A 203,483-nucleotide genomic window follows, 5' to 3' on the forward strand; every position below is an offset into this window, starting at 1 on the left:
AGCGCACACGCAACAGGATCATCGGCATTACCGAGCCGGGCAAGCTGGTGCTCGCCATCGCGCAACGGGTGACGACCGACATTGCCGCCCTGCGCTCGCTCAAGAGCGACATGAATTCCGGCAACCGCGGCACGCTCACGATCGGCACGACCCACACCCAGGCCCGCTACGTCCTGCCCGCTGTCGTCGAGCGGTTCATCAAGGGCTATCCGCAGGTGCACCTGACACTGAAGCAAGGCGACCCCGAGGAGATCTGCGCCCTGGTTGAATCGGGCGATGCCGACATCGCGGTCGGTACCGAAACCATGCGCGAGTTCCCGGGTCTCGTGCAACTGCCGTGCTTCGAGCTGCCGCGGTCGATCATCGCGCCCAAGGGCCATCCGCTGCTCAGCATCCCCGAACTGACCATCGAGGAGATCGCGAAATATCCGATCATCACCTACGACACCCGCTACAGCGGCCGCTGGAAGGTGATGAAGGTGTTCAGGGATGCAGGGATCGAGCCGAAGGTCAGCCTCAGCGGCATCGACGCCGATGTCTGCAAAACCTATGTCGAGAAAGGCCTCGGCATCGCGATCCTGACGACCGTGACGTACGATCAGGAGCGCGACGTCGGTCTCTCGGCGCGCGATGCCAGCCACCTGTTCCCCGGCAGCATGATCAAGGTGTCGCTGCGGCCCAACGTCTATCTGCGGCCGTTCCTCGTCGACTTCGTCCATGCCATCGCGCCGCAGATCACCATGACGGTGCTGCGCGACGCGCTGCGCGAGGCACCGGCGCGCGCCGGCATGTACTGATCGTCAGCTTCCTCAGGCCTCGACGACGCTGGTCTGCAGCGTCATGCGCTCGAGCGCCTTTTCGTCAAGCGTGAGCCCGAGACCCGGTCCGGTCGGTACGGTGACGGCGCCGTCGCGGATCGTCATCGCGCCGTCGGCGACCAGCGGATCGGGACCCATCGTGCCGACACCGAAGATGAACTCCGCGGCGCCGAAGGTGCGCTTTGCCGGCACGGTAGCGCAGAAGTGGGCCGATGCCGCGGCCTCGAACTGCGAAGCGACAGCGAGGCCACCGCAGTTCAACTGGATGCCGTTCGCTTCGGCGATGGCCGCGATCTTGCGCGCCGGCAGCAGGCCGCCGACCTTGTAGAGCTTGATGCAGAACACATCGACCGCGCGGGCCGCAGCCAATTCGGCGGCATCCTGAATCGTGAACAGGCTCTCGTCCGCCATCACTGGCACGCCGTCGGCCTTGGCGCGGATTTCCGCCATGCCGCGGACGTCGCGCCTCAGGATGGGCTGTTCGATATAGCCGAGATTGAAGGGCCGGAAGCCCGCCATGGCGCTGATCGACTCCGCAACGGTCCAGCCCGTATTCGGATCGACACCGATCACGATGTCGTTGCCCACCGCGCGGCGCACCGCCTCGAAATTGGCGACGTCGCGCCGCCAGCCGCCCTTGCCGGCGGCCTTCAGGCACAGCACCTTGACGCCGTATTCCTCGACGGCGCGCCGCGCTTCCGCGATCATGGTCTCGACGTCATCAGCGAGGCTGACCGACCATTCGAGCGGGATCACCGGCTGGCAGCAGCCGCCGATCAACGCATGAATGGGCACACCGCGCGCCTTGCCGAGCGCATCGTGCATGGCGATGTCGAGCACGGCCCGCGCCGCCGGATTGCCGGCCAGCCGCGACGTGAGCAGTTCATCCGTCGCTTCCATGTCGCTCAGTTTGCGGCCCAGGAGCAGCGGCCCGTAGACCTCGCGGATCGCGGCAACGACGCTATGGACGGTATCGGCGACGAAGTGGCCGGGGCTGATCGGACGAATCTGGCCGCAGCCGACAACGCCATCGGCGAAGATGCGGACGAACACCGGCTTGCCGAGCAGCTGGCCGGCCGGACCCGTGTCGTAGCTGCCGCTGGAGAACGTGCGCTTCAGGCGCACGGGCATCTCAACAACGCGGATTTCGATGCGATCGATCATGTAGGTCGTTCCGTCTGCGTCGCGTCCGGCCTCATGCGGCCCGCGCCGAGGGGCTCTGCCCCCGGTTCGACCACGCATGCTTGATGATGTCGGCCGCCTTCTCGCCGAGCGCGATGGTGGGCGCGTTGGTATTCGACGACGGGATCGTCGGGAACACCGACGAGTCGGCGACACGCAGGCCATCGACACCATGCACCCGCAGCTCGGAATCGACGACGCTGTCGGATGCATCGCGGCCCATCATGCAACTGCCGACCACGTGCCAGGTCGTCTGCGTCGTTTCGCGGATGTAGTGCATCAATTGCTCGTCGGTCACGACAGCGTCACTCGGCCGCGTCTCGCGCACGATCAGCTTCTGCAGACTCGGAAACGAGGCCACCCGACGCACCGCCTTGATGCCGGCGAGCAGCACCTGCGCATCCTCGGGATTGTCGAGATACTTCGGATTGATCTTCGGGAAAGCCAGCGGATCGGGCGAGGAAATGTGCACCCAGCCGCGCGATTTCGGCTTCAGCGCCATAACGCCGACGGTGAAACCGGAATGCGGGTCGAGCCCGTCCTGCGGGCGGCGCGCATAGCGGTCCTTGCCGGAGAAGGGCTGGAGCTGAATCTTCAGGTCGGGCGACGTCTCATCCGGCCGGCTGCGCATCACGGTGTGTGCTGTGGCCGAACAGATCGACAGCAGCCCTTTGCCCTGGAACAGGTATTTCAGACCCTCGCGCACCTTGACGACGGGGCTTTGCAGCACATCGTTGATGGTGATCGGCTGGGCGCATTCGAACGTTAGCCGGGTGTTGGGATGATCCTGCAGGCCCTCGCCCACGGACGGCAGGGCACTGATCACGTCGATGCCGTTCGACTTCAGCAACTGCGGATCGCCGATGCCTGACAATTCGAGCAGCTTCGGCGACTGGATCGGCCCGGCGGAGATGATCACTTCTTTCTTCGCCAATACCTTCTGCAGGCCGCCACCACGGTGGATTTCGACGCCCGTGGCGCGTCCGCCTTCGATCAGAACCCGCGTGACTTGCGTGTCGGTCCAGACCGTCAGGTTCGTCCGCCCTTGAAACGGCCGCAGGTATCCTGCCGCCGAACTCGACCGGTAACCGCGGCGGGTCGAATACTGGAGGTAAGCGGCGCCCTCGTAGTGGCCGTCATTATAGTCTTCAACCACCGGGAAGCCGGCCTCGCGGCACGCTTCAACGTAACCGTCGGCAAGCGGGTCGAAATTCTTCAGGCTGGTCACGCCAATCGGGCCGTTCTTACCGCGCGTCGCCGGATCGCCGGGGGCGTAGCTCTCCATGCGCTTGAAGTAAGGCAGCATGTCCGCCCAGCCCCAGCCGGTGACGCCCATCTCCGACCAGGAATCGTACACCGCCGGATCGCCGCGCACATAGACATTGCCGTTGATCGAGCTCGAGCCGCCGAGCACGCGGCCGCGGGTCCACAATTGGGTGCGGTCATTCAGCGCAGTCTGCGGCTCGGTCACGAACGGCCAGGTGAATTTCGGATCCTTGAGCAGGTTCACCACCATCAGCGGGATCTTGATGTTGATGCTGTCGTCCTTGCCGCCCGCTTCGATCAGCAGCACCCGAGCGAAGTCGTCCTCGGACAATCTGTTCGCGAGGGCGCAACCCGCGGATCCGGCCCCGATCACGATGAAATCGAACTCCGCTTCGGTGGTCGCTCTGTCCGGCACTCGTTGTCCCTCTCCGCTCGAGATCGGCGCGTGGCTCGCCAGATTGTTGTTCTAGTGGCCTTTGGCCATGCCGCACAATAATGAATAGTGACGCGAAGATACGCCCAACGCATACTCAATGGCGCCCAACACCAATGCGTCGCCGATTGCATAACGCGCCGGCATCCTCACCACGGAAACAGTATTAGCTCGCCTCTTACCGAGCCTCTTAGCTAGCGGCAGCGTCGCAGCACGCAACGCGGGAGGATAACGATGTGCGAAACCTGCGCCACGAGTGGCACCGGATGGCTCGGCTGGATTCCATTGCCGGAGCGCAAAGCCGGCCAGGCGCTGGGACCGTGGACCGAACTTTCCTATCCGATCAGCCCCGACCTGCCCTGCGCTTCGATTTTTGCGCGGCCATCCCTCTCGCTGCTGCGCGAAATGCCGAAGGACCCGTTCAACGTAACGGAACTGCGCATGGTCGTTCATGCCGGGACCCACGTCGATTCCCCGCGACATTATTATCTCGACGGCCCCGCATTCGATGACATCCCGTTCGACCGGCTGAATGGGCCGGGCGTGGTGTGGCGGCTAGACCCTGGACCCGATGAGGTAATCGGTGTCGGGGATCTCGAAAAATGCCGGCCCGAGCTGCGGCCCGGCGATATCCTGGCGCTCGATACGGGCTGGGCCGGCCGGTTCGGCGACGACAGCTACGACCGGCATCCGAGCCTGTCACCCGAGGCGGCGGTCTGGCTCGCGGAGCGGCAGATCAAGATGCTCGCCTGCGACTTTGCGACGCCGGATCTTGTCTATCACCTGCGGCCCGCCGGATTTAACTGGCCGGTGCATCGCACACTGCTCAGCCGCGGCATTCTGATTTGCGAGCACCTGAGGGGACACGCGCCCCTCGCCGGCCGGTACGTCGAGTTCATGTTCGGTGCATTGCCCATCGCGGGCTCGGACGGTGCACCTGCGCGTGTGGTGGCGAGACTAGTCGAATCCTGAGTGCATCCGACTTCCAGGATACTCGCTGGTTATCATCGGGTACGAAATAGCATTGTTCCGGCGATTATCGCGTCACTAGCATCTCATTCAGCGAATTCGGCTCCCGGCCTTCCTCGTCGGTAGACCCCCAGAAAAACAGGTCTTCGGCATCCGCCGCGTGCGGAACCGAAAGAGAAAACGCTTGCGAAGGGAGGAGCGCAACCGAATGTCGGACAAGAATTACGCGTTGCAGCTCGATGGCCTGAGCAAGCGCTTCGGACACTTCCTCGCGGTCAACAATGTCAGCCTCAATGTCCGGGAGTTCGGCATCCACGGCATTATCGGACCGAATGGCGCGGGCAAGACGACGGTCTTCAATCTGCTCACCAAATTCCTGTCGCCGACCTCCGGTACCATCCGGTTTCAGGGCAAGGACATCACCGCGCTCCCGCCGGTCGCGGTCGCGCGGCAAGGGATCGTCCGCTCGTTCCAGATTTCGGCCGTCTTTCCCAATCTGACCGTGCTGCAGAACATCGAGGTGGCGCTGCAGCGCCAGGCCGGACTCGCCAGCCAGTTCTGGCGTTCACGCCAGGTGCTCGGCCGGCTGCGCGAGCGCGCCTTTGAACTGCTGCGCGCCGTCAAGCTCGAGAAATTCGCCGGCGTCGAGGCGAAGTCGCTGCCCTACGGCCGCAAGCGCACGCTCGAGATCGCCACGACGCTGGCCATGGAGCCGAAGCTGCTGCTGCTCGACGAGCCGATGGCCGGCGTCGGCCACGAGGACATCGCCAGCATCAGCGAACTGATCCGCTCGCTGGCCGATCGTCACGCCATCATCATGATCGAGCACAACCTGTCGGTGGTCGCCACGATCTGCGACCAGATCACCGTGCTGGCGCGCGGCGAGGTAATCGCCGAAGGCCCCTATGCCGAGGTGAGCAAAAATCCCGCCGTGCGCGAAGCCTATATCGGAGGCGCCGATGCGTAACCCGCCGGCGCTCGACGTTGAGAACCTGCACGCCTGGTATGGCGAGAGCCATGTTCTGCATGGGCTGTCTCTCACCGTCGGTGAAGGCGAGACCGTTGCCCTGATCGGCCGCAATGGCGTCGGCAAATCGACGCTGATGCGCTCGATTGTCGGCATCCTGCCGACCCGCAAGGGCAGCATTCGCGTCTGGGGCGCGGATGCGATCGCGACCAAGCCGCATCGCATCGCCCAGCTCGGCCTCGGCTATGTGCCGGAGGAGCGTGGCATCTACGCCTCGCTGACGGTGTATGAAAATCTCGTCCTGCCGCTGGTGCTGTCGGACCGCGGCATGAGCACCGACGAGATCTTTGAGCTGTTTCCCAATCTCAAGGAACGCCGCGCCAGCCTGGGCGGCCAGCTCTCCGGCGGCGAGCAGCAGATGCTGGCCATCGCCCGCATCCTCTATGCCGGCGCGCGGCTGATGCTGCTCGACGAGCCGACCGAGGGCCTGGCGCCGGTCATCGTGCAGAAGATCGGCGAGGTCATTCAGATCCTGAAGAAGAAGGGCATCTCGATCCTGATTGCCGAACAGAACCTGCATTTTGCGGGCCGCATCGCCGACCGCTTCTATCTCATCAACGAAGGCCGGGTGACCGCGGCGCTCGATCGCGACGAATTCCTGGCGTCGCGCGAGCGCGTCGAAGTGTCGGTCGGAGTGTGACGGCATGAACGATCTCTTCAACGCCCTCCTCCCGCAGTTCTTTCTCGGACTGGTCAACGGCTCCATCTACGCGCTGCTCAGCGTCGGCCTGACCGTGATCTTCGGCCTGCTGCGCATCGTCAATTTCGTTCACGGCGCCCAGTTCATGGTCGGCGCCTTCCTGTCATACCTGCTGCTCGTCTATTTCGGCATCGGCTTCTGGTGGTCGCTGGTCATCGCGCCGCTGGTCGTCGGCCTCGCCTCCGCAGCCATCGAGCGCACGATGATCTCGCGCCTCTACAACATCGACCACATGTACGGGCTGCTGTTCACTTTGGGGCTGACGCTCGTCCTCGAAGGGCTGTTCCGCTACTGGTTCGGCTCGGCCGGCCGCGCCTATGTGGTGCCGGAATCGCTGTCCGGTGTCGTCAATCTCGGCTTCATGTATTTCCCGCGCTACCGGCTGTTCGTCGTGGTCGCGTCCGTGGTGCTGTGCCTCGGCACCTGGCTGCTGATCGAGCGGACCCGCGCCGGCTCCTATCTCAGGGCCGCGCATGAAAATCCGCAGTTGCTGCGCACCTTCGGCATCAACGTGTCGCTGCTGCTGACCGCGACCTACGCCTTCGGCGCGGCGCTTGCCGCCGTCGCCGGCACACTCGCGGCGCCGATCTACCAGGTCGGCCCCTTCATGGGCACGCATATCATGGTGGTCGTGTTTGCGATCGTCGTTATCGGCGGCATGGGATCGGTTAAGGGCACCATCGCCGCCTCGTTCCTGCTCGGCATCGCCGAGACCGTGACCAAGATTGCCTTCCCGCAAGCCGCCAGCATGGCCGTTTTCGTCATCATGGCGGCGCTGCTCGTGCTTCGGCCCGAAGGCCTGTTCGGCCGCCAGGAGTCGACGCGATGACCACGACCTTCGAGCCGAACACGATCACGACAACGCCGAAGCGCACGACGACCATCTCCCGGCGTCTGCCGGCCGTGGGAGTCGTGGCATTGCTGATCCTGGCGCTGGTCGCGCCTTACTACTTCTATCCCTTCCTGCTGATGAAGCTGATGTGCATGGCGCTGATGGCGGCGTCGTTCAACCTGCTGTTCGGTTATGGCGGCATGCTGTCATTCGGCCATGCCGCCTTCATCGGCAGCGCCGCCTATATCGCCGGCTACGCCGCCAAGGAAATGCACCTGTCGCCGATCCTCGCCATCATTCTCGGCATGGCGGCGGCCACGGTGGTCGGCTGGCTGTTCGGCCTTGTCGCCATCCGCCGACGCGGCATCCAGTTCGCGATGATCACGCTGGCGCTCGCCCAATTGGTCTACTTCATTTTCCTGCAGGCGCCGTTCACCCACGGCGAAGACGGCCTGCAGGACATTCCACGCGGCACCGTGCTCGGCTTCCTCAATCTGGGGAACAGCCTGACGATGTACTATTTCATCCTCGCCTTCACGGTCGCGGGCTTCCTGTTCGTCTACCGGATGGTCAACTCGCCCTTCGGCCAGGTTGTCATCGCCATCCGCGACAACGAAGCGCGCGCCACCTCCCTCGGCTACAATGTCCACGGCTACAAGCTCGCCGTGCTGATGATCGCGGCGGCGATCGCCGGCCTCGGCGGCGCCCTCAAGGCGTTGCTGTTCCAGATCGCCACGCTGAATGACGCCACCTATCTCGCCTCGACCGAAGTCGTGATCGTCGCCGTCGTCGGCGGCATCGGCACCATGGTCGGCCCGATCGCCGGAGCGGCGGCGGTGGTCGGGCTCGACTGGTTCTTCGCCGAGAGCGAATTCCCGGTGATGGTCATTAATGGCCTCGTCTTCATGGCCTGCGTGCTCCTGTTCCGACAGGGCATCGTCGGCACAATCGCGGCCGCGTTCGAGAAGCGGCGCGCGCAAGGCACAGAGGAATCCAAGGATGCTTGAGGCGGAAAGTAGCGCGTCGACCCACGACGCGGTCGTCGTTGGGGCGGGCTTCGCGGGCCTATACGCGCTCCAGCGGCTGAGGAACCTCGGGCTTTCCACGGTCGTCCTCGAACGCGGCGACGACATCGGTGGCACCTGGTTCTGGAACCGCTATCCCGGCGCGCGCTGCGACGTCGAGAGTCTGCAGTACTCGTACTCCTTCTCCGACGAGCTGCAGCAGGAATGGAGCTGGTCCGAGCGCTTCGCCAGCCAGGGCGAGATCCTCCGCTACATCAACTACGTTGCCGATCGCTTCGATCTGCGCCGCGACATCACGCTGAACACGTCCGTCGTCCGTGCGCACTACGACGACGCATCGGCTATGTGGGATATCGCGAGCGCCGACGGCCGCGTCTATCGCGCGCGCTACGTGGTGTTCGCCACCGGCTGTCTGTCGGTGCCGGTCGAGCCTGAGATCAATGGTCTCGATGCCTTTCAGGGCCGCATCCTGCGCACCTCCACCTGGCCGAAAGAGGGTGTCGATTTCGCCGGCAAGCGCGTCGCCATCATCGGCACGGGGTCGTCGGGCATCCAGTGCACGCCGGTGATCGCCGAGCAGGCCGACCATCTGTTCGTCCTTCAGCGGACGCCGAACTATTCGGTGCCCGGCCGCAACCAGCCGATGGATCCGGACTTCGAGAGCGACTGGAAGAAGAATTACCGCGAGCATCGTCTGGCGGCACTCGCCACCCGCAGCAACAACCTGTTCAACGCCGGCACCGTGCCGGGACGGCAGGTCTCGTTCGAGGAGCGCGAACGCGAGTTCGAGCGCCGCTGGCAGGTTGGTGGACTGGGCTTCGTTTACGCCTATCCCGACATGACGTCCGATCCCGAGGTGAACAAGCACGCGACCGATTTCGTGCACCGCAAGATCGCCGAGAAGGTCAAGAAGCCGGAAGTCGCCGCTCGGCTTGTTCCCAGCGAGTATCCGATCGGCGGCCGGCGACTCTGCGTGGACAACGGCTACTACGAAACATTCAACCGCGACAATGTGACGTTGATCGACCTGCGCACCGAGCCCCTGCTCGGCATGACGCGCGACGGGTTCCGCACCGCAGGTGGTGAACACGTAATCGACATGCTGGTGCTCGCCACCGGCTTCGACGCCTTCACCGGCGCGCTGAGCCGCATCGACGTGCGCGGCCGCAACGGCCTGTCGCTGAACGACAAGTGGGCCGACGGTCCCGACACTTACCTGGGGATCTGCGTCAGCGGCTTCCCGAACTTGTTCATGATCACCGGGCCCGGCAGCCCATCGGTGCTGTCCAATGTGGTGCTCGCCATCGAGATGCACGTCAACTGGATCGCCGATTGCGTCGCACATGCGCGCGCCCGGCAGGCGCGCGTCATCGAGGCAAACACAGATGCCGAAGTCGAGTGGGTCGACAAGGTCGCGGCGCTCGCCCAAGGCACGCTGATCAGCAAAACCAAGTCCTGGTACACCGGCGCCAATGTCGCCGGGAAGACCAGCAAGTACTTCTTATACATGGGCGGCACCCCGGCCTACATGCGCGAACTGCAGCAGGCCGGCCCCGACAACGATTGTCCGGGCCTCAGCATCGCCTGAAGCCAAACGGAAGACGACGGCACGACACAGGGGATTGAATAGTGAGCACGGACGAGAAGGTAGCGGTTATCACGGGAGCAGCGAACGGCATCGGCTGGGCCCTCGCCCAGACGTTTGCGCGCGCCCGCTATGCCGTCTGCGTGCTCGATCTCGACGCCACTACGGCCAAACGGCGGGCGGATGAACTGGCGGGCAACCACGATGGCTTCGGATGCGACGTGTCGGACGAAGCCCAGGTCGATCGGGCCTTCGCCGCAGTCCACGAGCGTTACGGCCGGCTCGATGTGCTGGTCAACAATGCCGGCATCGTCGGTTCGCAGGAGGCATCGATTGCCCAGGACATGGTGTATTTCGATCGCATCACCAAGGTCATCATCAACGGCACTTTTCTCTGCTCGCGCGCCGCGTTCCATCCGATGGCGGCGCAGAAAAGCGGCGCCATTGTCAATGTCGGCTCGATCGCCGGTCTCACAGGACTGCCGCGCCGAAATGCGTACGGCGCCGCGAAGGCCGGCGTCCATTCGCTCACCCGCGCGCTCGCATCCGAATGGGCGCAATACGGCATCCGGGTCAACGCCGTCGCGCCGGGTTACATCGCCACCTCGATGGTGCAGGGCCTTGTCGATCAGGGAAAGGTCGACAGCGCACGGTTGTGCCGCCGCATCCCGATGGGACGGCTGGGGACTCCAGAGGACGTTGCCGACCCGATCCTGTTTCTCGCCTCCGACGCAGCCCGCTACGTGACCGGGGTGACGCTGTCGGTCGATGGAGGATGGGCGGCGTTCGGCGACGCCGGTAACGCTTCGGAACAATAACAGCCAACAATCGGCTGAACGCTCGAGAAGGTTCGCCAGACCCGGCGCGCCATCGAAAAGGGAGGCAGGAGGGAACATGATCAGGAAAACAGCGGCGGCACTCGCGGTGCTGGCGGCGTTGACGGGTCCGCTGATGGCGGACGAGAACACGATCCGCATCGGCGTGCTCACCGATATGAGCGGACCGTTCGCGGATATCGTCGGCCAGGGCGCGGTCGAGTCCGTGCGCCTCGCGGTCAGCGACGCCGGCGGCAAGGTCAATAACAAGCCGATCGAAGTCATCTTCGCCGATCACCAGAACAAGCCGGACGTCGCTTTGAGCATCTTGCGGCAATGGTACGAAGAGCGCGGCGTCGATGTTGCGATGGAATTCACGACCTCGACGGTCGGCCTCGCCGCCCAGGCCCTGACGCGCAGCGCCAACAAGGTCGCCCTGCCCCTCGGCCCGGCGACGTCAGATCTCTACGGCGCCAAGTGCTCGCCGAACAGCGTCGTCTGGGGCATGGACAATTACGCCTTCGGCAACGCCGCTCCCAAGGTCGTCGTCAAGCGCGGTGGCGACAAGTGGTTCCTGCTGGTCACCGACTACACCTTCGGCCATCAGTTGCAGGAGCTGGTCACCAATCTGGTGACCTCGGAAGGCGGCAAGGTGGTCGGCGCGGTCAGACACCCGCTCGGCACGCCCGACTTTTCGACTTACCTGCTGCAGGCGCAATCGCTGGGCGCCAATGTCATCGCCTTCATCAACTCGGGCAATGACATGTCGACGTCGATCAAACAGGCCCGCGAGTTCGGCCTGAATACGAAAATGCAGTTCGTCGCTCCCGCCTTCCAGATTCCGAATGCGCTGGCGCTCGGCCTGACAGTCGGCCAGGGCGTCATCGTCACCAACAGCGTCTATTGGGACCAGTCGGATGTCACGCGGGCATTCTCGAAGCGCTTCATGGAGAAGATGAAGAAAGTGCCGAGCGAAAACCAGTTCATGGCCTATGCCGCCGTCCAGCATTACCTGAAGGCCGTCGGCCAGATGAAGTCGCACACCGACGGCAAAGCGGTTGTCGAACAGATGAAGAAGATGCCGGTGTCCGAACTGGACTTCAAGGGTCGCATCCGCAAGGACGGTCGCGTGATCTACGACCTCAACATCGCCTCGGTGAAGGCTCCCGCCGAATCCAGCGGCCCGTTCGACGTCTACAAGTTGACCGGAAAGGTACCGGGTGACGAAGGCTTCGTTCCCGAAGACAAGACCGGCTGTACTTTCTAGTCACGTATCGAAGGGTAGGATCGCATGGGGCGTCTCTCGGATAAAGTCGCGATCATCACGGGCGCGGCGGGCGGCATCGGCTCCGCCGCGGCGAGACGGTTCGTCGACGAAGGAGCCAAAGTGCTCCTCGTCGATCGCGACGAAGGCGCCCTGCAGCAGGCGACGACGGCCCTCCCCTCGGACCGGGTGGGTTTCGTCGTCGCCGACGTCACCGACGAGGCGGCGATGCACAAGGTCGCGGCCGAGGCCAAGCGTCGTTTCGGCCGCGTCGATATCGCGCTCCTGAATGCCGGGATCGAGGGCGCCATCGGAAAGATCGATGCGCTTCCGGTCTCGGCCTTCGACCAGGTCATGGCGGTGAACGTTCGCAGCGTCTGGCTGGGCCTCGCCGCGCTGATGCCGGCGATGCGGACGACGGGTGGCGGCAGCATCGTCATCACCTCCTCCGTCGCCGGCCTGCGCGGCTCGTCGATGCTCGCTGCCTATAGTGCGAGCAAGCATGCCGTCGTCGGCCTCATGCGCTCGGCGGCACTTGAAGGCGCCGCCGATAATATCCGCGTCAACACGGTTAACCCGGCGCAGACGCGGACGCGAATGATGGCGGCCATCGACGAAGCGATGGTGGCGGCCGGCCGGCCCGGGAATTCGACCGCGCGCATACCGCTCGCCCGCTACGCCGAGCCTGCCGACGTCGTCGACATGATGCTGTTCCTCGCCAGCGACGACAGCCGCTTCTGTACCGGCGCGACCTATCTGGTCGACGGCGGGGCGATGGCCTGAGCTGTAAGAAGTGGCGGCCCACTCGCCCGCCTACGGCGCGGCGTAACTTCTATCGCGTCGTCGCCTTGAGCGCGCCCTCGAGAATATCCAGCGCCGCGGCCAGATCGGCATCCGATGTGACGAGCGGCGCCAGGAAACGCACGATGTTCCTGTGCACGCCGCACTTGATCACCAGCAGTCCATCCTCGCGCGCCTTGTCGAGCACCTTCTGCGCGGTGTCGGCATCGGACGTCTTGCTGGCCTTGTCAGTGACGAATTCGATGGCGCGCATGAAGCCCAGGCCGCGCACCGTGCCAATCGCCGGATAGGCGGCAGCCAGCCGCTCCAGGCCGGCGCCGAGCTGCTCGCCGAGCGCCGCCGCTCGTTCGCACAGACCATCCAGTTCGAAGGCATCCAGCACACCGTGCGCGGCAGCGCAGGCGAGCGCGTTGCCGCCATAGGTGCCGCCGAGACCGCCGGGCAGCGGTGCATCCATGATCGCGGTGCGGCCAACGACGCCGGACAATGGCAAGCCACCGGCGAGGCTTTTCGCCACCGTCACGAGATCAGGCTGAATGCCGGAATGCTCGAAGCCGAACAGCTTGCCGGTGCGGCCGAAGCCGGTCTGGATTTCGTCGGCGATCAGCACGATGCCGTGACGCTCTGTCAGTTGGCGCAGGGCCTGCATGAAGGACGGCGGCGCCGGCAGAAAACCGCCGTCGCCCTGCACCGGCTCGATGATGATGGCAGCAACGCGGTCGGGTGCGATCTGGGTCGCGAACAGCTCATCGAGCGCGGCCAGCGCATCGTCCACTGACACGCCGCGATAATCGTCCGGAAACGGCGTGTGATGGATGTCGCCGGCGAAGGGACCGAAGTTCTGCTTGTATGGCTGGCTCATGCCGGTGAGCGAAACACCGAGCAAAGTGCGGCCATGGAAGCCGCCGCGGAAAGCGGCGATGCCGCTGCGGTTGGTATGGCCGCGCGCAATCTTGATCGCGTTCTCGACCGCTTCGGCGCCGGACGTCAGAAAGATGCTCTTGTAGGATTCGCCTTTGCCGACGAGCAGGTTCAGCCGCTCGGCCAGCGCGATATAGGGCTCATAAGCCGCGACCTGAAATGCCGTGTGGCTGACCTTGGTGAGCTGATCGGTGACAGCAGCAACAACGCGAGGATGGTTATGCCCGACATTCAGGACGCCGATACCGCCGACGAAATCGAGGTACCGTCGCCCCTCGACATCCCAGATATGGGCGCCTTGCGCGCGCGCCACGACGATGGGATGAGCGGTGACGACACCGCGCGGCACGTTGTGCTCGCGCCGCGTCAGAAATTCGCCATTGGTCTTTGCCGCATTCAGCATGGTGGCAGTCCTCACGTCGCCGATTGATGTCGGACACTGTATGAGGAAGCCTCGATCACGATTGCCGAGCCCACCAGCCGGACGGCATCTTTGCCCGTATGCGCCTCCCCTCGCCGCAGCGAATGCTGCAGATGGCGCGCGCCGGCTCGCCGCCAAAGAAAAAGGCGAGGCCGGAAACCGGCCTCGCCTCGGACGTAAGGCTTGCTGAAACGCCGGCTTATTTCGCCGCGCCCCCCGCCGCAACCCAGCTGTCGAGCTGTGTCTTGTGACCGGCGATCCACTCGTCAGCCATCTGCTTGATCAGCGCGTTGTTACCGCGGTTCTTGTTGATGTTGAATTCCCACTCCGACCAGGTCTCGAGCGGAAACTTGATGTTCTCGACGAGCACCTTCACGGCCGGATTGGCAGCGACGAACTTCTTGTTGGCGACCGCGCCCCAATTCCAGGACGCCATGGCCATGCGGCAAGGATCGGCGCCGCCGGCGCAGCCCTTCACGCCTTTGACCAGAGCCGAGCCTTTGTTCGGCACGGATGGCGGCAGCGCGTCTTCCGGCGTCGGTAGCCAGACGACATCCTTGCCGGGAACGAGCGCGTTGTTCACCCAGGACGGGCTCCAGGCGTAGAAGAAGGCCGGCTCGCCGCGCTTGACCCGCGCGACCGTCTCGACCATCAGCGCTTCGTACTTGCCGCGGACGGACTTCACCGTGTCCTTGAGGCCGAACTTGTTGAGCTGGAAGTCGACCACGTCGCCGCAGCTCCAGCCCGGATCGCAGTTGATGAGATCGGCCTTGCCGTCCTTGCCGAACAGCGCCGCGATCTTGGGATCCTTCATTTGAATCAGCGTGGTGATGTTGTGCGCGTCGGCGGTCTTCTTGTCGATCAGGTAACCGTTGATGCCGCCGCCGACGATCAATCCGGTGCCGATGATCTCGGCATCCTTCTCGACCGCGCGGAAGCCCGGTTCACGTTGCGGGAAATTGACGTCGGTGGCGAGATCGAGATCGCCCTGAGCCGCCGCCTGGAAGAACAGCGTTGTATTCACCGTGCTGAGCTTGACGTCGTAGCCGAGCTCCTTCAGCGCCGCCATGACGATCTGCGCGGTGACGTAATTGGCGCCGAGACTGTCGCCTTGGGCGAAACGGACCGTTTTGCCCTTGCCTGGCAAATCCTGCGCCGTCGAGGGCAGCGCCGCGAAGGCTAGCACGCCGGCAGCGACAGCCGCTGTCAGCATCTTCAATTTCATCATGGCCTTTTCTCCTTGTTGTCGACCCGTGCTGGTCAATTCGTTAATTCCCCTCCCGCCCTGCGACGGGTCTCAATCAACCGGAGCGCCGGCGCCATCCGGCATTGCCTTCGTGCGCCAGGCCAACCGGATTCCTCAGAGCGCCTCCTTGGCCTGCGGGCCTACCGCGACCGTCTCATCGGGACGTTCGCCGCGGAATACGCGTCCTACCGTGCGGAAAAGCGAGACCCGCTCCGTCGGGCGGCCGCTCTTTGTCGGCGTCGCGAGCTGCTGCGTGATCCGGTCCAGCATCATGGCGAGCAAGACGATAGCGATGCCGCCCACGGCAGCGCGGCCGACATCGAGCCGGCCGAGACCCTGCAGGACGACGAGGCCGAGGCCTTCCGCGCCGATCATCGCGACGACCACCGACAACACCATCGCCGTCAGCACGGTCTGATTAAGCCCACCAAGAATGGTCGGGATGGCCAGCGGCAGTTGGATTTCGAACAGCAGTTGGCGACGGTCCGCGCCGAACGCGAGGCCGGCCTCGACGATCTCGCGCTCGACCATCCGGATGCCGAGATTGGTGAAGCGGATCAACGGCGGCGCCGCCGCGGTCACGACCGCGACCTCTCCCGGCACCGTGCCGACGCCGAACAGCATGACGACGGGCACGAGATAGACGAAGCTGGGCGTCGTCTGCATGATATCGAGAATGGGCCGCACGACGTTCCAGACCCGGTCGCTGCGCGCGCACCAGATGCCGATCGGGATGCCAACCACCGCGCAGAAGACGATCGCGGTCGAGATCAACGACAGCGTCGTCATCGCCTCATTCCAGACGCCCAACATGGCGATGACGATCAGCGATACGGCGCTGAACGCCGCGATTCCCAACGTTGATAGCCGCCACGCAAGCAGGAAGAAGCCGACCACGAAGATCGGGAAATGAACGGCATGGAATAGCCAATCGTTCAGTCCGAGCAGGCTCTCGACCGGCCATTTGATGGCGAGGAAGATCGGGCGGAGATTGAGCGCCACCCAGCTAACGCCTTGCTGAATCCAGAGGTCGATCGGAAAGACGGCGAGATCGTCAGCTTTGAACATGGCGCTCTCCGGTGACGGTCTGGGGGGCAGTGGAGGCGATGCGGGCCAGAATGTCGTCGGCACCGAGCGAGCCGATGAAACGCCCTTCGTCGTCAACGACCGCGATCGGCCGCCCGTCGCGGTAGCTGCGGGCCACCTCGATCAGTTTGGCACCCGGCGGCACACTGACGTAATCCGTGCTGAGCGTGCCGACTTCGCCGCTGGCCCGCGCACGGCCGAGTTCGATCGCGTCCAGCACGCCGAGCACCTTGCCGTTGCCGTCCAGCATGAAGCCGAAGCCGCCGGCCTCGCTGACCAGAGTGCCCTGCTCCGACTGCAGCACAGGTTCGGCGGGCCGCATCGCCAGACGCGCGTCAAAAAGACGAGAGCGGTCGATCTCCCGCGTGAACGCAGCGACATAGTCGCTGCCGGGTTCGAGCACGATCGATTGCGGCGTGCCGTCGCGAACCACTTCGCCTTCGGACATGATGGCGATGCGGGTACCGAGCTTCAGCGCCTCCTGGAAATCGTGAGTGATGAACAGGATCGTCTTGTTTAGTGTGCGCTGAAGGCGCAGCAACTCATCCTGCATCTCGGTACGGATCAGCGGATCGAGCGCGCTGAAGGCTTCGTCCATGATGAGGATATCGGCGTCGGTCGCAAGTGCGCGGGCCAGGCCGACGCGCTGGCGCATGCCGCCCGATAGTTCATGGGGGTAATGATAGCCCCAGCGCGCGAGGCCGACGACCGACAGCACCTCCTCGGCGCGGCGGCGGCGCTCCGCTGCAGCAACGCCGCGCAGCTTGAGGCCGAATTCGACATTCTCGATCACGCGCTTGTTGGGCAGAAGCGCGAAGTGCTGGAAGACCATCGAGATGCGGGTCCGGCGGACCTCACGCAACTCTGCCTCGCCAAGCGGAACGATATCGCGTCCATCGAGCAGCACCTGACCCGCGCTCGGTTCGTTCAGACGATTGATGCAACGCGCGAAGGTCGACTTGCCCGAACCGGACAGGCCCATGATCATGTACACGGCGCCTTGAGGCACGCTCAGTGAAACATTATTGAGGCCGACGACAACGCCAAGCTTTTCAAAGATCTCGCTCTTGCCTCTGCCCTTGGCCAGCATCGCCAACGCGGGTCCCGGCGTGCTGGAGAACACCTTGAACAGGTTCTTGATCTCCAGTCGTTCAGTCATGTCCAGACCCCAGTTCTCGGCGCCGATTCAACCGGGCATGATCGATCCGGCCCCCCGATGAGTTAAGAAGCGGCCGAAAGTATCGTCTTCCTCTGATCCAAAGCACCATCAAAACAATCCCTCGCCCATCCGGAGGAAACTCGCAGTCCCGTCAGCGTAGCGGCGAAAAGTCAGTCGGCAGAAGAATCCGGTTCTCCGCCTGCTCGATGTTTTCCGAAAGCTTGGGCAGGAAGGCCTGCCAGCTCGCGTTTTCCGCAAGCAGTTGGCGCCGGCGCGTCCTGTCCTCGAAATCGGCATAAGCCCAGAGATGCGTCACCTGACTGAGCTGACCAATCTCGCTGGTAAAATAGCCGATGAGATGACCGAGGATCGGCTGCTGAATCGCCAGGCCCTCCTCACGCACCAGTTGCAGATAGCGGCCCATTCGGCCGTTGCGGATACGGTAGATGCGCTCTTCAACGATCATGCGGATGCCCTTCGGGTGCGGTCATCGAGGAAGTCACCCATCAGTTCGGCGACCAGCGCAGGCGCTTCCATCAGGATCGAGTGGCGAAGCCCGGACAGGATGCGCAGTTGCGAGCCACTGATGCGCTCATGCATGTAGAGTGCCATGCGCGGATTGGAGCCGGCGTCATGCTCGCCGGTGGCAATCAGCACCGGCACGCGGATCTGATCGAGCAGGCCGCCGAAATCCGTCTGCGCCAGAACACGATAGGCCGCCGCGTAGCAATCCGGATCGTTCTCGGTGTTGCGTTGCCGCAGCCTGGCGATGATCTCCGGGTTTTTCGCCTGGAATTCCTCCGTCAACCAGCGCGACAGCGACGCATCGTAATGCGCGCCGCGGTCGCCGGCTTGCAGCGCCGCCAGGCGGACGGCGACGCGCTCGCGCTCGTCATCGGTGCGCCCGGCGACGGTGGCCAGTAAAACCAGGCGCCTCAGGCGCTCCTGGTGCGTCAGCGCCAGGCGCTGCGCGATCAGGCCGCCCAGTGAGAAGCCGGCAAGATTGAAGGTATCGAACCCCACATGATCCGCCAGCGCCAGCACATCGCCAACGAAATCGTCGATCTCGTAGCGGCCCCGCACCTTCGTTGACCGGCCGTGGCCGCGCAGATCGAACGTCAGGATACGGAAGCGATCGGAAAGACGCTCGGCCACACCGTCCCAGGCTTCCAGATAAGAGCCGACGCCGTGAATGCAGATCAGCGGTTCGCCTTGCCCCACGACGCGGTAGTTCAACGACACGCCCTTATTGTCCAGGCTTCCGTTCTCGGTAGCCGGCCTCGCGGTCGTGGCGCTCGGGGTCGCAGACATCATGCTCACTGTCCCACGGCGGCCAGGCGCGATGGAGCCGCCATCTCGCGCTCGCGGGCGGCGAAGTGCGGCATCACCTCGTCGATGAAAAGGCGCAGCGTCTTGACCTGCAGTTCGAACGGCAGGTTGAACGACAGCCCCAATGCGAACTGGTCGACGCCGGCATCCTCATAGACCTGCAGCTTGCGGATGATCTCGTCGGGTGTACCGAACATCAGGTTGTCGTGCACAGCCTGCGGGTTGTAGTTGTCGCGGTTGGTGACGATGCCCATCGGCACGGCCTCGGGAAAGCCGTTGTTCACGCCGCCGAGATTCTGCATCAGGTTCTCGAAGTAGCGGCCGTAATCGACCGAGTGCCGCACCGCCAGTTCCCAATCCTGCTTGCGATCGTAAACACAGGTGCGCCGCTGCATCATCAGGCGTGGCCGCGGCCGCTCCGGATGATCGGCCACCGCCTTGCGGAATTTCTCGCCGAGCACGCCGACTTCGGCCGGCGGCGACGACAGCGGCGTTGACAAGATGTTGGCGCCGATGCCGACGGCCCAGTCGAAGGTGCCGGGATCGCGCGCTGCGACCCAGATCGCCGGATGCGGCTGCTGCAGCGGCTTCGGCACCGAAGTCGCCAGCGGAAATTTCCAGTAGTGGCCGTCATGGGCGTAGTCGCCGGCCCAGAGCTTCTGCACCGCAGGCACCAGCTCCTTCATGAAGGCGACGCCTTCCTGCTGCGGGATGCCGCCGGCCATGCGGTCGAATTCGTACTGATAGGCGCCGCGGGCGATGCCGAATTCAAGCCGGCCGCCGGTGAGATGATCGCAAAACGCGGCTTCCCCCGCGAGCCGGATCGGCGACCAATAGGGCGCAACGATCGTCGCGGTGCCGAGACGGATGCGATCGGTATGCTGCGCAATCCAGGTCAGCGTCTGGAACGGGTTCGGCGAAATCGTACATTCGATCGTGTGATGCTCGGCGGTCCACAGCGTCTCGAAGCCGCCCTCATCGGCGATCTTCGCCAGGGCAAGAAAATTCTTGACGGCCTCTTGCATGGAATCCTGCGGCGAGAACCGTTCCATGGCGATCGAGACGGCGAATTTCACGATGCTTCTCCATTCCAGTTTCTGTCCGAGGGCATCAGCACAGGCTGTCGTGCATCTGGTCGCTCGGCTTACTCAGTTGTTGGGCAGACTGGCCCAGGGTTGTGCCTCGCCGACCATGGCGAGACGGCCGCCGTCATCCGACCCCATGTAGATGCCAAAGCGCTTGTCGGCGCTTTCGCGCGCATAGCGCCGCAGCATGGAGCTGATCTCGCGCGTTGGAATGGCGTCGTAAGGCAGTTCGGCTATGGGGAAGAATTTCAATCCGGCCGGGAGCGCCACCGAAGCGGAGCCGTGCGCAAGCCGCGCGCGATAGATCAGGTAACCAGGATCGTTGTCGCTGACGTCAAACACGGAATAGAGAAAGGTGGCGTCCGGCACCAGCGTCAGCGCCTCGCCGCCGTCGAGCTTCAGTTCGGTGTCGGCGACGCGCCGCCGCGCGCTCGGCAGCGCCCAGCCGCCTTTGCCGTCCTCACGCAGCAGCAACTGCCCGTCGGCCTCGATGAGATAGCCGACGATCATGTCGTGCGACTCGAGCCAACCGGGCGGCAGCGGATCTTTCACATTGGCGTAGCGGCCGCGGCAGAAACCGAGCGGCGCGCTCGGGCTGGTGCCGAAGGCTTTGACTTCCCCGATCAGCACGACATGGTCGCCGGCATCGACGCGGTTGTGCACCGTGCAGTCGAACCAGGTCAGGCAATTCACGAGGATCGGCGCGCCGGTGTGAACGCGGTCGTGATCGACCATGTCGAATTTGGTCGCCGACTTCGAGGCGAACAGGTTCGAGACGTCGGTCTGCGCTTCGTGCAACAGGTTGACGGCAAAAGAGTCCGAATTGTTGAAAGCGCCGAAGCTGTGGGCGCTCTTACCGACGCAGACCAGCAGCAGCGGCGGATCGAGCGATACCGAGGTGAAGGAATTGGCGGTCATGCCGCGCGGCGCGCCGGTGGCATCGCGGGTGGTAATGACGGTGACCCCGGTGACGAAAGTGCCAAAGGCGCGGCGCAGCGCTACCGTGTCGACTGAGCTGGCCGTCTTTTCTCCAGGCGCGAGCATTTCGCCTTACCTTGATCAGAGCAGGAACCGATCAGAGGTTAGGCCTGGTGCGAGGCTCTAGGCTTCCTATGAAAGACAGGACGAAGAGACCAAATCTTTCCGCTACCCATAGGAGGGTCGTGGCACGAGCTACCGCGATGGAGCGCTGCCGTTTTCGATAACGCCGTGCAGCCGAATAGCGAGTTCGATAGCGAAACGGTTGTCCGCGGTTTCCGGATCGATGCCGAAGAGAGCCTGAATACGCGAGAGTCGATAACGCAGTGTCGTGACGTGGAGCCCCATCGCGTCGGCGCAGGCCTGTGCCCGGCAGCCCTCGCGCACATATGCAGCGAGCGTCTCCAGATAGGGCGTGTCGTGCTCCCGGTCATGCGCGATCACGGCGCCGATGGAGCCATCGACGAAATTGCGGACATCGGCCGACTCCGCTGCGCCGATGAGCATCGGCATTGGCCCGAAGTCGAAGGCCGACAGCACCCCATAGCGGCCGAAAGAACGGGCGATGCGGATCATGCGCCAGCAGCGCTCCCATTCCTTGGAGTAGCTCTCGAGTTCCTCGCAGACGCCGCCGAGCACCACGATCGGCTCGCGCTTGAAGTTGTGGCGCAACGCCTCGACCACGCGTCGCGCCAGCCGGGCCGCGCGTTCCTGCTCGCCCTGTTTCTCCTCCGGCACGAAGCATACGAGGCCGCCGCCGACGGCGACGACGCTGGCCGGAATGTTGAGCTGCCGCGCCACCCGCGTCACCGCATGATGGCAATCGGTCCCGATATCGGCCGGCAGTCCCGGCGTGTCCGGAAAATCGACCACGATCATCCGCGCCGGCGCGCCGAGCGCCAGGCCAAGCCGGCGGCCCCGCTGGACGACGTCGTCGACATCGCGCCAGCGTCGCTCGACGATCTCGAAGAACAGCTCCGTCAAAGTCCGCGTCTCGAAACGAAAGCGTATGACACTGCGCATCATCTGAACGCTGAGGGCGAACGTCACGCTGTCCAGCATGAGACGATGAAGATCGCTATCGGCGATCAGCGCCCCGGGGAATATCACCAGGGCGCCTACCGCCTGCCCGTCAACCTTCAGCGCCACGGCGCGGGCGGAGAGCTGCAAACGATGGTTGCCGTCGTCGAGGCGGAGGGTCTGCGCCTCCTCCCTCCCCGCGGCCAACGCGTCTCGCGCCGCCGCGGCAAGCTGCGTCCCGATCTGACCGCTGAGCGCACGCTGCCAATCGGCGTCGTCGATCTGCTGAGGCGCCGGCGACCGGCTCGCCGCGATGGTGTTGCCGGCGAAATCCACGACAGCGACGGCATCCGGCAACAGCCCGGCGAGCGTCGTTGCGAGCGCGGCGGTCGATCCGCCGGAGAGAACCTCGTGCAGCAGTGCGGTTTGGGTCTGCAGCGCGTTCTGCAACTGCTCGGCGGCCTGCCGCTGGGCCCGCAGGCGATGCTCGCGCGCAACCGCGATGCCGCCCAGATGAACAATGATGCTCATGAAGGCGATGTCATCGTCCGAGACCTCCTTGAGGTCGCGGGAGATCACATTCAACACCATCGGTCGGCCTTCGCTGTCGACCGAACTCATCGGCAAGACCAGGACCGTACGGTAGTCGCGCTCGAACGCCTCTTTCCGATATCCAGGAAACTCGTCCGATGCGCGCGCATCGCGAATGTAAACCGGTTCGTTGCGCTGAAGCGCAATCAATGCCGGACTCGTCGCCAATTCCCAACGGTTCACCAGCGGCCGGCGCAGCAACGTCGGATCGTGCCGAACCACGACATGCGCCTCACCATGCGGCGCGTCGATGGCCATGATCGAGCCCAAAGCCCAGCCGCCGTGTTCACAGGCGGCCAGCACCAGACCCCGCAGCAGACTGTCGAGATCACCGCCAGAATCGATCTGGCTGGCAACATCGCGCAGCGAACTCAGGCGCGACATCTGATCCGGCATCACATTTCCCTCTGGCCGCGAGCAACCTTACGCCGCCTCGTAGGTCGTTCAAACAGTTTCTTCCCCCATTCCGAGGGAAGACGAGGCCGGACGGGCGCCGCTAGCCTCGCCCCTACTCGCCAAACCACAGGTGGACACCCCATGGACTACGGCCTGCGCAAAATCTCGACCTTCATCGAGGAGACCTTCATCGAAGGCGGCAAGTCCGCGCCAAGACCGGTGCGTTTCGTGGTGGTGGCCGCGGTGCTGCGCAACCCCTGGGCGGGCAAGGGCTTCGTCGAGGATTTGCGCCCCGAGATCCTGCGGATCGCACCGGATCTCGGGCGCGAGCTGACACGACGGCTGGTCGGTGTCATGCCGGCCGAGCAAGTCGAAGCCTATGGCAAGGCCGCCGCGGTCGGCAGCAACGGCGAGATCGAGCACGCCTCGGCCCTCATCCACACCCTGCGTTTCGGAAACATGTTCCGCGAGGCGGTGAAAGGCACGACCTACCTGAGCTTCGCCAACACGCGAAATGCTCCCGGCGCGCTCCTGTCGCTGCCCATGATCCACAAGTCGGAGACCGGCAAGCGCTCGCACTTCCTGACGGCGCAGTTTCAAATTCCCGACGCTCCCGGCGCCGACGAGGTGATGGTCGCCATCGGTGCCGCCGACAACAGCCGTGCGCATCCGCGGCTGGCCGACCGCTTCCAGGACATGGAGGACATGAAGAAAGAGCTCGAACACGCTTGAGCGCTGTTGCCCGGCGAGGCAGGCACCATGGCCGGACATCCGAAACTCGACCGCATCGATCTCAACATTCTCGTGCAGTTGCAACTGAACGGGGCGCAAACGAATCTCAAGCTCGCAGAGAAGGTCGGCCTGTCGCCGAGCCCCTGCCTGCAGCGGGTCAAGCGATTGGAGAGTGCCGGCTACATTTCCGGCTACAGCGCACGCATCAACCTCGCCAAACTCACCGACAGCGTCACGGTGTTCACCGAAGTGACTCTGGTCGACCACCGTATCGACGACTTTACCAAGTTCGAGGCGAATATCCGCGACGTCAATGAGTTGATCGAGTGCCATCTGATCAGTGGCGGCTATGATTATCTCCTGCGCTTCCTGGCGCCCAGCATCGCGCATTATCAGGAGCGCATGGAATCGCTGTTGTGCCGAAACATCGGCATCAAGACATACTTCAGCTATGTAGTGCTGAAATCGCCGATCGTGAAGAGTGCGCTGCCGCTGGGCGCGTTGTTGGCGATCTAGCCGAGACACGGTTCTTGTTCAGGCCATCCCGCCGATGTGGAACGCCTTGATCGACAGATATTCCTCGATTCCGTATTTCGAGCCTTCGCGTCCGATGCCCGATTGTTTGACGCCGCCGAATGGCGCAGCCTCGATCGAGACCGATCCCGTATTCAGCCCGACCATGCCGAATTCGAGCTTCTCGGTAACGCGCCAGGCGCGGTTGAGATCGCTGGTGAAGAAATACGAGGCAAGGCCATAGGGCGTGGCATTGGCGATCTCGACCGCTTCGCTCTCGTCGCGGAAGCGAAACAGCGGCGCCACCGGCCCGAAGGTTTCTTCGCTCGCCAGCGCCATATCGACATTGGCACCACCGAGAACCGTCGGCGCTGCAAACAGCTCGCCCTGAGCAGCCCTGGCGCTCGCCAGCACCACCGCGCCCTTGGCGCGAGCGTCGTCGATATGGCGATCCACCTTCTCGACCGCGGCCTTGTTGATCAGCGGACCGATGGTGACGCCGTCTTCCAGCCCGTTGCCAACGACGAGCCTGGAGACCGCTGCGGAGAGCTTGTCGGCAAAGCGATCATAGATGCCATCCTGCACCAGGACGCGGTTGGCGCAGACGCAGGTCTGGCCGCTGTTGCGGAATTTGCTCGCCATCAACCCTGCGACGGCAAGATCGACATCGGCGTCGTCGAAAATCAGAAAGGGCGCGTTGCCGCCGAGTTCAAAGCTGACGCGTTTCATCGTGCTGGCACATTGCTGCATCAACAGCTGGCCGACGCGCGTCGATCCGGTGAAGGACAGCTTGCGCACGCCGATATTCGACGTCAGTTCGCCGCCAATCTCCTGCGGCATCCCGGTCAGCACGCTGACGACGCCTTTCGGAAGGCCGGCACGCTCGGCGAGCACCGCGAGCGCCAAGGCCGAATAGGGCGTCAACTCCGATGGCTTGATGATGATGGGGCATCCGGCGGCAAGCGCCGGCCCTGCCTTTCGCGTGATCATCGCCGCTGGGAAATTCCACGGCGTGATCGCGGCGGCAACGCCGACAGGTTCCTTGAGGACGATGATACGGCGGTCGCCGGTCGGCGCCGGAATGGTGTCGCCGTACACCCGGCAGGATTCCTCCGCGAACCATTTCAGAAAGCCGGCCGCGTAGCGCACCTCGCCGCGCGCTTCGGCCAGCGGCTTGCCCTGCTCGATCGTCATGATCGTCGCCAGGTCCTCGATGTTGGCCAGCATCAAATCGTGCCAGGTCGCGACCAGTCGGCCACGTTCGACATTGGGCAAAGCACGCCAACCGGCGAAGGCTCTTTCGGCGGTCTGAATGGCGGCCTGTGTTTCGGCACGCCCCATCGCCGGCACCGTGCCGATCGCCTCCCCCGTCGCCGGATCGACGACCGCCAGTGTGGCGCCGGTGGCGGCCCCGCACCATTCCCCGCCGACAAAGCCCTGCTCTCGAAACAGCGACGGGTCGCTCAGACGCGCGGCAATGCTCATCATGTCCTCCAGGGCGGAACGGCATGATGTCGCGAAGCGGCCGCAGCGGATGTTGACGCAGGCCCGCCGGCGTCACTTTCTGCTGAGTTCGCGGCTGTGCGAGCACGTTATGCTTTCCCGACCGCAGGCCGATGCGCTCAGTCCAACCGGTGCCTTGCAGCGACCGCATTGACCGCGCTGGAGCAATCCGGCATGTCGCTGATATTACGCAGGCGGCCGGCGCAGTCCCGCGACCGAGCCGCGCAACGACGACTAGAAGACCGGGCCCGGAACATGACGACCACACGGCAGGCGATCAAACTCACCGACCAAGGCGCACGCATCCTGCTCGATGCGGCGATCGAACACGCGCACAACATGGGCGTGCCGCAATGTATCGCCATCGTCGACGAAGGCTGCAACCTCGTGGCCTTCTTCCGCATGACCGGATCGCGCGTGCTCAGCATTCAGTCGGCGCAGCGCAAGGCCATGACCGCGGCTTCGACCGGCAAGCCGACCGGCGGGCTGGACCCTTCGATCGACCTCAAGCTGGCGCTGGCGACCAACGGCGACATGGTCAATATCAAGGGCGGTGCGCCGATCGTCGTTGACGGTCAGGTTATCGGCGGCATCGGCGTCGGGTCCGGCACGGGCGAACAGGATCTTGAAGTCGCCAACGCCGCCTTGGCCCGCTTCATGAGCGCGCAGCGGTCCTGATCCCCGCGCGGCGCGACATCGCGTCGCCCAGAAGATGATGGCTTTTGGTCACCCTGGGCGGTTCGTAGCCACCTGCCGGGCCGCCGCGGTCCCGGCCAGGCGGCCGAGCGTCGTCGCCGTCAGCAGTCCGTTGCCGGACAGGTAGCCGGCCGCGGTGTTGCCGGATACGCCGGCCGCGGCGCCGCCGGCGGCGAACAGGTTGGGAAAGAGGCTGCCATCCGCGCGCCTAACGCAGGCATCGCTGTTCACGACAAGCCCGCCCTGGGTGTGAAACAACGCACCGGTGACCTTCACCGCATGGAACGGCGGCTTGAGCGCCTGCTTGTCCGAAAACTCACGGCCGAAGCGATCGGTGCCGTTGCGGGCTTTCAGTTCTTCGGTCTCATTATACTCAGCGAGCAGCGCCTCCGCCGGCACGCGCATGCGCGCGGCAAGCTCGTCGAGCGTGTCGGCCGTCAGCAAAGCGCCGCCTTTCTCTGCAGCGCGGAAATCCTCGAACTGCCGGGCGATGTCGGCAATGCGAGCATCGAACACGTCGAACGCGATCTCGCCGGGCTGGCGTAGTACCTCGGCCGCCTGTTCGGAATAGCCGTGCGTCTCGTTGCTGAAGCGGCGACCCTGCGTATTCACCTGGAAACCGCCTTCGGCGACCACCGCCCAGGTGATCAGGATGTTATGCGGCGTCGCCACCGAACCGTGACCCTGATAGGCCGACAAATGCGAAAGCTGCGCGCCGAGCGCGCGGCCCCACAGCACGGCATCGCCCTGATTGCCGGGATGGCCAAAATACAGAGCATCGGCCATCTCCGGTATCAGTTCGCGCACCAGCACCGCGTTGCCACCATAGCCGTTGCAGGCGAGAACGAGTGCATCGCAGCCGATGGTTTCGCGCCCACCATCGGCGCGTATCAGTTCAACGCCGCGCATGCGGCCCTGCTCGTCCGCGAAGAGTGTTTCAACGCGGCTCTCGCTGAGAATGGTGACATCGGCGGCTTCCGCCGCGCTGCGCAGCCGGTCGATCAATTCCGCGCCCGAACGCGTCGGGAGGCCATGCATGCGCATGGCCGAATGGCCCGGATAATTGAAATTGTCGATGACATCGAAAGGCAGGCCGTAGGCATCGGCCAGCCATTCGACGGTCGGGCCCGCTTCACGCGCCACTACGTCGACCAGCGCGGCGTCGTTCTCGCCATGGGCCTTGCGCTGGATATCTTCAGCAAACAGCGCGGCGCTGTCCTCGATGCCCTTCTCGCGCTGAAAGCGCGTGGCCGCCGCCGGGATCAAACCCGCCGACAGCGCCGTCGAGCCAGCCGGCACGGCATCGCGCTCGATGACGATTGGCTCGGCGCCCGCCTCCTTCGCCGCCAGCGCTGCGCACAAACCTGCCGCGCCGGCGCCGATGATGATCAGCGGCACCTCGGCGTCGAACGTCGCACGCGGCGGCAGGACCCGGCTCATCCGATACTCTTGAGCACCTCGGCGATGATGGCGATGTCGGCGACCGGGCGCAGGCCCTCGATCGCGGCCTTGTGCAAAGCCGGCGTCGGCGCCGCGCAGCCGTCTTCCAGCACGGTGACGTCGATGTCGCGGACATGCGCGTCGCGCACCGTGGAGGCGACACCGCCATTGGTGACGATGCCGCCGACGATCAGCCGCTCGACGCCGAACTTGCGCAGCAGCCAATCGAGGCGGCTCATGTAGAAAGCCGAGTAAGCCAGTTTCTCAACGGTGAAGTCGAGCGGCTGCAACTCATCGATCACCTGCTGCCCCCACGAGCCGGGCAGGAAGTCGCCCTTGCGCAGGAACGGCCGCAGCTTCTTTAGATGCGGCGAGATCATCGGCTCGCCGCCACGGCCGGGCACCAGCGTGAACATGGTGCCGCCGACCACGCCGCCCTTGGCGCGCAGCGCATCGGCCAGGGGCTTCAGTTTCGTCGGCAAGGCAGCGGCCTCGGCGCTGACGGCGCCGCCCCGCGCATAGGCACCGTTCGGATGGATGAAGTCGTTCTGCAGATCGACCAGCAGCAGCGCCGTCGTCGGGAGGTTCATGGCAAAACTCCTCACTTGCGCTCCACGACCAGATTGCCGAGCGCATCGACCCGGCCCTTGAGATCGGGATCGATGAAGATGGTAGCGTCCGGCTGCTCCAGCACCGCCGGTCCTTCGATCACGCCGCCTGCCGGCAGATCGAGCCGCGCCCACACTTTCGTATCGTGCCACGCGCCGCCGTGAAACACCGGGCGCGTCCCCTTTGCCGCCTTGTCGAGAGAAGCGTCGGCGCCCGGCGCGAAGGCCGTGAGATCGAAGGCCGGGCGGCGGCCGACCGCCGCGGTGCGCAGCGAGACAATGCGGGTGGGAATGCCCGGCAGCAGCCGGCTGAAGGCGGCCTCGTAGGTCTTGTCGAAGGCGGCGCGGATCGTGGCTTCGGTGATTCCGGTGCCATCGGCTCCGAGCGTTACCGGCAGCGGTACCGCCACCGTGTGGGTCTGGCCGAGATAGTGCATGTCGAGTTCGAACAGCACATCGACACGCTCGACGGCAATGCCGGCGGCGTCCACCACCGCCTTGGCTTCCTTGCCGGCGGTGACCATGCGCCGGTCGAGCGCAACGATGTCGAGTCCGTCGACCATCAGATTGACGGTCTGCACCTGATCGTGGCGCAGATCGGCGATGACGCAACCGAGCGCCGAGGTGACGCCCGGAAAGCGCGGCACCAAAGCACCCTTCAGCCCGATCTCCTTCACCAGCGCGCCGACATGCAGCGCGCCGCCACCGCCGAATGGCATGGCGACGAACTTCGCCGGATCGTGACCGCGCTCGATGGAGACCAGGCGAATGGCGCCGGCCATGCGCGCATCGGCCACGCGGACGATGGCTTCCGCGGCCGCCATCACATCGATCTTCAATGGCTGCGCCACATGTTTGTCGATGGCGCGCTTGGCGGCCTCGACATCGAGCGAGGCGAGCTTGCCGCCGATCGGGCGCGCGGCGTTGATACGGCCGAGCACGACATGGGCGTCGGTGAGCGTCGGCCGCTCATTGCCCTGCCCGTAACACACCGGGCCCGGCACCGAGCCGGCGCTTTCCGGCCCAACCTGCAACAATCCGCCACGGTCGACCCAGGCGATGGAGCCGCCGCCGGCGCCGATGGTGGTGATCTCGATCATCGGCGTGCGGATGACCATGCCGAAATCGATGGTGGTCTGCGCTGCCAGCGACGGTTTGCCGCCGGCGACCAGCGACACGTCGAACGAGGTGCCGCCGAGATCGCCGGTGATGATGTTGTCGTGGCCGGCAGCGCGAGCGATCGCCGCCGCGGCGATGACGCCGGCCGCGGGACCCGACAAAGCCGTGCGCACCGGCAAACGTCGCGCCGTCTTGGTCGACATCACGCCGCCGTTCGACTGCACGATGTGGAACGTGCCCTTGAAATTGTTGCCGTCGAGCGCCTGCTCCAGTCGCGCGAGATAAGCGGCGACGCCGGGCTGCAGATAGGCGTTGAGACCGGTGGTCGAGGCGCGTTCGAACTCGCGGATCTCCGGCAACACCTGATGCGAGGCCGAGACATGCTCGTTGTGCCACACTGCCTGCGCCGCCTCGAAAGCCCGCTTCTCGTTTTTGGCATTGGCATAGGCGTTGATGAAGATGATGGCGAGCGCCTGCGCGCCCTTCGCCTTCAGCTCTGCCACGGCCTTGCGCACCGCCTCGACATCGACCGCGGTGCGGATGGTGCCGTCGGCGAGCGTGCGCTCATCGACCTCGAGCCGCAGGTCGCGATCGGCGATCGGCGTAAAATTGCCCCACAGGCCCCAGGTCTGACGGCGGTCGCGGCGGCGCATTTCCAGCACGTCGCGGAAGCCGCGCGTGGTGATGACACCGACGCGCGTGCCCTTGCGCTCGAGCAGCATGTTGGTGCCGACCGTGGTGCCGTGCACGATGGAGCCGAAACTCGATACGTCGCCGAGCGCTTCCAAGCCCTGCATGAAGCCCGCGGCTTCGTTACCGCGATTCGACGGCACCTTGGCAGTGCGGAAGGCGCGCGCCGCCTCGTCGAACAGGAACAGGTCGGTGAAGGTGCCGCCGACATCGACGCCGACGATCGCTCGCTTGTCGCTCATCTTCTCACTCACGCGGGAGCCTTTCCGCGCAGCATCTTCGTCGCGCCTTCATCCACTTTACCGTCGTCGTCAATCGCCACGCCGTAATCGCTGGCCGCTTTGTCACGCGACACGTAGCCGAGCGCGACGTCGCGGGCGACACGGGCCGGTTCGCGCGTCAATGGATCGCCGAAACCGCCGCCACCGGGCGTCTCCAGCCGCACGCGCTGGCCACATGCGATGCGCACGTCGGTGATCTTGGAGACGAGGTCAGGCGAGCGCTCCCCGCTATCGCTATCGAAGAAGAAGCGGTTGAGTGCGGCGCTCTTGCCACCATTGACGCCGAATGGCGGAAACTTGCCGCGCTCGCCGAGCAGGAACACGTCGGTGTCGCCTTCGTTCAGCGCCTCGATTTCGTAGATCGCGCCGCAACCGCCGCGGTTGAAGCCCGGACCGGCCGAATCCGGGCGCAAGGCCCACTGCGTGAACATGACCGGATAGAGCGACTCCAGGATCTCCGCCGGCGGAATGGTCGCGGTCGAGATTGGGTTGTTGCCGTGATTGAGGCCGTCGCCTTCCGGATTGCCCCCCAAGCCGCCGCCGAAGAAGCAGAACATTACCCAGCGCTTGTTGTCCTTGCGCCAGCCGGCCAGCGACAGCGCATTGATGGTCGCATACGGGCTACCATTGGCGCGCTCCGGCGCCGCCTTGGCGAAGGCGCCGAACACGGTGTCGATCACGCGCAAAATGGTCTCGGTGTAACCGCCGACCGGCTTCGGCGCCGAGACGCCGAGCAGCGTCGTGTCGGGAATGACGAACTCGATCGGCGCCAGGCACCCGGCATTGGCCGGCACGTCGGTGAACAGGTGCTTGAGCGCCACATAACAGCAAGCGACCGCGGTCGAGCGCGCGATATTCAGCGGGCCGCGGCACGGCGGCGCCGAACGCGAGAAATCGAGCGTCATGCGGTCACCGGCGATGGTCAGGTCGAGCGCGATGCGCAGCGGCTCGTCGGTGATGCCGTCATTGTCGAGGAAGTCGTCATAAGAATAAGTGCCATCCGGCAGCGCCGCGATATTCGCGCGCATCAGCGCCTCGGCGCGATCCGACAGCGCGCGCATGGCAGCAGCGACCGTATCGTCACCATACTCATCGAGCAGCGCATGAACCCGCTGTTCGCCCAGATGCAGGGCGTTGAGCTGGCCGTTCAGGTCGCCCCAGTTCGATTGCGGCACGCGCGAATTGGCGGCGAGGATGTCGGCGACATCCTGCTGGAACACGCCGGCGCGCACGATCTTCACCGGCGGAACACGGAAGCCTTCCTGGAAGCTCTCGGTCGCCTTGGCATTGAAGTTGCCCGGCACGTTGCCGCCGACATCGAGCCAGTGGCCGACGGAGGCCAGCCAGGCGAACACCTTGCCGCCGCGCATCACCGGCCGCACCAGGCGGAAGTCATTGAGATGCGTGCCGCCGTCGTAGGGGTCATTGAACAGATAAGTGTCGCCTTCTTCCAGGTCGGCCTGCGCCCTGGCCTTGTCGATCACCGCCTTCACGGCGAATGCCATGGCGCCGACAAAGATCGGCAGACCGGAAGTGCCCTGCACCAGGGTCGCGCCGGTTTCGGCGTGATAGAGCCCGTGGCAGGCGTCATGCGCCTCGGCGATGATCGGGTTGAAGGCCGAACGAAAAAGCGTTGCGTCCATCTCGTCGGCAATCTGGACGAGACGGCCGTTGAGCACGGCAAGCGTGACCGGATCGAGCGTGCGCATCAGTTCTTGCCCGGCTTGTAGTCGGCGTACCACTGGCCACGCTCGAGTGTCTCCGGCGTGCCGATCAGACCGTTGAGTGCGTTGAAGTCGAACATCTTCGATCGAAACGCATCGGTCGTTCCGTCGGCCTTGATCGTCGCATAGAACTCCTGCGCCGCCTTGGCGATGGCGCGCACGATGCCGCCCGGGAAGATCACAAAGGAAAACCCAATCTTCTCGAGCTCCGCTGCCGGAACGATCGGCGTCTTGCCGCCTTCGACCATATTGGCCATCAGCGGCAGGCCTTTACCGACGCGATCGACGACGCGGGCAAGTTCGCCGCGCTCGCGCGGCGCCTCGATGAACAGCATGTCGGCGCCGGCTTCGCGATAGGTGGCGACGCGCTCGACAGCGTTGTCGAAACCTTCAACCGCCACCGCATCGGTGCGGGCGATGATCAAGGTGTTGCGCGATTGCCGCGCATCGACCGCAGCCTTGATCTTGCCGGCCATTTCAAGCGCCGGGATCAGCGCCTTGTCGTCGAGATGGCCGCAGCGCTTAGGGAAATCCTGATCCTCGAGCTGGATGGCGCTGGCGCCGGCACGCTCGAGCAGACGCACCGTGCGCTCGACATTGAGCGCATTGCCATAACCGGTGTCGGCATCGACCACGAGGTAAGCATCGACGCGGTCGCGGATCAGTGTCACCGTGTCCACGACTTCACTCAGGCTGACCAGACCGATATCGGGCCGACCGAGCTTGGTGTAGGCGATGGCCGCACCCGACACATACAGCGCTTCAAAGCCGGCTTGAACGGCGATGAGCGCCGTCAGCGGATCATAGACGCCCGGCGCCACCAGGATCGGTGGGCTCGCGAGGCGCGCGCGCAGGTTCTTCTCAGTCATGCATCATAGTCCCAGGTAAGTGCGTTTGAGTTCCGGATCGGCGGCGATTTCGGCAGCCGTGCCGGACATGGCGAATTGCCCGTCGGCAAGAATATAGGCGCGGTCGGCGACCTCGAGGCTTTCGACAACGTTCTGCTCGACCAAGAGGATGGCGACGCCCTCCGCATGAATGCGCTTGATCAGCGCGAACAGCTCCTCGACCAAAAGCGGCGACAGACCGAGCGACGGTTCGTCAAGAATTAGCAGCTTCGGCTCGGCCATCAGGCCGCGCCCGATTGCCAGCATCTGCTGCTCGCCGCCGGACAGGGTGCCGGCGTGTTGCGACATGCGTTCGCGCAGACGCGGGAAAATGGCGAAGACGCGCTCGCGGTTCTGCGCCCGGCGCGGCTTGGCGCGGGCGTACGAGCCGAGATCGAGATTTTCCCGCACCGTCAGATTGGGAAAGATGCGCCGGCCTTCCGGGACATGAATCAAGCCCCGCGCCACAATGGCGGGCGGCTTCTCACGTTCGATGGCTTCGCCAGCGAAACGAATGCTGCCACCCTGCGCCCGAACGATGCCGGAAACGGTGCGGTTGAGGGTCGATTTGCCGACGCCGTTGGAGCCGAGCACGGTGACGATTTCGCCGGCCTTCACAATAAGGTCGATGCCGCGCAGCACTTCGGTCTCGCCATATCCGGCGCGCAGGTGTTCGATCGCCAGCAGCGTTTCGGATGTCATGGCGCCCTCGCCAAGCGCTTGGCGGCGCCATGCCCGAGATAAGCTTCGATGACGACCGGATCGCAGGCGACCTCGGCCGGCGTTCCGGTCGCGATGATGCGGCCCTCAGCCAGCACATAGACGTGCTCGGCGAGGCTCATCACCGCCTGCATCACGTGCTCGATCATCAGGATGGTGATGCCGCGGTCGCGCAGACCGCGGATGACCGGAATGATGTCGCGGATCTCCGATGGATTCAGGCCGGCGAGAACCTCATCGAGCAGCAGGAGTTTCGGCTCGGTGGCGAGCGCCTTGGCGAGTTCGAGCCGCTTGCGGCCGGCAACGGTCAGGCTGTCGGCCGGGGCGTCAAGCAGTCCGGCAAGACCGACCTCGCGCGCCACGGCTTCGGCAGCGGCCAATGCCGCGGCGCGGCCCGCATGCCGCAGATGCGCGCCGACACGGATATTCTCGCGCACCGTCAACCCGGCAAAGGGCTGAACGATCTGGAAAGTGCGGGCGATGCCCCTGCGGGCCAGTCTGTGCGCCGGCTCACCGGTGACATTGTCGCCGCCAAATCGCACGCTGCCGTCGCTGGGTTTGAGGAATCCGGAGATCAAAGCGAACATCGTGGTCTTGCCGGCGCCGTTCGGGCCGATCAATGCCGTGATCCGCCCCTCGGCGGCAATCAATGACACCGCACCGACAGCAAGCAACCCGCCGAACCGGCGTGACACGCCTTCGACCGTGAGGAGAGCCTCAGCCACGGCTCGCCTCCCCCGCGCGGGCACGGCGCCAACGCGCCGCGAGTTGGGCGCGCAGGCCGACAAGGCCGCGCGGCGCCAAGCCTACGACAGCGATCAGCACGATGCCGAAGACGACGAGGTCGAGACCCGGCGCTTGTCCGGTCACGAGCAATGCCCCTTCGCCCAAGGCCTTGACCACCAGTGCCCCGACCAGCGGTCCGAAGATAGTGCCGGCACCGCCGATGATCGGCGTCAGCAACGCCTCGACGGAAATCCACGCGCCATAGGCGATATGGGAATCAACGAACAGGAAATACTGTGAGTAAAAGCAGCCGGCGGCCGCGGTGATCGCTCCGGAGATGACCATCGCGCCGAGCTTGACGGCGACAGCATCGACCCCGAGCGCGCGCGCCGCGTCCTCGTTCTCGCGCACCGCAGTGAGCCAGGCGCCGAAACGCGACCGTTCGACCGCATAGGTGACGATCAGCGCTACGGCCACCAGCGCCAGGATCAGCCAGTAGAACACGGCGCGACTTTCGAACTGAAGCGCGGCAAAACGCAGATCGAGCTTGAGCAAGGTGCCGACGCCGGCGCCGGTGATCGGCGTTACGCTGGCGAGGATGCGCAGCACTTCGGCGAAAGCCAGCGTCACCAGGGCGAAGTAAGAGCCGCGCAGTCCAGCGCGGAAGGCCAGCCATCCGACGACGACGCCGACGACGGCGCCGGCGGCGATGCCCGTCCCGAACGCCAGCCAGGCATTGACGCCGAATTTCACCTGCAGGATGGCGGTGACATAGGCGCCGGTGCCGAAGAAAATCGCGTGGCCGAACGAATATTGCCCGCCATAGCCGCCGAGGATATTCCAGCCCTGCCCGGCCAGCGCGATCATCAGCGCGACGACCAGGAAGTTAAGCACCACGTTGGAGTGCACCAGCAGTGGCACCACCGCGAGCGCAGCAACAACGATCGCGATCGGCACGAACGATCTCATGCCTTCGCTCCGAACAAGCCTTGCGGGCGCACGAGCAAGACCGCGATGAAGATCAGGAAGATGCCGACCTGCCCGAGTGAATCGCCGAGGAACAGGCTCGACAGGCTTTCGACGACGCCGATCACCAGGCCGCCGACCACCGCGCCGGGCACCGAGCCCATGCCTCCCAGAACGACGATAGTGAAAGCGACAAGCACAAAGGCATTGCCGGCGCCGGGGTTGACGTAATAGGTCGGCATCAGCAGGCAGGCGGCCACCGCAACGCAGGCCGTGCCGAGGCCGAAGGTCACGGCATAGACATGCGCGACATCGATACCGGCCAGTTGCGCGCCGAGTTTCTCCTTCGCCACCGCCCGGATCGCGCGGCCGATGTCCGTGAGGGTCATGATCAGCCACAGCACCACGGCGACCGCGAAGACCGCGACGAATCCGACCAGCCGCGGCACCGCGAGATAGGTGAAGCCGAGATCGATGCTCTGAAAGGCGTATGGCACGTCGATCGTGCGGGTATCGGCGCGAAAGCCGAACAGCAGCGCATTCTCGATGACGACCGCAAGCCCCAGCGTCACCAGAAGCATGTTGCGGTCCTCGCCGTGCGAGGCTGGACCGATGACGAAGCGCTGCAGCGCGTAGCCGATCGCGAAGAACAACGGCGCGATGAGGAAAATCGACAAATACGGATCGATGCCGAGAACCTGAAACGCGAAATAAGCCGCGAACATCGCAGCGGTCAGCAGCGCGCCATGGGCGAAATTGATGATATGCAGCACGCCGTAAATCAGCGTCAGCCCGAGCGCAACGAGCGCATAGACCGCTCCGGTCAATAAACCGTTGAGCAGCGCCGGAATGAGAATGACAGGTGACAGCACAAAAACACGCGATCGCGGGCGGCCCCTTGGGAGCCGCCCGCGGCCTCTCCAAAATCAGGTGAACGGGAATTTCGGCTTCGCGTCGGCGAACTTGGCCGGCAGGATCACCTTGATATCATTTCCTTGCACCTGCGTGCCGCACGGGGCGGCACCCTGGTTCTGCCCGTCGACGAACTTGGTCGGCCCGTAAGGCATGATGTGACCGGCCCAGGTCGAGCTCGCCAGCGCTTCGGTAAGCTTGGCACGATCGGCGGAGGCCGCCCGCTCCAGCGCGTCGGCGACGAGCCCGATGCTGGCGTAGTTCAGATAGACCTCGTAGGTAAAGAACTGGCCCTTGGCCTCGACCTTCTTCTTCAGCGCCTGCGCCTTGTCGCTCAGCGGGTTGAACCAGTGATTGCAGTCCATGATGCCGTTGGCGGCTTCCGGGAATTCCTTGACGAACTTGTAGGACGATGCTGCGCCGCCGAGCACCGAGTAGATGCCCTTGGGTTTGACATGCTGCTGCTGCATGGTGCGAGCCAGCAGCACATATTCGTTGTAGTAGTTCGCTGGAATGACGAGATCCGGATTCTGCGCCTTGATCTTGAGCACGATGGTGTTGAAATCACGGGTCGGGGTCGGATGCGCGATGGTCTCGAGCACCTGGAAACCCTTCTCCGGCAGCTTGGCATTCAGCAGCTTGGCGAGACCCGCACCGAACAGCGAGTCCTCATGGACGATCATCACGGTCTTGGCAGGCTTGCCGGCGCCGTCGTTGATCGCGATCAGGTTATCGATCGCGGCATTGGCGATGACGCCGAAGCCGGGCCCGAAGCGGAACGTGTTCTTGAGGCCGCGTGTCATGATGTTGTCGGCGACGCCGACATCGACGACATAAGGCAGATCGTAGCGCGCCGCGGCCTGGGTCGTCGCTAGGCAGATGCCCGAAGCGTAGCCACCGACGATGCAGGATACGCCGGCCGCGTTCATCTTCTCGACTTCGGCGGTGCCGCCGGCCGGGGTCGATTGCGCATCGCCCGTCACCGGATCGAGGTGGGCGCCGCCGAGCGCCTTGATGCCGCCCGCAGCATTGATCTCCTCGATCGCCAGCATGGCGCCGAGCTGGCCCTGCGTGCCGGAGTAAGACAGCGGTCCCGTGACCGGTTGCAGCACGCCGATCTTGATCGGTGTGCCGGCGGCGCGGAGCACCGAGGGCATCGCAATCGTACCGGTGGCGGCAGCGGCGGCGCCGAGCGCCGTCGAAGCGATGAATTGGCGGCGGCTGAGCGGTATCTTCTCGTTCGACATGATTCTCTCTCCCCTTTTTTAACGCGACGGCCGGAGCCCGGCCGGTTTGGCTTTGGTGCGTAGCGACTTCGTCGTTGTCTTGTTCTGAGCGTCACGGCCCTGGCGCATCACCGGCGACCAGCTCGAACTGGCCGCGCCCGAGCGGACCAGATCGATCTCGAAGGCGTAGCGATCCGGCCGGTACAGCGCGTGCAGATGTTCGACGCCGCGGCCGTCGCGATCGAAGACCACGCGCACCAGTTCGATCAGCGGCGAACCGGTGTGCAGGTCGAGCGCCGCCGCGGCATCGGGCCCGGCGAGCACGGCACTGATGCGCTGACGCGCATGGCCGACCTTGACGCCGGCGCGCTCGATCAAGTCGAGTAACGGCCGTGTCGCCAGTTCCTGCTCCGAGAACGTCACCGAGACGGCCTCCGGCACGTGAGTGGTCAGATAGGAAAATGGCAGGCCGTCGACCGAACGGACGCGCACCGAACGTTGCAGCAACTGGTTCGCGGGCGCACCGAGCGCCTCGGCCACCGCGCCTTCTGCCGGCACGTAATCGAATGACAGCAACTTGACTGCGGTGCGCCGCCCCATTTCGGCGAGATTGGCGAGCACGCCGGAAATGTCGGCCGTCATCGGCGCCGGCGATGGTCGGTAGATCACGCGGGTCCCGGCGCTGCGGCGGCGCTCGATCAAGCGCTCGCGCTCGAGTTCACCAAGCGCGCGCCGCACCGTGACGCGGGACACGCCGTAAAGGGCTGCCAGTTCGTTCTCGGTCGAGAGCCGGGCGCCGAAGCCCACGGCGCCGCTGAGGATGCGGTCGCGCAGCACCAGATAGACCTGCTTTGCTTTCGCTTCGCCGAGCCAGTCGCGCAACGGGGTCTCCCAACAAACGCCCCGGACCGGGGGTCTTTACTTGGTATTCTTTAGCATACATTATCGGAAACGGCGGGCAAGCCCGAGCTTTGCCCCAATAGTAAGCATGATGATGCACGCCATGAGGCAATCGCCCTCCACCCTGTTCGACAAGCTGTGGTCCACGCACGAAATCACGCGGCGCGAGGACGGCGCCGCTCTGCTGTTCGTCGACCGTCACTTTGTCCACGAGGGCTCATTTCACGGCTTCAGCCAAATGAAAGGGCGCGGCCGCAAGGTCGCCGAACCGAGCCTTACCTTCGGCGTCGCCGACCATTACGTGCCGACGCATGACCGCGACAAGCCGATCGCCAATCCCGAAATCGCGGAGATGGTCCGCAAACTCGAACAGAACACCGCCGACAACGGCGTCACTTTGTTCGGCCTGCGCGATCCGCGGCAGGGAATCGTTCACGTCGTTGGCCCTGAGCAGGGCCTGACTTTGCCTGGCCTGCTGATCGTCTGCGGCGACAGCCACACCTCGACGCACGGCGCGTTCGGCACCTACGCCTTCGGCATCGGCGCCTCCGAAGTGGCGCACGTGCTGATGACGCAAACACTGTGGCAAAAGAAGCCGAAGCGCATGCGCATCACGGTGGACGGACGCACGACCGCCGGTATTGCCGCCAAGGACATAGCCCTGTCCATCATTGCCGGTATCCACGCCGATGGCGCCCAGGGGCATGCGATCGAATATGCCGGCAGTGCCATTCGCGCCTTGTCGATGGAAGGCCGCCTCACCTTGTGCAATCTGTCGATCGAGGCCGGCGGCCGCTGCGGCATGGTGGCGCCGGATGCCACGACTTTTGCTTACCTCAAGGGCCGCCCCTACGCGCCGCAGGGCGCATTGTTCGAGCGCGCCGTCGAAGACTGGTCGCGTCTCTGCTCCGACACCGACGCGGAGTTCGACCGCGAAGTGACCCTCGATGCCGCGGCGATCGTACCTGTGGTCACCTGGGGCACAACGCCGGACGACGCGCTGCCGATCGACGGTCTCGTGCCCGATCCGTCCCGCGAAGCCGACGAAGCGCGGGCCAGCTATATCCGTGACGCGCTCGATTACATGGCGATACGGCCCGGCATGAGGCTGACCGACATCGCCATCGATCGCGTGTTCATCGGCTCCTGCACAAACGCCCGCATCGAGGATTTGCGGGCCGCCGCCGCCGTGCTCGCCGGCCGCACCAGCAAGGTGCCGGGCCTGGTTTCGCCCGGCTCGTCGCTGGTCAAGCAGCAGGCCGAGCAGGAAGGGCTCGATCGCATCTTCACGGACGCCGGCCTCGAATGGGCCGAGTCGGGCTGCTCGATGTGCGTCGGCATCAATGGCGATCTTGTGCCCGAAGGCGAGCGCTGCGCTTCGACCACCAATCGAAACTTCAAAGGCCGGCAAGGCCGCGGCGCGCGAACGCATCTGATGTCGCCGGCCATGGTCGCCGCCGCCGCGGTCTCCGGTCACCTTGCCGATGTCCGCCCGTTGCTCGCCGGGCGAAAGGTTTAGGGGTACGGTCATGGAAAAATTCGACCGCCTCACCGCCCGCGCTTGTCCGCTGCCGCAGCCGAACATCAACACCGACGCCATTCTCCCGGCGCGCTTTCTCAAATGGCCGCGCGAAAAAGGTCTGGGCTCCGTCCTGTTTCAGGATCTGCGGGTCGGCGCCGACGGCAAGGAAGACCCGGCCTTTCCTCTCAACCAGCCGATGTGGCACGGCGCCAAGGTGCTCGTCGCCGGCCGTAATTTCGGCGGCGGCTCGTCGCGCGAAGCCGCGGTCTATGCCGTCTATGATTACGGTTTCCGCTGCGTGATCGCACCGTCGTTCGGCGATATCTTCGCCCAAAACGCCGTGAAGAACGGACTACTCACAGCCGCGGTGTCGGACGCGGATGCCTCGGAAATAGCAGCAGCGGTAACGGCCGATCCTGCGCGCGACGTCACTGTCGATCTCGCGCAGCAAACCATTTCCTGTGGCAACCGCGTCTATGGCTTTGCCATCGATCCTGTCAGCAAGAACCAGTTGCTCAACGGCTGGGACGACGTCGATCTGACGGAGAGCTACCGGCAACAAATCGAAGACTACCGCAAGGTCGACCTTCAGGCGCGACCCTGGGCGCCGATCGGCCGGCGCTGATCACGGCTGCACCACGACACGGCCCTTCATGTTGGGGTGGAAACGGCAGAAATACGCGATGTCGCCGGGTTTCTGAAGCGCGAGCCGGCCGGTCTTCCCCGGCCCGATCGTCACATCCCAGCTTTTGTCTGATGCGGTGGCCGTATGCACCATCGCGTCCTTGTTGTTCCATACGATCGTGTCGCCGATCCTGGCCCTCACCTCGGCCGGTTCAAAGACCAGTTTGTCGATCGTCACCGTTATGATTTCCGCATGCGCCGAGACGGAGCCCAGCGCGCACAAGGCGATAGCCGTCAGAATCCGTCCCGGCGTCATGCTGTCATTCCCTACTTGAGTTCGCTGGCAACATGCTCGGCGTGCTGCTCGTGGCCTTGAAACAATTTCAGGCCGGTCTGCAGCAGGCTCTTCAGTTCGGCATTATTGGCCGACGGGATCAGCGTGGTCTCGAGCGCGGAATTGACGGTCTTGTGGTAGGCGATCTCGTTGGCGACATAGGCCTTGTCGAAGGCGGCGCCGCTGAGCTTGGCCAGGCTGGCGCGCTTTTCAGCGGCTGCCTTGGTCAGGGCCTTGCTGGTGTCATTGTCTTCCGGCTTGACGCCAAGCTTCTTGACGAGGTCGAGCGCCTGCTTGTTCACCGCGGTATGGTCACGCACCATGCTTTCGGCAAACTCCTTCACCACTTTATTCTTGGTGATGGTGAGAGCCTGCTTGCCGGCCTCGATATCGAGTTCTCCGGCCGTGTAGGCGATGTGGGCAATCTGCGCATCGGTTGGCTTGGCGCCACCTTGCGCGAACGCCGCACCGGGCAACAGGCAAAGCGCGGCCACTGCCGCAATCCAATTCATCTTCATGACATTCCTCCGTTCGTGTGCATCTCACCGTTGGATGCGCGATGCGAATGGAGGTTCCCGCCTTACCGGCAAATCAGCGCAACTATTTTCTCGGTCATGGCCTCGCAGCGCCGCCCGCCGAACGGGAACGTATCGGTCAGCGCCGGTCCGAGCTGGGTTTCCAGAGACTCCCGTAGGAGGGCCCGGGCACGGTGCAGCCGCGTTTTTACCGTCTCAGGCTTCAGGCTGAACAGGTCCGCCGTCTCTTCGAGTGTCATTCCCTCGACCACACGAGCGACGAACACGATGCGGAATGAATCCGGCAGCTGATCGATCGCTTTTTCAAGGATGACGCGAATTTCGCCTTGCGCCATTGTTTTCTCCGGATCGATGCTGGCCGCCGAGACAGGAAAGTGGATGATCTGCGCCTGGGTGCGGTTTTCCCCATAGCTCTCCCAGTCGACAGTCGGCTTTTGCTTGCGCAACCGTCCCAGCGCTTCGTTCATGGCTATCCGTGTGATCCAGGTGCCGAATGCCGCGGCGCCGCGAAACATGTCGAGGCCGGTGAAGGCGCGGACATATGTCTCCTGCACGACGTCTTCGGCTTCGGCATCGTTGCGGAGGATGCCGCGGGCGACCCGGAAAAGCCGGCGATTGTACCGGGTGGTGAGGGCGCGGACCGCCGCCTCGTCGCGCAAAAGCGCCCGCCGTACCAGCTCCTCATCGGAGGAGATGTCAGCCTCAGTCTTCGGGACCGTTGTCAAAACCATGAAGGCGTCCTTGGTTACTGTCCCTTAGATGCGCCTGCGGCGGAAAGGTTCCCAGTCCAGGATGGCTTCGCAATCTAGACGAAGTAAGCGAACTCTGCCATTGCGCCTACATCAAGGGAGGCCATGATGCCGAAAGCTTATTGGGTGGTGACGTACCGGTCCGTGACGAATCCTGCCGCTTGGGAGGCCTATGCCAAACTGGCAAAGCCGGCGATTGCCGAAGCCGGCGGACGCTTCCTCGCTTTGACCCAGCCGGCGAAAGTCTACGAGTCGGGCATGAACCAGCGTGTCGTGCTGGTCGAGTTTGACAATCTCGAAAAGGCCATCGCCTGCCATGATACGCCCGGCTATGCGGCCGCGCTCAAAGCCCTCGGCACCGGCAATGTCGAACGCGACCTCCGCATCGTCGAAGGCGCGGCCTGACGGGCCCACCGTCGGCCAACAGCGCCGTCAGGCGTCGTGCCCTCCATCGACAGCAAAAAGCCCGCCGGCTGCTGCGCCGGCGGGCTGCAATTTGCTCGAAGTCGGACGCCGTATCAGAACGAACCGGGCGGCAGGCGATAGATGTCCGGCGTCTTGGCGTCGGCGATGTAGAACAGCATCAGGGCCGTCGGCGTCAGGATGCGCTGGTTGTTCTCGCCCTGGCTGAAGGTGCCCTGCAGCAGCATCATGGTGGTGCGGTCCTTGGCATCGCTACCGCGGAACATCAGCAGGCCGTTGTTGAGCGGCATGTTGGTGGCGATACTCTCCGGCTTGAACCCCTCGCTCAGAAAGTGCGACCGCAGGACGCTCGAATTTGAGAACAGCTGCTCCGGCGTCATCTTCTCGTCCGTCGCCTTCGACCACGACACCGACACCTGGATCAGCTTTTTGCTCTGATAGCCGAAGATGTACGACACCTCAGCGGTGCCGCCACCTTGCAGCAGATCCGGCACCTTGATCAGCAGCGCCTTGGTGCGCTCGCCGGCATTCGGTTGTTCGCGGATCGCGTCGGCCTTGACGCCGAATTCCTTCGCGATGATGCCCTTCACTTCGGTCTCGGACATACCGAACTTGGCCGACCGAAAGCCGTCGACCGACGCAGTCGCGGTTTGCATGACTCCGGAAGCGCCGGCCGGCGCCGCAGGCTGCTCTTTCTTACCCTGGCTGAGCGCCGGGCCCTGCCCGGCCAGCAACGCCGCCGCGACGATCGCGCCGGCAAGTTTGTAAGAAGCTATCTTCATCAGGCTCTCCATAAGGCTCCATTCCGCATCGCGCGGCTACGCGGAGCCGGTTTACAAAAGTTGCAAGGGACGAATGGTGACGCGGCCGTAGAACTCACTGCGCGCCTGACCGACGATCACCGTCCGCCACGGCACGCCGACGCTCGCTTCGAAGGTGATCGGCGCATAAGGCGTCCACGAAAGGCCGACGCCGGCGGAATCGAGTTGCGTGACCGACGGCGACGTCGAGAACACCGCACCGCTGTCGACGAAGGCATAGAGGTCGAGCCCCTTGATGATGTCCGACATGTTCCGGTGCAGTTCGAGATTATAGTAATAGCCGCTGTCGCCGGACGCGGCGTTGGTGGGATAGCCGCGCACCGTCGTCGGACCGCCGACCGAGAACAACTGGTCGCCGGGCAGCAGCTCTTCCCAGGTGTATTGCCAACTGCCGAGCACGACCGCGCTGAACTGCGCCGGAAGCTGCAGCGAGCCATTGCCCGAACCGGTGAAGGTGTTGAAACTGCGTTCGCCGCCAAGAATCTTGTCGTGCCAGTTGATCGTATTGAAGCCCGGCGAAATGGTGAGGTTATAGTTGGTGGCGAGTGCCGACAGCGAGAGCCCGCCGGTCGTCTTGGTATAACGGTCGTTCGATACAGCGACGGCGGAGAAGTCGCTTTCCGAATTGCCATAGGCGTAAGCGCCGGTTGCTTGCAGCATCCAGACATCATTGACCCACACCGGCTGCGCCAGGTTGAGGGCGGCCTGGTTCGATGTGCCGGTGACGTCGAGGCTCTGGAATTGGCCCTGCACGATCTTGATGCGGCCTTGCGTATAGCTCAGCCCGATACGGCCGCCCCACGGATTGAACGGCATGTTGAAGGCGACGTTGCCGTTGAGGTTGCCCTTCGATTTGACGCCGTAGAAGGTCAGGCGATCGTCGATGCCGAGCAGGCCGTGACGCTTGTAATAGATGCCGCCTTCGTTGCGGCCCGTGGTCTGGACGCCCTGATTGTCGAAGAACAGTTGCAGCGTATTGACCGGCGGCTCGGTGACCGCGATCTGCAGGTCGGTCAGGCCGAAATCGGTGCCGGGCTGCAGCAGCGCGCGCAATTGTACTTCGTTGGCGCGATTGAAGCGCACCACGTCGCGATTGAGTTGCGGCACGTCGAGTACCTCGCCTTTCGGCGGATCGACGTTGCGGCGGATGAAAGTCTCCGAGGTCTGGTGATTGCCGACAACGGAGGTCTTCTGCAGCCGGCCTTCGGTCAGCTTGACCTTGATGATGCCCTTGTCGGCCGTCTGCGGCGGCAGGGTCGCGATGGCGGTGACGATGCCGCGCGCCGCGTAGATGGCGTTGACATCCGCCACCAGATCCTGGAGCGCCGCGATGTCGACGCGTCGGCCGACATATTTGGCGGCGACTGCGTCGAGTTCTGCCGGAGTGATGAATTTCGAGGCGTCGAACACGACCTTGCGCAGCAGGAACGTCTGGCCGCCACCCGGCACCTTGACCGCCGGTCCGCGGCCCGGCCCGACCACCGAGGGCCCCTGCTGCTTCGGCAGTTGCTGCTGCTGCTCCAGCCGCTGCCGTTGCCGCTCAAAATCCTGATTGATCACCCCCGGATTAACCTGAGGCGACACCTGCGCAATGACCGGGCCGGCCATCAGCGTGGCGACGAAGCCGACAGTGAACGCCGCGCGCCACATGGATGACCTGTTTAAAATTCCGACCGGCCGCCCTGCCCGAATACGGCGGGGGTATAAGGGGTTACCTACCATAAGCGGCGGACGCAAAGCTAACGAGCCCGCGGTTTTCCACCGCCGAGCTGCGGAGATTTGTCCGGTAACCCTTACGAAGCTTACGCTTTTCGCCGGTCGGCAGCAGACCGTCGACATTAACGGCCGGCCCCTCGCCGATCACCTCGATCGGACCCCGGCCAATGCGGCCTTCAGCCACGCCGCGCAGATAGAGCGCCATCAGCGCCGTCCTCTCCAGCCCCTCCACATCGCCCATGTCGCCGTTGCGCATGTCCCGCGGCGCGTTGCGCACGAAGGCCGAGCCGGTGAAATCGCCGCCGCCGTAGTTGATGATCGTCGAAGAGATCGTCGTATCGTAATAGACCACCTGCGTGTTGCTGAAGTTGGCGTTGCCGATCTGCTGCATCGTGAAGACGCCGCCCGGCTGGTAGAGTTGGAGATTGTTGCCGCCCACCGGGCCCGGACCGCGGTTGTTGAGCAGGATCTGGCCGGCCGGCGTATTCAACAGCATCTGGCCCGGCACATAGCCGGCGACGACCGTCAGCGACGGTGAGTCGACCGTGACCGCGGAGTCGACGACACTAAAGCGGTCGACGATGACCTGCGGCGGGTCGATATTGAGATTGGCGTACGTGGCGACACCGCCGCGATAGCCGGTGACGACGACGTGCAGCGGCACGGGCGGCACCGACGCCAGTTGCTCGGCGGTGACATGGATGATGTCGGCGCCGAGCGTCATCGCGCGATAGACGCTCAGCATACCGATCGAAAGGTTGTACGGCGTGCTCAAGGTCGCGGAACCCGCGCGCATCGTGCTCACATTGATGGATTGACCGCTGACAAACGACGCATCCCCGTTCGCGCTCACCGCACTGCCATTGATCGAGCCGTGGTCGGCAGTGACGATGATATCGCCAAGATCGCCCGGAATGCCGGTGGTCGTCAGCTGCTGGAAGGTGACGTTCTGATCGGCATGGATGGTCTGGGTGCCGCCGCTTGTGACGCTGGCGAAATTGATGCTGTCGGCGGTCGAGCGCGCGTTGACCGTCTTGCCCGCGGTCACGGTCGTCCAGTCGATCACCCCGCTCGCCGCGAGCGCTACCGAACCTGTCGTCGCGCCGAGCGTGGTGCCCTTGTTGGTGGTCGCCGCTGTCAGCGAGGCCGAACCGTTGGCCGCCACCGTGGTGCCCTGGATGTAGCCGGTGTCGGCGGTGACGCCGACACTGCCAGCATCGCCAGCGATGCCGTTCGTCGTCAGGCGATCGAAGTCCACGTTGCTGGCTGCGCGAATGGTCTGAGTTCCGCCGCTGGTGACGGTGCCGAAGTCGATGCTGTCGGCAGTCGAGCGCGCGTTGACCGTGGTGCCGGCCGTAATGGTCGCCCACTCGATCAGCCCGCTCGCGGCGAGCGACACCGAACCGACCGTCGCGCCGAGCGTCGTGCCCTTATTCGTCGTGGCAGCAACGAGTGAAACCGACCCATTTGCTGCGACTGTCGTGCCCTGGATGAAGCCGGCATCGGCGGCGACGCCGACGTCACCGACATCCCCGCCGGTGATGCCGTTGGTCGTCAGCGTGCCGAAGTTCACATTCTGCGCCGCGCGGATCGTCTGCGTGCCGCCGCTGGTGACGGTGCCGAAGTTGACGCTGTCGGCGGTCGAGCGCGCATTGACCGTGGTGCCGGCAGTCACGGCGGTCCAGTCGATAAGACCATTGGTGTTCATCGACACGGCACCTGTCGCGCCCGTGGCCGACACGCCGGTGATCGATATAGGCGCATTGAGCGCCACGCCGCCATTCGCGGCGATGGTGCCGCCGGTGATCCGCCCGGTATGCGACGTCACCTCCACGTCGCCGGCATCACCGGGAATGCCGGTGGTTGTGATCTGGGTAATCGCCATGTCCTGGGCGACGTCGAGCGTCATCTTGCCGCCGCTGGACAGGCTCGGGATATTCATCGTTTCGCGGGTCGAGGTGATGGTCAGACTGCCGCCCGCTGCGTTCACGGCATTCCAGGTGATCATCTCCTCGGCGCTCATGTCCATCGCACCGGCGATGGATGTGGCGGTGGTGCCCGAGATCGTCGTCTTGGCGAGCATCCGCGTTGCACCGCCGAGAGCGACCGAGCCGCCCACGATCGCACCATTATTTGAGGTGATGTCAGCTCCGCCAGCCGTGGCGGTCAATTGAGTGAACGTGACGTTCCTCTCGGCCCAAAGGCTCTGCGTTCCACCGCTCAAGATCGTCGCGATATCGATGGCGTCTGCTGACGACCGCACGTCCACTGTCGTCCCTGCGGTAACGGCGTTCCAGCCGATTTGGCCGTTGGTGGCGGTCATCGCGACCGAGCCGCCTGCCCTGACTTCGCCGCCTGTGATGCTCGTCGCGGCATTCATTGTCGCCGAGCCGCTGGCATCGACATTCACCAGTCCGGTCCCGAGGGCGATGATCGCGCCCTCATCGGAACGCAGGACGATATTGCTGCCGCTGCCGGTCGTGCTCACCTGCCTGAATGTAACGTTGTTCCTGGCCCACAGCGTCAGGCCGCCGCCGCTGGTCGCCACGTCGATGGTGATGGCGTCGCCGAGCGAATGCAGGAACATGCTGCCGCCGGCGCGGAGCACGGACCAGTTCAGCGTGCCGCCGTTTCCGGCAGCGCCGGTTGCGGTAATCGAACCTGCAGCGATCAGTGAGACGGAGCCGTTAGAGGTGATCGATCCGCCGATGATCGCGCCGTTGTCGGACGTCAAAGTTACGTCGCCCTGGCCGGGGGGAGCGGTATTGGTCAGTTGATCGAATGCGACGTCCTGTTTGGCGTGCATCGTGATGGAGCCGACCGTGGTCGCCGTGCCGACCCTTGCGCCGCCGTCCGTGGACGTCACGTCGATGGTCGTTGCGGCGTTGAGGGTCTGCCAATCAATGTCTCCGCGCGCGCTGAGGGCAATCAGCGTCGACGACGCGATGCTGCCGGTGCTGATAATCTTCGCGTTGGCTGCGAGCGGCGAACCGACCGGAAGGTTCGCGCCGGCCGTCAGGGTCACTCCGCCATAGGCCGTGATCGAACCGCCCAGGATCGCGCCTTCGCCGGTCGTCACGCTCACGTCTCCGGGATCGCCCGCAAGGACAAGGCTGGTGAGGCTGCCGAAGCTGACGTTGTCCGCAGCCAGCAGCCGCACCGTGCCGCGGCCGGTCGCGGTGCCGACAGTGAGCGTGCCGGCCCCGGTGGTCTTCGCGATAAAGTGGCCCGTCGCACCGGCACTGGTGCTGGCCAGAACGCTGTCGAGCGTGTAGCTGCCGGCGCCGGTAACATCGACGGTGCCTTCGACCGCGGACAACAGCGTCGCGCGCATGTCCGGTGCGGCCGTCAGATAGATACTGCCGTCGGTCGCGGTCGCGGCAAGGGCCTGCGAGCTCACCGCCACGCGCTGCGAGGCCGTGCCGATGTTGTTGGCCCTCAGCGACACGACGGCGCCCGTCCCGGTCGTCACCAGATCGGTCTGCGCATCGCCGTTGCTGAGGATCGCGGCGGTCGTCACGCCGCCGGCGTTGACGATGATCGAAGCGGCGTTGCCGGCGGCCGCATAGGATGCCGCCGACCTGAGTTGGCCGAGCGTGGCGTTGCCGGTGGTCGTGACCGAAAGCACGCCGGCGGCGTCGAGCACCGAGTAGTTGCCCATTGCCAACGTCGCGGCGACAACCGTGATCGCGCCGCCGCTGCTCTTCGCCGTCACCGGATCGAGACTGGTGCCGGCGCTGAAATTCACCGCGGCATTGGCGAGCAGCGTCAGCGCGCCGATGCTGTTGATATCGTTATTGAGGTTGATCGAGCCGGCGATGGTGCTGAGCGTCAGCGCGCCGCCCGAGGTCAGCGTCCCGCCAGCGCTGCCGATCACCATGTCGCTCTGCGGGCTGAGAATCTCCAGGGCGCCGACTGCGGAGCCGGTAATCGCGCCGGTAATCTTGACCTGCAGCGCCTGCAGCGTCGCGCCGTTGAAGCCGACATTACCGCCGGCGCTGACGTTGAGCGACGAACCGGAAATGTGGAACTGGGTCGGATCCGTGAACGAGGCGAGCTGGTAGATGCTGCCACTCGCGGTCAGTTCGATGGCCGACGAGCCCTGCCCGGCCATGACGCGGCCGAGCACCAGATCGCCAGTGGTCTGGTTGAGGTAGATGCCCTGCGCCGCCACGGCGTCATCGACCTGGCCGATCGTGGCGCCGGTCAGCGCCAGCCGCAACGCTGCAGAGCCGCTGCGGCCGATGCTGCCGTTGTCGGCCGTCAGCGTCAGGTTTGCGATGTTGCCGGAAATCGCCACCTGGCCCGCGACGCCACCAATGATGCTGCCGACGGCATGGAGTTGCACCTGGCCGCCGCCTGATGCCGTCGTCTGCACACCTGCCGATGCGGCCCCGGACACAGGGCCGAACAGCGACGCGCCAATGCCGCCGAGCAGCATGTCGCCGGCGCTGTCTTGTCCGTCCGACACGCTGCCGAGATAGATGTCGTTCAGCGCCTTGGCCGCCACCGGCCCGCGCGGGCTGACGATGACGAGGCTCTGCTGCTTGACCGTGATTGTATAGGTCGTGATGTGCGTGTTCGGATCGACGCTGGTCGCGACGCTGAGCTGTCCCGGTCCGGCGGTTGCCAGCAGGCCCTTCTGCGCGTCGGTCAGGTTCGAGGCGCTGGCGCTGGTGAAGCTGAACACGTCATCCGGAGCCAGGCTGCCGATCGACCCGTTCGGCGCGTAGAGCATCACCTGACGGCCGCTGACATTGATCGGCATGTCGGCGATCGACGGCGGCGCGCCGGTCGCGCCCTGGCCGACGGTGTAACGGAGCTGGTCGAGCGACCATTGCGAACCCGATGTCAGGCTGGCGTACAGCACCGACGACTGGTCGATGGTGTAGCTAAAGGCGGAGTTGTAGCCGCCGGGGGCGAGCGCGGCCGTCAGGGCGCTGGTGGCGATGATCTGGGCGTACGGGTCGTCGACCTGGTGCGCGGCATCGCGCGTCGCATTGAACTTCTGCTTCAGCGTATCGAGGGAGGCCGCCACCTGGCTGCCGACGATATCTTCAACCGTGCCGCCAAGCTGTGCCGCGGTCTTCAACCCGAGCAGATACTGGTCGCGGTTGTAGCGCTTGAACACTTCGGCGCGAATCGCCGCCTGCGCGTCGGCGGAATTCAGATCGGTGCCGGTTGCCAGCGTGCCGGCGGCGATGAGCTGCGCGCCGATCGCGGCGGTTCCGAGCGTGCTAATGCTGTAGGTGACGCCGTCGGCGAAGGCGAGATTGCGAAGCTGCCAGTAGTCGTTATAGGCGGCATTGACCATCGACTCGTAGCTCGCGACCGCCTGACCGCCAGAGCCGTTGACCAGGCCGAGGCTCGCCCACACGCCCTCGAGATACTGCTGCTGCGCCGTGCTCAGCCCGCCGCTGGTGATGCCGTTGAGGATGTTGCCGTTGAGGGCGGCGATCAGAACCGGGCCCTGCGAACTAACGGCCGGAACGATGGTGTTGGCGGGCGGCGCAATCAGATGCCCCAGCCGCACGTCGCCCTGCGGCTGCACGATGTAGGTGCCGGTCGCCGAGGTGCTGCTGAGCAGACCGCCATCCGTCGCACCGTTGTCGAACGTGGTCGCCCAGGTCTGCAGCACGATCGGATTGGCCGACAGCGTCGTGCCACCCTGGCCGTCGGAGACGAGCGACGCGCCGACGGCGCCGGCCGTGGAGTCGAGTTCGATCGAACGGGCAACGATGATCGGGCTGCTGGCGTTATAGGCCTGGGCCGATGTGATGTCGCCCGACGCGGTCAGGTAGACGTCGCCGCGCGGCTCGGGCCGGCCGGTCGAGGCATTGCTGTAGGCCGTATTCACCGTCACGCGGTTGACCGAAAGCGGGCCAGCGGCGCGCACGGCGATGTCGCGGTCGGTCGAACTTGCGGTCAGCGTGCCGCCGTAGACTTGCACCGGAATCGGGTTGGCGGCGGTGCCGACGCCGCCCTGCCCGTTCAGCGTCACGGTCGTGCCGGTGACGACGGCGTTGGCGGCGCCGGACGCCACCGTGATCGACGAATTGGCGCCGGTGGCGTCGAGCCGCGTGGTGCCCTGCAGGTTGTTGATCGGGCCATTGAGCACGATGCTGGAGTTCGAATTGACGTTGACGGTGCTCAAGCCGCCGCCGTTGAATGAAATCCCGATCGGGAACGACGCCTTGACCGTGTTGGTCAGCGTCAACGTTACGCTGGTGTAGATCTCCTGGTTCCAGGTGCCGCTGAAGTCGGTGCCGCAGCACTTGTCGCCGGTCGAAAACGAATTGAGGTAATAGCTGCCGCTCGCCGTCATCACCGACTGGAAATTGTCGCCCTGCAGGCTGCCGGTCGCCTGACCGTTGCTCACGCTCTGGACATTCGCCACCAACGTTCCGGCGCTGCGAGTCCAGCCATTGAGTCCGGTCGCGCCGGTATTGGCGAAAGTCCAGTTGTACTGGTTGGACTGCGTGTTGCTCGGTCGCGTCAGCGTCGCGGTATCGACCCACTGATAATACATATTGGCGGCCGGATCGTACTCCAGACCGCTGGGCCCGCTCTGGCCGACGATGCTCACGTTCGAGCTGGTGTAGGCGCTCGTCGTAATGTTGTTGGCCTGATAGGTCGTGACCTGCTGGCCGGCAGAAGCGCCGGCATTATAGACGTACCAGGTCGTCTGGTTCTTGAGGTGATCGACGATCTGCACGACGCTCGCCGCGGTGACGCCGGTGTTGATCGTGTTGGTGACGAGATCGAAGCCGCTCGTATTAACGACATTGACCGTGCCGGCGCCGCCATTGACGATGATGTTGCCCTGCGAGCTGCCCGACGTCGACGTGCTGATGATCTTGCCGTTGAGATAGACGTAGCCGCCGGTGCCCTGCACCACGCTCGACAGCACGATCTGGTTGGTCAGCGCGTTATACTGGGCACCGATCTTCACGTCGCCGCTGGCGCTGGTGCTCACAACCCCCGACAGGTCGACCAGCTTACCGGCCGCCGCATTCTGTCTGGCCGACGCGAGCTGGTCTGAATGGCTGAGAATGTTGTTGATCGTATCCCTGGCGGTATCGCCGATATTGACCGAGTAGTTGCTGGTCTGGCCGACGGTCGCGGTGCCGTTGATGTTGATGACGTCGGCCGAAATGATCAGCGCCTTGCCGAAGTTCAGCGAACTTGCGGGAGTGGTGGTCGACTGCGCCGTCTTTGGCTGCAGCGCATAGGGCTGCAAGTGGATGACCTGGAAGTAGGAGCCGCAGCCCGAGCAGTTGAACGGGCCGCCATGGCCGCCGTCGCCATAGGCCTGGTCTTCGTAATTATGCCGCTCCCACGGCGCGAATACGAGACTTTGCGACGTATTTTCGATCGTGTTGTAGTTACCCGTCAGTCCGTTCGTCGGCAGGAAAATCGCCGACCACAGACTGCCGCCACCGTATGACAGGCTCAGCATACGTGCCGTAAAGATCGTGTCGGCGTTCGAGTAATTGGTGACCACCGAATTCTGGAACGTATCACCGGAGTTGCTATAGAAATACTGGTACGGGTGCTTGGTGCCGTCGCCGCCCATATAGACGCTGCCGTACGTGCCGAGCCACGTCGCCGCCGCCTCGACCGCAGTCAGCGTGTCGGTCGGCCGGAATTCCTGGCTGTCCCACTGCGACGCGACGTCGCCGCTCAGGTTGTAGATCGAATTCGCGCCGCCATTGAACGTGAAGGCGCCCTTCGGGACGTACATTTCCATGGCGAGCGGCGTCAGGCTCTTCGTCGCCACCACGCTGCCGAGCAGGTCGGTGATGCTGAGCAGGCCGTTGACGACCGTGACCGCGCCATTGAAGTAGATGTCCGGCGGCGTCGCCAGCGGCTGGCCATTATAGACCGGCAGACCAGTATTGGTATCGATGGTGTTATAGCTGGCGCTGACCCTGATCAGAGGCTGCGTGCCCGTCGTATCGCGGCGATATGTAATGCCGAGCGACTGGGATTCGCCGGCCGAGCCGGTAAAGTTGACATTGCCGCCGGTGACCGCCGTGACCGTCAGCGCGTTGAGGGCAAGGAACTTGATGCCCTGATTGTCGATCGAGATCAGCGGCGAGCCGTTGGCAGTCACCGAACCGTTGGTGCCATACAAGTTCTTGGCGAGGATCGAGACATTGCCGGCCGACGCCAGGATGTTGTTGAAGGCATAAACCTGGCCCGAGCCGCGCGAGGCGAACGGCGCCTGCTGGATCAGCGTATCGATCTGGCGCTGCTTCGTGCCGGCGGTGTCGTCATTGACAGCGGTGATGGTCTGGTGACCGGAAATCGCCGCATCGACCTGCGTCGTGGAGAGCCCGCTGAGCGCCGCGATCTGGCCGAGCACGTCCTGATACGGGCTGAAGCCGCCGGTCAGCGAATACTGGATGGTCTGGTGATTGTAGCTCATCACCGGATTGAACTGGCTCGGATCCGAGACCTGCTCCAGCGTCAGATTCCAGCAAGTGGACTGCACCTGGCAGCTCAACCCCGTGTCCAGCGTCAGCGCGCCATTCACCCCGATGACGATGGTGTTGCTGTTATGGATGCCGGCGACGACGCGGCCGTTGATGACCACATCGCCAATACCCGCGACATTGTTCGCGTCCGCGTTGGAGATGCTGCGGTCGCTGTGGTTCTCGGTCGAGAACAGTGTCAGGTACGGATTGTAGCTGGTGCCCTTGCCCTGCGCCGACATCCCGCCTTGCGTGGCGCCGAGGAAGACGTTGTTGGCGCCGAGCACCAGCGAGCCGGCGCCGAGCGTCAGGGTCGCGTAGCTGTAGGCCTCGGCATTGCCGTCATAGGTCGGGTTGATCGGGATCAGAGCGTAGTTGTAGACGACAGTCGTCGCATTAGCCGTAACCTGGCTGAAGGCGCCGCCACCCCCGCTCGCCGCCGCAAAGTTGCTCTGACCGGCATAGATGCTGATCGGGCCCCAGGCCTCGATGCGCGTTCCTGCCGCCACACTAACGGACTGGTGCGAGGTCACGACCGTGCTGGTGGAAGCGCCGGCGCCGGTCATCAGACCGTACAGGTTGGCGTTGGCGGCCGTGCTGGCGTTCAAGACTGCAGCGCTGCCGATATCGATACCGCCGGCGCTGAACAGTTCGGTCGCGTCGATGCGCACGCCGAGAGTCGCGGTCTCGGTCATCGTCGAAGTGGCGCCGCCGCCCGCGAACAGGCCGCCCGCCGTCAGGCTCACCGTGTCGGCGGCAGTCAGCGTGGCAAAGGATCCGATGTGGATCTTGGCGAGCGAGGTCAGCGGATTGTCGTTGAGGCTGAAGATGGTGCCGCTGTCGATGTAGGTGTTGACGGTCTGCGTCACCGTCGAGCTGCTCAACGTCGCCGCGCCGGCCGCGACACCGCCGGATCCGGCGCGCGCGCCGCCGCCCGTCTTGGTCACCGTGTCGGCGGCGATGACGTTCATATCGCCCCCGGCCGAATTAATGACCAGATTGGCGCCGACGCCGGCGTTCACCGTGGACGTGATGGTGTTGGCGGCATTGCCGCCACTGGCGCCGATCGCCGACGCCTGGAACGCGTCGCCGGTGGCGGCATAATTCGTGGTGTGCCCGGCGCGCACGCCAAGGCCGCCGAGATAGAGTATCGTCGCCGTCGTGGTGTTGGCGTTGCCCTTGAGCGAAGCGTCCACCGTCGACGTCGTCGACGTGGTCGAGACCGCGGCGGCGCCGGCGGAGAAACCGCCGGAGCCGGCGGTCGATTTCGCTGCATTGGTGTCGGTGCCGGTCGCGACGATCGAGAGCGAGCCGGTGTTGTTCGCAGAAGTGACGACGCCGGTGTCGAGATAAGCCGTGGTGTGGCCGTTCGACGACGCCAGAGTAATGGTGGCGCCGGCCGCGACATAGCCGAACGCGGCCCCGGTCGCCTCGGCATATTGGTCGGTGTCGTTCTGCGCCCCGATCGAGACATCGGCCGACGGCAACGTCACGCCGGTGCCGCCATAGGCCAGCACGGTGGTCGTATTGTTAGCCTCTGCGTAGCTGCCCTGCAGGCCATAGAGCGTACCGCCACCAGCGGAAATGGCGTGGGCGTAAGACGAATGATCGCCGCTCGGCACCGCGGCAACGGCGCTGACCACCAGGGGGCCGCCGGAGAAAGTGGTGCTGTTGCCGACATCGGCGGTGATGGTCATCGACGCGCTGGAAATGGACGACGAGACGCCGATGCCGACGCCGCCAATGGCCTCGCCGTGCGAGTAGGTGCTCACATCCGGCGTACCGCTGGCATAGACCAGCACGCCGGTGCCGGCGGCCGAAATATTGGCGCTGGCGCCAATCTGCGCCAGCACGGTTTCGGTGTCCGAGGCGTTGGCCGACGAGCCGGCGCCGGAGAATACGCCGGCGGCGCCGGCGATGGTCTCGGCGGAGACGCTGCCGGCCGCGGTCGCCATCACCGCGACATTGGCCATGCTGGTGACGTGCGTGCTGTCCGCGATCTGCGCCGTGACGTGGCTCGTCTTATTGGCGAAGGCGAGTGACAGGCCGACCGCGGCGATGCCGCCGGCGCCGCCATAGCCGTACGACGAGATGCTCGAGGAATCCGACGCCGTCACTGCGACAGTGCCCGTCGTCGCGCCATTGGCGCCGCCGCTGGTGGTCGCGCCGAGGTTCGCTAGCACGGTGTTGTTGATGATCGATTTGCCGACCGCGGCGCCGAGACCGACATAGAGACCGCCGGCGCCGGCGGCGCCGAGCGTCTGCACCGCCTTGCCCGAGCCGTGATCGCCGGCGCTCGCCGAGATCGAAATCGCCGGCGCGGTCAGCGAGCCGCCGGTCGCCTGCGCGGTGACGGTCTGCGACACGGTGGTGTAGGCGACACCGGCGCCGATGCCGCCGACGGCAACGCCGATCGACAGCGAGCCGGCGATATTGCGGGTCGCCATCTGCGATGCGGCGGTGATGCCGATCGAGCTGGCGGTGACATCGCTGTTGAGAATCTGCGCCGAGATGCCGTCGACGCCGCCGCCGACGCCGCCGACGACGTCGGTCTGAGTAACCGCGCCGGCATTGCCGAGCGTGCCGCTCGAGGAGTCGCCGCTGCTGGCGCCGGCGTTGAGCACGCTCATTTCGTCGCTCGTGGCGCCGGAGCCGACCAGCACCACGCCGACCGTCGCCGCCAGGGCCACCTGCCCGCTGAGCGCGGCGGTCAGCGTGATCGGATTGATGTCGCGGATGCTGTTCGACGAAACATTGACGGTGCTGGCGCCGCGCACCGTGGCGCCGGCCATCAGCGCCTTGGTGTTGCTCTTGAAGGAAACGAGATTGACCGCGGCGCCGGCGCCGAACGAGCCGCCGCCGGCAATGCCACCCACCGTCGGCGCGATCGAGTCGGTTTCGTTCGCTTGCACCGACACGGCGGCGTTCATGGCCGTGCCGTACATGGTGGCGCTGGCGTTGCGCAATTCGGCGTCGACGCTGTTGTTGACGAACATGCCGGAGAATTGCGCGGCGATACCGGCGCTGCCGCCGATCGCGCCGACGATGGCGTAGCTGATCGCGTTGGTGGTATTGGCGGCGGCGATCGACAGCGCGCCGGTGAGGTTCAGCACCGTTGCCGCCGACGTCGGATCGAGGTCGCCGACCAGCGCGCTTACGGTGTTGCTGCTGGTGGCGACCAGCACGGTCGCGCCGACGCCGGCCGACATCCCGAGCGAGCCGCCGCCGAGCGCAGCGAAGAAGCCGTTGACGCCTGTGGCCTTCACCGAGACGCTGCCGGCATTGATGGTGCCGTGGTCGATAGTTGCCGACGTCGTGCCCTGGAACAGGTTGGTCGCCACCGAGCCGGCCACAGCGGCGCTGCCCATGCCGCCGGCGCCACCGACCGCCACGCCCGAGGAGCCTTGCCAGCTATAGGCCTGGACCGTCACCGCGCCGGCCGAGGTCCGCGTGTTGCCGCCCACGGTCGTCAGTACGCCGACATTGGTGCTGGTCACCGAGGCGATGGTGGAGCGGTTGATAAGGTTGGTGACGGCGACGGCCGCGCCGGCCTTGTCGCCGAAGGCGATCGCATAATCGAAATTGTTGGTGAAGGTGACGCTGCGTGCCGACACGTCGATCGCCGGCGGCGCCGCCTGTGCCGCGAGGTTGGTGTCGAGCGCCGAATTGGTCACCGTCGCCTTGGTGATACCGCCCATCTTCGTCGTGATGACGTTGACCGCCACCGCGGCGCCTTCGCTGACTCCGAGCGTTACGGTCGTCGAGATCGCCGTTTCACGCGAGCCCGCATTCACGGCAATGCCGTGTACCTGCCGGACGTCCTTGCCGAGATTGGCGACGGCGGCCGGCGTGACCGAGTTCGACGGTGAATCCGGTGCCGACGAGGTCTGGGTCGCGCCGGCGACGAGCTTGCCGTCGATGACCTGCAGGCCGCTCTGGCCCAAGGCCGCCGCGTCCAGCGTGCTGTTGGTGACGGTGGCGAAGGTCTCGCCGGTCGTGTTGGTGCCGCCGAGCACGTTGGTGACCACCGAGATGCCGATGCCGGCGGTCTCGGCGCCGATGGCCACGGCGCCGGCGATGGCGTTGATGGCGTTGTCGTTGGCGGCGAGCACGCCGATATTGTTGGTCGCATACAGCGTCGAGTTGCTGACCGACGACCGGACATTGCCGTTGGCCAGATTGGTCGACACCGAGCCGTTGGCGGAGAAATTTTCCCCGGACACGGCCATGCCGGCGGCGACCGCGAGAATCTCGCCGCTCGACTGGCTCTGTACGACGATGTCGCCGGTGCTGAAGGTGCCGGAGCTGTTGTAGGTCGTATAGACGCTGGCATTGCTGATCGCGGCCGCGGTGTCGGTGGCGATATTGTTGCTCGAGATCGCGACGCCGGCCGCCGGATCCTCGGCCGACAGCGACAGGTTGAGCGCGATCGCGGTGATGTTCGATGAATTGGTTGCGCTGACGGCGAGCGCGCCGACCAGCCCGCCGGAAATTCCCGTACCGATCGTTGTTGGCGCCCCCGTAAGACTGCCGACCGTGGCGCTGGCGCCGCCGGTGATGGTGTTGCTGACCGAGGCGCCCTCGAAAGCGAAGCCGTCGCTCGAGGCGCCGATGCCCGCGGCGATCGAGGTGATCGTCGTCGAATCGCCGGCCGAAACGGCGACCGCGTTCTGCGCCGTGACCGTGACGCCGGAGATCGAAGCGACGTGGCTATTGCCGACTGCGTTGTTGATCAGCGCGATGCCGACCGCCGAGCCCTCCCCGGCCGTCATCACGCCGGCGACCGAGATGATCTGCGCCGAGGACGACTGCAGCAGCGCCGCAGCCGTCTGGTTCGAGGCCGACGTGTCGTTGGGATCGGCGGCGTAGTTGGCGCGATAGGTCGTGCCCTGGTTGTCGTTCGGGTGGAAGACCGAGTTGTAGTCGATCGGGATGTCGTTCGGATTGGTCGAAGCGACGACATTGACGTTCTGGTTGGCGGTGATCGCCAGCGCCGTGGTGCCGCTGTTGCTGATGGTCGCCGAGGTGGTGGCGTCGAGCGTCGTGAAGATGAACGAGCCGCCGATGCTCGCCGTCCCGCTGGTGCCGCCGGCCGCGGCGCCGGCATAGATTACCTGCGGCGACACCGCCACGACGTTGACGTCGGTGAAGCCGGTCACGCTGGAATTGGAGATGCGCGCCTCGGTGGCCGGCCCGGCATCTGGATCGCGAAGATCGATATAAGTCACCGCCAGGCCGAAACCGCCTTTGCCGCCGAAGAAGAACGAGCCTCCGCCATTGCCGAGCATGGTGCTCTGATCGGCGAGCACCAGCGCATTGCCGCTGCCGGCATTACTGATCGTCGAACTGTCGACGTAAGCCGCGACACGGTCGCGAACTTTGGTGGCCGATACCGACCCGGCAATCGTGGCAGACAACTCGCTTTCCGACGTATCGACCGACAGGCCGATGCCGGCGACGACGCTGAGGCCGCTGGTCAGCGCCTCGACCGCAACCGAGCCGATGTTGACGGTCGAGGACTGGATATAAGCGAGCGTCGTGTTGCTGCTGGAGGCGACCGCGATCGCTCCGGACAAGGCGCCCGACGTCGGCCGCGGCCGGCCCGCCAGAGTGATGGCCGCGCCGCCGGCGCCGCTCACCACCAGCGAATTGTTGACGGCCTGCACCTGAACATACGGATTAGAGGCCGTGCCGCGCTGCGTGGTGACGTGGTCGAGATAGGCCTCGGTATCCATCGCCGTATCGGTGATCGCCGACGCGCCGGACAGCGAAATCGAAATTGTCGCGGTCACCGTGTTCTGCACGGCGGCGAGCACCTGGCCGGACAGCGAACTCGCCGGCACCGGCGGCGGCTCCGGCGCCGAACTGTCCACCACCTGCGACACCAGCGACGCGGCGATGACGTTGCCGCTGGTCTTGGCATCGACGTCGAGCGCGCCGGTCTTGACGAAGCCCGCCGCGGACGGGACCACCGCCTGGTTCGGATCGACGTCGGTGCCGGCGATCGTCGAATTGTCGCCGATGAAGGCCTTGGTCGTGGTGTTGATGCCGTTATAGGTGACCGCCGCGCCGACGCCGGACGAGCCGCTGAACGAGATGTCGCCGGCGATCGTATAGATGCCGAGCGTCTCAGTGGCGTTGACGGTGACCGAAGCCGCCGTGACCTGCGCCTTGTTGCCGATCGAGGCAATGGTGCGGTCGGTGAGCTGGAAGACATCGACCAGGCCGCTGATATTGATGCCTTCGCCGGCGCCGTTGACCGGCGAGGCGTTGACGACGCGGTCGAAGGAATTGGCTTCGACGTCGACGCCGGCGCCGCTCGATATGATGGCGCCCTGCCCGATGCCGGCATAGGTGTTGGCGGTGTCGGTCAGCATGCCGAGCGAGGCGCCGACCGCGGCGGCGCCGTTGGCGACGTTGCCGCCAAGCAGGCCGAAATTGCCGGCGATGTTGATGGTCTCGCGCGTCGTCGTCGCCAGGACCGACAGCGGCCCGGTGAAATTCGAGGCGATATCGGCGGCGCCGGAATTCGGATCGAGACCGCCGAGATTGGCCGACCAGGCGTTGTTGTTGGTCGAGGTCGCGGTCACCTGCGCGCCGTTGCCGATCCACGCCGTCGTATTGGTGTCGAAGATCGCGTAGTTCATCGAGCCGGCGATGCCGAGGCCGGTCGAACCCGAGGTGGCGTTGGCGCCGGTGGTGACGATCGACTTGTTGGCCAGCAGCCCGTCGAGCACCGAGCCGAAGTCTTTCCAGTTGATGTTCTCGATCGGCGACGGCAGCGCCGTATTGGCGGCAACGCCAACCTTCGCCGCATTTACGATCGCGTCGGGGCCGATATAGGCCGCCGAGTTGCGGGTGATTTCTGAGTAAGCGATGCCGGCCGACACGGCGAGCGAGGCCGACGGGTTGAGCGAGGTGCCGTTCTTCGGGCTGTTGACCGCGCTGGTCGCGAGATTGAGAAAGGCGGCGTCGGTGGTGTCGCTGCCGATGGCGACATTGCCGCTGGCATAGATCCGCGGCGCCGTCGCCACAATACGATTGCCGTTGTTGTCGAGATCGGCGGCGACGCTCGCCGAACTGGTCTGCGTGCCGTAGGACAGCGACACGCCGCCGGCGAACATCGGCAACGTGGTGCCGCCAAGCTTCATCGCCTGGCCGAAATTGGTGAAGCCGAACAGATTGGCAAGGAGCCCGGCATTCGGCGGGCTGACGCCCCCGCCCTGCACGCCCTGGCCGACCGCGCTGCCGACCGTCGATAGCGCGGTCAGCGCGTCGGCGAAGGCGCCGGCCCCTGCGGTGGCCGAAGCCGAGGTCTGGTTCTTGGATGTTTCGTCCTGCGCCAGAATGGTGACGTTGCCGACCTTGTTCGTCGCCGAGCCGATATCGGCACCGACATGCGCGACCGCGCTGCTGTTGAAGTCGCTGATCGCCAGCGCGGTGCCGGCGGCGCCGCCATTGCGGGCGTAGGAATTGGCGGCGACGCCGAACGAGTTGTCGTTGCGGGCGAGCACGTTGACCGAACTGCCGGTGCCCGACATGGCGATGGTGGCGCCGGAGGCTATGGTCGCCGCGGCATTAACGTCGGCGTCGGCATAGGCGACCGAGAACACCACCACCGCGCCCTGCTGGCCGAAAATGCCGGAGATCGTCGCCGACTTGATATCGACCGTGGCGCTGTTGACCGCGGCAACGGTCAACGCGCCGCCGCCGCTGATATTGGCGCCGTTCGCGATATTGACGGTGGCGTTGTTGCGAACCGACCCGACGACGACGGAGCCGGCGAGGAACGAGCCGTTCGACAGGCCGAGCGCCGGATCCGACGATACCGTGGTCGTTCGGGCCGTCAGCGAAATCGAGCCGGTGCTGTCGTTCTGCGCGATCAGGTGCGCGGTGCCGCCAACATTGACCGTCGCGTTGGCTTCCGACTGCACATAGCCCGGCGTCAGACCGAGCGGCAGCAGGTTCAAGAGCAGCGTGCCGCCGATGACGGTCGCCATGTCGCCGGGGCTGGTGTTGTTGGAATTGAGTGCATAGACCGACTGGGCGGTCGCCGTCGCCGCGGCGCTGATCGAGCGCGCCGCGATCGTGCCGTTGATGTTGATCTCGGCGGTAGCGCTGGCAACGCCGATGGCCTTGTAGTCGGACTTGGTCGCCACCATGCTGACGGTGCCACCGGTGTACGACGTGCCGTTGTTATTGACGTCGGCGAAGATCTTGCCGCCGCTGCCGATGGTGATCGACGGCGCCGTCAGCGTGACTGACCCGGAGTTGCCGGTCGAAACCTTGCTCGACGCCGACAGGACATCAGTGGCGAGCGCGCCGGCGTACGAGCGCGTGTCGATCGTGCCGTTGATGGTGATCGTCGCGGCGGAGATGCTGATGCTGACGACACCGCCGCCGGTCGCGGTGCGCCGGCCATCGATCGTGGTGCCGCTTTCGAGCGTGAAGGTGCCGTTGCAATTGCCGCCGCCGGAGCCCGCGCACAGGATGAGCGTGCCGCCCGCATCGACCGAATTGACCCAGCCCGTCACGTCGCTGCTGGTGTAGTTGCCGCTGCCGCCGATATCGATCGGGTTGTCGCTGATCGTCATCGTGGCCGGGTCGATGAGCAGATAGCCGGCCGTACCGTTCGGCGCGCCGATATTGACCTTGACGCCACTCGGGATATTCAGGCGGCCGAAGGCGCTGAGTTCGACAATGCCGCCGTTTCCGACGGTCGAGCTGGCATCGAAGGTCGCGCCCGGTTCGACGATGAGATCGCGATCGGCGATCAGTCGGATCGTGCCGGCATTGCCGTTAGCGCTCTTGGCCGACAGCACGCCGTAACCCGCGACCTTGATGTCCTGGCCGGCATTGACGGCGATCGAGCCGCCCTGCCCGTTCTTGGCGGCGACGGAGATGTTGGCCTTGTTGCCGATCTCGACATTGTGGGCGGCGTTGACGCTGACCGATCCGCGCCGCGCCGACATGCGGGCATTCACCTTCGCATCGTTGGCGGCGACGATCTGGATCGAGCCGTTGCGCACGACGATGCCGTTGGCGCTACGCAGGCCGCGCGAGTTCACGGTCGAGGCGAAACGCGTTGCCTGTTCGCGGTTGGCCGTGCTGCGGCTGCCGACGAACACGTTCTGTCCGGTGAGCCGCACGGCATCGACGGCGTTGACCTTGCCGCGAATGCGGATGTTGCCGTTCGGCGAGATCGGCACGGTGCCGGCGAGCAGGTTGGCGACGGCGGCATCGTTGATCTGCCCGCTCGGGCTGATCACGCTGTCGACGAATTCGCGGGTCGGCGTCGAAACGTTGAGGCTGCCGACATTGACGACGCCGCTGCGGCCGACAACGAAGCCGTACGGGTCGGCAAAGTAGACATTGCCGCCGATCTGGCCGTTTTTGTAGGAATTCAGCGTGCCGTTCACATAGGCCGGCGCGTCGCGGACGATGTTGATCAGGTTCTGCGTGCCATTCGGCAGTTGCAGGTTGACGGTGTTGCCGCGGCCGACGCCGAACTGCGAGAACGAGTTGAAGCCGTTCGCCCCCGACACGGTCGAGGTCGTGATGTTGGTGACGTTGCCCTGGCTCTGCACCTGGGTCTGCGTCCGCCCATCCGTAATAATGACGTTGGCCTGCTGGGCGCGCACCGGCCAGGCCGCCATCATGGTGGCCAGCCCGCAGCAGATCACCTTGGTGGCGAAACGGTCGATGCGCTCGCGCCAGTCCGCCGGCACGCGCCGGCGCACCGCGACGGCGATGCGGGTCGCGGCGCCGCGCCAAGCCGCAGCCCGACTGCGGTCAGTTGGGCAGTCCCGCTCTGGCGCAGATGGCCAATCCATCAAACCCGTTGCCTCGGTGGGGGCGACAAGCCCCACCCAAGACGCCGGCAACGCGAAAGCTCAGGATGGTCGGAACGGTCGATCCCACAGCAACTGCATGTGAGACCTTGAAAACAGCGCGAGCGCCGCCCGTCGGAGCCTCTGCCCCCGGCAACGCCTACCTGCCCTCCGTTACGAGCCCGCTCCCTGTTCGCGGTGCGCCGCACGCCTTTTGGTTAACACTTCGGCAATGCTTTCATGCCCTTAGGGTCGGAGTCTTGAAGGTAGGCGGATGACTTTCTGAAATTTTTCTGATAATGGCAGCGACCGATCGTCTAAGCCGACCAGGAATTGCGAATGACGAACGTGCATCGCTTTGCTGGTTTTGAATTCGATGCTCAGCAGGCCGCCTTGCGCCGGCCTGGCGGAGAAATCGTCCGGCTGCGTCCCAAACCTCTCAATATGCTGCAGTTTCTGATCACGAACGCGGGCCGCGTTGTGACCAAACAGGAGCTGATGGAAGCTGTCTGGCCGAACGTTCATGTTGGCGAGGACAGTCTTTTCCAATGTATCCGAGAGATCAGGAGCGCGATCGGCGACGACCGTCGGCAACTGATCAAGGTCATATCCGGGCGCGGCTATCTGTTCGACGCCGACGCCGCCGGATCCGAGTCGGCCACTGATTCCACACCGGCGTCAGCCGCCGCGCCATCCTCGGCGCCGTCCGTGCCGGCCGCAGCCGACCTGCCGCCCGCCGCCCTGATCGCGGAAAAGACGGCCGGATTCTTCCGCTTCGGGCCCCGCTCGATCGCCGTGGCGGCGAGCGTCGCCATCTGCGCCGTCGGTCTGGCGGTCGCGGCGCCCTACATCGGCCACCGCGTCTTCACTCAGCCGACTCCGGTTCTTGCGGTTACGCCGTTTGCCGACGCCAACGGCGATCCGAGGGTGGCGCTGATGGCCGCCAATGTCACCGACTCGTTGGTCGACGGCCTGTCGAGAATTCCAAATATCCGTGTCCTCGCCCCGGTCCGAAGCGCCGGTCCGACCGAGGTTTCGGCACGCACCGAAAAGGCCGACCTTATCCTGCGCGGCGAACTGCAGCAGGTCGACAAGTCCTGGAACCTGCAGGCGCGCATTATCGATGCCGCCACCAATGAGGTGCGGTGGACCACATCGTTTGCGGTCGACGCCAGTGTCAGCCCGGCCTTGCAGCAGTCGCGTCTGACGGCCGGGGTCGGCTATCCCCTCGCCGTCCGCATCAGTTCGCTCATTCATTCCGATTTCCGGCGCCGCAATGCCGATGTCGTCGTCGATCAGGCGCAGGCCTTCATCAACCGCACGTCTCGCGAGAAGTCCAAGACGGCGCAAGAGATGTTGGAAAAAGCGTTGGCCGCCGATCCGGATAATGTCGATCTGCAGGCGGCGCTGGCCGCGCAACTGCTGCGCGGCATCCAGACCGCCTGGTATCGAGACGCCGAGGCAGAAGCCGCCGAAAACCGCGCGCGCGGCCTGCTCGAAAGCGCGATCAAGCGTGAACCGAACTATATGCCGCTGCTCGAGGGTTATTGCCGTTTCCTCGCGGCGACCAACCATTTCGTCGACAGCCTGATCGCCTGTGCAAAGGCGCTGAACCAGGACCCGTGGGACGGCCTCGTACTCTTCCAGGTCGGCCTGTCGCAGATGCAGCTTGGCCGTTTCGACGACGCCCTCGCCTCCTTCCAGCAGGCCGACAGTTTCGACACGCCGGAAGTCTCGCGCTGGACCTGGCTGCTCGGCGCCGGCTACGCCTATATCTTCCTCGATCGCAGTGAAGAAGCGCTGCCCTGGCTTGAGCGATCGCTGGCGGTGACACCGGGCACCGGTCGCACGCATTTCCTGCTGGCGGCCGCCTATCAGCGGCTCGGCCGCACCGACGACGCCAAGGCGGCTGTGGCGGCGGGCATGAAACTGCGGCCCGGCACGACGCTCGAAAACGTCGGCCTTCCGAAGAAGAATGCCAGCGAGATTTACCTGTCGCGCGCCAGAGAAGTGAACGCGCTGCTGGCCGCCGCGGGCATTCCCGAAAAGTAATCGACAGCGCTGCGCTACTGCGCGGGCTTTTGCTTGATCGTGCCGGTGACGTCGCCGGCGCCGCAATCCTTCGGCGCATCGCTGGCCTTGCATTGATCGGCCACGTTGCTCGCCGGTTCTGGGGTGTTCAGCAGGGCGTAGCCCTCAATCCGGCTGGCGCCGGCCGCGGCCATGATCTGATGCCGGCCGGCCAAGCGGCTTCGGCATTGAGCGTAGGTATCGGTGTTGCCGGCATCGGCGGAATAACGGCAGAGCGCGGCGTCGTCGCCAACAATCGATTCCGGGCTGGAACTGCAACCGGCCAAAACCACCGCAATCCCGAGCGCCGCCGCCGTCCGAAATAACGCGGCATTATGCATTAGTTGCCCCACCCACGCGCTCGACTTGAACATCGGCTCTTCAACCGGTCAAGGAACTCGGCCGATTTTCCCCCCGCAAATACTTGATTCAACGGGCTCCTCGCGTCCATTGCCCGCCTGTCCGCCATGGGTTAAGTGCGCTGCAGCAATCCTCCGACCTCTGGACTTTTCCGGCGCATGATCCGTCTCGACAACGTCAGCAAACAAAACGGCCACCAGATCGTCTTCATCGAAGCCTCGGCCGCCCTGCACCGGGGCGAAAAGGTCGGTCTCGTCGGGCCCAATGGCGCCGGCAAGACAACCTTGTTTCGTCTGATGACCGGTCAGGAGGAGCCTGACGAAGGTCAAGTGGCCGTCGATCGCGGTATCACCATTGGCTATTTCAGCCAGGACGTCGGCGAGATGGCCGGACGCAGCGCGGTGGCCGAAGTCATGGACGGCGTCGGCCCGGTCAGCGAAGTGGCGGCCGAGCTGAAAGAACTCGAAGCCGCCATGTCCAATCCGGATCTGGCCGACCCCGAACGCGCCGGCGAAATGGAAGCGATCATCGAGCGCTACGGCGAAGTGCAGCAGCGCTTCACGGAGCTCGACGGCTATGCGCTCGAAAGCCGCGCCCGGGAAGTGCTCGCCGGTCTCTCCTTCTCGCAAGAGATGATGGACGGCGATGTCGGCAAACTGTCCGGCGGCTGGAAGATGCGTGTCGCACTCGCCCGCATTTTGTTGATGCGGCCCGATGCCATGCTGCTCGACGAGCCGTCGAACCATCTCGACATTGAAAGCCTGATCTGGCTCGAGCAATTTCTCAAAGGCTACGACGGCATGCTGATGATGACGTCGCATGACCGCGAGTTCATGAACCGTATTGTCGACAAGATCGTCGAGATCGACGGCGGTTCATTGACGTCGTATTCCGGAAACTATGAGTTCTACGCGCAGCAGCGCGCGCTGAACGAACAGCAGCAGCAGGCGCAGTTCGAGCGGCAGCAGGCGATGCTGGCGAAGGAACTGAAGTTCATCGAGCGCTTCAAGGCGCGCGCCTCCCATGCGGCGCAGGTGCAGAGCCGCGTCAAGAAGCTCGACAAGATCGAGCGCGTCGAGCCGCCCAAGCGGCGCCAGACCATTGCCTTCGACTTCCCGCAAGCGCCGCGCTCCGGCGAGGACGTCGTCAACCTGAAGAACGTCAGCAAGGCTTACGGCAGCCGCACCATCTACGACGATCTCGATTTCTCCATCCGCCGGATGGAGCGCTGGTGCGTCATGGGCATCAACGGCGCCGGCAAATCGACGTTGCTGAAGCTGATCGCCGGTGCGACCGAGCCCGACAGCGGGTCGGTTGCCGTCGGCGGCAGCGTCAAGATGGGCTATTTCGCGCAGCACGCCATGGACCTGCTCGATGGCGAGCGCACCGTCTTTCAGTCGTTGCAGGACGAATTCCCGCAGGCGAGCATCGGCTCGCTGCGCTCGCTCGCCGGCTGCTTCGGCTTTTCCGGCGACGATGTCGAAAAGAAATGCCGCGTATTGTCGGGCGGCGAAAAGGCCCGACTGGTCATGGCCAAGATGCTGTACGACCCGCCGAATTTCCTGGTGCTCGACGAGCCGACCAACCATCTCGACATGGCGACCAAGGAAATGCTGATCGGCGCGCTGTCGAAGTTCGAGGGCACCATGCTGTTCGTGTCGCACGACCGGCACTTCCTCGCCGCGCTGTCGAACCGCGTGCTCGAATTGACGCCGGACGGCCTGCACAAATACGGCGGCGGCTACACCGAATATGTCGCGCGCACCGGCTACGAAGCGCCTGGTCTACAAGGGTAGGTAGACCTCATGGTGAGGCGCATGCCAAAGGCATGCGTCTCGAACCATGAGGCCCGGGCCGCCTATCCTTCGAGACGCGGGCTACGCCCGCTCCTCAGCATGAGGCGGGGTTGGAAATCGTCAGAAAGCGTGACCCGCCGATCTTGTCGAGCGCATCACGATTTCGCCGATCTCGACATCATCCGGCTGCCCGATCGCGTAGAGCACCGCCTTGGCGACGGCTTCCGGCGTCATCGACGCCTGGCGCAAAGCGACGATCGTGTCGGCCGAGGCCTTGTCGGTGATGTCGTGGCCGAGTTCGGTCGTCGTGACGCCGGGAGACAGGACGGTGACGCGGATCTTGTCCATCTCCTGACGCAGACCTTCACTGATGGCCCAGACCGCGTACTTCGTCGCGCAATAGACACCGAAGCTCGGGCCGACCGCATGCGCACCGGTCGAAGCCGTGTTGATGATATGGCCACTGCCCTGAGCCTCCATGAGCGGCAGCGCCGCGGCGATGCCATGCAGTACGCCCTTGACGTTGACGTCGATCATGCTGTGCCATTCGTCGAGCTTGTAGGCATTGGTCGGCGACACTGGCATCAGACCGGCATTGTTGAACATGACGTCGACGCGGCCGAAGGCCTTCACCGCGAAATCGACCAGTGACTTGACGCTCACCGCATCGCTGACATCGACGGCCCTGTAGGCGGCTTTGCCGCCATTCTTTTCAATCTCGGCGACGAGTGCGGCGAGCCGGTCGGTGCGGCGGGCGCCGACGACGACATTGGCGCCCTTCCCGGCGAGAAGGCGGGCGGTCGCCTCGCCAATGCCGCTGGAGGCGCCGGTGATCACGATAGTCTTGGCTGAAAGGTCGGTCATGGTCTTGCTCCTTGTGTTGTTCGGTGAGCAGAACCTAGGTCCCGGACCCCGGACCCGACATGCCGGCCCCTCCAGACTTATTGCCTAATTCTCCAAATTTTGTCGGCAGGCGGTTTTCAGGACCGTCCCGAAGGGCTATAAAGGTATCGGAAAAAAGGACATTTCCGATGCAGGCCTTGGCCTCTCTGGTCGACAAATACTCCAACGGCGACGGCATGCACCCCACGGCCATTCCCGGCATGGAATGCATCCGACTGTCCGAGGCTGCCGTGCAGACGCCCTGGGTCTACCAGCCGTCGCTCTGCCTCATCGTGCAGGGCGAAAAGCGGGTTTCGCTCAACAACGAGAATTTCGTTTACGCACCGTCGCAATATCTGGCGATCACCGTCGATCTGCCGGCCGTCGGCACCATCACGCAGGCGAGCCGCGAGGCGCCGTATCTCTGTCTGAAGATCGACATCGATGTCGGAGTCGTCAGCGAACTGATCGCGCGGCGCGGCCTGCCGGCCAAGGCCGCGGACACGGAGCGCGGCCTGTTCGTCGGCACCGCCGATCCGGCGCTGGTCGATGCCATGACCCGGCTCGCCGGCCTGCTCGATACTCCGGATGACATCGACTATCTCGCGCCTCTCGCGGTCCGCGAAGTACACTACCGGCTTCTGCAGGGCGAACATGCTCAGCGCATCGTTCAGCTCGCGCTCGACGGCAGCAACACGCAGCGCATCGCGCTGGCTACCCGGCTGATCCGCGAGAAGTTCAACGAACCGCTGGTGATCGAGGACTTGGCACGCGCAGTGTCCATGAGCCCGTCGTCCTTCCATGCGCATTTCAAGCAGGTGACAGCGATGAGCCCGCTGCAATATCAGAAGCGTCTGCGCCTCATCGAAGCGCGGCAGCGGCTGATCGCCGGTACCGTGAACGCGAGCAACGCCGCCTACAGCGTCGGCTATGAAAGCGTCTCGCAGTTCAGCCGTGAATATACGCGTGCTTTCGGTGCGCCGCCGGCGACCGATATCGAACGCTTGCGCGCTGCCTAGCGCATCCGCTCGACCAGAAAGTCTATGAACAGCCTGACCTTCACCGACAGGTGACGGGTCGGTGGGTAGATGGCGTAAAGCGTGAGCTGCGGCGGCTTGTAGTCGTCAAGCGCGGTGACGAGCGCGCCGCTCTTCAATTCCTTCTCGGCGAGAAACACCGGCAGAACGGCAATGCCCCTGCCCTTGACCGCGGCATCGCGCAGCACCTCTGCGTTGTTGGCGCAGAGCGACCACCTCGGCGCGACCCAGTAATCCTGGCCGTCGGGGCCCGTCAGCTTCCACTGATTGCCGGTCGAGAGAAAGCCGTAGGTGAGACATTCGTGCTGGCGCAGATCGGCAGGCACTTCCGGCTTGCCGTGCTTCCTGAAATAGCCGGGTGAGGCGCAGACCACGCGATCGATATCGCTGAGCTTGCGCGCGATCAGGCTCGACGGTTCGAGTTCGGCAATGCGCAACGTGACGTCGAGCCCCTCTTGCACCGGGTCGAGCTGTTCGTCCGAGAGCACGAGCTGGATCTGCAGATCGGGGTACCGCTCCATGAAATCGGCCAGGACCGGCCCGAGCTTGATGGTACCGAACGACATCGGTGCGTTGACACGTAGTAGACCTCGCGGCGTCGATTGCGCTTGCGACGCCGCCTGGTCGGCGGCGTCGAGGTCGGCGAGCACGCTGAGCGCGCGCTCGTAATAAGCCTGGCCGGTCTCGGTCGGTGAAGCCTGCCGCGTGGTGCGGTTGAGGAGTTGCACGCCAAGCTCACGCTCGAGGTCGCCGACATATTTGCTGACTGCCGAACGCGACAGGCGCAGCTTGCGGCCGGCCTCGGCGAAGGAGCCCAGATCGACGACGTTCACGAAGGCCCGGAGGCTGGCGAGCTTGTCCATGGCGGCAGAATCCCGATTGTCGCCAATTCATAGACAATGATGCCACAAAATACCAGATTGTCGTTTCAGCGCGGACGGCCCAAATTACCGGCACGAGATCAGTCAGGGGCCGATGAGCCCCGCAGCAGGGAGCACATCATGTCCGGCATCCACCATGTCACGGCTATTGCGGGTAAGGCCCGGCGCAATTTCGACTTTTACACCCGCACGCTCGGCCTGCGCTTCGTCAAGCGCACGGTCAATTTCGACGATCCGGGCACCTATCACTTCTATTACGGCGACGAGGCCGGCCGGCCCGGCACCATTCTCACCTTCTTCCCCTGGGAGCATGCGGCACCGGGCCGTGGCGGCGTCGGCCAGACGCACCAGACCGCGTTCCGCGTGCCGGTGTCCTCGCTCGGCTGGTGGACCCACCGCCTGACCGAAAAGGGCGTCGCCTATGAGCCGCTGGAAAAGCGCTTCGGCGAATCCGTTCTCGCCTTCACCGATCCGGACGGCATGAGCCTCTCGCTCGTCGGCATTCCCGGCGCGGAGAATGAGGCCGGCTGGAGCAATGGCGACGTGCCGGTCGAACACGCCATCCGCGGCTTCCACGGCGTCACGCTTCTGCTCGACAGCGCGGCAAAGACCGGCGCGATCCTGACCGACGTGCTCGGTTACAAGGAAGCCGCGCGCGAGGGGTCGATCATCCGCTACCAGGCAACCGCGACGCCGGGGGGCTATGTCGATATCTACGAGGCCAAGGGCTTCATGACCGGACGTCAGGGTCGCGGCTCGGTACATCACATCGCCTTCCGCGCCACCACGGACGTCGAACAGGCGGCGATGGCGAAGAAGCTGATTGAGAAGCACGGCATGCGGCCGACCGAGCAACTCGACCGCAACTACTTCCGCTCGATCTATTTCCGTGAACCGGGCGGCGTGCTGTTCGAGATCGCGACCGATCAACCCGGCTTCGCCGTCGATGAGCCGGTGGAATCGCTCGGGCGCGAATTGAAGTTACCCGCCTTCCTCGAAGGCCATCGCGCCGAAATCGTGAAGGTGCTGCCGGTGCTTGACGAGGAGACCGTGTCGTGACCGACTTTGTCTATCGATTTGAAAAGGGATCGGCGACGGAGGCGCCGCCGATCCTCCTGCTCCATGGCACCGGCGGCGACGAGAACGATCTGATTGACCTCGGCCGCGTCGTCGCACCGGGCTCGGCGTTGCTGTCGCCAAGAGGGCAGGTACAGGAACACGGTATGCCGCGCTTCTTCCGCCGTCTCGGCGAAGGCGTGTTCGACGAGGCCGACGTAAGGCGGCGTGCCGACGAGCTCGCCGGCTTCGTGACCGCCGCTCGGCAGCGCTATGGCATCGAAGCGCCAATTGCTCTCGGCTTTTCCAACGGCGCCAACATCGCCGCGGCGATGTTGCTGCTACATCCGAGGCTTCTGTCCGGCGCCGTCTTGCTGCGCGCAATGGTGCCGTTGGCCGAACCGCCGGCGGCATCGATCCCGGGCACGGAAGTGCTGATCGCGTCCGGCGCGCAGGATCCGATCGCGCCGCCATCTAATGCGGCGCAACTCGCGTCGCAACTGCGCGAGCGCGGCGCTAGTGTCGATCACCGCATCGTGCCGGCCGGTCACGGCCTGACACAGGCGGACGTCAATCTGGCGGCCGCTTTCATCAGAAACGCCGCGAAGCGGACAGTGCCTGCTGTTGCCACTCAGCTTTAGCGAAACTGCCGGGCGATGCCGGAGCATCCAGCACCGCCCGGCGGAGACTAAAAATTCGCGCGCAACGACAGCGCGCCTTGATCGCCCTCGGTCGTGTTCCGCGCGGAGAATTCCCGATAATACTTCGCGCTCAAGATCATCGGCGTCTTGCCGGTGCGGATCACGTAGCGGATCGCCGGTCCGGCGCCGAACACCTGCGCCCGGCGAGAGCCGAGCGTGGCGCCTGCCCCGACATCGTCGGTCACTTGCGACATGACGTAACCGACGGCGCCGATCGACAGCCGCGGCGCGATGCTCTGCATCGCTGCGAAATCAACATGCGCGACATCGCCCGAGTGATATTGCGTCGTCGTATTCTCATAATTGGCGACGTAGGCAAAGGCCGCAGAAAACTCCAGGCCGGCTTTACGGTCGAGATAGGTGACAGCGAACTGCGGCGACCACGACCAATAGTTCTTTCCGGTGTTAATGCGCTGCGTTGCCTGGTAATCACCCGCCGGAATCCACAGCGACGCCGAAACGTTCCAGTGCCAATTGCCAAGATGCCAGCCGAGAACGATCGGACTAATCACCACATCGTTCAATCCGGTCATCGCATCGCTGGCGGCTACGCGCCGCGCCCCGTTCGTCACAGTGCGGTCGGCGGAAACCCCGGTCATCGCGCCACGAATCGCGAAGCCGTAGTTGGCGCCCCACAATTGCGCGGGCGTGACACCAACGATGCCCAGAATGTTGGAGACGGTTCGCAGGCTGGTGGCTAGCTGGCCCTGGGGAATGCGCGAGGTTTCGTGGCCGTTGTAGAAATTCAGGTCATACCGAACCTGGACGCCGGGCGGCGGCAGGATGCCGCTCGAGAAGTCCCGGTACCCTCTGAGATAGGGGCTCTGGCCACCCTCCATGGCGAACGCCGCAGGTGTCGCGACAATAATCGCACCCGCCGATACGACCGTTGGTAACAAACAGGCGAAGCGGCCAAGAGCGGCGAAAACGAGTTTCACCGAAGCGCCGCCGCCCTGCCTTGCGCGATGAAAGTCTTGAAAGCGCCCCACCACAAAGCGGGTACCACATGACCGCACCGTGGACCACGCTGCCGATGCGTTAGAAACAGGCTATTGGCCCGGCCAGCCCCGCATCGCAAGAGCGGCGACCTTACGCAACTCGTCTCGGCTTGCGCCGGAGGCGGCGCGCACCGACATGCCGTCGAGCACCGTCATATAGTAACCAGCGAGGTCCTTGGGTTCGATCTCCTCCGGCAACTCACCGGAAGCTTTGGCCTTGGTGAAACGCTCGACCAGCATCTGCTCACTCTCAGCCCGCTTGGCGCTCATATGGTCCGCCAGAACATGCCCGCAATCGCCGCTGGTTAGAGTTCCCTTCACCAGCATGCAGCAGTGGGGATTGCCTTCGGTGGCATAGAACCCAATGACGCGGTCGAACAGGCGTTCCATCATGGCGCGCGCCGTCGGCTCGCTCATGAGCTCGGTCCAAACCTGCTTACGAACTTCGGCGTATCGGTCGAGCGCCGAGCGGAACAGCTTCTCTTTATTACCGAAGGCGGCGTAAAGGCTCGGCGGGCTGATTCCCATAGCGTGGGTCAGCTCCGAAATGGAGGTGCCCTCATAGCCATGCCGCCAGAACACGTCCAAAGCCTTGTCCAGGGCTTGCTTTGCATCGAATTCCCTGGGTCTTCCCATTGTTCCCATTACGGAATCTTCCCTCGGCCGTTGTCCCCTCAGCCATTTTCCGCGCGGCGCCCCTAGTGGGACAACCCACCAAAAGACGTCTTTATTTTTGTAGCATCACTTATATAAGTACCTTGACACCGACTTCCACCCACCACATCTGTAGCGTTCACTACATATATGGCTGGTGGAGAAATTTCAATGGAATCGCAGTCGAAAACGGGACCGGGTCGCGCGCGCATCTGGAGCGCCGGGGTCGCCGCCCTCGTCGTCGTCGCAGCGGTCGGCGTTTACATCGTTCTGCCTGGCTCGAATGCGCAGACCAAGGCCGCCGCAGCAGCGCCGTCCGCGGTGCCGGTATCTGTCGCCATCGTCGAACCCCGCTCCGTCAAATTGTGGGATGAGTTCTCCGGCCGGCTCGAAGCTGTAGAGCGCGTCGAGATCCGTTCGCGTGTGGCGGGAGCCATCGAGTCCGTCAAATTCCGCGAAGGTGCCCTGGTAAACAAGAACGATGTGCTGATCGTCATCGATCCGGCGCCCTATGCCGCCGAGGTGATGCGGGCGAAGGCGCAGCTTGCAGCCGCGCAGGCCCGTTCTGCCCTGACGCAAACCGATCTCGAACGTGGCAAGCAGCTCATCGACTCGCGGACGATGTCGCAGCGCGATCTCGACCAGCGCGAGAACGCAGCGCGCGAAGCCGATGCCAACGTCAAGGCAGCGCAAGCAAATCTGGATTCGGCGCAGTTGAATCTGGACTACACACAGATCCGCGCTCCGGTCGCCGGCCGCGTCGGCCGTCTGAACGTCACGGTTGGAAACCTGGTCGCCGCGGGCGCGAACGGACCGGTGCTGACCAGCCTGGTGTCGGTGAATCCGATGTATGCCAGCTTCGACGCCGACGAAGCCGCGGTACGACGTGCGCTCGGCTCGCTACCGACGCAGGGCGCGCGCGACGAGATTGACCGCATTCCGGTGCAGATGATCGTCGGCGGCAGCGAACAGCCCCGCGAAGGTAAGTTGCAGCTCATCGACAACCAGGTCGCCTCTGCGACCGGTACGCTGCGCCTGCGCGCTGTGTTCGACAACGCCGATGGCGCTTTACTGCCGGGTCAGTTCGCGCGCCTGTTCCTGGGACGGGCGGACCACAAGCCAGTGCTCATGGTCAGCGAGCGCGCGATTGGCACCGATCAGGACAAGCGTTACGTGCTGGTGGTCGGCAACGACAAGAAAGCGGCCTATCGCGAAATCAGCCTCGGGGCCGCCGCTGATGGCTTGCGCGTCGTCGATTCCGGTCTCAACGCCGGCGACCAGGTCATTGTCAACGGCCTGATGCGCGTGCGCCCCGGTGCACCGGTCGAACCCAAGCTCGTGCCGATGCTGGCCGAGAACGACACCAAGACGTCGAGCCACTAATCGCGGCTCGATTACTCTTCCCTGTTTCCAATCGAGCATTTTCGCCGCCGGTATAGCCATGAATATTTCGCGCTTTTTCATCGACCGCCCAATCTTCGCCGGCGTTTTGTCGACGCTGATCTTCCTCGCCGGCCTGCTGGCGCTGCGGGCCATGCCGATCTCTGAGTATCCGGAGGTCGTGCCCCCGTCAGTCGTCGTTCGCGCGCAATATCCGGGTGCGAACCCGCGCGTCATCGCCGAGACCGTGGCGACGCCGATCGAGGAATCCGTCAATGGCGTCGAAGGCATGCTCTACATGAGCAGCCAGGCGACGACCGACGGTCTGATGACGCTAACCGTCACCTTCGCCCTCGGCACCGATCCCGACAAGGCGACCCAGCTTGTGCAGAACCGCGTGTCGCAGGCCGAAGCGCGACTGCCGGAAGAGGTGCGCACGCTCGGCATCACCACGACCAAGAGCTCGCCCGACCTGACCATGGTCGTGCACATCTTGTCGCCGAACGGCCGCTACGACATGACGTATCTGCGCAACTATGCGCTGCTCAACGTCAAGGATCGTATCGCACGCATCAAGGGCATCGGCGACGTGCAATTATTTGGCGCCGGCGATTACGCCATGCGCGTCTGGCTCGACCCGCAGAAGGTCGCGGCCCGCGGCCTGTCGGCCGGCGACATCGTCCGTGAAATCCGCGCGCAGAACGTCCAGGCCGCTGCCGGCATCGTCGGCGGCTCCCCAGGCGTGCCCGGCCTCGATCTACAGCTTTCACTGAATGCGCAGGGCCGCCTCAACACCGTCGAGGAATTTGGCGACATTATTGTGCGCACCGGCACCGACGGCCAGGTGACACGTCTCAAGGATATTGCCCGGCTCGAACTCGGCTCTTCCGACTATGCGCTGCGCTCGCTGCTCGACAACAAGGACGCGGTCGCCATAGGCATCATGCAGGCGCCGGGATCCAACGCGCTCGACATCTCCGATAGCGTGCGCAAGGTGATGGCCGACCTCAAGGTCGCCATGCCGGAAGGCGTCGATTACTCGATCGTCTACGACCCGACGCAGTTCATCCGGGCCTCGATTGAAGCGGTCGTGCACACGCTGCTCGAAGCCATTATCCTCGTCGTTCTGGTCGTCATCCTGTTCCTGCAAACCTGGCGCGCCTCGATCATCCCCCTGCTCGCCGTGCCAGTGTCGATCATCGGCACTTTCGCGGTGATGTACGCACTCGGCTTCTCGATCAACGCGCTATCGCTGTTCGGCCTCGTGCTGGCGATCGGCATCGTTGTCGACGACGCCATCGTCGTCGTCGAGAACGTCGAGCGCAATATCGAGAGCGGCTTGTCGGCGCGCGACGCCACCTATCGCGCCATGAGCGAAGTGTCGGGCCCGATCGTCGCCATCGCGCTGGTGCTGGTGGCGGTGTTCGTGCCGCTCGCCTTCATCAGCGGTCTGTCCGGCCAGTTCTACAACCAGTTCGCGCTCACCATCGCCATCTCGACGGTAATCTCCGCGATCAACTCACTGACCTTGTCGCCGGCACTCGCCGCATTGTTGCTCAAGGGCCACGACGCGCCGAAGGATTGGCTCACCCGCGGCATGGATAAGGTGCTCGGACCGTTCTTCCGCCTGTTCAACCGCGGCTTCGGCGCCGGCACGCGCGCTTACGGCGGCGGCGTCGGCGGCCTGCTGGGCCGCAAGACCGTCGTCATGGGTGTTTACGTGGTGCTGGTGGCCGTCACCGTCGCCATGTTCCGCATCGTGCCGGGCGGTTTCATCCCGAGCCAGGACAAGCAGTATCTCGTCGGTTTTGCTCAGTTGCCGGACGGCGCCACGCTCGACCGCACCGAGGACGTGATCCGGCAGATGAGCGACATCGCGCTGAAGACGCCGGGCGTCGAAAGCGCGGTCGCCTTCCCCGGCCTGTCGATTGCCGGTTTCACCAACTCGTCGAATGCCGGCATCGTCTTCGTGACGCTGAAGCCGTTCGATGAGCGCAAGGCTCCGAACCTGTCGGGCGGCGCCATCGCCATGGCGCTGAACATGAAGTATGCGGCGATCGGCGAGGCCTTCATCGCCATGTTCCCGCCACCGCCGGTGATGGGCCTCGGCACGATTGGCGGCTTCAAGATGCAGATCGAGGATCGCGCCGGCCTCGGTTATCGCGCGCTCGACGACGCTACCAAGGCGTTCCTCGGCAAGGCGATGCAGACGCCAGAGCTGGCCGGCCTGTTCACCAGCTTCCGTGTGAACGTGCCGCAGCTCTACGCCGACATCGACCGCACCAAGGCGCGGCAGCTCGGCGTGCCGGTGCCGGACATCTTCGAGGCGCTCCAGACCTATCTCGGCTCGGTCTACGTCAACGACTTCAACAAGTTCGGCCGCACCTATTCGGTGCGCGTGCAGGCCGACGCCAAGTTCCGCGCCTATGCCGAAGACGTTGCGCGGCTGCAGGTGCGCTCGAGCAACGGGCAGATGGTGCCGCTTGGCGCCGTTCTGAACATCAAGACCGCCGCAGGGCCGGAACGCGCCATGCGCTATAACGGCTTCCTGTCGGCGGACATCAGCGGCGGTCCCGCCCCCGGCTATTCGTCCGGCCAGGCGCAGGCGGCGATCGAACGGATCGCCGCGGAGACGTTGCCCAAGGGCATCAGCTTTGAGTGGACCGAACTGACCTATCAGCAGATCCTCGCCGGCGACTCCGCGGTGCTGATCTATCCGATCGCGATCCTGCTGGTGTTCCTGGTGCTCGCGGCACTGTATGAAAGCTTGGTCCTGCCGGTGGCGATCATGTTGATCGTGCCGATGGGCCTGATGGCGGCGATGATCGGCGTCTGGCTGACCGGCGGCGACAACAACATCTTCACCCAGATCGGCCTGTTCGTGCTGGTCGGCCTGTCGGCCAAGAACGCGATCCTGATCGTCGAGTTCGCGCGCGAACTGGAGCTCGCCGGCGAGCCGCCGCTGAAGGCCGCGATCACCGCCAGCCGGCTGCGACTGCGGCCGATTTTGATGACATCGATGGCGTTCATCATGGGTGTGGTACCGCTGGTCACATCGGTCGGCGCTGGCGCCGAGATGCGTCACGCCATGGGCGTCGCGGTGTTCGCCGGCATGATCGGCGTCACCTTGTTCGGCATCTTCCTGACGCCGGTGTTCTACATGGTGGTGCGCGCCCTCTCCGGCTTCAAGCCGCTGCAGACGCACGGCACAGCGCCCGCCCCTGGCGCCAGCGCGCCGGCGTCGTCACACGGCGCCTAACCTGCGGGACTGGCGCCGCCGAACGGCTTGATGTTACACCGGCCTCCCACATCGGAGCAGGTCATGGGGCAACATCATATTCTTCGCGGCAACGTCGGCACCGTGCATCGCGGCACCTTCGACGCCACGATAAAACCGGTGCTGCGCATCGCCTCCGGCGACACCGTCGAGGTGACGACGCTCTCGGGTAACGACGAGAACTTGCCACCGCCTGGCTTGCCCTTCCGGGTGATGCCGGAGCACGAGCGCGTGCTGGCGCAGGTGCCACGCGGCATTGGCGCCCATCTGATGACCGGGCCGATCGAGGTCGCAGGCGCGGTGCCCGGCGACGAACTGGTCGTCGAAGTGCTCGAGCTCGGCTTCCCACAGCCCTGGGGCTGGAACATGATCAAGCCTGGCAACGGTACGCTACCGGGGGACTTCCCCAATCTGCGGCACATCTTCGTCCCAATCGATGAAACCCGCGGCGTCGTCACCATGCCGTGGGGCCTGGAACTGAAGACGTCACCGTTCTTCGGCGTCATAGGCGTCGCGCCCCGCCCGGCCGATGGCACCTGCATCTCCAACATTCCCCGCTCGTTCGGCGGCAACATGGACAACAAGCACTTCGGCGTCGGCGCCAAGGTACATCTGCCGGTGTTCAATGACGGCGGCCTGCTGTCGGTCGGCGACGGCCACGCCGTGCAGGGTGACGGTGAGGTCTGCGTCACTGCTATCGAGACGGCGCTGCGCGGCAAGCTGCGCGTCACGCTCGTGAAGCAGACCGGCATCGACCATCCCTTCGCCGAAACCCCCACTCACATGATCACCATGGGCTTTGACGAAGATCTCGACCGCGCCGCCGAATTCGCGCTGCGCGCTATGATCAGAAAGATCGGCGAGATCAGCGGCCTGTCGGCCGAAGACGCCTACTCGCTGTGCAGCGTCGCCGCCGATGTGCACGTGACGCAGCTCGTCAACGTCGCCAAGGGCGTGCACGTGATGATCGCGAAAGACCTACTGAAGGCCGGCTAGCCTCTATCGACAATCACTGCCACCGGGCCGCCGCCATCCGGGCCCTGGTGTTCGGCGCCGCCGGAAACATAGATCTCCGCATGACCGACAAGACCGGCCAGCGCGCCGCAGACGAAACCCCGCGCGTGCCGGGTCGAGGCGATATCGCTGTCGTCGAGCATGGTGTGGCGATGGCCGCGCAGCCGGCCGTCATGGCTGGCTTCGGCCTTGGCCAGCAGCGCCACCATCTTGTTGCGCTGCGCGGGGTCGAGCTGGCCCGCCGCGCCGAGACCGAGCCGCTGCAGCGCCGCGCGCACCGGCTCGATATCGATGCCGTCGCGCATCACCGCATGGTCGATCGCCAGCGGCCCCGACCAATCCTTCGACATGCCGAGCACGACGATCTCGTGGTTGACGAGTTCGATGCCGGCCGAGGTCGAGGCGCGGCCCGACCATAGCGACCAATCCGAACCGATCTGCGCCTCGGTGATAGCCGCGCGATCGATTTCACCCAGCGCCACCGCCGCGCCAAGCGCGCTGGCGGCACGCGACAAACTCATCGACTTGAGCGTATCCCGTGTTGCCACCGCGGCGCCACGCGCCTCGGCCTCGGCAATGCGCTGCGCCGTCAGCAGCGGGCATTTGATCTGGACGAAGTGAACATCGGCAGGATCGGCAATGCCGGCATCCTCCATCGCCGCGCGAACGCCGGCCGCGACTTGATCGACCTCGCCAAGGCGGCCGAGTTGTTCGTAGGGCAACTGGAGCGTATGGGCCCGGCCGATCGCCAGCGCCGGCGATCGACCGCCCTCGCCTTTGCCCCGCTCGAACACGATCCAATGCGGCGCCATGCCACCTTCAGTGCCGCCCGACATCACAAGACAGATCTGCGCGGCCTCGGCCTGCGGCAAATGACGCTCGAACAGCAGCGTGAGGGCGGTCGTCGCCAGGCCGCGGCTGAAATCGTTGACCAGGCCATTGCCCTCGGTCTTGCCGAGTACCGCGATGACCCCCTTCGGATCGATACGGCCGGAGGCAATCGCCGCCTCAAGGCCGCTGACGTCGTTCGGTGAGGACGCTGAAATGCGATGGACCTTGGCGATCGGCATAATGTCACGCACAATAAAGAGGACCGGTGTAATGCTTGCGCAGCGCCGACTTCAGTTCCGGCATGGCCGCGCGCACATCGGCGGTCGTTGGATATTTGGCGCGCAGCGCGGCCAGCAGTTCGGCTTCAAGCGCCGGCAGATCGACGCCGACAACCTTGCCGTCGCGCACGACATCGCAGCCGGCGACGATGAGACCCGTGATGTATTGCCGGACGCCTTTGGCCAGCAGCAATTCGAACGGCGGCACGTCGGGCTCTATGAGTTCGGCTGACAGAGCCTTCCAGTCCAGCGCGAGCAGATCGGCGGGCGCGCCCGGCGCAAGGCCCTCATCCTTCATACCGGTGACAGCGAAGCGGCCATTAGCTGTCGCAAAGCGCATGAGATCGGCTTGCGACACGCGGACGTCGAAGCCGGAGGCCTTGTGGACGTTATACGCGAGCCGCATCTCGCGCAGCGCGTCTTCGTCCTCATCGAAGGCGAGCCCGTCGAGTCCCATGGCGACGCGGCAGCCGCGCTTGATGAACTCGGCGACCGGCGCGAGCCCCGAACTGACGATGAAGTTCGACGAGGTGTTGACCACGATGGTGGCGCCGCGTTCGGCGATCAGGTCGATCTCGTCAGACCGCAGATAGATGCAATGCGCGAAGGACACGCGCTCATTGACCAGGCCGATCTCGTCGAGATAGCGGACAATGCCCTGCGGAAACTGCCGATCGGCCCAGGCGCGCTGATATTTAGTCTCGAGCAGGTGCATGTGGACGCGTCGGTTCGACGCCCCCGAAGCTTCGCCGATCAGGCGCAGCATCTCGTCGGTGCACCACTGCACGCCGGCGGGGCCATACTGGACTGTGATTCCGTGGCCCTCGATGTCCCTAGCCACCGCCTCGACCATCGCCACCTGCTCGGCCGCCGGCACCGGCTTGCGCAGGAAGCGCCGCGTCACGCAGTCGCAGGCTTCAGGCGACAACTCGGCGAGCAGCTTTTCGTGCGGGTCGTAGACCAGCGGATTGAGATCGCGGCAATGCACGGCCAGCGCCATGCGGATGCCGACGTCCCGCGCCGCCCTGGCCACGGCGCGGGCTTCGGTCGGGAAATCAGTGAGACCCTGCACACGCGTGTAGTGCGCCATGACGGAGCCGACACCGCCGCGCGCCGAGCGCGCGAATGACACGGCGCTCGACAGGTAAGGATCAACCGCCGGCAGCAGCGTCAGATAAGGCAGCCAGGCCTCGAGCGGCACGTCATAGCTGCCGGTCTGGCTCAGCCGCGCGATGCGCGCATGGTCGTGCGCGTTGGCGAGTGCCGGCATGACGAGCGAACCGTTACCCTGGCCCGCCGTCACGCCAGTGATTGTGCCGCCGTCGACGGCGACGGATTGGTTGGCAGCCGCGGCCTTGCCCGCGCCGGGAAGCAGCCAGGAAGCCGCGGCTGTCGTTGTCATGTCGTCTTCCCGCCGGAACGCGTGTCTTAGAAATTGAGCTTGAGCATGCGCTCGGACTTCGGCGGCAGGAACGAACGGTCGAACACATCCTTCACCGCCGGCGTGTTCGGCAGCTTGTAGGTGTCGACCAGGAGCTTGATGCCCTTTTCCATGCGGGCGTCGGAAACGTCGCCAAGGCCGTTGGCGTCGGTCTCCTTGGATACGAAATGCGTCTTCAGGGCGTATTGCAGGCGCTTGAGTTCGATATCCTCGCTCATGAGCGGCTCGACCTTAAGCATCTCCTTGACGCCGGCGGCCGGATCGGCCGCCACGTCGATCATGGCGCGGTTGAGCGCGCGGACGAGCCCGGCCACCGCCTTCGGCTTCTCGGCTATCATGGACTTCGATACCATGATGCCGTTGGAATAGAGATCGATGCCGTAGTCCGAGAAGTAGAACCAGCGGAAATCCTTGAGCGGATCCATCTTCATGCCGATGAAGTTGGCGTAGCTGGTCACGGTGAAGATGGCCGAGAAGTCGACATCGTCTTTCACCAGCATTTGCTCCTGCAGGTTCGGCGCCATGTTGACGGTCGATACCTTGCTGGCGTCGATGCCGTTAAGCGCGGCGAGCGCCGGAAACAGTTGCCCCGCCGCACCGCCCGCCGGCGTACCCATCTTCTTGCCCTCGAGATCCTTGAGGGTCTTGATCGGCGAATCCTTCTTCACGATCAGCGCGAAAGGCGGCGTGTTGTAGATCATGTAGACCATCACCGGCTGCTGGCCGGGCTTGGTGCCGGCGAACTGGATGATGGCGTTCATGTCACCGAAGCCGGCGTCATAGGTGCCGGACACGATGCGCGTCACCGTCGCGGCCGAACCGGTACCCTGATCGATCGAGACGTCGAGGCCCTCCTTGGCGAAATATCCGTGATCCTTGGCCCAGAAGATGTAGGCGTGCAGGCCCTGATATTTCCAGTCGAGCGTGAAGCGGATCTTGGTCGGCTCGTCCGCCTTCGCGCCGGCTCCCAGACACAGCAGCGCCGCGAGCGCCGCCATGCCAAAACGCAACTTAGACATTCAGTTCTCCATATTCCAAGGGATGACCGGCAAACTGTGAATGGGCTCTCAGCCCATCGCGAATTCGTCCTTGCGGTGTGCCCAGCCTGTGATGCGCGCCTCGATCAGCGAGAACACCGCGTAAAGCGCCACGCCCATGATGGCGAGAATGATCAGACCGGCGAACACCAGCGGCACGTCGAAGTTCGACGAGGCGATCATCATGACGTTGCCGATGCCGCGGTTCGACGCCACCGTTTCCGAAATCACGGTGCCAACAAAGGCGAGCGTCACCGCGACCTTCAGTGAGGCGAAGAAATACGGCATGGTACGCGGCAGGCCGACATTCCACAGAATGTCGAGCTTCGATGCCCGTAGCGCCTTCATCACGTCCTCGAGCTCAGGCTCGGTGGTGGCCAAGCCCGTCGCGACATTCACCACGATCGGAAACAGACTCATGATCATCGCGGTGAGGATCGCTGGCACGGCGCCGGAGCCGAACCACAGCACGAAGATCGGCACCACCGCCACCTTCGGAATAGAGGCAAAGCCGATCAGCAACGGATAGGCGACGTCATAGGCGAGCCGTGATGAGCCGACGATGACGCCGAGCGCAACGCCAGCCAGGATGCCGAGCGCAAAGCCGACCAGCGTGGTGTAGAGCGTCTGCACAGTATGCGGCCACAGCGCCGGCATCCGCGTCACCAGCGTGACGATGATCTGGCTCGGCTTCGGCAGCACGATGTCGCTAATGTGGAAGGCCCAGCAGAAGGCTTCCCACAACACGAAGAAGCCGACGATGAACACCGCCGACCACAACCGGCGTCGCAATCCCTGCTCCATCACACCGTCTCCTTCACCGGCCGCGCCGAAATAATCAGTTCGCGCAGGCGCTGCGTCATCGATACGAACTCCGGCGTGTAGGACATGTCGATAGTGCGCGGCCGGGCGAACGGCACCGGCGCATCGTCGATGATCTGCCCGGGCCGCGAGCGCATCACGCAGATGCGCGTGGCGAGATAGCCGGCTTCCTTGAGATCGTGCGTGACCAGGACCACCGTGGGCTTCAGCTTCATCCACAGGGCCTGCATCACCGCCCACAGTTCCTCGCGCGTGAACTGATCGAGTGCGCCGAACGGCTCATCCAGCATCAGAAGCTGCGGCTCGTGGATCAGCGCCCTGCACAGCGAGGCGCGCTGCAGCATTCCGCCGGACAATTGCCATGGATGCTTGTCGCCGAAGCCGCCCAGGCCAACCTCCTTGAGCAGCGCCTCGGCGCGGTCGCGAAACTCGGTCTTCTTCTTGCTCTGGTATTGCTGGCGGAACGGCGGCACGATCTTCAGCGGCATCATGACGTTGTCGCGCACCGTGAGCCACGGCAGCATGGTCGGGTTCTGGAATGCCATTCCGACACGCACCGGCGCCGCACCGACCTCACGGCCGGCGACGTAGACATAGCCAGTGCTGGCGGTGATGAGGCCGGTGACCAGCTTGAGAATGGTGGACTTGCCGCAGCCCGACGGCCCGACCAGCGCGACGAAATCGCCTTCGTCGACGCGCAGACTGGTCTCGCCCAGCGCCACGATCTGCCGGTCGCCGCGCCCGTAGGTCAGCGTAGCTTTTTCCAACTCAACAAAGGTATGGCCGGTCCGCGGATGCGCTTCGACGTTCATGCCGTTCCCCTGCCCTATGGCCGTGTGATCGCGTGCATGCTGTGCTCGGCGTTCATCACGGCCGGTTCCGGCATATCCTGGATAGCGTGGACCGAACGGCCCCAACCCTTCGTCCCGCCGACGAGTTTGCGGTCCTTCATGACGAAGCGTCCGCGCACCAATGTGTGGATTGGCAACCCCTTCACGCGGTATCCATCCCACGGCGACACCTTGGACCGCGATTGCGTCTCGGCGTCGCGGATGGTGTGCTCGCGGCCCAGATCGACGATAGCGATGTCGGCATCCGAGCCCGGCAGCAGCGCACCCTTGCGAGGATAAAGCCCCCAGATGCGCGCGGGATTGTAAGCGCTCATACGCACGTAATCGGTAATGCTCATGCGTCCGGCATTTACCTGTGTGAGCATCAGCGGCATCTGCGTTTCGACGCCCGGGAAACCGCAATCGACGGTCCAGATGTCGTTGCGCGTCTTTTCCTCATAAGCATGCGGCGCGTGGTCGGTGGCGATGACGTCGATGGTGCCATCGATGAGCGCATCGAAGATCGGCTGCTGGTTCTGCTTCTCGCGTACCGGCGGGTTGACAGCGATGATGCCGGGCACCCTGTTGTAGTCGTCGGTCGACAGCAGCAGGTAATGCGGACAGGTCTCGCCGGTGATATCGACGCCTCGCGCCTTGGCTTCGCGCAACGGCCGCAATTCCTCGGCGGTCGAGATGTGCAGCACATGGATGCGTGCGCCAGTCCACTCGGCAAGGATCGCGGCGCGGCTTACCGCCTCGATCGCCACGACACTGGGCCGCGCCGCTAGATGCGCCCATTGGTCCTTCCTGCCGGCGGCCATCAAACGCTTCTGCCGACGTTCCATGATGTCGTTGTTCTCGGCATGCAGCGACACGCGCTTGCCAGTCGCGGCGGCGACCTCGAAACACTCCAGCGTCGCCCCGGTGTCGGGCGACGGGATCTTGCCGAAGGTATTGCCCATATAGAGCTTGAAGCCGATGACACCGCCCGCGATCAGTTCCGGCACGGTCGCAATCGTGTTGTCGCCGAGGAGGCCATAGAGGCCGAAGTCGATGTGCGCCTTCGAAGCGGCGATGGCGTGCTTGGCGGCGAGGATTTCGCCATTGGCGGTCGGCGGGATGGTGTTCGGCATATCGAACACGCAGGTGACACCGCCGAACGCCGCCGCCGCCGTACCGCTCTCCCAGTCCTCCTTGTGCGGATAGCCGGGATCGCGGAAATGCACATGGTCGTCGATGGCGCCGGGCAGGATGTGCATGCCGGCGGCATCGAACAGCTCCGCCGCGAGCGGCATGGCTTCGAGATCGCCGACCGCCAGCACTTTTCCGTCCTTGATCGCGATCGAACCCTCGAACACGCTGTCTGGCGTAACGATGCGGCCGTTGGCAACGACGAGATCAGCTTTGGTTGCGCTCATAGGGTCCTCACAATGCCGCCCAGCCGCCGTCGACCGGCAGATCCGCACCTGTGATCTGGCGCGACACATCGCTGGCGAGGAACAGGCACGCATTGGCGACGTCGGCATCCACGGTCACGCGGCGTAGCGCGTATTCTGCGGCGTGGCGCTCCATCGCCTCTTCAACGGTGATGTTCAGCTTCTTCGCCATGTCGGCGCAGACCTTGTCGCGAAAGCGCGGGCCGTCGACCATGCCCGGCGCGACGTAATTGACGTTGACGTTGTATTGCCCAACCTCGAGCGCGAAGCTCTTGGTGATGCCGCGCAGGCCCCATTTCGACGCCGAATACGACATGCGGCCGGCACGGCCGCGCATGCCGAAGGTGCCGCCGACATTGACGATCTTGCCGTAGCGTTGCGAGATCATGGTCGGGAGCACGCTGCGCATGGTGTGGAAGCAGCCGTTCATGTTGAGGGTGACGATCTCGTCGAACTCGCCGGGCGTGGTCTCGACGCCGGTCTTGCCAACCGGGCCGGAGCCTCCGGCGACATTGACGAGAATGTCGATGCGGTCGCCATAGGCTGCCTTGGTCCTTTCGGCCGCCGTCTCGCACTGCTTGGCGTCGGTGAGATCGCAAGGAACGATGATCGCCTCGCCACCTGTCTGGCGCACCTCGGCGGCGACCGGCTCGATCGCGGCCACGTCACGCCCGATCAGCGAGAGCCTGGCGCCTTCCGCGGCAAAGGCTTTGGTCACGGCGGCGCCCATGCCCTTGGCGGGCCCGGTGATCATGGCGACGCGGCCGGCTAACTTCAGGTCCATCGTAACACCCGGAATTGCAGCGACTGGCGAAGAGAGAAAGACCGGCCGTCCCCCGCCCCACCGGAGAACGGCCGGGGCCATGCGTCTAGAACAGCTTTTTCGGCAGTTCCGACGCCGGCGGCATAAATTTGTCGGTGTAGATCTCGTCCACCGTCGGCGTACGCGGCAGGCCGTTGGCCTCGACGAGAATGTCGATCGACTTCTTCAGGCGCTCCTTGTCGACATTGCCGAGGCCGATCTTGGCGATTTCCGGCGAGTTCATCTCGTCGTGCAAGGTCGCCATGAAGCGGTCCTTCTCGACGTCCGGCTTGATCAGCGGCTCGCGCTTGACCACCGCGGCGATCGCGGCGTCCGGATCCTTCAGCGAATCCTCAAGCCCGTGGTTGATGGCTTCGATCAGGCCCTTGACGACTTCCGGCTTCTCGGCGGCGAGCTTCTTCGAGACGATGATGGCGTTGGAATAGAGGTCCATGCCGTAATCGCCGTAATTGATGTAGCGGATGTCCTTGTCGGCCACGCCCATCAGCTTCGCGGAGAAGCGGATGGTGTTGACGTAGCCGAACACGCCATCCACCTGCTTGTTCATCAGCATCTGTTCGCGCAGGTTCGGCTGCATGTTGGTGGTGGTCACCTTGGTGCAGTCGATCTTGGTGATCTTGCACAGCGCCGGGAACAGCTTCAGCGCACCATCGCCAGCCGCGCCGCCGATGGTCTTGCCTTCGAAATCCTTCGGCGTCTTGATCGGGCTGTCGGCGCGCACCGCCACGGTGAACGGCGGCTGGTTGTACATGACGTACACCGCGATCGGCGCTTCGGCCGGCTTGGTCGCGGCGAACTGGATCAGGGCATTGATGTCGCCGAAGCCGACGTCATAGGTGCCGTTGGCGACCAGCGGGATCGGCGCGCCGGAGCCGTTGCCCTGGTCCATCTGGATGTCGATACCGGCCTTCTTGAAGTAGCCGCGGTCCTCAGCGAGGAAGAACCAGCCCTGCGGGCCCTGGTATTTCCAGTTCAGCACCATCTTCAGCTTGGTGTCGGCGGCGGTAGCCGGCGATAGCAGCGGTGTGGCCAGCCCGATCACCGCGGTGGCGGCGATCAGGAACGAGCGGGTCGAAAACGTCATCTTCGGACTCCTGTCAGGACGTTGTGCGTGTCTGACGCGGGGTCGGTTCCGGCCAACCGTCCGCGGCGATGGGCGATTCCATGCAAGTGCGGTGCCGAAACCTAGCCCGGGACAGCGTTGCCAACTGCCGCTGATTTTTTGCTAGAGTGGTGCCGAAAAGGCATCACTCACGGCGGCCCCGCCGCCGCCCATCCCCGCTCCGATCCTCTGCACGGGCACTAAGCCGCATGAAACATTTGAGGATTCTCGACTACGTCGATGAGGTCGCCCGCTCCCGCTCGATCCGCAAAGCCGCCGAGCAGCTCAACGTCACTGCCTCTGCGGTGAACCGCCGCATCGCCGATCTCGAGGAGGAGCTTGGCGCCACCTTGTTCGAGCGCCAGCCGCGGGGCGTCCGCCTGACCGCTGCCGGCGAGGTCTTCGTCAACTACCTGCGCAAGCAGGGCGGCGAAGTCGAACGCATGAAGTCGCAGATCGAGGACCTGAAGGGCCTGCGCCGGGGCACGGTGCGGCTCGCTTGCAGTCAGGCGCTGGCGCTCGACTTCCTGCCGCGGGCGATTGCCGACTTCCGCAAAACCCATCCGAAAGTCGAATTCGACATCAAGGTGGTCGATCACGAATACGCCATGACGGCGTTGTCGGCGTTCGAGGTCGACCTCGTGCTGGTGTTCCGGCCGCCTTATCTCGCTAACTTTCAGCCGCTGATGATCGTCGAGCAGAGCCTGGTGGCGGTGATGGCGAAGAGCCATCCTTTGGCGAAGAAACCTAAAGTGCGGCTGCGCGATTGCGCCAATTACCCGGTCGCACTGCCGGAGCGTTCAATCGGCGGCCGCCAACTGCTGGAAGATGTCGTCGCCCGCAGCGGACTGGCTTTCAATATCGCCGTCGAATCCAACTCATTCGAAATGCTCCGCGGCATGGTCATTCACGCCGGTCTGATCTCGTTCCAGATCGGCATCGGCACCATGCCGGAAGGCAACAAGCTCGGTCTCGTGACGCGCGAAATCGACGGCCGGGACATTCCTTCCGGCAAACTTGTCTTCGGACAGTTACGCGAACGTAATCTTCCGGTCGCCACCGCCATATTCGCGGAACATATAAACAAGCGCCTCGCCGCCCTGGTTAAGGTTGTTTGATCGCATCACCGATGCGCGCCGGGCAGCCTTGCAAGATGGCAGTTGCAGACCGGAAAAAAAGCGCTATATTTTTCTTTTAAGGGACGACCTCGGCGACCGGATTGTGCAGTACCAGATTGCTCCATCCGGCGGAAAGCGAGGCGGCCTTTAAAACCGAGTAACAATGTCGTGCGATGGCCCGTCTTCAAGGCGGGCCTTGTCCATTTGGATTCGAACTCGTACCGGATCTGAATTCGTTGGACGCAGCAGGAGCCAACTTCGGTTTTACTCATGACCCGTTCGAACCGACCCGACCACATTCGCCTCACGTCTCATCCGACGCCGGGCGGCAAGCCGCGCTTCCCGATTCATTGGGGCGCGCCGACGGCGCGCGAGCGCGGCCCGATCATCGGCACCGTGTCACGTCCCGCAGACCGAAACGTCATCGGCACGCATGGCGGCTCATATTCGGTGTATCGCGCGTTGGCCGTGTCTGCCGGCGCGCTCGACCCGATCCGCCGCCCCGACTTGACCAACACCTATCCGGCGGAAGACATCGGCCCGTTCGGACAATGGGGCGAACCGAAGCGCATCGTTTCGCTCGATCCGTGGGGTCATCGCGTCGCCTCCGATTTCAAGGACGAGATCGCGGAAGGCACCGATATTCGCCCAAGCATCGCCATCACCAAAGCGCGTCTCGATCTCATCGAGTTGCAGGACGCGATCCGCGCCGGCCGTCTCAAGATCGACGGAGACCTGGTGCATAAGAACGGCAGCGTCAGCGTCACGAAGATCGCGGTCGACCCGGTGTGGCATCTGCCTGGCGTCGCCGAGCGCTTCGGCACGTCGGAAAGCGCGCTGCGACGCGTTCTATTCGAGCAGACAGCAGGCATGTTTCCCGAACTCGTCACCCGCCCGGATTTGCAGGTGTTCCTGCCGCCCATCGGCGGCATCACGGTCTATCTGTTTGGCGACGTCTCCAAGCTCAACAAGCCGGCGACCAGGATCACCTGCCGTGTGCACGACGAATGCAACGGCTCGGACGTGTTCGGCTCGGACATCTGTACCTGCCGGCCTTACCTCATCCACGGTATTGAGGAATGCGTGCGCGGCGGCCAGGAAGGCGGCCTCGGCGTCATCGTCTATAACCGCAAAGAAGGCCGCGCCCTCGGCGAGGTCACCAAGTTCCTGGTCTACAATGCGCGCAAGCGTCAAGAAGGCGGCGACGCCGCGGCTGCCTATTTCGAGCGCACCGAATGCGTTGCCGGGGTGCAGGACGCCCGCTTCCAGCAATTGATGCCGGACGTGATCCATTGGCTTGGTCTCAAGCGGCTCGACCGGTTCATCTCGATGAGCGACATGAAGCATGATGCGCTGGTGTCGCAAGGCGTAGATATCGTTGAGCGCGTAGCGATCCCGGACGACATGATACCGGCCGACGCCCACGTCGAGATCGCGGCGAAGAAGGCCGCCGGGTATTTCACGCCCGACGCAGTGAAACCCGACGACCTGACCGGCACCGTCGGCCGCGATCTCAACAAGTATTGAGCGCGCCCTCCCTCCCGAAGTGTGATGCCAGCCCGATGAAGTCGGATACCGCTGCCGCTTTCTCTCTGCTGACCGCCGACGCGGTGCGCTCCCGCGCTCACCGCTTGCTCGCCCTCGGGCTGGAAGGACGGCTGCCGCATTTCCAGATCGAGATCAAAAAGCTCGGTGCGGTCGCAGACCGAGTGATCGCCGTGACGCGAGCGGCCTATCCGGCCCTCGATGTGCCCTTCCATTCGCGCTGGCGGCATTTCGTGCACAAGGGCGTGGACCGCTTCGCGGCGCTGGCGGCAAAGGCGACGTGGAAAGACCCGGCGGCACGGGCGCGCGCCGAATTCGACCTTGCCATCGTCAGTGTCTTTCTCGATGCCGGGGCCGGCGCGCAGTGGCGCTACACCGATCCGAAGACCGGCGAACGTATCGGCCGTTCCGAAGGCTTGGCCCTCGCCAGCCTCGACATGTTCGCGGCCGGCGCCTTCTCGGCCGATGAGCGAGATCCGCTGCGCGTCGACGCGACGAAATTCGCACAACTGAGCCCCGACGACCTGGCCCGCGGTTTTCAGGTCACTGCCGACAACCCCCTGGTCGGCCTCGATGGCCGCGCCGCATTGCTGCGGCGGCTTGGCGACCTTCTCGCCTGGAAGCCCGATGTGTTCGCGAAACAGGACGCCGCGCGGCCGGGCGGTCTATTCGACTATCTCGTCGACGCGCACGGCAAGGCGATCGCCGCGCCGGATATCCTCGCCGCCCTGCTCCGCGAGCTCGGCCCGATCTGGCCGTCGCGGCTGTCGCTCGGTGGCGTCGCGCTGGGGGATTGCTGGAAACATCGGTCGCTTGTCACCGACGATGCCACCTCCGGCCTGGTACCGCTGCACAAGCTGTCGCAGTGGTTGTCTTATTCGTTGATCGAGCCGTTGCAGCGCGCCGGCTTCACCGTGAGCGACATCGACGGCCTCACCGGCCTCGCCGAATATCGCAACGGCGGCCTGTTCGTCGACGCATCCGTACTGAACCTGCACGATCCGCTGCAAATCCTTCAGGCCCACGACGTGGCGTCCGAGCTGGTGGTGGAATGGCGCAGCCTCACCGTGGCGTTGCTCGACCGGCTCGCCGACGTCATCCGCGGTCGGTTCGGCATGAACGCCGAGACTCTTCCGCTCGCCCGTATTCTCGAAGGCGGCACCTGGGCCGCCGGCCGCGCCATCGCGATGGAAAAGCGCGAAGGTGGCACGCCACCGATCACCGTCGTCAGCGACGGCACAGTTTTCTAGGGGGGCTTAATATGGAAGGCGTCACCATCGTCGATCATCCGCTGGTGCAGCACAAGCTTACACTGCTGCGCGACAAAGAGCGTTCGACCAAGTCGTTTCGCGAGCTCCTGGGTGAGATCGGCATGCTGTTGTGCTACGAGGTGACGCGCGATTTGCCGCTCGAAATGACGGAAATCGAGACACCGATCGCACGAATGAAGTCGCCAGTACTGGCCGGCAAGAAGTTGGTTTTCGCGCCGATCCTGCGCGCCGGCTTGACCTTCGTCGAGGGCATGCTCGACCTCGTGCCGGCGGCACGCGTCGCCCATATCGGCATGTACCGCGATCCGGAGACGCATTCGGCGGTGGAGTACTTTTTCAAGGCGCCGAGCGATCTCGAGGAGCGCCTCGTCATCGTCGTCGCGCCGATCCTCGCCACAGCCAACACCGTGGTGGCGGCCATCGACCGATTGAAGGAACGCGGCGCCAGGGAAATCCGCCTGGTATGCATGGTCAGCGCACCGGAAGGCATGGAGCGCGTGCGAGGCATCCATCCCGACGTACGGGTGTGGACGGCGGCGATCGACGACGGCCTCAACGACGAAGCCTTCATCGTGCCGGGCTTGGGCGACGCTGGCGACCGCGCCTACGGCACCCGCTGAAATTCGCACCGCGTTTCGAACGGTCCCATTCTTGCGGCGACCTGCCGCAACACGAATAACTCTTCATAGCCCGGCCTTCGCTTGATGCATGGCCCCGCGGTCGAGCCTTCTCTATTTCAAGAACCCGACCATCCGCGGCAGCCACAACGTCAATTCCGGGATAAATGTGACGGCCACGAGTGAGGCCAGCAACGGGATAAGCCACGGTATGATCGCCATGGTCGTTTGCTCGATCGACAATTTGGCAATCCGCGACAGTACGAACAGCACCATGCCGAGCGGCGGATGTAGCAGGCCGATCATGAGGTTCAATGTCATCATCACGCCGAAATGAACCGGATCGATCCCGACTTTCAAAATCACCGGCATCAGGACCGGCACGAGTATGCTGATTGAGGCAATGGGCTCGAGGAAACAGCCCACGATCAGCAGCAGGATGTTCGACAGCAAGAGAATGATGTGGCGGTTGTCGGTCAACGCCAGCAACGATGCCGTCATTTGCTCGGTGAGTTGGGTTGTCGTCAGAACCCAGCCGAAAAGCGAGGCCGCGCCGACGATGAGCAACACGCCCGCCGTAGTCTCGACGGTGTCCATCGTCACTTTGTAGAACATCTTCCATGACAGCGACTTGTAGACCAACAGGCCGAGCAGGATGGCCCAGCTGCAAGCCGCGATCGCCGCTTCCGTCGGCGTAAACCAGCCGAAGGTCATGCCGCCGACGATCAAGGCCGGTGTCATCAGCGCGGGCGCCGCGGCAATGAAAGTGATGCCGAGCGTGCGCCAGCGGAACGCCTGGTCGCGGCCCATGCCGTATCTGCGCGCGCAGTAATAGACGTAGCCCATCATGAACGCGGTCATCACCAGCCCAGGGATAATGCCTCCGAGAAACAGCGCGCCGATAGAGACATTGCCCATCATGCCGTAGATGACGAAAGGCAACGACGGCGGGATGATCGGGCCAAGGGTCGAGGACGCTGCGGTCACGCCGACCGAAAACTCGGTCGAATAGCCATGGTCTTTCATGGCCTTGATCTCGATGGTACCAAGGCCGGCAGCGTCGGCGATCGCCGTGCCGGACATGCCGGCGAAGATCACCGAGCCAATGATGTTGACATGCGCCAGTCCGCCACGCGTCCAGCCGGCCAGCGCCACTGCGAAGTCATAGATGCGGTTGGTAATGCCGGCCGAGTTCATCAGATTGCCGGCGAGAATGAAGAACGGCACCGCGAGCAGCGGGAAGCTGTCAATGCCGCCTGCCATGCGATGTAGGATCACGAAATCCGGCAGGCCGGCGATAAAGTGCGTGTAGACATAGGAAGAAGCGGCGAGCGCAATGAAGACCGGCACGCCGGCAATGAGCACCGCGATGAACAACAGAGCGACGATAACCATGTGAGGCTTCCCTGCGCTCAGTCGGCGGCGATGATGTCGGTGAGGTCGTGCGGCTTCTTCCAGCCGATGCGTGCGTTGCGCCACACATTGATCACCTGGCGAAACAGCATCAGGAAGCAGCCGAGAGAGACGCCGGCATAAACCCAGCTCATCGACAGGTCGAACACCGTCATGCGCTGGATGCCCATGCGCTCGGTGATAGTCACCGAGATGTAGGCGAGGAATGCAAGGAAGGCCAACTTGATGACGTCGACGGCGGCAAGCAGAACCTGCCGCGGCAACCCGGGCTTCATCACGTTCGACAAGAGCTCGACCGCGATATGGGTGTTGCGCCGCGTTACCATGGCGCCGCCGATGAACACGACCCACATCAGGCCGTAGCGAGCAATTTCCTCAGTCCAGGACAGGCTGTCATTGAGGATGTAACGGGTGAAGAACTGGAGAAAGACGATGAAGGCGAGGCTCCAGAAAATGACGAAGGCCAGCCAATCTTCCGGATAGCGTTCGATAACAACCTCGGCGTCCTCGGCGACGATGAGGTGAACGTCGTCGGCCGGTATCTTGTTGTTGGCTTCAGGCATGGTTCGATCCAGCGGCTCAGCCCTCCCCGGCCGCTGTGGCGGGGAAGCAGGCGCGTGCGAAATGAGAACGCCGCCATCGCCGTCCGTAGCCCGGCGATGGCGGCCGCTGGTGCGATTACTTGAGCGCCTGAAGCGCGTCGTACTCGGCCTTGGTCCAACCGGCGCCCGCCGAGGTATCGTTATGCAGCGGGATCGCGGCCGCGCGGAACGCGGCACGATCCGGCTCGATCACGGTCTTGCCCATCTTGCGAAACTCATCCGCCAGCTTCAGTTCCGACGTGTGAATCTGATCGGTCACGTTGGCGGCCGCCTGCTTGAGCACGTCCTCGAACGCCTTCTTGTCGGCGTCCGACATCTTCGCCCAGACATGGCCGCCAACGATGGTGACCAGCGACTCGGTGATATGGCCGGTCAGGATGATGTGCGACTGCACTTCATAGAATTTCTTCGCCATGATGGTGGGCAACGGGTTTTCCTGGCCGTCGACGGTGCCCTGCTGCAGGGCGAGATAGACTTCGGCGAAAGCGATCGGCGTGGCGTTGGCGCCAACCGATTTGGTGAACATCAAGAACAGCGGCGCAGGCGGCACGCGCAGCTTCATGCCTTTCATGTCTTCGGGCTTGTTGATCGCCTTGTTGGCGGTCACGTGGCGCTGGCCGTAATAATTAAGCGCCATGATCTTGTGCTTGGTCTTGTCCTCGTAGCCCTTGGCGATGTCGCGGAAGAGCTGGCTGTCGCGGTACGCGATGAAATGATTGAAGTCGCGCAGCACGTAAGGCGCGTTGGTGATCGACAGCGGCTTGTGGATCGAGCCGGCGAAGGCGACGCCCGTGTAGATGATATCGACGGTGCCGAGGCTGAGGCCTTCGTTGATCTGGTTTTCGTTGCCGAGTTGCGAGGCCGGGAACACGCCGATCTCGTAGCGGCCATTGGTCCGCTTCTTGATCTCTTCAGCCGCCCACAGCGCCTGGGTGTGATACGGCTCTGAGGTTTCGTAGACGTGAGCCCATTTCAGCTTGGTCTGGGCGGCGGCGGGGCCGGCCCATCCAGCGAGCGCAAGGGCAATCGCCGCGCCCATGACAAGGCGCGCTTGGAGTTTAGACATGTCGCTCCCTCCCCTAGGGGTGTTGGATGCGGGTCTTGTGAAGCCCGCTTTCTTATGAGGCGCGCCGCCCGAACCGGCTCCGGTTCGGTTGAGTTCGAGCCGCCCGCTGACTAACATGTTACTATGCCGGACCGCAGGCGCAAGCACCCATATGGCTTTCTACCCGTCCTCGATCGCCACGAGCGGGGCGGCACGGTGCAGCGCATCCAGGACGCCATCCGCGAAGCCATCGTCAGGCTGGACTTTCAGCCCGGCGAGGCGATCGACAAAGCGGCGCTCTGCGCGCGGTTCAAAGCATCCCGCTTCCCGGTCTCCGAGGCCTTGGGCAAGCTTGCCGAGGAAGGCTTTATCAACGTATTGCCGCAACGTGGCACGCTGGTGTCGCGAATTGACCTCGCCGACTGCCGGCAAGCCATGTTCATACGCCGCGCCTTGGAATGTGAAGCCATGCGGTTCATCGCGCCCCGCATTTCCGACGACCTGCTCGAGGCGTTGCGCAAGAACCTCGCCGCGCAACAGCGCGCGATGGCGACCGACGACCGCGATAGCTTCCACGCCCTCGACCTCGCCTTTCATGCTCTGTTGCTCGACGTGCTCGGCTACGAACGGGTTGTGTCATCGGTCGATGCCGCGCGCGCCAACCTCGACCGGATGCGGCTGTTCATGTGTACGCCGACCCGGCAGAGCGCGACCTACGCCGAACATGAGCAAATCCTCGCCGCTCTGAGCGCGCGGCGACCGGAAGACGCCGCGCGCGCCATGCAACTTCACCTCAATGCCGTGATGACTGAGCTTGAGGACGTTGCGGAGGCGCACCCCAATTCGGTCACGACCGGCAGCGGCGCAAATTAGTTCTATTTGTTTCTACTCACTCTATTTGTTCTGAACGCTGCCCAATTAGTGCAGCAATGCTGACCTATCTGCGTGACACATCGGGTGCGCAAACAATAGCAAACGCATACAAACAGCTTGCTGCATGCTTGCTGCGTTGCGAAGCGGCGCACATTAATTTTCGGACATTCGGGGCGCGGCCAATCTTATTCGCTTTGCCTTGCAAAAATACCGCGTTATCTTTTTCACAAGGCAGAAAACAAAAACGAGCCTTATTGGGAGGGAAATGACATGAGTTCTTTGTCACGTCGTTCGGTATTGAAGACCGCCGCGTTGGGTTCTGCCGCGGCAGTTGCTTCGCCATATGTTAGCGGTGCTTATGCGGCCGGTACCCTGACGCTCGGGTGCTGGGATCACTGGGTTCCCGGCGCCAACAAAGCGCTCGACAAACTTGCGCAGGACTGGGGCGAGAAGAACAAAGTCGAAGTCAAGATCGACTACATCACGTCGCAGGGCGAGAAGGACAAGCTGACCGCGGCCGCCGAGGCGCAGGCTGGCACCGGCCACGACATCATGTCCCATCGTGACTGGAACATCCGTATTCACCAGGACAAGCTTGAACCCCTCGATGATCTCGTCAACGGCCTGATCAAGCAGTACGGCCCGATCAGCCCCGTTGCCGAATATCTCGCCAAGATCAAGGGTACCTGGCGCGGCGTTCCGACTACGGTCGGCAGCCAGGTGAAGCCGTGCTGCTCGCGCTTCGACCTGTACAAGGAACATGCCGGCATTGACGTGCGCGACATGTTCCCGGCCGATGAAAAGAAGTGGGACAAGGCCAAGGTCGATTCTTGGACCTGGGATAAATACGTCGAGTCGGCGCAAAAGCTGCACAAGGCCGGTTTCCCGGTCGGTCTGCCGCTCGGTCAGACCTCCGACGCCGTCGACTGGGTCGGCGGTCTGTTCAACGCCTATGGCGTCGTGATGGTGGATGCCAAGGACAACATCAAGATCAACTCCGACGAGACGCGCCAGGCGATGGAAATCGCCCGCAAGATCACGGAGTCGATGTCACCGGACGTGTTCGCCTGGGACGATGCCGGCAATAACCGCTGGCTGATCTCCGGCAAGGGCGCCGGCATCATGAACCCGCCGAGCGCCTGGGCCGTCGCGAAGCGCGATAATCCAAAGGTCGCCGAGCAATGCTGGACCCATCCGGTGCCGCGCGGCCCCAAGGGTCGGTTCGTCGGTCAGTTGCCACAGTTCTACGGCGTGTGGCAATTCTCCAAGAACAAGCAGGCTGCCAAGGACTTCCTCACCTACATCTCGCAGAAGGAAGCGGTCGCCAGCCTAGTCGAAGCTTCGGTCGGCTACGACTTGCCTTCGTTCAAGTCGATGTACGACCTCAAGACCTGGAACGAGGTCGAGCCGCCGAAGGGCACCGTTTACGGTTATCCGCCGCGCGGCGACGAGCAGACCTCGATCGTCGGTGCTCCGGCCCGCTCGGAAGTTGGCGCCCAGATTTACAACCAGGCGATCAACACCGTCATGATCTCCAAGTTCACGCAGGGTAAGGAAAAGCTCGACGACGTGATCAAGTGGGCGGAAAACGAGCTGCAAGGCACCTTGCGCGCCTAGCGTTCGGCTTTCGACGCAAACAAGCAGCGGGCATGCCGGCCGGCGTGCCCGCTGACAAGAAAAGCCAAAAACAGGACCGCATCCTATGGCCGATACCGTTCAGACGTGGGGGTCTACGGTTCCGGATAAAGCGGCGGCGAAACCAAACAAGATGCAAAAGTTCTTGCGGCAACGCTCGACGATTGCATTTCTTATGTGTTTGCCGCTGATTTTGATCATCATCTGTCTGGTGATCTATCCGGCGTTCTATTCGATTTACCTGTCGATGCTGAACAAGTCGCAGACGCGCTTCATCGGCCTTGGCAATTTTGCCTTCCTGATATCGCGTGACACATTCTGGCAGGTCGTCGCCCAATCGACGATTTTCGCGCTTAGCGCGGTGTTCTTCAAAGCGCTGATCGGCCTGATCACCGCGCACCTCGTCAACAACCTGCCCGTCAAGGGTCAGCGCAAGTGGCGCGGCATGTTGCTGGTGCCGTGGGTCATCCCGCTGGCGCTGTCGACGCTTGGCTGGTGGTGGATGTTCGATCCCACCAACTCGGCGTTCAACTACACACTGCGCAGCCTCGGCTTCGAGGGCATCCCGTGGCTGAGCGATCCGTACTGGGCCCGCTTCTCGGTGATCCTGGTCAACGTGTGGTACGGCGCGCCATTCTTCCTGATCATGTATCTGGCCGCGCTCAAATCGGTGCCCGAACAGCTTTACGAAGCCGCCTCGATCGACGGCGCCAGCGCCTGGCAGAAGTTCATTCACATCACCCTGCCGATGATGCGCAACATCATTGCCATCACCGTGCTGTTTTCGCTGATCGTGACCTTCGCGAATTTCGACATCGTCCAGATCATGACGGCCGGCGGGCCGCGCAACATGACGCATATGTTTGCGACCTATTCCTTCCTGCTCGGCATTCGCTCGGGCGACCTGCCGCTCGGGGCTGCGACCTCGCTGTTCATGTTCCCGATCCTCGGCATCGCAGCGGTCTTCATTCTGCGGGGCGTCCGCAAGCGCGGGAGAGAAATCGGATGAGCACCATCACCGCTTCAGTGCCCGCCACGAAGCCAATGAGGACCGGCGCCAGCCTGCGCCGCAGCCGCCGCTGGGCTTTGTTCGCGTCCTATTTCTTCCTGATCCTGTTCGCCATCTTCTTCCTCGCGCCGCCCTATTACATGGTGGTGACGGCGCTGAAGACCGATGGTGAGATGGCGAAACTCGCAACCAATCCATGGTTCATCTATGACGGCGTGACGCTCGATCAGTTCAGGATCCTGCTCTACAACACGGACTTCCTGATCTTCTTCAAGAACACGATCATCGTCACGGTCTGCGTCGTCGCGATCACGATGGTCGTAAGCGTGCTTGCCGCCTTCGCTCTCGGACGCATGCGGTTCTGGGGATCGTCGATCCTCGCAACCGGCATCTTCCTCACCTACCTGGTGCCGGACACGCTGCTGTTCATTCCGATGTTCCAGATCGTCAAATCGATCGGCCTGCTCAACTCCTATTGGGGCATGGTGCTGGTCTATCCGACCCTGACGGTGCCCTTCTGCACCTGGATCATGATCGGCTACTTCCAGTCGATCCCGAAAGAACTCGACGAAGCAGCGCTCATCGACGGCGCCGGCCATATGCAGATGCTGTTCAAGATATTCATTCCGGTTGCGCTCCCGGGGATCATCGCCGCCATGATCTTCGCCTTTACCGTATCCTGGGCCGCTTTCGTCTATCCGATGGCGTTCCTCTATTCGTCGGACCAGCAGGTTCTGACTGTCGGCACGGTGACGAGCCTGATTCGCGGCGACGTCTACAAGTGGGGTATGCTGATGGCGGGCGCGTTGCTCGCAGCCGCGCCGCCGCTCGTGATCTACGCCTTCCTGATGGACTACTACATCGCCGGTCTGACGGCTGGCGCTACCAAAGGCTGACGATAGGCGCGGCGGACAGAACCACAACGAGAATAAGAACCGAAGGGAACTCTCTTATGGCTGATGTTGAACTGCGCAACGTGGTGAAGAAGTACGACGACGTCGTCGCTGTCGCGAGCATCAACCTCGACATCCCCAACCATGAGTTCGTGGTCCTGGTCGGCCCGTCGGGCTGCGGCAAAAGCACGACGTTGCGCATGATCGCCGGCCTCGAGGAAATCACCGGCGGCGAGATCACCATCGACGGCTCGGTCGTCAATGACCTGCCGCCGAAAGACCGCGACATCGCCATGGTGTTCCAGAACTACGCGCTCTATCCACACATGACGGTGGCCGAGAACATGTCGTTCGGCCTCAAGCTGCGTAAGTTTCCAAAGGCGGAGATCAAGGCCCGCGTCGACAACGCCGCGCGGATTCTCGATATTACCGAGCTTCTGGCGCGCCGGCCGAAGCAGCTGTCGGGCGGCCAACGCCAACGCGTCGCCATGGGCCGCGCCATCGTGCGCAATCCCAAGGTGTTCCTGTTCGACGAGCCACTGTCGAATCTGGACGCCAAATTGCGCGTGCAGATGCGCACCGAAATCAAGCGCGTCCACCAGAAGGTGAAGACCACCACTGTTTATGTGACGCATGATCAGGTGGAGGCCATGACGCTCGCCGACCGCGTCGTCGTCATGAACGCCGGCAGGATCGAGCAGATCGGCACGCCGAACGATCTCTATCACCACCCTGCGACCCGCTTCGTCGCCGGCTTTATCGGCTCACCGGCGATGAACTTCGTGCCGGCGACGCTGGAGAGCGTGGGTGACGGCCTGCGCGTGCGCTTATCCGACACCATCTCTTTCAACGTTCCGGAGAGCCGGGTGGCGCGTTACAAGCCACACGCCGGCAAGCAGGTCACCTTCGGTCTGCGTCCCGAACACATCACGGAAACACGCGGCCATCACAATGGCACGGGCCAGGAATTCACAGCCGTGCTCGATGTCGTCGAGCCGATGGGCATGGAGACCATGGTCTATTTCCGGATCAACGGGACCGAATTGTGCGGCCGGGTCGAGCCGACTGCCTCCGGCAACGCGGGCGAACAGATGCCGCTGCGCGCCAATCTCGACCAGATGCACCTGATCGACCCGGCGACCGGACTGGTGCTCTAGGACACGCTCGGCTTAACGACGATCACACGGCCCCGCTCGCGCGGGGCCGTCGCTTTTTAGCGGTCAGATTGGCGCGGAGCTTCTGCGACTTAGTCGCAGGAGCATTCATCGCGGTCGAAATACCGCCGCGATTGGGGTACATCTGCGCGCCACCGAGGTCGAGGCGTAACCACCTATGCAAAGCGAAAAAGAAGCCGTTGCTCTCAGTTCGATCTTTGCATCGGCCGGGTTAACCGTGGCCAAGGCCGCCGTCGGCTTTTCGACCGGCTCGCTGGCCATCTTGTCCGAGGCCGGCCATTCATTGATCGACTGCGGCGCTGCGATCATGACCTACCTTGCCGTGCGGATTTCCGGCAAGCCGGCCGATGAAGAGCACCATTACGGCCATGGCAAGGTCGAGAGCGTTTCCGCCCTCGGTGAAACCGCCCTGCTCTTCCTGCTTTCCGGCGTCGTCGTCTGGGAAGCGGTGATGCGACTCGTCAATCACGAGCCGCACAATGTCGTGGTCACGATATGGGCCTTCGGCGTGATCGTCGTGTCGATCGTGGTCGACTTCTTTCGCGCGCGGGCGCTGCGGCGTACCGCCGAAGCCACGCAAAGTCAGGCGCTGGAAGCCGACGCGCTGCATTTCTCGTCGGATCTGTGGGCGTCGATGGCCGTGCTGCTCGGCCTGATAGCCGTTTCTCTGGGCTACGCCTGGGCCGACTCGGCCGCAGCCATGATCGTTGCCGTCCTGGTCTGCGTTGCCGGTTGGCGATTGGGCCGCCGTACGATCGAGACGCTCACCGATACCGCCCCGGCCGGCGCCGCCGAAACCATCACTTCGATTGTCGAGAAGGTCCCGGGTGTCGTCGCACTCGAGAGAGTCCGGGCGCGCGGCGTCGGCGACAAGACCTTTATCGACGTGACGGTGGCGGTCAGCCGCGCTCTGCCGCTCGACCGTGTCGCCGAGATCAAGGGAGCGGTTGTCGCCGCCCTCGCCGACGGCATTCCCGGCGCGGACCCGCACGTCACTACCGATCCGGTCGCCATCGACGACGAGACCGTGGTCGACCGCGTCATGGTGATCGCGCGCAACCGCGTGCTGGCGGTGCATCACGTCATGGTGCATTCCATCCAGGAGCGGCTCGCCATCTCACTCGATCTGGAGGTCGATGGCCGGCTGTCGCTCGGCGCGGCGCATGAGATTGCCGACGGCCTGGAAGCCGCCATCGCCGCCGAACTTGGCGCCGGCGTCGAAGTCGAGACCCATATCGAGCCGCTGCAGGCTGTCGATGCTCATGGCCGCGAGGCTCCGGTCGAGCGGGTCGGCGCCGTCACCGCGATGCTGCGCGAACTGGCGGCGCAGGACCGAGCCCTGCGCAACATCCACGACGTGCGCGTGCGGGAAACCGATGCCGGCGAGATTGTCAATTTCCACTGCCACGCCGATCCCGAGCTGACGGTGCAGGCCGTGCATGAAAAGGTCGATGCGCTGGAGCGGGCGCTGAAGGAGCGCTCGTCGCTGATCAAGCGTGTGATCGGCCACGCCGAGCCGATGCGCTGACCGCGATCAATCGTAGGCCAGGCGGCCGCGCCCGGTCCAACGCTGGACCAGGCCGCCCTCCGCGATCCGGTTGAACGCCTGCCGCGCCGGCAGCTCGATGAAGCGGTGGCTGGCGGCGGCGATAACGATGACCGCCAGGACGAAGTCCACCAGGATGAGATCCGCCGACCCCAGCCAGGGCCGGGCGCCGGATATGCCGAACGCCTTCGTCTCATACCCTTCGGTCCACAGGCCATAGCAGAGCATGACCAGCAGCGGCATATGGATCATATAGATGGAGAACGAGTAGCGCCCCAGTGCCTTGAATGGCCGCGCCTTCAGCAGCAGCGACAGAAGCCCATGCTCGCCTGCGAAGACGACGACCGCCGCGCCGAACACAAGCGGCGCGGCAAGGCTGAGCACCGAGACGGCGTCGGCGCCGTCGCTGGCATTGATGACGAAACCGATGACGAGCGCCGCCGCCCCCGCTTCCCACAGCGTCGCTCTCGCTAGGCTGCGCTCGCCGCTGATTTCATAGACGTGATAGGCGACGACGCCGCCGAAGAAGCTCGCGATGCAGCGAATGAAGCCGTAATCCCATGTCGCGTTCATGAGAGCGGGCGCCCACCAATAGCCAAGCATCAGGGCCGCCATTGATAGCACCAGGCCCGCCAGCATCAGGCGGCGGCTGGCGATGACGAGCAGCATCGCGAACAGGAGATACACATAGAACTCGGCGCCGATGCTCCAGGCGGGCCCATTCCAGACCGTGCCTTGCGGCGTCAGCCCCATGGCGTTGAGCAGCAGAAAGCTCGGCAACAAGGCGTCCAGCGAATAGGCGCCGCCGTTCGGCGTGATCGACAGCACCGCGGGGTGCGGCAGGCGGTCGATCCAGGCGACCGCGGCCACGAAGCCGCCAAGAACCACGGCATGCAACGGCCACACGCGTCCAAAACGCCGGATGGCAAAGCGCTTGATATCGCCAAGGCCGGCTATTTTTCCACGATAACTGTGGCAGAGAACGAAGCCGCTGAGCACGAAGAAAAAGTCGACGAACAGATAGCCGTTGCGAATGAAGAGCGATCGTTCGAGCGAACTCGGCACCATCGCGACGAAATGGAAGACCACCACGATGACAGCACAGATTCCGCGCCACGCATCGAGCGCTTCGAACCGCGACACTCGCATCCTGTCTCCCCACCGATGGCTGGCTTGACCCGAACCGCTACGGCGGCGGATCGTTCCGCAATCAAGTTGGGAATCTTTGTGACGACGAATCGGCCGCAGCGAGGCCGGTCACGGCCTGACGCCGCGGGGGCGGACGCCACAATAACGGCTTCTCAACGCATCGACCGCCAATGACACCCGCCAAGGTAGCGGCTAGAGTGGTGCGGCAACCAGCCATCAGAGGAAATGCCATGCTGCGCTCCGTGAGAATCGTCGCTTTCGCCGCCGTGATCGCCTGTGCCGCCTGCCCCGCCGCCTTCGGGCAAAGCTCGCCGTCACGGCTCGACACCATCGTCAGCAAGGGCACGCTGCGCGTCGGCATGACCGGCGACTACCGGCCCTTCACCTTCCTCAGCAAGGAAACCTCGAAGTTCGAGGGCTTCGACGTCGACATGGCCGAAGCGCTGGGCAAAGCCCTCGGCGTCAAGGTCGAGTTCGTGCATACGAGCTGGCCGACCCTGATGGCGGATTTCGAGGCCGACAAGTTCGACATCGCTACCGGCGGCGTCTCGATCACGCTCGACCGGCAGAAGAAGGGCTACTTCTCGACGCCGATCATGCGCGAAGGCAAGACGCCGATCGCGCGCTGCGGCGACGTGGCGAAATTCCAGACCATCGCCGATATCGACAAGGCCGGCGTCCACGTCATCGTCAATCCCGGCGGCACCAATGAGCGCTTCGCCCGCGCCAACCTCAAGAGCGCGCAGATCGAAGTCTACAAGGACAACGTCACGATCTTCGACCAGATCGCCGCGGGCAAGGCCGACCTGATGATGACGGATTCCTCGGAAACCCTGTTCCAGCAGAAGCTGCACGCCGGCGTGCTGTGCTCGGTACACCCGGACAAGCCGTTCGACTTCGCCGAGAAGGCGATCTGGATGCAGCGCGACCAGCCGCTCAAGGAATTCGTCGATCAGTGGCTGCACATCAGCCGCGAGACCGGCGACTTCAAGAAGATCTACGCCAAGTACTTCAACTGACCGGCGCTACGCGCCGCGCGCATCAGGGTATGAGGACGGCCGCCCCCTGCAGGCGGCCGTCGCGGAGATCGGCGAGCGCGTCGTTGGCCTGCGCCAGCGGATAGCGAGTCACCACGCAGCGCACGCCGGCCTTCGGCGCGATGTCGAGAAATTCGCGAGCGTCGTCGCGCGTCAGATTGGCGACCGACATCACCTGCCGCTCTTCCCACAGCAACGCATATGGGAAGCTTGGAATGTTCGACATGTGAATGCCGCCGCACACGACGCGGCCGCCTTTCTTCACCGCCTTCAGCGCCAGCGGCACCAGGCCGCCGACCGGCGCGAAGATGATGGCCGCATCGAGCGGCTGCGGCGGCGCCTCCTCCGACGCACCGGCCCACACCGCGCCGAGCGAGCGCGCGAAAGTCTGCGCCGCGTCGTCGAGCGCCCGCGTGAAAGCGTAAACCTGCTGGCCCTGCCAGGCCGCGACTTGCGCCAGGATATGCGCGGCGGCGCCAAAGCCGTAGAGACCGAGCGCCACGCCCTTCGCCTTCGTGCCGCCCATCGCCATGCGGTAGCTCCGCCAGCCGATCAGCCCGGCGCATAGCCACGGCGCGATCTCGGCGTCGTCGCCGCTATCGCCGAGCGGAAAGCAGTAGCGTGCATCGGCAATGGTGTGGCTGGCGAAGCCGCCGTCGCGGGTATAGCCGGTGAACAGCGGGGCATCGCACAGGTTCTCTTTGCCCGCCCGGCAATACGGGCAAACGCCGCAGGTCGCGCCCAGCCACGGCACGCCGACGCGCTCGCCGGGCGCAAAACCGGTGACGCCCGCGCCGATGGCCGCGACCCGGCCGACGATCTCGTGCCCCGGCACGATCGGCAATTTCGGACGCGTCAGATCGCCATCAACGACGTGCAGGTCGGTGCGGCAAACGCCACAGGCCGTGACAGCGATGAGAAGTTCGCCAGTTCCCGGATCAGGCATGGTGCTTTCGCGCATCCGGAGCGGAGTTCCTGGCCGGTCGAGGACCATAGCCCGCTGGTTCGTCATGGCGCGCCCTCGCCTGCTTCCCATCCGCGCCGGAACATCCTAGATCACTTGGATGCGCACCGACACCGCTCCACTCATCCGCCTCACCGACTACCGGCCGCCGGACTGGCTGGTGGAGACCGTCCACCTCGACGTCACCCTGCACCCGACGGAAACCCGCGTGCGGGCCAGTCTCGCGCTCATACCCAATCCCGCCGTGCCGCCGGCCCCGCTGGTGCTCGATGGCGACGGCCTGACGCTGGTGTCGCTGCGCCGCGACGGCGTCAGCCTGCCGGCCGACAGTTACATTGCGACACCCGACAAGCTCACGATCCCGCAACCGCCGAACCGCCCGTTCCGCCTCGACATTGAAACCGTGGTCGATCCGACCGCCAATACGCAATTGTCCGGATTGTATCGCTCGAGCGGCACCTGGTGCACGCAGTGCGAGGCCGAGGGCTTCCGCCGCATCACCTATTTCCCGGATCGCCCCGATGTGATGGCGGTCTATTCGACGCGCATCGAGGCCGACAAGAGCGAAGCGCCCGTGCTGCTCGCCAACGGCAACCTCATCGACAGCGGCGAATTGCCCGATAACCGGCATTTCGCGGTCTGGCACGACCCGCACAAGAAGCCTTCTTACCTGTTCGCCCTGGTTGGCGGCGACCTCGCCTCGATCGAGGACAAGTTCACCACGATGACCGGCCGCGACGTGACGCTGCGCATCTATGTCGAGCACGGCAAGGAAGATCGCGCCGACTATGCCATGGACGCGCTGAAGCGCTCGATGCGGTGGGATGAGGAAGCCTTCGGCCGCGAATACGATCTCGACATCTTCATGATCGTCGCCGTGTCCGACTTCAACATGGGCGCGATGGAGAACAAGGGCCTCAACGTCTTCAACGACAAATACGTGCTGGCCTCCGGCGAGACCGCGACCGATGGCGACTTCGCCGGCATCGAGAGCGTCATCGCCCACGAATACTTCCACAACTGGACCGGCAACCGCATCACCTGCCGCGACTGGTTCCAGCTCTGCCTCAAGGAAGGCCTGACCGTATTCCGCGATCAGGAATTCACCAGCGACATGCGCTCGCGGCCGGTCAAGCGCATTGCCGACGTGCGCACATTGCGCGCCGCGCAATTCGTCGAGGACTCCGGGCCGCTGGCGCATCCGGTGCGGCCGGCCGCTTACAAGGAGATCAACAACTTCTATACGGCGACGGTCTATGAAAAAGGCGCCGAGGTCGTGCGCATGATGCAGACCCTGATCGGCCGCGAGGCGTTCCGCGCCGGCATGGATATCTACTTCGCCCGCCATGACGGCGAAGCCGCCACCGTCGAACAGTTCATCCAGTGTTTCGCCGACGCCAGCGGCCGCGACATGACGCAGTTCATGCGCTGGTACGCGCAGGCCGGCACGCCCGAAGTCAACGTCAGGACGCAGTTCGACGCGGAAAGAGGCATTTACACCGTCACGCTCAAGCAATCGGTGCCGCCGACGCCGGGCCAAGCCACCAAAGCGCCGATGGTCATTCCGTTGCGCATGGGCCTCCTCGACAAGAACGGCCGCGAATTGCCGATCGTCCCGGTGGAAGGCGGCGCTATCCAGCGTGATGTGCTGGTGCTCGACAAAGCCGAACAGACCCTTACCTTCGGCGGCATGACGGAACGGCCGGTGCTGTCGATCAACCGCGCCTTCTCGGCGCCGATCAAGCTCGTTACCGATCTCACCAACGCCGATTTCGCGCTGCTGGCGCGTCACGACAGCGATCCGTTCAACCGCTGGCAGGCGCTGCAGACCACCGCCATCCGCTTGCTGACCGACAATGTCGCGCGGTTGCGCGCCGGCGGCATGCCGCGCGCCGACGACAACCTGATCGGCGCGCTCGGCGCCATTCTCAACGATGAAAGCCTTGAGCCCGCCTTTATTGCGCTGGCGCTGACGCCACCTGGCGAAGGCGACATTGCCCGCGAAATCGGCCGTGACATCGATCCGGATAAGATCCACCTCGCCCGGCAAGCCTTGCGCGAGGATATCGGCATCCGCCTCGGCGCCGACCTGTCGCTGACCTACGAGCGGCTGGCCTCGGCCGATCCCTACTCGCCGGATGCGGCATCCGCCGGCCGGCGCGCGCTGCGCAATGTGGCGCTCGACCTGTTGGCGGCAACCGGATCGTCGCCGGCGATCACGCGAGCCGCCGACCAATATGCCGACGCCGATAACATGACTGACCGCATGGCCGCTTTGGCGACGTTGGCGCAGCACGAGGTGCCGGAACGTGGCGAGGCGCTCGACGACTTCTACAAGCGCTACGCCGACAATGCCCTGGTCATCGACAAGTGGTTCTCGCTGCAAGCAGCGAGCCCGCACAAGTCGGCGCTCGACAAGGTGCGCGGGCTGACCGCGCATCCGGCCTTCTCGATGGGCAATCCGAACCGCGTCCGCGCGGTGATCGGCGCCTTCGCGCAAGGCAACCTGACGCAGTTCAACCGCGCCGACGGCGCCGGATATGCCTTCGTCGCCGACAGCATCCTCGCCATCGATCCGAAGAATCCGCAGCTCGCGGCGCGGCTCGCCACCTCGTTCCGCACCTGGCGCACGCTGGAATCCGGACGGCGCGCGCTGGCCGAAACGCAGTTGCGCCGCATCAAGGCGAGCCCGAACCTGTCGCGCGACCTCGCCGATATCGTTGAGCGCGCGCTCGGCTGATCGCGCGCCCCGGCAGGCCCTTGATCGGACTCACATTTCGGTGGGTAACGATTTTTAAATAATTGACTCCGGCGGACTCTCGACAAATCAGCCGCCATCGATTCCAATCGCCATACTGATTCGGTGCGATGTGCGGCGTCCGAACTCGGGGTGGCAGGGGAAATCGACAACGGAGGCCTTTTATGGCGCGCGCCCACGTGGCGAGTGCGTCCGCATCGAGCGATTCCATCAAGGGCCTCGCGCAATCGATCGCCAAACCGGCGTATCGACGCCTCCTGACAGCCGAGCCCTTGTTGCGCCGAGCGGTACCGGTGCTCATCATCGCGTTTCTCGTGACGATTTGCGTTGGCGCCGTGGTCCAGGTGCTCGATCAGCGCCGCCAGACCGTCGACATCGCCTTGCTGTCGATGGACGCCGCGGGTGACGTGGTCGCATCGCACCTGCAGCGCCTGCCGACGACTTCGCGCGACGCCGTCGAGCGCCCGCAACAACTGCTCTCCGCCGCCCTGCCCGATTGGGCCGCCAGCAATGGCCGCAGTTTTCTCCTTACCGACGCGCACGGCGTCATCACCGCCGCCATTCCCTCCACCGATCGCACCGTCGGCCGCCGTCTAATCGATCTGCTCGGAGTGACCCAGCCGCTCACCACCTTCGGCGCCGACGCCGGCGTCCTCGAGATCACCACGCCGGCCGGCGACCGCGCACTTGCCACCGTCCGCGCTTTGGGCGCGCCGTTCGGTCAACTCGCCGTCGTACAAACCCGTGACTCCGCCATACGCACCACCCGCTCGCTCACCACGCTGACGGTGACCCTGTCGGCGACAACCGGCTTCGTCGTCCTCATCCTCGGATTTGCCTTCCACTGGCAGGCCACACGCGCCCGCGAAGCCGACATGATCTACGAGACCGTGCGCTCGCGCATCGATACCGCGTTGAACCGTGGCCGCTGCGGCCTGTGGGACTGGGATCTTGCGCGCGGCCGTATCTTCTGGTCGCAATCGATGTTCGACATGCTCGGTCTCGAGGCCAAGGAAGAGCTGTTGTCGTTCGGCGATGTCAGCAAACTCGTCCACCCCGACGATGTGCAACTCTACGATCTGGCCCGCGACCTCGCCGAAGCGCGAGTCGCGACGATCGATCAGGCCTTTCGCATGCGTCATGCCGGCGGCCAGTGGATCTGGCTCCGCGCCCGCTGCGAACTGGTGCGCCAGCCCGGCGACCAGGGTCTGCACCTGATCGGCATCGCCGTCGACGTCACGGAACAGAAGAGCCTGGTCGAGAAGACCGCCGCCGCCGACCTGCGCCTGCGCGACGCCATCGAGACCATTCCCGAGGCCTTCGTGCTGTGGGATGCCGACAACCGGCTGGTGATGTGCAATTCGAACTTCCAGGATCTGCACACCCTGCCCGACGAAGCGATCGTCGCCGGCGCATCGTATGAATCGGTGGTCTCGCAAGGCCGCGAACCCGTCGTGCGCCGCACCGTGAGCGGCAGCGGCCCGACCAAGCCGGGCGCCCGCACATTCGAGGCCCAGCTCGACGACGGCCGCTGGCTGCACATCAGCGAACGGCGCACCAAGGACGGCGGCTACGTCTCGGTCGGCACCGACATCACCAATATCAAGGCCCACGAGGAAAAGCTGGTCGACAGCGAAAAACGCCTGATCGCCACCGTCGCCGATCTGCGCGCCTCGCAGCAGCGCGCCGAGGAACTCGCCGGCAAATATGCCGCGGAGAAGACCCGCGCCGAAGAAGCCAACCAGGCGAAATCGAAATTCCTCGCCAATATGAGCCATGAGCTGCGCACGCCGCTCAACGCCATTATCGGCTTTTCCGAGATCATGCAGTCCGGCATGTTCGGTCCGCTTGGCGCTGAAAAATACGAAGAATACTGCAGCGACATTCACACCAGCGGCCAATATCTGCTCGACGTCATCAACGACATTCTCGACATGTCGAAGATCGAGGCCGGCCGCATGCGCCTCGATTTCGAGGATCTGGCGGTCGATGGTTTGCTCGCCGAGTCGATCCGCGTCGTATCGGCGCGGGCCAGCGAAAAGAAACTCGCGGTGACGTCGCGGATCGCCCCCGATCTCGCGCTCCGCGCCGACCGCCGCGCGCTGAAGCAGATCGTGCTCAACCTCCTGTCCAACGCCGTCAAGTTCACGCCCGCCGGCGGCCGCGTTGCCGTCCGCGGCCGCAGCACCGACAAATGCTTCGTGCTCAGCATTGCCGACACCGGCATCGGTATCGGCGCGGATGCGCTGGCCCGTCTTGGCCGGCCGTTCGAACAGGTCGAAAGCCACATCAGCAAGACGCACCAGGGCTCCGGCCTCGGTCTCGCCATTGCCAAGTCACTGGCCGAACTGCATGGCGGCCGCATGCGCATCCGCTCGACGCCGGGCCGTGGCACCATCGTCACGGTGCGTCTGCCGCTTCTGCCGCAATGCCCGCTGCCGAAGGAAGAAGCGGCCTGACCGCTACGGCTCGCTGCCCAAGATCCGCACAAAACTCGCCCGCACCTTGGCCTGCGTCTCGAGCAGCGTGGCGTTGAGCGTGGCGAAATCCGGCACGTCGGCGGCGCGGATCAGGAGCCGCAACAAGCCGGGGCCGGCAGTCTTGGCGTCGAACGGCCCGGCAAGGCAGAGCCGCAAGATCTGCGTCAGGTCCTGATAGAGCTGCACCGCCGGGCGCAGCACCTCGGCATCCTCCACCGCGATCAGCCGCAGTTGCCGCGCCGCTTCGAGGACGCGTGCCGTCGACGGTTCGAGAATGCCGGGATGCTCGTGCGCGTGCACGAGCTGCAGGTACTGGGCGATGAATTCGAGATCGACCAGGCCGCCTTTGGCGTATTTGAGATCCCAGGGAGTAGCATCGCCCTTCTCCTTGGCGATCGCGCCGCGCATCTCGACGACATCGCCGGCGATCTGCTCGGCATCGCGCGGCCGGCACAGGATGTCGCGGATCACGGCATTGACGCGGTCGGCGAAGGCCTCCGGCGCGGCGACGACGCGCGCCCGGGTCAGCGCCATGTGCTCCCAGGTCCAGGCCTCGTTTTCCTGGTAGTGGATGAAACTGCCGAGCTGCGTGGCGAGCGGCCCCGCCTGCCCGGACGGCCGCAGCCGCATGTCGACCTGATAGAGCGCGCCGTAGTTGGTTTGCGCGGTGAGCGTGTTGATGAGGCGCTGCGTCAGCCGGGCGAAATACTGGGCGCCATAGAGCGGCCGCCGGCCGTCGGATTCCGGCTGTTCGCCGTCGAAATCGTAGATCAGGATGAGGTCGAGATCGGAGGTCGCCGTCATTTCACGGCCGCCGAGCTTGCCCATGGCGATGACCGCCGCCTGCTCATCCTTCACATGGCCGTAGGTCGCCGCGAACGTCTCGGTGACGGCGCGATGCACCGCCCGCAGCACCGCGTCGGCGAGACGCGCATAGGCCTCGCCGGCGACGCGCGCGATCAGCGTTCCGGACAGCACGCGCACGCCGATCAGGAACATGTATTCCAGCCCGAACATGCGAATGCGCTCGAGCAGCTCCTCGGGGTAGCGGGCCTGGGCCAGCGCCGCATCGAGCCGGCGTTGCAACTCGGCGTCATCCGGCAGCGCGCCGAAGAAGCTGGGATCGACCAGCGCGTCCATGACATGCGGATAGCGCGCCAGCGTATCGCCGAGACGCGGCGCGGTGCCGAGCACCAGCGCGATCAGCGCGATCAGGTCGGGCTTCTGCCGCAACAGCGACAGCAGGCGCGCCGCGCCATGCAGGTTGCCGAGGAAATGATCGAACAGCACCAGTGTGGCATTCGGATTGTCGGTGCGGCCGATCTGTTCGAGCAGCACCGGCAGCACGCCAACCAACTGGCCGCGCACGGTCTCGCCCATCAGCGAGCGATGCTCGCCCTTCAGCCATTGCCGCACGATGCCGGAAGCCTCGAGCGGCGCGCGAAAGCCCATTTCGCCAAGCAGCGCCACGGTCTTCTGGTCGTCGGCCGCGTCGGGGAAGTTCAACGCGAGCGCGTCGGCTTCCTCCTCCTGCTTCTCGAACAACCGCTCATAGTGCCGCTGCACCGTTTCGAGGTGCCCGACCAGCACCTTGGCGAAGGCATCGCGATCGGCGAAGCCGAAGAAGCGCGCGAAGCGCTCGACCTCGGCGCGCGTTTCCGGCAGTTGCTGGGTCTGCTGGTCGTTGACCATCTGCAGGCGATGCTCGACGGCGCGCAGGAAGACATAGGCCGCCTTCATGTCATCGCGCACGGCGGCGTCGATCCAGCGATCGTCGCAGAGCTTGTCCAGCGTCGTCAGCGTTTCGCGGTCGCGCAGATGCGGGTTGCGGCCTCCGGCGATCAGTTGCTGGGTCTGGGCGAAGAACTCGATCTCGCGAATACCGCCGCGGCCGAGCTTGATGTTGTGGCCCTCGACCGCGATGTCGCCGTGGCCGCGGAAGGCATTGATCTGCCGCTTCATCGCATGCACGTCGGCGACGGCGACGAAATCGAGATACTTGCGCCAGACGAACGGCGCCAATTCCTGCAGGATCGCCTCGCCCGCCGCGATATCGCCGGCGCAGGGACGGCCCTTGATCAGCATGGCGCGTTCCCAATTCTGCCCCATGCCTTCGTAATAGGCGAGCGCCGCCGGCGTCGAGATGGCGATGCCGGTCGAGCCGGGATCGGGCCGCAGCCGCAGATCGGTGCGGAACACATAGCCGTCGCCGGTGTGCTCCTGCAGGATCTTCACCACGCGCTGCGTGATGCGAACAAACGTCGGCGCCGCCTCCACGCCTTCAGCCAGCGGCGCCTTGTCGGGATCGAAGAAGACGATGAGGTCAATGTCGCTGGAATAGTTGAGTTCGAAGGCGCCCATCTTGCCCATGGCGAGCACGATGTAACCGCTTCCGGCGTCCGGCTGCGTCGTGTCGGCAGGTTGCAGTCTGCCCGCGCGGGCCGCTTCGGCGAGCGCAAAGCGCACCGCGGCCTTCACCGCGGTGTCGGCGAGATCGGTCAGCCCCTGCGTTGCCCGCATCACCGGCCAGGCGCCGCCGATATCGGCGAGCGCGATCAGCAGCGCCGCCTCGGCCTTCATCCGCCGCAGCGCGCGCATCGCGGTTTCGATATCGTCCGCCGCCGCGGCACTGCGGCCCTGGGTGGCGAGCAGCCCGGCGAGATGCGCGTCCGGATCGGCGTTCATCAGCGCGAGGAAGCGCGCCGGATCGGCGGTCACGAGGTCCCAGAGAAACGGCGAACTTTCGGCGAGACTCGCGATCAGGGTCGCGACCATCGGCCGCGCCGTCAGCAGCGCCCGCAGTTCGGCGGCTTCGGTCGCCGCGTTAAGCCAGTCCGCCACGCGCGCATGCGCCGCCTCGCCGTCGTTGAGAAACGGCGCGGAAACGATGCGTTCGGCCAGCGTCAGCCCGGCATGCTGATTCGGCGCATTCATCCCGCCATCTGTAGCGGTCCGGCGCGCGGCAAGGCAATGATGCTCTTCAATCCCGGCGCATTGTCGCCGAGCGTCAGGTCGCCGCCGTGCAACCGCGCGACCGCCGCGGCAAGGCTCAGTCCCAGCCCGGACCCGGGCAGCGACCGGCTTTGCTCGAGCCGCACGAAGCGCTCGAGCGCCCTCGCCCGGTCCGCTTCGGGAATGCCCGGGCCGTTGTCCGCCACGATGAGCAGCACGCGGTCGCCCTCATTGGCGGCCTGGATCACGATCTCGAGCGGCGGGGCGTCGGCCGGCCGATCCGGCGACACGCTGTACTTGATGGCGTTGTCGACGAGATTGGCGACCGCCTGGCTGACCAGATCGCGGTTGCCCTTCAGCATTGCCGGCGTCTCCGCATCGACCCTGAGTGCGATGCCCTTTTCGTCGGCGAGCGGCTCGTACAACTCGCCGATGTCGCGCGCCACCTCGGCGGCGTCGAACTCGGCCATGTCGTCGCGCGCTTGACCGGACTCGGCGCGCGCGATCATCAGCAGCGCATTGAAGGTGCGGATCAGTCCGTCGGATTCCTCGATCGTGCCTTCGAGCGCGGCGCGGTACTCGCTCTCGCTCGCCGCCGTGCGCAAGGCTTCCTCGGTGCGGTTGCGCAGCCGCGTCAGCGGTGTCTTGAGGTCATGAGCGATGTTGTCGGAGACTTCCTTGAGCCCATGCATCAGCGCCTCGATGCGCTCGAGCATGATGTTGAGGTTTTCGGCGAGACGGTCGAGTTCGTCGCCGGTGCCATCGACCGGCAACCGCTCGCCGAGATCGCCGGCCATGATGCTGCGGCTGGTCTCGGTCATGGCATCGACGCGGCGCAATACGCGCCGGGTGACGAACAGTCCGCCGCCAAGGCCGAGCACAATGACGAGCGCCACCGACCAGCGGCCGGCCGAGAGCACGATGTCGTAGAGCCGCTCGCGCTCCTCCAGATCGCGGCCGACCAGAATGCGGAAGCCGCCCGGCAACTGAAAGACGCGCACCAGCGCATTGTGAATCGGCTGGTTCGCGCCTTCGGTCTCATCGAGCCGGCGATACGGCGTTTCGATCCAGCCGTTGCTTTCCAGGATGCCCGGCGGCAATGCGGTCACGTTGCCGGAGAGCGTGTCGCCGTTGAAGGTCGTCACCAGGTAAAGGCTGGAGCCCGGCCGACGGGCTCGGGCGTCAACGGTGAGGACCAGCCGGCGAATGCCGCCGAGCCGGTATTGCTCGGACAGGCCGGTGATTTCGGCGTTGACGGTGTCGGTGATCTGCTCGGTGATCAAGCGGCGGGTGTTGAGTGCGAAATAGCCAAGCAGCGCCACCGCGAACAGCGCGAACACGGTCAGGTAAACCAGCGTCAGCTTGAAGGTCGTGGTGCGGAACAGCTTGCCGAGCGCGCTCAAGGAGCGCGAGGCCTTCTCGTTCACCGGGGGCGCCTGATTCATGGAACTATCTTAGACGAGGCCGTTTCGGCCCCCTAGCAGCAAGTCATCGGACCTGGCCTAGCGCGCGCCGTCGCGGATCATGTAGCCGGCGCCGCGCACCGTATGCAGCAGCGGCTGGGCAAAGCCCTTGTCGATCTTGGAGCGCAGGCGGGAAATATGCACGTCGATGACGTTGGTCTGCGGGTCGAAGTGATAGTCCCAGACGTTCTCGAGCAGCATCGTGCGGGTCACGACCTGCCCAGCGTGCTTCATCAGATATTCGAGCAGCCGGAATTCCCGCGGTTGCAGGGTGATCTCCTCCTCGCCGCGACGCACCATGTGCGACAGCCGATCGAGTTGCAGATCGCCGACCCGCAGTTCAGTCTCCTCATTGCGGCCGCCGCGGCGGCGCGACAGCACCTCGACGCGGGCCAGCAGTTCGGAGAAGGAATATGGCTTGGGCAGGTAATCGTCGCCGCCGGCGCGCAGACCCTTCACCCGGTCGTCGACCTGGCCGAGCGCGGACAGGATCAGCGCGGGCGTCTCGATGCGCTTCTTGCGGAGTTCGCCGATGACCGAGAGGCCATCGCGTTTGGGCAACATGCGGTCGACGATGAGCACGTCATATTGGCCGTCCAGCGCCAGGGCGAGGCCATCCTCGCCGTCGGTGGCCGCGTCGGCGACGTGGCCGACCTCGCGAAAGGCCTTCACCAGATAGTCGGCGGCATCCCGATCGTCTTCGATAATCAGAAGGCGCATGGTCACCCGGTCTGGCTGCGCCTCGGCGTTCCGGCCGAGGTCGCTTTCATTATAGCTGATGTCAGAACTCGGCATGGTTGTCACCAATTCCGGGCGATTCGGCGGCCACCCCTCGGTCCGGGCCGCTTGCAGGCCTCCTCAATTCGGCGCCCCTGTGAAGGTTGGCGGCGCGATATGCCCCGAATGTCGTACGCGAGGGGGTGGCAGGCGAACCCGCCACCCCCTCAACGACCCCACCCCAGCGGGGGCGACGGTTGCCAGGGTGAAGTCCGGATGCCGAAACGCCGTTTCGGCGTTTGGCAGAGAGAGGCGGGACGGGCTCTCGCCCGTCCCGTTGAGGGTGTGCCGCCAGTGGGGGCGACGGTTACCAGCGGCACATCCCCAAACTTGTCGTCCGATCAGCCGTTGCCGACCGGCAGCGCCACGAAGCGGCTGTTGTCGCCCTTCTTGACGCGCATCAGAACCGTGCGCTTGCCGGCGGATTTGACTGAAGCGATCGCCTTGCGGACATCGCTCGGCGTCTCGACCTTCTTGCCGGCAACCTCGAGGATGACGTCGCCAGTGGCGAAGCCGTGTTCGGCGGCAGAACCCGAACCATCGACCGCGGTGACGACGACGCCGTCGGCGCCCGCACCCGCCACCCGCGCCGCCGGAGCCAGCGTCAGGCCAAGCTTGCCCATGTCGACGCCGTTGCCGGTGTCGTTATCGCTGGCGTCGGCCTGCTGACTGTTCGGCAACTGGCCGAGCGTCAGCGAAACCGTCTTCTCCGAGCCGTTCTGCAGCACGGACAGCTTCACTTCCTGCTTCGGCTGCATCGCGCCGATCTTCTTGGCGAGGTCGCGGGCATCTTTGACCTCTTCGCCGTTCACGGCGGTGATCACGTCACCGGCCTTGATGCCGGCCTTCTGCGCCGGGCCGCCATCCTGCGGTTCGGCGACGAGCGCGCCTTGCGTCTTCTTCAGACCGAGCGAGTCGGCGATGTCCTTGGTCACCGGCTGGATCTGCACGCCGATCCATCCACGCGTCACCGAACCATGCTCCTTGAGCTGGGCGATAACGGTCTTCACGGTGTCAGCCGGGATATCGAACGCGATGCCGACCGAACCACCCGACGGCGAGTAGATCGCGGTGTTGACGCCGATCACATTGCCTTCGGTGTCGAAGCTCGGGCCACCGGAGTTGCCCTTGTTCACTGGCGCGTCGATCTGGATGAAGTCGTCATAGGCGCTGGCGCCGATGTCGCGGCCGCGGGCAGAGACGATGCCGGCAGTCACAGTGCCGCCAAGACCGAAGGGGTTCCCGACCGCCAGCACCCAGTCGCCGATGCGCGGCGCTTTGTCGGCGAGCTTCACGAACGGGAACGAGGCGCCATCGACTTTGATCAACGCCAGATCGGTCCGCGGATCGGTACCGATCACCTTTGCCTTGTAGGTCTTGCCGTCGTCGGTCTTGACCTCGACACTCTCGGCCTTTTCGACGACGTGATTGTTGGTGACGGCATAACCGTCGGCGGAAATGAAGAAGCCCGAGCCCTGGCCGGTGATGATGTTATGGCCACCGCCATTGCCGCCGCGCTGGCCCGGCATGCCGCCCTCGGGCATGCCGAAGCGGCGGAAGAACTCACGCAGGCCGGGCGGCACGTTTTCCATGTCGGCGCCGAGGCCCGTGGTCGCCGGGCCGCCGTCGACCTTGACGCGGACCGAGATCACCGCCGGCTTCACCTTCTCGACGATATCGGCAAAGCCGACCGGGGCCGGCAGCGTACGCGCCTGCTCGGTCAGATTCTGGGCTTGGGCGGTCGGGTAATGCAGCGGAATGTTGAATTCAGGAGCGGCGACGAAAGCGGCGGCGCCGAGACCGGCAACCGTGGTGGCGAGCAGCGCGATGCGGCGAACCGACAACACGCCGGACTTCTTGGGGGATTGAGGAGCGGGAGTGACGCTCATCGGGACTCTCCATCATCTAAGCGGTGAGGCGCGAAAGCGCGCCGTTCTGTTAACGCGAAGATGGAGGTTCGCGCCTTACAGCGTCCTGACGGCGGGATTAATTATCGGTAATGGGGAAAAGTAATTCGCTATGAAATTCAGCGCGTTACAGAAAGCGGGAGTTCAGCCCTGTGAATCCGGATGAACGAGGCCATCGAGGCGGCGCCGTTCCTCGGCACTGAGCCCCTCAGATTCCAGGGCGAGCGAGCGGCGCCGGCGCGCCATCACGACGAGCGCGCCGATTCCGATGATCAGCACCAGCGGCGACAGGCCCCACAACAGAAGCGTGGACGGCTCGACCGGCGGTTTGAGCAGAACGAAATTGCCGTAGCGAGCGACGAGAAAATCCAGCACCTGCTTGTCGCTGTCGCCCTTCTCCAGGCGCTCGCGCACCAGCAATCGCAAATCACGCGCCAGCGGCGCGTCGGAATCGTCGATCGATTGGTTCTGACAAACCATGCAGCGCAATTCCTGCGACAGCACGCGCGCACGAGCTTCCAGCGCAGGGTCTTTGAGGATTTCGTCGGGCTTCACGGCAAGCGCCGCGCCGGGCAACAGCAGCGATGACACCAACGCGACGATGAGGAGGCGCCGCATCCGTCCTACTCCGCCGGTTGCAGGGCGGGCTTGGCCGCCGGTTTGGGCGCGCCGACGCGCAGGCGGCGGTCGGACAGCGACAGCGCGCCGCCGAATGCCATCACCACGGCGCCGAGCCAGATCAGCAGCACCAGCGGCTTGTAATAAAAACGGATCGCCGCCGAACCATCGCCATTGACGTCGCCGAGCGAGAGATAGAGCTGGCTGGCGCCTTGCGACAGCAGCGCGGCTTCAGTAGTCGTCATGCCGCGGGCGCCGAAGGTGCGCTTCGACGGCTCCATGATGCCGACGACCTCGCCGCCTTGCCGCAGCGTGAATTTTCCGGCGAGAACGCGGAAGTTCGGCCCGGCGCGCTGCACCATGCCGTCGAAGGTCAGCGCGTAGCCGGAGAGCGTGACGGTCTGCCCCTCTTTCAACGCGACGATGCGTTCGGTGCCCCAGGTCGAGGCACAGGTGATGCCGATCAGCGTCAATGCCACGCCGGCGTGAGCGATGGCGGTACCCCAGGCTGAGCGCGGCAGGCCCAGTGCGCGCGACCAGGACGTCGCCAGCGGCGCGCGGAACAGGGCGATGCGCTCGGCCAGATCGATCAGCGCGCCGACAATGACGAAGAAAGCAAGGCCGATGCCGAACGGCGCCAGCACGTGCTCGACGCCCGCGGCCGCGAATGTGATGGCAATTGCGACGATGCCGGCGGCGAAAGCCACCATCAGCCGCTGCGCCACGCCGAGCAGGTTGCCCCGCTTCCAGGCCAGCAGGCCGCCGAACGGCATGGCGATCATCAGCGGAATGAACAGCGGCGCGAAGGTGAGATTGAAGAACGGCGCGCCGACCGAAATCTTCTCGCCGTTCAATGCCTCGAGCGCCAGCGGATAAAGCGTACCGACGAACACGGTCAGGCAGGCCGTGGTCAGGAACAGATTATTGAAGACCAGCGCGCCTTCGCGCGACACTGGGGCGAATAGTCCGCCCTGGCGCAGCAGCGGCGCGCGCCACGCGAACAGCGACAGACCGCCGCCGATGAACAGCACCAGAATGCCGAGGATGAAGACGCCGCGCCGCGGATCTTCGGCGAACGAATGCACGGAGGTGAGCACGCCGGAGCGCACCAGGAAGGTACCGATCAGCGACAGCGAAAAGGCGAGGATCGCGAGCAGGATCGTCCAGACCTTCAGCGCATTGCGCTTTTCCATCACCACCGCGGAATGCAACAGCGCCGTACCGGCGAGCCACGGCATCAGCGAGGCGTTTTCCACCGGGTCCCAGAACCAGAAGCCGCCCCAGCCGAGTTCGTAATAGGCCCAGTACGAGCCCATGGCGATGCCGACGGTCAGGAACATCCAGGCGGCCAAGGTCCACGGCCGAACCCAGCGCGCCCAGGCGGCATCGATACGGCCCTCGATCAGCGCGGCGATGGCAAACGAGAACGCGATCGAGAAGCCGACATAGCCGAGATATAAGAGCGGCGGATGGATGGCGAGGCCGGGGTCCTGCAGGATCGGGTTAAGGTCGCGGCCTTCGAGTGGCGGCTGCGCGAGCCGCAGAAACGGGTTCGATGTGAGCAAGATGAAGAAATAAAACGAACAAGCGATCCAGCCCTGTACCGCCAGGACATTGGCCTTCAGCGTCACCGGCAGATTGTTGCCGAACACCGCGACCGAGGCGCCGAACAAGGCCAGGATCAGCACCCACAGCAGCATCGAGCCTTCGTGATTGCCCCAGACACTGGTGAATTTGTAGATCAACGGCATCATCGAGTGCGAATTCTCGAACACATTGGCGACCGAGAAATCCGACGTCACGTAACAGGCCGTCAGCGCCGCGAACGAACCGGCGACGAAAATGAACTGCATCACCGCCGTCGAACTGGCGAGCTGCATCAACGACGCGTCACGCCTGATCGACCCATACAGCGGCACCGTCGCCTGAATGAGCGCGAGCCCGAGCGCGAGCACCAAGGCGTAATGGCCGATTTCCGGAATCATGGCTTCTTCCCGACCACGTGGGCATCGGCGTTCATTTCGCCTTCCTGCCAGCGTCCGCTCTTCTTCAAGGCGTCCACCACTTCTCGCGGCATATAGCGCTCGTCATGCTTGGCAAGCACCGTGTCCGCGGCGAGCAGTCCGCCCGCTTCGAGCTTGCCCTCGGCGACGACGCCCTGCCCTTCGCGGAACAGATCCGGCACGATGCCCTGATAGCGCACGCTGACCTCATGCGCGCCGTCGGTCACCTTGAAAGACACCTGCAGATTGTCGCCCTTCTTCAGGCTGCCCGGTTCGACCAGGCCGCCGATGCGAATGCGCGTGCCGGGCGCGAGTTGCTTCTCAACCACGTCGGTCGGCGAATTGAAGAAGACGATGGAATCCTTGAGGGCGAATAGCACCAGCGCCGCCGCAACGCCAAGCACCGCAAGGCTGCCGCCAATGAGCGTGAGGCGTCGCTGCTTGCGGGTCATCCCTGTAATCCCAAGCTTTTGATCATGTCGTCGATCTGTCGCAATTTGCCAGGATCGGTGGCCAGCGCCTTACGGGCGTCGTCTGCCGCGCTCTTCGCCTTGTCGCGCTCTCCCAGGACCATATAGGCGCGCAGCAGACGCTGCCAACCAGCGAGATCATCGCCGTTTTCCTTCAGGCGGTCGGCAAGGCGCGCCACCATGCCGCGGATCATGTCGCCGCGGTCCTTTTCGCTCATCTGCCCGGCGGCGGAAACATCGGCCGCGCTCGGGCCCGGCTGCTCCGTCGACGGCGCCGATGGTGCCGCGGCAGTCGCCGGCGGCGTACCGCCGACGCGGGTCAGCGCTTCGCGCACCACCGGCACCCAGGGCGCATCGGTCGGCGCATCTCTCAACATCGTCGTAAAGATCGCTGCGGCCTTGTGACGATCGCCGTCCTGCTCGGCGGCGATGCCGATGAAGAACAGAGCCTTGATGTTCTTGGGATCGAGCGCGATGGCGCGTTCGAACGCGGCTTTGGCGTCGACGGTCACCACGCCATTGCCCTGCGCGGCCAGCGCTTCGCCGAGATCGGATTGACGCTCGGAGCTTTCCCCGGCGAGCGCGATCACCTTGCGCCGCGCATTGACGGCGTCGGCAAAGCGCCCCATGCGCAGATAGACCGGCGCAATGACTTCGTAGCCACGCGCGTCGTTCGGATTACGCTCGAGGTGAGACTCAACCTGCGCCACCAGTGTTTGGATGGAGCGGTCCTGCTGCACCGAGGCCATGCGCGCCGCCAGTGGCTGGCCCGGCAGTTGCGGCGACCCGAGAACCATGTACAGCGCGCTCGCGCCGATCGGTAACAGGATGAGACCGACCAGTGCGGCGATCCGGCGCCGCCAGGGCGCGGCGGTATCCGCGGTGGGCGCAGCCCCTTGCCGAGTTTCCGCCGCGTCAGCCGCCGCGATCAGCCGACGCGAGACTTCGATCTTGGCCGCCTCGGCCTCGGCTTCGCCGATCCGGCCCTCGGCGCGGTCGCGGACGATTTCGTCGAGTTGATCGCGGTAGACCGCGATGTCGCTGCCGCCAGCGGCAGCCTTGCGCCGGCCCAGCGGCCACAGCACGGCGAAAATAGCCGCCGCCGTCATCAGCGCAAATGCAAGCCAAAGGCTCATGGAAGATTGGATCCACCTTGGCGGCCGCGGGGAACCGGGCCACACCGAGGGGATACATCAGCCGCGATGATGGCGGCAATGAGCAAAATCAACCGCCGCGACAGCGAAAACGCCGAAATCAGGCGCTCTTGGCCCTCGGTTCCGCGGCTTCGGACACGGCAGCGGCCACCTCGGCGGCCTTGGCGAACTGGGTAGCGTAATCCTTGCCGAAAACGATGCCGCTCAGGGAGACCGCGACATCGACCTGCGACTTGCGGAAGCCGCGCTCGGCCGGGCCGGACTGGCGCAAGGCGTCGAGCAGGCTGTTCATGTTGTTGTCGAGGAATTGCTGCAACTCGGAATAGGTCCGCTGCGTCATTTCATTGATGGCCAGCTCGCTGGCGAAATGACGGCAGGTGCCGACGAAGGCGACAAGCGCCTCAGTCTCTGCCGCTTCCTGCGGATCGATGCGCAATTGCGGGCTGATATTGGCTGCCGGGCGGATGCGCAGTAGACGGCGGACGCGGCCCGGCATCGACTCGATTTCGGCGCGCAGCGTGTCGCCGATCTGTGCGCGCAGCCCCGACAGGGCGCGGCCCCAGGAGCTGTCGATTGGCATATCGAGTTCGGTGCGCAAGCCGCGAGCGGAATCGTGGATGGTCTTGAGCAGCGCGCCGGTCGCTATCCCTCGCCCGCTGCGCAGATCGTCGCGCAGTTCGAGCACCTGACGCTCGAGTTCTGAGAGCACAATGTTGACCGATACACCGTACGGCGTCTCGGCGACGCGCGCCGCCGTATCGCTGCCGGCAGCCTTGACGCCAAAGCGGATCAATTGCCACGGCGCGGCCAGTCGGCTGCGTACAGTCAGCAGCGAATAGAGGAAGAGTTCCGTGCCCGGTGCGCCGGTCTTTTCGATCAGCGCCTTGTATTCGTCGAGTTGCTTGCTGGCGAGATTGCCGACCTGCAACGGCAATCGTGCCGCCATCGCGTTCAGGCCGTCGCGCGCTTTAAGCACGCAACGCAATGTCTCGGCATCTTCCTGGGCCCGCTGGGTGCCGATCTGCGCCATCATGCGCCGGCGCGTCGTTTCGTCGACCGAAGCCGAGCGCAGATTGTCCGCCAGCGCCACCGCGACGCGGTCCTGGAACGTGCGGACGAGATATTGCGCCTTTTCCTCATCACCGGCCTGCAGGGCGGTGCTGATCATGTCGTCCATCTCGGCGGAATCGCGCGGCAGGAGATCGCGCCCGATCCATGTCCAAATGGGATCGAGCGATCCGCGCGCGATGCGGCCGGGGTGGCGATGCTGGCCGAGATCGTCGACGAGGAACGGCTCGAGCGGTTTGAAGAACAACCGCGCGCTATGGCCAATGCGCGGCGGCCCGGACTGCTGTTCGCGGGCGATACGCCTCAGCTCTTGCAGCACGAGTTCGGAGGCGCCGAGGTCTTCGCCGCGCAACAGGCTACGCTCGAACTCGCGCAGCAGCATCGCGCGCGCCTGCGATGGCAACTCGCGCAAGTAGCTTTGAAGACGCTCAATTGTGTCGGCGCCCGCCATCGCCGGCTTTGCCCACCTAGTGAATAAGTGGGTTTGATAGCGCGGGGGCCGTTAAGAACCCTTTAAGCATGTCGCGCCGGAGCGCGACATGCGGACGCCGCTCAGGTCAGCGGGGTCCAGGTGCCGTCGGGGTTACGGCAGGCGGTGCCGCGGGCGGTCTGCGGCTGGCCATCGATATAGATGGTATGGGTGTAGGACCGGCAGTTGTGGCCGCGATCGACATAGGCCGGGCCCGGGACGATCGTGCCGTAACGACCGGAGTCCGGATTCTTCCAGGTCACCGGCGCCCCCGACGGGCCGCGCTCCAACGCATCCATCTGCGCCGCGTAAGCCCGCTCGCGATCCTGCTCGTCGAGCGAGGCGCCGATGCGGTTGCCGATCAGGCCGCCGAGCAGACCGCCGACGGCCGCCCCCGCCAGACGGTTGCCGGTGCCGCCGCCGGCGACAGCCGCGCCAAGCAGCGCACCGCCGCCCGCACCCAGAAGGGTGCCGGTGTTTTCGCGCGGGCCCGGACCCGATCCGTCGGAGCTGCCGGCGCAGCCGGCAAGCGACAGGCCGAGCGCGGCGCTGGCAATCATCTTCAGTGCGGACATCAGGACCCCCGGTTGGTCGATTAAAACAATGCAAAAGCCGCCGTTCGGCTGGCGGAACTCATATCCTATCGAAGGGCAACAATTGGGGCAAAAGTCCGACGAATACCCCGGAATCAGGCCGCCGGCAGCACCAGTTCGGCCCGCAGGCCGCCGATCGGCGCCGCTCCCAGCTTAAGTTCGCCGCCATAGAGGGCGGCCAATTCGACCACGATCGACAGGCCGAGACCCGAGCCGGGCTTGGTCTCATCCAGCCTGCGGCCGCGCAACGCCACCTGCTCGCGTTCGGCCGGCGACAGGCCGGGGCCGTCGTCATCGACAGTCAGCCGCACCACCTGCTCGCCGCTGTCGAGGTCGCGCCGCTCGCGCAGCACCTCGATGGCGACGCGCGAGGTCGCCCACTTGCAGGCATTGTCGACCAGGTTGCCGAGCATTTCTTCGAGATCCGCACGCTCGCCGCGAAATCGGATAGCGTCCGGCAGCTTGACGTCGACGGTGATGCCGCGGTCGCGGTGAATCTTCTCCATGGTGCGGGCCAGTGCCTCGACCACCGGCGCGACCTCGGTCACCGAGCCAACCACGGACGCACGCGCTGCGATGCGCGCCCGCTCGAGATGCCGCGCCACCTGGTCGCGCATGATCGCCGCCTGCTCCTGCACCTTGGACGCAAGCGGATCGCCGGGCCGCGATGCAGCTTCGTTGACGATCACCGACAGCGGCGTCTTCAGCGCATGCGCGAGATTGCCGACATGGGTGCGCGCGCGCTCGACGATCTCCTTGTTGGAGTCGATCAGCGCATTGGTCTCGCGCGCCAGCGGCGCGATCTCGACCGGGAAGTCGCCGGTCAGCCGCTCGGCATTGCCGGAGCGGATCGCCGTGAGGCTGTCGGTGATACGCTTGAGCGGTGCCAGACCGAAACGCACCTGGAACATGGTGGTCAGCAACAACACCGCGGCGAGAATGGAGAAGGTCGCCATGAGCGCCTGATCGAAGGCGCGAATCTCATCGGTGATCTCGGCGGCATCGCCGGCGACAGCCACGAGATAACGGCCCTCGTCGCCGAGGTCGATGTTGCGCTCGACCAGTCGAAGCTTCTGATCCTCCGGGCCTGTGACATAGCCCTGCCGCGAACCATCCGGTGCCGGCGCCACGCCTTGATCTTCCAGATGCGGCAAGCCGCCGTCCCACAGCGAGCGCGATGCGCGCAAGTCCGGCTTGCCGGGATCGAGCCTGGTGATCTGCCAGTACCAGCCGGACAGCGGCAACTCGAATAAAGGCTCGCCCAGCGCCTGCGGGCTCTTGTCTTCCTCCGGCGCGGCAACGTCGGCCACCAGAGTGCGCAGATAGACGCCGAGCCGGCGGTCGAACGACCGCTCGACCGCCTGACGGTAGAGCGAGGAGAGCACGATGCCGGTAATGAGCAGGATGATTACCGCCCAGGCAGTCGCCGAGACGAACAGACGCAGCGCGAGCGAATTGGCGCGCATCGAATCAATCCGGCGCGGCGAGCATGTAGCCAAGCCCGCGCACCGTCTGAATGATATCGACGCCGAGCTTCTTGCGGATGCGGCCGACAAACACCTCGATGGTGTTGGAATCGCGGTCGAAGTCCTGATCGTAGAGATGCTCGACCAGTTCGGTGCGTGACACCACGCGACCATTGTGATGCATGAGATAGGCGAGCAGCCGGTATTCGTGGCTCGTCAGCTTCACCGGATTGCCGGTCACCGTGACGCGCCCGGTTCGCGAATCGAGGCGGACCGGCCCGCATTCGAATTCGCTCTTGGCGTGACCGACGGCGCGGCGCAGAAGCGCGCGCAGCCGCGCCAGCACTTCCTCGAGATGAAACGGCTTGGCGACATAATCGTCGGCGCCGGCGTCGAAGCCCTGCACCTTGTCGCTCCAGCGGTCGCGCGCGGTCAGCATCAGCACCGGCATGATGCGGCCGTTGCGCCGCCAGGCCTCGAGCACGGAAATCCCGTCCATCTTCGGCAGGCCAATATCAAGGATCACCGCGTCATAGGGTTCGGTATCGCCGAGATGATGACCTTCCTCGCCGTCGAAGGCGCGGTCCACCACGTAACCGGCGTCGGTCAGGGCGGTGGTCAGCTGGCGATTGAGATCGGGGTCGTCTTCGACGACAAGCAAGCGCAAGGCATTCTTCTCCGGCAGAATCTGTGGCGATCTTACCCGAAATCGGGCGAGCGGCATCTCGCGGAGAAATGGGCCTTTTTCAGGGTCTTGCGGGCGGGGTAACCGCGGTCAGGGCCCGGCCGTCGGCAGCGTCGATCTTGGCGCGGATCACCTTGCCGCTGCGGGCGAGCACGGTCAGTTCGTAGATCAGCCTGTCGTCGCGCCGGCACAGGCTGGCGCGCACCACCTCGCCGTGGTGGCCGCGGGCCCGCATCGCGCGGATCGCCGCGGCCAGAGGTATCGCCCTGTGGGTCGCAATGGCTTCGCGCTGCTCGGCCTTGGTCAAGCAGGCCCGCGTCGCCCGGTCGGCGGCATAGGACACAGATGCCATACCCGGCAAGACAGCGGGAATGGCGCTTACGGCGAGCACAATTAATGCGGCGGTTATGCGGGAGACCGGCATGGTGAGACTCTAGCGGCGCGCCGGTGAACGCTGGCTGAACGAGGAACCCCGTTCAACTCTCGAAGCCGTCAAAGACGGCGAAGTCCTCAAGCGCAGCGCGAGGCGCGCGCCACTGGTTGATCGGCGCCGCCGGGTCTTCATAACCCAGCGCCATGCCGGAATAAATCATGAGGTGATCGGGGAGATCGAGGAAGGCGCGCACGGTGGTATGAAATGACACCCAGGCCTGCTGCGGGCAGGTGTGCAGGCCGTGGCCGCGGGCGAGCAGCGCGACGGTTTGCAGATAGCCGCCGATATCGGCCCATTGCGCGGCGCCGTGATCCTTCTCGCGGGCGAAGAACAGCGCCACCGGCGCGCCGAAGAATTCGTAGTTGCGCGCGTATTGTTTGTAGCGCGCCGGCTTGTCCTCACGCGGTACGCCGATCGATTGATACAGCAATTCGCCGACGGTGAAGCTGCGCCCGCGATAGGGCTCGGCCATCGGCTGGGGATAGATGACGTATTCGACGCCCTCGCCTTTGGGCAATTCGCTCGCCATGCGCGGCCGCAACTGCGCCTTCAACGCCTCGACCCGCTTACCCGCCAGCGCATAGACGCGCCAGGGCTGCATGTTGCCGGCCGACGGCGCCCGCGCCGCGCGCTCGACGATGTCGCGGACGACGGCTTCGGGCACAGCTTTCGGCAGAAAGGCACGGCAGGAGTAACGAGACGAAACGGCGTCGAAGATGTCCATAATGGTCCCCGCGAGAAGTCCGCTATAATGGTGCTGATCGCGCAAGACGCAAGGCCATCACCAAGAGGAGGCACATGGCCAAGGCGAGCGAACATGGACGCATCATAGCCTCGGCGGCAAAGGCGGCCCTGGCGCCGCTCGGCTGCCTTCGCCGCGGCCAGTCCCGCATCTGGCAAGACGACCACCGATATTGGGCGATAAACGTCGAATTTCAGCCAAGCGGATGGTCCAAGGGTAGCTACCTCAATATCCACGTCGCGTGGCTTTGGGCCATAACGCACGGTTACCAGTATTCATACCGCGCCGGCTCATTCATCCCCTTTGAAACGGCTGAGCAATTCACTCCCTTGATAGCCGAGCTTGCAGCAACAGCGGCTGTCGAGGTCCAAAGAGTCAGAGAGAGATTCAGATCGTTTGATGACATTCTCAACCATATACAAGTCAGCGCCACGCGTAAGCCAGACTTCTGGGATCATCTCGATGCCGCTATCGTCCACGCTCTCGTCGGCAACACCGCAGCTGCACGCGAACACTTCAAGCAGATTGCAATATGGAATGCGGCAGGAAGTATCTGGCGGACTGAGGCAAAAGAAAACGCATTGAGACTTGCGACACTCCTCGACAGACCTATAGATTTTCGGCTCGCCGTCGTCGCAAACATTGCTCGGCGGCGCCGGCTCATGCGCCTACCGCCCGACTCACACTGCCTCGATGAACTGGATTCCATAGCAAGGCCATAACACGACCGATATTTCTCATTCGAACGCGACGACTCTTGATTGTCGCGCCGCGAATGACCTGCAATTCAATGATGGGTACCCCCATGCCGACATTCGTCTTCTCTCGTAGCTCCCGCACTCGACTCGGCGTTAGAGCGGCGCCACCCGTCTTGACGTCATAAATAGCGATGATATCGCCTACGTCATTACGAAGAAGGACATCTGTACGAACGCTACCAAATTGACCGTAGCCGCCGGGCTTCAAATCGAAGAAACTTTGTTCAACTTCGATGCCCCGTAGCCCCTGCCGTCTGACTTGGGCAGCGAAGTCGACATGAACGGCCGTTCCATAGACCGAAGGCGCCCACTCCGGGACAATTTCGACCCGAGCCATCGTATCGCTCAGCGTCTCGCTGAGCTTCTTTGTTGTATCGTCAATCGTCGAAATGCCAGTCAGCGCTCGCGAATAGTCGATAGTTACGCTGGTCCGCGAACCCACAAATTCAAGGTCGAACGCGCCGGCTGGATGCTGGCGCGTGTCGGTTTCATCCATCGTAACATCCACGTTGCGGGGGTTCTCACTGCTGCTCAGACTCCCGCCATCCCGCGCTGGTCTCATCGTTTGCCCGAAGTCGCCTCCCCGGTCCACTGTCCGCCCTCCCGCGAGCCCGCGGGTACGCGAGCCTGATCAGGCCGATATTTTATCATCCATCGGGCACACGCGGATTCAAGGAGACTGAGTTGCGCCCGCGTGACCGGCACCATCAAATCGGTTGGTTGCGCACGCTGTCGCATGAAAGAGTCCTCGTTAAATGCCAACACAGGCTTCGCCGGCCCAAAGCCCGCCGTTACTTCCTCGCCAGGATCTTCGCCACCTTCTCCAGGCTGCGACCGCCGAAATAGGCGGTAAGCACGATCATCGCCCATTGCGCGACGTCGCCGCCGAGCGGATCGGTGACGCCGAGCCCGAAGACTTTGTCCCAGACCACCACTTTCCACGTGTAGATGATGAAGGCGCCGGCAAAGAGCGGACGTGGCAACGCCGTATACCAGCGCCCCTGCTCGACGATCACGAGCTGCGTCGCCAATTCGCGCTCGCGCGCCGCGACATCGAGTTCGCGAGCGGCGAGATCGGCGACGATTTTCTCCGAGGTGTTCTCGGCCGAGAGCCTGGCGCGATAGGCGTCGAGCGCCGCCTTGACGAAGGGGCCGCCGATGAGATTGCCGAGCCAGGCAAGAACCGTGGACAGCATCACCCGCGCGTCCCCGCGGTGCGCCGCCGCGCCAGCTCGGTGATGAGGCCGATGGCGATCACGTAATACGGTACGTATTTCGGTTGCAGCGCCGTCTGCACGGCCGACGCCACGTTCGGATCCTGCAGCACCTGTTCGCCGACGGCCAGCAACAGGCCGAGGAGAGCGACGACGCGGGCCCACAGAATGGTGAGGGAATGCCGGAAGGAGGCTTTGATTTTCGGCAACATGTCATGTCCTCTTCAATGTTGCGTGCAACGCCGAGATCAGCACATGAAAAAGCCCGCACGCGGCGGGCTGTTCGGGTCGATGCGGCATAGTGGGCGGCGGTGGCGGCGCTGCCGTCGCCGGCGGCGCTGACGCCATCGCCACGCCGACCACCCTCACCTCGGCGACGCGCCGGCCCCAGCCGTTGCCGAACACATTCCAGCTTTTCAGCGACTTCAGAAATCGCAGTCGTTCGTCGCAAATCGCACCGACAAGCTTTGCGGCGTTGGCGCCGCGTGCGGCAGCGACGACATCATCGCTGACGCTGCTTATGGCATCGTCAAGCCCAAGTACCCGGCGCAACACCTTGCCGCCGCGGCCGATCCCGGAGTTCACGCCGTAGTCGAATACGGCGTAATCGACGCCGGCCGGCAGATCGTCGCAGCGCATGGCGTTCCAGTAACGCGCGCGATAGATCGCCTTGGCATCCTCGACGCGCATTGCCTTGACGTCGGCCGCGGTCGCCTCGCGCTTCACGTATTTTCGGTAGTCGGCGATCGTGATGCCGAAATTGGTTGGCCCGCCAGGATCCGACGGATGATTGCTGTAGCCGCCCTCATGCCGGAGCAGGCGAGCCAAGGCGGGTTCGAAATTCGAGTTCGTCATCGCTCATTGCGCTCCGCAATAAACTGAACATCAATTGTACTGTGCGCCTGTCGCTGCACTGCCAGCGGTATTGCCCGGCAGGTAGGTCGCGCCGGCGCCGCCCGTATCAACGACGCTGTTGGAGCTGAGACCGTAACGGGCGCCTGTGGCCGAACCCGAAAAGGTCACTCCGGATGCCTGCACCAGCGACGCCTGCTTGGCAGTAACAAAGGCCGAGTCAAATGCCGGAACGCTACTTAATGTGACTGTCGTACCGCCCCCGAACAGGAAGATACCGGCCTGCTGCAGATCGATATGAGACTTGGCGCCCCCACTAATCGCGTAACTGCCGTTCGATACGACAAACGCCTTGCCTCGCACGATCATGTGCGGTGAGCCGCCCGCCATCGCCCCGAACTCGCAACTCCGGAATTTTGCGCTGACATTCACGAAGCTGAATGCGGCTCCCGCGCTCGTGGTGGTGAACTTGAAGCCGCGTATTTCCCACAGCCCACGCACGCCGTCCGCATTGAAGCAGTTGGCCAGCGTCGGATTGATCGTCACATTCGATGGCGTCGTCTCGTCGCCGAGAAGGATGATCGGTCCTTCGCCGACGTAGGATTTCAGCGTATTGCCCGCTGTCCAGGTGCCGGCGCCGACCTGGATGGTCACTGAATAGGTGGCGAGGTCCAGAGCGGCGGCGACGTCGATAGCCTTCTGAATAGTCGCGAATGCGCCGGCCGAGGTATTGGCGAGGCCATTGTTCGCGTCTGAGCCATCCGTGCGCACATAATAGGTGCGGTTGGCGGTCAGGACCTCGCGGCCCCCGGTCACCACCGTATTGGGGAGCGATACCGCGCCGGTCGTCCGATCGATGACAATGCCCTCGCGCCAGGTCGCGCCGTCGGCGCTGACTTTAAAATGCAGATTGTCATCACCGGTCAGGCCGATCTCGGCGCGGCCGGAGTAATTGTCCTGGAGCAGCAACGACAGCGTGTTGGCCGCGCTTTCCTTGCTGAGCTTGTAGCGCAGATTGCCGTCGCCGCCGCCCGCGACGGGCCTGGCGGCGAACAGCGCGTTGTTGAGCTTTGCGCTCAGCGGGTTGCCGGAATCCGCCGTCGTGCCGATGCCGAGCAACGCCATATTGTTGAGCGAAGTGAGCGTCGTCATCGCGTCGGCCCACGCGCCGCCGTCAAACGCCAGCAGCGCGCCCTCGTCGATCACGTAGCAAAGCCACCCCGCCCGCGCCGCGCTGAACAGCCAGGCGCCGTCTTGCCACGCCGCAATCGCGTGGTCGCGCCCGGCCCAGGCGCCGGTCGCACCGGTCTTGACGATCCAGCGCTCGCCTTCCGCCGGCGTTGCCGGCGGCGCTGTGAGATCGCGATCCTGCACCGCGAGTTGCACCAAGGTGTCGAGGATGCGCAGCGCCTCGTTGTGGGTGACGTGCTTCTGCGCCTGGCTGCCTTCGATGCAAGGCAAGCCGAGATTGGCTGTATCGGTCATGGGCTATCCGTTGATTGAGGAACGACGCGTCAGACGCGCAAGCTCGCGCTCGCGGCAAAGCCGCGCCCGACCGTCGCCGACAGTTGGGCGACCCGCACCGTCAGGTTCGTTTGCGCGACGCCGAAGTCGGCAAGCTCGTCGGCGGCCGCATAGAGCACGGAAGATGTCGGGCTCGACAACGTGCGCACCACCGTCGTGCCGGCGAGGATGTCGATGGCGTAAGCCTCGCTGTCCTCGCCGAGCGGCACCTCGCCGCTCCAGCCGTCGCCGTCGATGCGCGTGCGCCGGATCCAGCGGATCGTCACGCCGGCGCCATCGCGCACTGCGCGCAGATGCACCGGCGCCAGCGGCCTCAACGCGGTCGCTTGCGGCGTGACGTCGAGTGCCAGCGCGGCCGTGTCCGCGGTATCGCGGCCGGCGGCGACGACTCGCAGTTGCAGCGGCCGCTCCAGCGCGGCGGTACCGCTCGCGATCGTGACAGCGTGACCATCGAGGAGCACGAACGGCGCGCCGGCCGCGAGCAGCAGCGTCATCGATGGCTCGCTGCCGGCCTGACCGCGCAAGAGCTTCGACAGGAGATAGGTGCGTTCGCCGATGAGCTCGGCGGAGGCGAACTGGATCACCTCCCACTGCCCGTCGGCATGGCGCAATGCTGCGGCGTTGCCGCCGGCGAACACGGTCAGATCGGAGGCCGACGACAGCGCGCCGCTGTGGACCTTCACGCGCACGGAGGCACGATGCCAGCGCGCCGTCGCCCCTTGCGGCAAGTCATCGAGAGTCTCCCCAACCACACACGGCGCGGCGGCGAGCGCCGTGCGCGAGTAGCTGGCGCCATCCTGCGACGACCACACTGCGACCGCGCCGGGCCACGGCGAAGCAAACACCGCAAGGCGCGACAGCACCGCCGGGCTCTCGGCGGTCAGTGTCGGCAGGTCGAGCGCCAGCGCCAGCGGTGGCCCGACCGGCGCCGGCACGGCAATGGATCGCCGCGCCGGCGGCTTGAGCGCGACATTGAACACATCCGGATCGATCGAGCGCGCGCGCATCGCGCGCTGTTCGGTGTCGGACACTTCCGCGATCTCGATCAGCCGCCGCCGGCCATTGACCGTCAGCGCCGCGACGTCGCCGGGCATCAGCGACAACCGGCTCGGCGGCAGCGCAAAGTTCGCGTTTTCGCGCGTCGCCCAGAGATCCTGCAGCCAGATATCGGCGCGCCGCGCCGCCAGCGCGTCGTCGCAGATCATCGCGACGTCGGCCTGCGAGGCGCGCGCCGAACCGGTGACCAGCCGCCGCGACGCCGCGGTGGCGCGCTGATAGTCGGTCGCGATGTCGGTGTAGGACAGCGACACCGCGCGCGCCAGGTCGCTCTCCTGCGCCCGCGTCAGCTGCGCCGGCGCAGCATTGTCCGGCAGCACCAGGTCGTCTTCGTTCAATTCGACAACCGGCCGGCCGCCGCGCTGGCGGAAGGTCAGCGTGCCGTCCTGCTCGATCGCATCGAAGGTGAAGGCAAGCGCCAGCGGATCGAGCATGGCGCGCGGCGCCATCGGCCGGTCGACGACATAGCCTTCCGGTCCCTCGCCCAGATCGCTGCTGTCGGCATTGTCGATGCCGCTGTCGGCGAGCACAGTCGCGATCAGCGCATCGAGCGGCGCGCTGCCGAACCGGCCGGTCAGCCAGTGGCCGGTCTGCCAGTTCGCGGCATCGCCCCAGACGTCGCTCGCCGCCGGAAACACCGGATAAGGCCGCGCGTCCCAGGTCCACAGGTGAATAGTGTCGGGCGCGATCATGCGGCCGCCATAGACGCCGGATACCGGATTGAGCGCGGCGTCGCCGAAGGCCGGATCGAAGGCGCCGAGCACCGCCTCGAGAAAGCGGCGCTGCATGAGATCGTCCCGCTGGCCGCTGGAAAAAGGCGGCAGCGCGCTTTCCGACGACTTCGGATCGGGAAACACGTTCGGCGCATTGCTGCCCTTGTCCACCGCAGGGCAGCCAAGCTCAGTCAACCAGATCGGTTTCGATTGCGGCATCCAGGCGGTCGGGCTGCCCCGTTCGACGCCGCCGACACGCTCGTAGTGCGGCTGCGACCAGAAATTCCAGATGTCCTTTGGCCGGAACACCCACGGCTTGCCGAGCCCGTCGGTAATGGTGCTGCGCGATTGCGCGGCGCGCGCGGCATCGCCGGCGTAGAACCAGTCATAGGCTTCGCCGGCGTTGAGGCGGCTGGCCAGATAATCGGTGCGGTAGATATTGTCGGTGAGGGCGCGGTCGAGCGCTTCGGCGTCGTCGCGCCAGTCGGTGAGCGGCGCGTAATAATCGATACCGATGCAGTCGATCGACGGCGACGCCCACAACGGGTCGAGCGGAAAGCGCACTTCGCTCGCCGCGCCATCGACGACATGTGCGCCATATTCGGTCCAGTCGGCGCCGTAGGTCACCTTGGTGCCGCCGCCGAGGATCGCCTTTGCTTCGGTGGCGAGCGCGACGAGCGCATTGACCGCGGGATAAACGCCGCTTGCCGAGCGCACCCGCGTCAGCGCCGCCAGTTCCGATCCGATCAGGAAACCATCGACGCCGCCGGCGGTCATGGCGAGGTTGGCGTAATGCAGGATCATGCTGCGATAATTCCAGCCATCGGGCCCGCCACTGAAGAAGGCGTTCACCTGCGCTGCCGCCGCGGCGCTGCCGTCCGCCGTCCCGGCAACGCCCGGCGCCGGATCGCAGGTGATGCGGCCGCGCCAGGGATACAGCGGTTGCGATGCCGCGCCGGTATACGGATTGGTCCGTGCATTGCCGGCGGCGATATCCATCATCAGGAACGGATAGAGCGTCACCTTCAGCCCGCGGGCTTTCAGATGCGCGATCAGATCGACGACGCTCTGGTCTGACGGCGTGCCGCCATAAGCGGCGCGGCCATCGATCTGCGACACCACATAGGCGGAGGCGCGATCGACGCCGGCGACCGACCACGTCGCGCCCTGCGTCTGCTTGACGGTGTTATCGACGCCCGGCCGCACGCGGCACTGACCGCAGCGCAAATCGTCGCCGAACCAGGCAACGACGACGGCGACGCGTTCGAGCCGCGGCGCGATCGACTGCAGGTCGTCGAGCGCGGCGATCAGGTCGGAGCCGGCAAAGCCGACATGACGGTTTTCGGGCGCGAATTGCCCCGGCCCCACCACCTGCACGACCGTCGAGGGTTCATAGCCGAACTCGGTCGAGCCGGGGATCAAGGTCACCGCGCGCGTCATCGTCTCGAGCTTGCCGATGGCGCGCACCACCTCGAACGACAATTGCGGAATGCGGTTGCCGAATTCGGCGAGCGGCAGCCGTTCGAACACGACATAGGCCAGCCCGCGATAGGCCGGCGCCTGCCCTTCCTTGGCGACGATCAGCGGGTCGGGCGTCTGCGTCTCGTCGCCGCGATAGACGCGCATCACGATGCCGGTGAGATCGAGCGGCTTGCCGTCGGCCCAGACGCGGCGCACCGCGCTGATCTCGCCGTCGCACAGGCCGAGCGCGAGATTGGCGAAGTAGGAATAGGTCGTCTCGTTGGTCGTGACGCGCGATGAGCCCATGCCCTTGCCGCTGCCGCCGCTGGTCTGGCTGCTCGTGGTCACTACTTCTTCGAGGCTGGTGGCCCAGATCACCTGGCCGGCGAGCCGGGCGCGGCCATAGACGCGCGGGATCGGCGCGCCGTCGGTCGAGGCCATCACCGTGAGATCCGACAAACGCGGCCCGGTAACGCTGCGCTCGCGACCGCCGAACAACGCCTGGTCGATCAGGCTGCCGCCAAGCGCGCCGGCGACGCGGCCGAGGATCGCGCCGGTCGAACCGAACAGCGATTGGCCCGCCGCCGCGCCGGCGGTGGAAAGAAGAAGAGCGGCCATTATTCTAGTCCCGGAAACCGGAAGGCATAGGCAATGCGGCGGCGCCACCACGGCGCCAGCGCCACTTCGGCGACGCAGGCGCCGTCATGCGCGTGCACCATGAGATGCGGCGCGCTGACGATGGCCAGATGCTTCGCCGCCAGTTGCTCGCGCCAGCGGAACAGCAGCACGTCGCCGGGTGCGAATTGCGTGCAGGCGATCGGCTGAAGATGCCGCGCCGCCGCCTCCGCAAGCGGCTCGCCGCGCGCGGCCTCGGCCCAGTCCGGCGCATAAGGCGGCGCGCGCTCCGGCTCGTCGCCGATGACGTTGCGCCACACGCCGCGGATCAGGCCGAGGCAATCGCAGCCGACGCCCTTGAGCGAGGCCTGGTGCCGATACGGCGTGCCGATCCAGCTCCGCGCTTCGCTGATGATGTCTTGGCGGGTCATGGTAATCGTCCTCGTCATTCCGGGCAGCCCAAAGGGCCGGGATCGAATGACGGCTAGGCTTGAAGGCTTGATCCATCGTTCCCCGGCTCCCCGGCGACCGGATAGCGCAGCACGAAGTCGTTGCCCGGGATGTGGGGGAAGCCGCGGAAGTTGACGATGTTGTTGAAGCGGTCGTGACAGGTGGTCAGGCGCTTGTCGCAGCCCGCCGTCACGATGAAGCTGTCGCCGGCTTCGATCGGATATGCCATCGCCTGCCACAGATCGATGCTGACGCCGACGCCGGTACGATGCGCCTTCACTTCCATCGCCAGCCCGGCATTGGCGCCGCTGGTGAATGTGAGCTTGCCGGCGGTAAACCAGCCGTCGGCATAAGTATCGAGGCCGCTTGCGGTGAAGCTCGACGTCGCCGTCACCGCAACAACCGCGCCGCTGCCGCGATGCGCCGGCGACGACAGATCGACGCGGCACTTGCTGTCGCCGAGATCGGCGCCGCAGGTGGTGCTGTAGAGCCGCCCGCTTTCCTCAGCGAGGGCCTGACTGAGGCCACGCAGCTCGGCGACGAAGGCGGTGCCATCGCGCTTCACTTCGCCCAGCGTCCCCTTGGCGAGCAGCACGCGCAAATCCGGCTCGCTCCAGTCGACCAGCCAGAGCTCGATCGCGGCCGAATCATAAAGCCCGGCGGCGAGATCGTCCTCGTTCAGCGTATCGGCGCTCAGCGCGCCCGACATGTCCGACGTATCGACGGCCATGCCGTGCTTGGCCGTTACCTCGCTGCCGTCGAGGCCGGTGCCGGCGCGGCACGTCACCGCGCCGAGCACGACATCGTCGTCGTGATCGGTGAAACCCTGCTCAACGCCGTCACGCCGCGTCACGGTCCAGCAGCGGCACAGCGTCGTGACGCCGCTGTCGAGTTTCACTTGAAGCGCCGAGGGAATGCTTCTCATGGCTTGATCTCGATCAGTGGAATCTTCGGGATCGCGCCGGCGGCGAAGGCCGACAGATCGACCTCGAGATAATCGGTATCGAACCGCACCGGCACATCGAACAGAAAGCCGGCGGTGACGCCCTGCCCGCTCGCCGGAATGTGTCCGGCGGCGAAGCTGACAATGCCGGTGGTGCCATCGACCGTGAACGAGGTGCCATCCGCTTCGACGCCGGCGACCGCGACGCGGACGCTGCCGCTCACCGGCTTCTCGATCCGGCGTTGATACGGCGCGTAGATGCCGCCATAGGCCTTCACCAGCGCGAAGCTCGCGGTGGTGCCGTCGCCGGTGCCGATCGCCTGGTCCGTCGCACTCACATCGCCGCCGGGCGCGGCGGAAGAATGATCGAGCCGGTCGCGCCAGCGAAAGCCGCAAAGCCGGCCGCGGCGCTCCTCGAAAAACTCGATGGCCTGCGACAGCGCCTGATGCGTTTTCACGCCATAGCCGGCATCGTAGCGCCGCCGCGAGTGCGCCCAGCGCGCGTTGCGCTCCTCGCGGCCGGAGCCGAGCGTCACCACATCGGTGCGCCGCTCCGGCCCGCCGGCGCTCTTGAGCGCGATGTCGAGCGGAAACAGCACCTCGTGAAATGCGGCCATCGCTCACAGACTCCGTTGTCCACGCGCCACCGCGCGCGCGATCTGCCCGGTGAGATAGGCTTCCGAGCGGCGGAAGCTGTCGGCGTCCGGCGTTGCGATGTGCACGGTGACGTTCGCAGCCGATGAACCGCCGCCAGCGATGCCGAGCCGGCCATCTGGCCCGCGCGACAGCGGCATGATCGCTTCCGGCCCCGCCTCGCCGGCGAGACCCAGCCCACCCGCCATCGGAAAATAACTCGGCGTACCGATGACGCCGCCCGTGGCGAACGGCGTGATGTTCATCACGTCGCTCTCTTGATCCTTGAGCCCGCCGGAAAAAATCTTGCCCAGCGGCTTGAGCGCGTTCTGCACCGCGAGCTTCGACAGGCTGAGCGCGACGTTCTTCAGCACGTCGTCGAACTGCTTGGCGCCGGTCACCGCCTGGCCGAAGGCCCGCGTCATCAACGACGCGAATTGCCGGATGCTGACGCCGAGCGCATTGGTGCTGCCGGTCGTCTTGTCGATCGTGGTTTGCAGGTCGCCCGCTATGACCCCCGCAACATCGCTGTCAAAACCGTAACTATCGCTCATCGGGATAACTCTTCATCAATGCGGCAAAGCCATCGCGGTCGAGCGGCGCGCGTCGCCCGATCACCGCCTCGATGGCATAAGCCAGTTCGCGCGGCGTCATGCGCCAGAACTGTTCGGGCGGGAGTTTCAGCACGCCGAGCCCGAAGCCCATCGCCTCGCGCCACGGAAACGGCTTCACGGCTCGTCGCCGAACGTCGCGGCAATCAGCGCCGCGGCGATACGCACGTAACCCTGCGCGCCGCCGTCAACGGCGAGCCGGCCGACCTCGTCGTCGCCGATCGCCTCGCCGGCGCCGCGCAGGCCGGCGCCGATGATGCGGATGAGATCGAGCGCCTTCAGCCGCCCCGAGCCGATGCGCTCCGTCAGCGCCACCAGATCGTCGGCGCCGAAAGCACTTTCCAACTCGGCCAGCGCCCCGAGCGTCAGCACCAGAGTTCGCTTGATGCTGCCGAGCTCGGCCTCGATCTCACCGCGGTATTTGTTGGCCATCACGCGGCCACCGTAAATGTCACCTCGCCGGCCGACTCCATGGCGACGTCATATGTGACCTCACCATTGTGCTCGCCGGCGAATTCGAGGTTGGTGATCTGGAACGGTCCCGTGACGGCGCCGAAGGCCGGAATGACGACCTGGTAATTCTTCACCGCGCCGTCAAAGAAGGTTTGCCGCATCAATTCATCGGTCGCGGCGTCCTTGAACAGGCCGCGACCCGATAGCGACGCGCGCTTGACGCCGGCGCCGTCCAGCAACTCGCGCCAGCGGTTGGCGCTCTCGGCATGGGTCACATCGACGGCCTCGGCGTTGAAGGCGAGCCGCCGCGTGCGTAGCCCGGCGACGGTGATGAAACTCGCACCGTCGGCGATCTTGATCAGCAGGTCCTTGCCTTTCTGGGCGGTCATCTCAATGTCCTTTCTGAATTACACGGGCTCGGTAACGGCGCGGAAACGCACCAGCGCGTGATAGGTGCGGCCGTCGGCCTCGCGCCGCACATCGGCGACGGCGAAGCGAAGATTGACGAGGCGATAATCGGTCAGCGCCAGCGGCGCGTCGTCGAGCGCCTGCAGCAGCGCGCCGGCGATGACGTGCGCCTCCTTGTGGCCGCCCTGGCGCGACCAGGCGTGCAGCGTGAGTTGATGCTCCTGCCCGCTGGCATCGCCGGTCGAATAGTCGGCAATGCGCGCCTCGCCGAGCGTGACATAGGGAAATGCCGCGGCGCGCGGCGGCTCGTCATAGATCTTCGCGCCACCCAGCGCGCTCAACAGCGCGGCATCGGCCGAAAGCGCATCGTGCACGGCCGCACGCAGCGCCGCGGAAGCAGGCGTCGTCATGTCAGATGTCCTCAGTCTTGCCGTTCTTCAGCGTCGATCTCGAGAAAGCGGCGGCCGGTGATCTCGCGCACCGCGACGATCGCGTAGACGTGCGCCCCGTCGACGATGCGATGCCGCGTCGTCACGCCCTCTCGGAACCGCATGACAATGCGCACCCGCAAACTCGCGCCGCGGCTGTCGGCGGCGATGTCGGTGCGGCCGCTGAGCGGCGTCACGCTGGCCCAGATGGTGGCGACAGAGTCGTATGTGCGCGTGACGCCGCCGGCGCCGTCGTCGGTCTCGACCGGCGCCTGCAGGACGAGGCGGCGATCGAGCGCGCCGATGTCGAAGGACGCGCTCATAGCGACAGCATCCGGTATGGCGCGATCAGCGCCGCCACCGTCGCCGGCAGCACCGTGACGGCGCCGGGCGTGGCGAGGCCGCGGTTCTCGTACCAGTGCGCGACGAGCAGCCGCACCGCCTGGCGCAGCGCCTCCGGCACGTCGCCGGCGGCGTCGCCGTAGCCCGCGGTGATGTCGAGCTCGATGCCGGCGACGCTGCGGCCCGGTTGCGCCACCGCCCAAGGCGCGAAGGCGATCGCACTGCCCGCCGTATCGACGACGAAGCTCTGCAAGTCGAGGCTCGCGGCGTTGCCGCCGCCGTCATAGACCCGCACCGCGGTCAGCGCCTTGAGCGGCGCGGGCACGACGTTCAGCCGGCCGGCCGCCGGCCAGGCGTCGCGTGTCAGCCGCCAGCCTTGCGTAATCAAGGCGCGCCGCGTCTGCGCCTCGACATGAATGCGCGCGCTGGCGATCAGGCTGCCAATGACGTCGTCATCGTCATTGTGCTCGACGCGCAGAAAAGCCTTGGCCTCGGCGAGCGACAGCGGCTCGACCGCGGGCGCGGTGAGAAGGATGGAGGACATGGAATTCCTTTGATGTTGACATTCGCGCGGGCGCAAGGCTGATGCCTGCCGCATGCGCCTCGCCGTCACAGGTCTGCTCGTCTCACTCGCCGCCACGCCGGCTTTCGCCATCAGCGGCAATGCGCCGCCGGCGTCGGGCTTCGCGGCACGGCCGATCGTGATGCTGATCGACAACCGCGGCGATCTCTGCACCGCCACTGCGCTGACGCGCGATCTCGTGCTCACCGCGGCGCATTGTGTCGTCATCCCGGCGACCTATCGCGTGCGCGTCTTTCAGAACGGCGCCACGGCCGACGTCGACAAGATCCGTCGCCATCCGGGGTTCAACATGGCGAACTACAAGGCGAGCCGGGCCACCGCCGACGTCGCGCTGATCAAGCTCAAGAGCCCCCTGCCCGACATCGTCATGCCGGCGGTGCTCGCCGCGCCGCGCCGCGTTGAGGTCGGCGAGACGCTTGCGATCGCCGGCTTCGGCGTCACGCAGGCCGGCACCGCGCATGGCCTTGCCGTGCCGCGCATGGCGAGCCTCGCCGTCACCGGCACGCCGGGCAGCCTGCAAATCCGCTTGCAGGATCCGGCGACGAAGAACGAACGCCCCGGCCTCGGCGGCTGCACCGGCGACAGCGGCGCGCCCGCCTTCGACGGCGCCGGAGCGAACGACAGCGGCCAGATCATCGGCATCGTCAGCTGGTCCACTGCGCCGAAGAGCGAGGAAGGCTGCGGCGGCCTCACAGGCCTGACGCCGCTCATCAACTACCGCGACTGGATCGTGACCACCGCGACCGCGCTCGGCTCGCCGCTGTCGCCGTAACGAGCAATTCCAGGTAAAGGGGCCGCCGGTTTTCCGTCCGGAATTGCGACCAGCCAAAACGGCCCAGTTCCAGGAAAACCGGAAAGACACTTCGCCGCAGTCCGGCTGCCGCGCGAAACCGCTAGGGTCCGCGCTCATTTGAACGAGCGCTCATGCTGTTCCCGACCGACCTGACATCCTTTCTCGACATCATCCGCCAGAACGGCGAGGCGGTTTATTCGCTGCTGTTCGCCTATGCCACCTCGCACAGCCTGTTGCTCGGCCTGTTCGCCGGCTATGCCGCGCATGCCGGCGCGCTCAGCGTCGGCAAGCTCGTCGGCGTATTCTGGTTCGGCAGCTTCGTCGGCGACGCGGTGCGCTTCTATCTCGGCCGCCGCTATGGCGCGCGGCTGTTCCGGTCCTGGCCGCGCGTCGAACGTCTGGTCACCATCGCGGCACGCCTCACCGACAAGCACGCCGTGCTGATGGTTCTGTTCCATCGTTATCCGCACGGCATCCGCGGCGCCGCCGCCTTCGCCTACGGCCTTTCGAAGCTGACCTGGCCGACATTCCTGGCCCTCAATTTCGTCGCCGCCGGGCTGTGGGCCGGCGTGGTGGTCGCCACCGGTTACGCCTTCGGCCAGGTCTCGGAAAAGATGATGAACGACGCCTCGTCCGGTCTCGGCATCGGCATGCTCGTCATCTTCCTCGGCCTGTCGTGGTTCCTGAGCCGGAAACTCGAGCAGACCATCGAGCGCGACAACGAATTAACCCGCCGTTAACCGCGCCCGCCAACCCCGGATTAACGGCGCCGGCCCTAGCCTGCGCGCATGAGTTCGGTCGGTGCAGTTTCGATCTCCGGCATGATGGCGGCATCCGCGCAGATGCAGGCCTCCGCCATGCGCATCGCCAATTCGAGCGACGGCGGCGCCATGGCCGAAGAACTCGCCAAGATGGTCACCTCGCAGGCCTCGTTCGCCGCCAACGCACAGACGCTGAAGGCGCAGACCGACGGCATCGGTCAGTTGCTCGATATCCTGGCGTGACATTCTTTCCGCCCTCATCATGAGTAGCGGCCATAGGCCGCGTCTCGAAGGATGGGCGGCCCACCGATATCGGGCTTGCCCGATATCGGCGTTCGGCCTGCGGAAGTCGGCTATAGCCGACTTCCGGCGGTTCGAGACGCGCACCTTCGCGCGCTCCTCACCATGAGACCGGTCGAAATCAGCTCGCCGCGAACTTCATCAGCTTGATGGCGTCGAAGTCCTGGATGCCGCCGCCGACGCGCTTGGTCGTGTAGAACAGCACGTAGGGCTTCGCCGAATAGGGATCGCGCAGCACCGAGACGCCGGCGCGATCGACGATCAGATAGCCGCGGCCGAAATCGCCGAACGCGATCGACAGCGAACCCGCCGCGATGTCCGGCATGTCCTCGGCTTCGACCACCGGGAACGTCATCAGCGAGGCGCGGCCGCCCGCGACCGCCGGCGGCTGCCACAGATACTGCCCGGTCGTGTCTTTGAGTTTCCGCACCGCCGATTGCGTCTTGCGGTTCATGACGAAGCTGGCGTTCTGCCGGTAGCCGGCTTTCAGCGCATAGATCAGATCGATCAGCGCGTCGGACGGATTCGAGCTGGCAAAAGCGCCGGCGCCGCCGGAGGCGATGGTGCCGACATTGCCCCAGCTCCAGGAGCCGTTCGCGACCGTGGTGTAGTTCAGGAAGCCCTTCGGCTTGTTGGAGCCGTCGCCGGTCACGAACGCCGTGCCCTCCTGCGCGGCGAACACGGCCTCGACTTCCTGCGCCAGCCACTGGTCGATGTTCACCGCCGAGTCTTCGAGCAGCATCGCCGTCGCCGCCGGCTGGGCGTAGAGCTCCATCGCCGGGAACGACAGCTGGTCGAGCGTCGGCGACGCCGTCTGCGTGCGCGCATCGGTCTCGCCGACCCAGCCGACCGCGGGGCCCGACGTCATGAACGGCTTCTTGTAGACATTGCCGGAGATGGTGCGCACGCCGGCGATGGACCGGATCGGCGAGATCGCGGTCAGCCGCTTGCCGATCTCGGTCTCGATCTCGTCCGGCACGGTATAGCCGCCGTCGGCATTGGAGCCGACCGACATCGCCTTCATCTCGAGCGCGGCGAGGCCCGCGGCGTCGCCGCCGCGCATATAGGCGTCGAAGGCCTGCTTGTGCTCCAGCGCACGGGCCGAACGCTGCGCCTTCGCCTCGCCGCCGAATGCCGGCCGCGCCGCCTTCAGCGTGATGTCGTCGAGCCGCCGCGCCTGGGCGTCGATCGCGGCGTTGATGCGCGACAGCTTGTCGTCGATCAGGCCGTCACCGGCGCGCTTCTGTTCGAGCGCCAGCCGCTCGTCATTGGCCTCCTTGAAGGCCTCGAAGGCGCGCATCATCTCGGCATGCGTCACCACCGCATCGAGCGGGATGCCCGATTTGGTCTCGAGCGTGGTCGTTTCGGTCGTATCCATGGAGCTTCTCCTGTTGAAAGGTCATCAGCACGGCTTGCGATCGCGTTCGGAGCGTTCGCGCGTGTTTTCGGTTGTGAATTAATCGCGCCGCCGCCTGCGGCGACATTTCAGGTCGCTTGTCTGCTCATAAGCTGCGACCTATAGTTGCGCCCGTTAATATCGGGGGCCTCGAAATGAAATACGTTTACATCGCCGCGCTCGCCGCGGTTATTGTCGCGCAAGCAGTGTCCGCAGCCCCTTCCCAGGCGAAGCCCAAAAAGGACAAGCCAGTCGAGCTGGAGCGAACGCTCTTCAGCGGCAGCGAGTCCCTGTTCTCCGAGTTCGGCTGGGCGCGCAACGACTGCACATCCACCGCCGCGGACGTGCGGACGATCGAAGCGCCGTCTCATGGAGAGCTGCGCGTGGAGCAAGTCGTTATTCCCCAAGGCCTGAGCTCAAAGACGTATCAAGAGCGCTGCAAGGGCAAGCCGAGCCAAGTCAGTCGTCTCTACTACAAGGCCGGCGCGACGTTCGTCGGTCGGGATCGCATTGTCGTCGATGTCGATACCAAACTGGGTCGCATGATGCGCGTGACCTATCTCATCACGGTCACCAGGAACGGAGCTCGCGAAAGCGAAGCGCAAACCGGCGAAATCATGGCGAGCAGCGTGCTTTCCGGCAACGAAACACGGCTTGGCGCCATGCATTATGTCAACATCGACTGCACGTCCGGTGGACTTCCGGATGTTCGCATCGTGACAAAGCCGCAGCATGGCGACTATCGCATGGATCCAATAACGATCCCCATCAACCGGCCAGCGAATACCGTGTTTGCCGCGTGCAACGGCAAACCTGTCGAGGCCGTGGGTGTATTCTACAAGCCGAAAGACGCGTTCAAAGGCGAAGACACGGTTGCACTGGACGTCGACTTCAAGCACGGCAAAGTACGGCGATTCACCTACAAGATAACGGTGCAATGATCTGCGGTTTCGAACGGCCGCCCGGCCCTTCATTCAAGCGTCGACTTTGCTATTGTAGTCCTGAAGCAGCCCGACGGGCGCCAGCAGGGACATCGGCATGGGCAGTGAAATCCGTTCGGCAATCGACTTCTACGAGCGCCATCCGATCTCGGCCGAGATCATCAAGGCCAAGCTGCTGGCGGCGCGCGGCACTTTCGCCGGCATCACGCCGGACGACCTGTTTCCGCATGACCAGGATCACTACGGCGGCCTTGCCGCCAACGACGCGCTGGCGGAGCGCGCCGGCATCACGCCGGGCACCCGCGTCGCCGATTTTTGCGCCGGTCTCGGCGGCCCCGCGCGCTACCTCGCGCATCGCTACGGCGCCGACGTCACCGGCATCGAGCTGACGCCGGCCCGCGTCAGGGGGGCGGCGGAACTCACCGCCCTCGCCGGTCTCGGCAACCGCGTCCGCGTCATCGAAGGCAATGTCTTGGACGTGCCGCTACCCGATGCCAGCGTCGATGCCGTCGTCAGCCAGGAGGCCTTCCTGCATGTTCCCGACAAGGCCAAAACCCTGGCGGAAGCACATCGCGTTCTCAAAGGCGGCGGCCGCCTCGCCTTCACCGATTGGGTGGCGCACCGGCCATTGTCGCAGGCCGATGCCGATCTGATGTGGGCCGGCATGGCCGCGACCCATCTCTTCGACATTCCGAGTTATACGAAGCTGATCGAAACCGCCGGCTTCGCGATCGCGGCGGTGGACGACCTCACCGCCGACTGGGCCGAGATCCTCAAAGTCCGCCTGGCGATGTACCAGAAGCTGCGCGGCGAAACGCAGGCCGCGGGCACGGCGTCGGGCCACGACGCGTTCTATGAAAGCTACGTCCGCTTCGTCGATCTGGTCAGCGATGGCACGCTCGGCGGCGCGCGCTTTGCGGCGGTGAAGCCTTAGACTCCGCGTTACTTGCACGCATAGACGAAAGGCATTTTCTCGCGTTTGGCGACTTCCCTGGCGGAATGAACCACCGCCGTGAAGGACAGTTCGCTCATCGCCGTTTGCGGCACCGTGAAGACATAACCGTCGCCGTCGCGGACCGTGCCCAGGGCCTCACCATAAGTGACGAGCACGAACCGCTCGCCTTCGGGAATCTCCTCGCGCCGCTTGATATGCTTGACCGCGACCATCGCCGGTTCTCCCCAGTTGCGAATGCCAAGCATACTTATGTCAGCCATCGCACCGGCGATCATTGATCCGGCTCAACGCCGCGAACGGCGCGTCATTGATGCGACACACGTTTCCGGTGACGGTTGCGTGACAATTCCACAAGCGGGCACGGGCGATCTCGGGCACACCCTCGAACAATGCCAACTATGCGGGCTTGAAGATTCCTTGGTCCAAGGCCCAAAGGCACATGCCTGCGTCGCCGGCGTAAACAGGCTGCCCCGAGCCTGCGACAGCTTCAATCAATTGACGCGCTTGAGAAGGAGCAAGCGCAAGTGTCTTTTTTGCCGCCGCCAATCGGACTTGGATGTTTGGATGATCGTAGAGCTTGATCAATGCAGACCGCTGATCGCCTGCACGCCTTTGTAACTCGCCCACGACAAGGGTCATCTCATCAAATAGACGATTATACTTCGCAATGTCGTCGCCCATTCTGGCGGTGTATTGATTCAGACCAATCGCTGTAAATAGTTCGACCAGTTGGGGAACGCTCATACTGGCCAGCTTTGTTCGCGTCATGGCTCCAAGACCTTAGATCTCTTGAGAGCTTCCAATCCGACCGCTCTTCGCACCGCCCAATTGCGTCCTTGGAGATACTCTCTTGGCGACAATCCACCATAATCATCGTTCTTGGTCTGATACCACGCGTTGATCTCTTGGTGCTTCAGCCGCGGCACGCGCACCAGATTGTTGGGGTCGTCAATCACTTCTCGAGGAAACCCATCCTGCTCGGCCTGGGTCTGCTCGACGATGTGATGAATATCATATCCCGGCGCTGGCGTCGAAGCAGCTTGCTGTAGTTCTTCGAGCGACTTCGGCGGATCGTTATAGGCGGTGACATCCGCCGAATAGACCTGGATCCATTTCGCGGCTCCGGCGAAGAATTCAATGGTCCTCCCGGTCTGCTGGATCCGGCGCGCGACTTCTCTCAAGATTGAAGTCCGCTCGCGCGACGTCGGTGGCCTCTCGCCCGAACTTCCTGTTTTATCCGAGGACCCCTCTTTGCCTGGCTTGGGATCACCCGAGCCGTCGCCTTCAGCCGTCCATTTCCCGCCGTCGGGATTGCCTTTCGGCACCCGCGGTTGGTCGGGTCGGTAACCGGCCTTGAAGGCAAACCGAAGCGCACGGTCGTATCGCCGCATCGCGATCTCAAGCCGCGTCTCCGCGACGAGGCATTTCAGTTCGCTCAGCGCGCATGCGATCGTGTTCAGCGCCTGCCGGCGTCGCCATTCCAGTTCGACGATCTCAGAGCGCATCGCATCACCCCGCCCGCCTTCGGCGCAGGCGTTCGATGCGCGGCGGCGCCAGCGTCCGCAGCGATACAACGGGCTTCGCGCTTTCTTCGCCCACCGTCGCGCGCCATTCGGCTTCCGCGCGCGTGCGCGCGAATGACGGCCGCCGGGAGGATGCGTCCTTCACCGCATGCACGCGCGCGCCCGCCAGCAGCGGGAACGTGACGATGGAGATTTCCCAGAGGTCGACGGCGATGAGCGAGCGCACCCGCGTCCGCGGATCGATGCGGCCCTTCACCGTGCGGAAGCCGATCGACAGCCCGTCGATGGCGCCGGCGCGGAGCAGCGCCAGCAATTCGCGGCCGCGCGCCACTTCGGGAATGAGCCGGCCGCGCGCGTAGAGCCCGCGATGGTCCTCGCGCAGTTCGAGCCAGACGCCGACCGGTTCGGCCGGATCGTGCTGGAACAGCATCGGCACGCGCTGCACCGGTCTCTGCCGCAAGGTCTGCGCGAAGGCGCCGCGCATCACCATGTCGTGCGCCTGGTCGATGGCGCCGAACAGCGAGGCGTAGCCTTCCACCGTGCCATCCTCGTGGATGCGCGTCTTCGGCGCGAACACCGAGGCGATGGTGGGGTCCTGGGTGAGTGCGAGCATGATTCATCCTTCACCCGCTCGGCCTCATGGTGAGGGGCGTTGCCGTAAGCGCGCAGACGCGCATCTTCGACGCGCTACGGCAACGCATCTCGAACCATGGGCTGCCCATCCTTCGAGACGCATCGCTGGCGCGATGCTCCTCAGGATGAGGCGAGCGGCGTTTTTTGCGGGGCGGCAGTGGTGAGTGGCGGGCTACTTCCTGCCCCGCCGCGCCTTGGGCCTCACCGCACGCGGCGAGGTCGCGGCGCTCTTGCGCTTTGCCGCGCGGTCGAGGTGATCGAGAAATTCGCGGAACACGGTGAGATGATCGCGGCGACTCAAAGCCCCGCTTTTGCTCTCGCGCGAGATCGAGCGCAGCACATGATGCAGCGTGTCCATCAGTCCCCTCCGGATTGCTGTTTGCGAAAGAGTTCGTTGAAGCGCGCCAGCTCGCGCACGAAATCGTCGAAGCGCCGGCTCGCCGCCGCCAGTTCGCGCAAACTGAACCAGGCGAGCGCCGTGGCCGACAGCGCCCACAGCAGCAGCGCCACGTGCGCGAGATCGCCGCGCGTATTGAAGATCGTGATCAGTTCGTCCATCGCCGCCCCAAAACAAAACCCGCCGCGGTTTCCCGCGACGGGTTGAGCTTGTCAGTCCAGTTCCCGCAGGCGCGGGAACGTAGCTGGCGTTAGTGCATCTTGCCGCTGCCGCCGGCGCCAGTGGTGGCCGCCGGCTTGTCGAGCGACTGCGCCATCTGCAGATGCTTCTGCAGGGTCGGCACGGTCTCCTTGGCGAGTTCGGCAAGCGGGCCGGTCTTCTTGGCTTCGGCCTGATACTTGGAAATGTCCATCTTGTGGTCCATGACCATGTGCTTGGCGAATTCGCGGTCGAACTTCGCGCCCGACAGCTTGGCGAGCTTGTCGTAGTCGGCCTGCTGCTTGGCGCTCGGTTCGCTCGGCGCCTGCGCGCCCATCTGCTGCGCCATCGCCTGCAGCTTCTTGAGGTGGTCGCCGTGATCCTTCTGCAAGGTTTCGCCGAAGGTCTTGACGCTGTCGCTCTGGCCCTTCTGCTGGGCGAGTTCGCCCATCTTGACCTCGGTCATGTCGCCCTGCACCGCCTCTTTGAGGAATGCCTGGTCGGCCTTGCTGGCCTTACCGGCGTTCGCCTGGGTCTGCGCGGCGGTGCCACTGGCGCCGCTCGAATTGGTCTGCGCCTGTGCAGCGCCGGCGGCGAGCGCGAATACGGCGGCAACGCCGATCGCGAGCATCGGTTTCCTGTTCATGATCTACCTCGGTTCCATGGAATGGTTCGGCTCGGCGCACCGTGTGCGCGCAAAGCTCTACCCATAGAACGGCGCCGCAGGGCTGGTTGTTCCTGTTCCGCTTCGTCTTACGACATTAAAACGTCTCCACCTTCGATCGCGCCATAGCCGGTGGCGGCGCGTTTCTCGTTGACGCTGAGGAAGGGCGCCTTGGTGACGCGCTCCCACAGTGCGCTGCGGTCGGCGCTCAGCGCCTCGATGCGATCGGTGTCGACGGCGAGCGTCAGCGGCGCGGTGCCGAAGCCCGGCGCCAGCCATTGCGCCAGCGCGGCGCCGATACGGTTAGCCAGCGGCAGCACGCTCTGCCGGTAGAACACCCGGTTGGCTTCCGCATAATTCGAGTAGGTGTTGTCGCCAGGGATCGCGAGCAGCATCGGCGGCACGCCGAAGGCCAGCGCGATCTCGCGCGCCGCCGAGTGCTTGGCCTCCATGAAATCCATGTCCTTCGGCGACAGCGACATCGCCTTCCAGTCGAGGCCGCCCTCGAGCACCAAAGGCCGCCCGGCATTGGCCGCGCCCTGGTAATTCTCCGACAGTTCGGTCTTCAGCCGTTCGAACTGCGCGTCCGACAGCACCGTGCCGTCGGCGCCGGCATAGACCAGCGCGCCGGAGGGCCGCGCCGCATTGTCGAGCAGCGCCTTGTTCCAGCCGGCCGCGGCGTTATGGGTATCGACCGCGGTCGCCGCCGCTTCCAGCGGGCTGAGGCCGTAATAGTCGTCGAGCGGATTGAACAAGGTCAGGTGCAGGATCGGCGGCGGGGCCCCCTCCTGCGCAAAGCGCACCGTCTGTCCCGTCACGGTGTAGTCGAACGCCGCCGGCCAGCCTTTCGGTCCCGGCACCACTTTCATGCGGTCGGGCCGCAGCGCGTAGAGTTCGCGCGGGGCGCCCTCGCCGCCGGCCCGCACCGCTTCGACATAGGCATTGCCGGACAGCATCAGATGGACGGCGATGGCCTCGAGAAAGCCGGGACCGTCCTGGCGCGGATTGGGCCGCGTCAGCAGATCGATCAACGGATGCGCGGTCAGCTCCTCGGCGCCGTCATGCAACACGAACGCTACGCCGCCGACCGCTTCCGCGGTCAGCCGCACCGCGCGATGCACGATGGCGTTGCGGGTATAACCCTCGCGGGCGAGCGAGGCGTAATCGCGCGGTGTCCAGCGGGCGCGGCCGCCGCTCTCCAGCGCGATCAGCCGGCCGATGCGCGTTGTCTTCTGCTCCGCGGGGCGAAGCAGTCTCTTCATGGTGTCGAGCATAAAAAAAAGCCCGCCGGTGAAGGCGGGCTCCTCTTCTTGGTGATGCGGGTCGCGTCAGGCGTCAGTTGGCCGCGTAGTTCGAGGCGTGCGGATTGACGATGGCATAGCCCGCGATCGAGCGAACATGCTGACGGGTCTTGCCGCCGCCGGAATTGCCGTCGTGGACCAGCCACTCGTTGCCGCTGACCTGGTTGATCAGCACGAAGACATGACCCGAACGCGCCGCGACCATGCCGGGTCCCGGCGAAGTCCGCGGGAACTTGCGCACCCAGTTGGCGGCAAGATTGAGCTCCGGCTTGATGCTGCCGAACACGTAGAGCGATGCCTCGCAGCCGCAGAAGCGGTGCGGACATCCCGACGGACGGCTGCCCAGGATCACGCCGTTGCCATTGGCATCGACAGTGCGCGTTCTGCCAGGCGTGGCGTTGCCCTGCGTGTCCACGTTTGCCGCGGTCGCCTGCGCGGCCGTTGCATTATCCGTGCAACCTTGAACGCCGCAGGTGACTTGCGCCCGAGCCTGCGCCCGGGAATGCCGGGTGCGATGCCCGCGGCGCGCGGGCGTTTCACGAACTTCGGCGGTTCTCCGCTCCAGGCCGGGCGAAGCTTGCGCGGCCATCGGGTTATCTGAACAACCACGTGCGTCGCAGACAACCTGCGCTGACGCTTGCGTGTGGTGGCGATGTTTCGGTCTGGCGTCGGCGCTCGTCGCCGCCGCCGAAATCGAAGCGATCGTCAAGATCGCGAGTGCAGCTCGTTTCAATATTCTGATCACCTGTCTTGAAAGCGGCATTGACGCCGCAGATGAAGGAAGCGGCGTTAACGAGTGCCGCACCGTGGGTAGATGCCCCCTCCACCGTTTCAATGTGACCAAACAATGACAAGCTAAAGCGCGGCTTAAGCTTAAGTCCGGCGGCCGAGACCGCGTTTTTAACAATTGTGTCCCAGGATTAAACAACACGAATAAACAACTCGCCGGATTCGCCGGATTTACAGGGTCATTTCGCGCATTACGCGACACATTGTTGCCGTTATCGGCCCCGCACGGCCATATTCATTGCCGAGCGCGCCTTGTGACAAAATACGCATAGCTGAATTGATAATGCGATCCACGGCGCGATTTGAATCGCTATGGTGGTAATCGCCGCGCTTCACACGTCATGCGAAGAGGCGCGCTGGAGATATTTCACGTCCCGCGCAGTGAACATCTGTAACGGCGAGAATGAGCGACCGTATCGCCCATCGAAACGCGCCGTTAGCCTCAGCTTTCGTGTTCGGCACTTTACAAACTTCGTATCCGCGGCTCGGCGCGCGCCGCGAAGGTCAGCGCGCTCACGGCCCAGACCAGCGCGTCGAGACGATCCGGTGAGCGCCCCGACGACAGACCTTCGATGCCGAAGTCGCACATCTCGTCCTCGAGCGCCGGAAACGCGCCGACATGGCGGACGCGGCCCTGCTCATAGAGCTGCGACACCGGCTCGGCGCGATGATACTTGCCGCGCGTCGCGCGCTTCATCACCACCGGCACCTCGCGGTCGGCCTCCTTGATCACCGCCGCCACCATGTCGCCGCCCTGGTTGACTTCGGCGATCAGGCAGTCGGCCTGCAATCTTCGCCACAGCGCCACCGCCTTCATCGCCCAGGCCTGCGGTGTCAGCCCGGTGACGCTGGCATCCTCGATGACATAGATCGTGCCGTCGGCGGCGCGGCCGGCGGCCACCATGCCGCAGGCGTCGGCGCCTTTCTTGGCGGACGCCGGCGGATCGATCGCGACGACGATGCGCGTGAGTGGCGGCGCCGCCGCGACGCGGCAGCTCTCCAGCCCGGCGCGCGTCCATAGCGCGTCGGCGCGTTCCTCGATGATCTCGCCGTCGAGCTCCTGGCGGCCGAGCCGCGTGCCGCCATAGCGCGTCAGCACCTGCTCGACGAAGGACGGCGCCAGATTGAAGGCGTTGGCGACGGTCCCGGCGCGCGTCAGCGCCGTGCCCGGATCGGCGATCAGTTTCTTGATGAGTGCGATCGGCCGCGGCGTGGTGGTGATCACCTGCCGCGGCCGCGCGCCAAGGCGCAGTCCGAACTGCAGCATGTCAAAGGTTGCTTCGGCATGACGCCACTTGGCGAGCTCGTCGCACCACGCGGCGGAAAATTGCGGACCGCGCAGGCCTTCGTAATTCTCCGCCGAGAAGATTTCCGCGATCGCGCCGTTCTTCCATGCGAGACGACGCAACGTCGGTTGCCACTGCGGCCGCTCCCAGCTCGGGTGCACGCTGAGCAGGCCGGAGACGCCCTCCACCATCACGGTGCGCACGTCGTGCTCGGTTTCGCCGACCAGCGCGATGCGCGCGCCTCGATCGTTGCAGGCGACGTGCCGCACCCACTCGGCGCCGGCGCGCGTCTTGCCGGCGCCGCGGCCGCCGAGAATGAGCCAGCTCGACCACGGCGCGCCGTTGTTGCCGGCCTCCGGCGTGCGTTGATGCGCCAGCGCGTAGATGCCGAAGTCAGTCCTCAGCTTCTCGAGCCCGCGGCCGCTCAGCTTCCCGAACAGGCTGCTCAGATTGCTGTGCAGCTCCGCCTCGCCGTTCATCGAGAACTGCTCGAAGTGCGCGTGCAAGCTCGCAACGGAACTGTTCGACGTCGTAGGGGAAAGGCTCATCGGCGCTGTCATCGGGCTTGTTGTCGCGTTCGTGCGGCTGGATCAGATCGTGGGTGTCGCGCAGCGAGCGCGATACGGCGGCGATGGCGCGGGCGCTCTCCCCGAGCTGCGATTGTTCGGCGACCAGTCTGTTGATGTGGTTGATGGCATCGAGCTGCCCGCCGATCGTCTGCTGCAGCTTCTGCGCCAGCAGCAGGCGCTGCGCGTCGGTGGCGGGTGGCGGGACCGGCTCGATGGGCGCGCGCGGCTGATCGGCCGGCGCGGTCGGCATGGCGATGAGCGCCGCCGCGCCGGCTTCGCTGATCGCGCGGGCAAAGTGGCCTGCCGCCTTCTTGGCGCGGCGGCCGCGCCAGCCCTCGCGGCGCGAGATCCGGTAGAAGTGGGTCGTCGAGATGCCCATCATCAGGGCGATGTCCGCAACCGGCGCCAGCGTCTGCTCGTAGAGCCGCTTGGCCTCGGCCAGCACTTCGGAAGAAATCTGACTGTCCGCCATGCGCCCTCCCCCAATAAAAAACGCGCCGGCGGAACCGGCGCGTTCGTAAAACTCGAGATGTCGCGGGCTGCCTGCGGCAGCCGTGCGTCAGTGGAAGAAGTAGAGGAACACGATCGCGAACAACACCGCGACGCCGAACAGGCTCAACCCCAGCACCATGCGCACGTTATGGCCGGTGGCGCCGGCCCGCGCTTCTGTCGCAGTTTGCACGACGTGATCATTCTCGCGTACGGCCATGCTGTCTCTCCAAACCTTGATCAAAACCTTGATCGATGTCGTCCGCCGCATGGGGGCGGCAGTTCCCGGGATCAACGCGAGGCGGCGATGGCTGTTCCATGCCCAGAGCCGGAACCGCTTCTCTCCGCCCGCAGGTGTGGAGCATGCCCGGAACATAGCCGAGCAGCGTCACGCTGTCAAGCATGTATTCCTAGGTTTTTTAACTTTCCTATCGGCGCGAAAAAGACGAGCCGGCACGGGCGGTTAGATGCGTTTGCGCGCGCTCGCGAAGCCCCGGCGCCCAAAATTTTTCAAAAATAATCGGCAAAAAATTTTTCGCCGCCCGCCCGCGCGGCGTGCCGGCACGCCGCCTATTGCACGCGGTCGCTGCGGCATGACTTCGGCCCGTCATCCCAGATCCAGCCGCATTTGGTGCAGCCGCCGAGCGACAGGCCGAGCAGGACGAGGCACGAGATCGCGAAAAGCCGGTGCGTCATGGCCGCAGCCTAGTCGATCCCGCCGCCCGCGCCTAGCCGCGCCGCCGGGCCGGCCCGGCCCCGCCGCCAGGCCATGTCCTGCGGCCGAACTTCATTCAAATACGCTGGAACCGCTTAAATCCCCTTCAGTAAACGGCCGCTAAGCTTGTCTTATTCCCTCTGGGTAGGCTGATGCTTCGACCGAAACTCAAAGAACGGCGCAAGACGCCGCGCCACGCCATCAACCGTGTCGCGCAATTTCACACCGGGCCCGGCGCGCTGCCGCGCTCCTGCATGATCACCGACATCTCCGATAGCGGCGCCCGGCTCTATTGCGACAGCACGATGCCGGACACGTTCCTGCTGTCGCTGTCCGGCGACGGCATCGATACGCGGCGCGAGTGCCGCGTGGTCTGGCGCCTCGGCGGCGAACTCGGCGTCGAATTCGTGCGGCCGCAGCTCTGAGGCCGCCTTCCCTCGCCGGTTATTGACCTCGCGCAACACCCGCGGCGGCGGATGTCGTTACCTTGCGCGTCATGTCGATCGCCGCACCCCGCCCCGAACTGCGCCGCCGCCTCGGCCTGCCGCTGCTGACGCTGTACGGCGTCGGCATCACCATCGGCGCCGGCATCTATGTGCTGATCGGCGCCGTCGCCGGCCATGCCGGGCGCGCGGCGCCGTGGTCTTTCGTCATCGCCGGCCTCGCCATGGCCTTCACCGTCGGTTCCTATGCCGAGCTCGCCACGCGCTATCCGGTCAGCGCCGGCGAAGCCGCCTATGTGCGCGCCGCCTTCAATTCGCGCCTCGCCTCCACGCTCATCGGTCTGCTGACGATCGTGATCGGCATCATCTCGTCGGCGACCGTATCGCTCGGCGCCGCCGGCTATATCGGCCAATTCATCGACTGGCCGCGCGGCGTCATCGCCGCCGCGGTGGTGATCGTGCTCGGCGCCGTCGCGGCCTGGGGCATTCTGGAATCGGTGCTGCTCGCCAGTCTGTTCACGCTGATCGAAGCCGGCGGCCTCGTCATCATCGTCGCTGCCGCGATTTACGGCGGCGTGCCGTTCCTCGACACGCTCATCGAAATGCCACCGCTTGCGCCGCAGGCCTGGTCCGGCGTGTTCTATGCCAGCCTGCTCGCCTTCTTCGCCTTCATCGGCTTTGAGGATCTCGCCAATGTGGTTGAGGAAGCAAAAGCCCCGGAACGCACCATTCCCCGCGCCATGATACTGACGCTGGCGATCTCGACGACGCTCTATCTCGCGGTCGCCGCCATCGCCGTCACCGCCGTGGCGCCGGCCGAGCTGGCGCATTCGACGGCGCCGCTGAGCCTGGTGTTTCGCGCCGTCGCCGGCCTCAGCCCGGCCACCATCACGGTGATCGCCATCGTCGCGACGCTCAACACCATCCTGGCGCAGATGACGATGGCCGCGCGCGTCGTCTATGGCATGGCGCGCCAGGGCGATCTGCCGCGTTTCGCCGGCCGCGTGCATGCCAAGACGGCGACGCCGGTCCTGGCCACCGCGTTCATCGTCGCCGCCACCATCGCGCTGGCGCTGACGGTGCCGTTCGAGCGGCTGGCCGAGAGCACCTCGCTCGCCACGCTCGCGGTGTTTGCTTCGGTCAATCTGTCGCTGCTGCGCGTGCGCCACCGGCGCATGCGCGCGCCGGGCCCGCATGTGCGCGTGCCGCTGTGGATGCCGGTGGCCGGATTGGTCAGTTGTTTAGCGATGATGGCGGCCGTGCTGCTCGGCTAGCAGCATTAAGGCGCTTAGGCGTCGGTGCGGTGCGGTTTGAGGTCGAAACCGATCTCGAACACGGTGCGGTCGGTGGTGTCGACCACCGTCATGGTCCAGCCGGACAGATCCTGAATGCCGGGATCGCACATCGCGGCCTTGAGATCGCGCACCTGACGCACGGCGTGGGCCCGCACGGCGGTCAGCCCGCTGAGGTCCTGACCCTTGTCATCGGAAAACCGTCGCTGGCCGTCCGAGAAATGGAAATAGAAACGCGGCACGCGACGCCCTCTCACGAAAGCAGATTGCACCGACGGCGACCGACGTGCCGGCCGCGCCCCCCAAGGCAATTCCGGCCGTCGGCATCTGCAGCTACTAGACTACGTGCGGTCTAGATTGACTAGGTGTCGGAAGCGTGACCGAGCGCAATTGTCGCAACACTTTTAACGTGAGCGCCGGGCGCGGTTCGCATCGATTCACGGTTAGGTTCGGTATCGCGCGACCGCAATCTATGCGTTGGCCCGGGCGGCGCCGCTGTCGAACCGCATCCGCGCCGTCTGGATCGCGACGCGGTTGCGCCGGGCCCACAGGCCGAGTTCGCTCACCGGCTCGAGCAGCGAACGGCCGAGTGTCGTCAATTCGTAATCGACGCGCGGCGGAATCGTCGGAAATACCGTGCGCGAGACGAGGCCGTCGCGCTCGAGACCGCGCAGCGTCAGCGTCAGCATGCGCTGCGAGATCGAGCCCAGCGCGCGCCGCAATTCGTTGAAGCGCTTCGGTCCGTCACCCAGCGTCGACACAACCAGGACCGTCCACTTGTCGCCAACGCGGGCCAACACCTCGCTCACGGCGCGGCAGTCTTCGGCCACATGCAGGTTCCCGGACAGCGGATTTGCGCGTTCTTGAGCTTTCAGAGCGGTCATCTATTTATCCTCGGTTACCAATCGGTACTTAGGCTAATAAATAGAGGAAGCGAGGCCAAAGCTCAAGCGCGGGATCCGGCGGCCTCATCGCCTCGGCCGTGTGCCCCGTTCCGGGTGGGGCCGTGGGCAACCCTGCACCTGATTGGGACGAAGCCGGCATTCGCTTCAAGCCCGAGCTGCCGGATGAATGTGAGAAGGTACTGGACGCCTGCGGCCGCCGCATCCCGCAAGCATTCATCGATAAATTTTCTGTATTCGCCGGCGCGCTGACAGCAACATCACACCACTATGACGGCGGCGCCGCAGCACAGTTTTTGAGCTGCTTACGGCCATACCTTTGGCCGATCGTATTCTTGCCGGATGCACTCACAGGTCGCCGCCCGCGCTATGTAATAGCGATCAAAGAATGTGCATAACTCCGCCCTGCTTCACCTGCCGCAGGGCCGACAATGTAAATTATCGCCGTGGGCCAATGATTTGCCCGCGGAGGCCCCACGCCGTGACTGACCAACCGATGGCGCTTTCGGCCGTCCCGAAGCGACGTGTCGAGCGCTATCAAAGAACGTTGAAATTGTTAGCACGCATCGCAACCGGACTACGGTTGCGCTCGTGGGCGCAGCCCGTGACCCTGCTCGGCATCGGCATGCTCGCCGTCATCTATTTGATGCTCGGCGTTCTGATCGTCAGCGACAGAAAAGAAGCGGTAGCGAACGCGGTCAGGCACGGCGACAACCTGGTCCGCATCATCGATCAGGCTTACGCCCACATCCTGCAGAGCACCGATTCAGCCCTGCTCGTCGTCCGCCACGTTTATTTGGCGGCACCGTCAACGATCGATCTCAAAAGCCTGTTTGACGGTCAGGCGTCGCGCACTGGCTTGGACAACCGTTACATCGTGACCGACGCCCAAGGCCGCGTCATCGCAGCGACCTTCGCCGACGACAGCCGGCTCATCGGCAAGGAGTTTCCGGATCCCGACAGTTTTCAGCGTCAGAAGAGCGATCGCGACGACGAACTGCTGATAAGCCCGCCGCACAAGTTCGGCGCCAACGGGCCGCTGCTCGTTTTTTTGACGCGACGACTGACCCATGCCGATGGCAGCTTCGGCGGTGTCGTTGCTGCCGTGCTCGACTCCAAAGTGCTGACGCGCGTCGGTGCAGACCTCGACCTCGGCCCGCTCGGCACCTCCGGCCTGATTGGCTCCGACGGCGTCGTGCGAGCCCGCGCGATCCAAGGCAGCATCGACGTCGATGCTATCGGCAAACAATTAGCCGCCGGCACCGGTGTGCTGGCTTACAGCCTCAGCGCGTCCAGCGGTCATTTCTGGAGCACCGCCGGCATGTACGACAATGTCCGCCGCCTGGTGTCCTTCCGGGTGATCGGCAACTTTCCCATGGTCGCCACCGTCACCACGACCGAGGCGGAGATTTTCCGGCACGCCAACAAGCAGGCGATGATCTACTGGGCGATCGCGCTTGTCGGCACCGTCTTGGTTCTGATCGGCGTCAGATGGGGCGCGGCGCGCACCAGGAAGCTCAGCGCCGCCGCGACCGAGATAATCGCCGCCCAGGACGACCTTCGCAAAAGCGAGCAACGCTATCGGCTGGTCGAAGACGCCGTGAACGAAGGCATCTGGGATTGGGATATCGGCAGCGACGTTTGCTACCGCTCGCCGCACTGGAAACAGCTTCTCGGCTTCAGCGACGACGACGCGCCAACCAGCATGGCCGCGTTGAAGGAACTGATCCATCCCGACGATCGTGCCGCCGTCGACGCCGCCATGAACGCGCACCTGGCCGACGATGTGCCCTATCTCGTCGAGTTTCGGCTTCAGGGCAAGAACGGCGAGTACCGCTGGATACAGAGCCGCGGCAAGGCCCAGCGCGACGAAAACGGCAAGCCGACACGTATGCTCGGCACCCTCACCGATATTACCGACCGCAAGCTGGCGGAGGCCTCGCTCAAGGAAAGCCACGCCAACCTGGGGCGCGCTGAAACCACCGCTCAACTCGGCCACTTCCGTTATGTGAAGGCCACCGGCGAATACACCTGGTCGGAAGGTCTCTATCGAATCTTCGGCAAGTCGCCCTCCGGCTTCATGGCGACGTTTCAGGCGGCGCCCGAATTCATCACGCCCGAAGACCGCCCGATCCTGCTGCAGCAACGCGAACACATCTTGTCCGGCGGCGCGGCGCACTCGATGACGCTGCGCGGCGTCCGGGACGATGGCCGGATGATTTATGTCGAGACGTGGCTGGAGGCGACGCGCGCCGGCGACGACACCGTGACCGGAATGCACGGTTCGGTGCAGGATGTGACGGCCCGCAAGCTCGCAGAACTCGATCTCAAGGAAAGCCGGGACAATCTGGCGCGCGCCGAGCGGCTCGCGTTGCTCGGCCATTTCAAGAGCGGCCTTCAGGCCGACACGCTGGTCTGGTCGGAGGGCGTCTATGCGATCTTCGGCTATTCGCCGGAGTCCTATGTCCCGAGCGAGCGGGCCTTCATTCAGTTGGTGCTGCCGGAAGACCGGCCTTCCCTGAAGCGCGCCGTCGAGGACATCGTCGCCGGCCGTGAGATTCCCAATTTCGTCATCCGCGTCCGCCGCTCCGACGGTGCGATCATCGACCTCGACGTCTGGATGCAGGCGGTGCGTGGCACGGACGGCGCCATCACCGGGCTGTTCGGCACGCTGCAGGACGTCACCTTGCGCCGCCGCGCCGAGGAATTTCTCGCCCGCGCCAACCAGGAACTGGAAGCCCGCGTCAGCGAGCGCACCAACGAGCTGGCGCAGGAAATTCGCCGCCGCGAAGAAGCGCAGATGACGCTCGGCCAGATGCAGAAGATGGAGGCGGTCGGCCAGCTGACCGCCGGCATCGCCCACGACTTCAACAATCTGTTGTCGGTCATCGGCGGCAGCCTCGAATTCGTCGATCGCTCCGCGGCGCGCGGCCTGACGGCCGACCCGGAACTGCTCGATGCGGCGCTGCGCGCGACCCGGCGCGGCCGCGAGCTGGTGCGCCGGTTGCTGGCCTTCTCCCGGCAGACGCCGTCGCGCGCCGAGCCGACACTGATCGACCAGATGGTGCTCGACACGCTGCGCCTGCTGCAGCGGACGCTGGGCGACAACATCGACATCGTCACGCAACTCAACGCCAGCGGCGCGGTGATCTCGGTCGACCGCAATCAGCTCGCCAACGCCCTGCTCAATCTCGCGCTCAACGCGCGCGATGCCATGGCCGAAGGCGGGCAGATGACGATCGCGACCGAGTGCCAGCCGTGCGATCCGGCGCTGGCCAAGACGGCGCGCTGGCCGACCGCCGAGGAAGTGCGCATCGTCATCCGCGACACCGGCGTCGGCATGACCGAGTCGATCCGCCGCCGCGCCACCGAGCCGTTCTTCACCACCAAGTCCGACGGCCTCGGCAGCGGCCTCGGCCTCAGCATGGTGCAGGGCTTCATCGAGCAGTCCGGCGGCCTGCTGGTGATCGAGAGCGAGCCCGATAAAGGCACCGCGGTCACCTTGCGGCTGCCGCGCATCGCGGCGGCCGATACGCAGACCGAGCACAGCGACGGCGCCGTCGGCCAGGCCGGCACGCGCCGCGAGAAGACCGTGCTGCTGGTCGAGGACGACGCCGATGTCCGCATCGTCATCACCGCGCAACTGCGCCATCTCGGCTACCGGGTGCAGACCGCCGCCAACGGCATGGAGGCGATCGACCTGATCGCCTCGCCCGCCATGTTCGACATCCTGCTCACCGACATCGTCCTGCCGAGCGGACTCGACGGCGTATCGCTGGTCAAGGAAGCGATGCTGGCGCGGCCGCGGATCGGCGTGCTGTGCATGTCCGGCTACGAGCCGTCGCAGAAGCACCGCAAGTGGCTCAGCCAGCAGAACATCGGCTTTTTGGAAAAGCCGTTCCACATGCAGAGCCTCGGCCAGGCGCTCGAGGCCGCGCTGGCGACCTAGTGCTCGATCGACGGCGCCGCGGCGGCGGCGGGGCCGCGCAGCGGCCGCTCCTCGAGGATGATGAGAAACACCAGACCGCAGACCAGCACCACCGCGCAGGCGATGAACACCAGGCGGAATGCGTGAGCGAGCTGCGCCGCCGAGGCCGAGCGCGCCAGCATCTCCATCTGCATGCCGGTCGAGCCGTTGAGGCCGCCGAGCACGATGGCGCCGAGGATCGCCACCACCAGCGATGAGAACAGCGCGCGGAAGAAGTTGGCGGCGCCGGTGGCGACGCCCATCTGCGAGCGCTCGACCGCGTTCTGCATGCACACCGTCGAGATCGGAAACACCGTGCCGATGCTGAAGCCCACGATCGTCTGCAGCAGGATCACCAGCGGCAGCGGCAGCCCGGCTGGCGCGATCGCCAGCGGGATCAGCGCGGCGATGCCGCACGAGGTGCCGATCATCGGAATGCGCTTGTAGCGCTCGACCCGCATCAGCGCCCGCCCGGTCAGCGTGGCGGCCACCACCACCGCGGTCATCATCGGGATGAGGCCGAGGCCGGATTGTGTTGCCGACAGATGCACCACCACCTCGAAATACAGCGGCACGAAGATGGTCATGCCGATCAGCGTCGCCATGTTGCAGGCGCCCGCCAGCGCCGCGGCGCGCACCACCTTGTTGCCGAGCACGGCGAGCGGCAGGAACGGTTCGGCCGCGGTCCTGAGCCGCCAGGCGAAGGCGGCCCACAGCAGCGCCGACAGCACGAACAGCCCGACGATCGCGCCCGAGAGCCACGGATAAAGCCGCCCGCCCCACGACAGCGCCAGCAGCAGCGCCACCGAGGCCAGCATCATGAGCACCGCGCCGATGATGTCGAGCTGGTGATCGCGCTTGTGGAACGGCACCAGCTTGAGCACGCGCCAGCACATGGCGAGCGCCGCGGCGCCGAGCGGCAGGTTGATCCAGAAGATCAGCGACCAGTCGAGATGTTCGGTGAGGAAGCCGCCGAGCACCGGGCCGCCGACCGACGACAGCGCGAACACCGCGCCGATATAGCCCTGATAGCGGCCGCGTTCGCGCGGGCTCACGATGTCGGCGATGATGGTCTGCGCCAGCGCGATGAGGCCGCCGCCGCCGAGGCCCTGCACGCCGCGCGCGACGATCAGCGCCATCATGCTGGGCGCCAGCGCGCAGGCGATCGAGCCGATGACGAACATGGCGATGGCGCCGAGCATCACCATGCGCCGGCCGTGAATGTCGGACAGCTTGCCGAGCAGCGGCGTCGTCGCCGTGCCGGTGAGCAGATAGACCGTCACCACCCAGGGCAGATCGTCGATATTGCCGAAATGCCGGCCGATGGTCGGCAGCGCGGTGGCGACGATGGTCTGGTCGAGCGCGCCGAGAAACATGGCGAGCGCAATGCCGGCCACGATCTGCATGATCACGGCGTGCGGCAAGGCCGGCGGCGCCGGCGCCTGCGCCGCCGCGGCCGGACGCGGTTCCAGATCGGCGGTTGGTTCGCGGTTCGACATGAGGCGCGGACATGCCTTGCCGCCACGGCAATCGCAAGCGGTATCCGCGCGCGGGTGGTATGCCGATCGCCGGCGCGCGCCGCGACGGCGAAACGCCGCTTCAATCCTCGAGATCTTTCAGGGCAACGACCGCGGTCTCGATCTGGCTGACGAACAGCGCCTCCATCACTTCGTCGTGGGCGCGCTCGGCCGGCGAGCGGGCGCGCGAGCGCGTGATGCGGAAGCGGTTGTAGACCTCCATGGCCGACGACACCGCATCGATGGCGCGGCGCCGCGCCTCCCACACCAGCGCGGCATCGGCTTTCGCCCTGGCAGTCCTGTGGGCCCTGGCATGACGCAATGACGCCGCGGCGCAGGCGATCGCGGCGCGCGCGGCGCCATCGGGATCGAGCGCCTTGATGCCGCGAGCGACCGGCTGGTCCGCCTCGGCGCGCGCGATGAAGCGGCCGCCGGCGCCCTTGGCCGCGGCGTGACCCTCGGCGCGCTGCCAGCGCCGGCCGCGATTGGCGCAAGCCGCCGCCTCGCCGCGCGGCTTGACGGCATAACGCTTCCGCCACGCCCCCTTAGCGGCATATTTGTACAGCGTGCGCTCGGTGACGCCGGCGAGCCGCGCGATCTCGGCCACCGGCACGGCGGTGTCTTCATACAGCGCCCGCACGCGGGTCATGAGGTCGGGCTCCTTCTTTTCCCCTCCCTCGCTGGCTTGCTTTCCCCTCGCCCCTTGCTCTGCACGTTCCCCTCCCCCGCGAGCGGCAGCGAGCCGTGGGGAGGGGTCAGGGGTGGGGGCGCTTTCTTCCGAAGCAAGGCGCTGCGCCAAACGGTTATCAGGGCTCACCCCATCCACCTTCCGCGGCACGCCCTGCCCCATCTCCGGCGCCAAACCCAACACCAGTTCGTGTCCTCGCATGGTGGAATAGACGGCGCGCGTCGCCGCACGCACGGATGTCCGTGGCGTCATGGCAAGACCCCGAGATCATGGATTCAATTGTGGAGGATGCCGGAAAGCTAGCGGAGCAGCGTCACGCTGTCAAGGAATATAATCTAGACCAACGCTCGGGCCGTTCACTTAAACGCAAACGTCTCTTGGAGGATTTTGTAGAGGGCCAAGGCGCTTTCTCGATCGAGTTGAATTGTTTGGCTCTGACGCCCCGGATTCTGACGAGTGCGACGACCGAACGTGTCAATTTGAAGTAAGGAGCGTCCATCACGTTCAAATGCAAAGTACGTCGCGTCAATTTCATCATGAATGGTATATCGATCGCGACGCTTCTCGTCGAAATGCGAAATTAGCGCCATTGAAGCTCTCCCGTGTCAATTCTTAATCACGTAGTGCAGCGCGTACTAGTTATTTTCTCTTCGCCCCTTTCGACCCCTTCGGCCACCGCATCGGCCACTTCACAATGTAGTCGACGAGGTCGCGGTCCGGCACGTTGACTTCGCTCTCCGACACCTTGCCGCGCACCGAGATGCCGGCTTCGTGCACCGTCTCCGGCGTGCCGGAAATCAGCGGGTGCCACCACGGCAGGTCCTCGCCCGCCGCCACCAGCACATAGCCGCAGGTCGGCGGCAGCCAGGTCAGCCGCCGGATGTTGCGCCACGACAGCCGCACGCAGTCGTGCACCTTCTTCTGCCGGTTCGGGTAGTCGGTGCAGCGGCAGGTGTCGCCGTCGAGCAGCTTGCAGCCGACGTCGGTATAGACCGTCTCGCCGGAGTCCTCGTCGGTCAGCTTGTTGAGGCAGCAGCGGCCGCAGCCGTCGCACAGGCTCTCCCACTCCTTGGGCGTCATCTCGGAGAGCTTCTTGGTGCGCCAGAACGGCGGCTTGGCCTCGGATTTGGTGTCGGGCATCGTCGGGGGCGGCCTTTGAATCGCGAAGGCCCCTTATACCCCCCACCCGCCGCGACGGCGGCAGAAAGCGCCCCGCCCCCAATTTCTCCCCAATTGCCGTTCACCGTTCCACCAATAAGCGCCCGGCCCGAATAGCGAATACGGCTCCGATCGACTAGATTGAGGGCCGCTTTGGCCTGCTCGGCCGGCGGCGTCCGCCGCCAGCCCGCGCGGCGACACTCAAGTATCTGACAGATAAGGCGGAATTGGCCTTGGACGAGCTACCCCCCGAAACCCGGCGACAATGGCTCAAGCGCATCCTGCTCGGGTTCGACGCCTGGGTGGATTTCAGCGTGTTCCGCTCGGCCACCGGGCTGCGCGAGAGCTACGAGCGCTTTTCCACCTTCATGGACCGCTTCCACGTCTCCGGCTGGCGGCGCTGGGCGGCGGAGCTGGCCTCGGAAGGCGCCACGCTGGGGCTGGCCGGCGGCGTCGTCATGCTGGCGCTGGCGACCCCGGCCTTCGAGATGACGCAGGACGGCGACTGGCTGAAGAAGTCCGAGCTCGCCGTGACGTTTCTTGACCGCTACGGCAACGAGATCGGCACCCGCGGCATCCGCCACAACGATTCGATCCCGCTCGACCAGTTCCCCGATCACCTGATCAAGGCGGTGCTGGCGACCGAGGACCGCCGCTTCTACGACCATTTCGGCATCGACGTGCCGGGCACCTTGCGCGCTCTGGTCACAAACGCCCAGGCCGGCGGCGTGCGCCAGGGCGGCTCGTCCCTGACGCAGCAGCTCGCCAAGAACCTGTTCCTGTCGAACGAGCGCACCATCGATCGCAAGATCAAGGAAGCGTTCCTGGCGATGTGGCTGGAGTCGCGGCTCACCAAGAACGAGATTTTGAAGCTGTATCTCGACCGCGCCTATATGGGCGGCGGCGCCTTCGGCGTCGACGCGGCGGCGCAGTTCTATTTCAACAAGTCGGCGCGCGACGTCAATCTGGCCGAGGCGGCGATGCTGGCCGGCCTGTTCAAGGCGCCGAGCAAGTACTCGCCGGCCAACAACCTGCCGGCGGCGCGCGCGCGCGCCAACGTCGTTCTCGATAATCTCGTCGACACCGGGTTCATGACCGAGGGTCAGGTGTTCGGCGCGCGGCGCCACCCCGCCACGCCCGTCGACCGCCGGGCGGACCGAGCACCGAATTACTATCTCGACTACGCGTTCGATGAGATGAAAAAGCTCGTCGATACATTCCCGAAGTCGATGACCGAGCGCGTGTTCGTCGTGCGCACCTCGCTCGACACCGGCATCCAAAACGTCGCCGACAACGCCGTCGAGACGATGCTCCGTCAGTATGGTCAGGAATACCACGCCAGCCAGGCGAATACGGTAATCATGGATGTCGACGGCTCGGTCCGTGCGATGGTCGGCGGCCGCGACTACGGCGCCAGCCAGTTCAATCGAGCCACTGACGCGATGCGTCAGCCGGGTTCGTCATTCAAACCTTACGTCTATGCCACAGCGCTCGAACACGGCTTCAAGCCGGAATCGATCGTGGTAGACGCGCCGATCTGCCTCGGCAACTGGTGCCCGCACAACTATGGCGGCGGCTATCGTGGCTCGATGACGCTGATCACCGCGCTGACCCATTCGATCAACACCGTGGCTGTACGGCTCTCCGTCGCCGTCGGCGATGGCAATGCCAAGCTCGGCCGCTCTCGCATCATCAAGACGGCGCGCGACATGGGCATTACGACGCCACTTCCCGACACGCCATCGCTGCCGATCGGCGCCGACGCGGTCACCATGATCGAACACGTCGGCGCCTATGCAACCTTTCCCAACCTCGGCATGGCGGTGAAACCGCATGCCATCCTCGAGGTGCGCACCGGCGACGGCAATTTGATCTGGCGCTATGACCGCGACGGACCGAAACCGCGCCGCGCGCTGCCGGCCAACGTCGCCGCCGGCATGATAAAGATGATGAACAGTGTCGTCGAAAACGGCACCGCGCGCCGCGCCCGTCTCGAAGGCATTGCGGCGGCCGGCAAGACCGGCACCACCAACGATTACCGCGATGCCTGGTTCATGGGCTATACCGGCAACTTCGTCGGCGGCGTCTGGTTTGGCAACGACGACTACACCTCGACCAACCGCATGACGGGCGGCGCGCTGCCGGCGATGACCTGGCACACGATCATGGAATATGCCCATCAGGGCATCGAATTGAAGCAACTGCCTGGCGTGGCCGTACCCGAGCGCGCTCGCGAGGTCGCTGCCCGGTCGAACAAGCCAGACGACAAGGCGGCCCCGCGCCGGCCGACTCTGTTGTCGAAGCGCGGCGCGGAAGCGCTCGTGCACGTCGAAAAGCTGCTCGACGATGCCAGCCGGACCATGGCCCCGCTTCGCCCGACAGTTTCTGACGATACGAAAAAGCGTGCCAAGGTTTCGGAAATAGACTCCTCCGGCGTGCCCGAAAACGGCGATGCGCTGGCCTCCGCGCTGGAGGGCCACGCCTTCGGATCCAGCAACTGAATAGCGGCTGCGCCATAGCCCGGGCGGTGCGGCCGGCGTAGTGTGCAGCCGATGCGACTCAGGTCTCCCTCCCCGCCAGCGGATCGATCGTGCGGCTTCTGACGTCAACGCTATTTGCTCTCCTGGTCGCCGCTGCCGTCGGGCTCGGGCTCACCTATTTTGCGCTGACGCGCGGCGCCGCGTTTGGCGCGCTCACGATCGGCAGTTGGACGGCGTGGCCGAAGACCGGAACCGCCGATGCCGATCCCTATGCCCGAGCGACCATCGCCCGTACGGGCGAATTGCCAGTCGCCCTCGGCGACGGCGTCTCCTTCACCGCGCAGTCCGACGACGATGACAGGCCGCTCGACGGCCGCTGCGACGTCGTATTGTTCGGCGTGACTCCTGCCGCTCGGTTCTGGACTTTGACTCTCTATAACCGCGACGGCGGACTGGTAGCCAATTCGATCGACCGTTTTGGTTTCACCAGCCAGGAGATTGTCCGCCGCGCCGACGGCAGCTTCGAAATTACCGTGTCCCCGCGCGCGACGCCGGGTAACTGGCTGCCGACCGCCGGGGTTGAACGCTATTCGCTGGTGCTGAGGCTGTACGACACCGCGGTCGGCGTCGCCACGAAGGCGGGGCGCGAGGTGCCGATGCCGAGCATCGAGACCAGGAGATGCCCGTGATCCGCTGGATGCTTCTCCTGTTCGGCGGTGCGCTGCTTGGCGGAGTCGTTCACCTCGGCACCATCATCCTATTGCCGCGCACCGCGACGCAGGACGCCTATGCGCGCCTCATCGACAAGGCACCGGTAAATACTGTGACGGCGCTCGCTGAACCAAAGCCGGCCAGCGCCGTGATGCCCTATATGGATCCCGCCTTCGCCGGCGGCGTCTGCCGTTACGATCTATCGAAAGGTCCGATCAAGCTCACCGTGCCGGTCAGCCTCGCCTATACGTCGGTTTCGTTCTACACGCGGTACGATGTCGCCTATTACGCCATCAACGATCGCGCCGCGGGTCGACGCATCATCGAACTGGATCTGATGACGCCGGAGCAGAAGAGCCAAATGCCGGAAGACGAAGACGTCACGGCCGCGGATCGTCTCATTGTCGAATCGCCGACCGTCACGGGCCTCATTGCGATCCGCGCGCTGGCGCCCGAACCCGGATTGCTACCAATGGCGCAAGCGGCGATCGCCAATGCGCGTTGCACGACGCAAGCGATGCCGACGGCCGCGTCGCGCTGATCAGCGCTGAAAGGCGAGACTCGGCCCGCGCTGATAGGTCGGCGCAGTGCGGTTCTGGAAGAACCCGACCTCGGTGGCCAACTTGTTGAGCATCTGCTCGACGGTCACGGCGTCCTGCGACGGCGAGGAGATTACCAGCCGCTCCATTGCGTAGCGATAGCTGGCGACGCGGCGCTCGAGGCTGGTCCGCACCAGCGAAATCACGCGGTCGTTCTCATGAATGCGATTGATCGTGTTGGCCCGCTCAGCCCCGGTCAGGCCTTGTACGAAAGCGAGGCTTTTCTTGCGCTTCACGTCCATGTCGATGACACGGCCGGCCGTCGAGAAAAATTGCGGCAGCCGCTCGCTGTCGTTGCGGATGTCGTCGATCAGCACGGCATAACGGGACGATGGCGACCGCACTCGTTCGGAAAACAGCCCTTGCTCCATCATGTGGTTGTAGTAGGCGGCCGGGTTGGCGGACTGCTTAAGGATCCACGGCGTCATGCCGTATTCGCTGAGAACTGAATGGGCCTTTTGCCGATTGTATGGCGGCTCGAGCAACGGGTAACCGAGATCGCGCAACTGGCGCTCGTCATCGGTGAGTTCGAAGCTGGAGGGCGCGATTGGCCGACCTTTGGCATCGTCTCGGCCAACCCAATCGTGGATGTCGTCGCGCACCAACGACGGACTGACTTCGCCGAAATCGCCGTTGACGCCGCAACCGGCGAGCAACAGCGTGAGGCAGATGGCAAGGTATAGCGGCGTCGGCCGCGTCAAAGCTCGCATCGTGAGTTCGTTTCTCTTCGTCAGCGGCCAAGACGGCGGCGGCGACGACGGCCCGAACTGCTGCCGGTATCAGGTTCCTGCCCGTCCGGACCACGATCGATGCGGATCACCGGAAGAATGATGACAGTGGCAGGTTCAGCGGCGGCGTCGATATAACGACCGCGGCTATGACCGGCGTCTTCGGGAAAACGGATGACTTCGCCCATTTCAGTCCCCTTTCCGTCCCGGCCTCACGGTATCGCTACAGCATGAACGCGCTTCTGAAACTGACTGCCTCGCTTGACGAACGGTACATGCTACTCACGGACCTGCCGGGTCGGTTTCTCAATTAAAGAGGCCGCAAGGTTAACGCTCTGCTAACGGGACCCTCTTAAAGTGGCGCTGCGTGCGGTTTCGTCCCGAGTACCATGAGCAAGCAGCCCTCCATTTCTCCAATCGATAGCCTGGTGGACCTCGCCTGCCGCGACGGTGTCGATGTCCGACCGACGCTGCTGCGCGTGATTACCGATCTTTACGTCCAGAAGCCGGCCCATAGTAACGACGAGACTACCCAGTATATCGAACTGGCGCTTGGCCTGATCGACGCCGTCGACGAAGGGACACGCGCGGTGGTCGCGACAACGCTGTCACACTACCCGCGGGCGCCGGAAGCTGTCGTGAGGAAACTCCAGGCTGCGGGCGAGACGCCGCGCGCCAGCCTTGCCTTGCCGACGATTGAATTCGGCGAGGACATCAGGACGCGACAGCCGGTCCGTGAAGAGGTCGCTCCTCAGCGCGACGACGACCTCATCGAGGTGTTCTTTGGCGCGGACCAGGATGAGCGGCGGCTGATCCTGCTCAATCTCGACGTGGTCGCCGATAACGCCGGTTCACTGTCCGTATCGCAGGATATCGTCGGACAGTTAGAAACCGCGGCACTCAAACGCCATCAGGCAGATTTCGCGCGACTCGTCGCGACAGTACTTAGGATTCGCCGCGAACTGGCGGACCGCATCGTGCAGGATCCATCCGGCGAACCTCTTGTCATTGTCGCCAAGGCGCTCGGCATTCAGGGCGCCGTGCTCCAGCGCATCCTGTTGTGCCTCAACCCGGCCATCGGCATTTCGGTCGAGCGCGTCTTCAATCTCGCCGTTCTGTACGACGAAATATCAGTCGCGGCCGCGAGCCACATTATTTCGATCTGGCGTGAACTTGCGCCGGCGCTTGTCGCCCGACCGCGTCACGAGACAGTTTATCAGGATGATGCCCGAACCGTCCGCCGCCCGGTTGCCCGTGAAGCGCGCCGCGCCGACACGCGTGAGACTGCCCCGGGCCAAAAATCCGCACGCTGACTTAGGCAACGATACTGTCGAGAAAGTGCCGTCCGGCTCGATCTTCGGATTCGACGATCCATAGATCGGGATCGAAGCGCATTTCCTTCTGCAGTCGCGTCTCGACGTCGGCCTCGGGCACTGGTCCGTCACGCCCGGCAACGACGCTGAAACTGCGATCCGCCGGCATGTCGTCGTCGAAAGCGGCTTGCGGCGCCGGGCCGTAAAGCACCGCTGTACCATCGAGCCGGTTGACGATGATGAAAATGGCGCCCGCTTCTTCGGCGCCGCGCTTGCGCACCACCGCGGAGGCACCCTCGATGTTGCAACGGCGGATGTAGGCCGCGACCCAGATGCTCGATTTCAGCCGCATCGGACACTCCTACCATGGAGCGGTCGTTTGCAGCCAACCGGCACCGTAGATTATTCCAGCGGCCGCCCGGCCATTGTGGACAGTTCGCGCAAGAAGCGGTCCGAAACCTGCCCTGTCACCGGCATGCGATGGTCGCGCTCAAACTTCTCGATCGCGGCGCGCGTCGGCGCGTCGAAACTGCCGGTCGGCTTGATTTGACCGTAACCGAAATCCGCCAGAGCGCGCTGGATCGCCATGACGCGCGGCGACGGCGCCAGCAACTCGGCGATCTGATCGCGTCGCGCCGGCTGCGGAACCGGGGCAACAGCGGGCACTTTCGATGCTGTCATCGCGCGCAGCAAGTCCTCCGGCATGTTGGGATCGACCTTGAGCCCTGCCGCCTGCGCAAAATCGCGGGCGCCGACATCGGTTTTCGCCCCCCAGATACCATCGGCCACGCCATCGTAATATCCGCGACGCGTCAGTTCGCGCTGGATTTCGGCGATGACCTGGACGCGATTGAGCGGCTGACCTGTCGAAGGCGAAGGCGCAAGAGCCTGCGGAGGCGCGGGCGTCGGCGCTGGCGCAGCCGGTTGGGGTGACAAGGCCGCTGACGGCACCGCCGGCACGACCGGCTTCTGCGTCGCAGTGATCGCGGCCGGCCTCGTGGCGAAGATCGGCGCCGGATGGGGGCCCTTCTGCAGGTACAACGCGTTGACGAAGATCGTCACCACCGCCGCGCTCCCAAGAAGGGCGGCGACGCACTCACGCGGATAGGCGACGATGAATCCCCCGAGCCCACCGGCTTCGTTGCTTTCAATCGCGATGGCGGCTGCTTTGGATTTACGCTTAGGCACTTTTCTTCACCAGAATATTGGCGACCGCGGCAAGGTCGCCGGCCCGCTCCGTCACCAGCCTTATCGGATCGGCCGGCACCTTGTGGCTTTCGCAATCGATCGGCAGGCTCACGGTAACCCGCGTGCCCTCACCCAGCCGGCTGCGGATATCGATATCGCCGCAATGCAGCTTTACCAAGCCCTTGACGATCGAAAGGCCGAGACCGGTCCCGTCGTGGCGACGATCATAAGTGCCGCGCGCCTGGAAAAACGCTTCGCCAAGCCGCGGCAGATCGGCTTCGCCGATGCCGACACCGGTATCTTCAACGGAAACATCGATCTTATTGCCATTACGATGCGCACTGACGGTGACGCGGCCGCCGCGCGGCGTGAACTTGATGGCGTTCGACATCAGATTGATCAGGATCTGATTGAAGGCGCGGCGGTCGCCGACGATTTCCGGCAGATCGTCTTGTACGCGGCTCTTGATCTCGACGCCGGCGTCGCGCGCCTTCAGCGCCAGAAGATCGCAGCAACCGGTGATGACCGGCGCCGGGGCAAACGGCTCCGGCGTGATTTCGAAGTTGCCGGTCTCCATCTTCGACATGTCGAGAATGCCGTTCACGACCGACAGAAGATGATGACCTGATTCATTGATCAGCCGTGCATATTCCAGCCGCCGCTCCGGTTGAACCACAAGATTCTCTTTGGTCAGCATCTCAGAGAAGCCGATGATCGCGTTGAGCGGCGTGCGCAGCTCGTGGCTCATGGTGGCAAGGAAGCGGCTCTTCGACAGGCTGGCGCGCTCCTGCTCGGCGCGCGCAACCTCGATAGCCTGCTCGTGCGTTTTGCGTTCGCTGATATCGCGCAACACGGCGACGACTTCGCTTTCGCCCGTCGCCGCTCGGGTGTTCGCTTCGTTCAGGGGCCGGCACCGCATTTCCACCCACACGAAGCTGCCGCCATGGGGACCGTCGTCACCGCGGCGAATGCGGAATTCGACCGAGCGATCCTCACCATGGCTCGAAGCATCGGCCAACGCCGTGAGAAAAGCCGGGCGATCGGCGACGTGGACGTGATCGAAAAGGCCGTGGCCAGCGAGCGCGGCCGGCTTGACGCCGAACAACGATTCGGCGGCCGGCGAGACAAACAGCACCGCGCCGTTCTTGCCATGGCGCGTGATGACGTCGGTCATGTTGCGCGCCAGCAGGCGATAACGGTCTTCCTCGGCATACAGCAGCCAGACGCTGGTTCGGGCCAACGATTCCGCGCCGAGGGCAAGACCCGTTGCATAGAGTGCGGCCGAAACGACGCCGAGCGCGGCGAGCGCCCCGTGTTCGTTGACCGTCGAACCCGGCGGCGGCAGCAGGCCCCACGCGCTCCCGATCAGCAGCGTGCCGGCGGCGACGAGGGCGAAGATCGACGCCAGCGCCACAACACGGCGCGACGCGGAGAGCGAAGCTTCGAGCGGAACGATGACGAGCCAAATCGCCGCGAAGGACGCGATGCCGCCGGTGCTGAGAGCGACGGCAAGGACAAGCCCGGTCAGCGCCAAGGACGACAGCACGTGCGCCGCTTCATAGCGGCCAGTGCGCGACAGGAAATATGCGGTCAGGATCGGCGCCACCAGCCAGGCGAAGACGCCGACTTCGAGCACGCTCGGCACGCCGCGCACGGCGACAAATACGGGAAAGCTGGCAAGAGCCGCAAAGCTGCCGATCAGGCGCGGCGCGATGAAGGCACGATGACGGGCCGCCATCAGCGCATCCTGCCGGGCGGCCGGATACACCAAGGCGTCGACATACTGCCACAGTGGTGTGAGAAAACTCACCGTCCCATTCACGCCGACAAGACGCGCCCCTTATTCAGGTGCGGACATTAGGGCGCGGTCACTTAAGCGAAAGCTAAGGGGGCGCCGGTGGAACGTGGCAGCGGCGCGGAAACAACCCCCGATGGAGCCGCCATTTGCCGGTCATGGTGAAATTTCTCTTGCCGCATGGCCGGTGGCCCGATCGGACGATGAAATCGTTACCGCAGCAGTAACCATGAGCGAATGTCATCGGTTTCCGCTGGCATCAGCATCCACGCATGATCGATACAATTTTAGTCAATTGCCGGCATTTAAAATTCTCATCGAATTTGCGCCAAATTCGCTTCAAGTTTAGCCCAAATGCGAGTTTCATTGCGAACGACAGGTTCAAGGGTGTCTGCTAGATTTGAATACAAGGCGGCGAAAAAGCCGTCGGGGACGATAATGGGTGGGTCATGTTCTTCCTACTTCGGATGGCCTTCTGGCTGACGGTCGTATGTGTGCTTCTGCCGGGTAGCGGCGAGAAGGCGGCCGCGCCTGATGTGCAGATCAATGCGGTTCAGGCGGTGACGCTGGCAGGCGCTGCGGTGTCCGACATGCGCGGCTTCTGCGATCGCAATCCGGATGCCTGCGTCGTCGGCGGCAAGGTCGCGACCGTGATCGGCCATCGTGCCGAAGCCGGCGCCCGCACCATCTTCGAATTCGTCAGTACCAAGCTCACCGACAGCAAGCCTGCTCCGACCGAGGAGCCGGCCCGCACCATCGGCGTTTCCGCGACCGGCTCGGTCAAGGACAATCCCGCCAAGGGCACCCTGACCCCGGCCGATCTCAAGCCGGCCTATCATGCGCCGGTGCCGCTGCCCCCGCGCCGTGAAGCCCGGGCGGGCCGATCCTCGGTCTGATCGCTCGCGGCCGCGGCGTATCCGTCGACAAGCTGCCGGCCGCGAAGCCAGACATTTGGCGATTGGCAGCGCAAGCCTATATACGGGTCACAGGAAGTCCTGCGGGTCGTGCGCGACCCCAAGAGACCGGTGTGACCGCGAGCGATGACCAGCATCGACGAAATCGTTGAGAACTTCACGCTCCTCGATGAGTGGGACGATCGCTATCGCTATGTGATCGAACTCGGCCGCGAGTTGCCGACCATGCCGGAAACCGACCACACCGAAGCCAACAAGGTGCAAGGCTGCGCCAGTCAGGTCTGGCTGACGAGCCATATCGATCGCACCGGCCCGAGCCCCGTTCTGACGTTCCGCGGCGACAGCGATGCCCACATCGTGCGCGGCCTTGTTGCCATCCTCATCGCTCTATATTCCGGCAAGAGCGCGCGTGACATTCTCGCGACCGATGCACTGGCGTTGTTTGATCGCATTGGCTTACGCGAGAACCTGACGCCGCAGCGCTCGAACGGCCTGCGGTCGATGGTCGAGCGCATTCGCGCCGAAGCCGCCGCCGCGCAAGCCAACGCCTGATCCGTTCATTCGACGCGAAAGCTGGCATCTTCCGCCAGCCACGTGCGTACTGCCGCATGCGTTTTGCCGCGCGCTTTGGCAAGATAGCCGTAATGCCGCGCCAACCGGTCCAGTCCCAGTTGCAGCACCACCTTGGCCGAACGCGCCGGCCAGCGGCGGTCGCGCTCGATATCCTCGAGCCCCTTCAGAAAGCAGCAGAGGTCGAGGAGCAGGCCGGAAAACTCCGGGCCGACGGTCTCGAGCGCAGCGTTGACGCGCTGGCGCGCCGCGATCGTTGCCTCGGTGCAATCGGCCGCACCCGATGGGCCGCGCCGTTCCGAGGCAACGCCACTCGACCAATTCGATGTCGTCCGCGGCATCATCTGGCCGCGTGTGAAGTCGGCGCGCAGCCGCTCGCCAGCCTGAAACTGGTGCGGCGCCACGAGCATGCGGCCGTCACGACCGCGCCGCCGGGCGAGCCAGGACAGTGGGCTCTCGGCATCGTCCACCGTAATCCGACGCGCACCGCTCCCCGGCTCAACCAGGCGCTCGCTGAGCGCCAAGTGACGCGCCCGCAGTGCGCCGATCTCCGGCCTCGGCAGGCTGCGGTCCTCCCGGGTGGGGGTATTTGGGGCCGCGACTTCGCTAGGCAGCGACGCGGCGGCTGGCTTCGCACTGGCCGTTCGGCCAGTTCGCAATGGATGGGTTTTTCGGGATGGGTTCTGCATTGCGTTGCGCCCTCGCTAGGATAACATACCCATAGCAAACGCAACGCTCCTTATCAAGGACCAGTTTCTTAGTAAAAGCAATAAATTCCTTCGCTCAACCGGGCATCCCGGGCCGGCGCGACCGTGATCGGTCCGACGCAACGGAGCCGGACGGGTATCAGATTGCTTCGGAATTACTTCGCGCGCCGTCGGCGCTGCTGGCCGAGGCCCATTTCTTTGGCCAACTGCGAGCGCGCCGCGGCGTAATTCGGCGCCACCATCGGATAGTCGGGTCCGAGATTCCACTTCTCGCGATATTGCTCGGGCGTCATGTTGTACTGCGTGCGCAGATGACGCTTGAGCGACTTGAATTTCTTGCCGTCTTCCAGACAGACGATGTACTCGGGCGTGATCGATTTCTTGACCGCGACTGCTGGCTTCAGCGGCTCGCTCGGCGCCTCGCCACCCTTGCCGGAGACGTGACTGAGCGCGGCATGCACCTGATTGATCAGGGCCGGAATATCGGCGGCTGCGACACTGTTGTTACTGACGTAAGCCGAGACGATCGACGCCGTCAGCTCGATAAAACTTCCCGAAGTGGTGGTTTCGCTCATCACCCGTTCCTCACCCCGCACGTTTCGTGCCGGCAGCCACCCGATCGGTCGCCTGGGGGAACTTTCCTGATCGAGTTGCGAAGCATCGCAAGCTCAGGCGGCAGATCGAACAAATGCACGTCGCCTTATATTTGAAGAATACTAGGCGCCCTCAAGCAGTGCAAGACGAGGACCGCCAATTCCTAATATCTTCAAGAATATTGGCCGATGTTATTGAATATACGGGAGTATTATATGCTTTCGCTGCCACCGGGCCGCCGATTTATTGCCGACTCCGTGGCGGCGCGGGACTATGAACCCTTTTCCAGGTGCGCGCGCAGCTCGTTGATAGAGGCAAAGCGCAACGTGCCCTGCGGCAGTTCGGCCTCGATCGAGCCGTCGACATAGAGCGTATAGCCCATGCCGTCGACCACGCCCGACTTGAGGATGGCGACGGCCCGGGTTTCTTCGCGCGGACGGGCTTCGGGCGACGCCTCCTCGGCAGCCGATTCAGCCACAGGCTCCGCCGGCTTGTCAGCGGCAGGCCACATCGCGTCGAACGTCCCTGTCTCGCTCTTCGCCGGCGCGGCCGGCCTGAAGCGCTCCGACGGCCTGAATGGCGGCGGGGCACGGAACGGCTCCGGCTCAAACCGACGCGGCTCCCGTTCGGCAGGTTCGGGGGCCTCCACAGCTTCGATTTCCGGCGTCTCGGCGTCGGTCTGATCGACTTCCTTTGCTTCCTCACTCGCCGTGACGGTCGAGGGCGGCGTCTCGTCAACCGGAGCCGGCTTGGGCTCTTCTTCGACGCGCTCGCCGAGCGTGTCCTCGTCGGGGTTAGGCAAAGCAGGTGACGAGGCCGCGGCTAGTTGCTCTGGTTCTCGCAGCGGCCGTTTCGGCAATGGCGGCATGGCGAAGGCGCGCGGCAGCGGCGCCGGCGGAACCTCCGGCTTGATGTCGACCGCTTTGGGCTCGGGAGGCTTGGGCTCCGTCGACGGAACCGGTTCGGCGGCCGGGGCGTCCGGACGAGGCGGCACTACCGGCTTCGGCGGAAATGGCATACGCCCCTGCGCCGGCTGAACGGCAGCGCGCATCGGCACTGGCATCTCTGCTTGTCCCAGCCGCATCGGCGCACCGCGGCCCAGCGCTTCGGTCATTTGCTGCAGCCGGCTGACGACAACGCCCAGCGCTAGCACGACCAGACCACCGATCGCGGCAACGGCGCCGGCGACGATCAGCGTATTGCCAAAGCTGAATTCGTTGATCGGAATCCCATAACCGATCGCAGCCGCGCCGATCGCGAAGGCGATGGCCCCGACGCAGTAAAGCAGAATCGGCATGTTCAATTCGAACCTCGAAAACCGGCGACCCTGACGTTTCGGGCCACACTCAAACCGTGAAATACGCCTGGCACAAGACCATTCCGAAGCTAAGCCATTATTCCAACGAGAAATTCTCGCCTTTTTGGGCGGTCAGGGCAAGAGGGACGGCAAACTTTGTTGAGCAGGCATCCCGGAGCATTGCATAGCGCGTGCGCAAATGAAGCGTTCCCGGCCGTTGCCCCCGGAACCGGCAGGGCCTAATTACGAAGCTGAGGAACTCGAACGGGATGTGCCGGTTGCCACCCGGGGCTGGCGAAATTCCGCGTTCAATTTGTGGACCGAGGAGGATCTGATGTCTTTCAAGCTGCCCGAGCTGCCTTATGCCTATGATGCGCTCGCACCCTATATGTCGCGCGAGACGCTCGAATACCATCACGACAAGCACCACAAGGCGTATGTCGACAACGGCAACAAATTGCTGGAAGGCTCGGGCCTGGAAGGCAAGTCGCTCGAAGAAATCGTGAAGGGCTCGCACGGCAAGAACGCCGGCCTCTTCAACAATGCCGGCCAGCACTACAATCACATCCACTTCTGGCAGTGGATGAAGCCGAACGGCGGGGGCGACAAGATCCCGGGCAAGCTCAAGGCCGCGATCGATTCCGACCTCGGCGGCGTCGAAAAGATGAAGACCGATTTCGCCCAGGCTGGCGCGACCCAGTTCGGCTCGGGCTGGTGCTGGATCGAGGTGAAGGGCGGCAAGCTCGCCATCTCCAAGACCCCGAACGGCGAAAACCCGCTGGTCAACGGCGCCTCGCCGATCCTCGGCTGCGACGTGTGGGAGCACTCCTACTACATCGATTACCGCAACCGTCGTCCCGACTATCTCAAGGCCTTCATGGATCACCTGGTGAACTGGGATCACGTTGAAGAAATGTATCTAGCCGCCACCAAGTAAGGCACGGCGGTGTGATTAAGGGGGCGGCGTCATCGAGGCGCCGCCCTTTTCCTTTCCGAAACGGTCAAGACCATGAGCCACACCAAGGTTGAAGTTGCGGTTATCGGCGGCGGTGCGGCCGGCATATCGGCCGCGCGCAAGCTCGCAGCGCATCGCATCGATTGCCTCATCGTCGAAGCGCGTTCGCGGCTCGGCGGACGCGCTTACACTGTGCGAGATGCGTCCGGGTTCGCGCTCGACATGGGCTGTGGCTGGCTGCATTCGGCCGACTGCAACCCGTGGGTTGCTGTCGCGACGTCGCAAGGCCGCCTGTTCAGCAAGGCGACGCCGCCCCGCACCACCATGACGAAAGTCATGCCGCTGGAAACGCAGCGGGCCTTCGGCGCCGCGATGGCCGCTCTGTTCGAACACGTCGCGCAATCGGCGGCTACCGGCCGCGATCGGCCAATCTCCGAACTGGTCCCCGCCGACGGTCGCTGGACAGGCCTCCTCAATGCTGTGATGACCTACATTGCGGGCGCCGAGCTCGATCGCATGTCGACCATCGACCTTGATCGCTACGAGGACACCGAATTGAACTGGCGCCTGGTCGAAGGCTATGGCGCCATGATCGCGGCGTCGGCCGATAAAGTTGCAACGGCATTGGAAAGTCCGGTCACGCGCGTCGACCACAGCGGGCGACACATCCGGATTGAAACGCCGAAAGGGACGATCGAAGCGGACCGCGCGATCGTGACACTGCCGACCAGCATTATCGGCGAAAATGAAGACCTGTTCTTTCCGGCGCTTCCGCACAAGACCGAGGCCGCGCGCGGCCTGCCACTCGGACTTGACGACAAACTGTTCATCGCACTCGATAACGCAGAGGAATTCGAAGTCGAAAGCCGCGTCTTCGGCCGCACCGACCGCGCCGCAACCGGCAATTATCATTTCCGCCCATTCGGCCGGCCGTTGATCGAATGCTATTTCGCCGGACGCTGGGCGCATGAGCTGGAAGCTGGCGGCGATGACGCCTTCTTCGCCTTCGCCGTTTCAGAATTGACGGGACTCTTTGGCGCCGAGTTCGCGCGCCGCCTCAAACCGCTACGCACCCACAAATGGGGCGTCGATCCCTTTGCCTGCGGTTCGTACTCGTACGCCATTCCCGGCGCCGCCGATCAACGCGCCGTACTTGCTGCGCCGGTCAATGAACGCCTGTTCTTCGCCGGCGAAGCCTGTTCACGACACGACTTCTCCACCGCGCATGGCGCCTTCATCACCGGCAGCGAAGCCGCCGACCGCGTGATCGCGGCACGCCGGAATTCGTGATTTCCCCCACCCTCCGCATTGTGCTTTCCAAAGCGCCTCAGAAAATATTGCGGAGGAAGTGATGCCGTCCATTTTCGTTTTCGATGCTTACGGCACCCTGTTCGACGTGCATGCTTGCATCGCCCGTTTCGAAAAGGGAGCTGGGCCCGACATCGCGCGAATGTCGGAGATCTGGCGCACCAAGCAGCTCGAATATTCGTGGACGCTCACCATGGCCGGCCACTACACCGAATTCTGGACACTGACCGAGCGCGCGCTCGACTACGCGCTGGCGCGGGTGCCGAGCATTCCCCAGGCTCTGAAGCCACGCCTACTGAACTCCTATTTCGAGCTCGATGCCTTCCCCGACGCGCGCACCACGCTGCAGGCCCTCAAGGCGGCCGGCCACAAGACCGGCATCCTATCGAACGGTTCGCCGAACATGCTCGATGGCGCGGTCGATGGCGCCAAAATGCGCGGCGAACTCGACGCCGTGTTGTCCGTCGATGTGCTCAAGATGTTCAAGCCGCGTCCCGAAGTCTACGCGCTGGTCACCGACCGATTCCAGTGTCAGCCGGCCGATGTGACCTTTGTCTCGTCGAATCGCTGGGACGTCATGGCGAGTGTGTCGGTCGGCTTCCGAGGCCTGTGGATAAACCGGGCCGGCATGCCCGACGAGTATCCAGAGTTCGCACCGCAGAAGATTCTAGGCAGCCTGACGGAGTTAACCGCGCTGGGCTGAAATACTTTTTCCGCGTGGAGGGGGTGGCGGGAGCAATTTCGTCGCCTTATATGGACGGAACAATTCCCTCCCCTCCATGCGACCCATTATGCCCTCGATCATTTCCATCAAGAATTTGTCGAAAACCTATGCGTCCGGCTTCACGGCGCTGAAGACGATCAACCTCGACATCGAACGCGGTGAGATCTTCGCCCTGCTCGGCCCGAATGGCGCCGGCAAGACGACCTTGATCGGCATCATCTGCGGGATTCTCAACGCATCGACCGGCACCGTAACCGTCGGCGGTCACGACATCATCAATGATTATCGCGCCGCCCGCGCCCTGATCGGCCTGGTGCCTCAGGAGCTGACCACCGACGCCTTTGAATCGGTTTGGGACACGGTCAGCTTCAGCCGAGGTTTGTTCGGCAAGCCAAAGAATCCGGCTCACATCGAGAAGATCCTCAAGGACCTGTCGCTGTGGGACAAGAAGGATAACAAGATCCGCACGCTCTCGGGCGGCATGAAGCGCCGCGTGCTGATTGCCAAGGCGCTGTCGCACGAACCGAAGGTGCTGTTTCTGGACGAACCGACCGCCGGCGTCGACGTGGAACTGCGCAAAGACATGTGGCAGGTCGTGCGTGACCTGCGCGCCTCGGGCGTCACCATCATTCTGACGACGCATTACATCGAAGAGGCCGAGGACATGGCCGACCGCATCGGCGTCATCAGCAAGGGCGAGATCATCCTCGTAGAGCGCAAGGCCGAACTGATGAGCAAGCTCGGCAAGAAACAACTTGTCCTGCATCTGCAGAAACCGCTGGAGCAGATTCCGCCGGATATCTTCGGCCTTGCCAATTTAACGTTGGCCGACGGCGGCAAAGAGCTCACTTTCACCTACGATACACAGGGCGAACGCACCGGCGTGACGCGGCTCTTGGCAGACCTCAACCGACTCGATATCCGCCTGCGCGATCTCGAAACCAGACAGAGTTCGCTCGAGGAAATCTTCATCGGCCTTGTCAGCGACAATGAGCGCGCCGCCACGGGAGCGCAGTCATGAACGGCCGCGCCATCGTCTCGATCTACAAGTTCGAAATGGCGCGCACCTTGCGCACCATCTGGCAGAGCATCGTCTCGCCGGTTATTTCGACCTCGCTTTATTTCGTCGTGTTCGGCGCGGCGATCGGCTCGCGCATCACCGAGATCGAGGGCGTCGCTTATGGCGCCTTCATCGTACCCGGTCTCATCATGCTGATGCTGCTGACGCAGAGCACGATGAATGCCTCATTCGGCATCTACTTCCCGCGCTTCACCGGCACCATCTACGAATTGCTGTCGGCGCCGGTATCGTCGTTCGAGATCGCCTGCGGCTATGTCGGCGCGGCGGCGACCAAGTCGGTCATTCTCGGCCTGATCATCCTTGCCACGTCCTGGCTGTTCGTGCCCCTGCACATCGAGCATCCGCTATGGATGCTCGGCTTCCTGGTGCTGACCGCGATCACCTTCAGCCTGTTCGGCTTCATCATCGGCATCTGGGCCGACGGCTTCGAGCAGCTTCAGATCATTCCGCTTCTGATCCTGACGCCGCTGACCTTCCTCGGCGGCACGTTCTATTCGACGCACGTGCTGCCGCCGTTCTGGCAGAAGGTCGCGCTGTTCAACCCGGTCGTTTATCTCGTCAGTGGCTTCCGCTGGAGCTTCTTCGAAATATCCGACGTGAGCCCTGCGGTCAGCCTCGCCATGACGGTGGCGTTCCTCGTCCTCTGCCTGGTGGTAATCTGGTGGATCTTCCGCACCGGCTATCGCCTGAAAAAGTAGCAGAAGCAGCCACTGGTCACATGCGGCGCATTCGATATTGCGCCGCAGTATCGATGGAACTCTAGCCTCATCCCGGCATTGTCCGTGCGCAATTGTGCCTGAAACGCCGCCCCGGCGGCGTTCCGCGTTCGGGAGAGACCATTTCGTGAATCGTCGGCAGTTTCTGGCGTCTACGGCCATCGCCGCGGCAGTGGTCGCGACGCCATTTCAGCGCGCCGTGATCGGCGCGCCCCAGCCGGCGGCGGCAGCCGTGCCGCAACGGCCGCCCGTGCCGTTCGATCCGTCAAGCGTGCGACAGATGGCCAAGGAAATGGCGCAGAAGCCGTTCCAGGCGCCCGACCAGAAGCTGCCCAGCAGCCTGAAGGACATCGACTACGACCACTATCGCAAGATTCGCTTCAAACCGGATCGCGCCATCTGGCGCGGCGACAAGCTACCCTTCCAGCTGCAGCTGTTCCATCGCGGCTTCTTCTATTCCAGCCGCGTCGATCTCTTCGAAGTCGCCGATGGCAAGGCCAGCGCCATTGTCTACTCGCCTGACCTTTTCACCTTCGAGGACGTGAAGCCCCCGGATCCCGGTAACGATCTCGGCTTTGGTGGATTCCGCATCCATGCGCCGATCAACCGGCCGGATTATTACGACGAGGTCGGCGTCTTCCTCGGCGCCAGCTATTTCCGCGCCGTCGCCAAGGGCGAGACCTACGGCCTTTCGGCGCGCGGGCTGGCAATCAACACCGCCGATCCGAAGGGCGAGGAGTTTCCCACCTTCAAGACGTTCTGGATCGAGAAGCCGCAGCACGGCACCAGCTCGATCGTCGTCCACGCGCTGCTCGATTCCAAGAGCGCGGCGGCAGCCTATCGTTTCACGATCCGCCCGGGCGAGACGACCATCTACGACGTAGAGATGGCGCTCTATCCGCGCGCCGACATCGCCGAGCCGGGCATCGCTCCGATGACCAGCATGTTCTTCTTCGACGCCAATGACCGAGCCGACATCGACGACTTCCGGCCGGCGGTGCACGATTCCGACGGGCTCGCCATGCATAACGGACGCGGAGAAGTGCTTTGGCGCGTGCTCACCAATCCGAAAGACCTGCAGATCTCCAGCTTCTACGACAACAATCCCCGCAATTTCGGCCTGCTGCAGCGCCAGCGCGACTTTGCTGCCTATGAGGATCTGGAGTCGCATTTCGAAACGCGGCCGAGCTTGCGCGCCGAACCGATCGGCGACTGGGGCTCCGGCGAGGTGCGGCTGATCGAGATTCCGACCAAGACCGAGATCCACGATAATATCGTCGCGTTCTGGCGCCCGAAGGATCCTCTCAAGGCCAAAGGCGAGTACAACTACACCTATCGCCTGCACTGGGGCGAAGGCAAAGCGGGCGAGGGCCTCGCCCGCTTCGTCAAGACGATGAGCGGCGCCGCCGACGACACACACCGACTGTTCGTCTGCGACATCGCCGGCCCCAAGCTCAAGGACGTCAAGCCGGAAGCGGTGCGCGGCGAGGTCACCGCCAACGTCGGCAAGATATTGAACGTCGTCACGCAGCCCAATCCGCAGACCGGCGGCTGGCGCCTGTCGTTCAATCTGGAGCCCGGCAACGAGACCGTCGTCGAATTGCGGGCGCGCCTCATGCAGAACGATGAGCCGCTGTCGGAAGCCTGGGTCTACCGATGGACGCCGTAGCGCAGGCAGGCCGGGCGCGCGCCGCTCCGGCCGGCGAGCCGCCGCGCTTCCTGCCACCGGAAGCGCGCGTCGAGATGCCGGGCCAACCGCTGCACGCGCCGCGGCAACCCCGTTCGCTCCAGGCCTTGCGGCCCCGCAGACTCAGTTGGCGCCGCGCCTTCATTGTGCTCGCCACCATCGCTATGACGGCCTTCGCCGCCGAGCAGATGTATCTGGTGCTGTCGGTGTCGTCGCTGACCGTGCTCGAAGGTACGGTGCTGGTGCTGTTCGTGATTCTGTTCGCCTGGATCGCGTTTTCCTTTGCCAACGCCGCGGTCGGCTTCGTCCTGACGCTGTCCGGATACGATCGCACACTCGGCATCGACCCGAACGCGCCGCTGCCGAACTTGCGCAACCGGCACGCTTTGCTGGTACCGACCTACAATGAAGAGCCCGGGCGCCTGTTCGCGCGGCTGCAGGCGACCTACGAGTCGGTCGCCGATACCGGACGGCTCGACAGCTTCGACGTCTTCGTGCTCAGCGACACCACGGATCCGGCAACCTGGCTGAACGAAGAGAAACAATATCTGGCGCTGATCGAACGAACCGGCAGCCGGCGCATCTTCTACCGGCACCGCCGAGACAACGTCGCGCGCAAGGCCGGCAATATCGGTGACTGGGTGACGCGCTTCGGCGGCCACTACGACAGCATGGTCATCCTCGACGCAGACAGTCTCATGACCGGCGACGCCGTGGTGCGCCTCGCCGCGGCCATCGAGCAGCATCCCGATGTAGGCCTGGTGCAAACCCTGCCGATCATCGTCAATGGCGGCACGGTGTTTGCACGCTTGCAGCAGTTCGCCGGCAGGCTCTACGGCCCCATGCTGGCGCGCGGCATCGCCTGGTGGTTCGGCACCGAGAGTAACTACTGGGGCCACAATGCCGCGATCCGCGTCAAAGCCTTCGCGGCGCATGCCGGCCTGCCGGAATTACGCGGCCGCAAGCCGTTCGGCGGCCACATCCTCAGCCACGACTTTGTCGAAGCGGCGCTGATGCGCCGCGGCGGCTGGGCCATCATGATGGCGCCGAGCCTGCGCGGCAGCTACGAGGAAACGCCGCCGTCGATCACCGAATTCGCGGCGCGCGACCGGCGCTGGTGCCAGGGCAATTTGCAGCATCTGAAAATTCTGCCAGCGCGCGGCCTGCATTTCATCTCGCGGCTGCATTTTCTCATCGGCATCGGCGCCTATATTACCGCGCCGCTTTGGTTCGTGTTTCTGATCGTCGGCATCCTGATCTCATTGCAGGCGCACTTCATCCGCCCGGAATATTTTGCCAAGGGGTTCACGCTGTTTCCGGTGTGGCCGGAAGAAGATCCGATCCGCGCGGCCTACGTGTTCGGCGCGACAATGGCGATGCTGATCGCGCCGAAGTTCATGGCGCTGATCGCGGCGCTGTTCACCGGCGCCGAACGACACGGCTTTGGCGGTGGTTTCAGAATGATCGCCAGCACGATCGTGGAAATCCTGCTGTCCGCGCTGATCGCGCCGTCAATGATGATATTCCAGTCCATGGCCGTGCTCAGCGTACTCGCCGGGCGCGATGCCGGCTGGAACGTGCAGCGGCGCGACGATGGCTCCCTGCCCTTCTCCGAACTGCTGCGCCGCTATGGACCGCTGACACTGGTCGGTCTGCTGCTGGCCACGGCGGCTTACGCGGTGTCATTCTCGCTGTTTCTGTGGATGACGCCGGTCACCGTCGGCCTGTCGCTGTCGATGCCGCTCGCCGCTCTGACCGCCAAGAGAGGCCTGAAGAGCCTACTGGTCGTGCCGGAAGGGCGCATCCCGCCCGCGGTGTTGACCCGGGCCAACGAACTTGGCAACGAACTCGTCGGTGGCGACGTGGCGCTCAGAGACGCCCTCACCGACCATGGCGAGGTCACACAAGCACATCTAAGCCAGCTTGCGCCGCCACCCGCTCACGCCCCCGGCGACGTCGATAGAGACCTCGTTATCGCCCGTGCAAGGCTCGACGAGTTCGATAGCATCGACCAGGCGCTGAAGCTGCTCAGCACCCGCGAAAAGCGCTCGGTGATGTCAGACCCCGAGGCCTTCCGCGCGCTGGTAGCCCTGGCGCGCTCTTAAGCGCTCAATACTTCTGCGGCACATAGAGTTCGGGCGGCAAGGTCTTGCGCTCGTAGTTCGGATCGAACACCCGGTCCGGGAGTGCGATGTCCTGGTGCGGCACCGGCTCGTAGGGGATCCGCTGCAGCAGGTGATCGATACAGTTGAGCCGCGCCCGCTTTTTATCGTTGCCTTCGACGATGTACCAAGGTGCCTCCGGAATATTCGTCCGGGTGAACATCTGCTCCTTGGCGCGCGTGTAGTCCTCCCAACGAACGCGCGACTGCAGATCCATCGGCGACAGCTTCCACTGCTTCAACGGATCATGAATGCGCATCAGGAAGCGCATCTGTTGCTCTTCGTCGGTGATCGAAAACCAGTACTTGATCAGCCTGATGCCGGAACGCACCAGCATGCGCTCGAATTCCGGCACGTCCTTGAAAAACTCTTCCACCTCGGCGGGTGTCGCGAAGCCCATGACACGCTCGACGCCGGCCCGGTTGTACCAGGAGCGGTCGAACAGCACGATTTCCCCGCCAGCGGGAAGATGCGGCACGTAGCGCTGAAAATACCATTGTGATTTTTCTCGGTCGGTCGGCGCTGGCAGCGCGACCGCGCGACAGACGCGCGGGTTGAGCCGTTGGGTAATGCGCTTGATGACGCCGCCTTTGCCGGCAGAATCGCGCCCTTCAAACAGCACGAGAATTTTCTGCTTGCTATGGACAACCCAGTCCTGGAGCTTGATCAGCTCGGCCTGCATCCGGAGCAAATTGCGGAAGTATTCGGGCCGCGCGATCGTCGGCGGATGCGTGCGCCGGTATATCTTGCGCAGCTCTTCCGAGAGCGCGGGCTCGGACAATTCGAGCTCATAGTCTTCATCGAGCGTGTCAGCGAGCTCGGCTTCGAGCCAGTCCTGGCCATTGAGGGGCGCGGCGTTCAGATCGTCTTTGTCGGTCATGGTCCGTCGTTCTTGGTTGTCGCAAACATGCGAGAATGAACGTCTTTCACAACGGTTTCGTGACCGGCCACGCTGCGGTGCTGCGCGCGGCAAATAGTCGCCCGCAGAGGCGTTTAGGCCCTCCTCAGTTTCAGCCCTCCGCCAGCGCGTGGATGATCCGCGCCCAGGAGCGGATACCCTTGTGGAAGCATTTGAGGTCGAATTTCTCGTTGGGCGAGTGCACCCGGTCGTCGTCGAGGGCAAAACCGACCATTAGTGAATCCATGCCGAGCACACTCTTGAAGTCCGAGACGATCGGGATGGAGCCGCCGGCACCGACGGTGACCGCCTTGCGGCCCCACTCTTCCGCGAGCACATCGCGCGCCTTGGTCAGCGCCGGATTGTCGAACGACAGTTGCAGTGCGGCCCCGGCGCCGAAGTTGCCGAACTCGACCTTGCAGTCGTCGGGCAGCCGGTCGCGGACGAACTTGCGGAACGCTTCCTTGATCTTGGCCGGGTCCTGGCGGCCAACCAGACGGAATGAGACCTTCGCCGACGCCTCACCGGGAATGACAGTCTTGGCACCCTCACCGGTATAACCACCGATGATGCCGTTGATCTCGGCGGTCGGGCGCGTCGTGATCTGCTCGATCAGCAGACGCCCCTTCTCGCCGGCCGAATGCTTCAATCCGATCGGGCCGAGGAAAGTTTCCTCGGTGAGACCAAGCGCCGCGAGGTCGGCCTTGATGTCGGCTGGCAGGTCATCGACGCCGTCGTAAAATCCGGGAATTGTGACGCGGTTCTCGTCGTCCCACAGGGCGCCGAGAATTCGCGCGAGCAGACGGATCGGGTTCTGCGCGGCACCGCCGAACTGACCGGAGTGCAGATCGCGGTCGGCGCAGGTGACCTTTACCTCTTCATAGACGAGGCCCCGCAGCGACGTTGTGATCGCCGGCGTATCGCCATCCCACATGGCGGTGTCGCAAACCAGAGCAAGGTCGGCTTTGAGTTCACCGGCGTTGTCGCGGACGAAGGCGGGCAGATTGCGGGAGCCGCACTCCTCCTCGCCTTCGATCATGGCAGTGATATTGAGCGGCAGTTTGCCGGTGACCGTTTTGTAGGCACGGCAGGCTTCGACGAAGGTCATGAACTGGCCCTTATCGTCGCAAGCGCCGCGCGCCACGATGATCTTGCGCCCTCCCGGCAGGGTCTCGATGCGCGGTTCGAACGGCGGCGCCTTCCAGAGATTGAGCGGATCGACCGGCTGGACGTCGTAGTGCCCATAAAACAGGACATTTGGCCCGCCGGCGCCGTTCGATTTTCCAACCACCACCGGATGGCCGGCGGTCGGCCGCACACTGGCCTCGAAGCCGATCGATTTCAGGTCAGCCGCGACGTGTTCGGCTGCGGCGCGGCACTGTTCCTGGAAAGCCGGATCGGTCGAAACCGACGGGATCCGCAGCAATGCGAACAGACGATCGACGCTGTTGTCGAGATCCTGGTCGATGCGGGCGAGAACAGCGTCCAATGTGCTCATCGGCTTCATTCCTTTAAGTCGAATTCCAATCAAACGCCGACTATCCTCGGCGGTTCGCCATGCAACCGCATGCCATGTCGTGCGTTTGTGAGCCGACATTCAGATACTTTTAAGCCATGTCGGTCAAGACGGAGGTCTAGCCGCTAAATGCGGCATAAAAATCTTCCATCGCCGCGTCCAACCGCATATCAGCCCCTTGAACGTCGGCTCAACCGACAACGGAAAAGTATTGACGGCAAAGGCCCGCGGGGCCTTGACTGAGAATGTGATGGTCGTCACAGCAGCCTGGTATCCCATGCCTTACCGATTGCATGAGATCACTGAACGTAGAACTATGTTGCGGCGTGTCGTCCATCGTGCTTGTCAACATTGCCAAAACGTTCAATATGTTTGGCAACCTCGCCGTCAGTACGAGGATGTGAGGGAAACATGAATGAACTCGTCGCCCGTTTCGTCTCTAACGTCGGTATCGACCAGCCTACGGCAGAAAAAGCTCTCGGCATCATTCTCGATTTCCTGCAGAAGGAAGGTCCCGCCGACAAAGTCCAGGCTTTGATCGACAGCCTGCCCGATGGTGCGGCGCTACTTCAGGCCGCTCAGGAATCCGGCGGCGGAATGTTTTCCATGGGTGGTCTGATGGGCGCCGGCAGCCGCATGATGGCGGCCGGATTGACCATGGGCCAGGTGCAATCCGTTACCAAGGAAACCATCGCGTTCGCCCGCGAAAAAGTCGGCGAAGACACGATCGGCGAGATCGTCGGCTCGATCCCCGGGCTCAGTCAGTTCGTCTGACGCTCCACCTTCGATAATCAGCACATTTCGAGACCGGTCTGGAGCGACGGATGTCCTATCCCATCACCGACTTGCAGGGGATCGACGGCCAAGCCGTCGCGGCCCTTCGATCGGCAGGGATCCGATCGACCGGCGCGCTGCTCGAGAAGGCGCGCACGGTCAGAGGCCGCAAGTTGCTGGCCGAGAAGACCCAGTTCGACGAAAAGCAACTGCTGTGCTGGGCCAACGGCGCCGACCGCATGCGCGTCAAAGGCGTCAGCAAGGAATATGCGCTGCTGCTGCACTATGCCGGCGTCGATACCGTGAAAGAACTGTCCTACCGCAACGCCCGCAACCTAGCCGCGGCGTTGGCGCTGGCCAACGAGAAGCACGGCGTCGTCCGCTTTCTGCCATCCGAGAAGGTGGTCGAGCGCTGGATCGAGCACGCCAAGAAACTGCCGCTCAAGATTTCGTACCGCTGAAATCCGCATCGCCTGCGGTCCGCGATCCGCCTTGACAGGCTGCGCCCCGCCGCGCCATGCCAAAGGCGATGGAGCCGGTCACCACTACCGCAACGCCCCCTGACCTCGCGCCCACGGCGCCGCCGCCGCTTGCGGCGCTGCTCAAGCTCGGCCGGCCGCTGGTCATGGGCATTCTCAACGTCACGCCGGATTCGTTTTCCGACGGCGGTCAATTCCTCGATCCGAAGCGCGCCATCGCGCACGCCGAAGCAATGGCGGCGCAGGGTGCCGACATCCTGGATATCGGCGCGGAATCGACGCGGCCTTACGGCTGCAACAAGCCGGTGTCCGCCGACGACGAACTCGACCGGCTGAAGCCGGTGCTGCCCGCGGTCGTCAAACTCGGCCTGCCGGTCTCGATCGACAGCCTCAAGGCCGACGTCGTCGCCTACGCGCTCGACCATGGCGCGACCATCGCCAACGACGTCTGGGGTCTGCAGGGCGACCCAGCGATGGCCGCGGCCGTCGCCGCGCGCGGCGTCCCGATCATCGCCATGCATAACCGCACCGAAGTTGATCCGGCGATCGACATCGTTGCCGACGTCGCCGCGTTCTTCTCGCGCTCGATCCAGATCGCCTCGGCCGCCGGCATCGCCCGCGACAACATCGTGCTCGATCCCGGCATCGGCTTCGGCAAGACGCCGGAGCAGAGCATCATCACGCTGGCGCACACGGCGGCGTTCACGGCATTCGGCCTGCCGCTGCTGGTCGGCGCCTCGCGCAAGCGTTTCATCAATTCGGTGAGTCCCTCGCCGCCGGATCAACGCATCGGCGGCTCGCTCGCCAGCCACCTCTACGCCGTGCGTCAGGGCGCAGCGATCGTGCGCGTCCATGACGTCGCCGAAACCGTGCAGGCGCTGCGCGTCATGGCCGCAATCGACTTGGCCGCTGTCGAGAAGATCACAACATGACCGACCGAATTTTTATTCGCGGGCTGGCGCTGCATGCCTATCACGGCGTCATGCCGCATGAAGGCAAAGTCGGCCAGACCTTCACGCTCGACCTCGACCTCGCGGTCGATCTGTCCGACGCCGCGCGCTCCGACAAGGTCAAGGACACCGTGTCCTACGCCGACGTCGCGCAATGCGTCGAAAAGACTTTCACCGGCCAGCGCTTTCGTCTCGTCGAAGCCGCGGCCGGCGCCGTTGCCGACGCCGTGCTTGGCGCCTTTGCCCGCGTCAACACCGTCGCAGTGACCATCCACAAGCCGCACGCCCCAATTGCCGCGACCTTCAGCGATGTCGGCGTCACCATCACCCGCGGCCGCGGTAAAGCGAAACCATGAGCGCCGAAACGGCGGCGACGCGGGCTTATCTCGCCCTCGGCGGCAATGTCGGCGACAGCCGCGCCACCCTCGACCACGCCGTGCGCGCGCTGTCGGACGCCGACGGCATCCGCGTCGTCGCACGCTCGTCCGACTACAAAACGCCGCCTTGGGGCGTCACCGACCAGCCACCTTTCGTCAATCTCTGCCTGGCCATTGATACGACGTTACCGCCGCGCCAGTTGCTGGCGCGCATCCAGGAGATCGAAAGGACGCTGGGCCGCGACCGCACCAATGAGCAGCGCTGGGGCCCGCGCACCGTCGATATCGACATCATCGCCTATGGCGACCTCTCGCTCGACGAGCCTGGCCTGATCCTGCCGCATCCGCGGCTGTACGAACGCGCCTTCGTGCTGATGCCGCTCAGCGAGATTGCCGGGAACGCCGAGATTGCGGGGCGAACACCGCGCTCGGCCCTGGCCGGCCTCGACACCGCCGGGATCGAGCGCTTACAACCGCGGCGCTAACGGGCACGCCGCTTGCTTTATCGCAATGGCGAGCGCCCAGCTTCTATGGCAGTTTGGGTCCATGACTAACGTATCTTTCGCCGCCGAATTTCCGCCGACCGACGCCGCCGCGTGGCGGTCACTGGTCGAGACCGCGCTCAAGGGCGCCGATTTCGACAAGCGTCTGGTCAGCCGCAGCTATGACGGCCTTCGCGTCGAGCCGCTCTACCCGCGTGTCGCAGGCGTGCATGCCGTAGCCGGCCGCGCCGGCGGTGAACCGTGGCAGGTGATGGCGCGGACCGATCATCCCGATGCCGCAGAAGCGAATAAACAGGCGCTGCTCGACCTCGAGAACGGCGCCACCGGCCTGTCGCTGGTGTTCGCCGGGGCGCTCGGCGCCTATGGCTACGGGCTCGATGGCTCCGAGGCGACGATCGCCCGCGCACTCGAGAATGTCTGGCTCGATGCCGTTGCCATCGAGACCGATTTCAGCGCCCAGCAAAAGGATGCCGGCCTGAACCTCGCCAAGGCGGTGAAGGCGCGTGGTATCGATCCGGCGAAAACCCAAATCCGTTTCGCGCACGACCCGCTCGGGCTGATGGCGCGCAACGGCGCGGCGCCGCGGCCGTGGGCGGAGACCGCGAAGCTGCTCGCCGGCTTCGCTGCCGATCTGGCCGGCCAGGGCTTCAAGGGCCCGTTCGCGGTTGCCGATGGTCGCGCGGTGCATGCCGCCGGCGGTTCGGAAGCACAGGAGCTGGCATTTGCGCTCGGCAATGCCGTGGCATACCTGCGCATGTTCGTGGACGCCGGCGTGCCGCTCGATCAAGCGCGCAAGCTGATCTTCTTCCGCCTCGCCGCCGACGCCGATGAGTTCATGACCATCGCCAAATCCCGGGCCTTGCGGAAACTGTGGGCGCGCGTCGAGGAAGCCAGCGGCCTGACGCCGCAACCGGCTTTCGTGTCGGCGGAAACGGCGTGGCGCATGATGACGCAGCGCGACCCGTACGTGAACATGCTGCGCACCACCATCGCTATCACCGCGGCCGGCCTCGGCGGCGCCGATAGCATCAGTGTACTGCCCTTCACCGCCGCGCGCGGCCTGCCCGATGCCTTCGCCCGAAGGGTGGCGCGCAACCAGCAGCTCATCCTGCTCGAGGAGTCGAACCTCTACCGCGTCGCCGATCCGGCGGCCGGCTCCGGCGGCATCGAGGCGCTGACGACGCAACTGGCGCAGACCGCATGGTCGCTGTTTCAGGACATCGAAAAGGCCGGCGGCGCAGCGGCCGCCATCGAGCACGGCCTGATGCAGAAGAAGGTCGCTGAGACGCGCAAGGCGCACGAAGCAAATGTCGCTCGCCGCAAGGAGCCGCTGACCGGGGCCACCGAATTCCCGCATCTCGGCGAGAGCGACGTCAAGGTGCTCGACGCGTCGCGCGTCACCGTCCCACCACTGACGGCCGCGATCACATTCGACGCCTTGCCGCAGATACGGCTCGCCGAACCGTTCGAAGCCTTGCGCGACAAATCCGATGCCATCGCCCGCAAGTCCGGATCGCGGCCCAAGGTCTTTCTCGCTAATCTCGGCAAGCTTTCGGAGTTCACTACGCGCGCGGGCTACGCCAAGAATTTCTACGAGGCCGGCGGCATCGAGGCCATCGGCTCGGATGGCTACAAAGATCAGGCGGAAATGCTCGCGGCGTTCCGGAAGTCGGGAACGAACCTCGCCTGCATCTGTTCATCGGACAAGGTATATGAGGCGGAAGCCGTGGCCGCCGCCAAGGCGCTGGCCGAGGCCGGCGCCACGATCCACCTCGCCGGCCGCCCGGGCGAACTGGAAGCCATATTGAAAGAAGCCGGCGTCAGAACCTTCATTTATGTGGGCTGCGACGTGCTTTCGACGCTGCAGACCGCGTATGATAGTCTGGTGGCATCATGAGCAAAGTTCCGAACTTCGCCAGCGTCGACTTCGCCGAGCCGCAGTTCGCTGCGACCAATGACAACCCCGAACCGTGGCTGACGCCCGAAGGCATCGCGGTGAAGCCGGTCTATGGCGAGGGTGATGTCGCGGGCCTCGACTTCCTCGAGACCTACCCCGGTAAGGCGCCGTTCCTCCGCGGCCCCTACCCGGCGATGTACGCGGCACAGCCCTGGACCATCCGGCAATACGCCGGCTTCTCGACAGCGGAAGATTCCAACGCCTTCTACCGACGCAACCTCGCCGCCGGGCAGAAGGGCCTGTCGATCGCCTTCGATCTCGCTACCCACCGCGGCTACGATAGCGATCATCCGCGCGTCGCCGGCGATGTCGGCATGGCGGGCGTCGCAATCGATTCGATCTACGATATGCGCACCTTGTTCTCGGGCATCCCGCTCGACCAGATGAGCGTGTCGATGACCATGAACGGCGCGGTGCTGCCCGTTCTGGCGCTCTACATCGTCGCCGCCGAGGAACAGGGCGTGCCGCACAGCAAGCTGTCGGGCACGATCCAGAACGACATCCTCAAAGAATTCATGGTGCGCAACACCTATATCTATCCGCCCGGCCCCAGCCTGCGCATCATCTCCGATATCTTTGCCTATACGTCCGCCGAGATGCCGAAGTTCAATTCGATTTCGGTCAGCGGCTATCACATGCAGGAAGCCGGCGCGACGCAGGACCTCGAGCTTGCCTATACGCTCGCCGACGGCCTCGAATATGTCCGCGCCGGCATCAAGGCGGGGCTGACCATCGATCAGTTCGCGCCGCGCGTGTCGTTCTTCTGGGCGATCGGCATGAACTATTTCATGGAGATCGCCAAGCTGCGCGCCGCGCGCATGATCTGGGCGAAGTTGATGAAGCCGTTCAAGCCGGATGATCCGCGCTCGCTGTCGCTGCGCACGCATTCGCAGACGTCGGGCTGGTCGCTGGCCGCGCAGGACGTGTTCAACAACGTCGCCCGCACCATGATCGAGGCGATGGCCGCCACCCAAGGCCACACTCAATCGCTGCACACCAATTCGCTCGACGAGGCGCTGGCGCTGCCGACCGACTTCTCGGCGCGTATCGCCCGCAATACGCAGATCCTGCTGCAGCAGGAAAGCGGCACCACGCGCATCATCGATCCTTGGGGCGGCTCCTATTACGTCGAAAAGCTGACCGCCGATCTCGCCGCCAAGGCCTGGGCGCATATCGAGGAAGTGGAGGTGCTCGGCGGCATGGCGAAAGCCATCGAAGCCGGCATCCCGAAGCTGCGCATCGAGGAAGCTTCGGCCAAGACCCAGGCGCGCATCGACGCCGGCGTGCAGTCCGTCATCGGCGTCAACAAGTACCAGCCGGTCGACGAAACCCCGATCGACGTTCTCAAGGTCAACAACTCCGAGGTCCGGCAGAAGCAGCTCGACAAGCTCGCCAGGCTGAAGGCCGAGCGCGATCCCAACGCGGTGCAGGAAGCACTCGATGCGCTGACCCGCGCCGCCACCGGAAACGGCAACCTGCTCGAACTCGCGGTCGAAGCCGCCCGGGCCAAAGCCACCGTCGGCGAAATCTCGATGGCGCTGGAGAAGGTGTTCGGCCGCCACGTCGCCTCGATCAAGTCGATCACCGGCGTCTATAAACGGGAGGTCGGCATGACTCCGACTGTCGATAAGGTGCGGCAGGCGATCGAGACCTTCGAGAGCGCGGAAGGACGGAGGCCGCGCTTGCTGGTCGCCAAGATCGGCCAGGACGGCCACGACCGCGGCCAGAAGGTCATCGCTTCGGCCTTCGCCGATCTGGGCTTCGATGTCGATATCGGCCCGCTGTTCGCCACTCCCGAAGAGGCCGCGCGCCAAGCGGTGGAGAACGACGTCCACATTCTCGGTGTGTCGTCACTCGCCGCCGCGCATCTGACGTTGGTACCTGAATTAAAGAAGGCGCTTGCCGCGCAGGGCCGCGAGGACATCATGATCGTCGTCGGCGGCGTCGTGCCGCCGCAGGACTACGACGCGCTGATGAAATCCGGTTGTGAAGCGATCTTCCCGCCCGGCACTGTGATCGCCGATGCCGCGTTGAAGTTGCTCAAGACGCTGCATCACCGCCTCGGCCACGATCAGCAGGCGGCAGAGTGAGGCTCGCTGCCATCGCGACCGCCGCCGCCGCGTTGTTTGCGGCTGTTACGATCGCTTCCACGGCCGCCGAGGGCGTCAGGCCGGTGCTGTCGGTCAAGACGCGCTCGATCGAGGCGTCGTTGACGATCGACCCGCAGCTCAAGGCCTATCCCGAGCTCTATGCCGGACTTCTCGCCGAAGGCAAGCGTGAGGTCGAGAAGTGGCGCCGCTCCGCCGACGAGGATCGTAAAGCGACACCCGACGCATTCACCGACGGCCGGCGTTACGCTTTCGAGCGCAGTTACACACAGAGCTCGGCGATCGGCCGCTATGTCAGCATCGACCGTGACGACTATCTCAACAGTGGCGGTGCCCATCCCAACAGCGAAAACAACAGCATCCTGTGGGACACGGTGCTGAAGAAGCGCATCAGTATCCGACCGTTCTTCAGGGAAACGGCGCCGAACGGCTCGACGCTGACCAAGCTCGCTACGGCGATCCGCGCCTCACTGGCCGAGCAGAAAAAACAGCGCGGCGCCGACAATATCGATCCGAATACCGACACCGAACTCGCCAATGTTCAACCCGACCTTCTCAAGATGGGCGCGGTGACGCTCGCCCGGTCGACCGATCCAGCGCGTAGCGCGGGGCTTAACTTCCATTTCTCGCCCTACGCCGTCGGCTCGTACGCGGAAGGCCCCTACGACGTTTTCGTGCCGTGGGAGAGCTTCAAGGACGATCTTTCGCCGGACGACATCGCGCTGTTCGGTGGTGTGCGGCCGAAGGCCGACGAGGATAAAGACTGACCGCGGCATTTCGGCCGCCGGACTCTGTTGAACCCAAACAACGGACGCAGTGCGGCATTTCCACGCTGCGCGTTCGGTTTGCACCGCATCATTCGATGCGAGCCTGCGTGATTGACCTTGCGCACCACGCGGACCTAACATCAGTCATCATACAAAGCCGGCGTCAGACCGGCGAACATGGGAGCGACGCATGACCAAGCTGACACGCCGCGATTTCGTGGCCGCGACCGCCGTAGCCGGTGCCGGCCTTGTGGCAGGGGCCAAGCCCTCTTTCGCACAGAGCTATCCGAACCGACCGATCCAGATGATTTGCCCGTGGGGCGCCGGCGGCGGCACCGACGCGACGGCGCGCATTGTCGCGGCGTTGCTCGAGAAGGACCTCGGCCAGCCGATCAACGTCGTCAACCGCACCGGCGGTTCCGGCGTCGTCGGCCATTCAGCGATCTCGACCGCGCAGCCGGACGGCTACACGCTCGGCATCATCACAGTTGAAATCGCCATGATGCACTGGGCCGGCCTGACGCAACTGACGCCCAAGGACTTCACGCCGCTGGCGCTGATGAACGAGGATCCGCCCGGTATCCAGGTCAAGGCTGACGGCGACTACAAGACCGTCAAGGATCTCGCCGAGGCGATCAAGAAGGCACCGGCCGGCAAGATGAAGGCGTCCGGAACCGGTCAGGGAGGCATCTGGCATCTGGCCTTGGTCGGCTGGCTGCAAGCCATGGGCCTGCCGGCCAACCATGTCACCTGGGTGCCGTCGAACGGCGCCGCGCCGGCGATGCAGGACCTCGCCGCCGGCGGCATCGACTTCACCACCTGCTCAGTGCCGGAAGCTCGCGCCATGATCGACGCCGGCAAGGCCAAAAGCCTGGCGCTGATGGCGCCGGAGCGGTCGGCAACCTTCAAGGACATCCCGACGCTGAAAGAAGCCATGGGCATCGACTTCACCACCGGCGCCTGGCGTGGCTTCGCCGGTCCCAAGGGCCTGCCAACGGACATCGCGACCAAACTCACCGCCTCGCTCAAGAAGATCTACGACTCCAAGGAGTACAAGGACTTCATGGGCTCGCGCGGCTTCGGCACGGTCTGGGCCGACGCCAAGGAGTATGGCGCGTTCATGGACAAGTCCGACGCACAGATGGGCACGGCCATGAAAGCCGCCGGAATTGCCAAGACCTGACGCATGACGACGGCGGCGCGCTAGGTCCGAGCGGGCCTTGCGCGCCGTATCGCCGGCGAGGAGGTGTTTCTCCGCCGTCCGGCCAGTGAACCGATCCGCCCTCGCTCAAGTTTCCGGAGTCGCAATGCGCGCGAATGACGCGATCAACGGCCTCGTTCTTATCATCCTGTCAGTCGCGTTGATCGCCCTGACGACCACGTTTCCCGAATTTTCCGGCCAGAACTACGGACCATCGCTGTTTCCGCGCGTGCTCAGCGCGCTGCTGATCGTCTGCGGCGGCCTGCTGGTCTGGCGCGGCATGGCGGCGCGACGCGCCGGGGCCCCGCTCGTCGCGATGGCGGCTTGGACGCGTCAGCCCTGGCGCGTCGTCTCGTTCTTCCTGATGCTGCTGCTTCTGCTGCTGTACATCATTTTTTCCGAGACCGTCGGCTTCATCCCGATGGCCTTTGTGACGCTTGGCGTGTTGTTCCTGTGGTTCGGCGTGCGACCGCTCACGGCGCTGATCACCACGGTCGTCGCCACCATGATGATCTACTGGTTCTTCGCCAGCCTGCTGCGCGTGCCGCTGCCGCGCGGCTGGCTCGATTCAATTCTGTGAGGCCGCGATGGACGCATTGTTGACTGCATTCGGCCTCATCTTTCATCTCAACGTGCTCTGGGTCATCGTCGCCTCCGCCGCGTTCGGCATGTTCGTCGGCGCGATGCCCGGGCTGACCGCCACCATGGCGACCGCGCTCCTTGTGCCGGTGACCTTCTTCATGGATCCGGTGCCGGCGCTCGGCGCCATCGTCACCGCGACGGCGATGGCGATCTTCGCCGGTGATATTCCGGCGGCCATGCTGCGCATCCCCGGCACGCCCGCTTCCGCCGCCTATACCGACGAGAGCTACGCCATGTCGAAGAAAGGCGAGCTCGACCTCAATCTCGGGGTCAATCTCGTGTTCTCGGTCCTGGGTGGTTTGGTCGGCGTCGTCATCCTCATCTTGTGCGCGCCGGCGCTGGCCGAAGTCGCCATCAACTTCTCGTCGTTCGAATATTTCTGGCTGGCGCTGCTCGGATTGACGTGCGCGGTGTTCATGACCACGGAAGATCCGCTCAAGGGCATCACATCACTGGTCTTCGGCCTGCTCATCAATTGTATCGGCATCGATCCGACCGCCGGCTATCCGCGCTTCACCTTCGGCAGCGTCGAGCTGTTGCAGGGTGTCAGCTTCATCCCGGCGATGATCGGCATGTTCGCGTTGTCCGAACTGCTGCGCGGCGCGGTCAGCGTCGATCAGCAGGGTGCGCCACTGGCGCAGAAGATCGGCAACATCTTCAACGGCGTGTGGGAGGTGTTCAAGAAGTACTGGTTCAACTTCCTGCGCGGCTCGGCACTCGGCGTCGCCATCGGCGCGCTGCCCGGCGCCGGCGCCGACATCGCGGCGTGGATCTCGTTCGCCATCTCGAAGCGTTTCTCGAAGACGCCGGAGAAATTCGGCACCGGCCACATCGAGGGCATCGTCGACGCGACCTCGGCCAACAACTCGGCGCTCGGCGGCGCCTGGATTCCGGCGTTGGTGTTTGGCATTCCCGGCGACTCGATTACCGCGATCGTGATCGGTGTGCTGTACATGAAGGGCATGAATCCGGGCCCGACCGTGTTCCTGCAAAATCCGCAGTTCATCTACGCCGTCTTCATCATCTTCGTGCTCGCCAACCTGCTCATGCTGCCGCTCGGCTGGGCCGCGATCAAATCGGCCAAGCAGATCCTGCGCGTGCCGCGCAACGTGCTCCTGCCGATCATTCTTCTGTTCTGCATGGTCGGCGCCTATTCCATGACCAATTCGGTCTACGGCATCATCGTCATGCTGGCGCTGGGCGTCGTCGGCTGGCTGATGGAAGAAAACGGCTTCCCGATCGCGCCGGCGATCCTCGGCCTGGTGCTCGGCGAAATGCTGGAGCAGAACTTCATGACCTCAATGATCAAGGCTGACGGCAGCCCGTTCGGGTTCTTCGAGCGGCCGATCGCCGCCGCGCTCGGCGTCGTGACGGTGCTGATCTGGGCCATGATGGCGTGGCGCGCCGCCACCGGGCGACGGGCGACCGTCGCGCCATCCGAGGCCGATGTCGCGGGGGCGTGACGCCGCGCGCGCCTTCGGTTAGTTAAAGGGCGCATGTCCGCCCGCCGCCTCGACCCCGCTTCGCTTGCCGCCGGCATCCGCGCCGGCGACCGCGCTATCCTGGCGCGCGCCATTACCCTGATCGAGAGCACCCGCGCCGACCATCGGCAGACCGCGCACCAACTGGTGCAGGAGCTGTTGCCCGCTACCGGCAAAGCCATCCGCCTCGGCATTACCGGCGCGCCCGGCGCCGGCAAATCCACCACCATCGACGCGCTCGGCAGTTATCTCACTGGCCAAGGCCACAAGGTCGCGGTGCTGGCGGTCGACCCGTCATCGTCGCGCACCGGCGGCTCGATCCTCGGCGACAAGACGCGCATGGCGCGGCTCGCGGTCGACCCGCAGGCCTACATCCGCCCCTCGCCGTCTTCCGGCACGCTCGGCGGCGTGGCCGCCAAGACCCGTGAGACCATGCTGCTGTGCGAGGCGGCGGGCTACGATGTGATCATCGTCGAGACCGTCGGCGTCGGTCAATCGGAGACCGCGGTCGCCGACATGACCGACTTCTTCCTGGTGCTGATGGTCGCCGGCACGGGCGACGAATTGCAGGGCATCAAGAAAGGCATCATCGAACTCGCCGACATGATCGCGGTGAACAAGGCCGATGGCGACAACATTGCCCGCGCCAATGTCGCGGCGGCCGATTTCCGCAGCGCGCTGCACATCCTGGCGCCGCGCTCGCCGACCTGGATGGTGCCGGTCATCACCTACTCCGCGTTGACCGGCGGCGGCATCGACACGCTGTGGCACCACGTCGCTGACTATCAGAAAAAGATGACCAAGAGCGGCGAACTGAACGCCCGGCGCCGCGATCAGCAGGTGAAGTGGATGTGGACGCTGCTCGAGGAGCGTCTTGCGGCCCGGCTGCGCGGCGATCCGGCGGTGCGCAGCAAGGTCAAACAGGCCGAAAACGGCGTCGCGGCCGGTACGCTGGCACCGACTTTGGCCGTCGATGAGATCGCCAAGCTTCTTGGTCTGTGAGCCGGCGATTTTATGCCGCAACGCACGCCTGAGTTCCAAGGCGACGCCGCGCCACCGCAGATAACCCTGAATTAACTCCCGCTTAACCCTGTGTAAACGGATCGCGATTAGCTTTCGCGGACACGCTGGGATTTCCCGACAATGCGGAGTGCCTTTCTTTCTTCCGCCCTGAAAAGCGGCTGGCCCCGTGCATCGGCTGCCGGGTACGTATGCTTTGTCGCGGCCTTCGCCGCGCTTTTCCTTGCGTCCGGATTTGTCACGCCGCTGCTTCCGGCCATGTCCGACACGATGCGGGTGGCCGGTTGCGCCGTCATTGCCGCCCTGCTCGGCCAGATAGCGACCGGCATCGCCAATGCGGCGGCAAACCATCGCCTGCGCTGGACCAACGAACAGATGGAACGCGCGCTCGACGACATGCCGCAAGGCCTGAGCATGTTCGACGCGAACGAGCGCCTGCTGGTGTGCAACAAGAAGTACCACACCATGTACAACCTGGAGGCCGGCGAGGTGAAGGTCGGCTCGACGCTGGCCGAGGTGCTGGCGCGGCGCGTCGCCAAAGGCTCCTTCAACGCCGACACGCAGAGCTACCGCAAGCAATTCATCGAAGCCCGCGACGAAGGCCGCACCACGGTCGCCGAAGTCGATGCCGGCAAGGGCCGGCTCTATCTCATCACCAATCATCCGATCAAAGGCGGCGGCTGGATCACGACGCACGAGGACATCACCGAGCGTCGCAAGACCGAGCAGGATCGCATCGCCGCGCAGCAGCACGAAGCGCGCCGCGCCGCGACCGAAGAAGCCATCTCCGATTTCCGCATCGGCGCCGAGAAGCTGCTCGAGACCGTCATCGGCAGCGCCGAGGAAATGCGCGTTACCGCTTCGGGCCTGCTCACGGTGTCCAGCCACACCACGCAGCAGGCGGAAAATGCCTTGCGCACGTCGCATGAAGCGGTGGGCAATGTCGACATGGTCGCCGCCGCCACCGAGGAACTGTCGACCTCGGCCTCGGAGGTCAATGAGCGCTTGACGCGCGCGGCGGGTCTCGTCCGCATCACGCTCGACGAAGCCAAGATGACGAATGACGACATCAATCATCTGGCGAGGACCGCCGACAAGATCGGCGACGTCGTCAAGCTGATCCGCAACATCACCGGTCAGACCAACCTGCTGGCGCTGAACGCCACCATCGAGGCCGCCCGTTCCGGCGCTGCGGGCCGCGGCTTTGCCGTGGTCGCCTCCGAGGTCAAGGCCCTCGCGGTGCAGACCGCCAGTGCGACCGAAGATATCGCCGCGCAGATCCAGGAAATCCAGCGCTCGACGCAGGCATCGGTGGAAGCCATCAGCCGCATCGCCAACCGCATCGAAGAGATCCACAGCCACACCTCTTCGGTGTCGTCATCGGTTCAGCAGCAGACCAGCGCCACCAGTTCGATCGCGCAGAACGTGACCAACACGGCGCAAGGCTCGAAAATCATCGACAAGGCACTCGGCGAAGTGGTCAACGCCGCCAACGACGCGCAGCGCTCGGCGCAAACCGTGCTGACTGCGTCGGAGTCGGTCGAACATGCCAGCGCGCTGCTGCGCGGCGAAGTCGAGCGCTTCCTGACCAAGGTCGCGATGTAGTGCCTTAGCGCTTCAGCGCGCTTTCGAGCGTGTGCGCCCGGCGGCCGCCCATCAGCTGGGCCGTGCATTTCCCATCGGCGCCGCAACTGACGATGCAATCGGTGCCCGGCGCGCCGTGGCAATCGGTGCCGCAGCCATAGCGTTCCTTGCCTTGCGAAAACGAGCCGCCGATCCTGGCGCAGGTGGCCTTGAGCTCGTCGGCGCTGTGCTTGCCCATGGACAGATCGCGCGCCGATGCCGGCGCGGCAACAGCGACAAGACCAGCAATCGTGAGCGCAACCGTGAATTTCGACAACACCAAGACAGCCTCCACCGGCACGAGCGCGTCGCTTCCCCGCGCAAACTCTACGACATCAGCGCGCGCATTTTAACTCTGGGCTGGCATGCAGCCGCCGCGATTGCGCTGCCGCGGGGCCCGCTCACGGTTCCTGCGCCTCACCCGTCCGATTCAATTGTCAGACAGCCAACAGGCCTTGCAGGCAACGCTCCGCCGCCCCTGTTCTTTGAAGGCCCGGGGCGGCCTGCCTTCCCCTTCCGCCCCCGGCACAAGCCGAGGGGATGGAGCGCCGCGAGGCGCTCTTTCTGGTCGCACCTTGCGGTGCGCGACCTCTCCTTGCGATCGGAGAAGTCATCGCCCCGCGGCGCTCCATCGCGGTGTCTTTAACGGCGCCGGGCCGCGCTTTTGGCGGCTGATC

General features: G+C 64.6%; 181 protein-coding genes and 1 pseudogene (1 of these 182 running past the window's edge). 74 read left to right on the forward strand and 108 right to left on the reverse strand.

All coding sequences use genetic code 11. The features are described from left to right. Positions 1-797 carry the 3' portion of a LysR substrate-binding domain-containing protein gene (locus ASD45_RS12395; RefSeq protein WP_056911761.1) on the forward strand. The gene continues 148 nt to the left of window position 1, outside the view, so 797 of the gene's 945 nt are visible here — the last part of the coding sequence; the start codon falls outside the window, past its left edge; its stop codon occupies positions 795-797. Positions 798-809: 12 nt separating this feature from the next. Here the strand turns inward: ASD45_RS12395 and ASD45_RS12400 are convergent, their stop codons facing one another. Together ASD45_RS12400 and ASD45_RS12405 are read right to left on the reverse strand one after the other, a co-directional pair. After that, positions 810-1,982, reverse strand: coding sequence for an enolase C-terminal domain-like protein (locus ASD45_RS12400; RefSeq protein WP_056911762.1), 1,173 nt, complete (start codon positions 1,980-1,982; stop codon positions 810-812). Positions 1,983-2,013: 31 nt separating this feature from the next. Beyond that, positions 2,014-3,681 (reverse strand): GMC family oxidoreductase N-terminal domain-containing protein, encoded by a 1,668-nt coding sequence (locus ASD45_RS12405; RefSeq protein WP_056911763.1) that lies wholly within the window; start codon positions 3,679-3,681, stop codon positions 2,014-2,016. A 252-nt stretch (positions 3,682-3,933) separates the two neighbouring features. Here ASD45_RS12405 and ASD45_RS12410 point away from each other — a divergent pair, with 252 nt between their 5' ends. The 9 genes from ASD45_RS12410 to ASD45_RS12450 all read left to right on the forward strand — a co-directional run bounded on the left by ASD45_RS12410 (position 3,934) and on the right by ASD45_RS12450 (position 12,699). Continuing rightward, complete coding sequence (locus ASD45_RS12410) at positions 3,934-4,671, forward strand: cyclase family protein (RefSeq protein WP_056911764.1); 738 nt, start codon at positions 3,934-3,936, stop codon at positions 4,669-4,671. A 205-nt stretch (positions 4,672-4,876) separates the two neighbouring features. Beyond that, positions 4,877-5,635 carry an ABC transporter ATP-binding protein gene (locus ASD45_RS12415; protein WP_056911765.1) on the forward strand — a complete coding sequence of 253 codons (759 nt, stop codon included), beginning with the start codon at positions 4,877-4,879 and terminating at the stop codon, positions 5,633-5,635. After that, a complete protein-coding gene (locus ASD45_RS12420) occupies positions 5,628-6,335 on the forward strand; it encodes an ABC transporter ATP-binding protein (RefSeq protein WP_056911766.1) in 708 nt (235 codons plus the stop codon). Before ASD45_RS12415 ends, ASD45_RS12420 begins: the two co-directional genes overlap by 8 nt. A gap of 4 nt (positions 6,336-6,339) precedes the next feature. Beyond that, entirely contained in the window at positions 6,340-7,224 is an 885-nt protein-coding gene (locus tag ASD45_RS12425) for a branched-chain amino acid ABC transporter permease (protein ID WP_056911767.1), read from the forward strand. Then, entirely contained in the window at positions 7,221-8,234 is a 1,014-nt protein-coding gene (locus tag ASD45_RS12430; protein ID WP_056911768.1) for a branched-chain amino acid ABC transporter permease, read from the forward strand. The genes ASD45_RS12425 and ASD45_RS12430 overlap by 4 nt, the downstream gene beginning before the upstream one ends. Continuing rightward, positions 8,227-9,840 (forward strand): NAD(P)/FAD-dependent oxidoreductase, encoded by a 1,614-nt coding sequence (locus ASD45_RS12435; RefSeq protein WP_056911769.1) that lies wholly within the window; start codon positions 8,227-8,229, stop codon positions 9,838-9,840. Before ASD45_RS12430 ends, ASD45_RS12435 begins: the two co-directional genes overlap by 8 nt. Before the next feature lie 41 nt (positions 9,841-9,881). Beyond that, entirely contained in the window at positions 9,882-10,655 is a 774-nt protein-coding gene (locus ASD45_RS12440) for a glucose 1-dehydrogenase (protein ID WP_056911770.1), read from the forward strand. 76 nt (positions 10,656-10,731) lie between these two features. After that, the gene (locus ASD45_RS12445; RefSeq protein ID WP_056911771.1) at positions 10,732-11,919 is read left to right on the forward strand and encodes an ABC transporter substrate-binding protein; all 1,188 of its coding nucleotides are present in this window, start codon (positions 10,732-10,734) and stop codon (positions 11,917-11,919) included. Between the two features lie 24 nt (positions 11,920-11,943). Next, positions 11,944-12,699, forward strand: coding sequence for a glucose 1-dehydrogenase (locus tag ASD45_RS12450; RefSeq protein ID WP_056911772.1), 756 nt, complete (start codon positions 11,944-11,946; stop codon positions 12,697-12,699). 49 nt (positions 12,700-12,748) lie between these two features. On the opposite strand, the gene gabT is transcribed toward ASD45_RS12450, so the two are convergent. The 9 genes from gabT to ASD45_RS12495 form a co-directional block, all read right to left on the reverse strand. Next, positions 12,749-14,041 (reverse strand): 4-aminobutyrate--2-oxoglutarate transaminase, encoded by a 1,293-nt coding sequence (gabT, locus tag ASD45_RS12455; protein WP_056911773.1) that lies wholly within the window; start codon positions 14,039-14,041, stop codon positions 12,749-12,751. 217 nt (positions 14,042-14,258) lie between these two features. Continuing rightward, entirely contained in the window at positions 14,259-15,287 is a 1,029-nt protein-coding gene (proX, locus tag ASD45_RS12460; RefSeq protein ID WP_244485339.1) for a glycine betaine/L-proline ABC transporter substrate-binding protein ProX, read from the reverse strand. Between the two features lie 132 nt (positions 15,288-15,419). Then, complete coding sequence (locus tag ASD45_RS12465; protein ID WP_056911774.1) at positions 15,420-16,373, reverse strand: proline/glycine betaine ABC transporter permease; 954 nt, start codon at positions 16,371-16,373, stop codon at positions 15,420-15,422. Then, positions 16,360-17,550: a glycine betaine/L-proline ABC transporter ATP-binding protein gene (locus ASD45_RS12470; RefSeq protein ID WP_056911775.1), complete on the reverse strand. Its 1,191-nt coding sequence runs from the start codon at positions 17,548-17,550 to the stop codon at positions 16,360-16,362. The genes ASD45_RS12465 and ASD45_RS12470 overlap by 14 nt, the downstream gene beginning before the upstream one ends. 151 nt (positions 17,551-17,701) lie before the next feature. Next, positions 17,702-18,016: an NIPSNAP family protein gene (locus ASD45_RS12475; RefSeq protein ID WP_056911776.1), complete on the reverse strand. Its 315-nt coding sequence runs from the start codon at positions 18,014-18,016 to the stop codon at positions 17,702-17,704. Next, positions 18,013-18,864 carry an alpha/beta hydrolase gene (locus ASD45_RS12480; protein ID WP_244485341.1) on the reverse strand — a complete coding sequence of 284 codons (852 nt, stop codon included), beginning with the start codon at positions 18,862-18,864 and terminating at the stop codon, positions 18,013-18,015. The genes ASD45_RS12475 and ASD45_RS12480 overlap by 4 nt, the downstream gene beginning before the upstream one ends. Before the next feature lie 2 nt (positions 18,865-18,866). After that, positions 18,867-19,955 (reverse strand): LLM class flavin-dependent oxidoreductase, encoded by a 1,089-nt coding sequence (locus ASD45_RS12485; protein ID WP_056911777.1) that lies wholly within the window; start codon positions 19,953-19,955, stop codon positions 18,867-18,869. A 72-nt stretch (positions 19,956-20,027) separates the two neighbouring features. Next, entirely contained in the window at positions 20,028-21,008 is a 981-nt protein-coding gene (locus ASD45_RS12490) for a flavin reductase (protein WP_056911778.1), read from the reverse strand. Positions 21,009-21,137: 129 nt separating this feature from the next. Then, a complete protein-coding gene (locus ASD45_RS12495) occupies positions 21,138-22,949 on the reverse strand; it encodes a helix-turn-helix domain-containing protein (protein ID WP_056911779.1) in 1,812 nt (603 codons plus the stop codon). Positions 22,950-23,090: 141 nt separating this feature from the next. On the opposite strand from ASD45_RS12495, the gene ASD45_RS12500 reads away from it, so the two are divergent. Continuing rightward, a complete protein-coding gene (locus ASD45_RS12500; protein ID WP_056911780.1) occupies positions 23,091-23,681 on the forward strand; it encodes an amino acid synthesis family protein in 591 nt (196 codons plus the stop codon). 27 nt (positions 23,682-23,708) lie between these two features. Continuing rightward, positions 23,709-24,197: a winged helix-turn-helix transcriptional regulator gene (locus ASD45_RS12505; RefSeq protein WP_056912755.1), complete on the forward strand. Its 489-nt coding sequence runs from the start codon at positions 23,709-23,711 to the stop codon at positions 24,195-24,197. Positions 24,198-24,215: 18 nt separating this feature from the next. Here the strand turns inward: ASD45_RS12505 and ASD45_RS12510 are convergent, their stop codons facing one another. Further along, entirely contained in the window at positions 24,216-25,679 is a 1,464-nt protein-coding gene (locus tag ASD45_RS12510; protein WP_056912756.1) for an NAD-dependent succinate-semialdehyde dehydrogenase, read from the reverse strand. A gap of 273 nt (positions 25,680-25,952) precedes the next feature. On the opposite strand from ASD45_RS12510, the gene ASD45_RS12515 reads away from it, so the two are divergent. Further along, positions 25,953-26,375, forward strand: a complete 423-nt coding sequence (locus ASD45_RS12515) for a heme-binding protein (RefSeq protein ID WP_056911781.1) — start codon at positions 25,953-25,955, stop codon at positions 26,373-26,375. Between the two features lie 48 nt (positions 26,376-26,423). Here ASD45_RS12515 and ASD45_RS12520 read toward each other — a convergent pair whose 3' ends face one another. From ASD45_RS12520 to ASD45_RS12570, 11 genes are read right to left on the reverse strand one after another with little or no spacing between them, the layout of a single operon-like run. Beyond that, entirely contained in the window at positions 26,424-27,833 is a 1,410-nt protein-coding gene (locus ASD45_RS12520) for an FAD-dependent oxidoreductase (RefSeq protein ID WP_056911782.1), read from the reverse strand. Then, entirely contained in the window at positions 27,830-28,423 is a 594-nt protein-coding gene (locus tag ASD45_RS12525) for a cysteine hydrolase (RefSeq protein ID WP_056911783.1), read from the reverse strand. The genes ASD45_RS12520 and ASD45_RS12525 overlap by 4 nt, the downstream gene beginning before the upstream one ends. A gap of 11 nt (positions 28,424-28,434) precedes the next feature. Further along, positions 28,435-30,492 (reverse strand): hydantoinase/oxoprolinase family protein, encoded by a 2,058-nt coding sequence (locus ASD45_RS12530; RefSeq protein WP_056911784.1) that lies wholly within the window; start codon positions 30,490-30,492, stop codon positions 28,435-28,437. Between the two features lie 8 nt (positions 30,493-30,500). Then, positions 30,501-32,240: a hydantoinase B/oxoprolinase family protein gene (locus tag ASD45_RS12535; RefSeq protein WP_056911785.1), complete on the reverse strand. Its 1,740-nt coding sequence runs from the start codon at positions 32,238-32,240 to the stop codon at positions 30,501-30,503. Then, positions 32,240-33,124 (reverse strand): isocitrate lyase/PEP mutase family protein, encoded by an 885-nt coding sequence (locus ASD45_RS12540; RefSeq protein ID WP_056911786.1) that lies wholly within the window; start codon positions 33,122-33,124, stop codon positions 32,240-32,242. Before ASD45_RS12540 ends, ASD45_RS12535 begins: the two co-directional genes overlap by 1 nt. 3 nt (positions 33,125-33,127) lie before the next feature. Beyond that, complete coding sequence (locus tag ASD45_RS12545; protein WP_056912757.1) at positions 33,128-33,829, reverse strand: ABC transporter ATP-binding protein; 702 nt, start codon at positions 33,827-33,829, stop codon at positions 33,128-33,130. Positions 33,830-33,840: 11 nt separating this feature from the next. Then, positions 33,841-34,587 carry an ABC transporter ATP-binding protein gene (locus ASD45_RS12550; protein ID WP_056911787.1) on the reverse strand — a complete coding sequence of 249 codons (747 nt, stop codon included), beginning with the start codon at positions 34,585-34,587 and terminating at the stop codon, positions 33,841-33,843. Continuing rightward, positions 34,580-35,557, reverse strand: a complete 978-nt coding sequence (locus ASD45_RS12555) for a branched-chain amino acid ABC transporter permease (protein ID WP_056911788.1) — start codon at positions 35,555-35,557, stop codon at positions 34,580-34,582. Before ASD45_RS12555 ends, ASD45_RS12550 begins: the two co-directional genes overlap by 8 nt. After that, positions 35,554-36,426 (reverse strand): branched-chain amino acid ABC transporter permease, encoded by an 873-nt coding sequence (locus tag ASD45_RS12560; RefSeq protein ID WP_056911789.1) that lies wholly within the window; start codon positions 36,424-36,426, stop codon positions 35,554-35,556. The genes ASD45_RS12555 and ASD45_RS12560 overlap by 4 nt, the downstream gene beginning before the upstream one ends. 54 nt (positions 36,427-36,480) lie before the next feature. Continuing rightward, a complete protein-coding gene (locus ASD45_RS12565; RefSeq protein WP_056911790.1) occupies positions 36,481-37,713 on the reverse strand; it encodes an ABC transporter substrate-binding protein in 1,233 nt (410 codons plus the stop codon). 18 nt (positions 37,714-37,731) lie between these two features. Beyond that, a complete protein-coding gene (locus ASD45_RS12570) occupies positions 37,732-38,574 on the reverse strand; it encodes a GntR family transcriptional regulator (protein WP_056911791.1) in 843 nt (280 codons plus the stop codon). 121 nt (positions 38,575-38,695) lie between these two features. Here ASD45_RS12570 and leuC point away from each other — a divergent pair, with 121 nt between their 5' ends. Together leuC and leuD are read left to right on the forward strand one after the other, a co-directional pair. Further along, positions 38,696-40,111 carry a 3-isopropylmalate dehydratase large subunit gene (leuC, locus tag ASD45_RS12575; RefSeq protein WP_200949670.1) on the forward strand — a complete coding sequence of 472 codons (1,416 nt, stop codon included), beginning with the start codon at positions 38,696-38,698 and terminating at the stop codon, positions 40,109-40,111. A gap of 10 nt (positions 40,112-40,121) precedes the next feature. Next, positions 40,122-40,739 (forward strand): 3-isopropylmalate dehydratase small subunit, encoded by a 618-nt coding sequence (gene leuD, locus ASD45_RS12580; protein WP_056911792.1) that lies wholly within the window; start codon positions 40,122-40,124, stop codon positions 40,737-40,739. On the opposite strand, the gene ASD45_RS12585 is transcribed toward leuD, so the two are convergent. The 3 genes from ASD45_RS12585 to ASD45_RS12595 all read right to left on the reverse strand — a co-directional run bounded on the left by ASD45_RS12585 (position 40,740) and on the right by ASD45_RS12595 (position 42,339). Further along, complete coding sequence (locus ASD45_RS12585) at positions 40,740-41,054, reverse strand: cupredoxin family copper-binding protein (RefSeq protein WP_056911793.1); 315 nt, start codon at positions 41,052-41,054, stop codon at positions 40,740-40,742. It abuts the gene before it with no gap. A gap of 11 nt (positions 41,055-41,065) precedes the next feature. Then, positions 41,066-41,590, reverse strand: coding sequence for a DUF4142 domain-containing protein (locus tag ASD45_RS12590; RefSeq protein ID WP_056911794.1), 525 nt, complete (start codon positions 41,588-41,590; stop codon positions 41,066-41,068). A gap of 62 nt (positions 41,591-41,652) precedes the next feature. After that, positions 41,653-42,339, reverse strand: coding sequence for an RNA polymerase sigma factor (locus ASD45_RS12595; RefSeq protein ID WP_056911795.1), 687 nt, complete (start codon positions 42,337-42,339; stop codon positions 41,653-41,655). Positions 42,340-42,465: 126 nt separating this feature from the next. Between ASD45_RS12595 and ASD45_RS12600 the strand changes: the two genes are divergently transcribed. Further along, positions 42,466-42,762: a DUF1330 domain-containing protein gene (locus tag ASD45_RS12600; RefSeq protein WP_056912759.1), complete on the forward strand. Its 297-nt coding sequence runs from the start codon at positions 42,466-42,468 to the stop codon at positions 42,760-42,762. Positions 42,763-42,875: 113 nt separating this feature from the next. Here ASD45_RS12600 and ASD45_RS24005 read toward each other — a convergent pair whose 3' ends face one another. The 3 genes from ASD45_RS24005 to ASD45_RS12615 form a co-directional block, all read right to left on the reverse strand. Beyond that, positions 42,876-43,562, reverse strand: coding sequence for a hypothetical protein (locus tag ASD45_RS24005; RefSeq protein ID WP_244485343.1), 687 nt, complete (start codon positions 43,560-43,562; stop codon positions 42,876-42,878). 51 nt (positions 43,563-43,613) lie between these two features. Continuing rightward, positions 43,614-45,251 (reverse strand): ShlB/FhaC/HecB family hemolysin secretion/activation protein, encoded by a 1,638-nt coding sequence (locus tag ASD45_RS12610; RefSeq protein WP_244485344.1) that lies wholly within the window; start codon positions 45,249-45,251, stop codon positions 43,614-43,616. A gap of 61 nt (positions 45,252-45,312) precedes the next feature. After that, positions 45,313-63,627 (reverse strand): leukotoxin LktA family filamentous adhesin, encoded by an 18,315-nt coding sequence (locus ASD45_RS12615; protein ID WP_082540812.1) that lies wholly within the window; start codon positions 63,625-63,627, stop codon positions 45,313-45,315. Positions 63,628-63,963: 336 nt separating this feature from the next. Here ASD45_RS12615 and ASD45_RS12620 point away from each other — a divergent pair, with 336 nt between their 5' ends. Then, positions 63,964-65,676, forward strand: coding sequence for a winged helix-turn-helix domain-containing protein (locus ASD45_RS12620; RefSeq protein ID WP_082540813.1), 1,713 nt, complete (start codon positions 63,964-63,966; stop codon positions 65,674-65,676). 14 nt (positions 65,677-65,690) lie between these two features. Here the strand turns inward: ASD45_RS12620 and ASD45_RS12625 are convergent, their stop codons facing one another. Then, the gene (locus ASD45_RS12625; RefSeq protein WP_156380821.1) at positions 65,691-66,068 is read right to left on the reverse strand and encodes a hypothetical protein; all 378 of its coding nucleotides are present in this window, start codon (positions 66,066-66,068) and stop codon (positions 65,691-65,693) included. A 144-nt stretch (positions 66,069-66,212) separates the two neighbouring features. On the opposite strand from ASD45_RS12625, the gene ASD45_RS12630 reads away from it, so the two are divergent. Further along, on the forward strand, positions 66,213-67,850 hold the full coding sequence (locus ASD45_RS12630) for an ABC-F family ATP-binding cassette domain-containing protein (protein WP_056911799.1): 1,638 nt from the start codon (positions 66,213-66,215) through the stop codon (positions 67,848-67,850). A gap of 120 nt (positions 67,851-67,970) precedes the next feature. On the opposite strand, the gene ASD45_RS12635 is transcribed toward ASD45_RS12630, so the two are convergent. Next, complete coding sequence (locus tag ASD45_RS12635; protein WP_056911800.1) at positions 67,971-68,714, reverse strand: SDR family oxidoreductase; 744 nt, start codon at positions 68,712-68,714, stop codon at positions 67,971-67,973. A gap of 167 nt (positions 68,715-68,881) precedes the next feature. Between ASD45_RS12635 and ASD45_RS12640 the strand changes: the two genes are divergently transcribed. Beyond that, on the forward strand, positions 68,882-69,751 hold the full coding sequence (locus tag ASD45_RS12640) for an AraC family transcriptional regulator (protein ID WP_056911801.1): 870 nt from the start codon (positions 68,882-68,884) through the stop codon (positions 69,749-69,751). On the opposite strand, the gene ASD45_RS12645 is transcribed toward ASD45_RS12640, so the two are convergent. Continuing rightward, entirely contained in the window at positions 69,748-70,632 is an 885-nt protein-coding gene (locus ASD45_RS12645) for a LysR family transcriptional regulator (protein ID WP_056911802.1), read from the reverse strand. The two genes, ASD45_RS12640 and ASD45_RS12645, sit on opposite strands and share 4 nt — an antisense overlap. 138 nt (positions 70,633-70,770) lie before the next feature. On the opposite strand from ASD45_RS12645, the gene ASD45_RS12650 reads away from it, so the two are divergent. Both ASD45_RS12650 and ASD45_RS12655 read left to right on the forward strand, forming a co-directional pair. Continuing rightward, positions 70,771-71,709 carry a ring-cleaving dioxygenase gene (locus ASD45_RS12650; RefSeq protein WP_056911803.1) on the forward strand — a complete coding sequence of 313 codons (939 nt, stop codon included), beginning with the start codon at positions 70,771-70,773 and terminating at the stop codon, positions 71,707-71,709. Beyond that, positions 71,706-72,347 carry an alpha/beta hydrolase gene (locus ASD45_RS12655; protein WP_056911804.1) on the forward strand — a complete coding sequence of 214 codons (642 nt, stop codon included), beginning with the start codon at positions 71,706-71,708 and terminating at the stop codon, positions 72,345-72,347. The genes ASD45_RS12650 and ASD45_RS12655 overlap by 4 nt, the downstream gene beginning before the upstream one ends. A gap of 47 nt (positions 72,348-72,394) precedes the next feature. Here the strand turns inward: ASD45_RS12655 and ASD45_RS12660 are convergent, their stop codons facing one another. Next, the gene (locus ASD45_RS12660; protein WP_156380823.1) at positions 72,395-73,345 is read right to left on the reverse strand and encodes a transporter; all 951 of its coding nucleotides are present in this window, start codon (positions 73,343-73,345) and stop codon (positions 72,395-72,397) included. Between the two features lie 111 nt (positions 73,346-73,456). Then, a complete protein-coding gene (locus tag ASD45_RS12665; RefSeq protein ID WP_056911806.1) occupies positions 73,457-74,050 on the reverse strand; it encodes a TetR/AcrR family transcriptional regulator in 594 nt (197 codons plus the stop codon). Between the two features lie 180 nt (positions 74,051-74,230). Here ASD45_RS12665 and ASD45_RS12670 point away from each other — a divergent pair, with 180 nt between their 5' ends. The 3 genes from ASD45_RS12670 (at position 74,231) to ASD45_RS12680 (ending at position 79,712) form a co-directional block, all read left to right on the forward strand. Next, a complete protein-coding gene (locus tag ASD45_RS12670; protein ID WP_156380824.1) occupies positions 74,231-75,442 on the forward strand; it encodes an efflux RND transporter periplasmic adaptor subunit in 1,212 nt (403 codons plus the stop codon). Positions 75,443-75,500: 58 nt separating this feature from the next. Next, positions 75,501-78,698 carry a multidrug efflux RND transporter permease subunit gene (locus ASD45_RS12675; protein ID WP_056911808.1) on the forward strand — a complete coding sequence of 1,066 codons (3,198 nt, stop codon included), beginning with the start codon at positions 75,501-75,503 and terminating at the stop codon, positions 78,696-78,698. A gap of 63 nt (positions 78,699-78,761) precedes the next feature. Next, complete coding sequence (locus ASD45_RS12680) at positions 78,762-79,712, forward strand: acetamidase/formamidase family protein (RefSeq protein WP_056911809.1); 951 nt, start codon at positions 78,762-78,764, stop codon at positions 79,710-79,712. Here the strand turns inward: ASD45_RS12680 and ASD45_RS12685 are convergent. From ASD45_RS12685 to ASD45_RS12720, 8 genes are all read right to left on the reverse strand, one after another. Then, positions 79,709-80,800, reverse strand: a complete 1,092-nt coding sequence (locus tag ASD45_RS12685; RefSeq protein WP_056911810.1) for a ring-opening amidohydrolase — start codon at positions 80,798-80,800, stop codon at positions 79,709-79,711. The genes ASD45_RS12680 and ASD45_RS12685 overlap by 4 nt on opposite strands. A gap of 4 nt (positions 80,801-80,804) precedes the next feature. Further along, positions 80,805-82,241 carry an amidohydrolase family protein gene (locus tag ASD45_RS12690; RefSeq protein WP_056911811.1) on the reverse strand — a complete coding sequence of 479 codons (1,437 nt, stop codon included), beginning with the start codon at positions 82,239-82,241 and terminating at the stop codon, positions 80,805-80,807. Between the two features lie 26 nt (positions 82,242-82,267). Then, complete coding sequence (locus ASD45_RS12695) at positions 82,268-83,299, reverse strand: ABC transporter substrate-binding protein (protein WP_056911812.1); 1,032 nt, start codon at positions 83,297-83,299, stop codon at positions 82,268-82,270. A 48-nt stretch (positions 83,300-83,347) separates the two neighbouring features. Beyond that, complete coding sequence (locus tag ASD45_RS12700) at positions 83,348-84,121, reverse strand: ABC transporter permease (protein WP_056911813.1); 774 nt, start codon at positions 84,119-84,121, stop codon at positions 83,348-83,350. Then, positions 84,121-84,951 (reverse strand): ABC transporter ATP-binding protein, encoded by an 831-nt coding sequence (locus ASD45_RS12705; protein WP_056911814.1) that lies wholly within the window; start codon positions 84,949-84,951, stop codon positions 84,121-84,123. The genes ASD45_RS12700 and ASD45_RS12705 overlap by 1 nt, the downstream gene beginning before the upstream one ends. Before the next feature lie 14 nt (positions 84,952-84,965). After that, the gene (locus ASD45_RS12710; RefSeq protein ID WP_056911815.1) at positions 84,966-86,387 is read right to left on the reverse strand and encodes a dihydroorotase family protein; all 1,422 of its coding nucleotides are present in this window, start codon (positions 86,385-86,387) and stop codon (positions 84,966-84,968) included. Between the two features lie 7 nt (positions 86,388-86,394). Next, on the reverse strand, positions 86,395-87,189 hold the full coding sequence (locus tag ASD45_RS12715) for an SDR family NAD(P)-dependent oxidoreductase (protein WP_056911816.1): 795 nt from the start codon (positions 87,187-87,189) through the stop codon (positions 86,395-86,397). Positions 87,190-87,274: 85 nt separating this feature from the next. After that, entirely contained in the window at positions 87,275-88,312 is a 1,038-nt protein-coding gene (locus tag ASD45_RS12720) for an ABC transporter substrate-binding protein (protein ID WP_056911817.1), read from the reverse strand. Positions 88,313-88,539: 227 nt separating this feature from the next. Here ASD45_RS12720 and ASD45_RS12725 point away from each other — a divergent pair, with 227 nt between their 5' ends. The 4 genes from ASD45_RS12725 to upp all read left to right on the forward strand — a co-directional run bounded on the left by ASD45_RS12725 (position 88,540) and on the right by upp (position 92,884). Next, positions 88,540-89,448: a LysR family transcriptional regulator gene (locus ASD45_RS12725; protein WP_056911818.1), complete on the forward strand. Its 909-nt coding sequence runs from the start codon at positions 88,540-88,542 to the stop codon at positions 89,446-89,448. 270 nt (positions 89,449-89,718) lie between these two features. Then, entirely contained in the window at positions 89,719-90,975 is a 1,257-nt protein-coding gene (locus ASD45_RS12730) for a GTP cyclohydrolase II (protein WP_056911819.1), read from the forward strand. Positions 90,976-91,010: 35 nt separating this feature from the next. After that, on the forward strand, positions 91,011-92,243 hold the full coding sequence (locus ASD45_RS12735) for a URC4/urg3 family protein (RefSeq protein WP_056911820.1): 1,233 nt from the start codon (positions 91,011-91,013) through the stop codon (positions 92,241-92,243). Positions 92,244-92,254: 11 nt separating this feature from the next. Further along, positions 92,255-92,884 carry a uracil phosphoribosyltransferase gene (gene upp / locus ASD45_RS12740; protein ID WP_056911821.1) on the forward strand — a complete coding sequence of 210 codons (630 nt, stop codon included), beginning with the start codon at positions 92,255-92,257 and terminating at the stop codon, positions 92,882-92,884. A 111-nt stretch (positions 92,885-92,995) separates the two neighbouring features. Here the strand turns inward: upp and ASD45_RS12745 are convergent, their stop codons facing one another. The 3 genes from ASD45_RS12745 to ASD45_RS12755 form a co-directional block, all read right to left on the reverse strand. Next, the gene (locus ASD45_RS12745; protein WP_056911822.1) at positions 92,996-94,276 is read right to left on the reverse strand and encodes a TRAP transporter large permease; all 1,281 of its coding nucleotides are present in this window, start codon (positions 94,274-94,276) and stop codon (positions 92,996-92,998) included. A gap of 17 nt (positions 94,277-94,293) precedes the next feature. Continuing rightward, positions 94,294-94,857 (reverse strand): TRAP transporter small permease, encoded by a 564-nt coding sequence (locus ASD45_RS12750; protein WP_056911823.1) that lies wholly within the window; start codon positions 94,855-94,857, stop codon positions 94,294-94,296. A gap of 115 nt (positions 94,858-94,972) precedes the next feature. After that, positions 94,973-95,962, reverse strand: coding sequence for a sialic acid TRAP transporter substrate-binding protein SiaP (locus tag ASD45_RS12755; protein WP_200949672.1), 990 nt, complete (start codon positions 95,960-95,962; stop codon positions 94,973-94,975). A gap of 123 nt (positions 95,963-96,085) precedes the next feature. On the opposite strand from ASD45_RS12755, the gene ASD45_RS12760 reads away from it, so the two are divergent. The 6 genes from ASD45_RS12760 to ASD45_RS12785 all read left to right on the forward strand — a co-directional run bounded on the left by ASD45_RS12760 (position 96,086) and on the right by ASD45_RS12785 (position 103,054). Then, entirely contained in the window at positions 96,086-96,814 is a 729-nt protein-coding gene (locus ASD45_RS12760) for a GntR family transcriptional regulator (protein ID WP_056911825.1), read from the forward strand. Positions 96,815-97,084: 270 nt separating this feature from the next. Next, positions 97,085-98,431 carry an extracellular solute-binding protein gene (locus ASD45_RS12765; RefSeq protein WP_056911826.1) on the forward strand — a complete coding sequence of 449 codons (1,347 nt, stop codon included), beginning with the start codon at positions 97,085-97,087 and terminating at the stop codon, positions 98,429-98,431. 151 nt (positions 98,432-98,582) lie between these two features. Then, a complete protein-coding gene (locus ASD45_RS12770; protein WP_244485346.1) occupies positions 98,583-99,458 on the forward strand; it encodes a sugar ABC transporter permease in 876 nt (291 codons plus the stop codon). Further along, complete coding sequence (locus ASD45_RS12775) at positions 99,455-100,354, forward strand: carbohydrate ABC transporter permease (RefSeq protein WP_056911828.1); 900 nt, start codon at positions 99,455-99,457, stop codon at positions 100,352-100,354. Before ASD45_RS12770 ends, ASD45_RS12775 begins: the two co-directional genes overlap by 4 nt. Before the next feature lie 56 nt (positions 100,355-100,410). Continuing rightward, positions 100,411-101,508 (forward strand): sn-glycerol-3-phosphate ABC transporter ATP-binding protein UgpC, encoded by a 1,098-nt coding sequence (gene ugpC, locus ASD45_RS12780; protein ID WP_056911829.1) that lies wholly within the window; start codon positions 100,411-100,413, stop codon positions 101,506-101,508. Positions 101,509-101,683: 175 nt separating this feature from the next. Then, positions 101,684-103,054, forward strand: coding sequence for a cation diffusion facilitator family transporter (locus tag ASD45_RS12785; protein WP_056911830.1), 1,371 nt, complete (start codon positions 101,684-101,686; stop codon positions 103,052-103,054). A gap of 6 nt (positions 103,055-103,060) precedes the next feature. Here ASD45_RS12785 and ASD45_RS12790 read toward each other — a convergent pair whose 3' ends face one another. Further along, positions 103,061-104,221, reverse strand: coding sequence for an acyltransferase (locus ASD45_RS12790; protein WP_056911831.1), 1,161 nt, complete (start codon positions 104,219-104,221; stop codon positions 103,061-103,063). A 230-nt stretch (positions 104,222-104,451) separates the two neighbouring features. Here ASD45_RS12790 and ASD45_RS12795 point away from each other — a divergent pair, with 230 nt between their 5' ends. After that, entirely contained in the window at positions 104,452-105,240 is a 789-nt protein-coding gene (locus ASD45_RS12795) for a transporter substrate-binding domain-containing protein (RefSeq protein WP_056911832.1), read from the forward strand. Between the two features lie 22 nt (positions 105,241-105,262). Here the strand turns inward: ASD45_RS12795 and ASD45_RS12800 are convergent, their stop codons facing one another. Next, complete coding sequence (locus ASD45_RS12800) at positions 105,263-106,270, reverse strand: zinc-dependent alcohol dehydrogenase family protein (protein WP_056911833.1); 1,008 nt, start codon at positions 106,268-106,270, stop codon at positions 105,263-105,265. A 52-nt stretch (positions 106,271-106,322) separates the two neighbouring features. Here ASD45_RS12800 and pepN point away from each other — a divergent pair, with 52 nt between their 5' ends. Together pepN and ASD45_RS12810 are read left to right on the forward strand one after the other, a co-directional pair. Further along, positions 106,323-108,962: an aminopeptidase N gene (gene pepN / locus ASD45_RS12805; RefSeq protein ID WP_056911834.1), complete on the forward strand. Its 2,640-nt coding sequence runs from the start codon at positions 106,323-106,325 to the stop codon at positions 108,960-108,962. Positions 108,963-109,144: 182 nt separating this feature from the next. After that, positions 109,145-111,439: an ATP-binding protein gene (locus tag ASD45_RS12810; RefSeq protein ID WP_056911835.1), complete on the forward strand. Its 2,295-nt coding sequence runs from the start codon at positions 109,145-109,147 to the stop codon at positions 111,437-111,439. A gap of 3 nt (positions 111,440-111,442) precedes the next feature. On the opposite strand, the gene ASD45_RS12815 is transcribed toward ASD45_RS12810, so the two are convergent. The 14 genes from ASD45_RS12815 to ASD45_RS12880 all read right to left on the reverse strand — a co-directional run bounded on the left by ASD45_RS12815 (position 111,443) and on the right by ASD45_RS12880 (position 128,242). Beyond that, positions 111,443-114,394, reverse strand: coding sequence for a bifunctional [glutamine synthetase] adenylyltransferase/[glutamine synthetase]-adenylyl-L-tyrosine phosphorylase (locus tag ASD45_RS12815; protein WP_056911836.1), 2,952 nt, complete (start codon positions 114,392-114,394; stop codon positions 111,443-111,445). Beyond that, entirely contained in the window at positions 114,391-115,815 is a 1,425-nt protein-coding gene (locus ASD45_RS12820) for an ATP-binding protein (protein ID WP_056912762.1), read from the reverse strand. The genes ASD45_RS12815 and ASD45_RS12820 overlap by 4 nt, the downstream gene beginning before the upstream one ends. Positions 115,816-115,914: 99 nt before the next feature. After that, positions 115,915-116,595, reverse strand: coding sequence for a response regulator transcription factor (locus ASD45_RS12825; RefSeq protein ID WP_056912763.1), 681 nt, complete (start codon positions 116,593-116,595; stop codon positions 115,915-115,917). Positions 116,596-116,993: 398 nt separating this feature from the next. Further along, a complete protein-coding gene (locus tag ASD45_RS12830; protein WP_056911837.1) occupies positions 116,994-118,541 on the reverse strand; it encodes a Do family serine endopeptidase in 1,548 nt (515 codons plus the stop codon). 162 nt (positions 118,542-118,703) lie between these two features. Then, on the reverse strand, positions 118,704-119,177 hold the full coding sequence (locus tag ASD45_RS12835; protein WP_056911838.1) for a cytochrome c-type biogenesis protein: 474 nt from the start codon (positions 119,175-119,177) through the stop codon (positions 118,704-118,706). A gap of 5 nt (positions 119,178-119,182) precedes the next feature. Continuing rightward, positions 119,183-121,162 carry a heme lyase CcmF/NrfE family subunit gene (locus ASD45_RS12840; protein WP_056911839.1) on the reverse strand — a complete coding sequence of 660 codons (1,980 nt, stop codon included), beginning with the start codon at positions 121,160-121,162 and terminating at the stop codon, positions 119,183-119,185. Then, complete coding sequence (ccmE, locus tag ASD45_RS12845) at positions 121,159-121,632, reverse strand: cytochrome c maturation protein CcmE (RefSeq protein WP_056911840.1); 474 nt, start codon at positions 121,630-121,632, stop codon at positions 121,159-121,161. Before ccmE ends, ASD45_RS12840 begins: the two co-directional genes overlap by 4 nt. Further along, positions 121,629-122,786, reverse strand: a complete 1,158-nt coding sequence (gene ccmI / locus ASD45_RS12850; protein WP_056911841.1) for a c-type cytochrome biogenesis protein CcmI — start codon at positions 122,784-122,786, stop codon at positions 121,629-121,631. The genes ccmE and ccmI overlap by 4 nt, the downstream gene beginning before the upstream one ends. A 118-nt stretch (positions 122,787-122,904) precedes the next feature. Next, the gene (locus ASD45_RS12855) at positions 122,905-124,323 is read right to left on the reverse strand and encodes a hypothetical protein (protein ID WP_056911842.1); all 1,419 of its coding nucleotides are present in this window, start codon (positions 124,321-124,323) and stop codon (positions 122,905-122,907) included. Positions 124,324-124,424: 101 nt separating this feature from the next. Beyond that, positions 124,425-124,916, reverse strand: a complete 492-nt coding sequence (locus ASD45_RS12860) for an RT0821/Lpp0805 family surface protein (protein WP_056911843.1) — start codon at positions 124,914-124,916, stop codon at positions 124,425-124,427. A gap of 113 nt (positions 124,917-125,029) precedes the next feature. Further along, positions 125,030-126,400, reverse strand: a complete 1,371-nt coding sequence (locus tag ASD45_RS12865) for a sensor histidine kinase (protein WP_056911844.1) — start codon at positions 126,398-126,400, stop codon at positions 125,030-125,032. Positions 126,401-126,404: 4 nt separating this feature from the next. Beyond that, a complete protein-coding gene (locus tag ASD45_RS12870) occupies positions 126,405-127,067 on the reverse strand; it encodes a response regulator transcription factor (protein WP_056912764.1) in 663 nt (220 codons plus the stop codon). A gap of 79 nt (positions 127,068-127,146) precedes the next feature. After that, positions 127,147-127,509: a hypothetical protein gene (locus tag ASD45_RS12875; RefSeq protein WP_156380825.1), complete on the reverse strand. Its 363-nt coding sequence runs from the start codon at positions 127,507-127,509 to the stop codon at positions 127,147-127,149. A gap of 52 nt (positions 127,510-127,561) precedes the next feature. Next, positions 127,562-128,242 (reverse strand): nitroreductase, encoded by a 681-nt coding sequence (locus ASD45_RS12880; RefSeq protein WP_056911846.1) that lies wholly within the window; start codon positions 128,240-128,242, stop codon positions 127,562-127,564. 74 nt (positions 128,243-128,316) lie between these two features. Between ASD45_RS12880 and ASD45_RS23480 the strand changes: the two genes are divergently transcribed. Then, positions 128,317-128,982: a hypothetical protein gene (locus ASD45_RS23480; RefSeq protein WP_156380826.1), complete on the forward strand. Its 666-nt coding sequence runs from the start codon at positions 128,317-128,319 to the stop codon at positions 128,980-128,982. Here the strand turns inward: ASD45_RS23480 and ASD45_RS12890 are convergent. The 16 genes from ASD45_RS12890 to ASD45_RS12965 all read right to left on the reverse strand — a co-directional run bounded on the left by ASD45_RS12890 (position 128,921) and on the right by ASD45_RS12965 (position 141,265). Continuing rightward, on the reverse strand, positions 128,921-129,514 hold the full coding sequence (locus ASD45_RS12890) for a hypothetical protein (protein WP_056911848.1): 594 nt from the start codon (positions 129,512-129,514) through the stop codon (positions 128,921-128,923). The two genes, ASD45_RS23480 and ASD45_RS12890, sit on opposite strands and share 62 nt — an antisense overlap. Positions 129,515-129,809: 295 nt before the next feature. Continuing rightward, the gene (locus ASD45_RS12895) at positions 129,810-130,214 is read right to left on the reverse strand and encodes a hypothetical protein (protein ID WP_056911849.1); all 405 of its coding nucleotides are present in this window, start codon (positions 130,212-130,214) and stop codon (positions 129,810-129,812) included. Then, a complete protein-coding gene (locus ASD45_RS12900; protein WP_056911850.1) occupies positions 130,214-130,444 on the reverse strand; it encodes a hypothetical protein in 231 nt (76 codons plus the stop codon). Before ASD45_RS12900 ends, ASD45_RS12895 begins: the two co-directional genes overlap by 1 nt. Position 130,445: 1 nt before the next feature. Continuing rightward, positions 130,446-131,060 (reverse strand): glycosyl hydrolase 108 family protein, encoded by a 615-nt coding sequence (locus ASD45_RS12905; RefSeq protein WP_244485348.1) that lies wholly within the window; start codon positions 131,058-131,060, stop codon positions 130,446-130,448. Positions 131,061-131,117: 57 nt separating this feature from the next. Beyond that, a complete protein-coding gene (locus ASD45_RS12910) occupies positions 131,118-132,569 on the reverse strand; it encodes a DUF2793 domain-containing protein (RefSeq protein ID WP_056911852.1) in 1,452 nt (483 codons plus the stop codon). Positions 132,570-132,598: 29 nt separating this feature from the next. Next, on the reverse strand, positions 132,599-136,456 hold the full coding sequence (locus ASD45_RS12915) for a glycoside hydrolase/phage tail family protein (protein WP_056911853.1): 3,858 nt from the start codon (positions 136,454-136,456) through the stop codon (positions 132,599-132,601). Then, positions 136,456-136,884 carry an NlpC/P60 family protein gene (locus ASD45_RS12920; RefSeq protein WP_156380827.1) on the reverse strand — a complete coding sequence of 143 codons (429 nt, stop codon included), beginning with the start codon at positions 136,882-136,884 and terminating at the stop codon, positions 136,456-136,458. The genes ASD45_RS12915 and ASD45_RS12920 overlap by 1 nt, the downstream gene beginning before the upstream one ends. 53 nt (positions 136,885-136,937) lie before the next feature. Then, a complete protein-coding gene (locus ASD45_RS12925) occupies positions 136,938-137,828 on the reverse strand; it encodes a DUF2163 domain-containing protein (RefSeq protein WP_056911855.1) in 891 nt (296 codons plus the stop codon). Further along, positions 137,825-138,463: a DUF2460 domain-containing protein gene (locus ASD45_RS12930; protein ID WP_056911856.1), complete on the reverse strand. Its 639-nt coding sequence runs from the start codon at positions 138,461-138,463 to the stop codon at positions 137,825-137,827. Before ASD45_RS12930 ends, ASD45_RS12925 begins: the two co-directional genes overlap by 4 nt. Positions 138,464-138,466: 3 nt before the next feature. After that, on the reverse strand, positions 138,467-139,033 hold the full coding sequence (locus tag ASD45_RS12935) for a phage tail tape measure protein (protein WP_156380828.1): 567 nt from the start codon (positions 139,031-139,033) through the stop codon (positions 138,467-138,469). Then, positions 139,023-139,211 (reverse strand): rcc01693 family protein, encoded by a 189-nt coding sequence (locus ASD45_RS12940; protein WP_056911857.1) that lies wholly within the window; start codon positions 139,209-139,211, stop codon positions 139,023-139,025. Before ASD45_RS12940 ends, ASD45_RS12935 begins: the two co-directional genes overlap by 11 nt. Beyond that, complete coding sequence (locus ASD45_RS12945; RefSeq protein WP_056911858.1) at positions 139,208-139,522, reverse strand: gene transfer agent family protein; 315 nt, start codon at positions 139,520-139,522, stop codon at positions 139,208-139,210. The genes ASD45_RS12940 and ASD45_RS12945 overlap by 4 nt, the downstream gene beginning before the upstream one ends. Then, complete coding sequence (locus tag ASD45_RS12950) at positions 139,522-139,932, reverse strand: phage major tail protein, TP901-1 family (protein ID WP_056911859.1); 411 nt, start codon at positions 139,930-139,932, stop codon at positions 139,522-139,524. The genes ASD45_RS12945 and ASD45_RS12950 overlap by 1 nt, the downstream gene beginning before the upstream one ends. An 18-nt stretch (positions 139,933-139,950) precedes the next feature. After that, entirely contained in the window at positions 139,951-140,361 is a 411-nt protein-coding gene (locus tag ASD45_RS12955; protein WP_056911860.1) for a DUF3168 domain-containing protein, read from the reverse strand. A gap of 11 nt (positions 140,362-140,372) precedes the next feature. Then, positions 140,373-140,702, reverse strand: coding sequence for a phage head closure protein (locus tag ASD45_RS12960; RefSeq protein ID WP_056911861.1), 330 nt, complete (start codon positions 140,700-140,702; stop codon positions 140,373-140,375). Further along, positions 140,699-141,265, reverse strand: coding sequence for a head-tail connector protein (locus ASD45_RS12965; RefSeq protein ID WP_056911862.1), 567 nt, complete (start codon positions 141,263-141,265; stop codon positions 140,699-140,701). Before ASD45_RS12965 ends, ASD45_RS12960 begins: the two co-directional genes overlap by 4 nt. A 52-nt stretch (positions 141,266-141,317) precedes the next feature. Between ASD45_RS12965 and ASD45_RS12970 the strand changes: the two genes are divergently transcribed. The 3 genes from ASD45_RS12970 to ASD45_RS23485 all read left to right on the forward strand — a co-directional run bounded on the left by ASD45_RS12970 (position 141,318) and on the right by ASD45_RS23485 (position 143,101). Then, the gene (locus ASD45_RS12970) at positions 141,318-142,076 is read left to right on the forward strand and encodes a trypsin-like serine protease (protein WP_056911863.1); all 759 of its coding nucleotides are present in this window, start codon (positions 141,318-141,320) and stop codon (positions 142,074-142,076) included. Positions 142,077-142,228: 152 nt separating this feature from the next. Continuing rightward, positions 142,229-142,837 (forward strand): DedA family protein, encoded by a 609-nt coding sequence (locus ASD45_RS12975; RefSeq protein ID WP_056911864.1) that lies wholly within the window; start codon positions 142,229-142,231, stop codon positions 142,835-142,837. A gap of 48 nt (positions 142,838-142,885) precedes the next feature. Next, positions 142,886-143,101 (forward strand): hypothetical protein, encoded by a 216-nt coding sequence (locus ASD45_RS23485; RefSeq protein ID WP_156380829.1) that lies wholly within the window; start codon positions 142,886-142,888, stop codon positions 143,099-143,101. A gap of 178 nt (positions 143,102-143,279) precedes the next feature. Here the strand turns inward: ASD45_RS23485 and ASD45_RS12980 are convergent, their stop codons facing one another. Next, the gene (locus ASD45_RS12980; protein ID WP_156380830.1) at positions 143,280-144,536 is read right to left on the reverse strand and encodes a phage major capsid protein; all 1,257 of its coding nucleotides are present in this window, start codon (positions 144,534-144,536) and stop codon (positions 143,280-143,282) included. Between the two features lie 173 nt (positions 144,537-144,709). Here ASD45_RS12980 and ASD45_RS12985 point away from each other — a divergent pair, with 173 nt between their 5' ends. Both ASD45_RS12985 and ASD45_RS12990 read left to right on the forward strand, forming a co-directional pair. After that, the gene (locus ASD45_RS12985; protein ID WP_056911865.1) at positions 144,710-145,495 is read left to right on the forward strand and encodes a hypothetical protein; all 786 of its coding nucleotides are present in this window, start codon (positions 144,710-144,712) and stop codon (positions 145,493-145,495) included. A 97-nt stretch (positions 145,496-145,592) separates the two neighbouring features. After that, the gene (locus tag ASD45_RS12990) at positions 145,593-146,429 is read left to right on the forward strand and encodes a methyltransferase domain-containing protein (protein WP_056911866.1); all 837 of its coding nucleotides are present in this window, start codon (positions 145,593-145,595) and stop codon (positions 146,427-146,429) included. 8 nt (positions 146,430-146,437) lie between these two features. On the opposite strand, the gene ASD45_RS12995 is transcribed toward ASD45_RS12990, so the two are convergent. The 13 genes and pseudogenes from ASD45_RS12995 to ASD45_RS23490 all read right to left on the reverse strand — a co-directional run bounded on the left by ASD45_RS12995 (position 146,438) and on the right by ASD45_RS23490 (position 154,995). Next, the gene (locus tag ASD45_RS12995) at positions 146,438-146,725 is read right to left on the reverse strand and encodes a hypothetical protein (protein WP_162249420.1); all 288 of its coding nucleotides are present in this window, start codon (positions 146,723-146,725) and stop codon (positions 146,438-146,440) included. Between the two features lie 121 nt (positions 146,726-146,846). Continuing rightward, positions 146,847-147,218 carry a DUF2019 domain-containing protein gene (locus tag ASD45_RS13000; RefSeq protein WP_056911868.1) on the reverse strand — a complete coding sequence of 124 codons (372 nt, stop codon included), beginning with the start codon at positions 147,216-147,218 and terminating at the stop codon, positions 146,847-146,849. Beyond that, positions 147,215-147,955, reverse strand: a complete 741-nt coding sequence (locus tag ASD45_RS13005; protein ID WP_056911869.1) for a hypothetical protein — start codon at positions 147,953-147,955, stop codon at positions 147,215-147,217. Before ASD45_RS13005 ends, ASD45_RS13000 begins: the two co-directional genes overlap by 4 nt. 4 nt (positions 147,956-147,959) lie before the next feature. Continuing rightward, positions 147,960-148,586 (reverse strand): HK97 family phage prohead protease, encoded by a 627-nt coding sequence (locus ASD45_RS13010; protein ID WP_082540815.1) that lies wholly within the window; start codon positions 148,584-148,586, stop codon positions 147,960-147,962. Positions 148,587-148,778: 192 nt separating this feature from the next. After that, on the reverse strand, positions 148,779-148,964 hold the full coding sequence (locus ASD45_RS13015; protein ID WP_056911870.1) for a hypothetical protein: 186 nt from the start codon (positions 148,962-148,964) through the stop codon (positions 148,779-148,781). Next, positions 148,964-149,164, reverse strand: a complete 201-nt coding sequence (locus ASD45_RS13020; protein ID WP_056911871.1) for a hypothetical protein — start codon at positions 149,162-149,164, stop codon at positions 148,964-148,966. Before ASD45_RS13020 ends, ASD45_RS13015 begins: the two co-directional genes overlap by 1 nt. Before the next feature lie 89 nt (positions 149,165-149,253). Continuing rightward, positions 149,254-149,847: a DUF4142 domain-containing protein gene (locus tag ASD45_RS13025; RefSeq protein ID WP_244485350.1), complete on the reverse strand. Its 594-nt coding sequence runs from the start codon at positions 149,845-149,847 to the stop codon at positions 149,254-149,256. A gap of 107 nt (positions 149,848-149,954) precedes the next feature. Beyond that, positions 149,955-151,139: a phage portal protein gene (locus ASD45_RS13030; RefSeq protein ID WP_056911872.1), complete on the reverse strand. Its 1,185-nt coding sequence runs from the start codon at positions 151,137-151,139 to the stop codon at positions 149,955-149,957. A gap of 61 nt (positions 151,140-151,200) precedes the next feature. After that, positions 151,201-151,521: pseudogene (locus ASD45_RS13035) on the reverse strand (hypothetical protein); the annotation flags it as partial. An 897-nt stretch (positions 151,522-152,418) separates the two neighbouring features. Beyond that, a complete protein-coding gene (locus ASD45_RS13040; protein WP_056911873.1) occupies positions 152,419-153,720 on the reverse strand; it encodes a terminase family protein in 1,302 nt (433 codons plus the stop codon). Further along, positions 153,635-154,282, reverse strand: a complete 648-nt coding sequence (locus ASD45_RS13045) for a hypothetical protein (protein ID WP_056911874.1) — start codon at positions 154,280-154,282, stop codon at positions 153,635-153,637. The genes ASD45_RS13040 and ASD45_RS13045 overlap by 86 nt, the downstream gene beginning before the upstream one ends. A gap of 87 nt (positions 154,283-154,369) precedes the next feature. Further along, positions 154,370-154,519 carry a hypothetical protein gene (locus ASD45_RS23805; protein ID WP_164488357.1) on the reverse strand — a complete coding sequence of 50 codons (150 nt, stop codon included), beginning with the start codon at positions 154,517-154,519 and terminating at the stop codon, positions 154,370-154,372. Positions 154,520-154,869: 350 nt separating this feature from the next. Beyond that, the gene (locus tag ASD45_RS23490) at positions 154,870-154,995 is read right to left on the reverse strand and encodes a peptidylprolyl isomerase (RefSeq protein ID WP_156380832.1); all 126 of its coding nucleotides are present in this window, start codon (positions 154,993-154,995) and stop codon (positions 154,870-154,872) included. A gap of 171 nt (positions 154,996-155,166) precedes the next feature. Here ASD45_RS23490 and ASD45_RS13055 point away from each other — a divergent pair, with 171 nt between their 5' ends. Together ASD45_RS13055 and ASD45_RS13060 are read left to right on the forward strand one after the other, a co-directional pair. After that, entirely contained in the window at positions 155,167-155,439 is a 273-nt protein-coding gene (locus ASD45_RS13055) for a PilZ domain-containing protein (RefSeq protein WP_056911876.1), read from the forward strand. Positions 155,440-155,510: 71 nt separating this feature from the next. Continuing rightward, positions 155,511-156,731, forward strand: coding sequence for an amino acid permease (locus tag ASD45_RS13060; RefSeq protein ID WP_056911877.1), 1,221 nt, complete (start codon positions 155,511-155,513; stop codon positions 156,729-156,731). Positions 156,732-156,745: 14 nt separating this feature from the next. On the opposite strand, the gene ASD45_RS13065 is transcribed toward ASD45_RS13060, so the two are convergent. Both ASD45_RS13065 and ASD45_RS13070 read right to left on the reverse strand, forming a co-directional pair. Next, entirely contained in the window at positions 156,746-156,991 is a 246-nt protein-coding gene (locus tag ASD45_RS13065) for a hypothetical protein (protein ID WP_056911878.1), read from the reverse strand. 228 nt (positions 156,992-157,219) lie between these two features. Beyond that, complete coding sequence (locus tag ASD45_RS13070; RefSeq protein WP_056911879.1) at positions 157,220-157,633, reverse strand: helix-turn-helix domain-containing protein; 414 nt, start codon at positions 157,631-157,633, stop codon at positions 157,220-157,222. Between the two features lie 122 nt (positions 157,634-157,755). On the opposite strand from ASD45_RS13070, the gene ASD45_RS23495 reads away from it, so the two are divergent. Together ASD45_RS23495 and ASD45_RS13075 are read left to right on the forward strand one after the other, a co-directional pair. Beyond that, positions 157,756-158,049 carry a hypothetical protein gene (locus tag ASD45_RS23495; protein WP_156380833.1) on the forward strand — a complete coding sequence of 98 codons (294 nt, stop codon included), beginning with the start codon at positions 157,756-157,758 and terminating at the stop codon, positions 158,047-158,049. 206 nt (positions 158,050-158,255) lie between these two features. Beyond that, complete coding sequence (locus tag ASD45_RS13075) at positions 158,256-161,600, forward strand: PAS domain-containing protein (RefSeq protein ID WP_162249421.1); 3,345 nt, start codon at positions 158,256-158,258, stop codon at positions 161,598-161,600. On the opposite strand, the gene ASD45_RS13080 is transcribed toward ASD45_RS13075, so the two are convergent. From ASD45_RS13080 to ASD45_RS13095, 4 genes are all read right to left on the reverse strand, one after another. Next, a complete protein-coding gene (locus ASD45_RS13080) occupies positions 161,597-163,117 on the reverse strand; it encodes an MDR family MFS transporter (RefSeq protein ID WP_200949674.1) in 1,521 nt (506 codons plus the stop codon). The two genes, ASD45_RS13075 and ASD45_RS13080, sit on opposite strands and share 4 nt — an antisense overlap. A 100-nt stretch (positions 163,118-163,217) precedes the next feature. Beyond that, positions 163,218-163,784, reverse strand: coding sequence for a hypothetical protein (locus ASD45_RS13085; RefSeq protein WP_056911881.1), 567 nt, complete (start codon positions 163,782-163,784; stop codon positions 163,218-163,220). Between the two features lie 395 nt (positions 163,785-164,179). Then, a complete protein-coding gene (locus ASD45_RS23090; RefSeq protein WP_082540818.1) occupies positions 164,180-164,413 on the reverse strand; it encodes a methionyl-tRNA formyltransferase in 234 nt (77 codons plus the stop codon). A 49-nt stretch (positions 164,414-164,462) separates the two neighbouring features. Further along, on the reverse strand, positions 164,463-164,963 hold the full coding sequence (locus ASD45_RS13095) for a YcgN family cysteine cluster protein (RefSeq protein ID WP_056911883.1): 501 nt from the start codon (positions 164,961-164,963) through the stop codon (positions 164,463-164,465). Positions 164,964-165,214: 251 nt separating this feature from the next. Here ASD45_RS13095 and ASD45_RS13100 point away from each other — a divergent pair, with 251 nt between their 5' ends. The 3 genes from ASD45_RS13100 to ASD45_RS13110 all read left to right on the forward strand — a co-directional run bounded on the left by ASD45_RS13100 (position 165,215) and on the right by ASD45_RS13110 (position 168,713). Next, a complete protein-coding gene (locus ASD45_RS13100; RefSeq protein WP_056911884.1) occupies positions 165,215-167,482 on the forward strand; it encodes a penicillin-binding protein 1A in 2,268 nt (755 codons plus the stop codon). Between the two features lie 89 nt (positions 167,483-167,571). Continuing rightward, complete coding sequence (locus ASD45_RS13105) at positions 167,572-168,150, forward strand: DUF1214 domain-containing protein (RefSeq protein ID WP_056911885.1); 579 nt, start codon at positions 167,572-167,574, stop codon at positions 168,148-168,150. Further along, positions 168,147-168,713 (forward strand): DUF1254 domain-containing protein, encoded by a 567-nt coding sequence (locus ASD45_RS13110; RefSeq protein ID WP_056912769.1) that lies wholly within the window; start codon positions 168,147-168,149, stop codon positions 168,711-168,713. Before ASD45_RS13105 ends, ASD45_RS13110 begins: the two co-directional genes overlap by 4 nt. Here ASD45_RS13110 and ASD45_RS13115 read toward each other — a convergent pair whose 3' ends face one another. Beyond that, entirely contained in the window at positions 168,714-169,481 is a 768-nt protein-coding gene (locus tag ASD45_RS13115) for a hypothetical protein (RefSeq protein ID WP_156380834.1), read from the reverse strand. 20 nt (positions 169,482-169,501) lie between these two features. Further along, positions 169,502-169,687: a hypothetical protein gene (locus ASD45_RS13120; protein ID WP_056911887.1), complete on the reverse strand. Its 186-nt coding sequence runs from the start codon at positions 169,685-169,687 to the stop codon at positions 169,502-169,504. A gap of 201 nt (positions 169,688-169,888) precedes the next feature. Between ASD45_RS13120 and ASD45_RS13125 the strand changes: the two genes are divergently transcribed. Then, entirely contained in the window at positions 169,889-170,812 is a 924-nt protein-coding gene (locus tag ASD45_RS13125; protein WP_156380835.1) for a hypothetical protein, read from the forward strand. Position 170,813: 1 nt separating this feature from the next. Here ASD45_RS13125 and ASD45_RS13130 read toward each other — a convergent pair whose 3' ends face one another. The 3 genes from ASD45_RS13130 to ASD45_RS13140 are packed head-to-tail and all read right to left on the reverse strand — an operon-like array spanning position 170,814 to position 173,738. Then, on the reverse strand, positions 170,814-171,164 hold the full coding sequence (locus ASD45_RS13130; RefSeq protein WP_056911889.1) for a DUF1491 family protein: 351 nt from the start codon (positions 171,162-171,164) through the stop codon (positions 170,814-170,816). Between the two features lie 50 nt (positions 171,165-171,214). Then, positions 171,215-172,000, reverse strand: a complete 786-nt coding sequence (locus tag ASD45_RS13135) for a peptidoglycan-binding domain-containing protein (protein WP_056911890.1) — start codon at positions 171,998-172,000, stop codon at positions 171,215-171,217. Further along, positions 171,993-173,738: a PAS domain-containing sensor histidine kinase gene (locus ASD45_RS13140; protein ID WP_156380943.1), complete on the reverse strand. Its 1,746-nt coding sequence runs from the start codon at positions 173,736-173,738 to the stop codon at positions 171,993-171,995. Before ASD45_RS13140 ends, ASD45_RS13135 begins: the two co-directional genes overlap by 8 nt. Before the next feature lie 193 nt (positions 173,739-173,931). Between ASD45_RS13140 and ASD45_RS23500 the strand changes: the two genes are divergently transcribed. The 3 genes from ASD45_RS23500 to ASD45_RS13150 all read left to right on the forward strand — a co-directional run bounded on the left by ASD45_RS23500 (position 173,932) and on the right by ASD45_RS13150 (position 175,261). Next, positions 173,932-174,144 carry a hypothetical protein gene (locus tag ASD45_RS23500; RefSeq protein ID WP_156380836.1) on the forward strand — a complete coding sequence of 71 codons (213 nt, stop codon included), beginning with the start codon at positions 173,932-173,934 and terminating at the stop codon, positions 174,142-174,144. Positions 174,145-174,244: 100 nt separating this feature from the next. Then, positions 174,245-174,691 (forward strand): DUF5330 domain-containing protein, encoded by a 447-nt coding sequence (locus tag ASD45_RS13145; RefSeq protein WP_082540820.1) that lies wholly within the window; start codon positions 174,245-174,247, stop codon positions 174,689-174,691. 144 nt (positions 174,692-174,835) lie between these two features. Continuing rightward, complete coding sequence (locus ASD45_RS13150; protein WP_056911893.1) at positions 174,836-175,261, forward strand: SufE family protein; 426 nt, start codon at positions 174,836-174,838, stop codon at positions 175,259-175,261. Between the two features lie 5 nt (positions 175,262-175,266). Here the strand turns inward: ASD45_RS13150 and ASD45_RS13155 are convergent, their stop codons facing one another. The 3 genes from ASD45_RS13155 to ASD45_RS13165 form a co-directional block, all read right to left on the reverse strand. Beyond that, positions 175,267-175,803, reverse strand: a complete 537-nt coding sequence (locus tag ASD45_RS13155; RefSeq protein WP_348271227.1) for a DUF6456 domain-containing protein — start codon at positions 175,801-175,803, stop codon at positions 175,267-175,269. Between the two features lie 338 nt (positions 175,804-176,141). Continuing rightward, complete coding sequence (locus ASD45_RS13160) at positions 176,142-176,561, reverse strand: MucR family transcriptional regulator (RefSeq protein WP_056911894.1); 420 nt, start codon at positions 176,559-176,561, stop codon at positions 176,142-176,144. A 290-nt stretch (positions 176,562-176,851) separates the two neighbouring features. Beyond that, positions 176,852-177,877 carry a hypothetical protein gene (locus ASD45_RS13165; RefSeq protein ID WP_056911895.1) on the reverse strand — a complete coding sequence of 342 codons (1,026 nt, stop codon included), beginning with the start codon at positions 177,875-177,877 and terminating at the stop codon, positions 176,852-176,854. A 334-nt stretch (positions 177,878-178,211) separates the two neighbouring features. Between ASD45_RS13165 and ASD45_RS13170 the strand changes: the two genes are divergently transcribed. The 7 genes from ASD45_RS13170 to mdoH all read left to right on the forward strand — a co-directional run bounded on the left by ASD45_RS13170 (position 178,212) and on the right by mdoH (position 186,453). Then, entirely contained in the window at positions 178,212-178,814 is a 603-nt protein-coding gene (locus ASD45_RS13170; protein WP_056912771.1) for a superoxide dismutase, read from the forward strand. Positions 178,815-178,886: 72 nt separating this feature from the next. After that, positions 178,887-180,122 (forward strand): NAD(P)/FAD-dependent oxidoreductase, encoded by a 1,236-nt coding sequence (locus ASD45_RS13175; RefSeq protein ID WP_056911896.1) that lies wholly within the window; start codon positions 178,887-178,889, stop codon positions 180,120-180,122. 61 nt (positions 180,123-180,183) lie between these two features. Beyond that, positions 180,184-180,843, forward strand: coding sequence for a haloacid dehalogenase type II (locus tag ASD45_RS13180; RefSeq protein WP_056911897.1), 660 nt, complete (start codon positions 180,184-180,186; stop codon positions 180,841-180,843). Positions 180,844-180,931: 88 nt separating this feature from the next. Further along, positions 180,932-181,885 carry an ABC transporter ATP-binding protein gene (locus ASD45_RS13185; protein ID WP_056911898.1) on the forward strand — a complete coding sequence of 318 codons (954 nt, stop codon included), beginning with the start codon at positions 180,932-180,934 and terminating at the stop codon, positions 181,883-181,885. Continuing rightward, on the forward strand, positions 181,882-182,643 hold the full coding sequence (locus ASD45_RS13190; protein ID WP_056911899.1) for an ABC transporter permease: 762 nt from the start codon (positions 181,882-181,884) through the stop codon (positions 182,641-182,643). Before ASD45_RS13185 ends, ASD45_RS13190 begins: the two co-directional genes overlap by 4 nt. 298 nt (positions 182,644-182,941) lie before the next feature. Continuing rightward, positions 182,942-184,330 (forward strand): glucan biosynthesis protein G, encoded by a 1,389-nt coding sequence (locus ASD45_RS13195; protein ID WP_244485460.1) that lies wholly within the window; start codon positions 182,942-182,944, stop codon positions 184,328-184,330. Next, positions 184,318-186,453, forward strand: a complete 2,136-nt coding sequence (gene mdoH, locus ASD45_RS13200) for a glucans biosynthesis glucosyltransferase MdoH (protein WP_056911901.1) — start codon at positions 184,318-184,320, stop codon at positions 186,451-186,453. Before ASD45_RS13195 ends, mdoH begins: the two co-directional genes overlap by 13 nt. Positions 186,454-186,457: 4 nt before the next feature. Here the strand turns inward: mdoH and ppk2 are convergent, their stop codons facing one another. Both ppk2 and ASD45_RS13210 read right to left on the reverse strand, forming a co-directional pair. Next, complete coding sequence (gene ppk2 / locus ASD45_RS13205) at positions 186,458-187,390, reverse strand: polyphosphate kinase 2 (RefSeq protein WP_156380838.1); 933 nt, start codon at positions 187,388-187,390, stop codon at positions 186,458-186,460. Between the two features lie 130 nt (positions 187,391-187,520). After that, complete coding sequence (locus ASD45_RS13210; protein WP_156380839.1) at positions 187,521-188,906, reverse strand: M20/M25/M40 family metallo-hydrolase; 1,386 nt, start codon at positions 188,904-188,906, stop codon at positions 187,521-187,523. A gap of 429 nt (positions 188,907-189,335) precedes the next feature. Here ASD45_RS13210 and ASD45_RS13215 point away from each other — a divergent pair, with 429 nt between their 5' ends. The 13 genes from ASD45_RS13215 to ASD45_RS13275 all read left to right on the forward strand — a co-directional run bounded on the left by ASD45_RS13215 (position 189,336) and on the right by ASD45_RS13275 (position 202,788). Beyond that, positions 189,336-189,698: a hypothetical protein gene (locus ASD45_RS13215; protein WP_056911903.1), complete on the forward strand. Its 363-nt coding sequence runs from the start codon at positions 189,336-189,338 to the stop codon at positions 189,696-189,698. A 50-nt stretch (positions 189,699-189,748) separates the two neighbouring features. Continuing rightward, positions 189,749-190,159, forward strand: coding sequence for a DUF4332 domain-containing protein (locus ASD45_RS13220; RefSeq protein WP_056911904.1), 411 nt, complete (start codon positions 189,749-189,751; stop codon positions 190,157-190,159). 164 nt (positions 190,160-190,323) lie between these two features. Beyond that, positions 190,324-191,109, forward strand: coding sequence for a dihydropteroate synthase (gene folP, locus ASD45_RS13225; RefSeq protein ID WP_244485462.1), 786 nt, complete (start codon positions 190,324-190,326; stop codon positions 191,107-191,109). Next, complete coding sequence (gene folB, locus ASD45_RS13230; protein ID WP_056911905.1) at positions 191,106-191,483, forward strand: dihydroneopterin aldolase; 378 nt, start codon at positions 191,106-191,108, stop codon at positions 191,481-191,483. Before folP ends, folB begins: the two co-directional genes overlap by 4 nt. Next, positions 191,480-191,989: a 2-amino-4-hydroxy-6-hydroxymethyldihydropteridine diphosphokinase gene (gene folK / locus ASD45_RS13235; protein WP_056911906.1), complete on the forward strand. Its 510-nt coding sequence runs from the start codon at positions 191,480-191,482 to the stop codon at positions 191,987-191,989. The genes folB and folK overlap by 4 nt, the downstream gene beginning before the upstream one ends. Before the next feature lie 61 nt (positions 191,990-192,050). Then, complete coding sequence (locus tag ASD45_RS13240) at positions 192,051-193,904, forward strand: methylmalonyl-CoA mutase subunit beta (RefSeq protein ID WP_056911907.1); 1,854 nt, start codon at positions 192,051-192,053, stop codon at positions 193,902-193,904. Beyond that, on the forward strand, positions 193,901-196,054 hold the full coding sequence (scpA, locus tag ASD45_RS13245; protein WP_056911908.1) for a methylmalonyl-CoA mutase: 2,154 nt from the start codon (positions 193,901-193,903) through the stop codon (positions 196,052-196,054). The genes ASD45_RS13240 and scpA overlap by 4 nt, the downstream gene beginning before the upstream one ends. Next, positions 196,051-196,839, forward strand: coding sequence for a DUF3298 and DUF4163 domain-containing protein (locus ASD45_RS13250; protein ID WP_056911909.1), 789 nt, complete (start codon positions 196,051-196,053; stop codon positions 196,837-196,839). The genes scpA and ASD45_RS13250 overlap by 4 nt, the downstream gene beginning before the upstream one ends. A 190-nt stretch (positions 196,840-197,029) precedes the next feature. Continuing rightward, the gene (locus ASD45_RS13255; protein ID WP_056911910.1) at positions 197,030-198,022 is read left to right on the forward strand and encodes a tripartite tricarboxylate transporter substrate binding protein; all 993 of its coding nucleotides are present in this window, start codon (positions 197,030-197,032) and stop codon (positions 198,020-198,022) included. Positions 198,023-198,146: 124 nt separating this feature from the next. Continuing rightward, positions 198,147-198,620 (forward strand): tripartite tricarboxylate transporter TctB family protein, encoded by a 474-nt coding sequence (locus ASD45_RS13260; protein ID WP_056911911.1) that lies wholly within the window; start codon positions 198,147-198,149, stop codon positions 198,618-198,620. A gap of 7 nt (positions 198,621-198,627) precedes the next feature. Continuing rightward, complete coding sequence (locus tag ASD45_RS13265) at positions 198,628-200,145, forward strand: tripartite tricarboxylate transporter permease (RefSeq protein WP_056911912.1); 1,518 nt, start codon at positions 198,628-198,630, stop codon at positions 200,143-200,145. Between the two features lie 33 nt (positions 200,146-200,178). Further along, complete coding sequence (meaB, locus tag ASD45_RS13270; RefSeq protein WP_056911913.1) at positions 200,179-201,165, forward strand: methylmalonyl Co-A mutase-associated GTPase MeaB; 987 nt, start codon at positions 200,179-200,181, stop codon at positions 201,163-201,165. A gap of 276 nt (positions 201,166-201,441) precedes the next feature. Next, entirely contained in the window at positions 201,442-202,788 is a 1,347-nt protein-coding gene (locus tag ASD45_RS13275; protein WP_056911914.1) for a methyl-accepting chemotaxis protein, read from the forward strand. A gap of 4 nt (positions 202,789-202,792) precedes the next feature. Here the strand turns inward: ASD45_RS13275 and ASD45_RS13280 are convergent, their stop codons facing one another. Continuing rightward, positions 202,793-203,089, reverse strand: coding sequence for a hypothetical protein (locus ASD45_RS13280; RefSeq protein WP_156380840.1), 297 nt, complete (start codon positions 203,087-203,089; stop codon positions 202,793-202,795). Positions 203,090-203,483 lie beyond the last annotated feature (394 nt).

Source organism: Pseudolabrys sp. Root1462 (assembly GCF_001426945.1).
GTDB lineage: Bacteria > Pseudomonadota > Alphaproteobacteria > Rhizobiales > Xanthobacteraceae > Pseudolabrys.

What these genes read in the sequence shown, in the direction of transcription:
- ASD45_RS12750 (WP_056911823.1), bottom strand. Translation starts at nt 94,857, where the DNA reads ATGCCTGAAGCCAACAACAAGATACCGGCCGACGACGTTCACCTCATC.
- ASD45_RS12945 (WP_056911858.1), bottom strand. Translation starts at nt 139,522, where the DNA reads ATGGCCAACAAATACCGCGGTGAGATCGAGGCCGAGCTCGGCAGCATC.
- ASD45_RS12515 (WP_056911781.1), top strand. Translation starts at nt 25,953, where the DNA reads ATGACGACCACACGGCAGGCGATCAAACTCACCGACCAAGGCGCACGC.
- ASD45_RS12650 (WP_056911803.1), top strand. Translation starts at nt 70,771, where the DNA reads ATGTCCGGCATCCACCATGTCACGGCTATTGCGGGTAAGGCCCGGCGC.
- ASD45_RS12970 (WP_056911863.1), top strand. Translation starts at nt 141,318, where the DNA reads ATGCGCCTCGCCGTCACAGGTCTGCTCGTCTCACTCGCCGCCACGCCG.
- ASD45_RS13055 (WP_056911876.1), top strand. Translation starts at nt 155,167, where the DNA reads ATGCTTCGACCGAAACTCAAAGAACGGCGCAAGACGCCGCGCCACGCC.
- ASD45_RS13160 (WP_056911894.1), bottom strand. Translation starts at nt 176,561, where the DNA reads ATGAGCGAAACCACCACTTCGGGAAGTTTTATCGAGCTGACGGCGTCG.
- ASD45_RS13150 (WP_056911893.1), top strand. Translation starts at nt 174,836, where the DNA reads ATGACCAGCATCGACGAAATCGTTGAGAACTTCACGCTCCTCGATGAG.
- ASD45_RS12980 (WP_156380830.1), bottom strand. Translation starts at nt 144,536, where the DNA reads ATGGATACGACCGAAACGACCACGCTCGAGACCAAATCGGGCATCCCG.
- ASD45_RS12880 (WP_056911846.1), bottom strand. Translation starts at nt 128,242, where the DNA reads ATGGACATCTTCGACGCCGTTTCGTCTCGTTACTCCTGCCGTGCCTTT.
- ASD45_RS12595 (WP_056911795.1), bottom strand. Translation starts at nt 42,339, where the DNA reads ATGGTTTTGACAACGGTCCCGAAGACTGAGGCTGACATCTCCTCCGAT.
- ASD45_RS12935 (WP_156380828.1), bottom strand. Translation starts at nt 139,033, where the DNA reads ATGAGCGATAGTTACGGTTTTGACAGCGATGTTGCGGGGGTCATAGCG.
- ASD45_RS13045 (WP_056911874.1), bottom strand. Translation starts at nt 154,282, where the DNA reads ATGGCGGACAGTCAGATTTCTTCCGAAGTGCTGGCCGAGGCCAAGCGG.
- ASD45_RS12555 (WP_056911788.1), bottom strand. Translation starts at nt 35,557, where the DNA reads ATGAGATCGTTCGTGCCGATCGCGATCGTTGTTGCTGCGCTCGCGGTG.
- ASD45_RS13015 (WP_056911870.1), bottom strand. Translation starts at nt 148,964, where the DNA reads ATGGACACGCTGCATCATGTGCTGCGCTCGATCTCGCGCGAGAGCAAA.
- ASD45_RS12495 (WP_056911779.1), bottom strand. Translation starts at nt 22,949, where the DNA reads ATGCCGGATCAGATGTCGCGCCTGAGTTCGCTGCGCGATGTTGCCAGC.
- ASD45_RS12770 (WP_244485346.1), top strand. Translation starts at nt 98,583, where the DNA reads ATGCAAAAGTTCTTGCGGCAACGCTCGACGATTGCATTTCTTATGTGT.
- ASD45_RS13040 (WP_056911873.1), bottom strand. Translation starts at nt 153,720, where the DNA reads ATGAACGGCGAGGCGGAGCTGCACAGCAATCTGAGCAGCCTGTTCGGG.
- ASD45_RS12860 (WP_056911843.1), bottom strand. Translation starts at nt 124,916, where the DNA reads ATGTCCGCACTGAAGATGATTGCCAGCGCCGCGCTCGGCCTGTCGCTT.
- ASD45_RS12430 (WP_056911768.1), top strand. Translation starts at nt 7,221, where the DNA reads ATGACCACGACCTTCGAGCCGAACACGATCACGACAACGCCGAAGCGC.
- ASD45_RS23490 (WP_156380832.1), bottom strand. Translation starts at nt 154,995, where the DNA reads ATGACGCACCGGCTTTTCGCGATCTCGTGCCTCGTCCTGCTCGGCCTG.
- ASD45_RS23480 (WP_156380826.1), top strand. Translation starts at nt 128,317, where the DNA reads ATGGCCAAGGCGAGCGAACATGGACGCATCATAGCCTCGGCGGCAAAG.
- folB (WP_056911905.1), top strand. Translation starts at nt 191,106, where the DNA reads ATGACCGACCGAATTTTTATTCGCGGGCTGGCGCTGCATGCCTATCAC.
- folP (WP_244485462.1), top strand. Translation starts at nt 190,324, where the DNA reads ATGGGCATTCTCAACGTCACGCCGGATTCGTTTTCCGACGGCGGTCAA.
- ASD45_RS12425 (WP_056911767.1), top strand. Translation starts at nt 6,340, where the DNA reads ATGAACGATCTCTTCAACGCCCTCCTCCCGCAGTTCTTTCTCGGACTG.
- ASD45_RS24005 (WP_244485343.1), bottom strand. Translation starts at nt 43,562, where the DNA reads ATGAAGATAGCTTCTTACAAACTTGCCGGCGCGATCGTCGCGGCGGCG.
- ASD45_RS12690 (WP_056911811.1), bottom strand. Translation starts at nt 82,241, where the DNA reads ATGACAACGACAGCCGCGGCTTCCTGGCTGCTTCCCGGCGCGGGCAAG.
- ASD45_RS13010 (WP_082540815.1), bottom strand. Translation starts at nt 148,586, where the DNA reads ATGCTCGCACTCACCCAGGACCCCACCATCGCCTCGGTGTTCGCGCCG.
- ASD45_RS12705 (WP_056911814.1), bottom strand. Translation starts at nt 84,951, where the DNA reads ATGAACGTCGAAGCGCATCCGCGGACCGGCCATACCTTTGTTGAGTTG.
- ASD45_RS12615 (WP_082540812.1), bottom strand. Translation starts at nt 63,627, where the DNA reads ATGGATTGGCCATCTGCGCCAGAGCGGGACTGCCCAACTGACCGCAGT.
- ASD45_RS23805 (WP_164488357.1), bottom strand. Translation starts at nt 154,519, where the DNA reads ATGGCCGTACGCGAGAATGATCACGTCGTGCAAACTGCGACAGAAGCG.
- ASD45_RS12830 (WP_056911837.1), bottom strand. Translation starts at nt 118,541, where the DNA reads ATGAGCGTCACTCCCGCTCCTCAATCCCCCAAGAAGTCCGGCGTGTTG.
- ASD45_RS13130 (WP_056911889.1), bottom strand. Translation starts at nt 171,164, where the DNA reads ATGCGGCTGAAATCGAGCATCTGGGTCGCGGCCTACATCCGCCGTTGC.
- ASD45_RS12810 (WP_056911835.1), top strand. Translation starts at nt 109,145, where the DNA reads ATGGCGCGCGCCCACGTGGCGAGTGCGTCCGCATCGAGCGATTCCATC.
- ASD45_RS12700 (WP_056911813.1), bottom strand. Translation starts at nt 84,121, where the DNA reads ATGGAGCAGGGATTGCGACGCCGGTTGTGGTCGGCGGTGTTCATCGTC.
- ASD45_RS12995 (WP_162249420.1), bottom strand. Translation starts at nt 146,725, where the DNA reads ATGATCGCCGGTGCGATGGCTGACATAAGTATGCTTGGCATTCGCAAC.
- ASD45_RS23485 (WP_156380829.1), top strand. Translation starts at nt 142,886, where the DNA reads ATGAGTTCGGTCGGTGCAGTTTCGATCTCCGGCATGATGGCGGCATCC.
- ASD45_RS12620 (WP_082540813.1), top strand. Translation starts at nt 63,964, where the DNA reads ATGACGAACGTGCATCGCTTTGCTGGTTTTGAATTCGATGCTCAGCAG.
- ASD45_RS12670 (WP_156380824.1), top strand. Translation starts at nt 74,231, where the DNA reads ATGGAATCGCAGTCGAAAACGGGACCGGGTCGCGCGCGCATCTGGAGC.
- pepN (WP_056911834.1), top strand. Translation starts at nt 106,323, where the DNA reads ATGCGCACCGACACCGCTCCACTCATCCGCCTCACCGACTACCGGCCG.
- ASD45_RS12930 (WP_056911856.1), bottom strand. Translation starts at nt 138,463, where the DNA reads ATGGCCGCATTTCACGAGGTGCTGTTTCCGCTCGACATCGCGCTCAAG.
- ASD45_RS13165 (WP_056911895.1), bottom strand. Translation starts at nt 177,877, where the DNA reads ATGCCGATTCTGCTTTACTGCGTCGGGGCCATCGCCTTCGCGATCGGC.
- ASD45_RS12815 (WP_056911836.1), bottom strand. Translation starts at nt 114,394, where the DNA reads ATGAATGCGCCGAATCAGCATGCCGGGCTGACGCTGGCCGAACGCATC.
- ASD45_RS12745 (WP_056911822.1), bottom strand. Translation starts at nt 94,276, where the DNA reads ATGGTTATCGTCGCTCTGTTGTTCATCGCGGTGCTCATTGCCGGCGTG.
- ASD45_RS12445 (WP_056911771.1), top strand. Translation starts at nt 10,732, where the DNA reads ATGATCAGGAAAACAGCGGCGGCACTCGCGGTGCTGGCGGCGTTGACG.
- ASD45_RS12990 (WP_056911866.1), top strand. Translation starts at nt 145,593, where the DNA reads ATGGGCAGTGAAATCCGTTCGGCAATCGACTTCTACGAGCGCCATCCG.
- ASD45_RS13060 (WP_056911877.1), top strand. Translation starts at nt 155,511, where the DNA reads ATGTCGATCGCCGCACCCCGCCCCGAACTGCGCCGCCGCCTCGGCCTG.
- ASD45_RS13265 (WP_056911912.1), top strand. Translation starts at nt 198,628, where the DNA reads ATGGACGCATTGTTGACTGCATTCGGCCTCATCTTTCATCTCAACGTG.
- ASD45_RS13220 (WP_056911904.1), top strand. Translation starts at nt 189,749, where the DNA reads ATGTCCTATCCCATCACCGACTTGCAGGGGATCGACGGCCAAGCCGTC.
- ASD45_RS12590 (WP_056911794.1), bottom strand. Translation starts at nt 41,590, where the DNA reads ATGAAGATGAATTGGATTGCGGCAGTGGCCGCGCTTTGCCTGTTGCCC.
- ASD45_RS12875 (WP_156380825.1), bottom strand. Translation starts at nt 127,509, where the DNA reads ATGCCGGTCTCCCGCATAACCGCCGCATTAATTGTGCTCGCCGTAAGC.
- ASD45_RS12585 (WP_056911793.1), bottom strand. Translation starts at nt 41,054, where the DNA reads ATGACGCCGGGACGGATTCTGACGGCTATCGCCTTGTGCGCGCTGGGC.
- ASD45_RS12410 (WP_056911764.1), top strand. Translation starts at nt 3,934, where the DNA reads ATGTGCGAAACCTGCGCCACGAGTGGCACCGGATGGCTCGGCTGGATT.
- ASD45_RS12865 (WP_056911844.1), bottom strand. Translation starts at nt 126,400, where the DNA reads ATGCGCGCCAATTCGCTCGCGCTGCGTCTGTTCGTCTCGGCGACTGCC.
- ASD45_RS12500 (WP_056911780.1), top strand. Translation starts at nt 23,091, where the DNA reads ATGGACTACGGCCTGCGCAAAATCTCGACCTTCATCGAGGAGACCTTC.
- scpA (WP_056911908.1), top strand. Translation starts at nt 193,901, where the DNA reads ATGAGCAAAGTTCCGAACTTCGCCAGCGTCGACTTCGCCGAGCCGCAG.
- ASD45_RS12755 (WP_200949672.1), bottom strand. Translation starts at nt 95,962, where the DNA reads ATGTCTAAACTCCAAGCGCGCCTTGTCATGGGCGCGGCGATTGCCCTT.
- ASD45_RS13255 (WP_056911910.1), top strand. Translation starts at nt 197,030, where the DNA reads ATGACCAAGCTGACACGCCGCGATTTCGTGGCCGCGACCGCCGTAGCC.
- ASD45_RS12975 (WP_056911864.1), top strand. Translation starts at nt 142,229, where the DNA reads ATGCTGTTCCCGACCGACCTGACATCCTTTCTCGACATCATCCGCCAG.
- gabT (WP_056911773.1), bottom strand. Translation starts at nt 14,041, where the DNA reads ATGCTGAATGCGGCAAAGACCAATGGCGAATTTCTGACGCGGCGCGAG.
- ASD45_RS13195 (WP_244485460.1), top strand. Translation starts at nt 182,942, where the DNA reads ATGGCCAAGGAAATGGCGCAGAAGCCGTTCCAGGCGCCCGACCAGAAG.
- proX (WP_244485339.1), bottom strand. Translation starts at nt 15,287, where the DNA reads ATGATGAAATTGAAGATGCTGACAGCGGCTGTCGCTGCCGGCGTGCTA.
- ASD45_RS12470 (WP_056911775.1), bottom strand. Translation starts at nt 17,550, where the DNA reads ATGACTGAACGACTGGAGATCAAGAACCTGTTCAAGGTGTTCTCCAGC.
- ASD45_RS13215 (WP_056911903.1), top strand. Translation starts at nt 189,336, where the DNA reads ATGAATGAACTCGTCGCCCGTTTCGTCTCTAACGTCGGTATCGACCAG.
- ASD45_RS12530 (WP_056911784.1), bottom strand. Translation starts at nt 30,492, where the DNA reads ATGAGCGACAAGCGAGCGATCGTCGGCGTCGATGTCGGCGGCACCTTC.
- ASD45_RS12610 (WP_244485344.1), bottom strand. Translation starts at nt 45,251, where the DNA reads ATGTGGCGCGCGGCGTTCACTGTCGGCTTCGTCGCCACGCTGATGGCC.
- upp (WP_056911821.1), top strand. Translation starts at nt 92,255, where the DNA reads ATGGAAGGCGTCACCATCGTCGATCATCCGCTGGTGCAGCACAAGCTT.
- ASD45_RS12565 (WP_056911790.1), bottom strand. Translation starts at nt 37,713, where the DNA reads ATGTCGAACGAGAAGATACCGCTCAGCCGCCGCCAATTCATCGCTTCG.
- ASD45_RS12775 (WP_056911828.1), top strand. Translation starts at nt 99,455, where the DNA reads ATGAGCACCATCACCGCTTCAGTGCCCGCCACGAAGCCAATGAGGACC.
- ASD45_RS13000 (WP_056911868.1), bottom strand. Translation starts at nt 147,218, where the DNA reads ATGACGCGAACAAAGCTGGCCAGTATGAGCGTTCCCCAACTGGTCGAA.
- ASD45_RS12900 (WP_056911850.1), bottom strand. Translation starts at nt 130,444, where the DNA reads ATGTTGCCGAAAATCAAAGCCTCCTTCCGGCATTCCCTCACCATTCTG.
- ASD45_RS12635 (WP_056911800.1), bottom strand. Translation starts at nt 68,714, where the DNA reads ATGACCGACCTTTCAGCCAAGACTATCGTGATCACCGGCGCCTCCAGC.
- ASD45_RS12540 (WP_056911786.1), bottom strand. Translation starts at nt 33,124, where the DNA reads ATGACTGAGAAGAACCTGCGCGCGCGCCTCGCGAGCCCACCGATCCTG.
- ASD45_RS12600 (WP_056912759.1), top strand. Translation starts at nt 42,466, where the DNA reads ATGCCGAAAGCTTATTGGGTGGTGACGTACCGGTCCGTGACGAATCCT.
- ASD45_RS13030 (WP_056911872.1), bottom strand. Translation starts at nt 151,139, where the DNA reads ATGCTCGACACCATGAAGAGACTGCTTCGCCCCGCGGAGCAGAAGACA.
- ASD45_RS13020 (WP_056911871.1), bottom strand. Translation starts at nt 149,164, where the DNA reads ATGGACGAACTGATCACGATCTTCAATACGCGCGGCGATCTCGCGCAC.
- ccmE (WP_056911840.1), bottom strand. Translation starts at nt 121,632, where the DNA reads ATGACCCGCAAGCAGCGACGCCTCACGCTCATTGGCGGCAGCCTTGCG.
- ASD45_RS23090 (WP_082540818.1), bottom strand. Translation starts at nt 164,413, where the DNA reads ATGGCGCTAATTTCGCATTTCGACGAGAAGCGTCGCGATCGATATACC.
- ASD45_RS12435 (WP_056911769.1), top strand. Translation starts at nt 8,227, where the DNA reads ATGCTTGAGGCGGAAAGTAGCGCGTCGACCCACGACGCGGTCGTCGTT.
- ASD45_RS13275 (WP_056911914.1), top strand. Translation starts at nt 201,442, where the DNA reads ATGTCCGACACGATGCGGGTGGCCGGTTGCGCCGTCATTGCCGCCCTG.
- ASD45_RS12630 (WP_056911799.1), top strand. Translation starts at nt 66,213, where the DNA reads ATGATCCGTCTCGACAACGTCAGCAAACAAAACGGCCACCAGATCGTC.
- ASD45_RS12510 (WP_056912756.1), bottom strand. Translation starts at nt 25,679, where the DNA reads ATGAGCATTGCCGCGCGTCTGAGCGACCCGTCGCTGTTTCGAGAGCAG.
- ASD45_RS13170 (WP_056912771.1), top strand. Translation starts at nt 178,212, where the DNA reads ATGTCTTTCAAGCTGCCCGAGCTGCCTTATGCCTATGATGCGCTCGCA.
- ASD45_RS12985 (WP_056911865.1), top strand. Translation starts at nt 144,710, where the DNA reads ATGAAATACGTTTACATCGCCGCGCTCGCCGCGGTTATTGTCGCGCAA.
- ASD45_RS12835 (WP_056911838.1), bottom strand. Translation starts at nt 119,177, where the DNA reads ATGCGGCGCCTCCTCATCGTCGCGTTGGTGTCATCGCTGCTGTTGCCC.
- ASD45_RS12675 (WP_056911808.1), top strand. Translation starts at nt 75,501, where the DNA reads ATGAATATTTCGCGCTTTTTCATCGACCGCCCAATCTTCGCCGGCGTT.
- ASD45_RS12965 (WP_056911862.1), bottom strand. Translation starts at nt 141,265, where the DNA reads ATGTCCTCCATCCTTCTCACCGCGCCCGCGGTCGAGCCGCTGTCGCTC.
- ASD45_RS12480 (WP_244485341.1), bottom strand. Translation starts at nt 18,864, where the DNA reads ATGATGTCTGCGACCCCGAGCGCCACGACCGCGAGGCCGGCTACCGAG.
- ASD45_RS12475 (WP_056911776.1), bottom strand. Translation starts at nt 18,016, where the DNA reads ATGATCGTTGAAGAGCGCATCTACCGTATCCGCAACGGCCGAATGGGC.
- ASD45_RS12795 (WP_056911832.1), top strand. Translation starts at nt 104,452, where the DNA reads ATGCTGCGCTCCGTGAGAATCGTCGCTTTCGCCGCCGTGATCGCCTGT.
- mdoH (WP_056911901.1), top strand. Translation starts at nt 184,318, where the DNA reads ATGGACGCCGTAGCGCAGGCAGGCCGGGCGCGCGCCGCTCCGGCCGGC.
- ASD45_RS12760 (WP_056911825.1), top strand. Translation starts at nt 96,086, where the DNA reads ATGCCGGACCGCAGGCGCAAGCACCCATATGGCTTTCTACCCGTCCTC.
- ASD45_RS12765 (WP_056911826.1), top strand. Translation starts at nt 97,085, where the DNA reads ATGAGTTCTTTGTCACGTCGTTCGGTATTGAAGACCGCCGCGTTGGGT.
- ASD45_RS13210 (WP_156380839.1), bottom strand. Translation starts at nt 188,906, where the DNA reads ATGAGCACATTGGACGCTGTTCTCGCCCGCATCGACCAGGATCTCGAC.
- ASD45_RS12665 (WP_056911806.1), bottom strand. Translation starts at nt 74,050, where the DNA reads ATGGGAACAATGGGAAGACCCAGGGAATTCGATGCAAAGCAAGCCCTG.
- ASD45_RS12800 (WP_056911833.1), bottom strand. Translation starts at nt 106,270, where the DNA reads ATGACGAACCAGCGGGCTATGGTCCTCGACCGGCCAGGAACTCCGCTC.
- ASD45_RS12415 (WP_056911765.1), top strand. Translation starts at nt 4,877, where the DNA reads ATGTCGGACAAGAATTACGCGTTGCAGCTCGATGGCCTGAGCAAGCGC.
- ASD45_RS12685 (WP_056911810.1), bottom strand. Translation starts at nt 80,800, where the DNA reads ATGCCGATCGCCAAGGTCCATCGCATTTCAGCGTCCTCACCGAACGAC.
- ASD45_RS12645 (WP_056911802.1), bottom strand. Translation starts at nt 70,632, where the DNA reads ATGGACAAGCTCGCCAGCCTCCGGGCCTTCGTGAACGTCGTCGATCTG.
- ASD45_RS12895 (WP_056911849.1), bottom strand. Translation starts at nt 130,214, where the DNA reads ATGCTGTCCACGGTTCTTGCCTGGCTCGGCAATCTCATCGGCGGCCCC.
- ppk2 (WP_156380838.1), bottom strand. Translation starts at nt 187,390, where the DNA reads ATGACCGACAAAGACGATCTGAACGCCGCGCCCCTCAATGGCCAGGAC.
- ugpC (WP_056911829.1), top strand. Translation starts at nt 100,411, where the DNA reads ATGGCTGATGTTGAACTGCGCAACGTGGTGAAGAAGTACGACGACGTC.
- leuC (WP_200949670.1), top strand. Translation starts at nt 38,696, where the DNA reads ATGAGGCAATCGCCCTCCACCCTGTTCGACAAGCTGTGGTCCACGCAC.
- ASD45_RS12825 (WP_056912763.1), bottom strand. Translation starts at nt 116,595, where the DNA reads ATGCGCCTTCTGATTATCGAAGACGATCGGGATGCCGCCGACTATCTG.
- ASD45_RS13145 (WP_082540820.1), top strand. Translation starts at nt 174,245, where the DNA reads ATGTTCTTCCTACTTCGGATGGCCTTCTGGCTGACGGTCGTATGTGTG.
- ASD45_RS13025 (WP_244485350.1), bottom strand. Translation starts at nt 149,847, where the DNA reads ATGAACAGGAAACCGATGCTCGCGATCGGCGTTGCCGCCGTATTCGCG.
- ASD45_RS13140 (WP_156380943.1), bottom strand. Translation starts at nt 173,738, where the DNA reads ATGGCGGCCCGTCATCGTGCCTTCATCGCGCCGCGCCTGATCGGCAGC.
- ASD45_RS12465 (WP_056911774.1), bottom strand. Translation starts at nt 16,373, where the DNA reads ATGTTCAAAGCTGACGATCTCGCCGTCTTTCCGATCGACCTCTGGATT.
- ASD45_RS12730 (WP_056911819.1), top strand. Translation starts at nt 89,719, where the DNA reads ATGACCCGTTCGAACCGACCCGACCACATTCGCCTCACGTCTCATCCG.
- ASD45_RS12920 (WP_156380827.1), bottom strand. Translation starts at nt 136,884, where the DNA reads ATGACCCGCCAAGACATCATCAGCGAAGCGCGGAGCTGGATCGGCACG.
- ASD45_RS13240 (WP_056911907.1), top strand. Translation starts at nt 192,051, where the DNA reads ATGACTAACGTATCTTTCGCCGCCGAATTTCCGCCGACCGACGCCGCC.
- ASD45_RS12710 (WP_056911815.1), bottom strand. Translation starts at nt 86,387, where the DNA reads ATGAGCGCAACCAAAGCTGATCTCGTCGTTGCCAACGGCCGCATCGTT.
- ASD45_RS12490 (WP_056911778.1), bottom strand. Translation starts at nt 21,008, where the DNA reads ATGCTCGCGCCTGGAGAAAAGACGGCCAGCTCAGTCGACACGGTAGCG.
- ASD45_RS12680 (WP_056911809.1), top strand. Translation starts at nt 78,762, where the DNA reads ATGGGGCAACATCATATTCTTCGCGGCAACGTCGGCACCGTGCATCGC.
- ASD45_RS13095 (WP_056911883.1), bottom strand. Translation starts at nt 164,963, where the DNA reads ATGCCCGACACCAAATCCGAGGCCAAGCCGCCGTTCTGGCGCACCAAG.
- ASD45_RS12525 (WP_056911783.1), bottom strand. Translation starts at nt 28,423, where the DNA reads ATGAACCTCCCGACGACGGCGCTGCTGCTGGTCGATCTGCAGAACGAC.
- ASD45_RS12695 (WP_056911812.1), bottom strand. Translation starts at nt 83,299, where the DNA reads ATGTCTAAGTTGCGTTTTGGCATGGCGGCGCTCGCGGCGCTGCTGTGT.
- ASD45_RS13085 (WP_056911881.1), bottom strand. Translation starts at nt 163,784, where the DNA reads ATGACCCGCGTGCGGGCGCTGTATGAAGACACCGCCGTGCCGGTGGCC.
- ASD45_RS12400 (WP_056911762.1), bottom strand. Translation starts at nt 1,982, where the DNA reads ATGATCGATCGCATCGAAATCCGCGTTGTTGAGATGCCCGTGCGCCTG.
- ASD45_RS13115 (WP_156380834.1), bottom strand. Translation starts at nt 169,481, where the DNA reads ATGCGAGCTTTGACGCGGCCGACGCCGCTATACCTTGCCATCTGCCTC.
- ASD45_RS13180 (WP_056911897.1), top strand. Translation starts at nt 180,184, where the DNA reads ATGCCGTCCATTTTCGTTTTCGATGCTTACGGCACCCTGTTCGACGTG.
- ASD45_RS12785 (WP_056911830.1), top strand. Translation starts at nt 101,684, where the DNA reads ATGCAAAGCGAAAAAGAAGCCGTTGCTCTCAGTTCGATCTTTGCATCG.
- ASD45_RS12915 (WP_056911853.1), bottom strand. Translation starts at nt 136,456, where the DNA reads ATGGCCGCTCTTCTTCTTTCCACCGCCGGCGCGGCGGCGGGCCAATCG.
- ASD45_RS13190 (WP_056911899.1), top strand. Translation starts at nt 181,882, where the DNA reads ATGAACGGCCGCGCCATCGTCTCGATCTACAAGTTCGAAATGGCGCGC.
- leuD (WP_056911792.1), top strand. Translation starts at nt 40,122, where the DNA reads ATGGAAAAATTCGACCGCCTCACCGCCCGCGCTTGTCCGCTGCCGCAG.
- ASD45_RS12890 (WP_056911848.1), bottom strand. Translation starts at nt 129,514, where the DNA reads ATGGATGAAACCGACACGCGCCAGCATCCAGCCGGCGCGTTCGACCTT.
- ASD45_RS13120 (WP_056911887.1), bottom strand. Translation starts at nt 169,687, where the DNA reads ATGGGCGAAGTCATCCGTTTTCCCGAAGACGCCGGTCATAGCCGCGGT.
- ASD45_RS12840 (WP_056911839.1), bottom strand. Translation starts at nt 121,162, where the DNA reads ATGATTCCGGAAATCGGCCATTACGCCTTGGTGCTCGCGCTCGGGCTC.
- ASD45_RS23500 (WP_156380836.1), top strand. Translation starts at nt 173,932, where the DNA reads ATGGAGCCGCCATTTGCCGGTCATGGTGAAATTTCTCTTGCCGCATGG.
- ASD45_RS13080 (WP_200949674.1), bottom strand. Translation starts at nt 163,117, where the DNA reads ATGTCGAACCGCGAACCAACCGCCGATCTGGAACCGCGTCCGGCCGCG.
- ASD45_RS12725 (WP_056911818.1), top strand. Translation starts at nt 88,540, where the DNA reads ATGAAACATTTGAGGATTCTCGACTACGTCGATGAGGTCGCCCGCTCC.
- ASD45_RS12535 (WP_056911785.1), bottom strand. Translation starts at nt 32,240, where the DNA reads ATGCGCACGCTCGATCCGGTCACGCTTGCCGTGCTCAACGGCCGTCTC.
- ASD45_RS13125 (WP_156380835.1), top strand. Translation starts at nt 169,889, where the DNA reads ATGAGCAAGCAGCCCTCCATTTCTCCAATCGATAGCCTGGTGGACCTC.
- ASD45_RS13185 (WP_056911898.1), top strand. Translation starts at nt 180,932, where the DNA reads ATGCCCTCGATCATTTCCATCAAGAATTTGTCGAAAACCTATGCGTCC.
- ASD45_RS12450 (WP_056911772.1), top strand. Translation starts at nt 11,944, where the DNA reads ATGGGGCGTCTCTCGGATAAAGTCGCGATCATCACGGGCGCGGCGGGC.
- ASD45_RS12420 (WP_056911766.1), top strand. Translation starts at nt 5,628, where the DNA reads ATGCGTAACCCGCCGGCGCTCGACGTTGAGAACCTGCACGCCTGGTAT.
- ASD45_RS12950 (WP_056911859.1), bottom strand. Translation starts at nt 139,932, where the DNA reads ATGACCGCCCAGAAAGGCAAGGACCTGCTGATCAAGATCGCCGACGGT.
- ASD45_RS12960 (WP_056911861.1), bottom strand. Translation starts at nt 140,702, where the DNA reads ATGAGCGCGTCCTTCGACATCGGCGCGCTCGATCGCCGCCTCGTCCTG.
- ASD45_RS12925 (WP_056911855.1), bottom strand. Translation starts at nt 137,828, where the DNA reads ATGAGAAGCATTCCCTCGGCGCTTCAAGTGAAACTCGACAGCGGCGTC.
- ASD45_RS12910 (WP_056911852.1), bottom strand. Translation starts at nt 132,569, where the DNA reads ATGACCGATACAGCCAATCTCGGCTTGCCTTGCATCGAAGGCAGCCAG.
- ASD45_RS12735 (WP_056911820.1), top strand. Translation starts at nt 91,011, where the DNA reads ATGAAGTCGGATACCGCTGCCGCTTTCTCTCTGCTGACCGCCGACGCG.
- ASD45_RS12955 (WP_056911860.1), bottom strand. Translation starts at nt 140,361, where the DNA reads ATGACGACGCCTGCTTCCGCGGCGCTGCGTGCGGCCGTGCACGATGCG.
- ASD45_RS12790 (WP_056911831.1), bottom strand. Translation starts at nt 104,221, where the DNA reads ATGCGAGTGTCGCGGTTCGAAGCGCTCGATGCGTGGCGCGGAATCTGT.
- ASD45_RS12640 (WP_056911801.1), top strand. Translation starts at nt 68,882, where the DNA reads ATGCAGGCCTTGGCCTCTCTGGTCGACAAATACTCCAACGGCGACGGC.
- ASD45_RS13005 (WP_056911869.1), bottom strand. Translation starts at nt 147,955, where the DNA reads ATGCGCTCTGAGATCGTCGAACTGGAATGGCGACGCCGGCAGGCGCTG.
- ASD45_RS12715 (WP_056911816.1), bottom strand. Translation starts at nt 87,189, where the DNA reads ATGGACCTGAAGTTAGCCGGCCGCGTCGCCATGATCACCGGGCCCGCC.
- ASD45_RS12520 (WP_056911782.1), bottom strand. Translation starts at nt 27,833, where the DNA reads ATGAGCCGGGTCCTGCCGCCGCGTGCGACGTTCGACGCCGAGGTGCCG.
- ASD45_RS13175 (WP_056911896.1), top strand. Translation starts at nt 178,887, where the DNA reads ATGAGCCACACCAAGGTTGAAGTTGCGGTTATCGGCGGCGGTGCGGCC.
- ASD45_RS12855 (WP_056911842.1), bottom strand. Translation starts at nt 124,323, where the DNA reads ATGGCGGGCGCCGACACAATTGAGCGTCTTCAAAGCTACTTGCGCGAG.
- ASD45_RS13260 (WP_056911911.1), top strand. Translation starts at nt 198,147, where the DNA reads ATGCGCGCGAATGACGCGATCAACGGCCTCGTTCTTATCATCCTGTCA.
- ASD45_RS12720 (WP_056911817.1), bottom strand. Translation starts at nt 88,312, where the DNA reads ATGACGTTTTCGACCCGCTCGTTCCTGATCGCCGCCACCGCGGTGATC.
- ASD45_RS12625 (WP_156380821.1), bottom strand. Translation starts at nt 66,068, where the DNA reads ATGTTCAAGTCGAGCGCGTGGGTGGGGCAACTAATGCATAATGCCGCG.
- meaB (WP_056911913.1), top strand. Translation starts at nt 200,179, where the DNA reads ATGTCCGCCCGCCGCCTCGACCCCGCTTCGCTTGCCGCCGGCATCCGC.
- ccmI (WP_056911841.1), bottom strand. Translation starts at nt 122,786, where the DNA reads ATGAGCCTTTGGCTTGCATTTGCGCTGATGACGGCGGCGGCTATTTTC.
- folK (WP_056911906.1), top strand. Translation starts at nt 191,480, where the DNA reads ATGAGCGCCGAAACGGCGGCGACGCGGGCTTATCTCGCCCTCGGCGGC.
- ASD45_RS12505 (WP_056912755.1), top strand. Translation starts at nt 23,709, where the DNA reads ATGGCCGGACATCCGAAACTCGACCGCATCGATCTCAACATTCTCGTG.
- ASD45_RS13070 (WP_056911879.1), bottom strand. Translation starts at nt 157,633, where the DNA reads ATGACCGCTCTGAAAGCTCAAGAACGCGCAAATCCGCTGTCCGGGAAC.